Genomic DNA, 230,686 nt, shown 5'->3' with positions numbered 1-230,686 from the left:
TTTGGTTGCAAAAATGTACCTTGATTGCGCCCGCTGTTGAACCATTTGTCATTATCTTTACCGTCGGTCGGAAAAGCCCAACCGGGTTCGGTTGTCGCGCCCGCCTGTTTTAACACAAAATATCTTTGCTGCTCTTGAGAAAAATAGACATAGCCGACGTCCCCAGGCATATCAATAGATTTAGATCGCAAGAAAGTGCCATTGTTCTCCTTATATGACCCTAATTCACAGTAATCATTGACATTAGATCCTCTTTCAAATAGCCGATGATGATCCCCAGGACTACCTCTTTTCTTCACAGTGTAATACTTGACATCGTGTTTATAGACGGATCCGACTGTCCCATATTCATCCACGCTTTTGGGGTCCTCAGAAGTACCTGAATGGACGCCTGAAAATAACCAATAATGGTTACTCCGGTCTCCCGTTGGAAAAAACCAATCATGGTCCGAAGGACGGCCGAATTGCCTATAGATATAATAGCTATCATTAAGGTCATTGTAATAAATATCACCTTCATTGCCAGCATCCTCCCATCTTTTAGGATCACCAGGGGTACACGCGTGTTCGCTGATAAACTCCCAGTGGTCATTGTATAGTCCATCTCCAGCGTAATACCAGAGGTGATCCTCTGGGCGACCATAAGCTTTTAGTCTAAAATAACCATTATCTTGGTCATAATACACAGAGCCAGCCTGACCGCATTACGACCATGTTTTAGGCTGTTTAAGCGTTCCCTGATGCGTACCAGCATTCATCATCTTTTTCCTCAGAGGGAAAAGGCTTCAAAGCTGCTGCTGATGACACATCCGCCTTAAGAATAAAATAACTTTCTTTATCTGCTGAAAAATAAATATCTCCTCGATTGCCGCTATGCCGCTCTTTTTTAGGATCGCCGTAAGTTCCGGCATGTATTGACAAAAAGATGACATCATCAGATTCACCCTGCTGCGGACACCGCCAGCGACCGGCTTCGGGGCTGCTGGTATTTCTTGCTAAATAGTATCTACCGAAACAATGATAAATCGACCCTATCTTGCCATATTCATACTCATCTTTTGGATCCTCAAACGTGCCTTGATGTTCACTGGCATCGAACCAATATTCGTTATCTTTTTGCGCCGAAGGCAAAGGCCAATCATGCAGCGCTGGAACACAATTTTTTTAGCGATATAATACCGGCCCTCTACATGCGAGAAATAAACATCCCCCACCTTTCCGGGATCGCCAAAATGTTTGGCATCGCTAAATGTCCCTGCTCGTTCGGTTAAAAATTGCCAAAAGTGGTTCGACTGGCCCCTAGCGGGATAATCCCAATGCTCTGCAACGGGGTGTCCTTCCTTCATCAAAACATAATAGCCAAAATCATTGCGATAAATAGAACCTACTTTGCCGTATTCGTTCCCGATTTTAGAGTTAGCCAATATCCCCTTATACGTGCCGGCAAAAATATAGTTATCATCGTCTTTAAATTGTGCGGGGAATAACCATCCAGACTCGGATAGATTGCCATCCCGTTTAAGTGCAAAATAAACCCGTTGCCAGGGTGAGAAGTAGATATTGCCTTTAACACCATACTCGGTTTCTTTTCTAGGATGGGTGAATATACCTTGCTGTAACCCTACTGGCTGCCAGTAATCGTTTGATTTCCTATAAGGAGGGAATGCCCAATTATGTTCAGATGGCCTACCCTGCTGAGGAAGAAAATAAGGCCTCTTATTCCTCCACGAGGTGGGGCGCAATATTGGCCAGACCGATACCATGAGCGTAACTACGCCGTTGCGAATCAGCGTCTAAGCGGCAGTAACGATGTATGGAAAAAGCAAGTGGGCTATCATCGACGCTCAGTGGCTGAAACAGCTATATTCCGGTTCAAAACGCTTATGGGCGATCATCTAAGTCTGCGTGACTATGATGCGCAGGTAGGTGAGACAATCGCGATGGTCAAAGCGCTTAACAAAATGACGCTGTTAGGAATGCCGAACAGCATCCGGATCGCATCACAATCGATCTGCTAGGGGGGCGTAGTCATACAAGTTCTGATTTATTCAACAAAGCCCTGCCCATTATTAGAAATAATACAAAATAGCATTGCTATGAAATTAGTCGCCAGAAAAGGAGTAAGCTTTTGGATTTCCGCTTGTATGACAAATAAAAAGTAAGCGTGGGCTGAAATGTCTGAAGGGGCTACCTAGTATTCAAAATAGATAAACCTAGAACGTCTTATTGATAATGGTATGCCGGAGAAGGGTAGGTTTTAGCAAATTGGCATTCAGCGCCAACGTGCCGCTTGCTCAAACATAGCGTATTCGCGTGCCGCGCCGATGACCTGATGATCTTTTATAAGCGGCTAGATGCGCTAAACGCCTTAAGCGACTTACCCACTCACATCACCATATGGGCGAAAACATCTCACGCCCCGCACTAGACAACGTTAAGCCATTAGACCAAGCTAAAAACAGGCAAGATATAATATCCTCGCCTGTCTGGCTATTTATTGGCCCCGCATTTCACCGCGACGACAAGTTATTCCTTAACCCGGGGCGGACACCTTAACCGGCCTAGCTGTCGGTCTCGGTCAAGGCCGTTGACGGCGGCGCAGCCTGCTCGGTACCAAAGCCGAGCAGCCCGACCACGTGCACATGTTCCTGATTATTGAATACCTTACGCACCAGTTTATACGTCGTCCCTTTCTCCGGACTGATATTTTCCGGCGCGGCGATAATAAGCTGCATCTGCAACCGGTCGCAGAGCTCGAACAGCGTGGCGATGGATTTGGCATCCAGCCGCGCCGCCTCATCGAGGAATAACAACCGGCACGGCGAAATATCTTTGCCACGCAACCGGCTGGACTCCTCTTCCCAGCTTTGCACCACAATCACCAGAATCGACATACCGGTACCGATGGCTTCGCCGGTGGACAACGCCCCGCTCTCTGCGCGTAACCAGCCATCGGCGCCGCGGTTGACCTCCACTTCTATTTCCAGATAGTTGCGGTAATCCAGCAACTCCTCGCCGACCGTCTGCGGCGTGCGCTGCCGCAGATCGATTTGCGGGTTCAGCCGCTGATACAGCTTGGCCAACGCTTCGGAAAACGTCAGGCGCTGGCTACTGAACAGATCCTGATGTTGTTCCTGCTGTTCGCTCAACACATCCAGCAGCGTCGCATGGGCTTCGCGCACGCTGACGTTCAGGCGCACGCTCTTCACCTGGCCGAAACTGACCGCCTGCAGTCCCTGATTGAGCATCCGGATACGATTTTGCTCGCGCTGGATGGTTTTGCGGATAATGTTGGCCACGCTTTTGGAACTGATGGCCAGCTTTTGCTCGCGGGCGGTCAACTCTTCCGTCAGGCGATTGAGCTCGATTTCCATTTGCTCGATAGCTTCGACCGGGTCGTCGGTGCGAATAATATCCTGGCGGATACGCTCGCGCAGATGCTGGTAAACGGCAATGAAAAACTGGATTTTGCGCTCCGGCCGCTTGAGATCTTCCGACAACCGCAGTACATCGCGCAGGTGCTCATTGTCCGCCACCGCCAGACGCAGCGCCCCCAGCGCTTTATCCGACATAGAACGCAGATCTTCCGCTTCCATGTAAGCCAGTTCGCGGCGGTGCAGGCGGCGCTCGACGCCATTTTCCTTGACCAGACGCAGCACCGAGCACCAACCGGCCTTGGCGCTGACCACTTGCTCGCGGGTCTGATAATAATCGCGTTCCAGCTTGCGCAATTTCTTTTGCAAGGCATCCATTTCCGCCTCGCAGAACGTCAGCTGTTTTTCCAACTGATTACGGCGACCGCGGTTCTGGCTCAGGGCCATGTGCAGTTGATCCCGGCGCTCGCGGGCGCGCGCTTCCGCATTGGCGTCAACCTGCACTCCGATGTCGTGCAGCTCCTGCATCAGCTCTTTCAGCATATCCTGCTTGGCGTCATAGGAGCTCTTCAGCGATGCCTGCACCTGGCTAAACTGCGTAAGCTGGGCCTGATGGGCGTGCAGCGCATCGCGCGCCTGGCTACGTTCAGCTTCCGCCCGTTCCAGGCGCTGACGCAGTTTATCGTTCAGATCGGTATTTTCACTCAGCATGCCGGCGGAATCGGAATAGCTGAAGTGAGTGCGACGTTGCACCACTTCCGTCAGGGCGAAGGCCTGTTGCCGCACCTGACGCTGGGTCTGCTGAGCCTGTTCGTAGTCGGCGCGCAGTTGTTCGTGCTGCTCGGGGTCGCTTTGCAGCACCGCCACCAGCGGCTCCAGCTGATCCAGCGCCTTTTGGTGCTGACTTAAATAGCGCGCCGCCTCCTGAGCATCATGCCAATCGGCCTGCACCGTTTCCAGCCGGTCTTGCAGGGTGTCATCCAGCAGTACGCCCAGCCGGGGGATAAGCCGATTAAGCAGTTGCAGTCCTTCGCGCGCCTGATCGTAGTGCTGCCGGCTTTGCTGATTCTGTCCGTGGTGATCGCTGAGCTCACGTTCAAGCTCACCGCGCCGGCCGTTTAACGTGCGCATCTCCGCTTCCGGATCCGGCTCAAACGCTACCGCCAGGTGAGCGCCGATAAAACGGCTGAACGCCTGATGCTGACGCTGGATTTTTTGCACGTCAAACGACAGCGTAGCGTAGCGTTCCGCCAGCACGTCCCGCTCGGCGCTGAGGTTTTCCAACCGGCTTTCGCGCGCGGCGCGGCCAAACAGCGGCACCGCGGGAAAGCGCGAGTAACGCCACTGCCGGTCCGCCACTTTGACCAATACCGCGCCTTCCAGCTCTTCCACGCCAAACACGTTGTCGTCAAATGACTGCGGATCCCCTTCAATCAGATAGAGATCATCCGGGCAATCTTCCAACCCGTCCAATTGTTCCCGCACCCGCGACAAATCCGGGACGACAATCGCGTGGTGGGACGGGCCGTACAGCGCCGAGAAATACGGCGCGTTGTCAAGCGTAACGTCGTCATAGATTTCCGACAGCAGCACACCGCCAAAGCGTTCGGCCAGCGTTGTCAAGCGGGCGTCATCGGTTCCCCCCGGCTGGCTGAGGCGCTCAATCTGCGCTTCGATGCACCGCTTGCGTCCCGCGACCTCGTCGCGTTCCACGGTGGTTTCCCGCTCGCGCTCCAGCAAGAGCTGCATGGTATCCGTCACCTGACGACTGCTGGTCAACGCTTCGCCGCTTTGCTCGCTCAGTGCCGTTAAGGCATCCTGCGCCGCCAGCCAGGCCAGCGCACGCGCGGTGAGCTGTTCAATACGGGCGGTCACCTGCTCCAGCGTCTGGCGCAGCGCGAGGCGACGTTCGCCGGCCTCGGACACCGTCGCCGACAGCGTTTCGACCCGCGCCTCCAGCTCCTGCTGCACCACGTCGAGCTCCTCAGGGGGATAATCCTGACCCATGCGCTGGCAGAATTCCTGCAACAGCCGTTCGGCGTCTTGCTGCTCGCGCAGCCGTTGTTCCAGCTCATTGAGCTGACTGCGCAACGCCTGCAGCCGCTCCGCCTGATGACGTTGCGACGCGGCGTCACGAATCAGTTCCCGAGCCGTTTGCCAGGCGTCGCTGCGGCTGACCTGGCCGGCAATTTTTACCACCAACCCGTAGGCCTGTTCAAAACGGCTGCTGGCCGCCTCGGCAATATTCAGTTTTTGCTCAAAACCCAGCAGACGCTCGGTGGCTTCCTGTTCGCGCTCTTTGTATATGGCCAACGTCGGCGCGGCGTCTTCCCATGTCATCGCCGGAAGCGAGCACAGTTCGCGGGCGCGATCCAACGCTTGCAGCGCCTGCTGGAATTGGATGGCGCGCGTTTGTTGCACATCCAGCGCCTGCTGGTAGTCAGCCAGCTGGCTTTTTAGTTCATCTACCTCAAGCTCGGCCGCCTCCAGCCGCGCTTCGTTCTCCTGCTGCTGCTCGGCGGACTGGGCCACCACCTCATTTTGTTCTTCCAGCCGGAAGGCCAGCTCCTCCAGATCCTCCTGGTAGCGGCCGATTTTTTCCTGCTGACGCATCGCGGTTTGCACCAGATTAAGATGATCGCTGGCGGCCTGATAATCGGTTTCCAAATCAGACTCGCCACCGCTGATTTCCGCCAGTTCCCGGGCCATATCGACGTGACGATACTGTTCGGAGGCCAATTGCTTGCGGCTGCCGAACACGTCCCGGCGCAGGGTCAGGGCATCGTCCAGATGCAGACGCCGTTCGTTGGCGTGGCGCATATAATCCGCCGCCACGTAGGCGGTCGCTTCGGAAATCAGATGCTTGAATAAATCCCGATCCGATTGGGTCACGCGGATCGCCTCAAGCGTCAGGCGGTTTTCGCGCAGCGCCGCTTCCATGTCCTGAAACGCTTTTCGTACCCCGCTGTTTTCCGGCAGCAGGTAGTCGCGCAGCGATCGGGTAATCGCGCTGGAAATACCGCCGTACAGCGATGCCTCGATGAGGCGATAGTATTTGCTGCGATCCGCGCTGGAACGCAGCCGGCGCGGTACGACGCCCAAATCGAACATCAGCGAGTGATAATCGGTGATGGAATTGAACTGTTTGAACAGTACTCCCTCGATCGCCTCGACCCGCTCTTTCAGCTCCTGCAGCGGTAACACCCGCGCCTGACGATCGCCCATCGTCATCGTCAGGATCTCGGTGGGGGTCACTTTGACCGGCAGCCCCTGGATCATGAACGGTTTGATGTCCACTTTGCGATCGCGGCCGGCTATCTGCTGCAGGCGAACACCCACCAGCACGCGCTGGTGGCGGGAGTTGACGACTTCCAGCGCCGAATAGCACACCCCGGCGCGCAGTTTCCCGTGCAGCCCTTTATCCCGCGAGCCGCTGGTGGCGCCGGCTTCGGTGGTGTTGCGGAAATGCAGCAGGGTCAAATCCGGAATGAGGGCGGTGATAAATGCCGCCATGGTAGTGGATTTCCCCGCGCCGTTACCGCCGGACAGGGTGGTGACCAACGCATCCAAATCAAACGTCCGGGCGAAAAAGCCGTTCCAGTTGACCAGCGTCAGTGAGCGGAATTTGCCGCGTTCAATCATGCCTGTTCATCCTCGGGGCCCTCCACGCTTTCGCCGGCGAGCGCCTCGTTTTCATCGTTATCATCCTGTTCATCGCCGCGCGACAGGGCATTTTCCAGCGGCATCGCTTCGCCGTCGCGAATCATCCGCAGTTGCGCTTCGCGCGCATCATCGCCGGCGCGCACGTCGGCGCCGAAGCGGAATACGGATTCGGTAATGCGGAACTTGCTGGCGTCGTTGCCCATAAACCAGACCATGCCCAACCGGCGCAGACGGTGAAGGGAGGCGCGCACTTTCTCCTGCAGCTTCTGCCTGTCCAAATCCGAGCCGGTAGAGCGTTGATTCACCAGTTTCAGCAGCTTGTTCTCATCGGCCAGGCTCAGCAGTTCGTCGTACAGTTCCTGCTGACTGAAAATGCCCTCGTGTGCCAGCCGTTCTGGACTAAGGTACAGATAACACAAAATTTTGCCGACCATCATATCCAGAGCCGACAGCACCGAACGAGGAATCAGAGTAGTGGAACGCGGGCGCAGATAGAAAAAGCCTTCCGGCGCGCGCAGCAGCTCCACGTTATAACGGCGGTAAAAGCCCTCCAGCTCTTCCTGGAAATCCATCAGGAAAGCATGATTATCCAGCTCCTCAATGCCTATGTGGCGGCCGGAGCGCAGTTGACTGTCCAGCGCCGGAAACAAAGGGTTGGACAGCGCTTTCGCCAGTTTTACTGGCAAACTTTCTTCAATACTCATCAATGACATGGGCCTGTACCTTAGCGCCAAAATCGTTGATTACCTGCCAGTGTGCGGGTAACCCTGTAAAATCTGACCGGGCCACGCCCAGGCGCACCGCCTGGTCGACCACGATGAGTGCCACATCGAAATGGCGCGCGCGCGGATACCGCGCCAGGTAATCGCGCATCACGGCGCCGAGGTCGAGCGGCAATTGCTGCTGTTTGTACACCCCTAGCGCCTCATCCACCAGCGCCGCAATGTACTCGCGGATCTCGTTGAATTCTTCATATTCCATATCCGGCGGCAGTTCGCCGGTCACTTCGTCATTGCGCAGCGCCAGCTCTTCATCGCGCAGGTCCATCAGCCGATCGGCGTCGGCATAGGTCAGTGCCCAGGAGGCGTCAAAATAATTTTGCACCGACTGGCGCAGGCGCTGGGCGAAGACGCGATTCTTATCCATGTCGATGGCTGTACGGATAAAACGGTGTACGTGGCGGTCATAACCGATCCACAGATCGATCGTCTGTTGGCCCCAGCTGATAATCCGATCCAGTTTGTTTTGCAGATCCAGCACCAGCTTATCGACGAACTGCAATTCGTCATGGTTGAGCGTCGCATCCTGAATACGCAGCAAATTGGCCTGCAGCTTATCCCCCGCCGCTTCCAGGGTATCTTGCAGTTCACGCAGCGTGCCGGAGGTTTCCGATAACAGCAGTTCGCAGCTGGAGATGGCGGCCCGCCAGTCCTGATTAAGCAGTGCGGCAATATCCTGTTTTACCCCTTGCTGCTGTTCATCCATGATGCGCTGGGTCATATCGATGCTGTCGAAAATTTCCGCCACGGAATATTTCAGCGGCACAAAGACATGCCGGTGCCAGTGGAATTCGTCGCCGTCTTCTTCCGCCGCGTCCGCCGCCCGCTTCAATTCCTGCGCAACAATGGACAACTGGACCGACAGCCGCAGCGTGGAGAATTCGCGCTGGCGAATATAATAATCGCTGATTCCGATACCGAGCGGCGTCAAGCGGTAAATGGAGTTACCCTCCGCCAGCTCGCTGGTGAAACGATTAAGAAGACGCTGACGCACCAGATCGTTGATGGCATTGTTAGCACGTACCGTCACAGTTTCCTGGGTCTGTTCAAACCCTTCACTCACATAACGGAACGCATCCACCAGTTCGCCTTCGCTCATTTCACCGTCCATCCGCTCGCTATTGAGCGTGGCGATGGCCAGAACAAAGGCCAGCCTGTCGATAGGCAGCGAGAGTGAAAAATCATTTTTCCGGGCCCAGGCGACCAGTTCCGGTACAGTCTGGGAAAATTCGCTCATAATGCGTCCTTCAGGGTGGGTTTATGCGCCATCACGTGGATATAACGCCCCATACTGATAAATGGCTCATGCCGACAATAGCGCTGTTCCATCTCCAGCATTGAGGTAAATTCATCCTGTTGTTGCTGTTTATTCTGCAGATAATAATGAAACACCCGTACGCTGCTTTTGCCTATTGGGGCCAGTCCCATTTTTTCCAGTCAGCGGGATCACAGGGATGGTCAGGCATTAGAGATCGCTTTTTCCTTTTCGGCATACCGGCCGCGACAAAAGCCATATTGCCCAGCAGCATATTGCGTATCACCAGGCCGTGTTTATTGTAAAACATTAATGACAACGCGCCATCCCCGGCCAGACACTGATTAAGTATTTGCAATAATGCTTCGGGCTGCGCGACCCATTCCAGTACCGCATGACACAATATCAGATCGGCGTGCCTTTCCAAATGCGTACCGATATCCTGAATCGCACTCTGTACGCAGCGAAAGCGCTGCTCGACGCCCAGCGTTTTCGCCTGCTGTTGCGCGCGATGTATCATTTGCGCCGAAAGATCGCACAACACCACATCGTGCCCCAGCGTCGCCAGTTGCGCGGCGATACGCCCTTCGCCGCCGCCGGCGTCCAATATGCAAAGCGGCCTCTGGGGCAAATGCGCCAGTAACGTCTGGAGATCCTGCCATAATACCGCCTGACGGATCTTTCCTTTAGTGGTGCCGTAAATATTACGGGCGAATTTGTCGGCGATATCGTCGAAATTGCGATCCTGTATCATGAAAGACTCAGGTCGGCCACGGCGCTATAAGATGTTTTGTCGCCGCTGGGCGCGAGGAGTCTATTTTGTCACAGGCTGAGGTAGAATAAATCATTCCAGCGCCGGATTGCGGCTGGTTGATTATATTTCACCCAATCGGAGCTTGCCCCATGCTGTTTACCCTGAAAAAGTTTATCGGCGGCCTGCTGCTGCCGCTTCCGCTGCTGCTCGTGGTCATGGGGACCGGGTTAATGCTGCTCTGGTTGAACCGCGGAACAAAAACCGCCCGGCTGCTGCTGAGCGCAGGCTGGCTGGTATTGCTGGCGCTGAGTCTGCAGCCGGTGGCCGATCGGCTGCTGGCGCCGCTGGAGGCCCATTATCCCACTTGGCAGCCTCATGGGGAAACCGTCAAATGGATCGTGGTGTTAGGAGGCGGATATACCTGGAACCCCGATTGGCCCCCCAGCGCTAATCTGATTAACAATAGCTTGCCACGGGTGACGGAAGGCATTCGCCAATGGCGCGCCCACCCCAGCGCAACGATGGTGTTTACCGGCGCCAATGCACCCGGCAATCTCGTCAGCAGCGCCGAGGCCGCTTCTCGCGTGGCGCAGAGCCTGGGCGTACCGGCTGCGGCAATCATGACGTTGGACAGCCCGCGCGACACGCACCAGGAAGCTGCGAGCGTCGCAAGACTAGTAGGACAAGCTCCGTTGATGCTGGTCACCTCCGCCAACCATCTGCCCCGGGCAATGGGCTTTTTTACGGCCGCCGGGCTACAACCAATACCGGTACCGGCGAATCAACTTGCGATCACCAGTCCTCTGCAGCCGCAAGAGAAGATCCTGCCCTCGCCCCTTTGGCTGGGTCACAGCGAGCGTGTCTGGTATGAAACGCTCGGGCAAGTATGGCAGCGGCTGCTGGCAATGACGTCCCCTCCTGCGCCTGCCAACAACGCCAGCCCGGCACCGGTTAGCGATAACGACGCCAAGCGATGAGCGTGCCGGCACGGCGGCATAGGTGCCACCGTGCGCCAAGGTAAGACCAGACAAACGTAAAATGAAGGGCGGTGAGTCCGGCAAAGCAAAGCCCACCGGGCGGCCAATTCGGTGTCGCCGCTTCCCAGATCGTATACAGCCAGCGCCGACAAAGAAATGCCTCCGCCACCGGCGCGCGACTGAGATAATGAAAGAGCAGCGCTTCACCCAGCCCTTCCTCGCACAGCCGGGAAAGATCGTACTCCCACGGCGCCCACAGCAGCGTACCGGAGTTCAGCATCGCCAACAGCTGGTCGCTACGCGGATCCTTGAGCATACTGCGCAGCGACAGATTACCGTGCACCAGCACGCAGTCTTCGTTAAAGTCGTCAAATAGCCGTGGTAAACATTGCCGGGTGCGGAACAGCAAGATCCGATCATCATGCTGTAGCAGCGGCTCCGACACTTTACTCAATGTCGACCAGATTATAGGCTTCCTGCTGGGCGATACCCGGACACAAATAGCTCTTCGCCACCAGGGAGAGCACATGCCCCTCCCTGTCGTACATGGCATACAGATGGGCATAAGGTTGCTCGCTGATGCGTTCAAGCCGGCTCAACGGCTCCCCTAAAACGGCGCTTAATTCGGCGCGTAGCTGTTCCATGACATCGCTAACCTTATATTCGGCACAGGATTAAATCGGCGGGTACCGCGCGGCACCACATGACATCATGGGGAGGATCGGCGTATAAAACAAAACGTCGCGCTAGATCAAACAAAGGCGGGAAATCGGCGCGGAATCCTCGACAGGCCGCCGCGCCAGACGTCACGGTAGGGTTAATCCAGCTGTTGCTGCAGCAAACGGACCTGCGCCAGCTCTTCAGGCGTGTCCACGCCCATGCCGGGCGCGACGCTCGACACTGCGACATGAATTTTTTCGCCGTACCACAGAACGCGCAGTTGTTCGAGGATCTCAATCTTCTCCAACGGACTGGCAGACCAGCTGACGTAGCGACGTATAAAGTCGGCGCGATAGGCATAAATCCCGATATGGCGCAGCAGGCTATGAGAAAGGTGCTCACGGCTGCGGGCAAATCCTTCGCGGTCCCACGGGATAGTCGCACGGGAGAAATACAGCGCATAACCGCGCGCATCCACCACCACTTTTACCGCGTTGGGGTTGAATGCCTCTTCTGCGGTGGTAATAGGCACCGCCAGTGTGGCCATGCCAGCCTCTGCCCCCGCCAGGTTATCCGCCACCTGGAGGATGATTTGCGGCGGAATGAGCGGCTCGTCGCCCTGCACATTGACGATAATCCGATCGTCAGGGAAGTCGTAGCGATCGATAACCTCCTGCAGCCGCTCGGTGCCGGACTGATGATCGGGACGAGTCAGGTACACTTCGCCGCCGGCGCGCTCAACCGCTTCGACTACCCCTTGATGATCGGTCGCGACAATGACCCGATCGGCGCCAGAGGCTTGCGCCCGCTCCATGACACGGACCACCATGGGTTTGCCGTTGATATCGGCCAACGGCTTGCCGGGCAGGCGGCTGGAGGCGAAACGAGCGGGAATAATGGCGATAAAACTCATGAATTGGTCTCATCCAGCTTAATGGCGCGCGCTTCGCTTTCCAGCAGCACGGGGATACCGTCACACAAGGGGTAAGCCAGCGCATCGGACTTGCAAATCAGTTCCTGACGTTCTTTGTTGTAATAAAATTTGCCGTTACAGACCGGACAAGCGACGATTTCCAATAGGCGATGATCCATGATTCCTCCAGGGGGGCAATGCCTGCGCAAGAGATAATGGTGCAGAGAATAACATAAGGGTACGGGGCCGGGAATCATCGCCGGCAAACGTTGCCGTCTATCGCAGTAATTGCTGACATTCGTCATTTTTTTTAAAGATTATTAAGACAGGCCTGCCATGAAAACAGTAAACAAAATCATTGCTCTGTTCGCTAATTTTAGTCGCTAAGCAATAAAACATCGCTCGGACGGCCCGGTTAACCGGGCCGTTTGTTTTCTGCGGCCTGTGCCAAACGCGCAGCCGGTAACCATACGGCAGATAGCAGCACATTGCGCCGTGGCGCACAAACGTCAGATATCTGCACTCTGCGTTGTAGACCCTGCCATCAGGTAGGTGCAGCGCCGAACTTCAGAGTTTCGCCTCGCCGTCCGCCGTTGGCCGGCAGCGCCGAATCGCCTGCAAAATCGGCGTCAGCAACGCTTCCTCCGCGCCGGCGGGCAGTTGCGCGTCAACCGGTAAATACCACCAATTGGCGCGGGCAAAGGCGCGGCACTTGACCGCGTCTTTCTCTGTCATCAGCAGGCGTTCCTCCAGCGCGACCAGCGCATCGAGCATCTGCTGCTGGTAGGCCTGATGATCTCCGAACGCCACCTCCCGCACCGGCGTTACGCCGCCCGCGCGCAGGGTGGCGAAAAAACGCGGTGGATGGCCAATCCCGGCTATCGCCACTATCGGCGCCAGACTGGCGAGAGCGCGGCGTTCACCGCTTAGCAAATTGACCGCCGGGCCGGCAGCAAGGCGCATAGGCACCTCGCCAGGCCGGGCATCGCCGCCGTTGACGATGACAGCCTGTACCGTTTGCAGGCGCCCGGCCCGTTCGCGCATGGGACCAGCAGGCAACCACCAGCCGTTGCCGAAACGGCGCTCGCCGTCGATGACCACCCATTCGATATCCCGTCCCAGCGCGTAATGCTGCAATCCGTCATCGGTCACCACCACATCCAGGGACTGCGCGCGCAACAACGCCGCCACCGCCTCACTGCGCCGCGGCGCCACCGCAACCGGCGCACCGGTGCGCTGCCAGATAAGCAGCGGCTCGTCGCCGCACTGATCGCTGGTCGTGGTCGCGTCGAGCAGCAGCGGATAGCGCGCCGCCCGTCCGCCGTAACCGCGCGACACGACCCCGACCCGCCAGCCCCGCTGCTGCAGTTGCGCAACCAGCCACAGCACCACCGGCGTTTTACCGTTGCCACCGGCGGTCAAGTTGCCCACCACCACAATCGGCAGCGGAAAACGATGCACTTTACGCCAGCCGCGGCGGTAGCTGAAGCGGATAAGCGCCGTAATTAATCCATACAGCCAGGAGAACGGCAATAGTAGCCAATACAGCCGCGAGGCGCCGGACCAGATGCGGGCTATCATTGACCGAACTGTAGCTGGTGAAGTTGGGCGTAAACACCTTGGCGCGACATTAGCTCCTCATGATTGCCGCGCTCAACGATCCGCCCCTCCACCACCACCAGGATTTCATCAGCTTTTTCGATGGTGGACAAGCGATGGGCGATGACCAGGGAGGTCCGGTTTTTCTGCAGCGCATCCAGCGCTTTTTGGATTGCCCGCTCGGATTCGGTATCGAGCGCCGAGGTGGCTTCGTCGAGGATTAGGATCGGGCAATCCCGCAGCAGCGCGCGCGCAATGGCGATGCGCTGGCGCTGGCCGCCGGACAGCAAAACACCATTCTCACCGATTACCGTGTCCAGACCCTGATCCATTTTTTCGATGAAATCCATGGCGTAGGCCATGCGCGCCGCGTTTTCAATCTGCTTACGGGAATAGGTGGCCTTGCGGGCGTAGGCGATATTGTTGGCGATAGTGTCGTTAAACAAATGCACGTTTTGGGACACCAGCGCCACCTGATTACGCAGCGAAGCGAGCTTATAGGCGCGTAAATCGGTGCCGTCGAGCAGGATCTGACCCTGCTGGATATCATAAAAACGCGTCAATAGATTGGCGATGGTGGATTTCCCGGAGCCGGAGCGACCCACCAGCGCTACTGTATGGCCTGTGGGAATGCTCAGACTGATATCGTGCAGCGAAGGGGTCTCTTTACCCGGATAGGAAAAAGTGACGTGGTCGAAAGCGATATCCCCTTTTACGCGTTCAACTTCCACCGTGCCCTCATCCTTTTCGGTTTCCATATCAAGAATGGAAAACAGGGTCTGGCAGGCCGCCATACCGCGCTGAAACTGGGCATTGACGTTGGTCAGGGATTTTAGCGGACGCATCAGGGCAATCATTGACGAAAACACCACGGTGATGGTCCCGGCAGTCAAGGTTTCCATTACCGACGGAAAGCTGGCGGCATAGAGGACGAAGGCCAGCGCAAGCGACGCGATAAACTGGATCAGCGGATCGGAGACCGAGGAGGCGGCCACCATTTTCATCCCTTGTTGGCGCATGCGATTACTGACGCTGTTAAAACGCTCATTCTCCACCTTCTGACCACCGAAGATCAGCACTTCCTTATGCCCTTTAAGCATCTGCTCGGCGCTGGTGGTCACCTGCCCCATAGTGTTCTGCATTCTTTTACTGATCTGGCGGAACCGTTTTGACACCTGCCGGATAGCAAATGACACAACGGGCGCAATCACCACCAGAATCAGCGACAGTTGCCAGCTGTAATAGAACATCATCGCGAACAGGCCAATGATCGATGCGCCTTCACGAATGACGGTAATTAACGCGCCGGAAGACGATGAGGCCACCTGCTCGGAATCGTAGGTAATGCGCGAAAGCAACGTGCCGGTAGATTGCTGGTCGAAAAAAGACACCGGCATGTCCATCATGTGATTGAACAGCCGGCGACGCATGTTCATTATCACCTTGCCGGAAACCCAGGAAACACAATAGCTGGAGACAAAGCCGCTGACGCCGCGCAGCACCATCAGGCCGATCACGACCAGCGGCATCCAGACCAGGATATTGCTATTAGCTTTGCCAAAGCCGTCATCCAACAGCGGTTTGAGCAGCGATAACATAAAAGTATCACTGGCGGCATTCAATATCAGGGCTATCGCCGCAACGATCAGACCTGTCTTGAAAGGTGAGATCATCGGCCAGAGGCGACGGAAGGTCTGCCAGGTGGAGAGATCTTTATCGTTTAGCATTCATTTACCAGTACTGGGACTAAATAGCCACCTATTCTACCTATTTAGTGCGGCGACGCCAAACCACTGATGATACCATCAGCGGGAAATTTGACCCCGATAGGCCAAAACGTCAAACGCCCGCGGATAAAAACGCACGCTTAGCTGACCGCTGTATCCTGCCAGCGGATACCCAGACGCCTATAACGCTTCACCACCGCCTCCGCCGGCAGGCGCCAGCGACTGTAGCGACCCGCCGAGGCCAACGCCACCTGCGGACGCACCGCCTGCAAAAACGCGGCGGTGGAGGACGTTTTACTGCCGTGATGCGGCACCTGAAGGACATCCGCGCGCACTGCTCATCTATCTAGGCGCAGCAGCGCCCGTTCAGTCTGCGCCTAGATATCGCCGGTGAGCAGTACCCGGAAGTGACCGTCGTCGATCCGCAGCACGCAGGAGTACCTCAAAATGCAGCCCCTGCCAGCGCAGACAAAAACGGTGGCCGGGCGCGCGAAATGGACTGCTGACCAGGACCGCCGGCCAGACGCAGCGAACACTGTCCAAACCGCCGATATGATCCTCATGGCTATGGCTCAGGTAGATATGGCCCGGCGTCAGCCAGCGCCAGTCCAAGTAAGGCAGTATCACCGCCTTGCCCATATCGCCCGTGCGCCAACCCGCGCCGGTGTCATACAGCAGCGTCTTGCCGTCGCGCTCAATACTCACCGCAAGGCCGTGGCCCACGTCCAGCATATCCAGCCGCCAGCGCGACGCGCTGGTCCCCTGCGGCCTGAGACTGAGCAACATCAGCACGGCCAACACCCCAAGCGTCAGGGGATAGCGACGCCACCAGCCGAAACGCCAGATGATGATGACCAGCCAACCGACAACGCTTAATGCCAGGCCCTGGCCCGGTAACGTCAACCAACCCTGCTGCAGCGGCACAAGCGGCGCCATTACACCCGACAGCGACAGATCCGCCATGCGCCAGAGATGAGCGCTCAACCAGTTGTGACCGCCGGTGACGATGGCAGCCAAAATGAGCGGCGTGGTGATAAACGACACCAGGGGCACCGTCCACACATTGGCCGCCAGCGCCAGCGGATTGCCACCGTGGAACAGCAGGCATTGCATCGGTAACAGGGTCATGCCGCCCTGCAGGTGCAGCCAACGTACCCCGCCACCAGCGCTAACCCTGCCGGTAGCAATCTGACAGCGGCGCCCACTGGAAGAAGAAAATCAGCGCCGCCACCGTGCTGCAGGAAAGCTACAGGCTGTTGGAGAGCACCGCCAATGGATCAGTGACAAGGATAAGCGCGACTCACCACAGCAAAATCTGCCACGGGCTCTGTGTCATGGCCCAGCAGGTGCACCACGCTCCACAACGTCAGCGCCAGCAGGCCGCGCTGGGCGGGGACGTTCGCCCCGGATAACGCCACATAGCCCGCGGCGCACAGCCAGCCAAACAGCGCCGCCAGACCGATATGCAGCCCGGAAATCGCCATTAGATGGGCAATACCGATCCGCGAGAGCAGTTGCCATTCTTAGTCGCTGATTTCCTGAGTGGTGCCAAAGCCCAGCGCTGGCTATCAAATCCCCCCTCATTCATACGCCCGTGTACCGGCTGCAGCGCAACTCTCAATCGCCGTTGCTGGCCGGCGCACCACCGCGCCGGCGGCGAGCGCCAGAGGAGCGCTACAGCGACCGGTGGAAATACCCGCTGACCGTTGATGTGACTCACGCGAGCGACCAGGCGCTCTGGCGCCTTATCAGCCGTGAGATTGAGTGTGACCGGCGGGCTATGAGGGTCTGATTCCCCTGACTCCAGGTCGTCTTGTGTTGCAGCAATAACCGGGCGTGATAGCCGCTCCAGACCAGCATCTGCACCCCCACCGCCAGATACTTCGCCGTGCGGCGGCCGCTCAGTAGCAACAGTCCGCCGGCAGCCAGCATGTCGTACAGCGCGCCTGCCATTGGTTCGCGGCAGAAACAACAGCGGTAAATTCCCCGCGATAACGGCCAGCGCCAGCGCGGTCATAGACAATGGCATCGACTGACCTCGTATTGAAACCCGGTAAGCAGGCAGTATCGTCGGAAGACGCGGCGAAATCTCGCCGCAGGGGCAGAATGGGAACCCGTGTCGCAGATAAATTACCGGCTTTGCCGGCGGCTGGGCCCACTGCGACGGTGTTCCCGTCGGGGTAGCCTACACGACGGCCTCGACCGCAGGCGGCAGCGAGGCAATTTCCGCCAGCGGTGTCAGCGGTGTCAGCGGTGTCAGCGGTGTCAGCGGTGTCAGCGGTGTCAGCGGTGTCAGCGGTGTCAGCGGTGTCAGCGGTGTCAGCGGTGTCAGCGGTGTCAGCGGTGTCAGCGGTGTCAATAATGAGGGCAGCGGCGGTAGTGCTGCAAGCGTACTTTCCACCGCAACATACAGCCTGTCCCTATCGCTAAGCTAGTGGTTATTGTCAAGCCAATACAGGCTATCGACGTCATCGTCTTGCCTGTCACTACTCTGGCATTGCAGCTCGAACAAGAATGATCAGTGGCACCATGGCTTAATACATCATCTACAAAGCAGCCGACCTCATTCGCCAGGCCCCGGGTTCAAATAGCGTGGCATCGGCGATAGCTTTTCCCGTAACGCGTTATGGAAATCGTTCATACCCGGTGCCGCAGTATATACTCGTGGTTTATCACATCGCAGTAGTCCCGTTTCAAGGTAGCCATGAGCGCTCTTAATACCTGCTCCTCTCTGGTTTTATATCCCTCCCCCAATAAGGCATCCCAATGGACATATCGCCGGCTTGCCAATTTCTCCCGTAATGACTCGTCGAAATCTTGATTCCCCACGGCATTAACGTCAGCAATGGTCATTCGGTGCCCCCTTTGAAAACCGCATCGAAGGACATCCCATAGCGATAGTTTTCAATTTTTTCCAGACTTTCCAGTTGGTATTCGCGCGACTGGAGTTTAGTGATAAAGGGTGCCAGCCCTTAGGGTCAACACCAAACAGGCGGGACAGCGCAGCATTTTTGTAATAGGGTAAATCGGCCTGAATATTCAGCTTCTGGAAACCGCATCCTCCATTGTGCAAAATATTGCAATTCAGCATTAAAAAAACAATGGGCACCTTTACCTCATCAGACGATTAATCATGAGTGTTACCCGCTATTCCTCACCCGTAAATCTTACAGATAACAGTTTCACAGACCGCAACGGGATGATATCCGCTATCAACCACAGCATGCGTTTATTCCTGCGGTGGCAGACAGGGGCTGAATCACTACCGGTGTTAAATACCTCTACAGAGTATCGGTCTCGCTTAGCCTTCGCCTATCAGCCGTTGACCTGATCCTCCTGCGGCGCAAAGGCAAAAAAAAGCCCCGTTACGGGGCTTTTTCAGGTTTGCAATAATATCGGCCGTCGGGCCGAGGCGGTTAACCGTAGATGTTGGCGCGATCACGCAACTCTTTACCCGGTTTGAAGTGCGGAACATATTTGCCTTCCAGTTCCACTCTGTCACCGGTTTTCGGATTGCGGCCGATACGCGGGGCACGGTAGTGAAGAGAAAAACTACCGAAACCGCGGATTTCGATGCGTTCGCCGCTGGCGAGCGTCGTCGCCATATGCTCAAGCATCTCCTTCACTGCATCCTCAACCACTTTTGCCTGGATATGAGCGTGCTGGCCAGCTAGTCTTTCGATAAGCTCGGACTTGGTCATAATTCCTCCAAGTTTACGCTGCTCTTATAAGAGCAGCGTAACACCTTAACTACCGTCCAGGAGCAGAATCACCTCCGCTCCCCCGTTATTATTACTCGCCTTTGGTTGCCGCTTTAAAGGCTTCAGCCATTGTGTTGGAGAAGTTGCCTTCTTCCTGCTTGTTGTTCACGGTGCTGATGGCTTCTTTCTCGTCCGCCTCGTCCTTGGCACGAACGGACAGGCTGACAACGCGGTTTTTGCGATCAACGCCGGTGAATTTCGCTTCCACATCGTCGCCCACGCTCAGAACCAGCGTAGCGTCTTCTACGCGGTCGCGCGAGGCTTCAGAAGCGCGCAAGTAACCTTCAACGCCGCCTGCTAATTCAACTGTAGCACCTTTCACGTCAACTGCTGTGACTTTACCGGTAACAATAGCCCCTTTCTTGTTCAAAGACAGGTAGTTATTGAACGGATCTTCAACCAGCTGCTTCACGCCCAGGGAAATACGCTCGCGCTCTGAGTCAACCTGCAGAACCACGGCCGCGATTTCGTCACCCTTTTTGTATTCGCGTACGGCTTCTTCGCCGGCCACGTTCCAGGAGATGTCGGACAGATGAACCAGGCCGTCGATGCCGCCGTCCAGGCCGATAAAGATCCCGAAGTCGGTGATCGACTTGATTTTGCCTTCAACGCGGTCGCCCTTGTTATGGATTTCAGCGAACTGCTGCCACGGATTGGCTTTACACTGCTTCAGACCCAGGGAGATACGACGACGTTCTTCGTCAATGTCCAGCACCATGACTTCCACCACGTCGCCCACGTTAACCACTTTGGACGGATGGATGTTTTTGTTGGTCCAGTCCATTTCGGAAACGTGCACCAGGCCTTCAACGCCTTCTTCGATTTCAACGAAGCAGCCGTAGTCGGTCAGGTTGGTCACGCGACCGGTCAGACGGGTGCCTTCCGGGTAACGCTTCGCGATAGCGACCCACGGATCTTCGCCCAGCTGTTTCAGGCCGAGGGAAACACGGGTACGCTCACGATCGAATTTCAGTACTTTAACGGTGATCTCGTCTCCGACATTCACGATTTCGCTCGGATGCTTGACGCGCTTCCAGGCCATATCGGTGATGTGCAGAAGGCCGTCAACGCCGCCCAGATCAACGAAGGCGCCATAGTCGGTCAGGTTCTTGACGATACCCTTGACTTCCATGCCTTCCTGCAGGTTTTCTAGCAGCTGATCGCGCTCGGCGCTGTTTTCGGATTCGATAACGGCACGACGGGAAACCACGACGTTGTTGCGTTTCTGATCCAGCTTGATCACTTTAAACTCAAGCTCTTTGCCTTCCAGATGCAGGGTGTCGCGAACCGGACGCACGTCGACCAGGGAACCCGGCAGGAACGCACGGATACCGTTCAGTTCAACGGTGAAACCGCCTTTGACTTTCCCGTTGATAACGCCGATAACGGTGGCCGCTTCTTCATACGCTTTTTCCAGCATCAGCCAGGCTTCGTGGCGCTTGGCTTTTTCACGGGACAGCAGCGTTTCACCGAAACCGTCTTCGACTGCATCCAGCGCGACGTCAACCTGATCGCCAACTTCGATTTCCAGCTCGCCCTGGGCGTTGCGGAATTGCTCGACGGGAATGGCGGATTCAGATTTCAGGCCAGCGTCAACCAGAACCACGTCTTTCGCGATGGACACAACGGTACCGCGAACGATGGAGCCCGGACGGGTTTCGATTTCTTTCAGGGATTCTTCAAAGAGTTGAGCAAAAGATTCTGTCATATTTGATAATCTTCAGATTTTTTGATTAACGTCCATCCGGCATCCTGCTTGATGGGGTTGTTATACACGCCCCGCTGCCGTTCCTCGCCGCAGGGTAATTTAGTCACTACACCGTTACGATAGCGCCAGAATCTGTCTGGCATGCGCCAGCGCTTTGGCTATCACTTCATCGATAGTCAGGCGGGTGGAGTCGAGCACCAGCGCATCAGCTGCCGGCACCAACGGCGCCACCGCGCGATTGCGGTCGCGATCGTCCCGTTCTTTTATCTCGGATAAAAGGCGTTCAAAGTTAACACTAAAGCCCTTTTCCTGCAACTGCCGCATGCGGCGGTACGCCCTTTCGTCCGACGACGCATCAAGAAAGATTTTCACCGGCGCATCGGGAAATACGACGGTTCCCATATCGCGGCCGTCGGCAATTAAGCCCGGCGCGGCGCGAAATGCACGCTGGCGCCGCAGGAGCGCTTCACGCACGCGCGGAAACGCGGCGATTTGCGATGCGGTATTGCCGACGGTTTCGTTGCGAATAGCCTGACTGACATCTTCCCCTTCCAGCACCACGCTCAATTTCCCTTGCTCGACCTCGAAACGAACGTCGAGATGGGTGGCGAGCGGCACCAACGCCTCCTCGCTGTCAATAGCCACCTGATGATGCAGGGCTGCCAGCACCAACACCCGGTAGATCGCGCCGGAATCCAGTAAATGCCACTGTAACGTTTCTGCTAACGCTTTGCAGAGCGTCCCCTTCCCTGCACCACTCGGTCCATCGATGGTGATTACCGGGGCTATAACCGTCATTGTCTTCTCCTTTAAACGCGACGAGAGTGAAAGCCTGAGACAGTCCTCAAACTTCAGTGCGCCGCATTATACCCTTCATTACGCGTAAACGTTACTCTTACCCGTTATCATGGCGCCGAATGCGGCGAGGCCGGCGTGCTTAACGCCGACAGCCGGGCAAAAAAGTCCGGGAAGGTTTTATGCGTACATTGCGGGTCGAGAATGGTCACGGGGGTGTCGGACAGCGCCACCAGCGCAAAGCACATCGCCATACGGTGGTCGTTGTAGGTACCGATCCGGGCGGCGCTCAGTCTAGCGGACGGCGTGACCGTCAGATAATCCTCACCCTCGATCACGGTCGCGCCCACTTTGCGCAGCTCGGTGGCCATCGCCGTCAACCGGTCGGTCTCTTTGACCCGCCAGTTGGCAATGTTGCGCAGTGTGGTGGTGCCGCCGCTGGCGAATAGCGCGGTAGTGGCGATCGTCATTGCCGCGTCGGGAATGTGATTCATATCCATATCAATGGTGTGCAGCGACGCCCGGCTGCATTCAATGTAATCGTTGCCCCAGCGAATCGTCGCTCCCATGCTCTCCAGCACATCGGCGAAACGAATATCGCCCTGCACGCTGTGGCGGCCGATGCCGGTCACACGCACGGTGCCGCCGCGGATCGCCGCCGCCGCCAGAAAATACGACGCGCTGGAGGCATCTCCTTCCACCAGATACTCTCCCGGCGACCGGTATACACTGCCGCCGGTAAGGTAAAACACCTGATAATTATCGTGCCGCACCTCAATACCGAAGCTTTTCATCAACGCCAGGGTGATATCAATATAGGGCCGGGACACCAGTTCGCCCTTGATGCGGATGCAACTGTTCTGCGGGGCCAGCGGCGCCATCATCAAGAGTGCAGTGAGAAACTGGCTGGAAACGCTACCGTCAACGGTAATATCGCCACCTTGATAGCCGCCGCGCAAACGCAGCGGCGGATAATGCTCATGTTCGAGGTAATCTATTTGCGCTCCGCCCTGGCGCAGCGCGTCGACCAAGTGGCCGATGGGACGCTCTTTCATGCGCGGCTCGCCGGTCAACGTGACGTCCTGCGCCTGTAAGCACAGCGCCGCGGCCAGCGGACGCATGGCGGTGCCGGCGTTACCGAGAAACAGGGTGAGAGCCTCATCCGCGCGCAATGGCCCGCCAAGGCCGTCGATTTCACAGCTGCGGCGATCCGCCGATAGACGGTAGTTCACACCCAGCTGGCCGAGGGCCGTCAGCATATGGCGAACATCGTCGCTGTCGAGCAGATTGGTCAGACGCGTGGTGCCGTTGGCCTGCGCCGCCAATAACAAGGCGCGATTGGAAACGCTTTTGGAACCCGGCAGGTTGAGGGTGCCATCGACGCGCGCGATGGGGTTTAGGGTCAGGGAATCCTGCATGTGTAACACTTTCTCCAACAAAGAATAACGCCTGGCCCCGGCAAGAGGCTGGCACCAGGGTAGTTCGCTAGCGGCCGGCCCGATGGCCGGCTACGCCATGACAGGGAAAAAAGGGGCTTAGCCCTGCTTGCGCCGCCGGCCAAGGTCGCTAAACCACAGCGCCACGCGCCCTGGCGGCCTTGCTCAACACAACAGCCAACCGGCAGGCGCCGCCGCGCAGGTCCGGCGGCGGCACGGTGAGCGTTACCCGTGGCGACGGGCAAAGTCGAGCATAAAGTCCACCAGCGCCTGTACGCCTTCCAGCGGCACGGCATTGTACAGCGATGCACGCATGCCGCCCACCACCCGGTGTCCCTTCAATGCATGCAGACCGGCGGCAAAAGACTCTTGCAAAAAGAGCGCATCCAGTTTGCTGTCCGCCAATTGGAACGGCACATTCATACGCGAACGGTTGGCCGACGCGACAGTATTGCGATAAAAATAGCTCTCATCAATGGTGCGATACAACAAAGACGCCTTGGCCTGATTGCGTTTATCCATTTCCGCCAGCCCGCCCTGGGCTTTCAACCATTTGAACACCAGCCCCGACAGATACCAGGCGAATGTCGGCGGCGTGTTGAACATGGAATCGTTTTCGGCCAGTACGCTGTAATCGAGAATGGACGGCAGCGCTTTGCTCGCACGGCCCAGCAGATCTTCACGCACGATGACCAGCGTCAACCCGGCCGGCCCGATATTCTTCTGCGCCCCGGCGTAAATCACCCCAAAGCGGCTGACGTCCAGCGGGTGCGACAAAATCGTGGAGGAGAAATCCGCCACCACTACCCTGTCGCCAAAATCCGGCAGTTCATCGATGGCCAGACCATCAATAGTCTCGTTCGGGCAATAATGTAAATAGGCGCCACCACTCGATAATTCCCAGTCGCGCATCGGTTTAATCGCGCGCATACTGTCGATTTCGGTGGTGACATTAATCACCTGCGGGTCGCAATATTTTTGCGCTTCTTTTATGGCGCTGTGCGCCCAGTAGCCGCCATCGATATAATCAGCGCGGGTGGCCTCTCCCAGCAGGTTCATCGGCACCGCGGCGAATTGCGCGCGCGCCCCGCCTTGGCAAAACAGGACTTTATAATTGTCGGGGACAGCCAACAGCTCGCGCAAGTCTTGCTCGGAGGATTGCGCGACTTCAAGAAACTCTTTACTGCGATGGCTTATTTCCATGACCGATGTGCCAAGGCCATGCCAATTACACAATTCTTGCTCCGCCTTGCGCAACACTTCCGCCGGCAGCATTGCCGGGCCGGAGCTAAAATTAAACACCTGATTCATTTTCCCTCACCACGATTTGCCAGTAAAACCTCTAAACACCTACCATGGTTTTAACACCGCCCACGACCAGCCGCAACGCCTGATAAGTAAGAGAATACATGGAGCCGAAGGAGAAAACACCGTATTATGGCGGTTTACCGTTGATAATAAGTGACCTTGATGACGCAGACCTTTATTCCAGGCAAAGACGCGGCGCTGGAAGACTCCATAGCCCGCTTTCAGGCGCAGCTCAGCGCGCTGGGCTTCTCAATCTAAGAAGCATCCTGGCTGAATCCCGTGCCCCATGTCTGGTCGGCGCATATCCGCGACCGCGACTGTCCGCTGTGCTTTACCAACGGCAAAGGCGCTACCCGCAAAGCGGCGCTGGCCTCGGCGCTTGGCGAGTATTTTGAACGCCTCTCCACCAACTATTTTTTCGCCGACTTTTACCTTGGCGCCACGGTCGCCGGCGGCGAGTTTGTGCATTATCCCAACGAGCGCTGGTTTCCCATACCGGCCGACGGCGGGCTACCGGACGGCATCCTGGATGAGCATCTGCACGCCTTTTATGATCCGGACCAGGAATTGACCGGGCGCGATCTGGTGGATTTACAGTCCAGCCATACAGAACGCGGGATTTGCGCCCTGCCTTTCAGCCGCCAGTCCGACGGCGCCACGGTCTACATCCCGATGAACATTGTCGGTAACCTCTATGTCTCCAACGGCATGTCGGCGGGCAATACCGCCAGCGAGGCCCGGGTTCAGGCGCTATCTGAGGTGTTCGAGCGCTATGTCAAAAACCGTATCATCGCCGAGGCCATCAGTTTACCCGCCATTCCGCAGCCGGTTCTGGCGAGCTATCCCGGCGTGGTCGAAGCCATTGCGACGCTTGAGGGCGAAGGGTTCCCTATCTTTGCCTTTGACGCTTCGCTGGGCGGCCAGTTTCCGGTTATCTGTGTCGTGCTGTTCAATCCCGCCAACGGGACCTGTTTCGCCTCCTTTGGCGCCCATCCGGATTTCGGCGTGGCGCTGGAGCGGACGGTGACCGAGCTGCTGCAGGGGCGCGGCCTGAAAGACCTGGACGTGTTCACGCCGCCGACCTTCGATAATCAGGAGGTCGCCGAGCAAACCAATCTAGAAACCCATTTTATCGATTCCAGCGGCCTGATTTCCTGGGATATGTTCAAGCAGGACTCGGATTATGCCTTTGCGGACTAGGACTTCACAGCGGCACCACCGCTGCTGAGTTCTCCAGGCTCATGGAGATTTTCCGCCAGCGCGACACCGAGGTTTATATCGCCGATTACCAGCATCTGGGCGTTTATGCCTACCAAATCCTGGTGCCGGGAATGTCGGATATCTACCCAGCCGAAGATCTGCTGCTGGCCAATAATGCCATGGCTATCGATCTTCGCGCGACGCTCTGCCAGTTGCCCGCAAGCCGGTGGCTACAGGCGGACTATCTAGCGCTTATCGAGCAGATTGACGCGCTCGGACTGGACGATTTTGCCCGTGTGCGTGAGCTCTTGGGTCTTGCCACCGGCAGGGATAACGGCTGGTTTACCCTGGCGGGTCGGCGAGCTAAAGGCCATGCTGGCACTGGCCGGCGGCGACCACAAGCAGGCGCTGTTGTGGGTCGAATGGACGCGAGACTTCAATGCATCGGTATTCAGCCCGGAGCGCGAAAATTATTACCGCTGCCTGCAGACGCTGCTTCAGTTGCAAGATGACGATGATGGCCGCTCTGTGGAGCAGTACCAGCACGCCTTCGCACGTCTGTACGGCGCGCAGACGCTGGCCGCCACCACTGAGGCGCTCGCGGGGGAGAACCCGTTCTACGGTCTGACGGCGCTGCGGTCTTCGCCCAAGCGCGGCGCTAACGCGTCTTGGGCGGCTTATTGGCTGAAGGACAATTGACTATATTGATGTGCCCACATTTGGCACAATAAGGCGTCAATCAGGCTAAAGCGATTCATTCCCTCCGAGGTGACAAATTAAGGGTAATTGTTTCAATAAAGTGAAATCACGTCAATAATAACTGCCAATAACAACAATTGCTCCACAAATGCTATAAAAACGGCAGGACAAAAGGTGCAAAAAATGTAATCTTCAACTAATTTTTAAAATTTAAAATTTATTTTTTTATTAAATTTCAATATATTAAATATAAATTCCTTAGTGATTGTGGTGTATTTTTCTCTTCAAATTTGGCCACCTATGATCCATGTCAATTTTTGTCCTATACTGAGTTGGTAGAATTAATGCGTAAATTAATTCCACGAAAGAGTTAGTATGAAAGCCGACAACCCTTTTGATTTGTTATTACCTCCGGCGGCGGCAAAAGTGGCTGAGGAAGCGGGCGTCTATAAAGCGACGAAACGCCCCAGCACCACCTTTTTCCTAGCGATAACCGCGGGCGTTTTAATCTCCATCGCGTTCGTGTTCTATATCACCGCTACTACCGGTACCGCTGCCGTACCTTACGGCTTCGCCAAACTTATCGGCGGTTTTTGTTTCTCTCTGGGGTTAATGCTGGTCATCATCACCGGCGTGGATCTGTTTACCTCGTCGGTACTGATTGTCGTGGCCCGAGCGAGCGGCCGTATCAATTGGGCACAGCTGGTGCGTAATTGGATCAATGTTTATGTCGGCAACCTGATAGGGGCACTGTTATTTGTGGCCCTTATCTGGTTTGCGGGTCAGCATATGGTCGCCAACGGCGCCTGGGGACTGAACATGTTGCAGACTGCCGACCATAAAATGCATCACACCTTTGTCGAGGCGGTCTGCCTCGGTATTTTGGCAAACTTGATGATTTGCCTGGCGGTCTGGACCAGTTATTCCGGTCGCAGCATGTTCGATAAAATGTTCGCCATGATTATGCCGGTCACGATGTTTGTCGCCAGCGGGTTTGAGCATAGTATTGCCAACATGTTCATGATCCCGATGGTGATCGTTATCAAGAATTTCGCCTCGCCAGCGTTCTGGCAGGCCATCGGGATGACGCCGGAGCAATTCGCCAACCTGACGGTCGCCAATTTCATCACCGACAATCTGATTCCGGTTACGATCGGCAACATTATCGGCGGTGGTTTACTGGTAGGGTTAACGTATTGGGTAATTTATCTGCGCGGTGACAACCAGCATTAAGTTGTGCCGCCGAAGCCGGATTGTCGAAATCCACATTAGAAGGTAGGTGTATAATGACCGATCTGAATAGCAAACTGTCCACGGCCTGGGAAGGTTTTAACGCAGGAGACTGGCAGAAAGAAGTCAACGTGCGTGACTTCATCCGAATAAACTACACTCCCTATGAAGGCGACGAAGCTTTCCTGGCCGGCGCCACCGCCGCCACCGCGTCGCTGTGGGACAAAGTTATGGAAGGAATCAAAATCGAGAACCGCACCCATGCGCCGGTCGATTTTGATACCGATATTGCTGCCACCATTACCTCCCACGACGCCGGCTATATCAATAAATCGCTGGAAAAAGTCGTCGGCCTGCAGACGGATGCACCGTTAAAACGCGCCATCATCCCTTTTGGTGGCATCAAAATGGTAGAAAGCTCCTGCAAAGCGTACGATCGCGAGCTGGATCCGGGTCTGAAAAAAATCTTCACCGACTACCGTAAGACCCATAACCAGGGCGTGTTCGATGTCTATACCCCCGACATTCTGCGCTGTCGTAAAGCGGGCGTACTGACCGGTCTGCCGGACGCCTACGGCCGCGGACGCATCATCGGCGACTACCGCCGTGTTGCTCTGTACGGCATCGATTACCTGATGAAAGATAAATTCGCCCAGTTCCAGTCTCTGCAAACCAAATTGGAAAACGGCGAAGAGCTGGAACAGACCATCCGTCTGCGCGAAGAAATCGCCGATCAGCACCGTGCTCTAGGCCAAATTAAAGAAATGGCCGCCAAATACGGCTGCGATATTTCCGGGCCGGCCACGACCGCGCAGGAAGCCGTGCAGTGGACCTACTTCGGCTATCTGGCCGCCGTCAAATCACAAAACGGCGCCGCGATGTCCTTCGGCCGCGTATCTACCTTCCTTGACGTGTACATCGAACGCGACCTGAAAGCCGGTAAGCTTTCGGAAGAACAGGCGCAAGAGCTTATCGACCATCTGGTCATGAAGTTGCGTATGGTGCGCTTCCTGCGTACACCGGAATATGATGAACTGTTCTCCGGCGACCCGATTTGGGCAACCGAATCCCTCGGCGGCATGGGCATCGACGGCCGTACGCTGGTGACCAAAAACAGTTTCCGTTTCCTGAACACCCTGTATACCATGGGGCCATCGCCGGAACCGAATATGACCATCCTGTGGTCGGAAAAACTGCCGATCAATTTCAAGAAATTTACCGCAAAAGTATCCATCGACACCTCATCTGTGCAGTATGAAAACGATGACCTGATGCGTCCGGACTTCAATAACGACGATTATGCCATTGCCTGCTGCGTCAGCCCGATGGTCGTCGGCAAGCAAATGCAGTTCTTCGGCGCCCGAGCCAACCTGGCAAAAACCATGCTGTACGCCATCAATGGTGGCGTGGACGAAAAACTGAAAATGCAGGTCGGTCCGAAATGGGAACCGCTGGCGGAGGACGTGCTGGATTATGATCGCGTGCTGGAACGTACCGACCATTTCATGGACTGGCTGGCAAAACAGTATGTCACCGCGCTGAACATCATCCATTACATGCATGATAAATACAGCTACGAAGCCTCGCTGATGGCGCTACACGACCGCGACGTTTATCGCACCATGGCCTGCGGCATCGCCGGTTTGTCCATCGCCGCCGACTCGCTGTCCGCCATCAAATATGCCAAAGTCAAACCTATCCGTGACGAAGACGGCCTGGCTATCAACTTTGACATTGAAGGCGAATACCCGCAGTTTGGTAACAACGATCCCCGCGTCGACGATATCGCCCGCGACCTGGTTGAACGCTTCATGAAGAAAATTCAGAAGCTGACCACCTATCGCGGCGCCGTACCGACCCAGTCGATTCTCACCATCACCTCTAACGTGGTGTATGGTAAGAAAACTGGTAATACGCCGGATGGTCGTCGCGCCGGTGCGCCATTCGGACCGGGTGCCAACCCGATGCATGGCCGTGACCAGAAAGGCGCCGTTGCCTCGCTGACCTCGGTGGCGAAACTGCCGTTCGCCTATGCGAAGGACGGGATTTCCTATACCTTCTCTATCATTCCGAAGGCGCTGGGTAAAGATGACGACGTACGTAAAGCCAATTTGGCGGGTCTGATGGACGGTTATTTCCATCATGAAGCCGGCGTTGAAGGCGGTCAGCACCTGAACGTTAACGTCATGAACCGTGAAATGCTGGTGAAGGCGATGGAGCATCCGGAAGATTACCCGAACCTTACCATTCGTGTGTCCGGGTATGCGGTCCGCTTCAACTCGCTGACCAAAGAGCAGCAGAAAGACGTGATTACCCGTACCTTCACTGAATCAATGTAGTTTCCCACACCGTCTTAAAGGGCGTAAAATAAAGGCCCCACTTTAGTGTGGCCTTTTTACTCAGCGCGGCGCACCCAATGGAACAGCGCGTTTTGTCTGACGGCTATACTTACCGTAAGCAGTCTTTCAAACTTATTATTCTATTATCAATGGAGAACACCCTGCCATGTCTGTTACTGGTCGTATCCATTCCTTTGAATCCTGCGGAACCGTAGATGGCCCAGGCATTCGGTTTATCATTTTTTTCCAGGGTTGCCTGATGCGCTGTTTGTATTGCCATAATCGCGATACCTGGGATACCCACGGCGGACGGGAAATTACCGTTGAGGAGATCATGCGTGAGGTGATCTCCTACCGCCACTTTATGAACGCGTCCGGCGGCGGCGTCACCGCGTCCGGCGGCGAGGCGATTTTGCAGGCAGAGTTTGTACGAGACTGGTTCCGCGCCTGCCATGCCGAAGGCATCAACACCTGCGTGGATACCAACGGCTTTGTTCGCCGCTATGATCCGGTGATTGACGAATTGCTGGAGGTCACCGATTTGGTCATGCTGGATATCAAAGAGATGAACGATGATATCCATCAGAATCTGGTCGGGGTTTCCAATCATCGTACACTGGATTTCGCACGTTACCTGGCCAAGATTAATAAGCGGACCTGGTTGCGCTATGTGGTGGTGCCGGGTTGGTCGGATGACGATAAATCCGTGCACATGCTGGGCGAGTTTACCCAGCATATGAGCAATATCGAGAAAATCGAGCTGCTGCCTTATCATGAGCTGGGTAAGCACAAATGGATCGCCATGGGCGAGGAGTACCGCCTTGAGGGCGTTAAACCGCCCACCACCGCGAGCATGGATCACATCCGTGACATTTTGGCCGGCTACGGTCATAAGGTTATGTACTGACCAGGCGGGCTCTTCCGCGTCTCCTGCGCTCGGGTTCCGCTGCCGGCAGCGCAGCGACGATGTAAGCCCAGCGGCAACGTAGCGTGGCGCAATGTTATCGGCTCAGACCGTCTCTTCCCGCCCTCACGGCGGCAAAAGTATCGACTCTTCCCTTAGGCTACTTTTCTTGCAGGCGGAGAGGGACTGCGTACGGTGGCGTGCCGCGATAACGATCGCATTCTCAACTCCGGCGTGGCGTTTGCCGACAGTATTTATCTCGACATCCACGGGAAGGCTCTATGCTCCGGTGTATTACATGTTTACGTACTAATCCTACAAATTTATGAACATGATACATTAGAGAATGTTGTATCATGTTTGCTTGAACAATAAATGTGATTAGGGGTTATGAAAGCAAACCACATTAAAGCGGCCCGCTGGCGGGATATTTGGCAGCTCATTGCGCCACTTTGGCACTCCGAAGAAAAATGGCGTGCCTGGGGCCTGTTGGCCTTCATTATCATTTTGTCTTTGGCTATCGTTTATTTAAGCGTGTTGTTCAACCAATGAAACCGGGTGTTTTACGACGCGCTGCAAACCAAAAACTTTGCGGTATTTAAAAGCCAACTGTTCAAGTTCCCTGGCTGGCGCAGAATCACGACCCGCTAGAATAATTTTTTGCCCCTCATGGTTGGGAAGGGTCTGACGCAACGTATCGAGGTTGGGGCAACGTCCAACATATTGCCCGCCATCGACAGCAGATAATTTATTGAAAATGGATTGGATAAATCCGGTAGAAGAGGAAGTGGCGTCTGATGATGGCGTATTGCCGGGAGGTAGTGGCGCAGGTGAAGGTGACGCGGCCAACTTCTCAGCCGCCGCGCCCTCTTTCGAGTTTAGCAATAAGGGTAACAAAGGCAATGTAACGACGCTTAGGATTAAAAAAGATCGTCGTTTAGCTGACGAAGATTTTCGGAAAAAAATTTCATAAACCCTCTTAACTCAAAGCGCAATAATTCTATTCGCAAACGCCCTGACACAGCATGGGTGCTCAGTAGGCGCTTTTACCCATAAATCCTTTGAATACGGTGAAGAAAATAATCTTCAGGTCCATCAAAATACTCCACTCGCGGATGTATTCTAAATCGAAGTCAACACGACGCTGCATCTTTTCAATTGAATCCGTCTCGCCTCGCCAGCCGTTGACCTGAGCCCAACCGGTAATGCCGGGCTTCACTTTGTGACGAAGCATGTAACCCTTGATCAAACTCCGGTATTGCTCATTATGGGCGACGGCATGGGGTCTGGGGCCCACAATAGACATATCCCCTTTTAGCACATTGATGAATTGCGGCAGCTCATCAAGCGACGTGCGGCGCAAAAAGCCGCCAATAGGCGTTAAGCGGGAATCGCCACGCTTGGCCTGAACAATAGTATCACCGTCATCCATTACGTTCATTGAACGGAATTTCCAGACCAGAATCGGTTTACAATCAATACCGTAACGTTTTTGTCTGAAAATAATCGGGCCAGGTGAGGTGAATTTCACCATACACGAAATGACTAAAAGCACTGGCGTGATGAACAGCAGTATCATCAGCGATAAAACGATATCTTCGATCCGCTTAAGCACCATATTTATGCCATTTAAAGGCATATCTGCTATCGATAAAACCGGCAGTCCGTTGATATCCTCTGAACGCGAGCGCAGAATGCTAAAGGTAAAAATATCCGGTATAAGCATAATTGAACAGGTGGTATCGCACAGTTCGTCGACCAGATCTTTAATCTTGGCTTCTTCTGTCATCGGCATAGCAATGTAAACACGCTCAAGTTTGCCGCTTTTGGCATCTTCTATGACTTGCCGATACTCGCTGATGTAGTTCAGCCTTTCGTCAATTTCCACCGGATTATCACTGTAGATGCCCACAATGTTAAAACCAAGCCAGGGCACATCCAGCAGGCTGGTTGCCAGTTCAACCCCTACCGGCGAATTACCGACAATCGCCACGTTGCGGGTATTGTAACCGCGATGGCGTACCATGCCGATAATATGACGAATCAGCAACCTGCAGAAAACCAATCCAATGCATGCCAACAAATACCATTCTGCATAGAGCATAAAGGTGATATTAACGACCTCCACAAAGGAGATAATCCCAGCCGTAATAATCAAACTTAGCGTCCAGTTCTGCAAGATAAGCAGCAGTTCGGTTCTGATTTTCACTCCGCGCCAGAAATGGTAGAAATCAGTGATACCCCCTATCATTTGAAAAACAACTAACGCCACCAACACGACAAAGAAATGCATATTGGTCATCGGGATGTTGTTGACCTGACAAATCGCAAAGAGCGCGAAAAACATGATGAAGATGTCAGAAAAACGTCTGATCACCGAAATGAGTGACTCGTTTGTCGATGTTCGTTGAGAAATTATGCTGTTCATAGTTGGTACCTGATGCATTAGAATTACCAAATTCAAAAAAGGAGGAATCTTTGGGCTTTACTGTTGCTTTTTTTACTATTAATGTGTCTTCTGCAGCTCGTTATATAACTGGAACGTCTTTGAAATCATCAACTCAGAAGTAAAGCTGCTTTTGTATAGTTTGTAACCTTCACTTCCCATTTCTCTGAACTCGGCATGCTGTAATGCTAAAATTTTATCTTTAAGGTCATTGGCATCGCCATTTTTGAAAAGTCTACCCGTTTTACCGTCAATCACCACCTCGGGAAGGGAAGTAGAATCGCTCGCCACGATGGCCAGCGCATAACTCATCGCCTCTAACGTAACCATCGCGAAACCTTCCCAACGACTTGCTATCACGAGCACATCTGCTGCCAGAAAATATTTTTCCAGTTCATGCGACCGCAACCAGCCGGTGTAGGTAATATTAGGCAAGGAGATTTTTTCCTGCTGCCCATTAACGCTATCACCTACAATTGTTAAATGAATAGGATTACCCTGAAGTTGGCGCATCGCATCAATTATGATGTCATAGCCCTTCTGGAAATCGAGTCGGCCAACAAATAGCAAATTCAGGCTGGTGGGGGACGCCGCGGCATGATGAACACCGCCGCGGTCCGGAACACCATTATGTACCACCACCAGTTTCTCGGCCGACAGATTCAGGTTTACCGCACTAGTTTTTTCATAATCGCTAACGCAGATGATTTTGTCGGTCACCGTCAGGAGTAATTTTTCCACCCAAACATAGAGCTTGCGTTTAGTGACGGAGTTATCCATCAAAAAAGCAAAAGCATGCGGGCAATACACAACCTTGGGCTTTCGCACGGGTCTTAATGCGATGAGAGCCAGTCGCCCCAAAACGCCTGCAAAAGTGCTATTCAGATGAACGACATCCGGTTTTTCGCGCCAGACATGACGGCAAAAAGCGGATAAAAACCGCCAAAAGGATCCCACATCTCTGCCAGTCCGCCGAAAGGTCAGAAGATGCCCGGCATCAATTTCATCGATTTCCGACACCTGGTCTGCGGGGACCAGGCACGTGACCTGGGAAAAAGCAGGTGAGAGTATCTGTGCATGAGCGAGTTGCTTTTGTACGGTGGCAACCCCTCCCTTTATCGTTTCAGATGCGTGAAATACTTTCATTTAAATTATCCATAACCTGTTTAGGATTATTCTGTCGGCGCGCGACGAATAACACATAAAAGAACAAAGGATAGAGCGGTGAAAGATGCCGAACATAGCTTCCGTAATCAGGCTCAAACACGCTTTGTATTGTTGTGAATGCTAGTATGAAACAAAGCATGGATTTCATAAGGAGATTATTCTTATTTTTTAATTCTACTGCGATAGCTTTCCAAACACGATAAAACAACATGCTGATAAAAAATGCAATAATCAAGTAAAAAGGTGAAAAAGTTAATATTAGCGGAATGGGTATCATCATGCAGAGCCATACCACAAACACGTTCAGCCAACCGATTATCAAACCTCCACCAGGAATATAACTAACGATCATGGTATTAACTTTAAATGAGGAGGCTTCAGACCTGACATCATTAACCATATTGCGGTAGTTATCTAAATCAACACCTAATCCGGCTTTAAATGCAACAGACAAGAAAAATAAAAATAAGAAAATCATGAAGATGATAGTTAATGGTTTTTTCACCCTTGCGAAGAATATATACAGTCCCCAAAACAGGAAAAGTATCAAAACATAGTAAACACGAAAATAGTAGGCGTAGGCCAGTACCAGTAAACTCCACAGAATGAGTCCGATGACTCCCCGACTGGCCAGAAATACAAATGGAATTATCAACAGCATGACGATGAAATCTTTACTGAGCAGCGTCATATAAACATTTGCCAAGAGCATGCAATACAATAACATTCCAAAATCAAGCAACGTCATTTTATCCGCTCTAGATTTCTTGAGCATCAGAAAAAAGAAACCACTTATGATTAATGAAGAAACGACGGGAAAGATTGCGGAGTTTTTACCCACGTTAATTATCTGATAAAACGCGGCCGTGCTGGCATAGGAATCCCCTTTGGTGACGCTGCTTTTCACCATGATAAAATTGTTTATTGTGTTGGCGTCCCAAAAATAATACGGAGGAAAAATATTTTGCTTGAACTCCGCCACAACGAGAAAGAAAAGAAAAACACAAACCCATATAAAAAAAGACAAATAGGGATCTAACAGGTAACTTTGAGCCTTATTAAAGGTAATTTTAAATCTTGTAGATCTCATAGGGTTTATTCCAAAGTACGTTTAGCCTGTTCGATAAGCGCTTGAAAAGAATTTTCAGAATAATGTGCCGCGACGTAGCTTTTGGCATTATTGCCTAAAAAATTCCGCAGTTCAGCATCATTGATCAGTTCATATATAGCATTCACTGCGTCTTCAAGAGTAAGGACTTTCAGCCCATTATTGCGATCGGAAATATAATTTTCAAGCTCGCCGACTGGCTTGACAATGCAGGGTAATCCAACGCTCATGGCCTCTAATGTCGCGATACTTAACCCTTCAAAATCGCTCATTAGGATATAGGCGTCATAATGATTGGCTTCAGACTGCCAATCTCTAACGAAACCCCTGAAGGTAACAACGTCAGTTAACCCCCGCGCTTGGGTTTCGGCACGAAGCTTGGAAGCTAACTCACCCTCGCCAAAAATATCCAACGCAATCTCTAGGCCTCGCTCATGCAATGCCCTAACGATTTGAATAAGCAAGGGATAGTTTTTCTGTGCCATTAACCGGCCGACGGCCATTAGCTTAAAGGGTTCTCTTGCAACATAGTCCTGCTTTACCGGCGCCATATCGTTCACATAAAACAAAGGAACAATTAGGTTTTTTACACCCGGGGCTCTTGCCAGCAACGCTTTCTGCATCGCGATAGAATCGCACCAAAATTTGTCTGATAGGTGGTCTGTCAACTTCAGCAAATGCCAGGCACTACGGTTCTTAAATTGGGTGTTATGCTCAAAAGTAATATGCTGAAAACGATGGAAAGCTTTTATTATTCTTATCGCCAAGACAGATTGCGACAAGGAGGTGATGACCACAGAAGGCTTCACTTTCAGTATCTGCTTATGAAGCTGAAAAGCATATTGCAATAATTTTTTATTATTAACAGGGGTATCATTCAGGAAGATAACGCCCCGCTTGTTCTTTTTAAAAATGCGATCTTCTAAATCAGAGTGGCTACGGCTCAGGCAAATAATATGCAAATCCGTGTCATAAAACAGGCCATTATCCAGTAATAACTCCAATCCCATTTCTGCGCCACCGGGGTTTAAGGAGTTGATAACGTAGACAACTTTATTTCTATTTCGATACATTATTTAATACCTGACTGTTTTTTTACTAAAGCGTTTTTTTAATCGTCGTAATGCATAAAGCGCCGGTGAAGTGACTTCAATTACTCCTTTTTTTGAACCCACTCGAAACACATCAAAAATCAATTTCTTTTTACCGGATAGAGAGATTTCATCAATGAGTCTGAAGAAGAACTTCAATGCTTTGTCATCTTTATTGCAGATGGCACGGATGATGTGAACTTCCACGAAGTTCAACAAATGTTTTTTGTCGCTAAGGTAGTTTTGAACAAAATACTCACTTGCCTCTATATTCATAGATGCGCTCATTTGATCATTTCGTCCTTCATGGATGATCATATAGGTTGAGTCATCATAATAAATTCTTTCTTTAGCGTCATAGCAACGGATTCCCAAGCCCCAGTCCTGATGCTTCTTCATCTCGGGGTCAAAAACAGTTCCTTTATGGTATTTTTTATCAATGGAGACGGTTGAGGTACGGAAATCGCCGCGCTGGAGAAAAAGATAATCGCGCATGTCGCCATTTTGATAAACCGGTCTTGGACTGATGATTTTTCGATTATTCACTACGGTAGTATAGCCGCCAAAATAAACACCATACTCGTTTTCATCCATAAGAAGATTTCGGTTCAATATATACTGTGACGTAAAGCAGTCATCGGAATCGAGAAAAAAAACTTTTTCGTACTGGCTTTTTTCAAAGCCAATATTACGAGAATGCGCGGCGTTTGATTTCTCTTCTTTCTCTATGAGCATTGCGAAAGGAAATTTTTCTAAAATTATTTTAACTGCTTCAATATTTTTTGATTTGTCATCAACCAATATCGCCTCAATTTCATACCCTTCACATGAATCCTGGATGCTCTTGAGCGTTTGTTCGATATAGGAAGAACTATTATATATAGGTACAACGACTGACATATTTTTTCTTGGGGGAATCATGTCAAACCTCTAGGAAAGTGGAAACACAAGTTTTATTAGATTAATCACCTTTCAGAGCTGTCAGGTGAAACTACGCACTAAAGACTTGCTCAATTCTTGATTAGTGATGTCTTCATTAAACTCGGTTTCAATTTTATCACGCGCATGATCTAGCATCTGACGGAGAGAACCTTTATTATTGAGGATGTTTTCAATAATATTCGCCAACGCCTCACTATCATATTCAGGTGCCAACCAGCCGCTTTTTTGATGTTCGATGAGCTCCGGAATTCCGCTATGGAATGTCGAAACAACTGGCAGCCCCACGGCCATTGCTTCCATCAACGCTACCGGAATCCCTTCCATATCACCATCGGCGCCCGTTACTGAAGGCAGCATGAAGATATCGGACTCCGCAAGCAATTCTTTGACTTTGTGTTGCGGTTGGAAGCCGAGAAGAGTAACCCTATCGTTAAGGTTTAATTCATCAACGAGGGCGCGCATTTTGTCCGCCAGAGGACCATGGCCTACGATCCGATAGCGAAAATCAACGTTGCGGCTTTTCAACAGAGCGCAGGCTTTGATGGCGACATCAAGCCCCTTTTTCTCCATGAGTCGCGCCACGCTTATAATTTCCAACCGATCATGTGCCAAGGTACGCGGTTGATAGTTATAGTCATTAACATTGACACCCATGCGGAAAACTTTCACTTTATCCGCAGGACAACCCATCTTTTCGAGCTTTGTTTTCCATAAATAGCTAATGGGCATAAGCAATTCGGTTTCTTTGAATAAACGCTGATAATCTGTCTGATAGCGCTGCAAAATGTCCGTTTGGGAGATATCGATGCCGTGAAATACAGTACAAATGGCTCCCTTAAGTAAACCAAGTTCGCATAACTTCATCGCCAGGACGCCTTCAGTCCCAAAGTGGGCAATGATCACGTCCGCGGGTGATTGCGGTGGATTTTGCGCGATTACCGCCGGGAGAAGTAAGGATTTGGCATGAGCGCCAAATCGTCTATTATCCATTGCCACACGTACCTGCTTGCGCCCGAGATGGCCAATGATGCTTAACAGCCGATTCAAGGTTTTTGCCAGGGTCCCTTTTTTTTCGTTGGGCAACAGGTAATGAGTTTTATCCCGCAGGTTATAATCAAAATAATTTTTATGTTTATAATCGTTGGCACCTGACCATACAGCAACAATACTCACCTCATGACCTAAATTGATTAGCGATGTGATTTGATTGAGGACAAATGTTTCAGAAGGAATTGGAAATCGGCCAAGAAAAAAAGTAACTTTCAATGATCATCTCCCTTAATAAAATAAAAATAATCAATCACCTGCTGCAAAATTAATTTATTGCACTAATTTTTTCAGGGGAAAAGATGTTTGTTGTCGTGTATGTTACCACCGGCTGAACATAGCCCTATCACATCAGATAGGGCTATAGGGCTGATTAATTATTTATTGTCTGATTTGTATTCATAATAGCCATAGCTACTATAGACATTGCGCGCATGTTTAAACACCGAGTTCAGAATAACCCCTTTCACTTCTGTTCCATTTTGGGCAAAGCGGTTAATACTGATCTCAATTTCCTTCAGCGTATTTATTCCATAGCGAGCCACCAGCAGAGAGGTGCCAACATGATGACCAATAACCGCCGCATCCGTTACCGCCAGAATTGGTGGTGTATCGATCAGCACCATATCATAGAGCGTAGAAACTTTTGCTAGGATCTCTTCCAGTATATTTCCCATCAGTAACTCAGATGGATTCGGCGGTACCTGGCCACGGGTGATAATATCAAAATTGCTTACCCCCGAATTCTGGATACTGACCTCAAGCGTTGTTTGGTTAGACAGAAGCTCTGTAAGCCCTTTCTGGTTATTAAGCCCGAGCATTTCATGGACATAGCCCTTGCGCAGGTCACCGTCTATCAGCAGCACCCGCTGTCCGGCCTGGGCAATTAACGCCGCCAGGTTGGAACTGATAAACGTCTTACCAATGGATGGACTCGCACCTGAGATCATCAGAATGTTATTTCTGGCTTCAAGCATTGCAAAATGCAAGCTGGTACGCAGACTACGTACGGCTTCGATCGCCGGATCGCTCAAATTATTGAGCGCTAATAATGTCTCTCTGTGACGTTTTTTGCTACCACTTTTGAATTCCCGATCGACTTTTTGCTGCCATTCGGAAAGCGGTACGCTAGCGTAGACGTTGATTCCCGCTTCTTCCAGTTCAGCAGGACTTTCGACGCCACGATGCAATATGGTGCGAAGGATAATGAATATCAGTGACAACACTAATCCCACCACCACGGATCCAAGGATAATGAGCGCACTCTTGGGCGCGATTTGCTCCGGCAGCGTCACGGCGGGATCGACAATGCGCACATTACCTACGGTGCTGGCGCGGGTAATATTCAGCTCTTGCTGACGGTTAAGCAATTGCATGTAGATGGCCTGATTAGCGTCCACATCACGCGTCAAGCGCAATATTTCCTGCTGGGTTTTGGGCAATGCACTCACTTGCTTGGATAACTCAGCCTTTTCATTCTCTAGCGTTTTTCTGTTTTCCAGCAAGGTGCGGTAAGCCGGATGCTCCTTGGTGTAAAGCTTGGATATTTCCGCTTCCTTGAAAGTCAGCTGGTTTAGTTGCGCATCAATATTGAACAGGCTATCCAACACCGAACGCGCTTCCAGCGACAGATCAACGGAATCATTCTGCTGGCGGAAAGTATTCAGTTTGTTCTCTGCATCATCCAAGGTCGCTCTAACTTTTGGAATTTGCGTTTGCAAGAAATTCAAACTTTTTTCCGCTTCAGCGGATTTCCGTTCGATATTTTGCAATAAATAATTCTGGGTGATGCTGTCAAGCGTTTTACGAATCAGCTCTTTATCGGGCCCGGTGTAGGTCATCGACAAGACGCCAGTATCTTTACCTTTATCTTCCACGAGCAGGTTATTGGCAATATTATTAATAGCTCCAAGCGTAGGGTGTTTGACCACCTCGAATTCCGTGCCAGGTTCGGTTTCTATCCCGCTAATCAGCAACCCAAAATCGCCCTTGCTGGCCAATTGCCCCACCTGGCCTTCTACTAAGACTTCACCATCGTCATTTTTTAATTGATAATGTTGCTTATCCGTAATGATTAACGTCATGGGAACATTATACATATCAGACGGCAAGCGCAGTCGGGATAGTGCAATACGTCCGGCTTCTTTGCCGGTTAGCCGGGCCCAGCCTTTGCCAAGTACCGGAAAATATTTTTGCTGTAAGGTGACGTCCAAGCCTAAATCATCGACCGTTTTACCAAGCACCATGCGAGATTCTATCAGTTCGATCTCGGTCATTGAGACGGGTTTCGCCTCCAACGACAGACTATTCATGTTTTGAATAATCTGGCTGCCGGTGGTGGACTCAACCTGGACCAAAGCGTCAGCTTGATAGATTGGGGTAGCAAAAAGGGTATAAAGGATGCCCAGAATGGCGGCCAATGATGTAATGGAGAAAATTAGCCACTTATAGTCGATGATGGAGCCGAAAATTCTGCCCAGATCAACCTCATTGCTATCCTCTTTGGCTACGAACAAATTATTTTTATTCAATATTCCAATCCTTATCTAACTCAGTTTACTCGCCCATTCACGAGCAGCTTGTTTAAGCAGCAAGTAGGTCGCCTCAAAGGCCTCAAGGCTTTTGCAGTAAGGATCGGGGATCTCTTTCGCGATCCAATGCCCATAAAGCATGACCTTTCCCCTTGCTCCAGGAGCAATTTGGCATACCGCATCTATATGGCCCTTTTCCATGACCAGGATGAGGTCATAGTCTTTGCACAATCGCCGGTTTAATTGCCTGGCCTGGTGCCCAACGATGTCAAGCTGGTTTTTTTTTGCCACCTCTAACGCTTTGGCATCTGCATCATTACCAATAAGGGCATTAATGCCGGCCGATTCGATGGTCTTATCTGGAATGTATTTCTTTAATAGCCACTCCCCTGTAGGAGAACGGCAGATATTGCCGACACAGACGACCAGAATTTTATTAAACATTGCCATTACCAACCAGAATCATGACCAGTAGAATAAATCGACCGGCTGCCGCTGATGGTGTGCAGCAATTGACTGATAACACGGTTCCAACGCGTTATCGGCGCCGTAGTGACATAAACAATGTCATAAGGCTTTAATCTGAATTCCGTAGCCAATATGAGCGATGTTGCGTCAGACAGATCCAATTGATAGACATTAGCCAACTTGGAGCCGGCGCTCTTATCTGGGTTTGGCCGGATAACGAAGATACCCGTTACATCGGAGGTCGTTTGATTAATGCCCTCTGCGTTGCCCAGCGCTTCTGTCAGCGTCATCCCGCTTCGATCCATTTTCAGCGTTGCTTGCTTGGTGACTTCACCCATTACGAACACTTTCAGGTCATCATTGCGGGGGATGAACAAAATATCACCCGGGTATAGCAGACGATTTTGCTGCAAATCGCCATTTTGCATCAGAGCCTGCAGCGAGATTTTCTGACCACGTCCGTTATGGGTCAATACCACATTGCTCCAATCGGCGTCTGAAGTTAAACCGCCGGCTTTGTTGATAGCATCCAGCACGGTCAAGGGAATATTTGAAATTTCCTGTTCACCGGACTTCGCTACTTCTCCGGTCACGTAAGCTTTTTGCGAACGGAAATTAGCAATACTGACATTGATTTGTGGCGATTCAATATATTGCGCTAAACGTCCGGAGATATCGTTGCGAATCTCAGAGACGGTTTTACCCGCGACCCGGACTCGGCCAATATAGGGGTAGAAAATGGTCCCATCTGACTGTACCCAGTCACCCGAGTCGCTGGCGCTGCGGTAGGTGCCGGCCGGCGTGGTCAATTCAGGATGGTCATAGACGGTGATGCTCAATACATCGCCGATTCCTACGCGATACTGATAATTTTGCAGTTCTCTTTCCAGTAGGGAATTCGGCTGAGCAACAATCGGTTTATCACGCAATTGGTCGATAACGGATGGCGTAAGCACAAACACATTAACATATTTGCCAATATCAAAATCCGCATCGTCCGATTTAATTATGGTTTTATCGCCCGTTGGTAAATGCGTTCCTGGAATGACCGTACAGCCACTCAGAACGCTCATAGACAACAACATGGACGGTACCAATTTTAATTTCGCTTTAATCATTGAGTTATCATCACTGTCACAATTAAATTATAAAATGTTTTCTTTTAATCCTCTCGGCCACTCTCAATTGCGGTGGACTAATATCCTAAAGTAGGTTAGAGCCTAATTGTTTTATCACTTATCTCATTGATTTCCTGTTTTTTTCATATGGTAAGTCCTATAATTTTATTCTAATAGCCAGTAAGTTAATAAAAACACGAAAAAATTCCTTTATTTACTATGACTCTCCAGGAAATAAGAAACGCTTCATTTAATACATTGAAAAAGTCTTGAAGTAGTTTCCTACCGGCAACATCATCGAAAGCCAGGCCCTTTCCGTGTACGCAATCTCATTACAAAATGAATATTATTATTAATCCGACATAGAGAAATGTTTTCAAAACGATCGGTTTATTTACCTTGCGGTCGTCATTTTTTCATTACACGCGATGTGATTTAATAGGGTCGTGGGGTAGCTCATCGCTATTATAGCAAGATAAAGAAGAGGATGAGCGGCGACCAGAAGCACAAATTTTGTATACCACCGGTGCATAAGCCTGTATTAAACACTCAGATCCCGGAGATAAGAAAATCCTATCCATACCCGCTCTTATGCCATCGTCAGGATGGCCGCAAATTAACACGCTACCGCCCTTGGTTCGTAGCTACCAATGCGCTAAGTACTTACCATCAATGACGTTCCTGAGTCCTCGATGTTTCCTTTGCCCTGCCGCCAGCGCAGAAAAAACCAAAATCCATTTAACACCGCGTTACCGTTAGAGCATCTTATCAATGCTATACTAATTGTTAATCGTATCTTTACAAGAAATTGCTGGCTTTGTCCGCCCGTTTTAGGATTAAGACTAGGCGAGGGTCAATCTTCCGTTATGTTATATATCTCACATTAAGGACAGAGGATGGTTGATATAACGTAACTACACGAATTTTAGCAAAGTTTCTTATAACTTGTCTTGTAGTTCAGCCCACCGGCTTTTTCGGAGAAGCGGCCCCTGGCGAAGCACCGGTAATTGCATTTGTTATGGAATGGTCGTTTTTTCCTCGATTTAGCCAGGATCCGTCAACGGGGTAAAATCGACAGCCAACACGACTCACACGATTATTTAGCAAGCATAGCCGGTGTTAGGCTTATAAGTATAAAATATCTGCAAAATTATACTTTTTAGTCTCGATGACGCTGTGTATGACATTTCGACTACACGCAAAATAGCGACGGCGTACATTTGCGACAGGTGGCAGAGATGAACACCTGCTATTTCTGGGCAAGCGTGTAGACCCCTGTGTTTGTACCGCCGTGGCGTCTTGTGTCTGAATCCTCTTGTTGCTCATCTTTAGCCGCTTTGCATCACAGCCCTTCCTCTCTGTATCACAAAAAGGAAAGATCATCTGGCGTCGAAATGAAAGTGAAATGCATATGAATCCTGACAAGTATCACTATTTTTACGTCGGTCGCGGTGGGGTTCATCGTGCGCCGCTGATAGCGTACCTTACCCATCGTAGGCAAACCGACGCGGTGAGCATAAGAACGCAGGCGAGCCTAAGAGCACCCTACTCTTCATTGCGGCAAATTCTTCCCCAGACGCGGGCGTTACACGTTAACCGCGCTACGTCCCAGCCTATGACGGGACACCTAGCGTCGCAGCACAGCATTAACGACAAAAGCTGCGCTATTTAAGAGGGCTTTTGGTGTGACGTGAACTTTCTTTCAGGATGTGCGGCTATTTTGTTAAGCGGTTAACAAGCGTTATCCCCCAGCGTAGTGCTCTTATGCTTCTCTAACCGAGTATCCTGCTGGCGGCCTTCGCGAAACATTCATATAGTTGACTTCTTACCGCCAAAACAGCGCGCTAACGAAGACAGGTAATAATCCGAAAAACCCCTTCGCTCGCGCCGTAAGGCTTGTGTCCTGAGAGATTCACAGGGAAAATTAGGAAAATTCATCAAGTTAGATATTCTTAGAAGGATTTCTTGGCGGAATCATCCTAAGGGTCAGGTCTGCAGCGCTTTTCTTTTGTTCGCACAAGCGGTGTCGATAGCGATATGACGTCCGAGAAAGCCGTGCGAAATGAAAAGAAGTAAACCCTTTTATATTGTCATATTCTTTTACACTTTTGTTTTATTGGTGGGCTGTAAAAAAATTTTGCGCTTGATTTCTATAATTTTCTAATGAGGTAGAAATGAAATTACTTTTGGTTGGTAATCACACCTGCAGCAATAGGGGAGATAGTGCCATTCTGTGCGGTATCGTACAATCGTTAGAAGAGCTGGCACCCGGTATTCAAATAGACATCGTTAGCCGCTATGCGCAAAGCTCCCGCTACCTCATAGGAAGGGATATCAGAAAAGACACTCTCAGCGCGGCCAGGCGCAGCGGCAATGGTGGCTTGGTGCATAAAGTCATTAAAAAGATCGCCAACAGATTTACCCATAAAATAATCATATCGCATATCGAGAACAAGGGGCTTTACAAAAGTTTCAAAATCCCCCCCGTTTATCAAAACTTCATCAATGAAATCAAAAAGTACGATGCCCTTATCAAGGTGGGCGGATCTTTTTTTGTTGATCTCTACGGGTCCCACCAGTTTGATCATGCGTTATGCGACTTTTTAGCTAATAAACCCATATTCATGGTCGGACATAGCGTGAACCCCTTCCAAAAGCAGAGCTTCAACGATGTCGCCCACTTTGTGTTCAAAAAAGTCGATGCACTCATTTTGTGCGAAAGCGTTAGCCTTGACGTGATGAAAAAGAGCCAGATACCCACTAATAAGGTCATCGCGGGTATCGACACGGCATGGCTGGTGAAACTCGTATTGAGCCAAAGTCGTTCTGCTTATGCTCTTGAATATTGGCGGGGGGTGATCGAGGCTTCCGATAGCATTGCGATGACATTTCTCAAATTAGCGCCTTTCGACAAATGTCTCGGCATTACTCAGCAGGAGTACATGACCGCTTTTGCTAATTTAATCAATGAAATCACCCGTTCGGGAAAACAGGTTATCGCTTTTTCAACCTGTACGGGGATTGATAGCTATCACAATGATGATCGTATGATTGCCCTTCATATGAAGGACATAGTGGAAAGCCCCGATAGGTTCCATGTCATTATGGACAAGTTTAATGATCTGGAGCTGGGTGAGTTGCTCTCTCATTGCAAACTGACTATCGGCACCCGGCTTCATTCGGCCATTATTTCAATAAATTTTGGCACGCCGGCTATTGCTATTAATTATGAGCATAAATCTCTGGGTATTATGCAGCAGTTAGGGTTGCCCGAATTGGCTGTTGATATCAAATAATTGATTAATGGGCAACTTATTGTAAAATATCATAATGCAATAGAAAACATTTCCTCACTGGAACTGCAGGTTAAAAATGCAGTAGCACAGGAGCAGGACAAAGGCAAAATCATTAACCAGGATTTATTAAATAAAATTTCTGCTTAAGTCATGTCTGAGACCGGTTTGCCACAATGCAGACTGGTCAGGATACGAAGTTTGCTATTTTTTTACATTTTATACGTGGCCTTTTGTACTGTCAGGTATAAGAATTAGCAGGCAAGATTTTCATACGGCCAATTGGGAGTTAATCTTCAGTGCGCGATATTAAGAAACAGGCCATTTGGCTCTTTAGCGGTACATGTTTTGCCGCTTTAATGCAAATACTGCAACTGTCTGTTCTGGCCAGGACGACAGGTGCCAGAGAGCTCGGAATTATCGCAATTATCAATTCTATCCTCGCTATAGCGATGGTTTTACAAGATATGGGTATGAGTAGTTATCTTATCCATCGTCAGCAAATTACACGCAAAGAGCAGAGTACCATTTTCTGGGTCAATGCTATGTTAGGCGCTATGACGGCAGGCTTATTGGTGCTGATGGCTTACCCTTTAGCGTTATTCTATAAAATCCCGGAATTAACTGGATTGATCGCTTTGACCAGCCTTAACTTTCTTATTCTTGGAGGCCTATCCCAGTATCAAGCTCATTTTATTAAACTCAAAAAAGTTATTATTCTTGTACGTATAGAAATGTTCTCTAAACTCATTGCGTTCATGGTGACGGTAGCACTATTATATTTTACGCCATTACGTCCAGCCGCCGTCATTCTTGGGTTGTTTACCAATGCGCTGATTAAACTTATCTGTATACTTTATTTCAGTGAGAAGACATGGCATCCCACTTTTGAATTCTCAGGTGATAGTTTCAAGGCAGCCTTAAAATATGGTAGCTTTCAATTAGGCTCGCAGATTATCAATCAATTTCGTACTCAAGCAGATTCCCTGCTGTTGGCAAAATTCCTGGGCCCGGAAGTGCTCGGGATCTACTCACTGGCAAAAGATCTGGTCCTGCAGCCATTAAAATTGCTGACGCCGGTGATTAATCGCTTGGCCCTTCCCCGCTTCGCTGAAAAACAGAGTTCAGAAAGTGAATTGAAAAAGATTTATCTTAACTCAACATTCGCCATTTGTTCTTCAAGCGCACTGCTTTTCCTGATCATCGATATTTTTGCACCGACGGTGGTGAGGATCCTCTATGGCGCACACCATGAACAGGTCGCGGTACTGATACCTTATATGCTGTTGCTTGGCGTGCTCAGACCCATGGGAGGCTTGACCGGCGCGATTACCCAGGCGAATGGTAAAACTCATATCGAGTTCTATTGGAATATCATTGCCGGCGTCGTGATGCTCGGGATCTTAGCGTTGGCCCTATTGAGCAAAAACATCCTGGTCATCGCCTCTGCGCTGTCCATTTCGCAAGTGACCATTTCGTTTCTGGTTTACCCCTTTTTCATCAAGCCGATTGTCGATGTGGGGCTTTTCCCTCATTTACGTAACTGGTTACCGACAACAATTGTCGTCACTTTGATAATTTATCTGATCAATCACTATCAACTTTATATTAGCCTTTAACCGAAAAACGCTGCCTGGGGAAGCGTTTTTTTTGCGAGCGACGACACTCTTCTACCACGCGTCCCTAGTGCGATAGCCAAGCGCCATCGCACTCGTCGTGTTGGTAACGCTTGCTGCGGCGTTGTTGTTTTGCCTTTCACCGCTCCCGAGTCGCCCCATCACCCGATGCCTTTTCACCTTTCCCTGGTTTGGCGCTCCCATTCCTTCAACCGTTTCTTAACCTGATCTTCCAGGCGTTTGTGCAGAAGCTGGTCCACATTAAGTTGATAATTTAACGCATCCCAGGAACCATACACCCGCAGCGGAATCGCGGTAGAGGTGAGCATGCTCACCAGTTGCTGATCACCTTTCCACCCTTGCAGCACACGGATTTGAAAGTTCACATCACACTGCCGGGCCGGCAAATTCAGCGCGCCGTCACCGGTCAGCGCTAGCAAATCGGAGTCGCCCACCAGATTGTCAAGACGCAGATTGCCCCGGTTGAGGGTGGCGTTGGCGGTAAGCTGACGGACCTGTGAATAACGCTCGGCACGCTCCTCGGCCCCCACATTACCATTGGTACGCGTTACCGCTCGTTGAATTAACTGCGAAATATTAAGCCCTTCCAGTTTGGCGTTATCCAATGTCATGGCCGCCGAGCCTTGCCAGGCGCGGGCGAAATCGTTCGCGGTAAAGTTATGTCCCTGCACTTCTCCCTGTAAAGAGAGCTGGCCGGTCAATGTCTGAGGTAAGGCAAACGCTTTCAGCAGCGGGCCAAGAGCGACACGTGTAAGCTGCGGCTGCAAATGGAACACCGGCTGCTCACCGGTGGCGTCAAGCGTACCCGGCAGATTGAACGTCCCTTCTCCAAGCTTTCCGGTAAAGGTGTTTAAAGTGAGCTGCCCGCGGCGGTCGTCCGCCTTCACCTGTAAATCGGTCATCGTCAGACCGTGATAAATAACGTTTTGGGCGCTCAGGTTGAGCTGCCCGTTAAAATCATTGAGATTGGACAGGGCATTATCCGTCAGGGCGCTATTGGCAATGACCGGTCGACCGCTGCCGGCGTTTTGGTTTTGCGCCCGCGCCTCGTTGTCATCGGTGAGCGGCTGCAAACCCAGCAGCGTATCCAGATTCAGGGTCTTCGCCGCTAAATCAAGTTGATATACCGGCTGCTCGCCCAGCCGGGCGCTTATCTGTCCGCTTAACTCACTGTCGTTAGCACTGAAGGTTAACCCACCGAGCGTCAAGGTTTGATTGACGGCGGAGTAATCGGCGTTAAAGGCTCCCCCACCTTCTATTCCCTGCTCCAGCAAGCCACTCGCACGTAGTCTGTAATTGAATTTATCCATGTACGCGCTGACCTGACGTGGATATTGACTCAGATCCAGACTACCGTTAAGCGAGACCGCCAAATCGCGCTGATCGTGATTAAGACGGCCAGAAAATTCGATACTCGCTTTGCGCGCATCATCCTGTTTCATCTGCAAATTCAAATCGCGCAAATTAAGTTGCTCGTTGGCATCGCGCTGCCAGATAAGCAGACTGTCAGCGACCTGCAGGCTGCCGATATTCCACGACCAGCCATTGCCTTCTACAGGTTCCGGCGTGCCCACCGGCGCGATAGGCGCATTTTCAGGGCGCCGCGCCGCGCTGTCGGGGGTTAAGGTAATCACCGCGCCTTTCAGCATGACCTGCTTTACCAACAGTTGATGAGAAAGCAGCGGCCACAGCGCCACATCCAGGCGCATATTTTCCGCACTGACCAGGGGGACCGTCGCGCCGGGGGCGGTGATTTTCATGCGGCCTGCGAGGATGCTTAATTGCGGCCAGGCATGCCAGCGCAAATCACCCTCCAGAGCCAGATGATAGCCGCTGCGCTGTTCTACTTGCATGATCATATAGCTGCGAAAATCGTTGGGATTGATTAGCGCCACCATAGCCGTCAGTCCGGCCACCACCACCACCAGTAAAATGAACAGCGTCGTCAGTAATCTTCTCATGCGGTCCTCTTTCGTTATAACCCGATGCCAAGGCCTCCGACGATTCAGTCCTTGTCAATCCGACTGGCCACGGCGCCTTGCTGATTGCGGTACTTGGCATCTTCACGCCGGTTATAGGGGCGGGCCGCGGGACCGCTCAGCGGCTCAAAGCTCAGGGCGCCTATCAGCATGCCGGGGCGCAGCGCCAGCGGCAACTTACCTGAATTATAGAACTCCAGCACGATTCTACCCTGCCAGCCGGGATCGATCCGGTGTGCGGTCACGTGTACCATCAGACCCAGACGCGCCAGGGAGGAGCGTCCATCCAGCCAGCCGACCAGATCATCAGGCAGCGTAACCGATTCGAGGGTGACCGCCAGCGCCAGCTCGCCCGGATGCAAGAAAAACGCTTCACCTTCGACCAGTTGGATTTCGTCGCTCATTACCCGGTCCAGCGCCGCGGTCACTTCATCTTTTGGCCCGCTGAGATCGATATACGCCGCGGTATGCCCCCGAAAAACCCGAAACTGGTTACCCAGCCGTACATCCACCGTCGCCCCGTTAATCCTTTCTATCGGCGGGCGCGGCGCGATGTCCAGTCGGCCTTCATCCAGCCAGATCTCAATATCACGATCGCACAATCTCATCGCTTGTCTCTCCCTAAGGGCGTGAAGGTGGGTTGCCGCTACAACGGCAACCGGTCAGGTCTCAAATACTACACGGGAATTATTCGAAAAACTGACTGATTTTCGCTTTTAAAATGTCGATGGCAATCCGATTTTTTCCGCCGCGCGGGACAATGATGTCGGCGTATTGTTTTGACGGTTCGATAAACTGCAAAAACATGGGGCGGACGGTACGCTGATATTCCCCGATCACGGAGTCCATCGATCGGCCGCGTTCATTAACGTCTCGTTTCATGCGGCGCATCAGGCAAATATCCAACGGGGTATCAACAAAGATTGATAAATTCATCTCCTGGCGCAGGCGTAAATCGGTGAGTAGCAGGATCTCTTCCAGAATAATGACTTTCTTTGGCCGCAGGTGGAGGGTTTCAGGACGGCGGGTATGCTCGACATAACTGTAGACCGGCATTTCAATCGGCAAGCCGGCCTTCAGCATCTGAATATATTGAAACAGTAGGCTGTGATCCATGGCGCTCGGATGGTCATAATTGGTTTTGACCCGTTCCGTCATGGTCATGCCGCTTTGATCTTTATAATAGCTGCCTTCGGAGATGATGCCGATATGCTCATCGCCGACCTGGTAGCACAACTCCCGATACAGCGTGCTGGCGATAAGACTTTTTCCTGAGGCGGATGCGCCGGCGATGCCGATAATAACGCACTGGTGGGGCTTGTCAGTCATACAATCGAAGGCCTGATATTCTGAGTATGCCTCGGCAATGAGGCTGCAATTTACTCAGCAATTATAGGGGGTGGAGCAAGTACACGCCAGCATTAGCGGGCCGCAGGACAGCCCGGCGGAGCATTTTTTACCGCCGGTCATGATTTGCGCCAACCAGTTTAAGACTATTCATGCTGGAGCTGCTATTGTCATATGGGTAAAGTAGCCCGTCGTGGCCGTTGGCCGGCCCTACCTTATAAGGGATCCCATGAGTTGGCATTGGTTTACTTTTTTTGGCGACAGCATGCTGTTATTACCTTGCGCGGGCTTAATCGTGGTGATTTTGCTGCTGAAAACGGATACCCGCCAGGCCTGCTGGCAATGGCTAATGCTGTTCTGTCTCGCCGGCGGCATCGTTTGCGCCTCGAAATTGGCCTTTATGGGCTGGGGCATCGGCAGCCGCACTTATGATTTCACGGGCTTCAGCGGCCATTCGGCGTTGTCGGCCAGTATCTGGCCGGTCATGCTTTGGATCCTGTTTAGCCGCGCGCATCCTGCGCCACGCGCCGCAGCGGTGGCGGGGGGCTATCTGCTGGCATTGGCGATTGGCATTTCACGATTGATAATTCAGGCGCATTCACTGTCTGAAATCGTGTCCGGATTGGTATTAGGCTACGTGATTAGTACGTCCTTTCTGCTGATGCAGTTCAGACGGCATACGCATATTCGTTTTCTGACCAACGGCCAAATTGTGGCGATGCTTATTTTGCCACTGCTGCTGGTCGTGCAGGGCAAAAAGGCGCCGACCCAGAATCTGCTGGAGCAGATAGCCCTTAGCGTGGCGCCGGTGATCAAAGTCTATACCCGCGATGACCTGCATCGTCCGTCCCCGGCGCTAAGGCCGGAGCAGGAAACGAGGCCGGCGCCCGCGAGTTAACCTCACACTTCGCCACGCTCCCCTTAAAACCTGGCGTGGCGACCTTCCGCGTTATTTCTCCTCTAAACGCAGGTGCACGCACGGCGTGTCACTGCCCTTGATGCCCCGGCATGCCGCACGGCGCTTCTGCGCCCCCGTGACACGGCATTGCCGGGCCTTGGCGCGTGGCGCCGAACGCGACACGGCCTCTACCGGCTTCAGGATGGAGCAACCTCCCGTCCCCCCTGGCGTAATGGGCTGTCAAACGGCCTTAAAAGCAATCTCGGTCAGGATCACTTCCCCCTGCCAGTAAAGTTGCGCCGCTACTTGACCTGCTAGCTGACGATACATTTCGGTAAATTCACTTTCGGGGCGGCTTACCACCGTCGGCTCGCCGCGGTCCAGATCCTCGCGCAGGCTGATATGCAGCGGCAATTGCCCCAGCAGCGCGCACTGGTACTGCTCCGTGAGCTTTTCCGCGCCGCCGGTGCCGAAAATGGCTTCAAGATGGCCGCAATGACTGCAAATATGCATGCTCATGTTTTCCACGATACCGAGTACCGGCACGCCGACCTTGGCGAACATCACAATGCCCTTGCGCGCATCCGCCAGGGAGATGTCCTGCGGCGTCGTCACCACCAGCGCGCCGGTCACCGGGATATTCTGCGCCAGCGTCAGTTGGATATCGCCGGTGCCGGGGGGCATATCCAGAATCAGATAATCCAGCTCCGACCACAGGGTATCGGTGAGCAGCTGCAATAGGGCTTTGCTGGCCATGGGACCGCGCCAAACCATGGCATTGTCTTCGGTCACCATGTAGCCGATGGAGTTTGTCGCCAGACCGTGGGCCATAATCGGCGCCATATGTTGCCCGTCCGGCGACGTGGGTCGCTCGTGGGTGGTGCCCAGCATGGTCGGAATCGAGGGGCCGTATATATCCGCGTCCAGAAGCCCGACGCGCCCGCCTTCCGCCGCCAGTGCCAGCGCCAGATTGACGGCGGTGCTGGATTTTCCCACGCCGCCTTTGCCGGAGCTGACGGCAATCAGATTGCGCACGCCGCTTACCCCAGTCTGATCCTTGACCCGTTTCATGGTGGCAATATTGTGTATCAGCTTCCAGTCGATGGCGGTCGCGCCGGTCAGGCGTAGCAGCTCCGCGCTAACGCTTTCCTTCAGCTCGGCGAAACCGCTTTGCCAGGCAAACGGCATGACCAGCTCGATGTGCAGCGTGCTGTCAAGCAATGCGCTGTGATGTAACGCTTTTAATACGGTTAAATCGCGTTTCAGCGTCGGGTGTTTGAAAGCGCCCAGCACGCGGCTTACTTTCTCGCGCAGCGCTTCAGGGGTAGTTTGCGGCGTAAAAGGATTCATCCCGGCTCCTTTGGGTTCTGTTTAGAGGATGAGTAACCATTAGCCTTAGCATAACAGGGCTCATCCTCCACGGCGGAAAAAAGTTCGCCGCCGTGATGGCAGGCATGCCGCTTGTTTACGTGAGGCATCGCTATCGGTTACCATCGGCTACCCTTATGAAACTTAACGAAAGCCTATTCCTACCATGACTCAAGTCGCGAAAAAAATATTGGTAACCTGTGCGTTACCTTACGCTAACGGTTCCATCCATCTCGGCCATATGCTCGAGCATATTCAGGCGGATATTTGGGTCCGCTATCAGCGAATGCGCGGCCATCAGATTTATTTCATTTGTGCTGATGATGCTCACGGCACGCCAATCATGCTTAAGGCGCAGCAGCTAGGTATTGCGCCGGAAGAGATGATCAATGAAATGAACCTGGAGCATCAGACGGATTTTGCCGGCTTTGGCATCAGCTACGATAACTATCATTCTACCCACAGCGAAGAGAATCAGCAGCTGTCGACATTAATTTACCAGCGTCTGAAAGAGAACGGGTTTATCAAATCGCGGACCATTTCCCAGCTGTTTGATCCCGAAAAAGTCATGTTTTTGCCCGATCGCTTCGTGAAAGGCAGCTGCCCTAAATGCCACTCGCCCGATCAATACGGCGATAACTGCGAAGTCTGCGGCGCCACCTATAACCCTACGGATCTCATCAATCCAAAATCGGCGGTGTCGGGCACCACGCCGGTCATGCGGGAATCGGAACACTTCTTCTTTGATTTACCCGCCTTCAGCGAAATGATGCGCGCCTGGACGCGTTCCGGCGCGCTGCAAGAGCAGGTGGCGAACAAGATGCAGGAGTGGTTCGAGTCAGGGTTGCAGGAGTGGGATATTTCCCGCGATGCGCCTTACTTCGGTTTTGAAGTGCCGGATGCGCCGGGCAAATATTTCTATGTCTGGCTGGATGCGCCCATCGGCTATATGAGCGCGTTCCAGAACCTGTGCCAGAAGCGCAGCGACCTCCGCTTTGACGAATTTTGGGATGTGGATTCCAAGGCCGATCTTTACCATTTCATCGGCAAGGACATCGTTTATTTCCACAGCCTGTTCTGGCCGGCGATGCTCGAAGGCAGCCACTTCCGCAAACCGACCAATTTGTTTGTGCATGGCTATGTGACCGTCAACGGCGCCAAAATGTCCAAATCGCGCGGCACCTTTATTAAAGCTAGCACCTATCTGGCGCACCTGGATGCAGAGTGCCTGCGCTATTACTATGCCGCTAAACTGTCGTCGCGCATCGATGATATCGACCTTAACCTCGAAGATTTCATCCAGCGGGTCAATGCCGATATCGTCAATAAAGTCGTCAATTTGGCCTCGCGCAACGCCGGCTTTATCAATAAACGCTTCGACGGCCAGCTGGCGGCGACGGTGGCCGATCCGGCGCTGTATGCCACTTTCGTTAATGCCGCAACGTCCATAGGCGATGCGTTCAGCAGCCGCGAAACCAGCCGAGCAATCCGCGAAATCATGGCGCTGGCGGATTTGGCCAATCGCTATGTCGATGAGCAAGCGCCCTGGGTCGTGGCGAAACAGGAAGGCCGCGAAGCGGATTTGCAGGCTATCTGTTCAATGGGCATCCAGCTGTTCCGGGTGTTGATGACCTATTTGAAACCGGTTCTACCTTCGCTGGCGGAGCGTGCTAAAGCCTTCCTCGCTACCCCACTTGACTGGGACGACCTGTCAGCCCCGCTGCTGTCGCATCGCATCCGTCCGTTCAAGGCGCTGTTCAGTCGCATTGAGGCAGCCCAGGTAGATGCCGTGATCGAGGTATCGCGCCTGGAAGCTGCGGCAGCCGGCGAGCCGGCCGCGGCGCCAGCGGGCGCGCTGGCCGAGGCCCCTATCGCCCCCACGATAAATTTTGATGATTTCGCCAAGGTGGATATGCGGGTGGCGCTGATTAAGCGTGCCGAGTCAGTCAAAGGATCGGATAAATTGCTAAAACTCACGCTCGATCTCGGTGGCACCAGCCGTCAGGTATTCTCCGGTATCCGCGCGGCCTATCCCGATCCACAAGTGTTGGAGGGTCGCCTGACGATCATGGTAGCCAATCTGGCACCGCGCAAAATGCGCTTTGGCATATCGGAAGGGATGGTGATGGCAGCCGGCCCCGGCGGCAAGGATATCTTCCTGCTCAGCCCGGATGCAGGTGCGCTGCCCGGCATGCCGGTAAAATAACCCGCGCCGTACGTTCCCTGAGGGCAATGGCCCAAGCCGCCCTCCGGGTATTATCGCCGCTTCCCCTTCGCCGTTTTCTTACCGCCCCTGCCAGGGGTCATTTACCTGGTCTTATTCCTGCCCGCCGCTGTTCAGTTTACCGGAAAGTCGTTATCCTTAATGCCGATACATAATCATTATGGATGTGCGTTGTCATGAAAGGATCTCCACCGCTGATAAAAGCACTACTTCTTACCTCGTTGATTTTAACCATCGGCCACGGCCTCACGCTGCCGTTTTGGACATTTTTCTCTCACAGCAGCGCAGTATGTCGCTCGGACAAACGTGGCTGGTGCTGGTCAACGCCCGCCCGCGGAACGTCAAATGCCGAAGTTTCGCCAAACCCTGACCATTCTGCGTCAAGACCGCAGACTTATCTGGTTCACCCTTGGCGGTACTTTAGGCAGTCTGGTGACCAGTCAGTTCGCCAGCTGCATTTCGCAATATTTGATGGTGGCCTTCGATCCTGACTTCGCCTATAAGGTGGTGGGGATCATTTTGCCGGTTAACGCAACCATCGTCGTGACGTTGCAATACTGGTCAGCCGCCATATCACGCGGGGCGCGCTAATGAAATGGCTGGCCGTCGGCAGCCTGTTTTTTCTGCTAGGACTGGCGGGAATTATTTTTGCCCAACGCGTGTTACCGATGTGGGTGCTTGCCGTCGCCATCTTCTCACTGAGAGAGATTATTATTATTCCCGTGGAATATATGTTTGTCGATTTTATCGCACCGCCGCATCTGAAAGGCAGCTATTACGGCATGCAAAACCTGAGTAGCCTGGGCGGTGCGGTCAATTCTCTATTGACAGGGCTGTTATTAACCTACACGCCACCGGTGACCATCTTTGGCCTCTTGATGTTGGTCACGCTGTTAAGCCTGTGGTTCTGTTACCGGGGGGTCCATCTGGCGCAGCGCAGCGCTGCCGGCTCAAGGGCGCGCCGCGACCCTGGCCGCCGCTCGGCGGCGGGGCATCGGCTGACGATTGCGGCCGCACACATCAGGCGGGCGCCGTCTGTCACATTGATGGAAAGTCAGAGCGCGTTCTCACCAACGTCGCGCGGTTGTCTGCATCCTCGCTAAGATATCGGGTATGTCGGGTGTCAGCGATAGCAGCGCTTTTCCGGTGACAACTGGCGCCTCTTGCACCGCACGCTCTCTGCACCCATTGCACCCCGCCCGCCTCATTGGCGCAGTGCTTTCCTTTGCCAGCAGGTCCCAACCGTTATCCGGCCGGACCGCATGAGAAACACGCCACTCATCCCCTGGGATAACGTCATGGCAGTGGGGCATCATCATTTTTATACCCAGCCATCGTCCAAATCATAGCGGTACCTTTACAGTGTCGGCACGCCCCTTCATCATTTTGTCTGAGATCTCGCTGCGGGCGGGTATTGAATGCACGTCATAATTCCGTATCTATTATCGCTATTAGGCATAGCAAAAATGTCATTACCTTTCCTTGCGCCTCTCCCTTAACAACCTAGTTTGGTCAAGGTTAAAACGGACGAATTACGATCGTCGTTTTTCTTATTAACGCAATCATGGATGATTTTATGATTACCCCTTATCGACCTGAGTGTCTGACTTCGACTTTATTCCCCACCCTTTTTTCCTCTTCCAACCACCACGATTGTCCCTCGCGCGGTGGGCGTAGAGGAAAGGCAGGAGTTATTATCAAATCTGGTGTATGGCGATCAGGCTACGTTCTGCTCTGATGCTTCGTGAATCTGTTCTCCATCCTGAAATTGGACGTTGTTTACCACCAGGGTCAGCAGGTCAAATCCTCTTAGCCGGTTCCAGCTTTTCTGAGCAGACTGGAGCAGCTTAAATACCATTGACAGGGTGGTTTCTCTTGAACCACACTTCTTTGCGCGTCTGCTTCGTAACCTCACAGTCGCAAAAGCCGATTCAATCGGCTTTGTCGTTCTTATTGATGCCCAGTGCTCTGACGGAAAGTCGTAGAATGCCAGCAGTTCTTTTCGATCTTTCTCCAGCTTCTTCATCGCTGCAGGATACTTCGCTGAAAACCTTGCCAACAAAACATCAAAAGCGTCATTAGCGGCATCGCGGCTTTCTGCTAGCCAGATCTCCCGAAGCTCAGCCTTAACTTTCGGTTGCATGGCTTTGGGGGAGTGAAGCTAGCACATTAGCCGTTTTGTGCACCCAACAGCGTTGGTACTGCGTGTCCGGGAATATCTTTGCATTGCATTCCAAAAACCAAGGGCACCGTCTCCCGTAGCCAGCTTGGGAGATACGGTTAGGCCACGTGCTTGCAAGCCATTGAGAAGTTCGGCCCAGTTTGTTTCTGATTCTCGATAAACCCTCTTCGACCGCAACCAGCTCCTGACGTCCATGCTCAGTGACGCCGATACTGACCAGTAGGCAAAGGCGATCATCTTGCCTGACATGGCTGTATATGCCATCAGCCCAGAAATAAACGTAGCGCGTATCGCTTAAATCACGCAGGCACCATTGCCTGTGCACTTCAAGCCATTGCTGTTTCAGTCTGCTGATGGTACTCGCGGAGAGGCCATGGGCTTTTTCACCGAGTAGCGCCCCCAGGGCTTCATGAAAATCACTATAGCAGCAACGCTTCGACGCTTTTTGCTCGCTTCAGATAAGACGGCAGCAACGCGCTGTTGAAGCATATTCCGTCGCCGCTGCGATCCCTGACCTTAGGCACTTTAATTTCAACATCGCCAATACCCGTCTGTATGGTTCGCTGTGGCAAATAACCGTTACGGACGACGGCATGACGCCCATCGTCAAGACGGCGTTCAGCATGTTGTTGCAGCATGGCTTCGAGCTCAGCCTCAACGATGGCGGCCATCAGTTGTCTGGCACCATGACGGATGATTTCATGCAAGGGATCACCGGTAATATCTGGTTCTGCGGAAACCTGTAGGGTAGATTTTTTCATGGCGTATCATCCTCTCTGTTGTTGAAATCATCCACGAAATCAATCAGCAGCATACGCCACCCTCTCCGAAACCTCATACACCAGAAATGAGCATAACTCCGACTTCATTGATAACACAGCGCGTTTGAACTATACCAATATTGCCATGGTGGGCACCGACGACGGCAATCGCACGGCGGTCTCCTCACCGTTATCGCCGACGATGTTAAAAAAAACACCGCTATTCTATGCGGCGCAAGATGCTTACGTTAAAGGTTTCGTGGTCATCACGGATTCGCTGGTCAAACTTTTGAGTTGTCACGATTGTGCCGATGCGAAAAATCGAAGGGATTTGGCGAAAAATGAATTGTTAAAGCAAATTATTCTGCTCTCGTCCCCGGTTAACCGATTTATTAGCTTACAGCACGATGTGTGGGCGCAAGTGCCGAAAATCTGCTCAACTAACCCGAAAGAGGTGCTTACCCGGCTTCAGGTGCACTACAGCAACGGCCTGATGACCTCATTAACACAGTACGCCGAAAAACATCGGCTGACGCTGCCCAAGGAGGAGGATGTGAACGATTTTATCAACTTGCATGCCGAGCTGAAAAGCGCGATCATGATGAATAGCGCGGACTGGCTGATGCTTATCATACGCGATTATGCCGCCAGTCAACGCGCGTGCAGAGATTGGCATTTCGTGCCATATCGCTGAGTGAACAGCCACCGGTTAACGGCCCGTTTTTTGCCCCAGGCGGCGTTAGGCGTCATCAGGCAGCGTTAAGCGTCGCGATGCGAAAGGCAGCCATTGCCGGTCCGTGAGGGCTGGCACAATACATTATTTAATTGTATGATAAATGCATAATCATTAGGATGGCTAATATGCCAAGATTTTGACTGATGCCTGGGCCTTGGTCTGGGCGTTTATACTTATCTACCTCTGTTTATACGCCGGCATCTTTTTTCTGCTCCGCTGCCCTTCGCTATCCCCGGCAGTATCATCGGTATGCTGCTGCTTTTTGTGTTGCTCTCTTTTCAGCTGGTACCGCCGTTATGGCTTAAACCTGGCTGTTATGTGTTAATCCGCTATATGGCGCTGTTATTCGTTCCCATCGGCGTTGGCATAATGAATTATTATCAGCAACTGGCCGACCAGTTGGGGCCTATCGTGTTCTCCTGCGCCGTCAGTACCATCATGGTGATGGTCGTGGTGGGACTCAGTTCCCATTATGTGCATCGTGAGCGGCCAATCACCGGCCAGCCACAGGACGCCGGAGACCGATAATGTTGCCCTCGCTTATCTAGTTACTGCCGCTAACGCTCGGCGTCTTCTTTGCCTCCCGCCGCCTTGCCGGTTGGGCACGCATGCCGCTATTAAATCCGTTGCTGGTTTCCATGGTGGTGATTATCGCGCTGCTGCTGGTAACCGGTATACCCTATGAGCGCTATTTCGCCAGCAGTAAGATACTAAATGATTTGCTCCAGCCGGCGATAGTGGCGCTGGCGTATCCGTTGTATGAACAGCTGCATCAGATTCGCGCACGCTGGAAATCCATCATCAGTGTTTGCTTTGCCGGAAGTCTTACCGCCATGGTGAGCAGCGCCGCTATTGCGCTGTGGCTGGGCGTTTCGCCGAAGATGGCCGCTTCGGTAATGCCGAAATCGGTGACCACCCCCATTGCCATGGCGGTTTCACAATCCATCGGCGGCATTCCCGCCGTGACGGCGGTGTGCGTACCATCTTCGTCGGCATTTTGGGCGCGGTGTTTAGCCATAGTCTGTTCACGCTGCTGCAAATATCCACCCGGGCGGCGCGCGGTCTGGCGATGGGCACCGCCCGCTGCGCTGAGGTGGATTTTCAAGAGGGGGCGTTCAGTTCGCTGGCGCTGGTCATCTGCGGCATTATTACTTCCCTTATTTCGCTCTTTTTGTTTCCCTTATTGCTCAAATTACTCAGTTAATTGTTAACGATAAGATATAGATCGTAGTTAATTACGTTATCCCTGTTTACAATGATTGCCTGCCCAATGTACAGAGACCCCTTATGATTGCTCGTTTTGCACCGGCACTGGCCGCGGTTAGCCCTGCGTTACACACTGCCCTGGCGCCGCTGCTCGATCATCACGCCTTCGCCGGCTGGCTGAGCGCTCCTCAGGTTAAGGAACTCATGCAGGCCGGCGGCCTGGACGAAGACGCGTTATGCTTCACGCTGCTGCCGCTCGCCGCCGCCTATGCCGTCACACCGCTCTCCCATTTTAACGTCGGCGCTATCGCGTGCGGCATCAGCGGCAATCTCTATTTCGGCGCCAATATGGAATTCCTCGCCGCGCCGCTGCAGCAAACGGTGCATGCGGAACAAAGCGCGATTGCCCACGCCTGGCTGCGTGGTGAAAAACGACTGCGGGCGCTAACGGTTAACTATACCCCCTGCGGCCATTGCCGGCAGTTTATGAATGAATTGAACAGCGGCACCGATTTGATTATCTGCCTGCCCGAGCGTTCCGCCGCAACGCTCGCCAGCTATCTTCCCGATGCGTTCGGACCGCGCGATCTCGCTATTCAAAGCCTGTTGCTGGATGAAATTGACCACGCTTTCGCCGCCGCGGCATGGCTGGACCATGATCTATCCGCGCCCTCCCCCGACGACAATGATCCTTTGGTTAGCACAGCGCTGGATGCGGCCAGCCGGAGCCATGCGCCCTACAGTCAAAGCCACAGCGGCGTCGCGCTGCAGACGCAGGATGGCTGCGTCTACGCGGGACGCTATGCGGAAAACGCCGCGTTCAATCCCAGCCTGCCGCCGCTGCAAACAGCGCTCATTCTGATGAACGCCGCTGGCGCCGATGACCGACAGATTAGACGAGCAGTATTGGCGGAGCGGCAAAATGCACCGATAACGCAGTGGCCTGCAACGAACGCAACCCTTGCCGCGCTGGGCTGCCATGAGGTACACCATCTCAGTCTTTCTCTGTGACCCCCGACGCGTCGACAGTCCGGTAACGGGCGTATTTAGCGGAGCGCAGTAAAAAAATATATTACAACTCCGGCCGGACAATCACTGCCGTGATCTTTTATGCTGTTTCTACAGCCAACATTATCAGTAACGATGAGTGAAGAAAATGGAACTGGAATACGAAAGCAAACGCCCCCTGTATATACCCCATGCCGGCCCTATTCTGCTGGAATTTCCCCTGCTGAATAAAGGCAGCGCTTTCTCCCTGGAAGAGCGTGACAATTTCAATTTGCAGGGTTTGCTGCCGGATACGGTGGAAACCATTGAAGAGCAGGCCGAGCGAGCCTGGCGGCAGTACCAGGATTTTCGCACTAACATCGACCGCCATATTTATCTGCGAAATATCCAGGATACCAACGAAACGCTGTTTTATCGCTTACTCGCGGCTCATTTGGCTGAAATGTTGCCAATTATCTATACTCCGACCGTCGGCGACGCCTGCGAGCGGTTTTCCGACATTTATCGCCGCGCGCGCGGCGTATTTATTTCTTATAATAACTGTGACAAAATTGAGGATATGCTGCAAAACGCCACCAAGCAGAATGTCAAAGTGATTGTGGTTACCGACGGCGAGCGCATTTTGGGCCTGGGCGATCAGGGGATTGGCGGCATGGGCATTCCCATCGGTAAACTGTCGCTGTATACCGCCTGCGGCGGCATCAGCCCCGCCTACACTCTGCCTGTGGTGCTGGATGCTGGCACTAATAACCAGCAATTGCTTAACGACCCGCTGTATATGGGCTGGCGCCATCCGCGCATCACCGGAGAGCAGTACGATAAGTTCGTCGATGCGTTTATTCAGGCGGTGAAACGCCGTTGGCCGAACGTCCTGCTGCAATTTGAAGATTTCGCCCAGAAAAACGCTACCCCGCTGCTCAATCGCTATCGCAGCGAATTGTGCTGCTTTAATGATGATATTCAAGGCACCGCCGCCGTGACGCTGGGCTGTCTGCTGGCCGCCAGCCGCGCCGCGGGTAAACGCTTACGCGATCAAAAGGTGGTGTTCCTGGGCGCCGGCTCCGCCGGTTGCGGTATCGCCGAACAGATTACTGCGGAAATGCGCACCGAAGGTCTCAGCGAGGACGAGGCTCGCCGCCGCGTCCTGATGGTCGATCGCTTTGGTCTGCTGACCGACAAACTGGCGAACCTGCTGGATTTCCAAAGTCGTCTGGTACAACCCAGCGATAGCCTCAGCGATTGGCAGTTGGACAGTGACACCATTTCGCTGCAGGATGTGGTGCGCAACGCCAGACCGACGGTGTTGATCGGTGTCTCCGGCCAGCCGGGGCTTTTTACCGAAGAGATTATCCGGGATATGCATCAGCACTGCGAGCGGCCCATCGTGATGCCGCTGTCCAATCCTACCTCGCGCGTGGAGGCTACGCCGGAAGATCTTTTACGCTGGACCGACGGCGCGGCCCTGGTGGCGACCGGCAGTCCGTTTGCGCCGGTGCAGTTTGAGGGCAAAACTTACCCGATTGCACAGTGCAATAACGCCTATATTTTCCCCGGTATCGGTCTGGGCGTATTGGCTTCGGGCGCCGGCCAAATAACCGACGCCATGCTGATCGCCGCCAGTCGGGCGCTGGCGGATTGCTCGCCGTTGGCCAACGGCGACGGCGGCGCGCTGCTGCCGGACATTAACGATATTCAGTCGGTGTCGCGGGTGATCGCCATGGCGGTGGCCAAGGCGGCGCAGGTTCACGGGGTGGCGCTGGTCACGTCTGAGGAAACCTTGTCTCTGGCCATCGAGCATAACTTCTGGCAGCCGCAGTACCGCGATTATCGCCGCACCTCTTTTTAAATCCTCCATCAACCGGCCGGGAAAACCCGGCCGGTTCAGGGGCAAATTTGCGGCATTGGCCTGACTTGCCCCTCGCACACCTTGCTTCAGCCCGACAGGTAAAGTAGCCTTGGAGCCATGACATTTTCGTGGGAACCGGCAAAGGCTATAGTATGTTGAAACGCCTGATTTTTACCCTGTTAATTATTGCAGGTGTTCTCGTACTGACGGCGGTGAGCCTTGACCGCTGGATCAGCTGGAAAACCGCGCCCTTCATCTATGATGATCTGACGGCCCTTCCGCACCGTCAGGTGGGGGTGGTGCTGGGCACCGCCAAATATTACCGTACCGGCGTCATCAATCAGTATTACCTTTATCGCATCCAGGGCGCGCTTAACGCTTATAACAGCGGTAAGGTGAGTTACCTCCTGCTGAGCGGCGATAACGCGCTGCAAAGCTATAATGAACCGGTAACCATGCGTCGTGACCTGATTGCGCAGGGCATGCCCGCCGCCGATACCGTGCTGGATTTTGCCGGCTTTCGGACGTTGGATTCCATCATCCGTACCCGCAAAGTCTTTGACACCAACGACTTCACCATCATTACCCAGCGTTTTCACTGTGAACGCGCGCTGTTTATCGCCTTAAACATGGGCATACAGGCTCAATGCTATGCGGTGCCTTCGCCGAAAAACATGCTGTCCGTCCGGTTACGGGAAATTGGCGCTCGCCTGGGGGCGCTGTCTGATCTGTATCTTATGAAACGGGAGCCGCGTTTTCTCGGCCCGCTGATACCTATACCCGCGCGCCACGAGGTTCCGCAGGGGACGCAAGGTTACCCTACCGTCTCGCCGGAACAACTGCTGGAAATCCAGCAAAAGCAGCCGCACGAGATTAAACCGGCGCTGCCGGGTTCCGCCCAATCCCATGGCATAGACGCGCCGGCGGCAAACCGGCCGTAACCATCGGCGGCAGAAAAACAAGTTTGACGCGAGCCAGGGTGAGCGGCACTGCCGCGATAAGGCAGTAAGGGCCTGGCTACCACCGCCGGAACCAGCCCGCGCGCGACGTGGATTATTTTTTCTTGGCGTATTTCAGCGAATCAAGCGCAACAGCGAATATAATGATGGCGCCTTTGATAATATATTGCCAATAAGGGTTAACACCGATATAGGTCAGACCGTAGTTGATGACGGTAAAGATGATGACCCCAGTAACCACACCCAGCACCGTGCCGACCCCACCGGCAAACGAAACGCCCCCTACGACACAGGCCGCAATGGCATCCAGTTCATACATGAATCCGAGGTTGTTGGTGGCGCTACCGATACGCCCCGCTTCCAACATACCGCCAAAGGCGTAGAAGACGCCCGACAAGGCATAAATCATAATCAGGTTTAACGGCACATTGACGCCGGAGATTTTTGCAGCCTCCGGGTTGCCGCCGATAGCGAAGATGTTTTTACCAAAACGTGTTTTAGTCCATAACACCCAGACAAAGATAATGGCGATCAGCGCGTAAAAGGTAATGTACGACAGTTTGAAATCGCCGAGTCGAATGAATCCTTGCGCAAAGCTTGAGAAGTTCGACTCAAAACCAGCAATCGGCGAGGCGCCTACGACATCGTAATAAAGAGAATTAATCCCATAGACGATAATCATGGTGCCCAAGGTGGTAATAAACGGCGTTACGTTTAGATACGCAATCACCAAACCGTTAACCAGCCCGATTACCGCGCCAATGGCGCAAACAATCAAGATCACCAGCGGAATGGGCAGGCTGTACATATCGGGGAAGACTTTATTGACGTTATCCATGGATTGTAGCAGCGTCGCCGCCACGACAGCCGCCAGACCCACCTGCCGCCCCGCCGACAGGTCAGTACCCTGCGTCATAATTAATCCCGCCACCCCAAGGGCAATAATAATCCGCACTGAGGATTGAGTCAGGATATTGCTCAAGTTCATTAGGCTCAAAAACGTTGGATCCTGAAAAATAATAATGGCCAATAATACCAGCAATACCACATAAATTCCGCCCTCTTTCAGATAAGTGAGCATGCTTTTCTTTTTCAACGCATTCATCGTTAAACCCTTAAAAAATTAAAGATACAGGGAAGCAAGACGCAAAATTTCATTCTGTGAGGTTTCTTTTGTATTGACCATCCCCACCATTTGACCGTTGCTCATGACCAGAATGCGATCGGTAATGCCGAGAAGTTCCGGCATCTCGGATGAGATGATGATAATGCCTTTACCCCGCTTCGCCAGCTCGGTCATCAGCTGATAAATCTCGAACTTGGCGCCGACGTCGATACCACGAGTGGGCTCGTCCAGCATCAATATTTCCGGCTGGGTGAGCAGCCAGCGGCCGATGATAACTTTTTGCTGATTGCCCCCCGAAAGCGATCCGATATGGGCGCTATGTCCCGGCGTTTTAACCCGCATCGCGTTGATGACCCACTGAATATCGCTCTTCATTCGGGTATTATTGAGCAGGCCCATCTTGTTCTTATAGCTGCGAATATTGGAAATCAGCGAATTAAAGCCGACATCCAGGAAGGCATAAATCCCGGTGGCGCGCCGCTCTTCGGTCACCAGCGCGAAACCGTGGCTGATGGCTTCGTTGGCGCTGCTGTTTTTAATGTTTTTGCCGTGCAGACGGATAGTCCCGGCGGATTTTTCACGGATACCGAATAAAGTTTCCACGATATCGGTACGCCGCGCGCCGACCAGACCGGCGATCCCGAGTATCTCACCCTGATGCAAATCAAATGAGATGTCGCGAATAGAGGGCTGGCGCAACGAGGTGAGGTTGCGGACCTCCAGCATCACCTCCCCCGGCTCGCTAATACGATCGGGAAAGTGCTGACTCAGCGAACGGCCCACCATCATGGCGATAATCTGGTCCATACTCAGCCCCTCTACCGGCTGAGTGGCAATCCATTGTCCATCACGCAAAATAGTGATTTCGTCGCACAGCTGAAATATTTCTTCCATTTTATGGGAGATGTAAACGATGCCGCAGCCGCGCGCCTTCAGTTTGCGTATGATACTAAAGAGATGGTTGACTTCTTTTTCGGTGAGAGACGAAGTCGGTTCGTCCATGATGACAATTTTGGCATCATAGGAAAACGCCTTGGCTATCTCGATTATTTGCATCTGGGACACGGAAAGAGTGGCGCCTTTATCCCGCGGATCGATATCAATATCCAGTTCGTCAAAAATCGTCTTTGTGTCCTGATACATTTTTTTATGGTCGACAAACATCCCTTTTCGGGGGTAGCGGCCGAGCCACATATTATCCATTACGGTACGCTGTAGCACCAGGTTAAGCTCCTGATGCACCATGGAAACCCCTTGTTCCAGCGCTTCTTTGGAATTCTTGAAGTTAACTTCCTGTCCCTGAAAAATGATGCTTCCCGCATCTTTACTGTAAATACCGAAGAGGCATTTTAATAACGTGGATTTGCCCGCACCGTTCTCCCCCATCAAGGCGTGAATGGAATGGGGACGGACATTGAGATTAACGTTATCCAACGCTTTCACGCCAGGAAATGATTTGCTGATATTTTTCATTTCCAGCAGCCATTCGCCCTGCTGTTCGGTCGTAATGTCGGCCATAGTTACACCAGCTCAGAAATAGACAGGTTTCATACCCCCGCCGGGGTCGGCAGGGGTATTAGGTTTATTAGGTTTTATTTTTTGAATTGCGCTAAGTTGTCTTTATCGATGCCAACATAAGGAATACGGACGACTTTATTCTCAATCTTCCATTGTGTACCATCTGCGGCGCCTTTGCCTTCCGCCAGATTTTTAGCCAAATCAAACGTGGCTTTGGCCTGATTGTCGGCGTCGTTAAGCACGGTACCGGCCATCGCGCCCGATTTAACCAGTGCCAGGGCCTCCGGCAGCCCGTCCACCCCAAATACCGGGATGCTGGTTTTATTATGGGCTTTGAGGGCTTCTACCGCGCCCATAGCCATGGCGTCATTATTGGCGATCACCACTTCAATCTTGTTGGCGTTAGGCCCGGAAAGCCACGCGTCTACTTTGTCTTTCGCCTGGGCGGTGTCCCACATGGCGGTATCAAGCTGCAACTGCTGAGTCTTTAATTTTTCCTGATCGTTTAGCGTCTTGATAACGTAGCTGGTGCGCACCTCGGCATCCGGATGTCCCGGCTCCCCTTTCAGCATGACATATTGAATCACGCCATCTTTATTTAAATCCCAGTCAGGATGGGCTTTCCAATGTTTTGCAATCAACTCGCCTTGAATAATGCCGGATTCTTTGGAATCGGTACCAACATAATAGGCTTTGTCGTAGCTATCTAGATCTTTGCGGCTCGGTTCTTTGTTGTAGAACATGACGGGAATGTCGTTGCCGCGGGCTTTTTGGATCACGACGGGCGCAGCCGCAGGGTCAATCAGGTTGATCGCCAGCGCTTTGACCCCTTTGGCGATGAGGACGTCAATTTGGTCATTTTGTTTAGACTGATCGTTCTGGGAGTCATTCATTAGCAACGTCACTCCGGAACTGTCTTTAGAATCCTTTTCCAGGGCTTTGCGTACCACCGACATGAAATTGTCGTCATATTTATAAATCGTGACGCCGATACACACGTTCGCGGCCTGCGCAACCATGGAAAACATCAGGCCGGCTGCCAGAGCAGTAAGGGTAAATGCCTTCTTATTCATTAGTCTCTCCGGATATCAGTAGGGTAGCACTCAGTGAGTCTCTCACAATGCTTTCAGGTCATGGCAAAAGGGGCCAGGCCGGATAGCCCCGCCAGACGGCATCACGGACCGTTACAGTTGCGCCATTCGAGAACGTCTCGAACGACGCATTTATCCATGTCTGACGGGAGAACGGCTACAGCATATCGGGAGGGATGTTAATATAATGTGAATGTTCTCATAACTTGAAACCGGTTACATTTCATCTTGTGGCGAAGCAGCGATCGCCGTCACAGTTTGGCGCGGCGCGACAGAATAGCGACGGACCAGCGTTGGCATATAAAGATGGTTCTGGCCAGGATCAAGTTGACCGGCAGTCCCTTTTAACGCCAGTTCTGTCGCTGCTACCGCCATCATCCATACAGGATAGCGCACCGTCGTCAGATGCGGACTGGTATAGCGCGATATGGGAAGATCGTCAAAACCGATAACGGAAAAATGCGCCGGCACGGTGATACCGTTTTCTTTCAGGGTTGCCAACGCCCCGACCGCCATGCTGTCGTTATAGACAAACACGGCGCTCAACTGCTGATTGCGGCCGAGCAGCTCCACCATCGCCTGTTCACCGCCGTGCAGATAAGGGTCCGCCCTCACCTGCCAGCTTTGCTGTGGCGTGATACCCGCCTCATTCATGGCCAGCAGGTACCCCTGGTGCCGCTGATATTGGTCCTCGATATCATGGTTGGAGCCGATATAGCCGATATTGCGGTGCCCCTGCTTGAGCAGCATTCGCGTCGCCATCAGCGCGCCAGCTACGTTGTCCAGGGCAACGCAGCGGTGTTCATAACCGGCCACGATGCGATTGACCAGCACCATACCCGGTTCGCTTTGCATAAAACCGATGAGTTCCTCATCGCTGAGCATTTTGGCATGTACCACCAGGGCGCTACAGCGCTGGCGTATCAGTACCTCGATGGCGTGGCGTTCTTTATCCGCCTGATGATAGCTGTTGCTAATCAGGACATTCTTCTGATGCCGCTGCGCCACGTCATCCACGGCTTTTACCAACGCGCCAAAGAAGGGGTCGGCGACGTCCATGACGACCACCCCGATGGTATCGCTGCTCTGGTTAGCCAGCGCCTGCGCATTAGCGTTAGGACGATAACCCAATTGGGATACTGCTGAGAGTACGCGCTCCCTCGCCTGCTTACTGGCAGACGCGCTGTCGCTCAACACCCGAGAAACGGTTGCTACTGACACACCCGCCAGGCGTGCCACATCACGAATCGTTGTCATACAATCAGCTCTTTTCTCATGTTTCTCACTCCTTGTGATAACAATTACGAAACATATGCGCTTATCCTAACGGATTTAAATTAAACACATCGTGAATCAGGTCACAGGACAGAAAACGTTTACAGCATAAAACCCGGATAATATACGGCAGAGAAAAGTAAAAAGGCTGTCAAAATGAAATGTTACAGTATGTTGTAACTATTTCCATCCTCGCCCTGCTCGGTCGAGCGACATCCTGTGCCGTACTGCCGGGAAACCGGCTATTGAAGAAGCCGGTTAATGTATTAGCAGGCTCACAAAAACGCCGGTTTTTTGCACCGCCGGGTAATGGATTGTAGGTCTACATGGCACCGTCTTATGGAGACCCAGGCTAGGGAACGTAACGTTAAGCAGACGTGGCCTTATAAAGGCGCAGAACGAGAGGAACGTCGGTAGTCCTACAGCGCGGCCGTTGCAGTGACGGATACTGTACAGCGACATCGGCGGCCGTGGTTTTAGAGCCTGGTTTGACGCCTAAGCCATAGAAAAATCTGATTTTGCCGGCCGTGTCTGTTGTGCCTGAGCGCAAAAAGTTATACTCGAAAAATGAAGATTTTCAATGAATGTCATGCATATTGAGCCGTAACACAGTATTAAGCGTGATGCTCAGTGCCTAGATTGGCCCAGCAATAACAAAGTGAAATGGAAGTGCTTATTTATAATGAATGTCATGACTGCAACTCATTGATTTTAATTTTGAAACGGACTTAGTGCTGATAAATTTACTTAGTGGTCCGGCCAACGGGTGTAGATAAAAATGAAAATATTCGCTATTTGCATGGTGAAAGATGAAATCGACGTATTGGAAAAAGCGCTGGAAGCGGCTTTGCCCTGGATCGATAAGATTTTTTTGATTGATCATGCCAGTACGGATGGAACGTGGGAACTTATCGATCAGAAATTTCACCATTGGGATAAAGTGGAAGTTTACGGCCAGATTACGGATGAATTTACCGACGGATTTCGCTCACGTGCCTACAATAAATTCCGTCAGCAGGCACAGGAAGGCGACTGGTGGTGTCGGTTAGACTTTGATGAATTCTATATTGATAATCCGCGTGAATTTTTAGCCAAGGTCGGCAAGCATTACGATATTGTGCAATGTGCGAGCTTTCAATATTACTTTACCGAGAAGGATGCAGAAGAATACCAGCGTCACCCGGAGCGTTATCGAGATGGTGAATCGATAAATGCCTTAAAATTCTTTGCCTGTAACAGTTCTGAGGCGCGTTTTGTTAAACACAGAAATCGCGAGTGGAAAGAGGACAGCCTCTAGCCGGTCGGCAGATTCCCTAATCTGATCTGGCCTCATCATATCCGTTTAAAACATTTTCAATACCGCTATCCCGAGAAAATTCAGCATCGTTTGGACTTGCGTACCGCTAAAGCGGCTGGCAATCAGTTTCGTCATGAAATCCGGGCGGATTGGGAACAGCGCATTGACAGCGCCAAACATATTAGTCGCGAGCAAGGCCAGGTACAAACCCATCAAAAATGGGTAAATCGCGTGGTGGATTCCGCTAAACTGCTATTTGATGATGGCAAGCAGGACTATGTGGTAAATGCGGCGTTGCTCGATCCTATTCGTTCCCCTCTCCAACAGAGCCTGCGCAATACGGCCAAACTGATTCTGGGTCGCTAACGTCATCGCGACAGGACCCGGGTGATGTCTGATCGATGAAAGTGGCGTATAACGGCCAAGCTGGTTCCCGCTTGGCAATCAATCTCTGTGACGGCCAGGCTTATCATGATCCGAACAGGCCGCCAGTTCGGTTTGCCACCATGGTTGCGTCGCGCAGACTCGGCGTTACCCGGGCCTTCGCTTTTGCCAACGCCTCGGGCGCGGCCGACACAGGTTCTCCCATCGCCATGCCATAGGAAGTCAACGCCCTCAGCCGTCCAGCTCCAGCCGTGCCAAGGTGCCGTCCCTGTCTTTACGGTTACTCAGGGTGAAGCGGCCATGATGTAATTGCGCAATACGGGTGACGATACTTAGCCCCAGACCAATACCGTTATATCGCTGATCCATTCTGAAAAATTGCCGGGTCAATTCCACCGCCCGTGCTTCGTCGATACCGGGCCCTTCATCCATGACCTGCAAAATACATTGGCGCCCCGACGGGGTTTCATCTTGCTGCAGGGTGACCGTAATGGTGCTTCCATCCGGACAATAACGGTGGGCATTTTCCACCAGATTGCGCAGTAACAAACGCAACAACACCGCATTGCCGTGGATCACCGGATCGGCAGCCGGTAATTGCCAATCCAGCCGCTGCCCGCGCAAAGCCGCCATCTCAGCCAGCTCGTCTTGTTGCGCCACCACGACATCATGCACCAACCGCAACGCTTGATACTGTCCGGATGAAAAGTCATTGCGGATCCGGGCCAACATCAGCAGTTGTTCGACGGTAAACGCCATATTGTCTACCCGTTCAATGAGCGGCTGACAGTCAATCTGATGCTGCTTCTCATGCAATTCCAGATGCAAACGGATCCCCGCCAGCGGCGTACGTAATTCATGCGCCACGTCGGCGGTAAATTGCCTGTCCTGCTGCAACGTGGTATTCAGACGCGCCAGCAGCTGATTCAAACTGCGGGTAACGGCAAGTACCTCGTTGATATCACCCGTCTCCGGCAGCGGGTCAACACTTTCCGCACTGCGGGTTTGCAGCTGCGTTTGCAGCTGCGTTTGCAGCACCGACAGCGGCCGGGTGATCCATTTCACCGCCTGAAAGCAAAAAAACAGCGTTACCAGGATCATCAGCAATGAAGGCACGCTCAAAGAGGCGATAGCCTCATGTATTTCGGTATTGACGTGCTCATTGCGCACCGCTTCTGCGAGCGTTTTGTCGACCAGTAGGTCGATCTGCTCTTTGCTTTCATGCCATAACCAAAATACGCTTATCAGCTGGCACACCAGCATGATGGCGCCGAGCACGATAATAAGCCGCCAACGCATGCTGTAAAAGCGGCCGGCGCGTATCCGCAGACCGCTCATGATTTTTCTGCGGTGGTGAGAAGATAACCGAAGCCACGTAGCGTCTGGATACGGCCACGGCCTATTTTCTGGCGCAGATGATGAATATGCACTTCGAGCGAGTTGGAGGAAGGATCATCATCCCAACTGTAAAGATCCTGATGCAGGATTTCACGATGAATGCGATGCCCCGCCCGCAACATCAGCCGGGAGAGGATCGCAAACTCCTTCGGGGTCAGGATGACCGCTTTACCGTCCACGGTGACATCATGGTGGGTCAAATCCAGAGAAATATCATCGACCCACAACAGGTTATTACTGACACCCTGATGACGGCGAATGATGGCCCGGGAGCGGGCCAATAATTCGCTCAGCGCAAAGGGTTTAATCAGATAATCGTCTGCGCCGAAATCCAGGCCGCGTACCCGCTCGTCAATCGCGTCACGCGCGGTCAGGATTAATACCGGCACGCCGTTGCCCTGCCGGCGAAGTTTTTCCAGCAGAGTCATCCCATCGCCGTCCGGCAAACCTAAATCAAGAATAATCAGGCTATAAGTCGTGGAGGTCAATAACGGCCAGCTTTGACCCAGATTAGAGGCGCATTCACAGGCAAAACTTTCCTGCTCCAGCGCCTGCTGCAAGCCTTCCCGCAAGAGTTTATCGTCCTCAATGACCAAAATTTTCATTACCCGAAATCCCAGTAGCAAAACGCTCATCTATCGGGCGCCACGAAGCGCGGCAGCCGTTTTATTGACCGGAGAGCGGCCGCCGTACCAGAGCAAAACGGCCCTAAGGCCAGCGCGGCAGCCGTCAACGGGTGGTCAATGATGGTAATAGACCTCATTTTATCCGGCATGTTCAACCGGACCGGCAGCCTCGCGGCGCAGACCGGCGCAAAACGCCTTGTGACATCGTGTGGCGTTAAGGATAGCCCAGTCGGGTGCAGGAACAAGCGGCGAGTGTAAAGGCCAGTGGTCAGAGGCGGGTACAGGAACATGCGGGTGATGCAGAGGCAAGCGGTAGGGACAGTGTGCAGGAGCCAGCGGCGCTAGCCGGGGAAAATCACCGCCGGACACCGGCGGCGTCAAAAACACTGGCAATGAGATCTTAAGAAGCATCCGCCGGCGTCAAACTGCCGGTCAAACGCGTTAAACGTCGCCAGACCGCTTCCAGCGGCCCCTGACGAAAATACCTGAACCACAGGGCAGACACGGCAATATTGATAAACCAGACCGCCGGCACAAACGCCATCAGCTGTAGCCGGTCGTAGGCCATGAATAATCCCAGCTGATTAAAGAGTAAGGTACAGATGAGGGTTTGCAGCAGGTAATTGGTCAGGGCCATTCTTCCGACATTGCCAAGAAGGCGGAAAACCTTCTTGTCAGCCAGCCGCGGCCAGAACCCATACAGCAATGCGACACAGCCCAGCGCCTGCAACGGCGCGCTGATTTCCCGCGGCATCTGCAGTAAAAAACCACACCAGCGATAATCCCAGCCCAGTTGCCACTGAGCGACCACCGCCGGCAGGTTGATTATCAACCCCGCAGGAATCAGCCACAGCGCCATCCGGCGATAATGCTCTGGTTCACGGCGACCCGCCAGCCAACCGTTGCGCATCAGCCCTGCGCCTATCAACATCGCGCCGGCCAATTGCCAGCCGTATTGCGACGCCATAACCAGCAGGCTACCGTGCAGTAAATTAAGCCGCTCCCGCCAGGCTTCCGGGCCGCCCTCGGTTTGCCAATAATGTTCATACACCCGATTAGCTATATCCGGCAGCCAGAAACGGCCAGGAGGCTGGTCGCCGAGCAAGAGTTGAAACACCAGCAGAAGCCCTACCCCTAAGGCATAGAGCACGATACCGGTGCCGATAAGGCTGCGCTCGCTCGGCGCCTGGCGAATCAGCCCCAGACACAACAGTCCCACCAGGCCGTAATCCAGTAGAATATCGCCATCCCAGAAGAAGATGCCATGAATAACACCAAACCCCATCAGCCAGAGAAGCCGCGAGTAAGTCCAGCGCGTTCCTCGCGGCAACAGCAGCACCAGGCCACCGCCAAACAATAACGCAAATAGCGTCAGAAATTTGACTTGCGCCACCATGTCCAGCACGGCCCAGGTCCAGGCTTCGCCGTTGGAAATACTGCCGGTATAAGCAGGGTTGAGGTACGCCGCTTTCGGCAGCCCGAAGGCGGTAATATTCATAAGCAGGATGCCCAGAATGGCTATCCCGCGCGCGCAATCCAACATCGCGATGCGCTGCCGCATGGGTATTCTCTTCTATCAGACGGCGCCGGAAGCGCCGTAAATATAGGTTAATAACAGATTAACCGTTATAATGCGTGACAGCACGCAAAAATTCCTGGCGGGTATTTTGGCTGGATTTAAACAATCCACCCAACGAGGTGATGGTCGTGGTGCTGGTGGCATCGCGGATCCCGCGCGCCTTGACGCAATAATGCACCGCGTCGATCGAGACCGCCACGTTATTGGTGCCGAGCAGCGTCTGCAGCGCCAGCATGATCTGCTGCGTCAGCCGCTCTTGTACCTGCGGCCGCTGGGCAAAAAACTGCACAATGCGATTAATTTTCGACAATCCGATAACGCAATGTTTGGGGATATAGGACACGGTCGCCTTGCCGTCGATAATAACAAAATGGTGTTCACAGGTGCTGGTCAGCGTAATATCGCGCACCGTGACCATCTCATCCACCTTCATCTTGTTCTCGATGACGGTGATTTTGGGGAAATTGGCGTAATCCAGACCTGCGAAAATCTCTTCCACGTACATTTTGGCGATACGGTGCGGCGTTTCCGCCAGACTGTCATCGGTCAAATCGAGATTAAGCAACGTCATAATTTCCGTCATATGCTCAGCGATAAGACGTTTGCGCACTTCGTTATCCAGTACCTCGCCCCGCAGTGGTGTTTCCAGACCACGGGCCAGTAAAGCGTCGCGTACCTGCGAGGCCTCTTTTGTCAGCGTTACCATATTCATTGTTCTCCAGCAGGCGATTCGCTCCCGCGGGGTTAACCGCAGAATGGGCAACACTCTAGTGGAGTGCGCGGGGATAATCCAGTGAATGTGTTTCATGATAGCTGAATCGCGCGCACATATCTTGCTATGGCTGACGCCAGGCCAACAGGCCGGCTACCGCCAGCGCCAGCAAAGAGGCCAGCAGCGCCGGTTCAAGCCGCCCGGTCCACTAGGTGGAGAGCGCCGAGAGCATGGGGCCCGCTAGTTGCCCCAAGGCATAGCCGCAGGTCAGCAGAGCGCCAACAATCAGGCTGCCGATGCCGGGCAAACTCATCATTAGCAAGACCCCTACCCCTTTCGCCCACAGCGTCAGCGCCAGACGACGGCCGGCGGACAACCGATGACGGGTGAGGATGCCGAGCACGATTCCGCCCACGCTGGCGGCGCCAAATACCGGCCATACCTACTGGCCGAAAGCGCTGGCGGGAAAGCGCTGCGCCGCCATTTGCGACAGAAAAGTCGCGGGCAGAATATAGCCAAAGCCCGCCAGGGAATAGCTCCATACCAGTTTTTTCAACGGCAGGCTCAGCGCCGGTAAACTTGTGGTCTGAGCAGGTGCACCAGCGTGCCGCTGCGCGGCTGATAAAGGCGATAAGCACCGCGGCGACGGCGCCGTAAGCGAGCCAGGCGGTGGCCGCGTCAACCCGGCAATAGTGCAGCAACATCGCCAGCATGCCGGTGCCGGGACCGGCAAAGACTGCGGCGCTCAACGCCGGACGGCGCAGCCGCAACAGTTGATCGTTGGTCCAGGCCGCCACCAATACCATCGCCCAGCCGATGAAAAACCGCAGCGCGGCATGGGTCCCCAGGGCTGATGCAGCAGCGCGGACAATAAGGTCAGCTCCACCGCACCCCAAACCCCGGAGCCACAGCCGTTTTTCCAGACCGCGGCGGGCGCGCATCGCGTCATAGGCCCCAGTAAATAACCCAAATAATTGAATGCCGCCACCAGCGACGCGCTGGTCAGGGTGAGCTGTCCGTCTGCTATCATTGCATGAAAGCAAAACGCCCTATCCCCATGGCCACCAGCAATGCCAGAAACCCTCTCAATGCCACCTTTATGGCCATATTGACTCCACGACGACTCATTGTAGTTGCCAAAAGAATGCCCTATCGCTAGGATCACGAAAAATGAATAATTAAGACCAAGTTGATGACAAAATGAGAATGCATGGATCTGACCCAACTTAAAATGTTTTGCTGTGTGGCTGAAACCGGCTCTCTGGCCCGTGCCGCCGAGCAGCTTCATCAGGTGCCGTCCAACCTGACCACCCGGCTGCGTCAGTTTAGAGCACGAACTAGGCACCGATCTGTTTATCCGTGAAAAACAACGGCTGCGGCTGTCGCCCATGGGACATAATTTTCTATGCTATGCCACCCGTATTCTGGCGCTGAGCGAGGAGGCCCTCGCGATGAGCCGGGCGGGCGTTCCCCGCTGGGGTCGATGGAAAGCACCGCCGCCACCCGTCTGCTGGCCGCCTACCATCAACATTTTCCCCAAGTATCCTTATCGCTTATCACTGGCACCTCCGGCGAGATTATTAACGGCGTTCGCGCCGGCACGCTGGTGGACGGGCCGGTGGAGTATGACGACTATTCACGGCTGCGTCAGCTTCCGCGAAACGCTGGGGTTAACTTCAAGCCCGGATCAGGCGGCTATCACATCAGCCAAAGATATTGCCGGCCAGACGGTGTTTGCCTTTCGCCACAGCTGTTCGTACCGGCAAAAATTGGAAAGCTGGTTTTACGCCGATGGCGTCAATCCCGGTACGATAATGGAAATTCAATCCTATCATGCCATGCAGGCCAGCGGCGTCGCGCTGCGCCCTTGTCGGTGCTGGCGCAGTTGCCCGGCCGTGAGCGGATGAAGGTGCATCCGCTGCCGCGTTATATTGCCAACGCCGCGACCTGGCTCATCTGGCGGCGCGATGCGTTCGGGCCTAACGTCGAAGCCTTGAAACAGCTTATCATCGATACCCACAATGCCACCACCGACGACGATACCGTTGCGCCGTCTTTTCCCGTGTCGCCGACGCGCCCGCATTTCACTCAGCTTTAGGAGCTTCACCATGCAAATGATTAAAACCCGCGCCGCCTTTGCCTGGGGACCCAACCAGCCATTGTCGGTTACCTAGGTTGACCTAATGCCGCCGCAAAAAGGCGAAGTGCTGGTCCGCATCGTCGCCAGCGGCGTTTGCCACACCGATGCCTACACCTTGTCAGGCAAAGATGCGGAGGGGGTGTTCCCGGTTATTCTGGGTCATGAAGGCGGTGGCGTGGTTGAGGCGCTGGCACCAGCGTGGCGGTAGGCGATCACGTCATCCTGTTGTATACACCGGAGTGCGGCGAGTGCAAATTTTGCCGCTCCGGCAAAACCAATTTATGTCAGGCTATCCGCGCCACCCAGGGTAAGGGGCTGATGCCAGACGGCACCACCCGCTTCTTCAAGAACGGCAAACCTATTTTCCATTACATGAGGACCTCGACCTTTGCGGAATATACGGTAATACCGGAAATTTCGCTGGCGAAAATCGATAAGGCCGCACCGTTGGAAGAAGTCTGCCTGCTGGGCTGCGGCGTGACCGCCGGCATGGGTGCAGTCATCAATACCGCCAAAGTCCAGCCCGGGAATTCGGTCGCGATCTTTGGCCTTGGCTGCATCGGCCTGTCGGCGATTATCGGCGCCCAGATGGCCGGCGCAGGCAGGATTATCAGCATTGATCTCAACACCAGTAAATTCGAGCTGGCCCGCAAGCTTGGCGCCACCGATCTGATCAATCCGCGGGATTACGACCGTCCCATTCAGGACGTGATTGTCGAGCTGACCGACGGCGGCGTCGATTTTTCCTTTGAATGCATCGGCAACGTCAATGTCATGCGTTCGGCGCTAGAATGTTGCCATAAAGGCTGGGGCGAATCGGTCATTATCGGGGTCGCCACCCGGCCGTTCCAGCTGGTCACCGGCAGCGTGTGGCGCGGTTCCGCTTTCGGCGTCGTAAAAGGCCGCTCGCAGTTGCCCGGCATCGTTGAACGTTATTTGAACGGCGAATTTCAGTTCAACGATTTCATTACCCACACTATGGGACTTGAGGCGATAAATGAAGCGTTCAGCCTGATGCATGAAGGCAAATCGATCCGTTCCGTTATCCATTTCGGCCAGTGATAAAAGGAGACAGCAATGACCGTCAACGCTGAGCGCATTGCGGCCCACCGCCTGTATGGCAGCTGGCAGTACCGCTACCGACATCGATCCCAGGCGACCGGCGTGCCGATGACCTATAGCGTCTATGTGCCGCCGGAAGCAGCGGATAAACGGCCGCCTCAGGTGATCTTCTGGTTGTCGGGCCTGACCTGCACCGATGAAAACTTTAGCACCAAGTCGGGCGCGCAGCGCCTGGCCGCCGAGCTTAATTTGCTGTTGGTGATGCCCGATACCAGCCCGCGCGGCGAGGCGGTGGCCTACGATCTGGGCCAAGGGGCGGGCTTTTATCTCAACGCCACGGTCGCGCTCTGGTCATCCCATTATCGGATGTTCGATTACCTCAGCGACGAACTGCCGGCGCTTATCCGCCAACAGTTCAGCACGGGGGATCGCCAGTCTATCATGGGCCATTCGATGGGCGGCCACGGCGCGCTGTTAATGGCGCTGCGTCATCCGAGGCGTTATTGCTCGGTGTCGGCTTTTGCGCCGATCGTCAATCCCAGCGAGGTGCCCTGGGGCCGTAAAGCTTTCGGCGAGTATATGGGTCAGGACGAGAAAGCTTGGCGGCAATGGGACAGCTGCCGACTACTTGCCGACGGCGGCGCGCAGCCGCTGCCGGTGTTAATAGATCAAGGCGACGCTGATCCGTTCATGCCGGAACAGCTGCAACCGGAAACATGGGCCGCGCTGGCGCGCCAGCATCAATGGCCGCTGACGTTGCGTATCCAGCCGGGCTATGACCACAGCTATTTCTTTATCGCCAGCTTTATCGATGATCACCTGCGGTTCCACGCCGGTTATCTGCACACCTGATCCCTCGCTGTAACACCCTCTGTCCGGAGGAATGACGTTCCCCCGGATGCTAAAATTCGACGACTACCGTCCCCGGCCGGTGCAGAGAGAGGGGTTCCCCCCCACCCGGATGCAGAGGCAGGCGCAGTAAGAAAGCTTGGACTCCGGATGCTGAGGCTCGACGGTCTCCTGCCGTCGCCCTATTCATTGACCCTGACCCAACACCCTTCTACCCGCCAACTGACCGCCATGCACGTCCGGCGAGCATCTTCCTCCTGCGTCGTGCGCCGATGCGCGGCGGCAAGCGGGGCGTCCACGCCCTGACGTGCCCATCAAAAGTCGATATTGGCCCCCAACAGATAGCGTCTGCCGTCCAGCACCCGACCGTAAGTGACATAATCGACACGTTTATCCAGCAGATTATAAACCCCGGCCTGCAATTGCAGCTGTTTCGACAGCCGCTAGCTGGTGCACAGATCGATAAAGGTGTAGGACGGCCGCCCTTCGCTCATACTGGTGCGTCCGAGATAAGCCGAACTCTGGCCGCGATGGTTGACCCGAAGCCAGCTGGCGATATCGGGGGTCGTTTGCCAGTTAAGCGTGGCGTTGATCATATGTTTTGGAATTTCGTTCAGTGGCTTGCCGCTGAATTCGCCGCTCCGCTGTTCGGTTTCAGTGAAGGTATAACTGAAGGCCAGCGACCACGCCGGAGGCCGTGCCGCTAGGATCGATGCAGCTGCGCACCTCGGTAATTTTATCGCGGTAATCGGTATTAAACAGCGTCACGCCGGTGCTTAAAAAGCGGTGGTTACCCTGGTAGTTACCCTACAACAGGGCGATTTCCTGATCGAGACTTTTTTCCGGCTTGAGATTGGGGTTACCGATAATAATGGCCGCTGCCCCTCCGCCGCCGGTGATTTGGCCCCAGTCCGCCACGGCCTGACGCAAATCCGGCGAGCGATAACCGCCGGAAATGCCGCCCTTCAGCGTCCAGGTTTCGGTTAAATGCCAGACGTCATACAGCCTTGGTGTCCAATGGCTGCTGTAATTTTCGTCACGATCCATCCGCAGGCCGGTGGTCAGGGCAAAGTACTGGGTCATCAGCCATTCATCCTCGGCGAATAGCGCCCAGATCCAGCGGCTCAGCTCGCTAAGGGAACAATAATAAAAAATCTTGTTTTCATTATTGTTCAGCGTCTCGTAACGGTATTGGCCGCCGGCGCTGAAAGTATGATCGCCGAGATACAGCATGTTCTGGGTGTTCATCAGGGGGTTAGCCGTCTTCATTTCCCGCGACGGGTTGCGGGTTTCTTCGCGCTGCAGATAACTGGTGGTCATGCCGCCGTCATAATTGCCATGATGCGTCAGTGCATAGTTATTGCGCGTATAACGTACATCGCTGGGGTCACTGACGGCAGACACCGATTTTCCAGGGGAACTATTTCTGTCCTGGACAAAATTCCCTAAGCCCAAATCGATGCTATTGGCTTCATCCGGCGTTAGGGTGAAAGTGACACCGCCGCTCTTCATCCGCTGGGCATTTTACCCCTCAACAATGCGATCCTCACTGCGGTGCGAGAGCAGGCCGTTAAGCTTGACGCCCAACAGGCCGTCTATCAGGGGGCCCGCCGTATAGAGGCTGGATTGGTAAATATCCCCCGAGCGGCGATCTTCCTGCCAGACGGCCTCGCTGCGCACGGAGGTGTGCCAGGATTTACCGACCTGACGGGTGATAATGTTGATGACCCCGCCCATGGCGTCGGAGCCGTACAGGGAGGACATCGGACCGCGTACGACCTCAATCCGCTCAATCGCCGCCAACGGCGGCAACCAGCCCTGTTCGATGCCGGGACCATCGCTATTGGGGCGCGTGCCGCCGGTATCGACGCGTTTGCCGTCTACCAGGATCAGGGTGTATTTCGCGGCCATACCGCGGATGCTGATGTCGCTGCGGCTGCCGCCGCCGGTGACCACCACGCCCGGCACATCCTTTAGCGCGTCGGTGACATCGGTATAGGCTTTGGTTTCCAGGGTTTCACACGAGATAACCGAGATTGATGCGGCGGAATCCTCGATTCTTTGTTGGAAGCCGGCGGCGGTGACGACCACGGTGTCCGTTTCAGGATCCGACGGGACAGCATCCACCTGCGGGGCGCCCAGGGCAGCCATTGACAGGACCATGGCACGGGAAGTGACTCTGTTACGCATGACAAGATTTTCTTATAGTGTTTCCACTTAGCCTTGATTGCGTTAGCCATTGTAAGAAAATACTATTTTATGTAAATAAAAATCACTGTCATTCTCATAAGCATTTGGTTTAATGGAAAGCAGTTCAGCGCCGTGATTTTTACCCGGCGCGGCAGGTGTTAAGGGCCAAGGATCTGGCACGTGATACAAGTGGCGTGACGGGCGGAATACGAGGGATGCAGACGAATGTCGAGCGTAAACGATGGCGGCGGGCGCCAAGAGACGGCCTTCTCGTCAGTGAAGCCGGAGGGGGCCAAATGTTTTTATCGCCGTGGAGAGACAATGGAATATCACTTTGGACAAGTCACTTGCTTCAGCGCCAGAAGCGCGCCTCGGTGGGTACCGTGTTTTCCTATCAGGGCCGCATTTCATGGCTTCATTGCCACGCTCTCCTGTCAGGCCCGCGCTTTCCATTAGCGCCGCATTCTCCTCTCAGGCCCCTGTCCTCTTGTCTGGCGCGGACGGCGGCGCGTTCAGATAGGTCCCGGTAGGCTGACCAGACCATCAATCAGCATCTGCGGCAGTCCCTGTGAACAGCGCTCAATACGGCCCTTGACGCCATAAACGCTGGCTAGACTGGCGGGCGTAATCACACGCTCAGGCGCGCCGTCCGCCAGCAAACGCCCATCACGCAACATCAGCGCATATTGGCCGTGACGCAGCGAAATATTAATATCATGCACCACCATCAACGTAATGATATTGCGGCGCCGGGTTTCGCTGCCGATGAGCGACATCACGTGATATTGATAATTAAGATCCAGCGCGCTAAGAGGCTCGTCGAGCAGCAACAGCGCCGGCTGGCGTATCAGCGATTGCGCCAGACCCACTAATTGCTTCTGGCCCCCGGAGAGGTTGTCTAGATATTGCAGCGCCAAATGGGCTATCCCTAAACGAGTCAGTAACGCCATCACCACCTCTTCATTGGCCTGATGCGCGCGGCCGCCGGAGGCGCGTTGCGCCGCAATGACCGATTCCAGCACCTGCAAATGAACACCGGCGGGCAGGCTCTGGGGTAGATACACCACCTTTTCCGCGCGCCGGGCAAACGGCAATTGCATTAAATCTTCCCCCGCCAGCCAAAGCTCCCCGCGGGCCGGGTTCAGACCGGCCAACGATCGCAGCAGCGTGGATTTGCCGCAGCCGTTGGGCCCCAGAAGCACGCTGATTTGACACGGGGCAGACAGGGTACCTCAAGCTGGTCAATTACCCGACGTTTCGGATAACCGGCGCTAAAGCCGACGATACGCAGTCCCGCGGTCATAAATTCCCCCGGTGGCGCAAGATGATGATACTCAGGAAAAACGGCACCCCGACCAGCGATGTCACAATGCCTACGGGGATAAGCGTGCCCGGAACAATATTTTTGGAGGCCACCGACGCCATCGACAGGACCAGCGCGCCAAGCAACGCGCTGGCGGGTAGATAAAAGCGGTGATCTTCGCCGACAATCAGCCGAGCGATATGGGGCGCCACCAGACCGATGAATCCAATAGGTCCGACGAAGGCGACCGCCAGCGCCGACAGAATACTGATACGCAGCAACGTGCTCAGGCGCAACCGCTTGACGTCGATACCGAAGCTTATCGCCAGGCTCTCGCCCAGCAGCAGGGCAGTGAGCTTCCAGGCGCTGAACATCGACCAGGGCAAGATGAGCGCAAACGCCGCGCTCATTATGGTCAATTTCGGCCAGGAGGCGCGCGCCAGACTGTCCATGGTCCAAAACACCAGGCCTTGTAGCGTATCTTCGGTGGCGATGAACCGCATCATCAACACCAGCGCGTTGAAGGTAAACACCAGCGCAATCCCGAACAACACTACACCGGACGTCGCTACTCGGGTCCAGCGCGTCACGGCATCCAGCAATAGCACCGCCAGTAGCGCGAAAATAAACGCGTTAATAGCGATAAACCAGGTTTCGGGCAGGCGCCGGGCACGCCGATTCCCAGGATAATCGCCAGCGCGGCGCCGAACGCCGCCGCCGATGATACGCCCAGCGTGAAAGGGCTGGCAAGGGGGTTATTCAAAATAGTCTGCATTTCCACGCCGGCCAGCCCCAGCGACAAGCCCACCGCGACCGCCATCAAGGCGTACGGCAGGCGAATATCCCAGACAATGACCCGCGTCCCCGCATCGGCAAGCTGGGGATGGAACAGCGTGTGCAACAATGCCTTCATCCCCAGCCCCAACGGACCAAGTGTGAAATCCACCAACACGCAGGCGGCAATGGCCGCCAACAGCAGCAGGCGCCAGCGCAATAGACGCTGATACTGCACCGTTGCGGCGGTTCGGGAGACGTCAGGCGTCGGTTCGGAGGTTATACACATCGTGGTACCTGAAAGGCTGGCTCGCAAACGACTTTGCCGGTCAAGGCCTGCTTGGGAGTGGCGTCTGGGAGATCACAGACGCACGCCGGCATAGCGGGTACCAGCGCCGGCTTGGCGACCGTGAAACATGCACGGCGGGCGGGCCGGCAAAATGAAGCGCTAACCATAGATCAAATGATAAAACTTATCAATCTTATTAAGCCTTTACATAACACGCATTATCACGCCACGCCGCTCAGCTCATCTGCGCCTGCTACCACCGCGAAGCGGTGACAAGAGGTTAGTGTTGACCCGCGTTATCGGGAAACGTCATGTCTTCATAACGGACCCACCGGCTGCCGCGACTCCAGCGGTAGCCCCACCAGATAAGCAGGAACAGCGGAATACCGATATAGGTGGCGATGACGCCATTCCAATCAATCGTCTGCGCCAAAAAGGCCTGATAATTCTGACCCAACGTAATAAGCAGGCACAAGATAAACGCCAGCACTGGCCCCAGCGGGAACCACCCGGCCCGATAAGGCAGGGCGGCAAGATTGCGTCCCTGCTTCACATAGCCACGTCGGAATCGGTAGTGACTGACCGCGATGCCCAGCCAGGCGATGAACCCGGTCATGCCTGAGGTGTTCAACAGCCAAAGATAAACCTTCTGGTTAGAGTACAGGGAGGAGAGAAAACACAGCGCCGCCACCAGCGTCGTCATGGCCAGCGCATAGCGCGGGACGCCTCCTTGCGACAGGCGGGCAAAAATTTTCGGCGCTTTGCCCTCCACCGCCAAGGTATACAGCATACGCGTCGAGGCATACATGCCGGAATTACCCGCTGACAAAACCGCCGTGAGAATGACGCTGTTCATGACCGCCGCGGCCGACAGCAGCCCCGCATTGCGAAAGACCAGCGTAAACGGGCTGACGGCGATATCTTTCACATCATTACGCAGCAAGTCGGGGCTGGTATAAGGAATAATCAGGCTGATAATCAGGATCGCCAGCACATAAAACAGCAAAATGCGCCAGAACACCTGTCGCACCGCCCGCGGTATATTTTTGGCCGGATCCGCCGACTCGCCGGCTGCGATACCGATAAGCTCAGTCCCCTGAAAAGAAAAGCCGACAATCATGGCGACGCCTATCATGGAGGCGAAACCGCCGGCGAAAGGCGCATCGCCCACCGTCCAATTGTGCCAACCCGCATGCTCACCGCCGCGTAGGATGCCGACAATCATCAACACCCCCACCCCGATAAACACCACCACGGTGACAACTTTAATGAGCGAAAACCAGTATTCCGCCTCGCCAAAGCCTTTCACCGAAATAACGTTGAGCAGGAACATGATGCCCAAAAACAGCGCGCTCCAGATCCAGCCCGGTGTGTCCGGGAACCAATAGCTCATCACCAGCTGTGATGCCACCAGATCCACCGCGATGGTGACCGCCCAGTTGTACCAATAATTCCAGCCGAGGGCGAAGCCGAAGCCCTCTTCGACATAACGTGAACCGTAGGTGGCGAACGAGCCGGAAACCGGCATATAGGCCGCCAATTCGCCGAGGCTAGTCATCAGGAAATACACCATCAGGCCGATTATCATATACGACAGCAGCGCCCCTCCCGGCCCCGCCTGTGAGATCGACGCGCCGGAGGCAACGAAGAGACCGGTACCAATGGAGCCGCCGATGGCGATCATAGTCAAATGGCGCGCTTTTAATTCGCGGCGCAGGCCGCTCGTCGGCGGGGGAGAAGAAGTTTTGTGATACATGGCGTTTGACGGGTCTCTGCAAAAATCGAGGCAGGATTGTAGCAAATCTTCCCCGTTGCGCACGCTCAAGTAGTCAAATTATAAGACAGATTCATAATTTATTGTCAATTATAAGCGTAGCATGAGAAAACTGCCAATTTTAACACCGCCGCGCCTCGTCGTTGCAGCCGTTTATCGTTGCCGACCTCAGCCCCGCCAGGCGTTCTTGCGGCGGCCGGGCCATAACTGTGACGCTTAGCGGGAGTCTTCGCTGGCGTGGTGCTGGCAAAAATCGATAAACCTCTGCAGGGCATGGGAGAGGCGCTTTTGCCGGTGATGCACCACATACAGCGTACGGTAAAGCAGCGTCAGCGTCACCAGTGTACCCAACGCCAGCGCCTCCGCTACCACCCGGCGTGACAGACAGCTGATTCCTAATCCGTGACGTACCGCGTGTTTGATGGCTTCGGAATTGCCGAGCTCCATTTCCAAATGAAAGTGCGGCAAGCGCGAGAGCAGCAGGTGGTCAACGATATCGCGGGTACCCGAGCCGCGCTCACGCAGTATCTAGGGCGCGTCCGCCAGCGCGGACAACTCCAGCCTGCGTCCCGCCAGCGGATGGTCGGGTGCGGTAACGATAATACCTGGGAGGCTTGGGTGGTCGAACCGCTTTTCAGCACTTCGGCAAAAACTTCCAGCTGGCGCAGGGTAATGGCCATAGCTTCAGTAATCCAACATTTCAACGAGATAACCAACTATAATCATTTCTTTTCTCCTCTTCATCACTTTAACCGGGAGCCTAGCAAGATGAGCGAAAACAAGTTTATCGGCGCGCACGTCAGCGCAGCGGGAGGCGTGGACCAGGCAGTTGCGCGCGCCCACGATCTCAAGGCAACAGCGTTTGCGCTCTTCACCAAGAACCAGCGGCAATGGAAAGCGGCGGCGCTGACCGCCAGCATCCCACCCACCAGCCCCGGCGTCAGACCCGGACGATCGGCTATCGAGAAGGCGATGAAGCCCGCCAAGACAGGTACCATGAGCGTCAGGGCGGATTTGCTGCCGATTTCCATCAACGCCGCGGCCAAAGTGCCCGGCCTTTCGGCGGCATGAATGCCGAAAATGAAGGACAGTGCAATGCACCCTCCCCCCCCCCGCCACCACCATCGGCAGCATATAGGAGACGCCGGTAGGGCACGCCGTCACCGCGCCGGCGCCAGTCGGTGCGGCAGCGGCGGCCTGATACGGTGCGGCCTGCGCACGGGCGCGCTGCAAAAAGGCGTCCTGATCGACGGCGGCCTCTTCTGCCGTCCCTGGAACGCGGTTTTACCGTTTAGCGAGGCATCACCGGCCCCCTGTCCCACCAACACCCATAATTCCGCATCCGCGTTGTCATTGACCAGTTGCAGACCGCTTTTCTTTGCCGCATCAGTCAACAAGGTCCGCAGTAGATGGCTGCGGGCCTTGCATAATGCACTGTCCAGAATCAGACGTGTTTTCATCCTTACTCCCGCTTAATTAAATGGTTTCAAATCGACCCGGACCATCATGGCCGCCAATTGCGGGCGATCGGTCACACCCACATTGCTTTGGCTGACCGCCAGCGCCGCCACGGCCATTGCCATTGCCATTGCCATTGCCATTGCCATTGCCATTGCCATTGCCATTGCCATTGCCATTGCCATTGCCATTGCCATTGCCATTGCCATTGCCAGCCGGAGCGTATGTTCGCTTGATTCGCGCATCAAGAGGCCATAAATCAGTCCCCCCACCATCGAATCGCCCGCGCCGACAGTGCTCACCACTTCGCAAGCCGGCGGCTTGGCGAGCCAGGCACCGGAGGCGTTGACCCACAACGCGCCTTCGGCGCCGAGCGAGATAACGACATGGGCAATCCCCTGCTCGCACAGGGCATGGGCGGCCTCGACAACGTCGGCAAGCGCCGGCAACGGACGGACGGCCCAGATCTCCAATTCACGGCGGTTGGGTTTCACCAGCCATGGGGAGGCTTTCAGCCCGGCCACCAGCGCTTCGCGGCTGCTGTCGAAAATAATGCAGGGGCAATGACTGCGCAGCTTCACCATCCATTCGGTGAAAGCCGCCGGCGCCACACCAGCCGGCAGGCTGCCGCTGACCGCCACCATATCGAACTGGCCAAGCCACGTGAGCGAGTCGTTGACGAAACGGTCCCAATCCTGCGGCGTCACCGTAAAACCCGAAAAATTAAAGTCAGTGACGTCGCCGTCTTTTTCGGTCAACTTAACATTTATACGCGTCCGGCCCTGCACCACCTGGAAACGATTGGCAATGCCCAGATTGCTAAACAGCAGTTGGAAGCCTTCCTGATTTTCTTTCCCTAAAAAACCGCCAACGGTGACGTCGATGCCCAGATCTTTTAGCACCTTGGCAACGTTAATGCCTTTGCCAGCGGCGTGCAGCCCGGTGGTTTGCACCAAATTGACTTCGCCTCGCTCGATTTCCGGGCAAAAGCCCACCAAATCGTAAGCCGGATTTAGCGTAATCGTGGCTACGCGTCTGCTCATGCCTCTCCCTCCCCGAGACCCGAGGCAATGGCCTCGCCGATTGCCTACAGCGCCTATTCGGCATCATTGCCTTCAGCGGTAAAACGTAATTTGTGACCTTTTTTGACGCCGAGCGCCACCACTTTCATCAGACCGCGCCCGTTAGCGGGTTTACCGCTTCCGTCCAGGTTGGTGACGGTGATGGCGCTATCAAATTGTTTGATCACGCTGACCAGCACCGTGCCCGGCCGGGCATGCAGCCCGTGCTCATTGCGCACCACGAATTCGGCGGTAAGCTGATTCGCCTGTTCCGCCACTTCGCTGGCAGCAGCGTCGGCGCATCGGCGTCGGTCAGCCGTCCGACGCTACCCTGGCGCACTAGCGCAGCAAGATAGTCCAGCACCGGCAGCGGCTGATTGTCGGCAAAGGGCGTAGCCGGGCGACTGATGGCGACGTCGCTTACGAAACCGGTGTCCACGGCGCCGAGGCGCTGTAGCAAACCGGCATTAAGCGCTTTCAGCGTCATCAGATCGCCGGCAGCAATGTCCAATATCATCGTCGAGCTGTCAAACAAAAACGCCGCGGGCTGTTGCTGACCCATCAATACGCTACTCAATTCCTCAGCCGAGTCGGTTTTCGCCAGGCGCGCCGCCAGGGCTTCATCACTCAGCACATGGGTCAGTTGCCGCAGCAGGGCAAGATGCTCGTCGGATCGTGCGGCGATACCAATGACGACATAGGCCGTTTGTCCCTCGCCCCAGTCGATGCCCTGCGGGTATTGAAAAACCTGCACCCCGGTATTTTGCACCAGATGGCGGGTCGCCGTAGTCCCGTGCGGGGTGGCGATGCCATTGCCCAAAAAGGTAGACGTTTGCGTTTCCCGCTCCATCATCCCCGCCAGATAACCGTCGCTGACGCAGCCCGCCTGCGTCAGCGCCTCCGTGGCCTGACAAATGGCTTGCGCTTTATTGTCTGCCCTGGCGCCGGGATGGATGCATGTAATGACAGCTCGAACACAGTTCTCCTCACCTGCTGAATGCCGAAGTTGAATCGTTTCATCTGATTGATTTAAAAAATGCGTGACTTCGGGGTTAACGCTCGAGAAGCTACGCTGAAACGTTTCAAATAAGTGTGAAACCAGATCGCCCTGAATGCAAGGAATGGCTTATATTTCATCATGAATCTTTGATAGCCCACACATTTTTCCCGCCGATGGCCCCGTTAGAGCCGTGTGAGCTGAAGCCTGGGCGCAGCCCCTCGCCCGCTATTTCTCACGCGACCTCTCCCGCCGCCGCGATGGGCTTAGCGGGCAGTTTGCGCGGCAGGTCTTTTTTTCCGTTACGCTATTTTGTTTTTCTCCTATCGGCGTATGATGCGCCCGTGCCCGTCCTTTACCCCGAACGATATTCATGATACTTACCCCTGGTGCGGCACCTGCCGGATATGACCTCTACGGCCTTTCTGGCGATTGCTTTTCTGACCGGTATTGCCGGTGCGCTCCAGTTGCCCACGCTCAGCCTGTTTTTATCCCAGGAAGTCCAGGCCCGGCCGTTTATGGTGGGTCTGTTTTATACCGGCAGCGCTATTATCGGTATTTTCGTCAGCCAGTTTCTGGCCGCTCGCTCCGACAAGCAGGGCGATCTCAATCTACTGATTTTCAAATGCTGTCTGCTGGGCGCGTTGGCGCGCGAACATGCCGATCATACCGGCCGTGAAGCGGTCATGTTCAGTTCGGTGCTGCGCGCACAGGTTTCGCTGGCGTGGGTCATCGGTCCCCCGTTCGCGCTGGCGCTGGGATTCGGCTTCAAGATGATGTATTTGATGGCCGGCGTGACGTTCTTGCTCTGCGGTGCTTTGGTCTGGCTGATGTTGCCCTCTATGCACAAATCCCGGCGTCAGGCCCGGTCGGTGCTGGAAGCGCCGCGCCGCAACCGTCACGATACGCTGTTGTTGTTTGCCGCTTGTACCTTGATGTGGACCTGCAATTGCATGTACCTCATTAATATGCCGTTGTATATCCTGCACGAATTGCATCTGCTGGAGAAAACCGCCGGGGTGATGATGGGTACCGCCGCCGGGCTGGAAATCCCCACTATGCTGCTGGCTGGTTAAGTAAGCGCTGGGGGAAACGGCGGTTGATGCGCCTGGCGGTGGCCGCCGGGGCGCTGTTTTATTTCGGCATGCTGCTGATGCACGATCCTACGGCGCTGTTGATGCTGCAGTGGCTGAACGCCTTATTCATCGGGATTTTAGCCGGCATTGGCATGATCTATTTTCAGGATTTGATGCCCGGTTAGGGCCGGGGCCACCACGACCTTGTTCACCAATAGCGGCCGGGTGAGCTGGATTATCGCCGACTCTCTGGCCGGGCTGGTGTCGACAATCGGCCAATTCCACGGCGTATTTTCCCTGTCGCTGCTCATGATTGCCGGCGCCGGATATTGCATGTGGCGCATTCGTGATGTAGATTTGCCGCAGCACCGCGACACACTGCCCCCCTCTTCCCGACTCCGACAGCTACGGTAAGGTGTCGCCCTGATCCCGACATACACTACAGGTCCTTGTTAATGGCTAGATCTAATGAAATAAAGCGCGGTATGGCGATAAATTACAACGGTAAATTATTGCTGGTTAAAAACATAGACATTCAAAGCCCAAGCGCACGTGGCGCCAGCACGCTTTATAAAATGCGTTTTGCCGATGTGCGTACCGGTTTAAAGGTTGAGTAACGCTTTAACGGTGACGATATCCTCGACACTATCACCCCTCACCCGGCGTTCGGTGACGTTTTCTTATGTGGACGGCGATGAATACATCTTTATGGATGATGAGGACTACACGCCCTACATCTTCAAAAAAGATCAGATTGAAGACGAGCTGCTGTTTATCCCTGAGGGCGGTATTCCCGGCATGCAGGTGCTGACGATGGATAGTGCGGTGCTGGCGCCGGAACCGCCGCAGACCATAGATCTGGATATTGTCGACACCACACCGGGTATCAAAGGGGCTTCCGCCAGCGCGCGTACCAAACCCGCAACTCTGAAGACCGGTCTGGTGATCCAGGTACCGGAATACCTCAGCGGCGGCGAGCGTATCTGCATTCACGTGGCGGAACGTCGCTATATGGGACGCGCCGACTAATCCACCGGTCCGCTTCACTAAACCGCGCCCGCTGGCCGAGCGGCATCGGTGAAGCGGACCCTCTCGACTTAGCGCGCTCTCGTGCGCCCGCCCGGGGCGCATCCGGCCCCCCTGACACCACCGCGTTTTTTATGTCGGTGCAGCGCGCGGACGGCCGGTTATCCGCTTTCCCCCGCCGACATGCTTATCCTGGCAAAAAAAGCGGTTTTCTGCCGCCTGGCTTGCAGCATTAACTTTTCATGTTTACTATGTTAACAAAAAAAACACTTTCGCCTCGGTCACGCCGTCACCGGGCGCAGACTCACCTTTATAGAGAACAAACCATGCCAACCCTCACCTCATGGCCGTTACCGGAACACATGCAGCAGCCGGGTTACGATCTCCGTCGCCTTGTCAGCCGTATTGTGCATATTGGTTTTGGTGCGTTCCACCGCGCCCACCAGGGCGTCATGACCGACCGGGTGCTCAATCGTCACGGCGGCGACTGGGGAATATGCGAGGTCAGCTTGCACAGCGCCGATCTACTGGCCGCGCTACGACGCCAGGACCATCTTTATACCGTCGTGTCCAAGGGTCCCGATGGGGAACGCGCGCGGGTGATAGGCGCCGTAGGCGACTCGCTGATCGTCGCCGAACAGGGTATTGATGCGCTACTGGCCAAGCTTGCCGAGCCGCAGGTCGCCATCGTATCGCTGACCATCACCGAAAAAGGGACTGCATCGAACCGGGCAGCGGCCAACTCAATCTCACCCACACGGGCATAGTGGCCAATTTGGCGGCGCCGCACGTGCGTGCCTCGGTGCTGGGCCTCGCCCAGGCGCTCGGCCGTTAGATCGCCGAACACGCCTCTTTCCCGGCCACCATGGTGGATCGTCGTATCGTCCCCGCCGCCAGCGAGGAGATGCTGGCGGAGGTGCGGCAATCCTCGGCATACGGGATCCCTGCGCTATCGCCTGCGAGCCCTTTATTCAATAGGTCATAGAAGATAATTTTGTCGCCGGCCGCCCGCAATGGGAGCTGGCGGGAGCACAGTTGGTCAGTGATGTGGCGCCGTTTGAAGAAATGAAGCTGCGGATGCTCAATGGCAGCCATTCGTTCCTCGCCTGGCTGGGCTATCTGGCCGGTTACGCTCATATCAGCGACTGCATGAACGACTCCACACTGCGCGACGCGGTCGAGAAGCTAATGCTTGACGAATAAGCAGCCACCCTGCAACCCATTTAAGGAGTGGACACCGGGGACTACGCCCGACAATTGCTGGCGCGTTTCGCTAACCCCGCTCTGAAGCATCGCACCTGGCAAATCGCGATGGAAAGTACGCAAAAACTGCCGTAGCGTATCCTCAATCCGCTGCGTTGGCATTTACGACAGGGCAGCGCCGCTGCTGGCGGTCACGGGCCGGATACGTTACGCCGGCGGCATTGACGAGCGGGGACAACCTATCGCTATCCGCTGCAGTGCACACTTTCGGAGATCGCCGCCCGGCATGAAGAGGGGCCGGCGCGCGTGCGGGCATGGCTTGCGCTTTGCAACGTTTTCGGTCAGGATTTGCCGGGAAGCCCGGTGTTCGTCGCCGCGGTCACCGAGGCCTATCGATCGCTGATGCAGCACGGCGCGCTGGCAACGGTAGCCAAATTGGTTAACGACTAAAGCGGAATCGCCATGCCCACCCAAACCACCCTGTAACCGGTTTTCTCGGTAGTGGAAAAACGACCACCTTACGTCATTTTCTCAGCCAGAAACCCGCCGATGAGAAGTGGGCTATCCTGGTGAACGAATTCGGCGAAATCGGGGTCGATGGCGCCCTGCTCGTCGACAGCGGCGCGCTGCTAAAAGAGATCCCCGGCGGCTGCATGCACTGCGTTAACGGTCTGCCACTGCAAATCGGCCTCAACACCTTGCTAACGCGGAACCGGCCCGATAGATTATTGATAGAGCCTACCGGCCTGGGTCATCCCGCTCAAATCCTTGCGCTACTCGCCTCCGATACCTATCACAACTGGCTGCAATTGCGGGCGATGCTGTGCCTGCTTGACGCGCGTCAGCTTAGCCAACCACGCTATCGAGACAACGAAAACTTCCGCGATCAGTTGGCCGCGGGCAATATCGTCATCGCCAACAAACAGGAAACCTACGCTGACGCTGACCGGCAGTCATTGGCGGCATGGTAGCGCGCCAGTGCAGACGGCCGCGAGCTCTTCACCGGCAGCCATGGGCAGCTGCCGCTAGCGCTGTTGGATCGCCCGCGGGCAAATCTGCGACCGCTGGTGGTCGGCGCCGGGCATCAGCATGCCGCGGCCCCCTCCGGTCTAGCCGCTCTCCGCCTCCCGGGCAATCAAGGCTGGCGCCGCGCGCTGAATCAGGGGCAAGGCTATCATGCCTGCGGCTGGATATTTGATGGCGCAACGCGATTTGATACGCTGGGACTGCTGGAATGGTTGCGGTCTGGCGCCAGTGGAACGCATGAAAGGCGTGCTGCGGATTCACGAAGGCACCTTACGGATAAACCGCCAGGGGCATTACCTGCACACGGAAACGTTGCCTCAACCACCGGCGGATAGCCGAATAGAGCTTATTCACCCGCAGACCGCGGACTGGAATCACTTTCAGAGCGAATTGTTAAAAATTCATTTATATCATATATCTTATATTTAAACATATTCAATTTCTCATATTAAGGGTTTTTCCATGTCTCGCCTCCCGACCATGGCGATGCTGAGCTTACTCGGCGTGGCGTTGTTCATTTCATGGTACCTGCCCGCACATCACGGTATCTGGTTCACGCTCGATAGCCGCATCTACCACGCGGTTAATCACCAGGCGGTACGCCATCCGCAGTTTGCCGATTTTCTGGCTATTACCAACAACCGCATCTTTGATCTCGGCTCCTTGCTGACGATGGGCGCCCTATACCTGCGCTACTTCCTGCGCGCCGATGCCGCCGGCCGTCACCGCATGCTGGCGATTGTCCTGGCCCTGATCATCACCGCCCTGGTGCTTAACCAGCTTGGCCATCTGGTGCCGGTGTCGCATGTCAGCCCGTCGCGCTATTTTAAAGCAACGCCCGACGTCGTCAGCATTGCCGAGTTGACCCATATTCCCACCAAAGAGTTCTCAAGCGACAGCTTCCCGGGCGATCACGGCATGCTGCTGATGATTTTCGCCGCCTTTATGCTGCACTATTTTGGCCGCCGGGCTTTCCTGCAGGCCGTGTTGATTTTCCTGTTCTTCTCGGCGGCGGTTGCGATGCGCTGGTGAGTTGGTTTGAGCGCCGCCTGCCGCGCGCGACGTTGTTTAACCATCGTCATCAGCCGCACGGATAAGAAAATACTCTCCTCCGCGCCCCGGCGTGATACGCTGGATAAGCGGTGTAGTCCATCCCCGCCCTGATCTCGATGCCCAATTAGGCGCCTTCGACCCGTACCAGCGCCGATTTCGTCCACCACAGCTAATTATTTACGCAAAAGTCATTTGTGCCGGTTGACAAATAATTACATCATTAAAAGTTATAAGTTTACGTTTAAAAACCTCGCTTTCCTTTATTCATTACGGTAACCTCGAATTCGCTCGACGTCCGGTCCGTTAATTTTTTTATCCTTAAAAGCGATTGTGTGAGTAATACCACACACTTGATGAACGAAATCTGTTCAATTAGGACGAGCGCTCAACTCTCATTGGTTTGGCATTTTATAACGACATTGTCGTTAAGGACTTCAAGGGATAACACGAATAATGGTCAAATCTCAGCCTATCTTGAGATATGTTCTGCGGCTCATCCCCGCAGTGGCGGTTGCTGCCATGCTCTCCGCCTGCAGTACTTCTCATAGCCCGAAACAAACCGCTGACATGCATGCAGTAAACGATTCAAATCATTTTTTACTGCAAGCCTCTCAGGACGAATTTGAAGAAATGGTTCGTAATGTGGATATTAAATCCAAAATTATGGATCAATATGCCGACTGGAAAGGCGTGCGTTACCGCCTCGGCGGCAGTACCAAGCGCGGAATTGATTGCTCCGGTTTCGTACAAATGACATTCCGTGAGCAATTTGGCCTTGACCTGCCACGCTCTACGCTGGATCAACGGGAAATAGGCTCCAGAATTCAACGCACTAAGCTGCGTCCGGGCGACCTGGTGCTGTTTAGCGCCAGCTCAACGGGCCGTCATGTAGGCATCTATCTGGGTAACGATCAATTTGTTCATGCTTCTACCAGCAGTGGCGTGATGATTTCCAACCTGAATAAAAGCTACTGGAAATCCCGTTACCGTGAAGCCCGGCGGGTGTTGCCCAACGAAGCACAAAGTTAAACTGGTTATTAATTGAACGTCCGCATTGCCCAATGAGAGATCGAAAAAGCCTCCTGCAAGCGGCTTTTTTATTGTTCATTACCACCACAATAATTAATAGCTATGTAAATTAATTAAACAAAAAAACTTATAAATTAATAACCGTTAATTAATACTTTCCTCATTTGCATGAGCGCCAACCTGTGATTTAATTGTTTTATCATTGTTGCCAAAAATCTATCATTAGCCCGGCGTATGCCGCGATTAAAGCAGCAAGTTATTCATCGCTATGGCACATTATCGGCCACAGGCAGCAGGATAATTCGCCTGATTTCTGCCGCTGCTGGATGACAAAAATGCCGCGTTATCCCATAGGACCAGAATAATTACCATGCCGAACAGGCGCGCCCGACGGACACGTTGAGGGGAGTTCCGGAGTCTATAGCGGCGATGCGCGCCGCACTGCGTGGCAGGACTATCAAGCGACCCGCGGCGGTGGGCACCTCAAGGCAGTTTCACCTCCTGGTACAGGCGATGGTACCGATTTCAATCGGAATAGCCCCAAAAAAAACAGTTTTGCCTGTTAACCCCCACAGACGGCGGCGCCGGCCTGACCCCGTGGGGGTAAATGCCGCTCCAGCCACCACAGGGACGCAAAGCCCTCAGCAGCCACGGCCGCAGGCGCCGTTTGCCGATAGCGATCGTTGAAAATCTCCAGCGACCAGACGTCTTGGTATCCCGCCTGCTGCGCGGCCACGACAAACGCCGTCACCGCCAATGTGCCTCTGCCGGGAAAACAGCGATGATGGCGGCTCCATTTGTCTACCGGCATAGCCGGATAAGGACGGGCGGCAGCATCAGCCATTTGTATAAAGTAAAGCTTGTCGGCCGGGATGGCCATTATCTCCAGCGCTCCTTCCCCCTGCGCCAGGACGTGAAAACTGTCCAGCATGATACCCAGATGCGGGTGATTGACGGCGCGTACGCGGTCCCACGCTTGACTGAGACGATTAACATAAGTGCCCCAGGCCAGCGCTTCAAAGGCCACTGCGCAATCATGCTGCTGCACCAGTCTCGCCAGGCGCCCAAGATCCTCCATTTGCGCCTGTGGTTCGGGTGACGTTGCCGCATCGGTCCTGCTACAGGCCAGTAATAGCCGACAGCCGAGCTGGTTCATCTGCTCCAGCATTCGTTGCGCGTTTTCGTTTACGTCGGCGCGCCGCAGGAGCGTCGCGCCGACGTAATCGCGCAGCGGTTGAAGTAGCACCACGTCCAGATCCAAGGCCTCCGTCAAGCGGTGGATGTCCCGCGCGCTTCCGGGGAAAATCTGTAAATCGTCGGCAAAAATTTCGACGGCAGCGTGCCCGATAACGCCACGGGGGCGATAGCTTTGCACATCATCCTTGTATCTTGAAATTTAGTTAGCATGGTGATGAATAGATTTGGCAAGGTGTATGTAGTCTGATTCATCCCAGGGTTTATAGCCCGTAGAGAAGCTAATGACGCCTATACTGAGCCACTCATCTGAAACCCGAACAGTTGTCCGTACTCCATAACGTATTTGCAAGGATGGGTAATAATGAGTCTGCCAAATCCACTTTTTGTGGGAATTGATGTTTCTAAAGCGACACTGGACATTGCTGCCAGCAGTGATATTGCTCAGTTTACGGTCAGTAATGACTCTGACGGACGGTTTTGATGCTATTACTGATGAACTGAGAAAGTATCCGGTGGTGTTGGTTCTGATAGAGGCCACTGGTGGACTTGAAGCTGCCGTGGCCTGCTCGTTTCAGACTGAAGGCTTTGACGTCGCGGTGGTCAATCCCAGACAGGCTCGTGACTTTGCCCGCACTATGGGCTATCTGGCAAAAACGGACCGTATTGATACACGGGTGCTTGCACAAATGGCGGAGATTCCCGACCTGGGTAGCCTCTCGAGACGAGCCATCAGCGCGCTTGTAGGCGTTGCTTCCATAAACCGGGACTTGGGTACCATGCGGGGCCGGCGAACCATCTTTGGCGGAAGGGGCGGAGTCCGAACAGCGCTTTATATCGCCGCACTTGTCGCAACCCGCTTTAATCCGGTGATAAAAGCATTTTATACGCGGCTGCTTGCAGCGGGAAAAGCCAAAAAAGTCGCGCTGGTTGCCTGTATGCGTAAACTTCTGACTATCCTGAACACGATGCTCAGAAAGAACGAAGAGTGGGATGAATCGTACCATCACGTTTCTCTATAATTTTATCGTTCAAGACAGTTGCTTCTCCTGCTATCCCGTCTCAGGCACGAAACATCATTGATTGTTTGAACAATTATGGTAAAAAAACCATTATAGTCCTCAATAGTATCGCTGATTAATCTCTCCATTCCCTCCAGCGATGCATAACGATGCAGGAGCATAAGCTGATGTTTCCACGTTTTTGGCTGGCGCTGTTCTTCAGCGTTATCTGCCTGTGCGCCCGAGGCGAACCATTGCATGACGGCTATGCTTTCGCGCTGTTGGGCGAACCGCACTACCCGCCTGACTTTACCCATTTCGACTATGTTAATCCGGCCGCGCCCAAGGGTGGCAGCGTGACCATGGCCGCCATCGGCACCTTCGATAATTTCAACCGTTACGCCTCGCGCGGCACGGCGGCGGCGCGTACGGAACAGCTTTATGACAGCCTGTATGTCATCTCCGATGACGAAGTGGGCAGCTATTATCCGCTCGTCGCCGAATCGGCCCGTTATCGCGCCAATTATGCCTGGGCAGAAATCACGCTCAATCCACGGGCCCGCTACCATAATCATCAACCGATTACCGCCGCCGATGTCGAGTTCACTTTCAATAAGTTTATGACCGAGGGCGTCCCCCAATTCCGGGTGTTCTTTAAAGGGGTAAAGGTGAAGGCTATCTCGCGGCTAACGGTCCGCTACGAATTTCCCGAGCCCAACAAAGATACGTTATTAAGGCTTCTTACTCTGCCGATACTTCCGGAGAGCTTTTGGTCGCAGCATAAACTGAGCGATCCCCTCACTTTCCCCCCTCCCGCCAGCGGCCCCTATCGCATCACCGCCTGGCGCACGGGCCAATCCGTGACGTATAGCCGGGTGAAGGATTATTGGGCGACCACGCTGCCGGTCAATGTCGGGCGCTACAACTTTGATACACTGCGCTATGACTATTATCTCGATGATAATGTCTCTATGGAGGCTTTCAAAGCCGGGGCTTTCGATCTGCGCATTGAAAGCTCACCCAAAAAATGGGCGACCCAGTACCGCGGCGGTAACTTCGACCGCGGTTTTATCGTTCATCGCGAATTGGCCAACAACGCGCCGGTGGGGACACCCTGGCTGAGCTTCAACATTCAGCGGCCGCTGTTTGCCGACCGTCGCGTCCGCGAGGCGCTGTCGCTGGCGTTCGATTTTGAATGGATGAACAAGGCGCTGTTTTATAATGGCTATCAGCGCGTTAACAGTTACTTTATGAACACCGACTATGCCGCGCGCGCTTATCCGGACACCGCCGAGCTGACGCTACTGGCGCCGCTGAAAAAGCTGGTGCCGCCGAAGGTCTTTAGCGCGATTTACCAGCCGCCGGTGTCCGACGGCAGCGGCTACGACCGCCGCAACCTACTCAAGGCGCTGGCGTTGCTAAAACAAGCCGGCTGGACGCTACGCAATCAGCGCCTGGTCGACGCCCAGGGCAAACCGTTCAGCTTTGAATTGTTGGTGATGAGCGGCGGCAATAATCAATATATATTGCCTTTTCAGCACAGCCTGTCCCGCCTCGGCATCGCCATGACGGTACGCGAAGTAGACAGCGCCCAATTTATTAACCGCCTGCGTAAACGGGATTTCGATATGATCCCCTCCACCTACGGCGTGTACGCCTTTCCCAGTAGCGATCTGCAAATCATTTGGGGTTCGGCGTACGTGAAGTCCACCTATAACCGTCCCGGGGTAAAAGACCCCGCAGTCGACTCGCTGATTAACCAAATCGTGCGCCATCAGGGCGATAAAGCGGTGTTACTGCCGCTAGGAAGGGCTTTGGACCGCGTGTTAACCTGGAATTATTTTATGATCCCGCTGTGGTATTCGCATCATATCCGCCTGGCCTACTGGGACAAATTCGCCATGCCCGCCCAACGCCCCGCTTATGATCTGGGTTTCGACAGCTGGTGGTATGATGTCAATAATGCGGCGCAGCTGCCCGCCCAGCGGCGCTAACGAGGAGGAGTGGCTTGACATCTTATTTACTAAAACGCCTGCTGTTAATTATCCCCACGCTGTGGGCCATTATCACGCTCAACTTCTTTATCGTGCAAATTGCGCCCGGCGGGCCTGTGGATCAGGCAATAGCCGCCATTGAGCTAGGACAAACGGCCGGCTTCGGCGGCAGCCACGGCGGCGATCCCCTGTCGGGCAATCAGACCCTGCACGGTGGCCAACTGGGGGATAATCAATATCGCGGCGCGCAGGGGTTGGATCCGGAGGTGATTGCCGAAATAACCCGCCGCTACGGTTTCGATAAGCCGCTGCACGAACGTTATTTCACGTTGTTATGGCAATATGTACGCTTTGACTTCGGCGACAGTTTGTTTCGCGGCGCCTCGGTGATGCAGCTTATCAAAGACAGCCTGCCGGTTTCGGTATCCCTGGGGGTATGGAGTACGCTGATTATCTATATGGTGTCGATTCCGCTCGGCATCAAAAAGGCGGTACGCAACGGCAGCACCTTCGATACATGGAGCAGCTTGCTCATCATCATCGGCTACGCCATTCCGGCGTTTTTGTTTGCTGTCCTGCTTATCGTGCTGCTCGCCGGCGGCAGCTATCTGGACTGGTTCCCGCTACGCGGTCTGGTGTCCAGTGATTTCAACGCCCTGCCCTGGTATGGCAAAATAACCGATTATTTCTGGCACCTTACCCTGCCGGTACTGGCGATGGTGATTGGCGGTTTTGCCACCTTAACCATGCTCACTAAAAACGCGTTTCTCGACGAGATCCGCAAACAGTATGTTATCACCGCACGCGCCAAGGGACTCAAGGAAGGCGCCATCCTTTATCGCCATGTTTTTCGCAACGCCATGCTGCTGGTTATCGCGGGTTTTCCCGCCACCTTTATCAGCATGTTTTTTACCGGTTCTTTGCTCATCGAAGTGATGTTTTCCCTTAACGGCCTGGGGCTGCTGGGCTATGACGCCACGCTGTCGCGCGATTACCCCGTCATGTTCGGCACTCTGTACATCTTCACGCTCATCGGTTTGCTGTTGAATATCATGAGCGATATTACCTACACACTGGTCGATCCCAGAATTGATTTCGGGAGGCTCCATTGAAATCCATGTCTCCGGTAAACCAGGCGCGCTGGGCACGCTTTCGCCACAATCGCCGCGGCTATTGGTCGCTGTGGTTGTTTATGTTGCTGTTCGCGTTCAGTTTTTGTTCAGAGCTTATCGCCAACGACAGACCGCTGCTGGTGCGGTATCAGGGTCAGTTCTATCTGCCGTTATTGCATGATTACAGCGAGGCTGCCTTCGGCGGCCCGCTGGCCACCCGCTCGGATTACCGCGATCCGTGGCTGACGCAGCGGCTTGAGGAGCAAGGTTGGGCGCTGTGGGCGCCGGTGCGTTTCAACTATCGTACCATCAATTACGCCTCAGCCTCGCCGTTCCCGGCGCCGCCCGGGGCGGGGAATTGGCTCGGTACCGACAGCAACGGCCGCGATGTCCTGGCCAATCTCTTGTATGGCTTCCGGCTGTCGATGCTGTTCGGGCTGTCGTTAACGTTTCTGTCGAGCCTTATGGGCATCGCGGTCGGCGCCACCCAGGGTTATTACGGCGGGCGTCTGGATTTGTGGGGCCAGCGCTTTATTGAGGTCTGGTCCGGTATGCCAACGCTGTTTCTGATCATTTTACTCTCAAGCGTAGTACCGCCCAATTTCTGGTGGCTGCTGGGCATTACCGTCCTCTTTGGCTGGATGAGCCTGGTCGGCGTCGTGCGGGCAGAGTTTCTGCGCACCCGCAATTTCGACTATATCTGCGCCGCGCAGGCAATGGGCGTCAGCGATCGGCACATTATGCTGCGCCATATGCTACCTAACGCCATGGTCGCAACGCTAACCTTTCTGCCGTTTATATTGTGTGGCTCGATAACCACGCTTACCTCGTTGGACTTCCTCGGCTTCGGCATGCCGCTCGGCTCGCCCTCGCTGGGAAATCTGCTCTTGGAAGGCAAAAACAATTTGCAGGTGCCTTGGCTCGGTATTACCGCCTTTATCACACTGGCGCTGGTGCTGTCGTTATTGATTTTTATCGGCGAAGCGGTGCGCGACGCCTTAGATCCGGGGAAAGCGTATTAATATGAACCACACGCCGTTATTGGCTATCAATCACTTGAGTGTGGCGTTCCGCCAGGGAACGTCGGTGCGCCGGGTTGTCGATGACGTGTCGCTCACGCTGCACACAGGCGAAACGCTGGCGCTGGTGGGTGAATCGGGCTCCGGCAAAAGCATCACTGCGTTGTCGGTCCTGCGCCTGTTACCCGCGCCGCCGGTTGAGTACCCCGGTGGGGAAATCCGGTTTAACGGACAAAGTTTGCTTGACGCTGATGAGGCGACCCTGAGACATATTCGCGGCAATAATATCGCGATGATTTTTCAAGAGCCTATGTCGTCGCTTAACCCGCTGCATACGCTTGAAAAGCAGCTCAGCGAAGTTCTGCTGCTGCATCGCGGTATGGGGGGAAAAGCCGCCCGCACCGAGGCGTTGGCGGGCCTTGAGCGGGTCGGCATTCATCACCCTGCCAACCGCTTGCGGGACTATCCGCATCAGTTGTCCGGCGGCGAACGTCAGAGGGTCATGATCGCGATGGCGTTGTTAACGCGGCCAAAACTGTTGATAGCCGACGAACCGACGACCGCCCTCGATGTGACGGTCCAGGCGCAGATCATGCAATTGCTGGCGGATCTGCGCCGGGAATTAGACATGGCGCTGCTGTTTATTACCCACGACCTGAATAGTGTTCGCCAGTTGGCGGATCGGGTAGCGGTGATGCAAAACGGGCGCTGCGTGGAAACCAATAGTTGCCAAACCCTGTTCAGCGCGCCGGCGCATCCCTATACGCAGCGATTATTGGCCGCCGAACCGTCCGGTCAGCCCCCGGCGATAGCGCAGGACGCCCCCCCCCTGCTGCGGGTAACCAATCTGGGCGTCAGCTATGGCGGCGCCGGGCGGATATTCGCACGGCGTCAGGCGCCGAAAACCGCCCTTAGCGGTCTTGGCTTTACGCTGCGCTGCGGCGAAAGTCTGGGATTGGTGGGAGAATCCGGCTCCGGGAAAAGCACTGCCGCGCTGGCGCTGCTGCGGCTCATCGCTAGCGAGGGCGAAATCTGGTTTGACGATATGCCTCTGCATCAGTTTGACCGCCGGCAAATGCTGCCGCTGCGCCGGCGCATCCAGGTCGTGTTTCAAGATCCCTACTCGGCGCTGAATCCACGCTTATCCATGGCGGAGATTGTCGCAGAGGGTCTGCAGGTGCACCAGAAGCTCAGTGCGCACGCGGTGGAGCAGCGGGTGGTTGAGGCGCTGGAGGAAGTCGGATTGGATGCCGCCAGTCGCCACCGCTATCCAGGGGAATTTTCCGGCGGACAGCGCCAGCGTATCGCCATCGCTCGCGCGTTGATTTTGCAGCCCGAGTTGGTGATCCTCGATGAACCAACATCCTCTCTGGATCGATCGGTACAGGCCCAGATTCTGTCGTTACTGCAAGCGCTGCAACAAAAACATCGCTTGGCCTATATCTTTATTAGTCATGATTTACAGGTGGTACGCGCAATGTGCCATCAGGTGGTGGTGGTGCGCCAGGGACAGGTCGTGGAACAAGGCAGCGCCGAGGCACTGTTCCGCACGCCACAGGCGCCGTATACGCGGGAATTGATGACGGCGGGACGTCAATTCGCCCCGGTGCGTTAGCGGGAAGCGAAAGCGGGATTAACTGGCGCGGTAAGGCGAGGAAAACAGCCCGCGCGCAAGCGTGGCGGGAAACAACAGGCGGTCGCGCACGGCCGTTGACGGGTTAAAGAGATAATCTTCAGGCAATGTGCGGTGCGCCGGCGGGTTCAGCGACCGCCACGCCGATATTCTTGATGCGGCACAAACCGGCACATTCATCTTCACGGTGTAAAAACAGGCAGGGCTTGCCATCGCATTCCACAATCGAGCAGCTTACGTCTATTTCAGCCAAGGTGCGGGCGAGCTCTCGCATCACCTGCCAGGCGGTATCATCGCCGTGACTCAGCAGCGTCAACCCAATCAGGACATTGTCGTCATGGCGGGCTTCAATAACCGGTTCTACCTTGACCCCGGTATAGCCTTGCAGCCAGCGGTATTGATGCGGTAACCGGTGTACCACGGATAAGTGTAAATTCGTCACTGCCTCTCCCAGAAGCGCCATCACATAACAATTTTATCACATATGCATAATGTTAGCGTGACATCTGCACAAAAAACGTCACATAACGATATTTATTAGCGTCAAAAGTGTGATATGGATCGAAATTTTAACCGCTATGTAACCTTTTTTAGCCACGTATTACAACTTTTTTTATACTTGTCTGTTATATCGTGTAGTGGCATTACCTATTCAGGCCAGGGTCAACAGCGCCCTCTGGAGGCCTCCACCTCAAAACGTTCCCAAGTTGAGTTGGGGCAGCGAATTTTGCTGGGTGGGGGGTATCTGGGCGGAGATTGGCCCAGTGGCTCAGGCAGATATGGCTGCAAGATACAAGAAGATACGGCTGCTCGGCAAATGCCCGAGCGCTTCACAAGAACGGTAAAACGACACTGGGTAAGCAGACAAATCTGAACAGGCAGGAGTAGGTAACCAGGCGGCGAAAAGGTCGGAAAGCGACACCGCTGCGTAGCCGGCGCCATCACGCTTCGCCCGCGGCGGCGGCCCGGGCGCACGCGTCCCCGTCAGATGTCAGCCTGCCCGCCCGCGTCAGCGAAAACAGCGACGCCGGCGGCCTACTACGCTTCCAGTAGCCCCTGGCCGAGATAATGCGTCTGGTCGGGAACGCCCGGCAGTACGAAGAAATAGCCACCGCCGACGGGCTGGATATACTCTTCCAGCGCTTCGCCATTCAGGCGACGCTGAACGATGAGAAACCCTTTTTCAAGATCGTGCTGATAGCTCACGAACAGCAGTCCCATATCCAGCTGGCCGGCGTTGGAAATCCCCAGCGAATAGCTGTAACCGCAGCGCAGCATGGTGCTGGCGACATCGTCCGGGCGGCGCGGATTGGCCAGACGAATATGTGCATCCAGCGGTATGATGGCACCTTGGGGGGGGATCCCGCTGAAGGTACTGCGCCAATGACAAAATCCTCACTATCCCAACACGACGCCCTGTTCAAAAAGTGCCTCGGCGATATCGCTGTCGCCCGGGACTTTCTAGAAATCCATCTGCAGCCGCACCTGCGCAAACGCTGCGATTTCTGCACACTGGCGATGGCCTCCGCCGGCTCGTTTATCGAAGACGATCTCAAGGGCCAATGCTCTGATATGCTCTACTCGATGAAGACCACGACGGGCCATGATGGCTACGTCTACTGTCTTGTCGAGCACCAGAGCCGCCCGGAAAAGCTGATGGCGTTTCGGTTGCTACGGTACGCGGTCGCCGCAATACAGCGGCACCTTGAGCAAGGCAATGACGCTTTGCCTGTGGTCATTCCGCTCCTGTTCTACCACGGCACCACGTCGCCCTATCCGTACAGCACCCAATGGCTGGATTGCTTTGCTGACCCTGAACTGGCAGAATCAGTCTACAGGCAAGCATTCCCGCTGGTCGATATCACCGCGATGCCAGATGATGAAATACTGTCCCATCGGCGGGAGCGCTGCTAGAGTTAGTGCAAAAGCACATCCGAACGCGGGATATGTTAGAACTGGCTTCTGATATCGCCCGGTTGCTCAATCTATGGGCAATACCGAAAGAACAGTTCCGTAGCCTGATGTACTATATTGCAGAACAGGGAAATACTTCGGATGAGGCGCAATTCCTACAAAATATTGCCACCAAAGCCACTGACTACCGGGAGGACATCATGACCATTGCAGAGCAGCTTGAAGCTAAGGGCATCCAACTCGGGCGTCAAGAAGGTATCCAGCTTGGCGAGCAGAAAGGCCGGCAGGAAGGTGAAAAGCTGGCCTCTCTTAAGATTGCCCAGAATATGCTTTCCAGTGTTTAGCACGAGACGCGGTGAGGCAGTTTACCGGCCTATCCAACCGTGAGTTGGATGATTTGGCGGATAAGTAGTTTTTTTAGAAAAAATATCAAATATATTATTGAGTGGTGCGTTCCGTCATGGCGGCTGAAATGTTACGCTGCACAAGATAAAAAGGATTTATATTTGAAAATCTTAGATTACCTATATGTCAAAACAATTAATTACTACTATTGTAAAATTCTTGACAGACCCGCTGATACCCAAGGAATGGAAACTTGGCTAAAATCCTTCAGAAAAGATTACTTTTTTTATGCTTGTAGGAATATAAATTCTGTATTGAAGAATAGTGAGGAATATAAACATAACAAAGGAATTGTTCATAATGCCATTCATATTCCATTTGGAGATAAATTAATTAACGGAGTTGAGGTTAATCATATTGTTTCTTTAGGTTCTCACTGTCTTGCCGCTAGCATACTTAAGAAATTAGGAATAAAAAAGTACTCACTTCCATTTGACTGGAATTTTACCCACCCTGGAATGGTTATCGATTGCTTAAATGATAACTTTAAGGTTTTTCTCGACAAAAAATATCACAAATCAATTCAAGTTATACGAGAGTCAGGGATAATTGACCAATGTGCATCTCACACTTACTATGAAAAAAAATATAAGACTGTTGAAACATTTAATCATCGATGATATTACCGTTTCTAGAAATTACGAATACTTATGTAGAACAGTAGGGCGATTTCAAAGGCTATTAAAATCAAAAGATAGCAAGATATTTCTATTAATTTTCCGTCATCATATAGACCTCGACTTATATTTTGATGAATTGTATGACGCACTGGCATCAAAGACTAAAAACTTCTCATTAATATGTATTTCTTTAGATGAATTTAAAAGCGATGACATATATAAAATAAAAAATACGTCAAAAAAATTCATCATTTTTTATACGCTATCAACAAAATCAGATGAATCAAAAGGTGCTATTTTTGATTCAATAATAGACGATTGCCTTGTGATATCCACATTCCAACAATATAAATGCAATTTAAAGGACAAGATATAAAAAATTGAAATTTATTGATTTTTTATTTAGTTTTCAACCACATCTATAGATAAGTATGATTAATTATCATATAGTCTAGCCATCCATGAAAATTTAATTGGAGCACTAGCCTTTTTATTAATATATATGGTTATTGATGAACCATCAAAAGAACCGATCCAAAAGCACATTCCACTGCCGATATTACTGTCTAACGGGCATGCAGTAGCATAACTTGGCGTACCATTTATTTTATGATTTACAGTAATTCTATCGGTATCAACTTCTATAGTAGCATATCCGGTATTCACAGTTTTTGCCCCGAGATTATTTGATACTTCTCGCTAAATGCTCGTACCTATGCTAAGATCTTGGACTCCACCGATAAAATTTCCTGATACATCATTTCCTATAACCCTATAATTATCACAGTTCTTTCCTATAAGTATTCCAAAGCTATGAGTGGCACCGAATCCTACGGCAGGACCGGTCTTCAAATTTGTAATACTAAAATTTTTCACATCGTCAGAAATATCTATACCAGCGTAAGTTCCCACAGATGAATGACTGTTACCTGTTACAAGTCCTCAATTGATATGAAAATTCTCACCACTAATAAAAGACATACCATAAACAGAATTATTTACTACTTTTAAATTATTACAAAAAACACCATTTAATGTTGATTTAGCTGATTTTTCAGCATACATTCCTCTATAGTTAGATCCTGCCCAATAGTTATGAAAAAATAGACCATTTATTATAGCATTTTCAGTCGTTCGAATATCAATACCATTGCTGATAGCTTTATCAAAAGCACACTAATAAAAAAAGCCAAGTAATCAACTGATCTTTCCCTGGATTAATACTAAGATTGCTTGTGTGATTAAGAATATCTACATCACTAACCCAAACTGCTTGTGAATTTTTAATCTGAATTCCAGCATAAGCAGCACTACCACTGCAATCCATATTAACATGTTGAATAAATGTATCATTACCATTTTCAACAGAAATTCCGATTCCATTAACAGGTATAGGGTCAAGTATAGATGTACGAATAATATAGGTCTCAACGCAAAAACCCGTTATTTTTATTGCATAAAATTGATTTTGGATGCGTAAATCGCAAAAAATATTACCACGACTATTTCCTGTAAGATGACAAGTTATCCATGATTTTCGATATGAAGGAGAAATTATAGTGCACCCACAAATACCTGAATAATCAGAAGGGAATACAAAAACATCATAGTCAAAATCATCAATTTTTATCACAGAAGACGACGGTCCCTGCCCTTGTAATCTAACCGATCCCTTAACAATAATACTTGATGTTACTACAGTATTTCCAGATGGAATTTCAACTATACCACCTCCTATAGAGTTTGCATAATCAATATCTACTTGAAAAGCGGAAGTATCATCATTAATACCATCTACTTGTGCTCCAAAATCTCTAATATTAATAATATCTGAATTTTTTTCATGCTGAGTCCTTGCCACCGCTCCTGCGTATAGCTGCTTGACTGCAATTAAAGCATCCCCCATCCCATCTTTGGGACTTGCCAATCGTTTTACCAGCTGATCGGGATCATAACGCAGCACATTAGGGTAATAGAATTGTTGCACACCATCGCCATCATAGACTGCCATAGCGTGGCCTTCTTCTGTCACGAATTTGGCAATCTGCCTGTTATAAACCGGGTAGCCGTCTGTACCGATGATGAGTGGTTGAGCAACAGGGGTATATTTGCCGTATTCATTTTACAGATAAACTTGTATTTGATTTTCAGGTATTAAAGGGGCGGTGTCGATTTTGCCGATGTAAATTTTGCCGTTGCTACAGGACTTGCATGCCCTGCTCTGGGTAAAAATTTGTGACTGCATGGACACAACAACATTTGGCGAAATATCAGCCATGGGGTTTTCTCCAGACGTGTTGAATCCGTGCAAGATTGGCCTTACACAGATTTTATCGATGTAAATAGAAGATCAATATTCCAGGTCGTCTCGCTGCGCTGATAGCCAGCCGGTCAGTCCTACACGGTTAATCACGCGTTGCTCCGGTAACGGCAGGGAATTAAAAAACGGTTTCCAGTCAGATAATCGTCTAAGCCGCGTATCGGTATCCGCGGCGACGGTTTTACGGTTTGATGTCGCCGTACGAAAAGCCCGCTGATATTCAGGGGACAATATCAATCTCTCGGCGGCCTCTACTGATTCCGCACCACCGACCGCACGGGCACGCGTTGCTATTTTCTTGCCAAACGTTCCCCCCAGCAACGCCCCAAAAGAGCCGCCTTTTGCGCCAATTATCACCCCTGCCCGTTGCGCGTATTTCGCCGCCATTTCGTGACCTTGCGTAACACGGTTAAACCGCGCCACAAATTCATTCAGCTTGCCCGTGGTAATTTCGTTGGCCTTCGCCTTCTGTATCGCACGGGCAACGGTATAGACATCAGAAAGGCCGCTCATCAGTTCCCGGAAGCCTTTCCCATCTCCCCGGGCCATGCCTTGCAGAGCATTCGTCGCCCTTGTGGTGACATCGCCGGTCAGCGTCTTACCTCTCATGCTAACCATCTGTTCTTCCATATGCTTGCGCATCTGAACCAGACGCTGAGCTACCTCAAAATCACGCTGCGCGCCTGTATTGCCGAGCACAGCGTGCTGATCTTCGGATAGCATGGCGTAAAGCCTGGAGAGTGACGCCTGATCAGCATCACGATAAGGCCCCGTGTTTTTGTAAAGTGCTTGCCCAACCATACGGCGGACTTTATTCAGGTTGGCGTAGGTTAATATCCTATCCTGAGAGGGATTAACCGCTTTAAATACTGCCTTTTCAACGCCATCCAGATTTTCCCAACCGCCCAGTTCGTCCGCCTGATTTTCGAGATGTGCTGCGGTATTTTTCGCCTCACCCCATGCCCCCGGTGACATGGCTTTATCCACGCGAGCATACAGCTGATCACTTTTATGCTGTAATCCCCGCATACGTAAATCCATCTGGTTAACAAAACGCTCGCTAGCGGCTAGTGCATCCGGGGTTTTGGCTGCTTCATCAATCATCTGCCCGGCACGTTTCGCCAGACTGCTAATCGCCGACTCTTCCTGCACACGTAGTGCAGAGCCTGCCCGCGACTTCAACGCCTGTTCTACCGCCTGATATTGCTGGTTCCCGGAATAATGCGACGGCAGCAGATTATCTGCGACCTTGAGGCGTTCAGCGGAATCGAGCACGTCGGCACGCGGACGAACGTCCAGCCCTTCAAGAGATGAGGCAAATCAGGCTCACGCTGATTAGCAAAGCGTCTCACCGATTCTTCCGTTGTATTGCCGATTTTTGCACCCGCGCCCGCAGCCTCCGTGCTCGCCGGAGCCGTACCTCTGACAGCATTAATCAACCGCCCCGCGCCGGAAAGTCCAGCGCTAATACCTCGCCCGACAACACTCCCGGCCAGCATCGTGGTGGCATGAGTGGCAAGACGCTCTGCACGTCCGGCGTTGGCAACCGAGGCCAGAGTATTGGCGGTTCTGGCCTGCCCCAGCCCCGGTATCAGATAGGGGCCGATTTTCGCGCCTAGCTGCGCGTAAGTATCGTTAGAGCGCAGGGATTCTGGAAGCTGAAGCTGCATGACCTGGTATTCTTTCGGTACGCCAACCGTATCCAATGCGGTATTGACCACCTGACCGGGGATATTGGCCACATTAACCGCCGTCTGCGTCAGCCCTTTGCCCGCTTTGTTTGATATTGTCTGCCCAGGATGGCGATGAGGCTTCCGGCGCGGCCTGAGGCGGACTATCCAGCACAAAGCCTTCCGGCAGGTCGCCATACGAAGGTGCGCCGTCCAGCACAAATCCCTCGGGAAGCGCTACAGGGTTTGCCATTGTCCACCTCTGAATACCATTTTCTGACCTGTGCTTGGATTGGTTGCCGTCGCCCCTTCGCGAATACTCAATGAGGTTGAGCCGCCCGCTCCCTGCCCACTCGACTGTGGCTCTAGGCTTCCTGACGCTGGAAGTCGGGATAAATGAGGTGCCAAGACGGTTTTTGGCGGTCTCAGCATGGTCGATGACCCGTTGCAGGCTACGCTTAAACTGCTCCGGTGATTGCCGAGTACTGAGACTGGCCAGGCTCGATTGCAGCCCCTGAGATTCGCGGTTAGAGGCATTACCCAGCCCTGACGCACCATTGGCGGAAAGCGTTTGCATCGCCACCTGGGATTTCAGACTTTCAATTTCTGCGTCAACGTTACTGGCTCCTGAGCCGGGCACATTGGGAAGAAGCCCAACGGAGCCTGTGACCCGCCAGAGTGCCGGATTTTTCTGAAAACTTTTGGTCTTCTCAACCATCTGGTCATACCCATCAGAGATGGTTTGAACCCGTTGATAATCGTTGATGGCCGCTTTTCTCACCTGCTCACGGGCACCCTTGAGCTTCTGCTGATTCATGTCGCGCTTCTGTGTTAAATCCGCTAACTTTTCCTGATTGGTTTCCCGGGCTATCTGCTGGTCGAAGGCCTTATTCGCCAGCTCCGCCTTTCTCAGCGCCACGTTTTGGCGAGCAACATCGATATTCGCCCAGCCTCGAGCATCGCTCATTTGATTGCTACGTTGCGTTTCCGCCAGTTGCCCGCGCTGAATATCTCGTCCCTGCTGCTTATCCATCACGTCGAAATACTTCTCTGGTCCCAAAGCATGTAGACCGATTAAATCGGCATACTGACCAAACTGCTGTGGATCTTGCTGGTAAGCCTGCCACGCGTCCTCGGGGCTGATGCCCACATGCCACAAGGAGTCAGCGTTTTTCATCAGTGCCCCTTGCACCGCTTCCGGCCCCTGACCGGCGGCCAGCTTCAGCGCCATAGCCGTACTGCCAATCGCCTGATTTTTATTCGCATCCACAAAGCCCATACCCTGCTGAATGGCCTGCATCTGCTCGGGATAGTCGACAGCGAGTTTGCGCATCGCATTGACATCATTGTTGTTATAGGCTTTGCCAAACTGCTGCTGAAAAGCCTGTTGCTTTTGCTGTTGCTGAAATTGTTGGTGAGTCTGGGTGATATCCTTGACTGCTTGCAGCGCCTGCAAGCCGAGATTATTCGCGCCCTGTCGTTCGTCCTCGTTGTTTTGACGGATAAAGGCCAGCGCCGTATTGGCGTCACGGGTCTGGGGGACGTTGCTGTTGACTATCTGTAAATTCGGTAACCCGCTGAGTTGAAATGTTGCCATGATTTACTCCATCAGAACAAAGCGCCTAAAGCACCGATTAATCCGCCACCAATGGCGCCTATCCCTGTTCCCAATCCCGGCACGACACTACCCATGGCGGCACCCGTTGCAGCGCCACCCAATGCGCCCGACGTGAATCCCTGAAAACCCGAAGGCCGGTTAGCTCGTGCTGCAGCCAGTGCCGCCTGCTGTTGCAGCAGCTGCGAGGTGTTATTAGCGTAATTTTGTCCAGCAGAGGCTTGCCCCGCCGCGGCATTCATGCCGATATTGAGCAAGTTGCCATAGTTCTGCATTTGACCGGAGAGCCAGTTCTGCCCGAGCGCGGGGGCGATGGACACCAGTTGATTACCGGTGGCCGTTGACCCCAATCCGCCGGTCGTCTCTGCGGACGCCAGCGACTGATAACGCGCCTGATCTGCCAGTTGCCGGTACTGGTCTGAGTTGTAGTAATCACCGAGCGCCTTGTTTTGCCCCTCCAGGGTGGCGAGTCCCTGAAGTTGCTCAAGTGCCGGTTGCCCTGCCTGCATATAGGGGGCAAGGTTCTTCATCACCGTTTCCCATTGCTCCCGTTGCAGGCGCGTTGCCTGTCGTGTGGCATCCGCCTGTGCACTTGCGCCACCGTCTCCGCCTTTCATCAAACCGTGCATCGGCTCCAGCTTGTTTTTAAACTGCTCAGTCAACACTAACATTGTCTAATTCCTCATATTGCGCCCGCGTCAGCTGATAGAGCGTGACACCAACGGGTTTCCCGGCACTCAGGTAAGCGTTATCGAGATGACCGACACGTCTTGCCACCAGCAGGAGAATGATCACCCGACCGTATTGGGTGGTGTCCGGTACCAGGGTGATACTGTTGGTAAAGGTCGAATTTTACAGCAACCAGAGACAGAACAGGCGATGACCCTCGAGCGCATAGCGACCCCGAAAGTCCGGCGCGTAAATGGCGTGGCATTCCACTACCCCCATCCAGAACGGGCGCACCTCATGCACCCCGACCAGCATCACACCCTCGTAGATCCCCAGATACAGCGCGTCTGGCACGTCATCACACTCCTCCTGATACTGAACCACTTTCTCGCGGATTTCGGGCTTGACCTTGTTGGGGCTGATAGTCTGAAGCCAGCCGTTTAATTTGCGCAGAGCCAGACAAAGCATCTTCTGTGGGCCACCTAGACGTAGGGATGGTGATTTCCACCCCTCCTTTAGCAAAGCGCTGTTTTATCTTGGTTCTTTATGATTTCCAATCCATTTTTATTCCTTCGACGATAGGTTTCATCGGGGTATAGAGTTCGCCGTTATGGTTGACGACATACAGAGCATTTCCATTAAACGAAACAGTGATTGTTTGCATAGTTCTTATCCTTACTTAGGTAATGAACCTTTGATGCATAGGAAATCAGCCCGTCGAAGGCAGCACTCGCCAGCTGCTTCCTCAAAGGCTCATTCCTAAACAAGGTCCGACGTGTGATGGGTGCATGCACTGCACCGATGAAAAAGCCCCGGGCGATGCCGAGGCTCATTGATTTGAATTAAAGAATTACAGAGGCTTCAGACAAAGCTCGCGCTCTACCGCCCGCCGACTAACTAGGCCCTTAGATACTTTGCCGTCAACATACTTCCAGCGCCGCATCTCATCACAGGCACCGGCCCTGTCTCCAGCGTTCAGCGTCTTCAGCAACGTCGAGCGCTCAAACGCCCCTCTGCCGACGTTGTAGACAAACGATGCGAGTGCAACCTTCTGGCTCTCAGTCAGTGGTACGGTGACATTGGCGTCAACGACGGCCATTGCCGCTTTCAGATCACTCTCCAGTAGGGCCTGGCATTCAGCTGCGGTATAGCGTTTACCGGGGACGATATCGCTACCGGTATGCCCATAACAGACCGACAACACACCACCGGAATCCCGGTAGGGCGTATAGCGCACGCCTTCGTGCCATTGGATGAGTACCGTTGCCATGGCGATAGCGCCGCCTGCTGTGCCTTTTATCACTCGGTTACGCAGCTCGGAATTCATCGCTAGCGCTTCGTCCTAAAACGGTATTCCTTGTGCTGGTAAATCCAGTTCAGTAGGAAGGTCGCCAGCGTACAGGCGATACCGGTAATCAATGCCCATTCACTGAGCGAGAACACACCCAGCAGGCACGTGACAAGGGCCCAGCTGTAGGCAGAGCCGGTAGTAAGTTTTTCCATGGGTATTATTGGGGTTATTGCGCCACCCCGGACGAGGTGGCTATCGGTCAGAAAAAAGCCACACAGTGGTAGCCATACAATCAGGCATTCGCTGTCAACAAGTCGGCGCCAATGCCAACAGAGGATAACGCCTTGATGTCCTTGGAAGTCAGCTCACTATGCCGCTGGATATAGGCGCCAGGGTCAACCAGTACATCGTAGCGCCCCAGCCGTTCGTGCAAGGCGATGATGACGTCCTCAACGAGGGCGGGGTACTTGTAGACGGTAGAGACTTTCACCGGATCCTCCTCCGTCTGCCCTACCTGCTCGGCAGCGAAGTCCAGTACACCCCGAAGGTGTTGGTTGGCCGTATCCCCTTTCCAGATGCGCTAGCATCCGGGTACAGGCGTTAAACGACTGGCCTTCAAGCTCTGCCGTCAGCACTGTGCGGTTAAAGTTGCGCCGGGCAACCTGGTCACACAGGCGCTCAGGATTATCGTGATTGACTTCAGCCCAACCGATATCCGTCTCTTTAACCAGATGGTCAAGGTAGCGCAGTATCCCTGCCGTTTGGGGTTTCTTCGTCATCAGGCGTGTGCGAGTCATATCCGGCTTTGATGGACTGTTTTTAGTTCGCCCCCAGCATGACGCCAGGGTCGCCAACGCTTCAGGGATGGCCTGGCAGACACGCACTACCTTACGAAGCAATGAGGCCAATGTGCGTAACTGACGACCAGCACGAGGGCTTTCTGTCAAAGCCTACCGCCCGGTTGCGGACACTGGCAATACTTCCCGCTAGCGGATTCAGCACCGTACGACCGGGGAAGGGACGAATGGCAGGCGTGATGGACGAATTTGCGCAGATAGCGGATAGCATGTTCGCTCCTTCTGTAAATTCCAGCCAAGAAAAAGGCCACGCCGGAGCGTAGCCTTGAAAAGAGATTTATCAGTGCAACATCAGTATATTCAAATAGGTAAGTACGCTACGAACGGAATCAACGATTATTTGAATACTCGATCATATTATTTAATCCAACCCTATGATCATAGGGATATGGATCTTTATGTGGTTCGTCATGTCCAAATGCGCATCTTAATCCATATTCTTTTGCCTGCTTATCTACAGCACGTCTATATTCTGTTTCATATACAGACAATTTTTCTTTACTACGAAAACCTTTTTCAACTGTATAAGAGATTATTCCATCATTGAATCTTACAGATTTATTACTGATATTTGTAATATTTCCGCCCACACATGAAGTATTTCTCTCATTTCTTGATGGTGATTGCAGCGATGACACAGAGGAGAGACTACCACTTAAATTAATATTCATATACCAATATGAGTTAATATGTAGTATTTATTATTATGAAATATCTATTGGTAGCAATAAGTAAAAATTCCCAACTACCGGTTTGACGTGTCTGAGATTTAGCTTTAATTTAGACATCATATAGATTTATAGTCAAATTATAGGCAAAAACCGAACATTTGCAAATTCTTTTTCACCTCGATAAGCCCCTTTCGTTTTTGATACAGCTCATCCAGTGCGTATTCATCTAGTACAGAAACTTCAGCCATCAAGGCGCGCCAATAGCCTTCGTACCTTATCAGCCGTTACCCCCACCATATCCGCCAGTTCGGCGTAGGTGTAGAGATTCGTGCGACAACCTATTTCCCGTGCCACCACCTGCACAGCGAGCAACGCCAGCCCTTGTAAGCGCTGCCTCACCTTGCCGGAAATACGCCCCGGTTGCTGCTCAATGAACTTCTGCCACACGTAAGGCAGCACCTTGAGCTGCTCAGCGTGGTACCGGTAATCACTGTAGCAAGCAATACCGGATCCACGCTTGCAACGGCTCATCGAGGCCGCCGATGGCACGACGCCAGGGCACGAGATAATAATCGTACTCAAGCATCAGAATGGCTGATTTGCCCTTTACCCGCGTTTGCTTCGCTTTCACCGGCGACGATGGCACTCTGACCATGCGCCCGTTCGTATAGCTCAAGAAGCGAGGAGGGTTACGGTTGAAGCGCGAGGTCTCTATCCGCGTCATCATCCGCCAGATTGCCCAACTGCCCGTTCCTGACTTGGCGAATATCCGCCAACGCGTAGCTGACCCGGGCCCGCACCCACTCAATGTTCATTTTACCGCTCCCCAGCTTTTGCCGTTTTTGATGCTGTAGATGTTCTGCTTGCGAACCTCGAATTTCCTCGTCACCTCCGCCACCGGCATACCGGAGGCCAGCAGCGCCCGGACAAGCGGAATATCGCTCGCGGTAAGCCGCCCTCGTGGTCTCATGCTGCCTCCCCCATGCGATAGGTAATGCCCTCCTGATACCAATCCGGTAGCGTGAACTCGATGCGCCAGATATTTCCGCCAGCCAGTAATTCCCTAAGGCGCTTGAGTTCATCCTTCATGTGCTGGTAAATCTCCTCCATCTGCAACGGCTTCAAGCGTATTGGCATCGCTGCCAAATGCGCCACGCGGTCAATAGTCATCTCTCCGTAGGTGATGTTCGCGTGCATCGTAAACTCATACGGGTCTTCTCCTAATTTGCGGTGGCAGCCCGCACAGTGAGCAAAGGCGTTGAAGGGATGATAGCGGGTCGCCTTGTGTCGGCGGGATTTGAAATGGGAGCAATGGAGATTACCGTGGTCGTGATGAAAATAGTTACCGCAGTAATCGCACTGCCAGTTGGTTCTTTCTCGGACGAGTTCAGAAAATACCGCGTCATGCTTATCTCGTTTCAGTGCCATACCTACCCCCATATTCGGCTCATCAGCGCCTGCTTCCTTACCGTAGTCATCCCTTTTGAGGTGGTTCGCCACGGTCGCCAGATGAACAACACGCTGCTCTTGCTGTTACCCGCCTTGCCCTTCTCGCCGGTTTCAGCGCTGATAAACAACAATCGCACCTCATCTGCCGTTTTCTGTGCCTGAGCGAACCACGCCGTCGAGGTGTCGGAAGGGAGAAGCATGACGATAGTCTGCTGCTGTACCGCACACTGCTCGGCGGCCTTTTTCATCTACGGCATGATATTGCTGTACGGGGGATTGCAGAAAATGGCACCCCGAGTCTGCCAATCGCAACTCAGGGCATCATCCTCTTTTTGTCAGATAGTCGAGACACAGGGCATTATCGTGGTCGGCGGCAGCGTCAAGGCAGAACCCGAACTCTGCATTCAATGCCTGAAAGACCTCGTGCGGCGTTCGCCATGTATCTTTGTGCTCTGGCCGGGTGTTTGATTTTAGTGCCATATCCAGTTCCACATTTTGTTAACCATTGAGCGTGGCGTTGGTTTGAGGTATTTCTGTTCGCGAAGGGTGACGACGACATCCCAATACTGCGGGTTACTGCTCAGTGACCTGACAACACAATAATCCTTGCCTTCGTAGTGCCTGATGAGGTGTTCAGCCTCTTCCTGGTTAACCCGTCATACCTGAAACAGCTCTTCTTCATCCGACTCTCCCAAAATAATCCCCTGAATAACGCACCTCCCACAGCCTGACGCCGTTTCCCACTGCCCAGACTTGCGAGTACTCAATCAAACTGTTCATGCGCTTCACGCCCATCTGAGCCGTGCTCTCGCGGATGCTGCAAAACTCCCCCTCCAGCCCTGTAACGACTTCTCCCGGCCTGCCTGTGGCGATGGCATGGCCTGAGACGAACAACGCTTTCCAGTCCAAAAGCGGACGCGGTTTATCTGCCCACAACACTTGCCGAGAGACATCGGTGCATAGCGCATGAAACAAATTGTTCTGCGGCAAATTTCTTGTGCTGTCGTTGATGGTAATTTCGAGAGGGCGGTGTTCGTCGGTGGGGAGTGAATCAATAAACGCTTTCAGGTTTTCTCGTATTCGTTCATCACGCAGCAGGAAGCGTGTTTTGTCCATTAACCACCTCTGAATTTATCCACCCAAACAAAAAGGGCTGCAATGAAAATTCCTGATAAGCGGTTCCCTGCGTGCCAAACCGGTTTTTGGCGACAATGAGTTCAGCGTATTTCGCCGCTGGACTATTCTCGTTGTACACCGCATCGCGGTAGAGCATGATGATGCTATCAGAGCGTCCTGCTCAATGCTGCCTGAATCTCTTAAATCAGCACAGGTAGGCCGCTTATTGGTGCGCTGCTCTACGTTTCTGGATAACTGACTTAGCGACATCACCGGCGTTTTCAGCTCCTTCGCCATACGCTTGAGGCTGCCGGAAATATGCGCGACGGCAAGGTCATTACGCTCTGCTCGTGGCTTCTCAATCAGACCCAGATAATCGACCATAATCAGCGATAACGCAGGGTGGGCAAGCTTGTGCCGGTAAGAAATGGCTCGTATCTGCTCGATGGTCAGTGATGATGCATCCACGACCCAAACATCAAGCCCCTGTAAGCGGCGAAGTCCCTGAGATACTCTTGCCCAACCTCCGTCATCCATCCGGCAAGGCTTGCGTAGCGTCGAAACCGGGAGATGACTGGCTCCCGCCAATGAGCGCTCGATAACCTGCATCGCATCCATTTCCATCGAGAAAATCAAAACACCCTTGCGTTCGATTTCAGTTATCGCGCCGTTCTCCGTGTCAATCTGGCGTGTGGTATGCTGTGCAGCGACACCCTCCGCCACCTTCAAGGCAAATTCAGTCTTTCCCATGCCGGGACGGGCGGCAACAATCACCAAGTCCACCGGATTGATACCACCAAGAATGTCATCCAATTCCTCAATGCCCGTTTTCAATGAGTCCGAGGCTTCCCCATTCTTCAGACACTTTTCCAAAAGCGCGGTGTAGGGGGCTATCAGCTCGTCGATATGCATTGGGCGGACTTCGTCGGCGGGGCAGTCGATATCACGCAGGGAGGCTAACACCTGCCCCATCACTGCCAACGCACGTTCATGGTTCGAGGATTGGCGTATCTGCTCCAGTCCATCGCCCAACAACGCCGTGAAGCGCCCGCCGCACACGCTGATAGTCTGCCAGTACCCGCGCATACCCCTTGAGATTCGCTGCGCTGGGACACTTCTTCGCCGTTTCCATCACCGCGCCAAAGTTGCCGCTCCCCATCGCCTCACCCACCATCAGCCCGTCAATCAAGCCACGGGTTTTCGCCTGCCGCCGAATTTCGCGGAACGTCTCACGGTACAGGCTGGCGGTGAAAGCGTCGTCATCCAGCAGCGTAGCGAGGACATCCGCCGCATCAGGCGTGTAACCGCCTAGCAGCAGACCACCGATGACACTGGCTTCGATTTCCTGGTCTGTCACAGCGTGCCCTCCCGGACTTTGGTCAGGGTGTCAACACGAAGCAGGTAGTCAAGATTGGCCGTCCAGCCCCGGTCATTGTCCCCCGAAGTAAAACGGCGGCGCGTGGGTCACAAACGCCTCCACGTAGGCCCGGAACCCCTGAAGGTCTTTTCGTGCCAGCTGACCCATGAGTCGTTTGATACCCTCGCGCCGCTTGTCGTTAAGCTCTACAGCGTGGGGGAGTCTGTCGGCTACCGTGTCGTTGTAGATTGCCAGTGCTACCTGATAGTCCTGCGTGGAAAGCTGGTCAGGTTTTGGTTGGGGGTTTGGTTTTTTCCTGCCGGTTCCGGGGAGAGGCCCCCGGTAGGGGGTAAGGGGTTTTAGGTTCCATAACTGGTTCAAAAGAGTGACTGGTTATGGGGGCAGCTCCTGACCTAGATCATCTCCTACCACACTATTTTCAGGGGGGTGCTTAACTGAATTGTCGAGCGTGAGATAAAACAGATTGGATTGATTCAGCTCACCGCTCTTGCGAAATGCCCTGCGCAGCATTCCCATTTGTTCGAGTGCCCTGATATGGCTTTTAACTGTTGATCTGCCAATTTCACATTGGTCAGCTATATGCTGGTAAGAAGGCCAGCACTCCCCTTTATCATTCGCATTATCAGCCAGCTTAAGGAGAACCAGTTTACATATCGGGTTACCGACTTTGATATTCATAGCCTTAGCCATCAATGACATACTCATTTTTCTGATTTCTCCGCTACTTACGAATATCTTCGCTATGTCTCACGCCTCCAGCATGCTCGTGTTGGAGGCGTTTTCTTATGTCCCTACCAGATGAATCCGTGCTAACTTCATTGCTGAACGAAGCAGGTAGCGGTATTCATCCAGCGGCAGCTTCTTCTCACCCTCGAAGACGAAATCCTGCACACCACTGGCGGCTAAGATATCTATCGTCTCCGTGAGCTTTTCAGAGCGGCGTAGGACGGTTGAATCGGCGACGCCAAGTATTTTTGCGATGTTCGTTTGCTTAACGCGAATGATTGCCTGATAGGCCGCAGCCACAAGATGGCGGCTGATAAATTCGATAGCCGAATTTTTGCGTGTTTTTGCATTCACCATTGGTGATAATCCCTAATGTGATGATTGATAGACGTGACGAAGCTGTGAACTTGTCACAGTAGTTTGTGATGTGGGATGTTTAAGCTCGCTTTTCAGCGACGTATGGCGGGATGCCGATTGTTATAAGAGCGGGTACTGCTGGTTAGACTGTAAAATCCGTTTAATGACCTGTGGGGCCCGTGCCTTTAGTGACTAAAAATATCTGGATACAGTTCTTCTATTTTCAATCCAATAATAACCAATAGGTCTTTCATGCGTTTTTTTGGGGAGGTGCCCCCCCCTCTCTTTTTAATCTGAGATACAGCTTGGGCAGAAATATCTAAGCGTTCCGCAAGAGTTTTTTGCCTGCCTCCTACGGCAAGCACAGCTTTATCTAATGGAGTTAACAAAATATCTCTCTGTTGAGTCTAGTTCTTATGTAAACACCAAGTTTATATCACCAACACCAATCCGTCAACACTATGGTGATTGATAAAATCAACTAAAAGTTTACTCTCTACTTGCAGAGATGCGGAGAACCTAGCTATGAATAATATTACCGAACGATTAAAGCATGTGATGGCGCAGGAAGGCTTAAATCAGCGAGCCTTTGCTGAAAAATTAAACGTATCTCCACAAACTCTACATAACTGGTTGAAAAGAAATGCCATAAGCCGAGAGTCAGCTCAGAAATTAAGCACTCTATTTGGATACTCTCTAGATTGGTTACTCAACGGGAAAGGAGCTACTAAAGCTGCAAGTAACAATAATTCTGAAGTGCCACCAGAAGATGAATGGGGCCGTATCGGCTCATGGGACCGAAAAACACCTTTGAACAATGATGAGGTAGAGATCCCGTTCTATAAGGATATAGAACTAGCCGCTGGTGGCGGTTGTTTTGAAAATGTTGATTACAACAGTTTTTTATTAAGATTTTCAAAATCAACATTAAGAAGAGTGGGAGCTGATTCTTCAGGGCATGGCGTCATATGCTTCACAACCCATGGAAATAGCATGGAGCCGTTCATCCCTGATGGGACTTGTGTTGCAATTGATTGCAATAATAAACATGTTCATGACGGTGATGTGTATGCAATAAACATCAATGGATTAAAGCGAATCAAACAACTATACATGCGCCCTAAGGGAAAAATTGTAGTACGTAGCTTTAATCGTTTAGAGTACCCTGATGAAGAATTTGATGAGCAAGAAGTAGATATTATTGGCCGTTTATTTTGGACTTCTCGCCTTTGGTAAGCAACTTACATTTCTCTCACTAATTTCCATAGTTTTCTATCTCGTCACAATATGAGCCACATCAGAAGCAAATGTGGCTCCTACCTTCACGCATCTTCCTCTCCACTATAAAAATCCTTCTAGAACAATAGGATAAACAATATCCCATAAAATATATAAACATAATATTTACATCGATGTATTCGCGGTGTTTAATGATTTCCATCAACCCACCAGACAGACGCAAGACGATCCCGACGGTGGGAAGCAGTAACCGCTCTTTTCACAATGAGCCATGCGCTCTACGTGACCGAAAGGTCAATACCTAATGCGGATTTCCGAATGCGTTGATGTCAGCACACCCGGGGAAGCCCACAGGAGGTTATATGCAACGTAGAACAGCCTATACAGGCTCATCTGCATCCCGTCGCCGTGAGCGCCGTGCTCATCTCCAACCAATGGCGACAAATGATTTCAACACAACACTAACGATTAACCGCCCTACTCCGTCAAAGGTCGAGCTTACCAGCAAGCGCAAAGCCGCTTTAAGAGCACGTACTGTCGCCCTGACACACATTCCAAAGCCTCAGGCCAGCATTAGCAACTGCTACCTACCGCAAGTGGCAGTATACCGCGCCAGATATCGCAAACAGACGCAGACTGTAACGGCGCGATAAGGCTACCACGCTGCATTTTTGTGATGTTGGTCTGGCGCACCCGTACAATGGCCTGATAAGCTGATGCAACGAGGTGACGGCTGATGAACTCAACCGCAGAATTTTTGCGTGTTTTTGCATTCTCCATCGGAGATAATCCTTTGTGTGATAATCAATAGACGTGACGAAGCCGTGAGCGAGTCACAGTGAGTGGGTACTGTGGGATGTTGAGTTCGGCACGTTTCAGTGCCTTCCGTAGGACGAATGTCCGTTGTGAAGGTGGTGCTACAGTTAGGCTGTAAAATACTTGTAGTGCTGCTTGGTCAGAGTCTTCTTCGTACGAATTGGAGCAAAAACCAAGGCTTCTTTAGCTACAGGCTCAGGATCGGACCAATTCTTTGTTGCTTGCGAAATCCTCATAGCCTTTTCAGCTGATGCACGCCTAAAACCATAAGCTAATTGATTTAAATAGCCAGTTGATGTCCCTGCCAATAATGAAAATGACTCCCATTTATGGGGACCTGCCTGTTTCTTCCAGCGCATCAACTCAGTATGTTCTGTTGTGCTTGAATTCATTATTTTCTCCAAATGCTAATGAGCCAACAAACATTAGCACCAAGCTAAACTCAAGGCAAGCTAAATTTAGCGCCTTGGATATTTATCTATGCGCTAAAAAATGAGAAAATTTAGGCATGGATATAAAATACATAAGACGCAAAAATTTGCGAGATCAGCAATTAAAAGCCATAAAGGCAGGTCTGAGTAAAGCCGACTTCGCGGAAAAATGCGGAACCTCAGCCTCTACGATCAGCCAAATATTAGGAGACAAGGCTGGTCGTAATCTTGGTGATGATCTCGCTAGAAAAATCGAAAAGAACCTAGGCCTAAAGCATGGGTGGCTGGATCTTCAGCACCATGAAACACAAAAGAATTCCGAGGTGCATGAAGCTCAGATTATTGGTGGTATAATTCCTTGGGACTCAAAAACTTCATTGTACGGTGATGAGGTGGAAGTTCCCTTTTTGAAAGAGGTAAAAATTTCAGCTGGTAGCGGCAGCTTGTTCCAAGAGGATCACAACGGATATAAATTACGGTTTGCCAAGTCAACGTTAAGGCGATTAAATGTTCAGCCAGAAAACGCAGTATGTGTTGAGGTTATCGGGAATAGCATGGAGCCTGTTTTACCTGATGGCTCAACAGTCGGAGTTGATTTGGGAAACAAAATCATCAAGGATGGAAAGATGTATGCTATTGATTATGGTGACTTTCTTCGTGTAAAAGTACTCTATCTTATGCCAAAAGGTAAAATCAGAATTCGTAGTTATAATCAAGATGAATATGACGATGAAGAATGCGACGCTACCGAAGTAACCGTGATCGGGAAAGTTTTTTGGTCATCAGTGCTATATTAAACTTATTTTAATGATTTCTAAAAGGCCGACATTATGTTGGTTTTTTATGCCCACCATTAAATCTTTTCTTAAATTTTTCTTTCCTCTCCATACATTTAACACATAACGCTAAATTTTTTAGCAAAACACGCTTGTGTTAATTTTAGCTTTAAGCTAATTTATTGATATCAACCCACCAGACAGACGCAAGACGAGCCAAACTGTGGGATAGCAGATTGATTACTCTGCTCTACAACGAACCTAGTGCTCTACGGAAGGCACTGAAACGTGCCGAACCTTTGCCCAGATGTTTTTAGGGTATGGTGAATGTGTAGGCTGATACACAAAGAATAGTCGCTATGCATGGTCAGTGAATAAGGCCACGGCTCAGAGGCTAAACCATGAATGCCGGAGATCAGCACTGCCCACCACACCACCAAAACCATCTGTTGGAGGTGAACATGCAAGCAACTATCATACGGTAAATCAATTAACCCTGTCGTAAAAGATAATGCGCGTAGCCGTCGGCAAAAACGGCGCAGGGCCGAGGAAGTCGATAATGGCCTTGTAATATCACGCATTGACAGGGCATTAGGTCTGAAGCCAGAGAAACAGCAATATCCATCCCGATGGGAAAAACTCAGCAAACTCAAACCAGCACCACCGCTAGATTTAAGCACGCTGATCCAGTACCAAAAGCAAATCACCCATTCCGCCCAGAAGCACATGCAAGCCAGATATCCACATCGCGGGGCGTTCGTGAAATTTAAGTAGGGGTCGTGCTGTTTGAAGAATGTGGCTTTATTTCAGGCGGGGTATCGGAGATGTGAAAATGTCACAGCCTGGTAACTACTGCGTTACAAAGCAGGGACAGTGATGACTTGAGCAGACAACGTCGAGGAGTTTATATTGAGCGACCTAATGTCCATTTTCGGTACCCCTACAATGGCAAATGCTCAATACGAAAAAGGTAAAATTAGGCTTGATTTTTCAAAAAACCAAATAAAGAAAGCAGGAGAATCTATAAGAAAGGAAGGAGTAACAAATGAAAAAGTTCAATTGATTCAAAATTATAGGGCGGCCCATCTTTACCCCTTAATGATAATAAAAAATTTAGTCTGGAAACACATTCAAAAAATAGCGCCCAACGCTATTATCGCCAGAAGATTAAAGCGCCTCCCAACTATTATAGACAAGTTAACCAGAGATACCTTAGATGGCATCAACAAAAACACTATGTGTGTTACTCGGATGCAAGATATAGGAGGATGTCGAGTAATCGTTGATAACAAAGAGCAGTCATTGCGGGTCAACTCTTCGCTTGAGCAAAGTAGAACCTTGTACATAACCAAGTTGTCAAGAGATTATAACATAAATCCTAAGAAAACCGGCTACCGGGGGATACATAGGGTTTATCAATGTTATGGGAAAAGGAAGGAGCATGATTGGAAGGGATTTACTATTGAACTACAACTCCGAACTCGATTACAACACCTATGGGCTACAACAGTCGAAGTCGTCGACCTCTGCGAAGGAAAAACCTTAAAAACAAACCCCTATGATGCTGACCCGAGATGGATAGCTTTTTTCCGTGAAATGAGCGATTTTCTGGCTGATGAGGATGGATTTATTTCGTTATCTAACGAACAGAAAAAGCAGTCTCTTATTGCGCTAAATGAAGCACTTAATGCCCAAAAAAAGCTTGAATCTTTTAACTTAATCTTTTCGGGCAGAAAAATATCCCACGATAAAAATAAGTACCGGTATGCAATTATAGGGATATGCTTATCAGATAAGACAACACACGTTAACTTCTTTGGGGAAAGAAAAAAACATGATGCCATTAGACTGTATTCAGAAATAGAAAAAAATGACCTATGGAATGGTCTATTCGTAGAAATGAGTGATATTTGGCAGTTACAGTATGCATACCCAAATTATTTAATTGACACTCATCAATTTGTTGAAAAATTAAAATCCTATACAGAGTCAAGTTATTGGACTCAGCCTTTAAGATTTCGTTAATCTCGCTGTAGGGGTACACCGGGATCCTCGCCGCCTGAGAGAGTCACCAAAGCAGGCACTTAACACGGAGACCACCATGCAAAAGCTCATTGACGAATTCGACCACCTGATAGCGCCGGGGACGATTGTTACTGAAATCATCCTGTCTGGCGTTGTAGACGACTACGGCGATATAATGCAAAAAAATGATAATTCTGACTTTTTTAGCGTCCATATCCGAGGCCACGACGGTTTACTACGGGCCATCGGCGACTTCTCCGACCGTGAGGACGCACTCGCTTATGCCGCGAGGATGGTTGAGAAATATCAGGCACCACTGACGGACAATACCCGGAAGTTATTAAACGATTAGGAGCATAAAATAGATTTATGGCAGATGATGTCGATTTAGCCAGCCAACACGAAGAAGCTTTCCGCCAACACCAGATTACCCATTATCGAGAAGAGGAATTACCCCTAACCGGTCGTTGCTATAATTGTGAAGACCCAGCCGAGGGTAATTTCTGCTGCAAAGAATGTGGGGAAGATTGGGAGAAGAGGAAATATTTTGATAGTCAACAGAGGATTGAATGATGCAACTTAACAAGCCTCGTATAACGACCTTCAACCATCCAAATTTCGGTGAGATGGTTGCCGTCACCAATGGCAGTAACAATATTAACGATTCGCGTTATTTGATGAACGTAGAAGAGTATCCATACGATGACTATGAGACAATGGTATATAAATCAACCATTGCCTATCTGGTGGAGGAAAATAAGCGACTCAAGAAGCAGGTACGCAAGTTAACGCGGGTGTATGACTGAAGCTATTTCAGCAATTTCAAAATAGCGGTCATAAGGCCAACGGTAGCAATAAGCATCCCACCAACACGAACCGTCATCTGTAGTCCCAATTTATCGAACCTGTTAGCAATATCCTTGCGAACATCGGCTATCTGCGCGTCGGTCTTCTCGAAGCGGGCGTCGATTTCTTTATGCACGTCCTCAAGGTCACGCTTGACGGCTGTAACTTCAGATAAAACGTCTTTTTTGGCATCGTCAAGATCGCGCTTGGTAGCAACATCAACTGCCTCGTGCGATTCACGAACTGCAATCGAAATTGCCTCAGCCTGATCTTTAGGCAAGCCAGCAGTTTCTAGTGTTTCAACGAATTTCAATGTATCGAACGCAACTTGACCCATAGGGGATGCCTCCTCATTTTGGGCAAGTGTAACCCAGCAATCGTATTGACGGAAGATCAACCCATGCGCTATAGTCGCTTTGCACTTGCAAATTCAGGTGCCGGGATTCGCAACCCGCCGTGTGTACCGGCCAATAACACGCCGAGAGCGTGTTTTTTTATTGGTCAAAACCTAGTCACAGAACAATGGTGGCTCAGGTGGGGGAGCCGTATAAGGCTCGCCGGGGTACACCGGTATTGCGAACCCCGCTTGGGCTACCACCAGTGATTCGCAACTCTGATGGTAGCGTTACCCAAATGTACCATTGGAGGTCATTATGACCATTCATACCAGCCTTGCTGCACCTAAAGTTACTATCCACGATGGTAAAGCTATTACCACCACCGATGACGTTGCCGCTTACTTCGGCAAACAACCACATCATGTTGTACAAAAAGTAGAATCCCTTGAATGTTCAGAAGATTTTATCATCCGCAACTTTTCGCGAATGATAAAAAATGTACAACTTGCCAAAGGAGCAACGCGTGAGGTCGTCTACTATGAAATGACCAAGGACGGCTTCGTCTTCCTCGTCATGGGTTTCACTGGCAAGAAAGCAGCAGCGTTCAAGGAAGCTTACATCGCGGAGTTTAACCGCATGGAGGCTGAGCTTTATGCGATGCCGAGACATAATTCCTCAGCAGCCGAACTATTCACCGACGATGATCTTCGCAGATTAACTCATCTGGTTTGGAGCATGGCTAACGGCTTCCGTTTCGAGAAAGCATGGACCCAAGGAATCTGGCACGCTCTACGGCTCGTTACCGGCGTACCATCGCCACAACACTTTGAAGTTCGGCAGATACCGTTATTAGCCGAAGAGTGCAGCCGTATCTACTCCATGACCACCCAGCTAAAGCAAACAATCTTCGAGGCAGAACGGCAAGCCATAAAGCGTGTACTCTGCCAGCAAGAAGACGCAAATCTCGTACTTGGCGAGATGCAATGGATGATCGAGAATAGTAGCCAACAGCACTCCAGTGTTATGTCCCAAGCTCTGACTAAATGGCAACAAGCAAACGTTAGCCAGTTCCTGCAACGCCACTAATCACTCATCCTACCCCGGTAACGTGCCGGGGTTCCGTTAATCACATTGACTTGTGAGGAGATTGATCATGCAAAATTTAACCATTGCACAAACATTAACCATGTCCAGCCGCGAGATTGCGGAGCTTGTCGGCAAACGACATGACCATGTTATCCGTAACGTATGGGAGATGCTTGAGCAGCTTTATCAGATAGAAAAAGATGCCCCAAATTTGGGTAATCATAAAAATCAGAAAGTTACGATAATTGAAGGTGTAATCATTGCTATTGATGGGCGTGGCTATGTCGGTGAGTTCCTTCTCGACCGCCGTCATACCGAAATCCTCATCACCGGCTATGACGTAAAACGCCGTGCTACCGTCATTGATCGCTGGTTCGCTCTTGAGTCTGGTAAAGCGCAGGCAATCACCGCAGCCCCTGCATTGCCGGAAAATTACATTTCTGCGCTGGAAGCTCTGCTGGAATCGAAAAAGAGTGAAGCCAAGCTGGCATTGGTCAACAAGAAACAAGAAAAAGAGATTCATTGCTTACAAAACCTCTTTCAGGTAGGCATGACGCCCGTCCAGTTCTGCAAGCAGCTTAACGGGGTGAATATTATAGGGGTAAATCTATTTCTGGAAGAGCGTAATTTCCTCTACGACGGACAGAAAGAAGAAAACAAACCTTATGAATGGCGTGTAAAGGCTTATGCGCGCGACAAATATTTCACCGAGAAAACCGTCACTATCCCTACAGAGAAAGGCAAGAAGAAATTTTATGAAGTCATTCTTTTAAAAGAAGGCGCTAAATGGCTCTATCGCCATTATCTAAAAAAAGAGCTTCCGATGAAGAAAAGCTGGAACGGACTGTTTACCCACGATAAATATTTTCAGGTAGCATAAGGAATCATCATGAGTGAAGAAATAGTACAGCTTACGCGCTGGTATTTCGTGACATATGAAATAAAAAATAAATATTCAACATGGGAATACGGCCTCTTTTGCCGTGGTGTCTCAGCCACTAATGCTGCTGTAGAGACAGTATTGGCTATTTATAAAAAGTTTCCAGATGTGGATAGCGTTTCATGTGTCAACGTCCGTCAGGCAACGGCACATGAGGACAAGCTTTTTAAAGATGAATGGCAGCGTTTACTCAAGAAGCCCAAACGTAAAGGGAAGAAAAGCATGAAGCAATCACAGGAAGTTATCGTAGCCCGTATCATCGCAGCATCCAAAGATATTGTCGCTTACGAAAAGGAAATGGTGACGCTGAAAGATATTTATCGTATCGCCATGCGCCAATATTTCCGTGAACACGGTGACCCTGGCGTTGATTGTGGACGACTCAGACCGGACAAGCCAGAGTATGAAGGGGTTATCAAACATACTGACCCTTATTTTATCGCCATACTCAAGAAAAAACGTGAATTACATAATGCTCGCCGTCGTCACAGTCGTGCGACTCAGGCATTAATCAAGTACCAAACGGAGAAGGATGCCGACCATGTTTAAAACGTTCTGGACACTGAAAATCATCAACGTCATCTCAATTATGACATGGATAGCAGAAAGTATAACCACTGTCATTGGCATTATGGATGCAGAACAAAAGATAGTTATCTTTTTAGCAATAGCATTATTTTTTAGTCGGTTATTTTTGGAATGCATCGCTGTACAATTTGTACAGGCTGAAACTTTAAATAAAATCTTCGGTAAACTGGAGAAGGAGAATGAAACCTAAAATTCCACAATGGGTAAAATATAAAGCAGAGCTATATGAACACCTCTACCGCGAAGAACTTAAGCGCGTAAGACGCATCCGACGAAATGGTTATTTATCAATGAGCCTTTCCCTCTGCTGGCGAATATTATCTAAAGATAGCGGCCAGAGTTGGAAAACCATGAGTCACGCAAAGTACAATACACAAATAACAATATAATAACAGGAGCACCCCATGAATTACGCATTCGCGGGTAATGCTGCCCTCATGGGGAGCTATCACCCGGAAGAAACCCAATTGGATAAAGTTGTTAAATGGCTGAGAAATGGATACAGGAAACTTATCGATATTCTCAAGCAGCAAGGCAATCCGCTATGAACTATGCCAATAAGTTAATTCAGGCGCTAATCGCCGAATCTCTGCGATTACACGACGCATTGCTCTGGGATATCACCATCAAGATATATGAGGTAAGGAGGAGGAATGAGCTTATTAGATAACATACCACCACAAGTTCAAACACTGCGTATGAGTCAGGAATGGCGACGCTTCTGCTTAATTCAGGCGCTTGAATATCGTCGATTAGGCATGCGTGAAGCGAAGAAGGAATCGCTGCATTATGCACACACAGAAAAGCTAAACATCAAATACTTCATGCCAAACGGTAACGAACCTTTTTGAGGTGAACGATGAAAGTCTATTCAGCTATCAGTAATGTTGCCCGTGATTTAGCGGCTACGGGGATTAAGAAAGAAGGAAATAATACTCAACAAGGCTTTAAGTTTCGGGGGATTGACCAAGTTTATACCGCACTGGCTCCGGTACTGGCAAAATATGGGCTGGTCATTCTTCCCCGAATTGTTGAGCGGATGGTGACCGAACGAGCAACCCGACAAGGCGGCGTACTGTTTTATGTTACGGTCAAAGCCGAATTTGACTTTGTTGCAACAGAAGATGGCTCAAAACACACCGTGACGACCTATGGCGAGGCGATGGATAGCGGCGACAAGGCTACCAATAAGGCGATGTCCATTGCTTACAAATATGCTGCCTTTCAAGCTTTTTGCATACCCACGGAAGAAACGGCTATTGATGCCGATGCTGAAGTGCATGAAGTGGCAGCACCTACACCAGATGATATTCTTAAATCCTTCACCGAGCAGGCAATGACTGTTCAATCATTACATGAACTCCAAATGGAATTTAGAAAAATCTGGACGCCGTTGAATGGTACGGCGCAGCAAACAGAAGCCAAAAATATTTACGATATCCGAAAATCAGAATTGGAGGCCGCATTATGTCAATAAACGTCGTAACATTTTCAGGAAACCTCGGCAGTGATTGTGTTACCCGAAGCACCCCCAATGGCAAGGTGATTGCCACATTTTCATTGCCAGTCAAGCAGGGATATGGCGAGCATGAAAAAGTCACTTGGGTGCAGTGCCGTATGTTTGGGGCAAGAGCAGAGAAACTCCTCCGTTATCTCACCAAAGGGACGAAAGTAATCGTTACAGGGCAATTCGTTCTCGAAAGCTGGACAGCCAAAGACGGCACCGAAAAATCAACGCCGGTTGTTATTGTTAATGAGATTTATTTCACCAGCAAGCAGGATGGACAGCCTCAGCAAAATAAACCGCCAGTAAGTAATGAAGCGCCACCACCGTTTGATGATAACTCGGGGATTCCCTTTTAAGGAGAGTTTATGGATACCGTACAGGCTTGCATAAAAAGTTACGAGAGATTAAAAAACCTTAAATTAGTTGGACTAGATGTAGGGATACCGTGGCAAACGGTATATATTTATTTAAAAAGAAATGGGGTAAGAGTCATTGCTGATAAGGCTCGTTATGGCTCAGCCACGGATAGAATAGTGGTAATTAGCGAGCAATGGTTAAAAAAAGACGTACCAGATGCTATAGATAATAATCAGATATACTTTCAGTCAACAATTGACTTTACAGTAAGTAAAATATCTGTAGATGTAAAAACATCGCAAATCCGACTTTGTAAAAATAAATTAACTTGAGAAATAAGTACGTATAGTTCTTTTATATTAACAAACAAAGAGATATAGCAGATTTCTTTGTGCTTTACGCCATAGTTTTAAAAGGCAATAAAAAACATGTATTTTTGCTGCCACGTGAAATCGCAACCAGTCGAACAACGATTTCCATTCCTATATCTATGAATAGAAAATGGGCCGATTATAAAATAGACAGCAAATATTTATCTAGCTTCTTTAAAGCATTAGCCAAGTAAAATTCCTAAATTTTAAACCTACAGATTAATGTAATTCATGGCTGACTCCCGGTCAGGGAGTCGGCCATCTGCAATACAGGAGTTCAGCATGGACACAAATAGCCAGAAAATAATGGTTCGCTTTTACAATGCCAGCTGTACCGCATGGCAATTCCCGGACGGAGCAATCATTCGTAATGCTTATGAAGCTCAGCGTAAAGCCGATAAATTAGGCATGATTTTATAGAAACGAAATCTACGCCGCTTTTCCAACTCACATTAACGCTATTGAGGTGAAGCATGAATGGTTTACTCACCGGATTACTCGCCCGCCGGGAGACCGGCCTTCTCGAAGAAATTGAAAAACTGGAAAACCGTATTATTAGCATGGAGAATGAGGCCGATGCAGAATGCTGGCTTCTTGAAGATGATATCCGCCAAACGCGATTTGAAGCGGACTGCAAGCTTATTGGGGAATATGAGGAAGGCATTTGTACTGGTTTGCCGAAAGAGGAAATACTGGCCTCTCTGGTAAATGGTGCGCTACATCGGATTCAAGCGACCATGCAATAAATAATCCCGGCTGTCGCATGGCAGCCTGAAATCACCTCACCACTGCACACCAGGTGTGCAACTTTATTTCTACGATTCACAATCCCCCCCGCCTGCTCGCCGTCATAACAAACGGAGTAGCGGCTTGATTTAAGCAGAGGCAAATAATGGCATACATCACATTATCCGAGTGGAATCGGCGGCAAGCCCATCCGCACTGTATGGAAACACTTAGACGCGCAGCCCGAGGCGGACGTTTTTTCCCGCCAGCCATATTTGAAGGTCGAGAATATTTAGTTGACGAAAACGCCGAGAAGCTTACCCGAAACAATACCTTCAACCCATCCAGAACTGTTCACCCCGCATTACTATCGAGGATAAAACATGGCACGCCGGAGAAGCCATAAAAACCGCGATTTGCCGCCAAACCTGCAACCCATAAATGGCGGCTATTTTTGCTATCGCGACCCACGAACAGGAAAAGAATACGGCCTCGGACGCAATCGGCGGGAGGCTATTACGCAAGCCATAGCCGCTAATATGGCGATTTATGGCTCATCAAAACAATCACCACTCGTTGACCGCATTAGCGGCACACAGGCGACCACAGTTAGCGAATGGACTACACGTTATTTGACAATACTCGAAGGTCGGAAGCTAAAACCAAAGACGATGACTGAGCATCGGAAATATTTGAAAGCTATCAATGAACATCTGGGCGAATTTGCTATTCAGCAGGTGCAAACAAAAGATGTTGCTGCCTTCCTGAATCTGTGGGTCAAAGCCGGGAAAGAAACGATGGCGAATAAATTGAGAAAGGAAGTTATTGATTTATTCCGCGAGGCCATTGCAGATGGGATAGTATCGCACAACCCCGCCGAGGCCACACGGAACCAGCGTGTAGAAATCCAGCGTGAGCGTATAACACTTGAGGAATGGAAGGTCATCCGCAAGATAGCTGAGAAATTACCTGCATGGGTTGGCTCCTGTCTTGACCTTGCCCTGGTTACAGGTCAACGACTGGGCGATATACAGGCGCTTCTCTGGGAGAATTTCAAAGACGGACGCCTTTACATCAAGCAAGCGAAAACAGGCATGATGCTGGCATTCTCCGCGGTAACACGTATTGATTGCCTCAACTTATGCCTTGCTGATGTACTGAGCCAGTTTAAGGCATTAAATAGCACTGGGTCACATATTGTTGCAGACTCCAAACATGAACAATTTGCCGCAAAAACGATATCCGCCGCCTTTTTGAAGGCGCGTCGCGTATCTGGATTGACGTGGCAAGGTGACCCGCCTTCATTCCATGAAATCAGAAGTTTGGCGGCACGACTCTACACCGATGAGAAAGGGAGGGATTATGCGCAAAAACTGCTAGGACATAAGTCATCCGAGATGACCGATAAGTACCGCGATGTAAGAGGGTCGGAGTGGGCCGAGATTGAATAGTTTCGATCGAATTTCGAGTAATTTCGATCGATCACTTGTAACTATTTGAATTTAAATGCCATAATCTTAATGCAGCTGCGCTTCGAGCAGCGCCATTAATACGCGCCGCGTCCAGCACGGGTGCCTGCCCTTGCCACGCCGCATCAGCATCAATGGCTACCTCGGAACAGGTGAGACCTGGGCGTCGAAGGTAAGCCACGTCACGCACGCTGAAACTTAACGGCTCAACGTGTGCCGAAAGAGAGGCGTGAGAGGATCCTGTCCGAAAGGACATTAACCGGCGTCGCCCGGCGCGCGGCGCGCGGCGCTCGAGCAGCACCAGCGTTTCATAATGAGCGGTATGGGGAAACATATCGAACAGCCGGACACGGCACACCTGATAGTCGCAGAGCGCGCCCAGATCGCGCATGAGCGTCGCGGCCTGGCAGCTGGAATAGAGGATCCAGCGCGGCGCCGTTTTGCACCGCAAACCGGGTGGAATCAAACGCCTGAAACGAGACACCCTCCAGCCCCAATTGCTACGCCAACTGCCGCGCGCTGGCGATAGCCTCCGCGGTGAGTTCCATGCCGGGACGATACACGTGTAGACCAAAGCCGCCGACACCGCAAAACAAATCCCAAAGCCGTGTCACCGGCAACGCGGCGACCCAATCACGGGCGGTGGCGTACAGGCCGGCGGCGACCTACGGGTTAGTCTGAAAGAAACTTTGCGGCCGAATGTACAGCGGCACGCCGTTGAGCCGCTCCTCCAGAGCGCGCGCAGGCGTCAGCATGATTTCCCGTTCCCCTTCCAGCACCGCCATCGGCACCGGCTGCAGGTTAACCGAGATAACCTTCAACTGCGGTAATCGCGCCTGCAGCCAGGGCAATACCGCCCGTAGCTGCGCCATCGAGCCTGCTTTCCGTAGCAGCAAGAACTTTAATTCGCCGCGCCGGCGCGCCACATGATATGGGGTCAGCCCGCGCGCGGGATAAACTGTTTCAAGACGGCGACCACCGGCGCAAAACTTGCCGGATACAGCGGACAAGCGCACAAATCAACGCCGCCGTCGGCATACGCAATGCCCAGCAGCGGCCGCTCGACGCTGCCGCTCACCACCATTTTGGCCTTATTGCGCATCGCCTGCGGCGCCGAGCCCATGGCCGGCTGCCAGCATTCCGGCGGCACATTGGATTAGCAGCGATCCCGTCAATCAGCCACGCGCGGCGCGCTGGCGATCGCGCTGATGCTGTTTTTCCTTACGGGACATTAACCACCAGGCTATCAGACTGATTACGCCCACCCCCCCCAGGATAAGCGTCGCCAGGGCATTAATTTCCGGGTTTACCCCCATGCGTACGCTGGAGAAAACTAGCATTGGCAGCGTCGTGGAGCCGGAACCGGCGACAAAACTGGCGATCACCAAATCGTCGAGCGACAGGGTAAACGCCAATAGCCAGCCGGAGATGATAGCCGGCGCAATCATCGGCAACGTAATGATGAAAAACACCTTCACCGTCGTGGCGCCCAAATCCATCGCCGCTTCTTCGATAGAGTGATCCAGCTCGCGCAGGCGTGAACTCACCACCACCGCCACGTAAGCGGTACAAAAAGTCACATGCACCAGCCAGATGGTGAACATGCCGCGCTCGGCGGGCCAGCCTATTGCGTGCCCCAGCGCAACAAACAGCAGCAGCAGCGACAATCCGGTAATCACATCCGGCATGACCAGCGGCGCAGTCAACATAAAGGCGAAACCGCTGTCGCCGCGAAAGCGGCCGAAGCGAACGATAACCACCGACGCCAGGGTCCCCAGCACCGCCGCCATGGTCGCGGTCGACGCCGCCAGCGTCATACTCAGCGTCACGGCGCTAATCATTGCGTCGTCGTGCACCAGCACGTGGTACCACTGCGTGGACCAGCCGGCCCAGACCGTTACCAGTCGAGAGCTGTTAAACGAATAAATCACTAACATCAGCATCGGCGCGTACAAAAAGGTGTAACCCACCACCAGTATCAGGATGCGCCAAGGCGAGCGTACGACCGGTAACGTATTCATCGGTGATCTCCCATGGCTTTGTTCTGATATTTATGGAACCACATGATGGGGGCTATCAACAGCAGCAGCATCACCACCGCGACCGCTGAGGCCACCGGCCAATCGCGATTATTGAAAAACTCCTGCCACAAGATCCGGCCGATCATAATGCTGTCCGGCCCGCCGAGCAGTTCAGGGATCACATACTCCCCTACCGCCGGGATAAACACCAGCATCGAGCCGGCGATAATGCCCCCTTTGGTGAGCGGCACGATCACTTGGAAAAAGGTTTTCAGCGGCCGGGCGCCCAAATCCAGCGAGGCTTCCACCAGGGAGTAATCCAACCGGGTCAGCGCGGTATAGATGGGCAGGATCATAAAGGGTAAATAGGCGTATACTACGCCGATATACACCGCCAAGTTGGTATGCAGTATTACCAGCGGCTGGTCGATAACCCCGAGCCACATCAGCACATTATTCAGCACGCCGTTATTCTTCAAAATGCCCATCCAGGCATAAACCCTGATCAAAAATGAGGTCCAGGAGGGCAGAATAACCAGTAACAGCAGAATGTTACGTGTAGATGCCCAGCTGTGCGCCACCGCCCAGGCCATGGGATAACCCAGCAGGAGGCAGAAGAACGTCGACACCGCCGCTACCTGCAAAGATTGCAGATAAGCTTCGATATACAGCGGGTCGTCCAGCAGCTGGATGAAATTAGCCAGGTTGAGCGAAATCGTCAGGGAGCCGTCCAGCCAGTTGATCAAATCGGTATAGGGCGGAATGGCGCGCGCCATTTCGGCCAGACTGATTTTGAACACAATCAAAAACGGCAGCATGAACAATAACAGCAGCCACAGATAAGGCAGCAGGATCACCATCTTGCGCCCGTGGGCCATCTGCCAGCGGGTCAACAAGCCCGGGATCATCACGCGCCGCGCGCCGCCAGACGGCGGTGTAGGGTTAGCGTTGGACATCATCTTCCCCTCCCCTAAACCGTAAGCACAATACAACTGTCCGCGTCCCAGCACAGGTTTACCTGGTCGCCCCAGGTGGGCGCGCCTTTACGGTAACGGTGGGTATTGGTCAACTGGGCACTGATGATATGCCCGCTGTTCAGGCGGACGTGATAAATGGACAAATCCCCCAGGTAGGCGATATTGATCACCTCACCAACGGCGAAGTTACAGCCGTCTTTGGGCACGCCCTCACATAGCATGATTTTCTCCGGCCGCAGCGCGACATGGACCGGGACGCCGTCCACCACCGATACATCGGTATTGACCCGCAGTGGCAACAGCAGACCCGGGCTTTGCAGGATAAGCGCGTTGTCCGAACGCGCTTTGAGCAGCCCCTCGAACATGTTCACCGACCCGATAAACTCGGCGCTGAAGCGACTGTTAGGATGCTCATATATCTCCTCCGGCTCACCGATTTGCACAAATTTGCCGCGGTTCATGATGGCAATACGGCCCGCCATGGTCATCGCTTCTTCCTGATCGTGGGTAACCATGATGCAGGTCACGCCGACCCGCTCAAGAATATCCACCACTTCCAGCTGCATGCGGTCACGCAGCTTTTTATCCAGTGCCCCCATCGGTTCATCCAGCAGCAGAAGCTTGGGCCGTTTGGCCAGGCTGCGCGCCAGGGCCACCCGCTGGCGCTGGCCGCCGGAAAGCTGATGCGGCTTGCGCGCCGCAAATTCCTGCATATGCACCATCGCCAGCATCTCTTCCACCCGCAGTTTAATCTCCGCACGCGGCAGCTTGTCCTGCTTCAGGCCAAAGGCAATGTTCTGCTCCACCGTCATGTGGGGGAACAACGCATAGGACTGGAACATCATATTAATGGGCCGTTGATAGGGCGGCGTATGGGAGAGATCCTGACCATCGAGGACAATAGCGCCGTGGGTCGGCGCCTCGAAGCCCGCCAGCATCCGCAACAGCGTGGATTTGCCGCAGCCGGAAGCGCCCAACAGGGCGAACATTTCCCCTTTATAGATGGTAAAACTGACATTATCCACCACCATCTGCCCGTCAAAGCTTTTGGTCAGGTTGCGGATTTCCAGTAATGGCGTCACCATTTTGCGGGCGCTGTTGGACGGCGGACGGGGTATGGCATCGTTCACTAACATCACTCTCCGGTATCGGCGGGGGCAGCGGACCGGCTCAGCCGGCGTATCGCCGCAAACAAAGCATAACAGGCGGGGGGTGAGCCGCCTGTCGGTTAAGGTAAGCGTAGCGTAATTCGCCGGATTATTTGCCGCTTTTTACTTTGGTCCAGGCGCGGGTAATCACTCGGTCGATTTTCGGCGGCTGCACTTTCAGCGTAAACAGTTTGGCGCGCACGTCCGCCGGCGGGTAAATACCAGGATTGTCACGCACTTCCTGATTTACCAGCGGCGTGGCCGCCTTGTTGCCATTGGCGTAGAAGATCTGGTTACTGGCGTCGGCAATCACCTGCTGCTCCAGAAGATAGTTAATGAATTGGTAGGCTTCATCGAGATTTTTGGCGTCCGCCGGAATGGCCAGCACGTCAAAAAACGCCAGCGCCCCCTCTTTCGGAATCGAATAAGCGATGTTTACGCCATTTTTCGCTTCCTTGGCCCGATTGGCGGCCTGCATGACATCGCCCACCCAGCCGATGGTGACACAAATATCGCCGTTCGCCAGGTCGTTAATGTATTGAGAAGAGTGAAAGTATAGAATACTCGGTCGCAGTTTCAGCAACAGATCGGTGGCCGGCCCAGTATAATTGGCGGCGTTGTCGCTGTTGGGATCTTTACCCAGGTAATTGAGCACCGTTGCGTAAATCTCGAAAGGCGCGTCGAGGAATGACACGCCGCAGCTTTTCAGCTTTGCCAGGTTTTCTGGTTTCAGCACCAAATCCCAGCTGTTGACCGGCGCGTCTTTGCCCAGCACCGCTTTGACCTTCTCGACGTTATAGCCGATACTGGTCGTGGCCCACATATAGGGAACGGCATATTTGTTATCCGGATCGTGGCAGCTGATGAGTTTGAGCAGCTCCGGGTCGAGATTTTTGTAATTGGGCAGTTTGCTCTTATCCAGCGGTTGGAAGACACCGGCCGACAGCTGACGCTCCAGGAAGCTCGCAGAGGGCACCACAATATCAAAGCCAGTACTACCGGCCATCAGTTTCCCTTCCAAAACCTCATTGGAATCGAAAACGTCATAGACCACCTTGATGTCGGTTTTCTTTTCAAAATCAGGGACGGTATTCGGCCCGATATAATCTGACCAGTTATACACGTGCAGCGTTTTTTGCTCCGCGGACGCAGACGCAGAAACGGCCATCAGTAAGCCGGCAATCGCACCGGTAAGCCATGATTGACGTTGGGTGAACATCCGTTACTTCCTCCCTAAAACCTTCATCACAATACGGAGCTTATGTCGTAGCGCCGATCCAGGTCATCTATGATAAGCGCAATCCCGGCATTCCAGGGCGGCTTGTACGGTAAACCCGCCGCACCACGGCCGGTTCCTTTTGGCGAGCATCGACGCTGCGTAGCGCAATACCCCGCGGCGCCTGTCGCCAGCATAACTGCACAGGCGTTCCTGCGCCAGCATCCGGCGTAAAAAACGACTTTAAGTGACTAATTATTCATTTTGTGGTATTTTAGGGTGACAACCGAGGGAGCGTGGCAGATAAAATAGCGAAAAAACAGATTCTCACAGTATAAAAGCCACATTCAATGAAAAAAGGCAGGATAACGACTTGACGCCGCCGATCCACTCCCTTATGCCGCAGGCGTTGAAGAAGTGGACGTTGAAAAGGCAGGATTCGGAGCGCTGGGCACCGACAATCGCGCGGCCTAAGAGGGCACACCTAAGCGGAATAGGTGCTTCATCGCGTCAGTACGAAAAAGGCCCGGGCTGCACGCGAGTTCGTGGATAACCGGCGCCGAAGGGGCATGGGCGTCGTTGTCATCGTCTTCGCCCATAAACAGCAGATCGTTGGCGCGCGCTTCCATGATGAGCATGGAAATCTGCTCCTCGGCCTGCTGCATGAAATGGCGGAACTGGCCGAGGGTGACCCCGGCGGCGCTGACCAGGGCCTGGCAGGCCACAAGTTTGTGGCAAATTATCGTCCTGAATGTCGATAAACGCTTTCACCGTCAGCGAACTGGCGTTGATCTGACTCAAATCTCCCACTAGCGCGATAAGAGCCGTCGGCTGTACCTCCGCCATGGCGGAAAACAAGATGACATTGTCAACCATATCAACCTTTGCATCAAAAATGCCGTCGAAATTCTGCATATGCGGCAGATGCAAAACCTGGCAGGAGTCACATTCATAGAATGACAAATTCAGCTTCTCCAGCCAGCGCTTCAGGATATCCAGATCCGATACGACAAGTGAATCTATATAAGGCCAACCTCTTCTCTTAGTGTGAAACGGGGCATAGCTTACGGAATAATAAATAGTAGCGCTATGGCCAAATGCAGCAATTTCACCTTCCCTTAGCCGAGATTGGCGACAATGGGGCGAATTCGACTGCCGCTGACCGCGCCGGCAAACAAATAGACGATTGATTTTTAAGCAATCCCCGGGCAGGGGGAGTCACCGACGCCCCGCGCGCCGATTTTTTCTGAAAAACAGGTTATGTTCGCTTAGCGCGAGGATCGGTCGGCGAGACGCGCTTCAATAAACGTGATCATCAGGGTCGCGATATCCATATCGCTGGCGGCTTCTATCCCTTCCAGCCCCGGGGACGCGTTCACCTCCATCACTAACGGTCCCCTCTTTGCGCGCAGGATGTCCACGCCAGCGACGTTAAGGCCCAGCGCCGCTGCGGCGTGAATCGCCACCGCCCGCTCCGCCGCGCTAATGGTCACCGCCCGCGCGCTGCCGCCGCGATGCAGATTGGAGCGAAAATCCCCCTCTTTGGCATGGCGTTCGATTACCGCCACGACCTTATCGCCTATCACCAGACAGCGGACATCTCGCCCGCCGGCTTCGGCGACAAACTCCTGCACCAGGAATTGCGCTTTCAGGCCGCGAAACGCGTCAATAACGCTTTCCGCCGCCTGCCGCGTCTCCGCCAGTACGACACCTATGCCCTGCGTTCCCTCCACCAGCTTCACCACCAGCGGCGCGCCGCCCACCATAGTGATGAGATCGCCGGTATCGTCCGGCGAATCGGCAAAGCCGGTAATGGGCAGGTCTATGCCCTGACGTGCCAGCAATTGTAACGAATGCAATTTGTCCCGCGCGCGAGTGATCGCCGCCGATTCGTTAAGAGCATAGCTGCCCAGCATCTCGAATTGGCGCAGCACCGCGGTGCCATAAAAGGTGGTCAACGGGCCAATACGCGGGATCACGGCGTCGTAATGTTTCAGACGCCGGCCACGGTAGTGAATCGAAGGGGCTGCACTGTTGATATTCATATAACAGGAAAGTGGATCGATAACGTCGACCTTATGGCCTCTGGCCTGAGCGGCCTCGCGCAGCCGGCGGCAGGAGAACAGGGTCCCATCGCGGGAGAGAATGGCTAGTTTCACACTTTATCCAAGCAAAGTATAGCGTTGGCAACATCATAATCCCGCGACCGGCGGGGGTCGAGAAAAGATTCGGCCTGCGCCGCAAGGCAACGTCAGCACGCCATGTTCCACACGGATAAGAGGCTGACGGCAGTCGTGCGGGTGCGGCCGTGCCACTGAAGCCTGCCGCTCTCGCCCCCATCGATGTCTCGCCGCCAGCACCCCACCGCCGACATCTCCTCTGCGCCCGCTGTGGCAAAGATTGGTTAAGGGTATGGGATCGAGAGGTAATTTCTGCTTTTTTTACCCGCCGGGGCAGGCATAGTGATCCGCGGCAAAAAAAGCAGCGCGCCACGCGCTTGCCGTTACGATATTCGCTAATGTATGAGGAGTGGTTATGTTTGCAGTCATTTTCGGTCGTCCGGGTTGTCCTTATTGTGTACGTGCTAAATCGCTGGCTGAAAAACTGACCGCGGAACGGGATGACTTCACCTACCGTTATATTGATATCCACGCCGAAGGCATCTCGAAAACCGACCTGTCGAAAACCGTCGGTAAGCTGGTGGAAACGGTACCGCAGATTTTTGTCGATCAGATCCATATCGGCGGCTGTACTGATTTTGAAGCTTACGCCAAAGAAAACCTAAGCCTGTACTCATCCTGACAACGGCTAGAGCGCCCGTCGCTGGCGGGCCGCATGGGCTGAACGAACGTTACCGCTTACCCCGTCAACCGCAGGCTCAATGCACCGGATGGTGCATCAGCATCCGGCGAAGCAGCAGCCCAGCGCGCCGAAACCACACCAGAATACGGCGCTCAGCAAATAGGTTACCTGCTGCCACAGACTGTAGCCGGTCTCCAGGCCGAGACTGAACAGCGGCCAGCAGATCGCCGCGGCCATCACACCACCCAATAAGGGATGAACCAGCTTATTGTTGCCCGCCAGCAGCGCGCCGAAAATACCGGGCAACATAAATAGCATCAGGCCGAACTGCCCGCCGTGTCCCTCCCCGGCCAAGGCGACCAGAGCGGTTTTTTAACTAATAAAGATCAGCACGAAAATTAGCGTGCTGGCCGCAATACCTGCGTTATGCCGGTGAATCGCCATGGTCGCCTTCCTCATAGATACCCGCCACGATGGCGGCAATAATGCCTGTTTCCCGGTGTAAAAAAGCAAACGCCCCCCAGATTCAGGGGCAGACATCCCGGCAGACGGTCCAAAAGCCGTCTGACTATTGGCATTCAGTTGCCTCTATTCGCGTCGCAGCATGTAAGGTCTCAGGAGGTCAGGCAAGCCTGGCCACCGGAGATAGTGGTTAAATAAATTTAACGGGTAACTTTAACTATATCAAGGTTTTGAAGGTAAAATTTTGGTTACGCTTTCGCAGGTATTAGGTCATATTATTGTTACAAAGCACTGCGAAAGTGTTAGCAATTTGCTGCCGGGCGCCGACCCACATCGCGAGGGTGCCAACGCAGCGCAGGCTAACCCGATAAAAGCGTTAAACTTTTCATAAAATGGCTTGATGGTGAGGGCGTCAAAGGCCGGCGCGTCTTTTTCCGCTTTAGCGACCAAGAGTTATTAACTGGTTAACGTGCTGTCACGGTGTATGAAGCGCTTTGGCGGGCCTCGAAGGCCAGCGCTCGCCCTGGCTGCGTGTCGACAGCCTCCGGGACCGGACGCCGGCGTTTGCCCCGCGCGGAAGGTGGGTGCACGCGGCCATGCGGACATTTTCCGGGCCCGGCACGCTGACTACTGTTCGGCCAGGGGGGGCGAGCGCGCTTACCGAGCGTAAAAAAATATTTCCCGCGTCGGCAGAACTTTTGCCCCGCCTCCCGGTCCTACTTTATGCCACTGCTTTTCTTTGATGTCCCCATTTTGAGGAGCCCAAGCGTCCCGCCTATTAGGTTCAAGACGCTTGGTTTTTTTATTCCTCTATCCCATTGCCCTTGTCATCCCTTTTTATAAAAAACGCCTCTCGGGCAAAATATCGCTAGCGGGTATACCCCAACCTGCGAGGCGTTCGTCGTCTATCGCCGTCAAGTGCGGACGTAGCGCAAGCCAAAATATCGGTATATTGGGACCACGCAACATTTAATCTTCATGGCGAATGAGTCAAATTTCATACACTATTGTCGCGTTTGCACAATTAATCACCATCGGTTGCATATTTTTCCCGCAGAAAATATAAACTCCCGCCTCAGACTTTTTTATGAGCAATATTTACTCACTCTTTTTATACGTTAATTTTACACGCCGCGCGCGAAATTAACAAAAATCGACCAAGAAAGAAAAACCTGACAAAATATAAATTAACATCTTGAAATATAAGAAATAGCATAAATTTATCAGCCGTAAACTCTTATGCCATTGCTCATTAATTGACTCACAGCAGGGAATATTATGCCTTCATCGGTTGTTGCAATTAATTATTCGACCGGCGTCAAAAAAAATGGTATCAACGCTGGAAGTGACAAATAAACACTTTATTATCCCCCCGAAGATTACCGATGATTCGACAACATATAATTGAACAACATAAATATAATCATATTAAACAGAGTAACGGCGACGGCTATTATCAATCACCGGTCAGCCTTTGCATTATATTCGGAGAATTTATGGACATAACAAAAGCTTCCCCCGCACGGGCGATCCCGTCCGATGCGTCCTGGCGTAAAACTGATACGGTCTGGATGTTGGGGCTATATGGCACGGCGATTGGCGCCGGCGTGCTATTTTTACCCATCAATGCAGGTATCGGCGGGCTTCTGCCACTGCTTATAATGGCGCTTATCGCCTTTCCCATGACCTTTTTCGCCCATCGGGGCATGACGCGTTTTGTGCTGTCGGGCAACGGCAAATGCAATGACATTACCGATGTCGTCAAGGAACATTTCGGCAACCGCGTCGGTAACCTGATTACGCTGCTGTACTTTTTCGCTATCTATCCCATCCTGCTGGTTTACAGCGTCGCCATCACCAATACCGTCGAGAGTTTTATCGTACATCAGCTAGGTTACAACGCGCCGCCGCGGGCGTTATTGGCGCTGCTGCTGATAGTCGGGCTGATGATGATCATCTGGCTTGGCAAGGACATTATTGTGAAGTCCATGAGCGTTCTGGTGTTCCCGTTTGTGGCGGTACTGGTGTTTTTGTCGTTTTATCTCATTCCGTACTGGAGCGGCGCAATTTTCCATTCCCCGCTGGTGCAGCCCCAGGCCGACGGCGGCGGACTGCTCAGCACCCTGTGGCTGGCGGTGCCGGTCATGGTGTTTTCGTTTAATCATTCCCCCATTATCTCCTCATTCGCGATGTCAAAACGCGAAGAATATGGCGAAGGGGCCGAGGCAAAATGCGCCCGCGTTTTGGCCTGTAGCCACGTAATGATGGTGCTGACGGTAATGTTTTTCGTTTTTAGCTGCGCCCTTAGCCTCTCGCCGGAAAACATGCAGGAAGCCAAAGATCAAAATATATCCATGCTGTCGTACCTTGCCAACCACTTTGATAATCCGTTCATCGCCTCACTGGGGCCGATTATCGCTTTGGTGGCTATTGCCAAATCATTTCTCGGCCACTATCTCGGCGCTAGTGAAGGTTTTAGTGGGCTGGTAACCTCGGCATTACAGGCCCGCGGCAAGGAAATTTCCGCCAGCACGATGAGCAAGGTCACCGCCGTATTCATGCTGCTGACCGCCTGGCTGGTGGCCACCATTAACCCCAGCATTTTGGGGATGATTGAAACCCTGGGCGGCCCCATCATTGCCATGCTGCTGTTTTTAATGCCGATGTACGCTATTCATAAAGTGCCCGCCATGACGCGCTACCGCGGTTTGGCAAGTAATTACTTCGTTTGGGCGATTGGGCTTATCGCACTGACCGGGACAATTTACAAGCTGATGTAATAATAAACGCGTCCGGCGTCCGGCGACAGTCCTGCCACCCCGGTGGCGTAGCGCCGGTGGCTTCGGGTGTGATGCAGTAACGGCGCCCACAGCAAAAGCGCCGGCGGCAGCGATAAGCAAGGCACTGCCGGCACTGCGCTGGAGGTATCAAGTCAAGGCGCATCGGGCGGCCGTAACACCATAAGCATGGGGATTAACGCAGACCCGCCGCACTGTGCTAGAAGCACCGGCTCACGCAGCACCCGCGTCGCCATAAAATGGATGAGCCTAGGTCCGATTGACGTGGCGGCCGACGACAAAACGGCGTGGTGACAGCACGCCGCGCCATCTCACCGCAGGTTAGCTGAACAGACTATGAACTTTCAGCAGGATCCAGTCCCACAGCGTGCGGAATATGCCGCCTTTCTTCACCTCTTCCATCACCACCAGCGGCCGCTGCTCGATAACCTTGCCATCAAGGCTAAAATCGATGGTGCCCACGACCTGATCCTTGGCCAGCGGCGCCTCCAGGTGCGGGGAGGACAGCGTAAAGGAAGCCTTCATGTTTTTCAATTGCCCTTTCGACAAGGTAATGGCCGCATCCTGGGCCACGCCCAGATTCACCTGGCTGCGATCGCCGAACCACACCCGTTGCTGGGTAAACGGTCGGTCCTTCGGCACCGGCATGACGGTTTCATAAAAGCGGAAGCCCCAGGTCAGCAGCTTCTCGCTTTCGCGAAAGCGAATGCCATCGGTCGGGGCGCCGAGCACGACGGAAATGAGCCGCATACCATTATCGGTGGCTGACGCCACCAGATTGTGGCCGGCGCCGCTGGTGTAACCGGTTTTCACGCCGTCGACGGTCAGGTTACCGCTCCATAACAGACGATTACGATTGGGCTGTTTGATTTTGTTGTAGGTGAATTCTTTCTCTTTATGCAGCGCGTATTCGTCCGGAACATTGCGGATCAGCGCCTGGCTGAGAATGGCCATATCCCGCGCGGTGCTGTACTGCCCTTCCGCGTCCAGGCCATGTACCGTGAGAAAGTGGGTATTCTTCAGCCCGAGCGCTTGAGCGTACTGATTAATCAGGCTAACGAAAGCGTCCTGGCTACCCGCAACGTGATCCGCCAGCGCAATACTGGCATCGTTGCCGGACTGGATGACGATGCCTTTGTTGAGATCGTCAACCGTGACCTGCTCGCCCGGTTTGAGAAACATCAGCGACGAGCCGCGCAGCACCGGATTGCCGGTAGCCCAGGCATCCTTTCCGATAGTCACCTTGTCCGTCGGATGAATTTTGCCGGCCTTCATCGCCTGCCCAATCACGTAGCTGGACATGATTTTAGTGAGGCTCGCAGGATCAAGACGCTGATCGGCGTTGGCTTCCGCCAGCACCTTGCCGCTCTGATAATCCATCAGAATATAGGCACGGGCGTTAATTTCCGGCGCGGCGGGTGGGGCGTCGGCGCCACGAACGGCAGGGACGGCAAGCAGGAGCAGGGTGCCCAAAGCAAGGGCATAACGTTGATTGCTGAGGACAGGTTTCATCATGACGAGGCCAGAGTATCCATTCAATAAGAGTCACCGCGTGTAATCCGGTGGCGGATGTTGCGCGCATGGCCGGCAACAGGCCGCGCGCATGTCTATATCATGTTCTAGCAATGATAATCTAATCGAAACCGTTTAACTTTGCCGCATTGGCGCGCGCGCGTCAGCCCTTTTATTGTCAATTTTTTCAGCGCCCGTAAAGCGCGGGGAAAAAAAACGCCCGGCAGGCCGGGGCAATTGATTAAACCCCGCTAATCGGTCACAGTAGACACACTGTTTACCCGTAGCGCTATTTGCAAGCGAACAGCATGTAAACACCCATAATAAAGAATTAGCCGGCGGTAACCTTGGCGCCGGCGGAAAAATCGTCACCTGCGTACCGTTCAAGAGCCCGCGTGCACCGCCTCCCGCTTTTGGCGGCCTGCGCGCGGTCGTCGGCGCACTGCCCGGGTATGGCGCATCGCTGAAGGTTGCCTGCCCGCCGCCGTCGACAGGGAAAGCGTAAAACTCATCATTTCGCTGTTGGAGGCGTTATGTTAACGATTTGGGGTCGCGAGAATTCAGTCAATGTCAAAAAGGTGCTCTGGTGCGCGTCGGAGCTGCAGCTGGTATTCAATCTCATCCCGGCGGGGGGCAATATAGCAAGAATCAGGATGCGCCCTTTCTGTCGCTGAATCCTAACAGCCTGGTCCCCTGCCTGCAGGATAATGAAAACGATTTGGTCCTGTGGGAATCCAATACTATCGTGCGTTACCTCGCCGCTCGCTACGGTCAGGATGTCTGGCTTCTCACCGATGCCGCTGAGCGCGCCCGCAATGAAAAATAGATGGACTGGACGCTTTCGCTGCTGGCGCCCGCTCTGCAGCCGCTGTTTATCTCACTGGTGCGCACGCCGGCCAAACAGCGCGATCCCGAGGCTATCGCCCGCGGCATCGCAGCGTGTGAAAAGCCGTTCGCCGTGGCCGATGGCGCGCTTGAAAAACAGCCGTGGTTTGCCGGCGAGGCTTTTGGCATCGTCGACATTCCCCTGGGGTGTCTGACCTACAACTGGTTTAATCTGCCGCTTGAGCGACAGCCCCGGCCGCGGCTGGAGGCCTGGTACCAGGCGCTGTGCGAGCGGACGGCCTATCAACAGCGGGTAATGTTGCCGCTCAGTTGACACCAATCCACGGCTTATTCTTCCTGCAGGCCGACCCGCAGCAGCTTACCGTTGCGTTCATCGATCAGCACGTAGAGGTAACCATCGGTGCCGGCGCGGACATCGCGGATGCGCTCTGTGCGATCCGTCAGTAAGCGCTGCTCCGATACGACCTCATTTCCCTTCAGACTCAGGCGCAACAGCACCTTGGTTTTTAGCGCGCCGATAAATAGCGAATGCTGCCAGGCGGGAAAGCGATCGCTTTGGTAAAACGCCATTCCTCTGACCGCCGGCGAGTGTTGCCAAAACCAGACTAGCTGATCGGTTCCCGCGACAATGCCGCCACACGCCTCGGGGATCTTTAATCCGGAATAATTGATGCCATAGGTGGCAATCGGCCAACCGTAATTGGCGCCTTTATGCAGGATATTGATTTCATCGCCGCCGCGCGGACCGTGTTCATTTTCCCACATATCGCCGGTCCAGGGATTCATGGCTAACCCCTGGGGATTGCAGTGGTCATAGGTCCAGATTTCCGGCCGCGCGTTCTCCTGATGCACAAACGGATTATCCTCCGGCACGTCGCCATTGCCGTGCAGACGCACGACTTTACCCTGATGTTTGCTCAGGGACTGGGCCATGGGGGGCGGCGGTTATTTTCCCCAGACTGATGTAGAGCATGCCCTAGAGGTCAAACGCCAGCCGTCCGCCAAAATGCTCGCCGCTGGACAGCTTCGGGCCCTGGCGGAAGATAATTTTAACATCGATAAGGTGACGGTGGTCCTCTGACAGGCGGCCATAGCTGACCGCCGTGCCCGCATCCTGTTTGCCCTGTTCGGCGAAACTCAGGTAAATGCGCCGGGATTGCGCAAAATCCGGCGCGGGCAGGACGTCGAACAGCCCTCCCTGGCCGTGGGCATACACCGCCGGCACCCCGTTAATCGGCGGCGACAGCGGGGTGCCGGGTTGCCAGTAGCGTAGCCGGCCCGGTCGTTCGGTAATCAACATCCCGCCGGCATCGCCGTCGGCGCCTGCGTATACGGATGGTGCGGTCGGTGAAACACGTCGTCGGCCGGCGTGGATTCCACGTCATTGCCCTGATACATCACCAGCACCCGATCCTCCATTTCCACCACCACGCCCATATCGTGGGTTATAAACATCACCCCCATGTGCATTTTCCTGCTGCAGCAACCGTATCAATTGCAGGATCTGCGCCTGAATGGTGACATCCAGCGCGGTCATGGGCTCATCGGCGATAAACAACGCCGGCCTGCACGACAGCTCCATGGCAATCATGAACCGCTGACGCATCCCGCCCGACAGCTGATGCGGATAGCAGTCGAGGACATTGCGCGCCTCGGGGATCCGTACCAGATCCAACATATGCAGCGCTTCGCGTCTGGCGCTGCGATGATCCTTGCCCTGATGCAGACGAATGGATTCCGCTATCTGCTCGCCGACCGAGAAAACCGGGTTCAATGACGTCATCGGCTCCTGGAAAATCATCGCCATATCCGCGCAGCGCAGCGAACGCAGCGTGGGGGCTGAGGCGCGGCGCAGATCCACCACCTGTCCCGAGCGCCGGTGGAACAGCAGTGTACCGCTATCGATGCGTCCTCCCCCCAGCTCCACCAGCCGCATGACCGACAACGACGTAACGGACTTTCCCGACCCCGACTCGCCGACAATAGCTAAAGTTTCGCCGCGATTAACGTCGAAAGAAAGATTACGCACCGCGTCAACACGCGGTCCTTCGCGCTGAAACTGGACGCTGAATTTGGTCAAAGATCACCCGCGCGGCCGCCTGCTCCAGGGATAAGCCGGCGTAGTCCACCAGCGCCGCCACCTCATGCGCTGCGGCGGTGCGGATAAACACTTCGCCGCTGCCGGTGCAAAAGACGGCAACGGTAGCGTTGTCCGCATAACAGCCGGCGCCGATGATAGGCGAATCCCCGACCCACCCGCCTGCTTATTGGTCGTGCGCCGGTAGAGGTGGTGGCGGCCAGATTGCCCTGACTATCGCATGCCACGGCCCTGACAGCACTAAACTTACGAACCGGGTAGATCGGATCCGCGGCCGCGCCATCGTGATCGAGTAGCGCGCCACCGTCCGCCGCCAGCGCACGCTGGCGTCCAGCTCATGGGCACCCTGATGGGTGAACACCGCCCCGGTGCCGGCGTTAAACAGAGGGAACTCTTCAAGCAATCGCACCGCTTCCGTGACGGCGTCCAGGGCGCTGCCACCGTTGGCCAGGATTGTCTGGCCGCTGCGGGCTATCGCGTCAAGCGCCTGGCGGTAATCGCGTTCTTTTTCCTCACTCATCGTCTGACACGACAGTGCGCCGGCGCCACCGTGGAGTACTATCACTGCTTTGCTCATTGCAACGGTTACCCAGTCGATACGTAATGATTGGCTCGCCCTGCCGGATACCGGCGCGGGCCGCGGACAATAACGATTCAGGCCATTTAGTGTCAGGCTAAACGTTAACATGTTATCGATTTTTGACTATATGGACGCACTTGGCTGCTGTAAAGTAGAAATACGTGATATTAATCACCCTGATGATATTACATCCATGTGCGGTACCCGCCTTCGCGCCGCGGATCATGGCGCGCGCGTCCACGCATGCACGCCGGCCCGGTTCTCTGGTATCGGGTTCTCTGCCATAATAAGGGCTGCTTAGCATCAGGCGGTTTTCACCGGATCCCCGTTGCTTACAGGAGTTGCCATGGCTTCCACTCCTTCCCCGTTGCTGACGCTTGAGCAGGCGTTGGCCACTATACTCGACACCGTCGACACGGTCACGGCGACCGATATCGAGAACGTGCCCTTGACCAACGCCTGCGGTCGCATCAGAGCCGAACCTATTGTTTCGCCGGTCAATGTGCCGCCGTTTGACAATGCCGCCATGGACGGTTATGCCGTCAGACGGGCAGACCTCGCGCCGGGCGCGGCGTTGCCTGTGGCGGGACGGGCGCTGGCGGGGGTGCCGTTCACCGGCCCCTGGCCTGCGGGCAGTGCGCTTCGCATCATGACCGGCGCGCCGACCCCGGCCGGCGCCGAGGCGGTCATCATGCAAGAATACGCGGAGGTCAGCGAACAGGGTGTGCGGTTTAGCGTTTCACCCGCCGCCGGCGAAAATATCCGTCGGGTCGGCGATGATATTCGTCAAGGAGACGAGGTGCTGCCGGCGGGCCGGCTATTACAGGTGGAGGAGCTGCCGCTGCTGGCATCCCTGGGCATCGCCTCGGTACGCGTCTGCCGCCGTCTGCGCGTGGCCTTGTTTTCCACCGGCTATGAACTGCGGCCGATCGGCGCACCGCTGGCCGCCGGCGAGATCTACGACACCAACCGCTTCGCCATCAGGCTGATGCTCACCCGGTTAAGCTGCGAGGTCATAGATTTAGGGATTATCGCCGACGATGCCGCCGCCTTACATGAAGCGTTTCGTCAGGCGGACAGCCGGGCGGATTTACTCATCACCAGCGGCGGCGTGTCGGTCGGTGAGGCGGACTATACCAAAACTATGCTGGAAGAATTGGGGCATATTCATTTCTGGAAACTGGCGATGAAGCCCGGCAAACCCTTCGCCTTCGGCCGGCTGGATTTTCAACGCGGCTGCTACCGCATAGACACCGCGGGCGATGTGGCAGTCGCCAGTACCGGTCCGCAGGGATCCCATGTGTTCAGCTCCTTCGCCAACGTCAACTGCTTTATCGTGCTGGAGCAAGCGCGCGGCGACGTGGCCGCCGGCGAATGTGTGACCATATAACCGTTCAATAGCCTGCTGCAAGGCTGAGGAGTCTGGATGGCGGCGGAATTAACTCATCGGGAGATGCTGCGCTACAACCGCCAGATTATGTTGCGCGGCTTCGACTTTGACGATCAGGAACGGCTGAAAGCGAGCTGTGCACTGATTGCCAGGCTCGGCGGGTTAGGCAGCGCAGTGGCGCTGTATCTGGCCGCCGCCGACATCGACCGGCTGGTGTTGTGGATTTCGATACCGTCTCGCTATCGAATTTGCAGCGTCATGTATTGCATAACGACAGTCGCATCGGCCAGAGCAAAGTCACATCGGCCCGTCAGGCGCTCGCGGCGTTGAACCCGCACGTGACACTGACGACGGTGGACCGCGCACTGGATGATGAGGCGCTCTCTGCGCTGCTGATCGAATGCAACATCGTGCTGGATTGTACCGACAACGTCGAGGCGCGCGAACAGTTTAACCACTGCTGCTATCCGCGCCGTGTCCGTTGATTTCCGGCACGGCGATCCGGATGGAGGGGCAAATCAGCGTTTTCCTCTATCAGCCGGGCGAGCCGTGCTACCGCTGCCTGAGCCGGTTATTCGGCGCCGAGAGTCTGACCTGCGCTGAAGCGGGGGTAATGGGGCCGCTGGTGGGCATCATCGGCGCGCTGCAGGCATGGAAGCCGTCAAGGTGTTAACCCGATTACGGGCAATCCCCGGTGGGTAAACTGGTGATGTTGGATGCCATGATGCTGCAACTGCGGGAAATGCGGCTGCAGCGCCATCCCCACTGCGAGATCTGCGGCACACCCTGAGCGGCCGCGCCTTCATCGCGCCAGCGGCGCGCGGCCCAGTCCGCCTGCCCCGCCGCATCAAAAAAACTCCAGGCGACAAACTGGCTGATTTTCTGCCCCTGTCCCATCGGCACCGTACGCACCGCACGGGCGCCCGCCTGTTCGATGGCGCGATACAGCGGTGTTAACGTCGTGTTCTTCGACACCAGCGTGGTAAACCACAGGCATTGCCGGGCGCAGGCGACGCTTTCCGCAACCGTGCGGCGCACAAAGGCCAGCTCGCCGCCGGGACACCATAGCTCATTGTGCAAGCCGCCAAAATTGGGCGTCAACGCATCGGCCTGAGGCGCCGGCGGGCGGCTGTCGGGCGTTTCGTCGTGGTCCTTTGCCCCAGAGGTTTTCTCCGGCGATGCCGGGTCGACCGCGCCAGATTGACCTGCTTGCGGCGGGTGCTGTCCAGAGCCTCTTACGCCAAGGCATGAAACGGCGGATTGCACAGGGTGGCATCGAACCGTTCAGCCGCGCCGATGATGCCGTCAAAGATAGCCGCCGGCTGGCGCTACCGACGCAGGCGCAGCGCCCCCGCCAGCGACGGATTCATATCGACAATCTGTTGCGCCCAGCGTAGCGACGGCGAATCGATATCCGATCCAGTGAAACGCCAGCCGTATTCATGATGGCCGATAATCGGGTAAATACAATTGGCGCCCACGCCGATATCCAGCAGCATCACCCGTCGACCGCGGGGAATACGCCCGCCGTTACCAGACGCCAGCAGGTCCGCCAGATGGTGCAGATAATCCGGCCGTCCGGGTACCGGTGGGCAGAGAAAGCCAGCAGGGATATCCCAGTGGCGCAGGCCGTAATCATGCAGCAATAGCGTGCGGTTGAGCTGGGTCACCGCCGCCGGCGAAGCAAAATCCACCGAAGGCGTCCCCGCCGGGGTCAGCCGCACAAACGGGGCAAGCGGCGGGCAGGCCGCCGCCAGCACGGTGAAATCATAGCCGCCGCAGTGGCGATTGCGCGGATGTAAAGCCGCTTTCTGCGCTGCGGGGGGAAAGGTTTTTGTCACAGCACACTCATGACGTTTAAGCGCGGAATCCGTCTCCCACTGGGGAGACAGGAGTTCAGACACGCGCTCGCACCAGCCTCTGGCGATGCTTAAGCGCAGCATCCCTCTCACTCTTGGGACACAGAAGCTTAAATGCGCGTTAGGTCCACTCCCTGACGACATATTTAAGGCAAATTAATTCAGGCCCTGACTGCGCAGGTAGTCTTCATAATTGCCGCTGAAGTCGACGACCTTACTGGGCAGAATTTCCACGATCCGAATAGCCAGCGAACTGACAAACTCGCGGTCATGAGAGACAAACAGCAACGTTCCCTGATACAGCTCAAGGGCAGCGTTCAGCGATTCAATGGACTCCATGTCCAGATGGTTGGTGGGCTTATCCATCAGCAGGATATTAGGCTTTTGCATCATCAGCTTGCCAAACAGCAGCCGGCCAAGGATGCCGCGGACCACCTGCTCATCGTCACCGGCCTGTTTCCACTGACTCATCCAGTCGAATACCGTCATATTCTCGGCGAACTCGGCGGCATGATCCTGGGAGTAGTAGCCAATGTTGGCGTTTTCGGACCATTTGATTTCACCGCTTTGCGGCGCAAACTCGACCATCAGCGTTTTCAGCAGCGTGGTTTTACCGATACCATTGGCGCCGAGAATCGCCACTTTCTCGCCCACCTCAACCATCATATTCAACCCCTGCAACAGCGGCGACGCCCCCTCAAAACCCTGGGACATCTGCTCTACCTGCAAAGCATTGCGAAACAGTTTTTTGTCCTGTTCAAAGCGGATAAACGGATTCTGCCGGCTGGATGCCTTGATTTCGTCAAGCTTAATCTTATCAATCTGCGGGCGCGGGAAGTCGCCTGACGGGATTTCGATGCGTTGGCGCTAAAGCGGCTGACAAACGACTGCAGCTCGGCAATCTGTGCCTTTTTCTTGGCATTATCCGCCACCAACCGCTCGCGCGCCTGCGTTGACGACGTCATATAATCATCATAATTGCCCGGATAGATGCGCAACTCGCCATAATCCAAATCTGCCATATGGGTGCAGACCATGTTGAGAAAATGCCGGTCATGGGAAATGATGATCATTGTGCTGTTACGTTCATTCAGCACCTGCTCCAGCCAGCGGATGGTATTGATGTCCAGGTTGTTGGTCGGTTCATCCAGCAGCAGAATTTCCGGATCGGCGAACAGCGCCTGCACCAGCAACACACGCAGCTTCCAGCCGGGCGCCACTTCGCTCATCGGGCCATAGTGCTGCTCCAGCGGGATGCCGACGCCCAGCAACAATTCGCCGGCGCGCGCCTCTGCGGTATAGCCATCCATTTCACCGTACAACACTTCCAAATCCGCCACCCGGTAGCCCTGCGCTTCGCTCATTTCGGGCAAGGCGTAAATGCTGTCGCGCTCTTGTTTGACTGCCCACAGTTCCGCATGACCCACGATGACGGTATCCAGCACGCTATCCTGTTCAAAGGCAAATTGATCCTGGCGCAATTTACCGAGACGTTCATTGGGGTCAAGGCTCACGTTGCCGGCGGTAGGCGTCAAATCACCGCCCAGAATTTTCATCAAGGTGGATTTACCACAGCCGTTAGCGCCGATAAGTCCGTAGCGATTGCCGCCGCCAAACTTGACGGAAATGTTCTCGAACAGTGGTTTGCTGCCGAATTGCATGGTGATGTTGTTACTAATTAGCAAAAGAGAGACTCTTTTATAAAATGTGACGTTAGCCGTATTATGCCACAAAGCGGCGTGTTAGGGGCCTAATCTATCGCCACCCGCGCCGTGACCGCAGCCGGGCAACTGCGGGCTTACCCGCGCGCGAACTACGGGATGCCTGGCGTCCAACTCGCGTAGCCAAAAAAAGCGCACGCCCGTGAAGGAAGATTGTGCCTTTGATGAAGGCTGTTCGGGATGCATGGAGGTTGCCCAAGTGCCAGTCAATAAGCCACGGGAGGCAATCCAAAGGCGCACGGGACAAGATTGAAGGACATACCGAACGCCATTGGCAGGCACGGGGTCGAAATTGCGTGATACGGAACGCGATTGTCAGGTGCATAGGTCACAATGGTCAGACATGCGGGACGCAAGTAGAAGGAATACGAGTCGCCATTGAAAGGGGTATGGATTGCCTGTCAGGCCTTGAGCTTAAGCACGGAATAGGTTTGGCCAATGTGTTAACAAGACAGCAGACGCGGAATAGGACAGGAACGGGCACGGAGGCACGGAGGCACGGAGGCACGGAGGCACGGAGGCACGGAGGCACGGAGGCACGGCAGGGTAATCGGGGCATCCCAGGGCGCAACCGCCAAAGTACGCCCAAATACCGGCGTACCTTTAACCGGCATGGCGCCATGCCGATATCGCCGTAAAACGACAAAGCCGCGGTGGCCTACCGTCCGACAGAGATTAGAAGCGATAACCTACACCAGCAATCCAGGTGCCGACGTCGGTGGAGCGGATCCGGCTCTGCTCGTAGGAAACGTCCAGGGCGACGTTTTCCATCGGGTTAAACTGCAGACCGGCACCGTAGGCCACACCCACATCGCTGGTGCCACCGCGGTTGGTCCCGTTTTGGGCATTCGAGATGGATTTGCCATAGCCCAAACCGACGACGCCGTATACGCTGGCCCAGTCATTGATACGCCAGGCCGGACCGGCGGTGAAGCTGTAGTATTGACCTTTATTGTAATCGCCGCTTTTCGCGCGATCCTTCTCAATATAGGTGAACGAGGAGATCACGCCCAGCGGCTGGTCATTGTTCCACTCATAGCGATATTTTAAGTTGAAGCCGTTGGCTTTGTTGTTCGCTACCCCCTACAGGTCACCCTGAGCGTAACCGGCGGAAACGGTGCTTTCACCTGCTGTTGCGGAACCTGCTGCCACTGCCAGTACACAGGTTAAAGCTGGAAGACATGCAATTTTTTTCATAACCACCTCAAATGTGAATGTACGTCCTAACCATGAAAATATATCAAAACCTAGCATGAAACTCTGCTTAATAATTGTTGTTCAAGTAAAGTTATCGTGTAACATAAGTTTTAAAACACTTCTATCCTATTCATTTTTCTTATTTTTTATTGAGCTACAGCCAAGAAATATTTACTTATCCTTACAAGATATCCAGAACATTCCGAATCGACCGTTTAAAAAATAGACCTTTACCCGCCGGTTTGCCTATTTTTTTCGCATTCCTTTACAGGCGAGACAGCACTCAACATCGCTTGTTTAATAACTATTTTACTCTTCAGCGCCGCCTGGCTTATTTTAATCTTTTTTCTAATTCCTTGGCCTACATATTAATCCTGAAGATTAAAAATGTTCCATAAAGAAACAATAATTATTTTCAATTAAGCTGTTAGTTTAAATTGTGTTGGTAAATATTTCCATAAGATTAAATTTTGCCGCTACAGCGCCGTGAAGACTTTTCCTTAAATAGCGTGCATAAGGAGAGGCTTTATTTTGTTTAGCGGGGGCTAAAGTTCCTGGCCATATAGCGAGAAGGTGCAGTTAAACCCCGCCCAGTCGAGAATGCGGCTGAATCTGTCGGGGAGATTCGCACAACCAAGCGCCTTCCCTCACAAGCCCCCCTACTTCACAAGGCCCCGCTCTTTGGGACCTACCCGCGTTGGCGAGGATTTACAGGGCCAGTCAGTCACGCGGGCTGATGCTGTCAACCCGGCGCCACTGGCATAAGCGTCGTAAAGCCTACGGTTTTACCCTCCCGCCTACCCCGCTAGGGGCTTAACGTGGACCGCCTCCGGCGCGGCGCAATGACCCTGGCGACCTGGCCAAATCCCTTTATACAATAAAACAGCGATAGCTTTGATAGGGAGCAAGATTTTAAAACGCTGCTATACTTATCATCTGAACGAAATTAAAAACGAACCGTTAAGAACTATTAAGAGGATGAGTCATTATGAGTACCGCTAAACTGGTTAAAACGAAATCTTCTGAACTCATTTTTACGCGCAATGATGTGGATGAAGAGGTAAAGACTACCACTATCGTCACGCTTAATCGTATTGTCATTGAGCTGGTGGATTTGGCGCTTATCACCAAACAGGCGCATTGGAATATGCGCGGGAACAATTTTATCGGCGTGCATGAAATGCTGGACGGTTTCCGCACCGCTATTCTGGAACATCAGGATACGATTGCCGAACGTGTCGTGCAATTAGGCGGAGTCGCCTTGGGGACCGTACAGGTCACCAATGACAAAACACCGTTGAAAAGCTACCCGACCAACATTCATACCGTGCAGGACCATCTGAAAGCGCTGGCCGATCGCTATGGTATTGTCGCCAACGATGTGCGTAAAGCGATTACCGAAGTGGAAGATGACGATACGGCCGATATCTTTACGGCGGCTTCGCGCGACCTGGATAAATTCCTGTGGTTTATCGAATCTAACATTGAATAAACTCCCTCAGTGCTGGCAAAGTTCGGCACTGAGCACCCCGCAAAGGCTGACGGCTTGCTCGTCGGCCTTTTCAACTTTGTTTGTCCTGAATCCGGAGGTGTCACCATGGCAAGCGGCTGGGCGCCGGATGGCGCCGCAGGATCAAATCGATGCCACCCTCAACAAAGGATAGCCAGCTGCGCTAAGGTGGTGTGGAGACGGTAAAACGCGCCTGTCCGGGCAAAACGGTTAGATACCCTAGCCGTGATATGCCTATACTGGAAGCTTCCCCCCCGGCAGCTCGCCTTGACACGGTCAGGCCAGCAAGCCGGGTAAGCCATGGGCAGGAGGACGCCGCAATGAACTCACGTTCGCACTACTTTTACGAACCGGCGCTAGGCCACGGTTTGCCACATTACCCTCTAAACGCCATTATCGGCCCGCGTCCCATCGGCTGGATTGCGTCGGTGAACGCCGAGGGCCAGCGTAATCTGGCACCTACAGCTTTTTCAATTGTTTTAACTATCATCCGCCGATCATCGGCTTTTCCAGCGCCGGGTGGAAAGATAGCGTCGCCAATATCACGGCCACTGGCGAATTTGTCTGGAATCTAGTGACACGCCCGCTGGCCGCCGCGATGAATGAAACCTCCGCCTCGCTCCCCGCGGAGAGAAGACGAATTTGCCGTTGCCGGCCTGACGCCGGTTAAGGGAGAACGGGTTCAGGCGCATCGCGTCGCCGAAAGCCCGGTCAATTTTGAATGTCGTCTCAGCCAGTGTATTGCATTGGTGGACGCCGGCGGGCGGGAAACCGGAAGCTGGCTGGTATTGGGCGAAGTCGTGGCGGTCCATATCGATCGCCGGCTGCTGGATGGCGATGGACTGTATCAGACCGCCGCTGCGGAACCGGTGCTGCGCGGCGGCGGTCCCAGCACCTACTTTGCCATCTCGGCACAGCAGCGTTTCGATATGGTGCGGCCTGACGATCGCTCCTCCTGTTAACACGATGATCCTAAACGCCGCAGCGAGGGCAGCGATAGCGTGAAAACTCCATCAAAAATAATGATAGAGTTCTTCAAATATTACTGGAGAAAAATCCTATCAGCCGGCGTATCATACGCTACCATTATGATATAGTTTATAGCATGATTAGTATGAAACTCTCTTTTAATGCTTTTATCGTCATTACCGCCATGGCCCTCAGTCAGGCCGCCATCGCCTCCCGTCTCATGGATATGCCGCGCGATCAGCGCAACGATAGCACCTGCATGGCGCAGAACATTGCCGACCCAGCGCTTTTCCGCCGACAATAATCAAGCCATCAAAGACTACAGCCCGGAATATCACCAACAGCACGGCGCATAACGCCGGGCTCTAGGCTTGGCCGTAGCGCTGCTGTATCGCCTGAGCGAACTGCCGGCACATCGCTTCATCCCCCTGCGCATTGCTTGCCAAAATCGCATCACCATCCACGACGTAAATGTCGGCCTGCCAGGGGAAATCCGCCGGCGGCTGTGGACGCGCGCGCGCCTGCGTCATACAGTCCTGGGCCTGGCGCCATGCTTGCTCGACGGTCTGACTGCAGGCGGCGGCCAGATAGGCCGGATTGAAACCCTCACCGGTCAGACTGACAAGCGTAGCATCATGGCTGACGCTATTGCCGGGTTGCCAGTAATGCTGCGCCAAACTGGGTCCGATCGCCGGGTTATCAGTCAGATAACCATCGCGCTGGAGGAAGAAATGACGGGTCTGCTCTACCGCCATCAGCGCCAGCAGATAACCCTGATAGGAACAGGCGGAATCCTGCGACAATAGATGGGGAATGGCTAGAGTGGGCCGCGGACTGCCGTCGATGCCCAGGATCCGCTGCTCATTTTCCCGCGACAAACGCGTAATGGCCTCGGGCGTCAATTGAGCATCGTCCCATTGATACAGCGACCACTCAAAGTAGGGTACCAGCAGGATATGGAGCTCGTTAAAGGCGCGCATCGGCTTGCGAGCGGCGATAGCGGCGCGGATGAGCGCATCCGGCACCGCCTCGCTGTGACTGTTTACGGCGTAACGTTTTAGCCAGTCTGCATCGTCAAGCAAACTGTCGCAAAACATCGACTGGGTTTCCGCATAGGCCATAAAGGTCGGCGGAAATTCCTGTGAGAAACAGGGTGCGTTCTGGCGGATATTGGCGAAATGCGCCGCATGCCCCCCCCTCATGAAATAAGGTAGCGATGCCGCTGATGCCGCTACCGAGCTGGTCGGGACGCGCCAGACTGGTGAAGTTGATACGCGCCGGCACCCAGGTGCCATGCGCCAGAAACGGCGGCACCGGGCCGTGCATAAAACCGTTCTCATATTTCCCCTGCCGCACCAGCAGATCCAACTGCATGCGCGCACCGTTAAAGCCGATATGCAGCCGTTTGAAACTGTCCACCCAGCGGCGCAGCAAGTCGGCAAACGGCAGGTAGGGATCCAGTTGTCGGGTCACGTCGCTGTCTGTCGCAAAGCGGATGTTCCACGGCGCCAGCGCTGTTTCATCCTTCTCGCTCGCCAACTGCCGCAGGCTGTTCTGCATGCCGTTGCGGGTCTGCCGCTCGAAGCTGCCAAGGATGGCGAACAGCTGTTCCGGCGTCATCTGCTCGGTTTTGTTTACCTTATAATCGAAAAAGTTGCGATAGCCCATCTGCCGGGCGAAACGGTTACGCAGACTGACCAGTTGGGGAAACCCGTTGTGCAGCAGCCATTGCTCCAACGCCCGCAGCGCCTGCTGCGAGCTCTGTCGGCAGCGTTCGCTGCTGTTATTGGCCTGATTGGTCAACAATTCCCCCAAGCTCGCGGCGACGGGCTCGTCCTGCTCGGTCAGCTGATGTTGTAGCGTAGGCTTTGCGTCGCTCATACAAATCGTTTTCCACGGCGATGATCTCATCCATCAGCGCCTGCGCCGCCGGATCTTCAATCACATTGCAGTCAAAAAAGCGTGCCCAGCCGTGCAGCAAGGTGTCACGCTCGGAGGAAGGTGGCTTTACCGTTACCTGGCTGATAAGGTGACGCAGCTCCGCGGGGCGCGTCGGCTCGGCGATAAAGCGTTTGTAAGCGGTTTCATCCGCGGAGAAACGCGCTGACACCTCCTCACCGCCCGTGCCCATGTAGTGTTGCCAGAACAGGTCTTCTTTGGCCTGATGTACCGCCAGGTAATCCTGATTCAGGCGGTTAAAATAGTCGATAGCATGTTGCATGACTTGTGCTTCCGGTTAGCGGCGAAAGTTGCAGACGGATCGCCAGCGGCCGTCGAGACAGTTTTTAGTCCAACGGGCGGTGACGGCGGCCTCGCGGTTGTCTGGCAGGCTTTCCAGCGGCGGTAGCGCGTTGACTGCCGGATCCAATAACAGCTGCGGCTCACCGCCGTGAACATGATAGATACGCGCCAGACACTCGGGGTTGGCATAGCTTTCGCCTTCGGTGCCGCTCATCAACAGGGCAGTGGCGTTGATGGCGCTAAAAAATCCCGCGACGCGCGGTATGTATTCCGAGTGGGAAACGCTGCAAAGCCGCCAATGGGGATGCGATAAAAACGGCGTCACCAGCTTGGCCAGCGTGTGGGCACTGCGCACCCCCAGCCGCCAGCGCAATGACAACTGACGGTCCAGCGGCGGCGAAAGCACCGTCACGGGGATCCACACCACGTCAGATTGGCGGTCCAGCGCGGCCTGCGCCTCATCGCGCGACTTGACGCGTTAATGCCCAGTTCGCGAAAGATATTGCCGCTGGTCACGCGGCCGGGATCGTCGGTCACGCCGAGCACCACGACCGGAAACCCGAGACGGACGAGCACCAGCAGCGGCATCAGATTAGCCTGCTTGCGTACGCCATTGTAGCTGGGAATGACAATGGGCAGCGGCCGTGACGCCGGCGGCTGCAGGGCCATCACCTGCTCCTGCATCGCCTGGTAAAAGCCGAGCAACTCCTCTGGCGCTTCTGCTTTGATGCGCATCGCGATGAGCAGCACCCCCAGTTCCATCTCAGGCATTTCGCCGGCCAGGATGGTGCGGTAGAGCGCATAGGCCGTCTGGCGGTCCAAATCACGGGCGTGATGTTTGCCGCATCCGATCTCTTTAATAATGCTGCTGTAATCCATTTACCACCTTTACCTGCAAGGGATCGGCAGGTCAGCCGCGCCCTTCTCCCGGGCCAGCGGCACATTGCCGTCGGCCGTCAGCCCCTCTATAGCGCCGTCGCGATCCGCCCGACTGCGATTCTGGCTCAATTTCCACTTGGCCTCGGTAAGCGTTACATGAATTTCGATCCCCACAATAGCGCCTATCAAGGTGTCGATAAAGCCCGGCGGCTCATCCTTGACCTGCCAGGGCATTTGCCGCTGCGCTTCTTGGACGCCTGTCAGCACCTACAACAGCGCCATCAGCCATGTCGGGTCCGTTATCACCTGCGCCTGTCCGTGGCAATGTACCGCCTGGTAATTCCAGGTCGGCACCACCTTGCCATGCTCCGCCTTGGTTGCATACCAGCCGGGGGAAATGTAGCCGGTCTCTCCCTGAAAAATCGCCAGACAGGAACCGTTGCGGGCCATGGGGATTGGCGCGCGCCTCAGGGTCTTTTTTTGTCGCCCGGTCCGGTCGACGGGGGCGTCGCCGCGACCTCGGCCGCCAACGCCGGTTGGGCAATGGGAAACACCGGCAGCGCCGCCAGCAGGCGGGCGCCATAGGATTTGGTCAACAACCGCCGGTCGTAAATGATCACCTCGCCATGACATTCATGGCTGCGGATAAGCCGCCCGACTTGCTGAATCAGATTGAAAGACGCACTGGGCAAACTTTGTACCTCAAACGGATGGCGCCGCTGCGTTTTCAACCACTCGCCTTCGGTCAAAATGACCGGGCTGTCCACCGGCGGAAAAGCAACTTTGTGGATATGCACTTGGGTAAGCCACTCCCCTTTCAGGTCCAGTCCTTCGGCAAAGGATTGCAGCCCCAGCAGCGCACTGGTCTGGCCGCGATCCACGCGACGGCGGTGTTCTTCTACCAGGCGGTAACGAGGTTTATCCCCCTGCACCAGCAATTGCGGGCGCAGCTCAGTGACCTTATCCAAAAACAGCCGCAGCGCGCGGTGGCTGGCAAACAGCACCAGCATTCCCAGGTGCGTCCCTTTCGCCCATTCGGCGCGAAAATAGCGCGACATCCAGACAATGTGGGCCGCCTCCTGCGCCATGATCGGCTCCATCGGCATTTGGGGGATAACCAGGAGGCCCTGGTGACGGTGATTGAAAGGTGACGCCAGCGTGACGAAGCGATCGCCGTTGCGCTCATGCAGGCCGGACAGTTCCTGAATTCGCGCGAAGCTCGCAAGCGATCGCAGCGTGGCCGAGGTGATGACTACGTGGGGGATCCGCGACCACAGCAGCTTTTCCAGCTGATCGCTGACGCGGATGCCGACGCAGTGCATGAACAGCTGGACGCCATTGTCTCCCCGCTTGCGGGTTATCCATTTGGATATCGGCGCGTTGGAAGCTTTCTCCAGCGCGGCCAGTCGCCACAGCCGGCTGGTGGCGTCCCAAAAGCCCTGAATGCGGCTGGTGTGCAGTAGCGTCTGACGCAGGCGCACGATGTCGTGCTTGCCGGTTTTTTCGCCCAGGTCCGCCAGCAAAAACTCCGCCAGCATCCGCAGCTTATCCGTCAGCGTATGGAGCCGCGCCGCCGCCTCGCTCATCGGCGCCGGCAGGACGCCCAGCGCAAACCGGTGCTCCCCTTCAACGCTGTCGTGGGGCAAGAAGGCGTCGGCCTGTTGCTCGAACTGACCGATAAGCGCCAGTAACTCATCGCAGTGCGCCTGGAGTCGTGCCTCCTGGCTGAGCTGCGGCGGCCGCGCGGGCCGGAACTGGGTCAGGATAAGCGCCGTCTGCCGCCGGAACTGCTCCAGCTGGTGGGCGACGAAATGGCTAGAAATCTCGCCGTCCATCTCCAGCGCGTCCCGGGCGACGTCCGGCAGATGGTGCCCTTCGTCAAGCACCAGCAGCATGTTTTTCGCCTCAGGGAGTACCGATTCGTTTTCCAGCGCCGCCATCACCAGGGCGTGATTAGCCACCACCACGTCGGCGTTTTCGATTTCCTTGCGCGCCAGATAAAACGGACAGTCGCGGAAATAATGGCAATTACGTCCGAGACAGTTCGCTTTGTCGGTGCTGAGCCTGGCCCACAGCGCATCGCTTACGGCGTGAGGGTAGTGATCGCGCAGGCCGTCCCAGCTGAAATCGCTCAGCGATTTTTGCAGCGCCACGCATTGCGGGTGATCGGCGCCGCTGGCGGGGACCAGTGCATCATCAAGAAACAGCATCAGATCGCTCTGGCCGCCCCCTTCAGCCGCCAGCGCCGCCAGATTGCGCGGGCAGACATAGCGCCGGCGACCGAACGCCCCGATAAAGGTCAAATCCGGGATGAGCTTTTTCAGCAGCGGCAGATCTTTACTGAAAATCTGATCCTGTAGGGCGACGTTGGCAGTGCTCACCACCAGCGTTTTTTGTTCGGCGCGGCCGATGGCAATGCCCGGGATCAGATAGGACAGCGTTTTGCCAACGCCGGTGGGCGCTTCGATCACCAGATGGCGTTCAATATCCCCCGCCAGCGCGCGGGCGACTGCCGCTATCATCTGCCGCTGCGGCTCGCGGGGGATAAAATCGGGGATGTGCTGCTGTAGCGCCTTATACCAGTCGTGAATTTGCGCCTTGATTGCTACCGAGAGCGTCATCGTTCGGGTCTTATAGCTGGAAAATACATTATTGTCCCACAGTCGCGCGCCGGCGTCAGCCTTGTGCTGTATAAAACTGCAGGGCTTTTCCCAAACAAAGGGATTCCGGCCGGTCACGATAATGCCGGTAAGGCGCCACCGGCAGATAGCCGTGGCGGCGATAAAAAGCCACCGCCCGCCGGTTGACACAGCGGGTAGACAGCCATACTTGCCAGTAGCTACCTGCGCAAGCCTGCTGTTCTAAAAACCGCAGTAGCGCGGCGAGGGCGCCACCCGTCGCTCCCTGTTAACGGCAAGCGCCCGCTCCTTTGCTTTCGACTGAGGAAAGTGACGTCCCCGCCCTCATGATTCAGCCCTGGCTGCGATGGCGTCGTAGCGTCAACCTTGTATCGCCGCGGCGAATATTTATAATGTCTGATGCCCTGCATATAAGGATGCCCATGAAGCTTATCAAAACCGCCGTTTTCGGCGTGATTTCCCTGCTCTCGCTCGGCGCCATCGGCGGCGTCATGCTCGCGGGCTATATCATCATCGTCCATAGCTAACATCCAGCGCGCCCGTAGCCAGCGTTCAAACAGCATATCGCTGATAATCGCCAGCAACGCGACCAGTAGCGCGCCTTGTAGCACTAGGCGGTGTTGAAGCCGCTCAGTCCGATGATAATCGGCGAGCCCAGGCTTTTTACACCTACGGTTGAGGCTATTGCGGCGGTGCCGATGTTGATGATGACCGATGTCCGAATGCCTCTGATGATAACCGGCGCCGCCAGCGGCAGTTCCACCCGCCGCAAAATTTGCCCGCGGCTAATGCCGGCCCCGGTAGCAATCTCATGCAAGGACGCCGTCACCGTCCCGAGACCGGTTATCGTCGCCTGTACGATAGGCAGCAGCCCGTAGAGAACCAGCGCGATGATTGCCGGCTCGGCGCTAAAGCCCATCGCCGGCGGTAATCGCCCCGCGTAACACTTGGGTCGCGCCCAATTGCAATTTGTTAATCGTTTTAACCTATTAGGATTCAATAAATTGTAAAATAATATTGCCCAGTAGCGATCCTTCCGTATCAATTTTCGACCCCACGCGCACCGCCGTATCCGCAGCCAGCGCCGCGGGCGTGATACCGAGCATCATGGCGGCGAGCAGGAGAACGCGGCCATAATTAACCATGGTTGCCATAGACATTGTATCCTTTTGGAAGTGACGATAATCGGCACCGACCGGACGTCGCCGGTAGGCGGTTTTGCAATAATAGACCAAAAACGCGGGGTAATTGGGAAAATGCGCTCTTTTACCGCACGTTAGGCGCGAAATTACCTCCTCGCAGCGGCGGCAAGGCTGCGCCGGAGACATAACATGCCACAGGTCTGCATAGTCGTGGCATGAAACAGTTTCAGGATTTTGCCTGGTTGTGACATGCCACAGGCCCGGGCGGGCGCGACACAAAGCGGTGCCAAGACGCCGAGGCAGCGCACAACAATCAGCCCACAGGTCGGGCACGCATAAAAGCGACGTGATACTCGGGGATCCTGTCCATGGTCAGTCTGAACCAGGGGGTAAAACTAGCCGGTTCACGGTCCAGTTGTGCCGCCACCGACGGCAGCGTCTGCCAGCGCCAGGCCATGGCTTCAGCGGGATCGGGCGCTGGCGTTCTGGCAGTGATGCCGAAAAACACATGGCCGAATTCATGCTCAATCAGTCCCTCCGGCAGCGGCAGGCGGTAGTAGTCATCCTGTTCAGCGCCGCTCAGTCGGGGATTGCGAAAGCGCAAATGCGCCGCCAGAAAACTGCGCGACTCCGCAACGTGTACCCAGGTGAGCAAATCCGGATCGCTTGCCCGATAGGCGGCGCCTGACGGATTAACGCCTTGCACCTGCAAATGAATGTGGCGCACCCGTGCAATAAGCCGTTCGGCGGCGGGACCGAAGCTGGTGACAGAGATAAACTGCGCCGTACGGCGCAGTCTCCCCAGCATGTCGCTGCGAAAATCAGAGTGATCCCACACCCCCCCGCCAGCGCTGAGGGGTGCAACATTTGTAGCAGCAACGCACTGATGCTGCCGCACAGCATCGAGGTGAAGTCACCGTGCACCCGCCAGATAATCGAGTCCGGGCCGTACAGGCCCGGATCGCCGGGGGGCTGCGTGAAATCCACCGTGCCCAGGCCAATGCCGCTCAGGCCCAGCACTTGCTGTTCGATGCGCCGCCGAACCGGCGCCAGCAGGCGGTCCAGATTATTGCAGCGTGAAGCGGGTACGGTTCACTCTGTCCGAATCGAGACCAATCATGACCTCCACCTCTCCCGGCTCGGTGACGCGCTGCATTTGCTGGTTATAAAACCGCAGCATCGCCGGCGTAACGGTAAAGTGGACCGACTGCGACTCCCCGGCTTTCAGCGCGACCTTGCGAAAGCCCTGCAACATGGCCACCGGCCGGCTGATGGAGGCGGTGACGTCGTGCAAATATAGCTGTACCACGGTAGCACCGTCCTTGTCCCCATCATTGGTCAGAGTCACCGTGGCGGTCAGACTGCCGGCCGGCGCCAGTTGCGTCGCTGACAACGTCACCAGCGAGACGGTGAAGTGGGTGTAACTCAGCCCGTAGCCGAACGGAAACAACGGACCGTTAGCCTCATCGTAATAATGAGAAGTGTATTTTTCCGGCTTTTGCGGATCATAGGGTCGGCCGGTGGGCAAATGATTGTAATAGAGAGGAATTTGCCCCACCGACCGCGGGAACGACATAGGCAATTTGCCGGACGGGTTGTAATCGCCGAATAGGACATCGGCAATGGCATTTCCCCCTTCGGTGCCGGGGAACCAGGCTTCAAGCAACGCGTCCGCCTACTGATTTTCCTGCACCAGCGGCTCGGGTTCAGCGCTCAGCGCCGCTTGTGCGGGACCGACAACCAGATTGCCGAGGGTGAAAAGTAACACACCAATATACACAACACGTAAAAGAGAAAGCATTATTCGTTACCTGAAAAATACCGCACAGCTGCAGTGAATTGCGCATTAGTATATCCCATTCACCGAAAACGAGAATCGTCGGCAAGCGGTATTTTTTGTCACCTTTTTACCGCGCTATATCCTTGATAGAGGGGAATAGTTAGCGTTTGTCTTGTTAATTCTGCTTCACTGGGTATGCTGGACGCAGGTGTTTTAGCATTTAATCGCGTAACGGCTACTTCCTGCCGTGCGCGGACTGGCATTTAGCGAAAATCCTTTTACCCTTAATGACACAGTTTTCTTTTATTCTGGCGCAGCGCTTGCCACGTTAGTTGATGGAGCCTATGGACAGCCACAAATCCAAGTACCCTTCCGATGCATCCCGACCCAATGACGACGCTAACCGACCGTCATTCTCCGCTATCCACCGACGCCGCCGGCATCGACGATGATCCCCGTATCGGCGACCCCCAAGCCCGGGGGAGAAGGGCGCGCCCCCCGCGCGGACGACATCCGGCTGGAAAACGATAACCGGAATGGCGAACATAGCACCCCGCCGGAGGATAACCACTGATAGACTGATGATGACGGCGACGACGAACGCAAGCGCCCCGGCAAAAAGCCGCTGATTATTCTGGCGGTGGTGGTCATGCTGATAATCGGCCTGTGGTTCTGGCTTTCCACCCGCAATCAGGAAACGACCGATGACGCCTTTACCAAAGGCGACGCGGTCACCGTCGCTCCGAAAACCTCCGGTTATGTGGTGAAACTGCTGGTCAAAGACAATAAGCGGGTGCGCAAGGGCGATCTTTTGGTGCAGATAGATCCGCGCGATGCAACCGCCGAGCGCGACCGCGCGCGGGCGCAATTGGGTCTGGCGCAGGCGCAGCTGGCGCTCGCCCGGGTGCAATATTCCGCCCAACTTGCCCAGCTAAAGCCCAGCAGGCCCGCGCTGAAGCCAATTTGCAAAATGCCGAGGCGGATTACCGCCGCCAGCGCGGCGTCGACCCCCGCGCGACTTCGCAGCAAAACATCGATAACGCCAGCGCCCAGGTGCAGTTGCAGTTGCAGTTGCAGTTGCAGGTGCTTTAGGCCGAGACCAACGTCGAAGCGCGCGAACGTCAGGTCGATCAAGCGCAGGCACAGCTGGAAACGGCCGATCTTAATCTCTCCCGCGCATGCTGGTGCACCGTGGCCACGCTTAACCTCTGAATTTTGATAAGCGCCAGCGCAACATTCTCCAGAGCCGTGAGATGGCTATAGAGGTTGAACTGCTGAAAAACAAAACCAATACCGGTACGCAACGCACGCAGCTGTCGGCCTTTCAGGCCAGCGGTCGGGCGCTGATGAACAAAAATTTCGCCGCTGCTCAGCGTTTCAAGCTGGTTGATAAGGCGGATGAGGGTGGACTTGCCGGAGCCGGATGGCCCGCAGATCGCTACGACCTCCCCCGCGTTTATCCGTAAATTGATATTCCGCAACACTGTCTGCTGGCCGAACGCTTTGCTTATCCGACGAAACTCCACCACTGCCGGCGCGTCGCCCGTCCCCGGCGACAAAGCTGCCGCCGGACATTTGATGACTTCACCACGTTAGCGCCTGTTCGGGAGGTCAGGGTGAACGAAAGCGGCTGCGGCGCGGGCGACTGCGGCGCGAACCAGCTGTTGTAAATCTGCGCCGCTTTACCGCTCTGCTCAAGCGCAATCAGTTGCTGGTTGATTGCCGCCAGGAGCGCGCCCTCCCCTTTTTTAACGCCGATGCCGATGTCCTCCTGACTGAGCAATTCGGGCAAAATTTTGTATTTTTCCTTATCCGGTACACCGGCCAGCAGGCCCGCCAGGATGGTGCTGTCTTGGGTGATAGCTTTGACATTGCCATTGCCCAGCGCCGACAGCGCCAGCGGGATATCGTCATAAGCCAGTACGCGCGCGTTGGGGAAGCGGTGATGCAGCGCCTGCTCACCGGTAGTTCCCTTTACGGCGCCTATCCGCGCCGAGGCATAGTCATCGAGTTTATCGGACGCGGCGACGGGCACGAGAAACTGCTGTCCGGTGACAAAGTACGGGGTGGAAAAATCGATCACCTGCGCCCGTTCGGGCGTAATAGTAATATCGGCAATAATCAGATCGGCCTTGCCGGACTGTAGCAAGGGGATGCGGTTCGCGGGATTGGTGGGCACCCAGCGCCAATTTTACTCCCAGTGCGTCGGCAATGGCGCGGGCGAAATCCACGTCATAACCGACAATACGATGAGATTTGGCATCAATCCCGCAAACGGCGGATTGGCGTCAAACGTGGCCACACGTACCACCCCTGCGTGCTGAATATCCGCCAGTTGATCCGCCTGCGCCGCCAGGGGCGCAAGGCTCAACATGAATAGGGCGCCTACCGCCCTGGTGAATCTGGAGTAATGCCTAAAAGATGCCATCGTTTTTCCTTATCGATCTTATTATCGCCTGATTCTGTCTGGTCATAAGAAAACTCTATGGCCGTTTTTTGTATGTTACCTCAGGTGCGAACCGCCCCGGCCGCCGCAACCCGGCCTTCCTGCCGCAGCCAAATGGTAATGGGTAAGCGATTATTGGCCGTCGGTGAGCGGTAAGCGGCCGTCGATTAGCTGCTGTTGATAATCGGTAAACAATCGTTGGTAAGCGATAAACGGTTGTTCATCTGCGGCTTTTGATAATCGGTAAACGAACGTTGCTAAGCCATAAACGGCTGTTGATAAGTGGTCATAGTAACTGTCAGCAGCAAGCGATAGTCGCTCGTCTGTGATCGGTGGCCGGTAAAGCATCGACGGTAAACACCAGGCGGTGCCACGTGCCGCCTTTTTGGCGGCCATGGCTGGACGCGAAGCGCGCGTTGTCAATCTGGCTGGTTTAATAGGATGAGGCCCCCGGGCCGGGATGGGTGAGAGCCGGCTCGCCCAGTTTGGTCAATCGGATATAAAACTCATCCTCATACTGCTGCGGTGCCGATACCGCCACATTCAAAATACCCAGTTCAACCACCTCAGCCAGAAGTGCCGCTGTACTTTCCGGGGTAAAAACCGAGCAATGGGCATCGAAATAATGGCCGGTGGTCCAGGCGTTAAGCACGAATTCTAGAGCCTGCTGCTGCGTATAATGCGGGCAGCGGGTTTGTTGGTAGGCTTCAGGGCTTAAATCTTTCAAACGCTCATACATCTCGCCGTCGTCGGAGGTGCAATGGCGCAGAAAATCATAAAGCTGCTGCGGCGCCGGTATCCGCTGGCGGGTCAACCACCACTGCAACCATTGCGCCGCACTGCTGGTTTGACGAAACCGGTCGAAACAATAACGTTTATTGGGCAGCACCAATGAGAACACCGCGCCATCGTTAAGCACAGCCAGGATCCAGCCTAGCGGATCTGGGACATGCTCCAGCACATGCGATGCCACCGCCCAGTCGAAATATTGTTGATCCGGCACGCAGCTTTGCAGCGTGGCGTGCAGGTGCCAGATAAAATCAATATCGACAATCTCATCATGCTCATAATGGGCATGTTTTTGCCGCGACTCTTCCGCCGAGGTGTAATCGGTGTAGCACACATTGTGCAGCGCCTTGTCCGTCGCGGAACGGAACAGCGGGTAGGTTTCCAGGCCAGGAAGTTGCAGGGGCAAATTCTGCAAAATGTACGATTTGCGCAGGGTATTGTCTTTCATGATCATCCTTTGAGCGGGCAGGCAAATCCGGCGTTCGCGACAAAGTCGCGTCACATACGCAAAAAAAGGTAGCGCCCGGCGGCGTCAGCGGCCATGAAAGAGGTATTTATCCGCGGTAAAAAGTCATTGCGCCCGGTCCGAGAGGCGGCAGAGCACCTCGCCTATCGCCGACGAGGTTTTGAGCGCGCGCACGGTCGCAAACAGCTCATCGGCTTCGGTATACTGTTTGCGCAGATAATTAAGCCACTGTTTAATACGTGCCACATGGTACATTCCGGTATCAACCTGCTTCTCCATGAGGCTGTATTTTTGCAGCAAGCGGACCACCTGCAGCCAGGGCAGCGGCGGCACATGATCTTTCACCACCCGGCTCAGGTTGGGCACACTGAGCGCACCGCGCCCAATCATCAGCGCCTGACAGCCGGAGCTGTCCAGACACGCCTGTCCACTCTGCCAGTCCATGACTTCACCATTAGCAATGACGGGAATGCGTAAACGCCGGCGGATCGCCGCAATGGCCGGCCAGTCGATACATTCGGCCCGATAGCCCTCTTCTTTGGTGCGGCTGTGTACCGCAATTTCGCTGGCGCCGGCCTGCTCCACCGCATCGGCAATTTCCAGGCTGCGGTGGGTAGAATCCCAGCCAAGGCGAACCTTGACCGAAACGGGCAGGTCGGCGGGCACCGCCGCACGCATCGCTTTCGCGGCCTGATAAATCAGCTCCGGATCTTTCAATAGCGTCGCGCCGCCACCGCTACCGTTGACGGTTTTCGACGGACAACCGCAGTTAAGATCAGCCCCCCACGATCCCAACGCCGCCGCGCGCCAGGCATTCTCCGCCAGCCAGGGGGGATTTTGCCCCAGTAGTTGCACCCGCACGGGCGTACCATCCGGGGTTCAGCTGTGCCGGCGCAGTTCAGGGCAGAGTCGGTAGAAGGATTTTTCCGGCAGCAGACCGGTCCACCACCCGCAAAAATTTGGTGATGCACAGATCGTAATCATTTATTTCGCACAGCAGCTCGCGGACCAGCGCGTCAAGCAAGCCTTCCATCGGAGCCAATACGACACGCATAACGCCACCCGTTCACTAGCAGTGGGCGCAATAGTAGGGGAAAACCGCCGGGAAAAGCAACCCATAAGCGCGTGCTAGCAAAGACATGGCGTCCGCGATCGGCCGCCTGCGGCATCTAGCGCCGAAAGAGGAATTCCCGGTCCGTCATGCGCCGGATGTCGCCACGCCGGGAGCGGCAGCATTGCCGGCGTCAGGAGAGCCCCGACGCCTGTCGCATCAGGTAATCGAGGTTAGCGATTGCCGCTGCGGCTACCGCCGTTACCGGCAGTATTATTACCACCGCGGGCAGCTCTATGACCAGACGCGCTACGACGGGATTGTGCGCCATCGCGGCGCGGGCCTGAACGGCTATCGCGCGCGGCATCACCGGCAGGCGCGCCGCGTCCGCCGCGGGCACCGCCGCCGCCCCGACTGCCGCGTCCCTGCTGGATGGGCTCCGCTTTGATGCTGGAATCCGGATCATAGCCCGGTAATACGATGCGCGGGATGGGCTTTTTCAGCAAACGCTCAATATCGCGCAGCAGGCCCAGCTCATCGACGCATACCAGCGACAGCGCTTCACCGGTAGCCGCCGCGCGGCCGGTACGGCCAATGCGATGCACATAATCTTCCGCCACCTGAGGCAGTTCATAGTTCACCACGTGCGGCAGCAAGTCGATATCCAGACCTCGGGCGGCGATATCGGTGGCCACCAGCACACGGATGCTACCCTGCTTGAAATCCGCCAGCGCCCGGGTACGAGCACCCTGGCTCTTATTGCCATGGATTGCGGCGGCGGTAATGCCGTCCTTATTTAGCTGCTCCGCCAGATGATTGGCGCCGTGTTTGGTGCGGGTAAACACCAGCACCTGCTGCCAGTTGTTGCGGCCAATCATATCGGAAAGCAGCTCGCGCTTACGCTTCTTATCGACCATATGCACGAACTGGGTGATTTGCTCGGACGCGGTATTGCGCCGCGCGACCTCCACCGATGCCGGATTATCCAGCAGGCTATTGGCCAGTGTTTTAATCTCATCGGAGAAGGTCGCGGAAAACATCAGGCTCTGACGTTTTGTCGGCAACAGTTTCATCACCCGGCGGATATCGTGAATGAAGCCCATATCTAGCATGCGATCGGCTTCATCCAGCACCAGGATCTCCACCTGCGACAGATCAACCGCGCGCTGTTGCGCCAAATCCAGCAAACGGCCGGGGGTTGCCACCAGCACCTCCACCCCGCCGCGCAGTTTCATCATCTGCGGGTTGATGCTGACGCCGCCAAACACGACCAGCGAACGCAGACCGAGATGAGCGCTGTATTCGGTGATATTTTCGCCAATCTGCGCCGCCAGTTCACGGGTCGGCGTCAAGATAAGCGCCCGGATGGGTCGACGCTGTTTACCGGCCGGCGCCGGGCGCTGGTCGAGCAATTGCAGAATGGGCAGGGTAAAAGCGGCGGTTTTGCCGGTGCCGGTCTGGGCACTGGCCATAATATCGCGGCCTTGTAAGACATAAGGGATGGCTTGCTGCTGAACCGGCGTCGGTTCGAGATAGCCCTTTTCCGCTAATGCGCGCAAAACCTCGGCACTCAGGCCAAGTGAATCAAATGACATAGACTGAAAAACTCCAGATCCACCCCGACGACGGCCGAAACCACGCTCAGGGGGATAATCAGATGGGAGGCGAAGCCTTACCATGGTGAACGGACAAAACATCAATGATAGGATTGTAGCAAAATATCCGGCCGTTGGGCACGAGTATCCGGTAAATAACTGTAATCCTTCCCGCCCCACCGCGGACAAGCGCGGCGGAACAGGGTTGTGCCTTCAGGCGCCGAGAAATTTGTTGAGAAAGAGCCGGGTGCGCTCGTGGGTCGGGTGCGCGAACACCTCACGCGCTGGCCCCTGCTCCACGATATTGCCCTCGTCCATAAAGATCGCGCGGTCGGCAACATCGCGGGCAAACCCCATCTCGTGGGTAACGATAACCATGGTACGTCGCTCCTCCGCCAACGCGCGGATAGTGCTGAGCACCTCGCCCACCAGTTCTGGATCGAGCGCCGACGTCGGTTCATCGAACAAAATGACCGCCGGACGCATCGCCAGCGCGCGGGCGATAGCCACCCGCTGCTGCTGACCACCGGACAGCCGCTTGGGAAAGGCGTTCTCTTTGCCGCTCAGACCGACCTTGGCCAGCAGTTCCCGTGCGCGCGCCACCACTTCCTCGCGCGGCTCCTTTTTCACCACCAGCGGCCCCTCGATGATATTATCGAGCACCGAGCGGTGGGGAAACAGGTTAAAATTCTGAAACACGAACCCGACCTGCTGGCGAAGGGCGCGGATTTGCGCTTTCTGACCGCTAAGCGGACGGCTGGCGTCAATGGTAATATCCCCCACCTGAATACTGCCGTCATCCGGCGTCTCCAGAAGGTTTATACTGCGCAGCAACGTGGTTTTGCCAGACCCGCTCGGGCCAACTATCACCAGTACCTCGCCGGGATTGACCGCGAGATCGATACCCTTGAGCACCCTATGGTCGTTGAATGTCTTAATCAGCCCTTTAACTTCAATAGCGCTCATCGGGTCTCCAGATAATGATAAGCAAACAGCGCCGCCGGTATGCACGAACACACCAGTGGCCCGTCAGGAAAACGGTCGCGTTCAAGGCCATCAATCAGCCCTGCCATGGCCTTACCGGCATAAACCGGATCCAGCACAATGCCCTCCAGACGCGCTAATAGCGCAATCGCCTCGCGGCCCTCGTCATTGAGCTGGCCATAACCGGGGGCAAAATACTCATCCCACAGGGTTATCTCCGCGGCCGGCGCGGCGAGAGACAACTGTTCACTCACTTGCGCTGCCAGACTGGCGATAAGAGGCCGCTGCTGTTCCGAGCGACGCGAAACGGTAACGCCGATAAACGCCGTTTCCGGCAGCACGGCGGCCAGACCGACCTCCAGTCCCGCGTGCGTGCCGCCGCTGCCCGATGACACCACTACCGCGCCCGGCTGGATCACACCTTGACACTGATGGGCTATCTCCAGCGCACAACCGACGTAACCCAGCGAGCCCAGGGCGTTGGATCCCCCCACTGGTATGACATAGGGCCGAAAGCCCTGTGCCTCCAGACGCAGCGACGCATCGGCCAGCTGTTGAGCAGGCTGAGTCAGGGCCTCGCACGCGATGACCTCGCACTGAAACAAATCGAGCAACAGACGGTTGCCGTTGGTCAGGTAGTTACCGGCGGGTGTGTCGATCGGCTTTTCCAACAGCGCGACGCAATGCAGCCCCAATTTGGCCGCCAGCGCCGCCGTTTGCCGCACGTGGTTCGACTGGATAGCACCGGCGGTCAGCAACGTGTCGGCACCCTGGCGCAGCGCGTCAGCGGCCAGGTACTCCAGCTTGCGCAACTTGTTACCGCCCAGGCCCAGCGGGGTTAAATCGTCGCGCTTGATAAAGATATCCCGCGCCAGAAAGTCCGACAGCCGGGGGAGATGTTCGAGCGGCGTCGGCGGGCCGATAATATCCAGCCGGGGAACGCCGGCCAACCGTTGGGCAAGATCGCTCATCGTATCCTCGGCTCCGGTTTAACGTCGATTGCCGAAAATACGCAGCAACATCAAAAACAGATTGATAAAGTCCAAATACAGGCTCAACGCACCGACAATGGAGTATTTACGGAACTGATCCTTGTTGTCCAACGACAGCTGAGCACCCATGTTCTTCAGTTTCTGAGTGTCATAAGCGGTCAGCCCGACGAACACCACTACGCCGATATAGGTCACCGCCCACATCAGCGCGGTGCTTTTCAGCCAGATATTCACCAGCGATGCCAACACGATACCAATGAGCGCCATAAACAGCAGGTTGCCGAAACTGCTCAAATCCCGCTTGGTGGTATAGCCGTACAGCGTCATAGCGCCGAACATACCGGCGGTCACAACAAACGTGCTGGCGATGGAGGAGGCAGTATAGACGATGAAAATACTCGCAAGCGTCAGCCCGGTTAACACCGAATAAAGCATGAAAAGCGACGTCGCCACCGCACCGCTAAGGCGATTGACCATGCCCGAAATGACGAACACCAGCGCCAATTGGGCGATAATCAGACCAAAAAAGGTTAATTGACTGGAGAAAATAAACTGCAGCAGCGCCGGCGTGCGGGCGGCGTACCAGGCCACGAAGGCGGTTAACAGCAATCCGCAGGTCATCCAACCGTAGACCTGCGCCATAAACGGCTGCACCGCGCTGTTGGCGCGTTCTACAATGGAACCCTGGGAGCGGGGAAAGCGATCCATGACTATCACCTTTGAGTTAGCAAAATAATATAAGCCGCACGCGGGCGAAACATCCCAGGCCGCGCGGACGACCCACCTCAGCCAAGCATATCATAAAAGCGCGCCCGGCGTAGAATGCCCCCTCGCATAACAGCACGACAGGCCAACGCTGCCCTCCTCGACGGACAACATGCTCGGCAAACGAGACCCTCCTCTCCTGACAGCACGGTTAGCAAACGATTTCCCTTCGCATATAGCGCGCCCGAAGTATGAAAACCGCCCCGGCAATGGCTTTTCTGTTATCGCGATGCCGGGCTGGGCGGCGGCTCAACCGGCGCCGTCTGTCTCACCGGTAGGGGACCAGCGTTCGGTCGTCCGTTAGTCGCTGACGCGTGCGTCCAACCAGCGGCTGCCCGCAGGCGTAGACTCCCGTTTCCAGAACGGCGCCCGGGTTTTGAGGATATCCATCATGTATTCGACGGCGTTAAACGCCGCGGCGCGGTGAGGCGATTCAGGTCAGCGGCAAGCGCTCGCGCTCCTGCACCGCGATATCCGCCAACGCTTTTCCGGTAAAGGTGACTACCGCGCCATCATTATCGCTGGTGGACAGCCAGGCATACAGTGCCACTACGTCGAAATCGCCCTCGCCGACCTCAATCAGGGTTGCCTCCATTCAGCCTCCCGTGACCGGCGGAAAGAACGCCACTTCATCGCCGGCGGCCAGCGGATGATCCGTCGTCACCAGCGATTGATTGACCGCCGCCAGAAATTTGCCCGGCTCAAGCGCCAGAGCCCAACGTTCGCCGCCTGCGCCTGGCGCAGGGCTTCCACCGACGTGAAACCCGCTTCGACCAATAAATGATCAACGCCGGTAAGTTCGCGGACCTGGGCAAAAAACAGCACCGTAATCACACCTCATCCCCCGTGAAATCACCGGATTTGCCGCCGCTTTTCGCCAGCAGGCGCACCGGACCGATAAACATATCCTTCTGCACCGCCTTGCACATATCGTAAATCGTCAGGGCGGCCACCGAGGCCGCGGTCAGCGCCTCCATCTCTACGCCCGTTTTACCGGTCAGGCGACAGACAGCGTCAATCCGCACCCAGTGCTGCTCGGTTTCCGCCGTCAGTTGCACCTCTACCTTGCTGAGCATCAGCGGATGGCACAAAGGAATTAATTCCCAGGTGCGCTTTGCCGCCTGAATACCGGCGATGCGGGCGGTGGCGAACACATCGCCTTTATGATGCTGGCCGTCGAGGATCATCGCCAGCGTGGCGCGCGCCATAGTGACATAGGCGCTGGCGCGCGCTTCGCGCACCGTGTCGGCTTTGGCGGATGCATCCACCATATGCGCCTCGCCGCGCTCGGTAATATGGGTTAGTTGCGACATACGTTTTCTCCGGGCAGGCCTAGCAGCCAATATAAGACAGGTTGCGGGTAATGCCGGTATTGCCCTGTGCAAAAAATGGGTCTGTTTTTTTATGCTGCAATCCGCCCGCGATACGGATTTTCAGCGCTTCAAGCGTGGCGTCGCTCTCAAGAAGATCGCGCAGCGGAACACCGCCATCGCCAAACAGGCACAGGTGCAGCTTGCCCAGCGACGACACGCGCAGGCGATTACAGCTGGCGCAGAAGTCTTTGGCGTAAAGCATGATAAGGCCGATTTCACCTTGATAATCTTCGTGACGAAACACCAGGGCCGGGCCATCCGTGCGTCCACGCGGCTGGCATTGCCAGCCCCGCTGTTCCAACCGCCGGCGGATAAGCTCGCCGGAAACGTGACGCTCGCGGAACAGCGCGCTGCCGTCGCCGGTCTCCATCAGCTCGATAAAGCGCAGTTGCAGAGGTCGCGGTTTGATCCACGCCAGGAACGTATCCAGATGAATGTCGTTCACGTCGCGCAGCAAAACGGTATTCACCTTCACCTTGTCAAAACCGGCGTCGATGCCGGCCATCACCTGATGGAATTTATCCTGGCCGGTAATGGCCGGAAATTGGTGGGCGTCCAGGCTGTCGACGCTGACGTTCAACGCCGTTAGCCCAGCGGCGCGCCAGCCGATATCCGTTGGTGGTGACCGCGACGGTGCGGATAGCCAGATTGGCGCGCACCGCCGCAATGATGTTGATGAAATCACGGCGCAGCGACGGTTCGCCGCCGGTGAGGCGGACTTTTTCTGTCCCCAGTTCGGCAAAGGCGCGGGTGACGCGACGGATCTCGGCCAAGGAGAGAAAGCCGGTATTGCGGGTTCCCTGCGGATGATAACCGTCGGGCAGGCAATAGGTGCAGCGGAAATTACAGACGTCCGTCACTGACAAGCGCAGATAATAAAACCTGCGCTCAAACGCATCGATGAGTTGTGACACAGTAACACCTTTCCAAATACGGGAGATGCCGGCATTTCTACCCTGCACCCTGGTGGCTTCGCCACGGCCAGAACCCCCTATGGCTCATGACGGGCCACTTAGGCGTAAAGGCTAGGAGTTATGTATACCTTTACGCCCAACGGGACGAAAAGGAATGCTTGACTGACGTCTATAGTAGCCCTAAAGCCACACAGTTACCATGCATACAGAGCGAAAAACCGTTATATAAAATATTATAAAGAACTAAAATTTAGATGGTTTTTCCATTTTCCTTGCCGAAAACCGATCATTGGCGCGCGCCCTGGTTCGCTTTTGCCGGCAAATCCGCTATTTTATGCCACACTCAGCCTCAGCCCCCCGTTTCATACCATCAGGAGACCTATGCGCAACCGAACATTAGCCGATTTGGATCAGGTGGTCGCCTTGGGGGGCGGTCACGGCTTGGGCCGGGTCATGTCTGTGCTTTCCTTTCTGGGGTCACGGCTGACAGGCATCGTGACTACCACCGATAACGGCGGTTCCTCCGGCCGCATCAGGCAATCCGAAGGCGGCATTGCCTGGGGCGATACCCGCAACTGCCTTAATCAATTGATCGCCGAACCGAGCATCGCCTCAGCGATGTTTGAATACCGCTTCGGCGGCCAGGGCGAACTGGCGGGCCACAACCTGGGCAATCTGATGCTAAAGGCGCTGGACAATCTCAGCGTCCGGCCACTCGAAGCCATTAACCTTATCCGCAACCTGCTGAAGGTCAACGCCAGCCTGATCCCGATGTCGGAGCAGCCGGTGGATTTGCAAGCCACCGCGCTGTCCGGCGACACTGTGTACGGTGAAGTGGCCATTGACCGGTTGGACGACCTGCCCGTCAAGATGACGCTGACGCCCCCGGTGCCGACCACGCGCGAAGCGCTGCTGGCCATCGCCGGCGCGGATCTTATCATCATCGGCCCGGGCAGTTTTCTGACCAGCCTGATGCCGCTATTGCTGCTGGAAGATTTGACGCAGGCGTTGCGCCGCACGCGTGCGCCGATGATCTACCTCGATAACCTGGGTCGCGAGCTCAGCGTGGCGGCGGCGAATATGACGCTGGCGCAGAAAGTGCAGATGATGGAGCAGGCCATCGGCCGGGAAAAGGTGATTGACGGCGTGATTATCGGGCCGGCCACGGGGGCGGAAAATCTGGCGGATCGCGTCATAGTACAACGGCCGTTGGCGGCGGAGGATGAACCCCACCACCACGATCGTGCCCTGCTGCGCCAAGCTCTGGATCTGGCGCTGCAATCCCTCGGCTGACTGTCAACGTCCAGTCCCACCAGGCGCGGGTCCTTGCTCGATGCCACGAGCACTCGTCCTGGTGCGCCCCCACTAAGGGTTACTGCCAAGGCGCCCTGCGCACAACCTCCCCTCAAGGCGCCAATCCTAACGGTTACGGCCACGCCGCCCGGCGCATAATCTCCCCCCATGGCGCCCAACCAAGCGCTCACAGTCACCGCCACGGCGCGTAACCTCTGCCCCGCGGTAGCGGCTGCAGGGCTGGACGCTCGGGCGGATCAGGAAACGGCGATAAATTGCTCACGCAGCGCGTGAATTTGATCGCGCACGCTGGCGGCCTCTTCAAATTCCAGATTCTGCGCATGCTGCTGCATGCGGGTTTCCAGTTCGCGAATCTTCTGTTCCAGCGCTTTCGGCGTCAAATCGCCATATTTCGCCGCCGCCTCCATCGCCTTGCGTTTTTTATGCTTGTCGTGCACCGGCGACTGGCCCAGCTCCATGATATCGGCAATGCGCTTATTCAGTGCCTGCGGCACGATACCGTTGGCGAGATTATAGGCATGCTGTTTCTCGCGCCGCCGCTCGGTTTCCTCAATCGCGCGCGCCATTGACGGCGTGATCTTATCGCCGTACAGGATAGCTTTGCCGTTGAGGTTACGCGCCGCGCGGCCGATAGTCTGGATAAGCGACCGCTCGGAGCGCAAAAAGCCCTCTTTATCGGCGTCCAGTATCACCACCAGCGACACTTCGGGCATGTCCAGCCCCTCACGCAGCAAGTTGATGCCGACAAGCACGTCGAATTCGCCGAGACGCAAATCGCGGATGATTTCCACCCGCTCTACGGTTTCTATATCCGAATGCAAATAGCGCACCCGTTCGCCGTGCTCTTCAAGATATTCAGTCAAATCTTCCGCCATCCTCTTGGTCAATGTCGTGACCAGCACCCGCTCGTTTATCTGCACCCGGCGGCGGATTTCCGACAGCAGATCGTCCACTTGGGTGCTGACCGGCCGCACCTCGATTTGCGGATCCAACAGACCGGTCGGCCGCACCAGCTGATCGATGATGTCATTGCCGCACATTTCCAGTTCATAGGGCCCGGGCGTCGCGGAAACATAAATGGTCTGCGGCGCCATCGCGGCGAATTCTTCAAACTTCATCGGCCGGTTGTCCAGCGCCGACGGCAGGCGGAAACCGTATTCCACCAGAGTCTCTTTACGCGCCCGATCGCCCCGGTACATCCCGCCGATTTGCGGAATGGTGACATGGGATTCGTCCACCACCAGCAACCCGTCAGCCGGCAAATAATCGAACAGCGTCGGCGGCGGTTCGCCCGGCCCGCGTCCCGACAAATAGCGGGAGTAGTTCTCGATCCCCGAGCAGTAGCCCAGCTCATTCATCATTTCCAGATCGAAGGCGGTACGCTGAGACAGACGCTGCTCTTCCAGCAGTTTGCCGCTGGCCAGCAGCGACTCGCGCCGTTCGGCCAGCTCCACTTTGATATCTTCCATCGCCTGCACCAGCCGCTCGCGCGGGGTGACATAGTGGTTCTTGGGATAGATAGTGTAACGGGGCACTTCCTGATCGACGTGACCGGTGAGCGGATCAAACAGCGACAGGCGCTCCACTTCATCGTCAAACAGCTCAACGCGCAGCGCCACTTCGTCGGATTCGGCGGGGAAAATATCGATGACTTCGCCGCGCACGCGAAACGTGCAGCGCTGAAATGCCTGATCGTTGCGGGTATATTGCAGCTCCGAAAGACGGTTAACGATGCTGCGCTGGGAGACTAACATGCCGCGCGTCAGGTGCAGCATCATCTTCAGATACGCATCAGGATCCCCCAGGCCATAGATAGCGGAAACCGAGGCGACCACGATGACATCGCGTCGCTCCAGCAGCGCTTTGGTGGCGGATAAACGCATCTGCTCGATATGCTCGTTGACCGACGCATCCTTCTCGATAAAGGTATCGGAGCTGGGCACATAAGCTTCCGGCTGATAATAGTCGTAATAGGAGACAAAATACTCCACCGCATTATCGGGGAAAAACGCCTTCATTTCGCCGTACAGCTGCGCCGCCAGCGTTTTATTGGGCGCCAGCACCATGGTGGGACGGTTTAAATCCTCTATCACGTTAGCCACGGTAAAGGTTTTCCCTGACCCGGTCACGCCGAGCAGAGTCTGATGGGCCAGACCATCCTCCAACCCTTCCTCCAGGCGACGAATAGCCTCCGGCTGATCGCCGGACGGTTCAAACGATGAAACCAGTTTAAATGCTTTACTCATCTGCAATAACTACCTGCTGGGAAAGTGGGTGGCGGGCTACTCTATGAGTATGGGAACTCTCAGGCTATTTTACCAGTGGATAACCACTGGATACAATACTAGTAACCCATCCGTTTTAGGCGCAAAATTGCATTTCCAATGAGGGGAAAATGTGTTGACTTTGGGCGGAAAAAGGTGATTAACCCACAGAGGACGGGACGGCATGTGAAGCCCTGCGATGAGGAAACGAAGACGGCGCAAGCTCCGCTTACAAATTTACTTGATTTTGCATAAATAGTTGTAAACACGCGAATAAAAAAAAGCGTGGAGAATACAGGCAAAATGCAGCCAACCCGCGCCCGCTCTCATCCCAGCGCGTTTTTCTAAACCTAATGCACACGGTTATCCACAGGAATAGTGGATAACTCCTACCGCCCCGCTTATAGCTTGCGTTCCACAAAATTGAATAACTTAAAAGAAAGATGACAAAAGGTTTTTTTAGCTATTTTTTGTCTTCATTATGGGCCGCGTTATGCAAAAAATAACTAACCCCCTACCTGACTGTACAGGATCAGATTATCGGCAGAGGGCGTCGACGCCCTTTACGCGTGCCGGCGGCGTCTGTTGCATCACAAAAAAAACGCAGAGCACCGAGAAAGTGCATTATTACACACTTTGTCCGGCAAAAATGCCGTGATACACCTGTTTTATTCTGCCGATAGGCCGACCGTTCAGTGCTTCCTACCGCTAATGCCGTCTGTCACGCTGGTTGGCTTGATAGTTGCTACATCTACTGCCGGCATGCCGAAGTCGCCCGAACCGATATCCCGGGATACGACGACGGTCATTTCACAAGGGGAGGCAATTAGCCTATGTTACGAATGCACGCGGTAAATCAGTTTTATGGCCCGAGGCAAATTCTGCGGGATATTCATCTGGAGTTGCCCCATGGCCAGTGCACTTGCCTGCTGGGACGCAACGGCGTCGGCAAAACCACATTGATCAATTGCATCATGGGCCATGTCCCGGTCAGCAGCGGTAGCGTCACCTGGCAATTACGGGGGGAAGACGCTCAGGATCAGTGCATACCGCCGAGGCGCGCGCATCGCTTGGTATCGGTTATGTGCCGCAGGACAGGCAGATTTTTTCCCAACTGAGCGTGGAGGAGAATTTGCACGTTTCCCTGTTGGCCGGGCGCAATCATACGCGACAGGTGCCGGAAATGGTCCATGACCTGTTTCCGTTTCTTTACGCCAGGCGGCGAGCACGCAGGCGAGCTTACCGCCGGCCAGCAGCAACAGCTCGCCATAGCCCGCGCGCTGATGCCAAAACCCGAGCTTTTGATTCTAGATGAACCTACCGTCGGCCTGCTGCCGGCGGCAGCGCAGGAATTCGGCCACATTCTACGGCGCATGCAGCATGAGTTCGGGCTGAAGTTGTTGCTGGTGGAACAGCAATTACCCTTCGGCGTTCACATCGGCGATCGTTACTGCCTTCTGGAAGGCGGCCGTAACGTGGCCCAGGGATCGCTGGACGAGCAGGACAACGCGCTGATTCAGGGTTATTTGGCGAGCTGAGCGGCGCTTAGCCAAAACGTCATGCCGCCGAACTGGTGACTGGCCGCCCTCCCGTCGGCACGCGACGATGCCGGAGGCGGACGATATGGACAGTATGAGCGGCCGTCCTGCTCGCCGCAGCGATACAGCCGGCTGCAGCGGGTCTTCTTAGAACGGGCCACCAAGCAGCGTGAGATCAAGATAGTCGGCCAAAGGCGCTTTTTCCGCCGCGTCGAGCCAGGGAATTTCCCCTAATAACGGGGCATTCAGCCGCTGTTGCAGCGCCGCCAGATAATCCCGCGGCCGGTGGCTGGTCGGCGTAGGATGATTGGCAATCCACCCCACCAGCGGCAGCCCCGCCTGTTGTACCGCCAGCGCCGTCAGCAGTGCATGATTAATACAGCCAAGTTTCATCCCGACCACCATAATCACCGGCAGCCGCTCGGCGACGACCCAATCGGCGTAAGTTAGCGTTTCCGCCAACGGGGTAAACCACCCTCCTGCGCCCTCGACCACCAGCCAGTCCGCGGCGGTTTCCACTGTCCGAAGTCCCGCCGATAACGCGGCGGCGTCGATACGCCGGCCGTCATCGTGGCTGGCTATATGGGGCGACGTTGGCGCAAGAAACGCCAGCGGGTTAACCTGCTGATAGCCAAGCGCAACATTACCGTTGGCCATCAGCGCCAGCGCATCGCGGTTGCGCGGCCCCTCGGGGGTCAGTTCACACCCGGAGGCCACCGGTTTATACCCCGCAGCGCGATAGCCGGCCCGCGCGGCGGACTGTAGTAACGCGCACGCCGCCAGGGTTTTACCGACATCGGTATCGGTTCCGGTCACAAAAAAACGTTTAGTCACGGTAAATTATCCCATAAACCACGCGATAACTCAGCGGCAGCCCCGCCGGCCGGTGCGGCCAGTTGGCCTCTAACGCCCGCAGGCGGCTGCGGCTGGTGAGTCCAGGTGTGCGGCCATCGTGAAGATAACCAGCGCCCACACCTTTGATTTCCCGCAACAAATCGGTAAGTTGCGAATAGTGCAAGCGATACGGCTCGGCCAGCAGGCGATGGCGATAAGGGGCGAAGGCTGCGGCGATAGCCGCCTGCGGCAGAAAACGGTTGATGTGTACGCCGTCATCCACCTGTCCCCACGCCTGCGCCAGCTCTTTCAGCGATCCCTGTGCCAGGGTGGATAACGCCAGAATGCCACCGGGCCGCAGTACACGGTGCAGCTCCGCCAGCGCCCGCGGCAAATCATCACACCATTGCACCGCCAGATTGCTGTATACGATGTCCATCGATCCCGTCGCCAGCGGCAACCGTTCGATATCGCCCAGGATGTAGGCCTCCGCAGACCGTTGTTGTCGGGCAAAGCCCAGCATGGCAGCGGAGAGATCGAGGGCAACCACCTGATTTCCCTGCGCCTGCCAGCGCCGGCTAAACCACCCGGTGCCGCAGCCCGCATCGAGAATCCGCCGTCCTTCAACCGGCCCTGTCAGGGCGCAAAGCCTATCGCCGCAGGCGCGCTGAAAGGCCGCGTAGCGGTCGTAATGCGGCGCGGCGCGGCTAAAACGGCGGGCGATGCCCGGTTTGTGGTCCGCCGACGGATTAAGCGTTCTGAAGTTGTGCATCAGACAACGCCTCCAGCAGCGTATCAATATCGTCGGCCAAATGGGCGGAGGTGAGCGTAATACGCAGCCGTGCGCTGCCCGGCGGGACGGTAGGCGGGCGGATTGCCGTCAGCCAGACGCCGCGCTCGCGCAGGCGCTGCGCCAGTTGCAGCGTGCGCAGATTATCGCCAATCACCAGCGGCTGAATGGCGGTGTCCGATGGCGCCAGCGCAAATCCGAGCGCCGCGGCGCCGCGGCGGAAACGGACGATATTGTCCCAAAGGCGTTGGCGCAGGGCGTCGCCGCGGCGCACGACAGTCAAGGCGGCGTCAATAGCCGCTATCTGCGCCGGCGGCGGCGCGGTGCTGTAAATCAAATGACGCGCGAACTGTAACAGGTATTCCGCCACCGGCGTCGCGCACAGCACCGCCGCGCCGCTGACGCCCACCGCCTTGCCAAAGGTGACCACCAGCAGGTCCGGCCGGCCTGCCGGCGCCCAGGCGCAACCGCGCCCTTCCTCGCCGACGACGCCGATACCATGAGCATCATCTACCATCAGCCAGCAGCCGGCAGCCCGGGTTATCTCCGCCAACGCCGGCAGCGGCGCCCGATCGCCATCCATGCTGAACACGCCCTCCGTAATAACCAGACGGTTGCCGGCGCAGTCACGACGCAACAGACGCTGCAGGGCATCGGCATCGTTGTGGGCGAAGCGCCGTAACGTCGCCGGCGAGTGCATCGCCGCCTCCAGCAGCGAAGCGTGGCTCAGGCGGTCCGCCAAGATATGGTCGCCGGAGGCTGTTAATGCCCCCACCAACGCCTGATTGGCGGCAAAACCCGAGGTAAACAGCAGCGCGCGCGGAAAGCCCAGCCAGTCGGCCAGCCGCTGTTCCAGCCGTTGATGATGCAGACCGTAACCAGTGACATGCCCCGATCCGCCTGCCCCTACCCCCGCCTGCGCCGCGCCCTGCTGCCACGCCGCAATTACCTCGGGGTGGCGCGCCAGTCCCAGATAGTCGTTGCTGGAGAAATTCAGGTATTGTCTATCGCCGTCGCGGATAAGGCGATCGTTGCCGCCGCTGAGCGCCCAGCGTTCGCGGTAGGTCTGCTCCCGGCGCCGCTGCGCCAGCGCATCGTCGATGCGCGCCATCCATCCGTCGGCCATCAGCGTGCCGCATTATAGTAATGCGCCGTATCCGCGGTGAGCAGTTCTTCGGCCAGTTGCGCTTGCTGTGCCACATCGCCCTGCGTGGCGGTGCGACGTTCGATATTGATACCCAACTTGTGGAACAGCGCCATGTCGCGATCCTCTCCCGGGTTAGGCGTCGTGAGCAATTTACAGCCGTAGAACACGGAGTTGGCACCGGCCATAAAACACAGCGCCTGGGTCTGTTCGTTCATCTGCTCCCGTCCCGCCGACAGGCGCACGTGTGAACGCGGCATCATAATGCGCGCCACGGCGATGGTGCGGATAAACTCGAACGGATCCACATCCTCATTATCAGCCAGCGGCGTTCCTTTCACCTTCACCAGCATGTTGATGGGTACGCTTTCCGGCGGCGTCGGCAAATTGGCCAGTTGCACCAGCAGCCCCGCGCGATCGCGGATATCCTCCCCCAGGCCGACGATGCCGCCGGAGCACACTTTAATTCCCGCCTGCCGGACTTTGCTCAGGGTATCGAGCCGGTCCTGGTAGCTGCGGGTCGTAACGATGCTGCCGTAAAATTCCGGCGAGGTATCCAGGTTGTGGTTATAGAAATCCAGCCCCGCCTCCGCCAGTCGCTGCACCTGACGATCATTAAGCATGCCGAGCGTCATGCAGGTCTCAAGCCCCATCGCCTTCACGCCCTGCACCATCTGCTCAAGCAGCGGCATATCGCGGTCGTGCGGATTTTTCCAGGCGGCTCCCATGCAAAAGCGCGTTGAACCAGCGTCCCGTGCCTTACGGGCGGCGTCCAGTACTTGCTGCACCTGCATCAGACGCTCGCTCTCCAGTCCGGTGCTGTAACGCGCGCTTTGCGGACAGTATTTGCAATCCTCGGGGCAGGCGCCGGTTTTAATCGACAGCAGCGTGCTGACCTGCACCTCGCCCGGCGTAAAGTGCTGGCGATGCACCTGTTGTGCCTCGAACAATAACTCAAGAAAGGGTTTATCAAACAGAGCTCTGGCCTGCGCCTGCGTCCAGCGTTGAGAGGTTGACATGTCGGTTATCCACAGCATCTTGAAGGAAATAGATGGCGTCAGTGTAGAGTTTGCCGCTACACTGTCAACAATATATTAAAAATTTAGTTTACAGGATAATCCGATGCAGGCCAATGACCTCGCCTTCGACCGCCGCCATATCTGGCATCCTTACACCTCCATGACCCGGCCGCTACCGGCCTACCCGGTGGTCTCCGCCGACGGCTGTGAGCTGACCCTCAGCGATGGCCGCCGCCTGGTCGACGGTATGTCCTCCTGGTGGGCGGCTATTCACGGCTACAATCATCCGGTTATCAATCAGGCGATGAAGGATCAAATCGGCCGCATGTCCCATGTGATGTTCGGCGGCATTACCCATCCGCCAGCGGTGGCCCTGTGTCGTCGCCTGGTGGCGCTGACGCCGGCCGGTCTGGACTGCGTTTTCCTGGCAGATTCCGGCTCGGTAGCCGTGGAGGTGGCGATAAAAATGGCGCTGCAATATTGGCAGGCCCGCGGCGAACCACGGCGCGAGTTACTTGCCCTGCGCCAGGGCTATCACGGCGATACCTTTGGCGCGATGTCGGTATGCGATCCCGATAACTCGATGCACAGCCTATATCAGGGCTACCTGCCCCCACATCGGTTCATCGAGGCCCCCCGACGGCGTTTCGACGACACCTGGCGCGAGGGAGACGATGCGCCGCTGGCCGCCCTGTTGGCCGCCCACCACCGTACGCTGGCGGCGGTGATTCTGGAACCGATCGTGCAGGGCGCCGGCGGGATGCGCTTTTACCATCCCGAATACCTGCGCCGGGCGCGGGCGCTGTGCGATCGCTATGGAATATTGCTGATTGCCGATGAAATCGCTACCGGTTTCGGCCGCACCGGCGAATGGTTCGCCTGCAACCTCGCCGGCATCTCGCCGGATATCCTTTGTGTGGGAAAAGCCTTGACCGGCGGCGCCCTGACCCTCTCCGCCACGCTGACCCGTCGCCACGTAGCGGATACCCTCAGCGATGGCGACGCCGGCTGTTTCATGCACGGGCCGACATTTATGGCCAATCCGCTGGCCTGCGCCGCCGCCAACGCCAGCCTGTCGCTGTTGGAAGACGAAAGCTGGCGCCCACGCGTAGCGGCGATTGCCGCAGGGCTTAGCGCCGGGTTGTTACCGCTGGCCGACCATCCGCGGGTGCGCGATGTGCGGGTGCTCGGCGCCATAGGAGTAGTGGAAACGACACAGCCGGTCAATATGGCGGCGCTGCAGCGATGGTTTGTCGATCGCGGCGTGTGGATCCGTCCTTTCGGCAAGCTAATTTACCTGATGCCGCCCTACATCATCTCACCGCCGGCGCTTGCGTGGCTTATCGACGCCATTACCGACGCCCTGGACTCGCCGACGCATTTTCTCTCGTGACGTCGTCGGCACAGGGTGCGCATGCGCGCCGGGCCACATACGCTATGCTTAACCTCTGACGTTTGCGGCCCGAGGCGATCCGCCGCCGGCGAGCATGAATGTGGCTCGGCGAAACGAGCGCAGCGCCGATGGGCCGCGGCGGTGGAGTAAGGATCAGGCCGGCTGCGCCAACCCCAGCCCCGAACTCCCGGGCCGCTCTTTTGGCATCGGGTCAGGGCCTCGTCGCCGGCGATCCTTATCCCGCGCGCCGCAACCAATGGAGAATGCTGATGAAAGTCGCCATAATCTTGACATCCCATGACCGGTTTCTGGCTGGAAGAGCTGGTCGGGCCGTATTATACCCTGCATGATGCCGGGATAGAGATAACCCTGGTCTCGCCGAAAGGCGGTCAGCCACCGCTGGATCCGAAGAGCGACGAAGTGGACGCGCAAACCCAGGACACCGAGCGGTTTCGCACCGATCGCGCCGCGCAGCAGGCCTTGGCCACCACCGTCAGGGTCGATACTTTGCGGGCGGAAGATCCCCATTCCATCGCCCTTATCGAGCAAAAGTTCGCCAACGGCAAACCGGTGGCGGCCATGTGCCATGGACCAGGGGTGCTGCGCCATGCGAAAAAGCCTGACGGCACACCGCTGGTGGTCGGTAAGCGGGTCACCGGTTTTACCAATAGCGAAGAGCAAGCGTGCCGGTTGACTACCGTGGTGCCGTTCTCAGTGGAAGATGAGCTTCGGCGACACGGCAGCCATTTTGAGCGTAGCGAGGATTGGCAGTCCTATTCGGTAACGGATGGCCATTTGGTCACCGACCAGAACCCGGCCTCGTCGACGGCCACCGCGCAAAATTTATTAAAAATCCTCAACCGCTAATGCCTGAAAGGAGAAGAGCCGCGTGTTTACCTTATTTAGCCACGATCTGCAGCCCGGCACGACGCTACCCGAGCGCCATGTGTTCAACGGTATGGGATATCAAGGGGATAATATTTCGCTGCACCTGGCCTGGGATAATGTCCCAGCAGGCACGAAAAGTTTTGTCATTACGGTGTTTGATTCCAGACGCGCCGACCGGCTCTGGCTGGTGGCCAATATTCCGGCGGATGTCCGTATGCTGCCCCAAGGGGCGGGCTCCGGTCAGGACAATCTGCCTGCGGGCGCCGTGCAGGGATGTACAGATTTTGGCAGTGCAGGCTACGGCGCCGCCGCAGGGAGAAACGCATCGCTACCAGTTCACCGTGCATGCGCTGGATGTGGATCATCTGGAGGTGGATGAAAACGCCAGAGGCACGATGATTGGCTTCAACGTGCATTTCCACACCCTGGGCAGTGCGTCGTTGACCGTCACTTACCGTTAATGCGACGGCCCGCAGACACTTGCCCGGGCGAACAGCTACGGCTTAAGCATGGAGCGGCCCGGCGAAGCGGGGAGTCAACGCGCCAGGACGGACACCCACATCGGCCCTTGTCCCACCGCATAGCGCGCCAGGGGATCCAGCGCGCCGGATTGCGCATCGATAGCGTAAACCGCGATATGGTGCGATTTCTGCCCGGCGGCCACCAAAAACCGGCCCTGGCTATCGATATTGAAACCGCGGGGCTGGGATTCAGTTGCCTGATGCCCCAGTAGGCGCAGAACCCCGCCGTCTTCAGACACCGCGAACCGGCTGATGACGCTGGCGGTGCGATCGCAGCAATAGAGCCAGCGGCCGTCGGGCGTGATATAGATATCCGCCGCCCAGCGGGTGTCGCTGAAGCCGGCCGGCATAATATCCAGCGTCTGCACGATGCGTGGACCGGCGCCTGCGGCGTCTATGGCAATTACGTTGACCGTACCGCTGAGCTCGTTAATTGCGTAGGCGTAACCGCCGCCGTGGTGAAATACCATATGGCGCGGCCCGGCGCCGGCCACACTGTCTAATGCTTCCGGCGTGCGGGGCGTCAAATGACCGGCCTCGCCAATGGTATAAAGCCGGATGCGGTCTTCTTGCAGGCAAGGCACCCAAAGTACCTGATTGGTGGTGTCAACATTGGCGGAGTGGCAATGGGTCAAGCCTTCCAGCGTCTGCGTCGGCGCGCCGACGATACCCTGCTCGTCGATGGGGCTGACGGAGAGACAACTGCCGCTATAGGAAACGCTGTACAGCGTCTCGCCCTGCAAATCGGTGGTCAGTTGCGTCGGACTGCCCGGCAGCGGGGCCATGCCGGCTTCGGTCAGCAATCCTTTTTCATCAATCCGATAGCTGACCACGCCAAAGGACGGCCGGACGCCAATGTAGAGGTGCGTTCTTGCCGGATGGATGACCATCGGCTGCCCCTGTCCCGGGGTATCCACCACTTGCAGCAACGTTAGCGCACCCTGGTTATCCATTTGCCAGACGTGTATCTGCTGACTCTCCGGGCTGGCAACATAGACAATTTGCTTCATGTGTTCTCCTAAATTCGCTTCTCTGGCAGGCATGGCGTCCGTTGTTTGGCAAGGTTTTTTCACCTTTACGGCACGCCGTGGTTAAGCATGTCACCGTTAGCCACCCACATTATCACGGTTTTCGCCGCCGCGCCGAGGGTGTAACATTGCAGAATGATTGAAATACTTACTCAATAGGAAACCTATGGATTATCGCCTTATTGCCCTAGATCTGGACAGCACACTGCTGACCCACCAAAAACGTATACTGCCGGAGTCTCTGGCCGCACTTCAATAGGCGCGCACCGCCGGCCTGCAGGTCATGGTGGTCACCGGCCGTCATCACGTTGCCATCCACCCCTTCTATCAAGCTCTCGAAATAGATACCCCTGCAATCTGCTGCAACGGGACCTATCTGTACGATTACCCGGCGCGGCGGGTGTTAACCGCTCAACCCCTCGACAAGACCCAGACGCTTACGGTACTGCATCTTCTGGACCAGTATGACGTACACGGCCTGCTGTACGTCGATGACACCATGCTGTATCAACATCCGACCGATCATGTCCTGCGCTCCCTGGCCTGGTCGGAGACCCTGCCGCCGGCCCAGCGGCCGACGCTTGTGCAGGTAGACAGCCTGGCGGCGGCGCAAGTGGCGCAGGCGATCTGGAAGTTCGCTACCTCCAATACGGATATCGGCAAGCTGCAAACCTTCGCCGAAGCGTAGAGCTTGAGCTGGGGCTGGCCTGCGAATGGTCCTGGCACTATCAGGTGGATATTGCGCAAAGGGGCAACAGCAAAGGCCGCCTGCTGGCACACTGGGTCACGGCACAAGGATTCAGCATGAATCAGGTGGTCGCTTTCGGTGATAACTTTAACGATCTCAGCATGCTCGAAAGCGCCGGTCTCGGCGTGGCGATAGGGCAAAGCGATGATGCCATCAAGGCGCGCGCCGACGTCGTCATTGGCGATAACGAAGCGCCGTACCATCGCCAATTTCATTCGCCAGCGCCTGCTAGCCTGAGTTTACGAACGCAGAATCATAATCCGTGGCCCGACTGCGGGGCCATCAGCTCACGGCACGGCTGCCGAGTCATAATCCATGGGCCGGCTGCGCCCGTCTGGTACGGCTATCTGATTTCAGCGTTCTGTCTGGCTGAGGCGCGCGCCAGCACGATCAGGCGATCCACCAGAGCGGGATAATCCAGCCCGCTGGCTTCCCACAACTTGGGATACATACTGATCGAGGTAAAACCCGGCAAGGTGTTAACCTCATTAAGCAAGATTTGGCCTTGGTCGGTTAAAAAGAAATCCACCCGCGCCATCACGCTGCAGCCGAGCGCCAGATAGGCCTCCCGGGCCATCTGCCGTAGGGCATCGGCGATGGGCGCCGGCAGCGCCGCCGGGATAACCAGCCCCGCCTGGGCGCCCTTGAGGTATTTAGTGTCATAGGCGTAAAATTCGTCGTTGGCGAGGATCTCGCCGCAGACGCTGACCTCGGGAGAATCGTTGCCCAGCACGGCGGTTTCGATTTCCCGACCGCTTATCCCCTGTTCCACCAGCACTTTGGCATCATAACGGAAAGCCAGCGCCAGCGCCGCTGCAAAGCCAGCGCGGTCGGTCACCTTGCTCACGCCGACGGAAGAGCCTTGGCTGGCCGGTTTAATGAACAGCGGCAGACCCAGCTGGCCGATGATAGCGTCGACATCCGGCGCGGCATCGCCGGTACGCAGCAGCGTCACCGAAGGTGTCACCGGCACCCCGGCGTCGCGCAAGACGCGCTTGGTCATGTCCTTGTCCATACACACCGCCGAGCCTAGTACATCCGGCCCGGCGTAGGGGATATTGAGCACCCGCAGCAGGCCCTGTACCGACCCGTCCTCACCGCTGGCGCCGTGCAATACGGAGAAAGCGACATCAATCGACGGAAACGGCTGGCCATTGGCGGCATCAATCAGTTGCGCCCCCGACTGACCGGGCACCACCGCCAGGTAGCACCGCGCCGGCGCCAGACGGATGGCGGCGGGATTGTCAGCATTGAGCAGATAGTCCTGCTCGTCGCATAACGTCCAGCGTCCGTGTTTATCCACCCCGATAAGGGTCAGATCGTATTTTTGCCGGTCGATGGCGCGAATGACGTTCATCGATGAGCGCAACGACACCTCATGCTCGGTGGACTGGCCGCCGAACAGCACCGCGACCCGTTGTTTGCCGCTTTCCCGTGGTTCCATTACATCCTCATTGATAACTAAAATACTAATTAAACGCCCACAGAGTATGCGCCAGAGCCGGGTGTGTAAAGTCCCGGCATGGGCTGATCCGCAAAGACGGTGATTATAACGGCGAAACGGTGCAGAAAGGGAGGAACAGAGACGGGCATCGCGTGCGAACGCGCAGGGTGTGACAAAGCACACGGGTCAGACCGGCCGGTGAGAACGGCCGCTTGCTCCTGATGCACCTTGCCCATCAGCGGCGCACACCAACCTCCGCGCCTTCGGGCCTGAGCGTCCCGGACCTGCGCGCCTTTTGAGCAGGCACGCACGCCGGATGCCAGATTACTGGCGCGAAGCCGGCTTCACATCGTCGCTCGGCTGACGGCGCTGTTTGGGCTGGGCAAACTTCGAGATGATATTAAACAGCTCTCCCAGCAGGTAGATAAGACCCAGGATGATCGCCATGACGACAGGCACCATCAAAATGACAATGGCCAGGCTTTCTAATAGTTCAAGCATTGTTACCTCATAGCATAGAGTTGGCTCATAATGGTTATCTTTCTTGCCTTTATACCAGTTTCTGGCTGTAGCGATTAGGCCTTTTATGTTATCGCGACCGGCATGATTCGCCGCTGCCGGTAAGATAAGCGAAAATTTCCCTTTTAAAAGCCACGAGGTTCCCTCATGCAGGCAGAAATTCTGTTAACCCTGAAACTCCGGCAGCACTTGTTTGCCGACCCACGCCGCATTGAGTTGCTTAAACAGATTCGCGCAACCGGCTCCATCACACAAGGAGCAAAACTGGCGGGCGTTAGCTACAAAAGTGCCTGGGATGCGATTAACGCCATGAATACGCTGGCGGAACAGTCGCTAGTTGAGCGCGCAACCGGCAGCAAGGGCAGCGGCGGCACCCTGACCCGATACTCTGAAAGGTTGTTTCAGCTCTATGACCTCTTGGGCCAGATCCAACAAAAAGCGTTCGATGTCCTGCAGGACGATACGCTGCCGTTAGACAGTCTGCTTGCAGCGATCTCGCGTTTCTCGCTGCAAACCAGCGCACGCAATCAGTTTTTTGGCACTATCGTCAGCCGCAGTTGTCAAGCTGTACAGCAGCAGGTGACGGTCGCGCTGGCCTATGGCCATACCCGATTGCATGTCGCATTGACTGAAAAGAGCTCATGCGCCACGCTGTGCTAAAGGCGGACGGCCGCCATTGACATCCCCACACAAATTTCCCATGCTGACCGTACTATTGCATTAAAAGGAACAATTAATGCTTTCATTGCAAATTTTGCAAGGTTCATTCCGGCTCAATGATATCCGCACTCTTACCATGGATAACGTCGCTATCCACACCGGCGAGAGCTGGGCCTTTGTTGGGGCCAACGGTAGCGGTAAATCCACCCTGGCGCGCACTGGCCGGCAAATTAACGGTATTGGCCGGCGAGCGGCACACGGACTATCAACGCATAGCCCGATTGTCGTTGGAACAAGTGCAGCGTCTGATGGAAGAAGAGTGGCAGCGGGGGCCAATACCGATCTGCTCAGTCCCGGCGAGGAGGATACAGGCAGCACCGCAGCGGAAATTATTCAGCAACAGGAGGCTGACGATGAGCGATGTCAACATTTAGCGAGTCAGTTCGGCATTCGCCACTTGCTGACGCGCCGGTTCAAATACCTCTCCACCGGCGAATCGCGCAAGGTGCTGCTGTGTCAGGCTCTGATGGCGCGTCCGGATTTGCTGATCCTCGATGAACCTCTACAGGGATTGGATCCCTTCAACCGCCAATTGGTGCGCCGCTGGATTGATGTTTTAATTGGACAAGGCACCAGCAACTGCTGTTCGTGTCCCATCATGCCGAGGATGCGCCGGAATGTATTACCCACCGGCTGACCTTCGTACCTGACGCCGATCGGTACCACTACCAGGTGGAAACGCTCAGCGCCTGAGGCGGCAGGTTGGCGGCGAGCGGATCCGTCGCCGCCCCTGTTATCGTCCTGTCGTGATGCAACCGGCGCACCCGGCATCGCGCCTGCGCTGGCGTAACCTACGCACGTGTCCCGCTGCACGCACGTCGACGTGTTTCTCTGCGATAACCCTTCGTTGCTCTGAGTTGCCCCGAGCCGCCGATGACGATCGGCAGCGACGACAGCTCACTCTCTTTTCTGGCCGCACCATCATTCGTCCTGCCGCTTTACAGGTAACGCCTTACCGATTTAGGTCAACGTCTTGCCACAATGTAAGCGTTAACGAATTCGTGGTGTAATCGCTACCACCTATAATCTCTCTTACCGCTTCCTTAAAGGACATGCCAGCGGTGAAAGTCTGATAGACACTGGCGTTGACACCTATTTCTGCGCTATTATGAATGTAACCGATTTCATAAATAGCGGCAGGAACACTCTTTTTTTACCGTGCTCGTGCTACTATAATGAAGGAAAAATGAAGGGAGTTGAACTATGTCAGTACTGGTTACGGGTGGTAGCGGTTACATTGGCAGCCACACCTGCTTACAGATTATCGCTGCCGGCGTGACGCCCGTCATTATCGACAACTTAGCTAACAGCAAGCGTTCAGTATTGTCTGCGATTGGCCGACTGAGCGGCCATACGCCGGCGTTTTATCAAGGCGACATCCGCGATCAACGGCTACTGACGCAGATTTTCGCCGAGCACGATATTGACGCAGTGATCCATTTTGCCGGTCTGAAGGCGGTAGGGGAATCGGTCACCCAGCCCATAGACTATTATGATAATAACGTTTACGGCACCCTCACGCTGGTGAAAGCCATGCGGGAGGCCGGTATCTTTAACCTGATCTTCAGCTCCTCCGCGACCGTCTATGGCTATCAGCCTGTGATCCCTTATGACGAAAGTCTTCGCACCGGCCGCCCTGCCAGCCCCTACGGCCGCAGCAAATTGATGGTTGAAGAGATTTTGCAGGATCTACAGCACGCCGATCCCCGCTGGAGCGTCAGCCTGCTGCGTTATTTCAATCCGGTCGGCGCTCATCCCTCGGGCGAGATGGGCGAAGATCCCCAGGGCCAGCCCAACAACCTGATGCCCTTTATTGCGCAAGTCGCGGTGGGACGTCGCCCGTCACTGGCCATTTTTGGCAACGATTTTCCGACTCCTGACGGCACCGGCGTGCGCGACTATATTCATGTATTAGATCTGGCCGATGGTCATCTTGCGGCGCTGACCACCTTACGCGACCGGCCGCCCGGGGTGCATATTTATAATCTGGGCGCGGGCAAAGGCCATAGCGTGCTGGACGTGGTAGCAGCGTTCAGCCAGGCCTGCGGCAAGCCACTGCCATACCATTTCGCTCCCCGCCGCGACGGCGATTTGGCCGCCTATTGGGCTGCGCCGGAAAAGGCCGCGCGGGAATTGCACTGGCGGGTCAGCCGGACGCTGGAAGACATGGTCCGCGACACCTGGCACTGGCAATCCCGGCACCCGAACGGCTATCCGGATTAAGGAAATAGCATGCAGCCATTTAATCCCGTCGATCATCCGCATCGGCGTTACAACCCTTTGACCGGCCAATGGATCCTCGTTTCGCCTCACAGGGCAAAGCGCCCCTGGCAGGGACATCAGGAAACGCCCTCGGTGCAAATGCTACCGGCCCATGATCCGGACTGTTTCCTTTGCCCGGGCAATACCCGCATCACCGGCGATCGCAATCCTGATTACCGTACCGCACGTGTTTACCAACGATTTCGCCGCGCTGATGCCAGATACGCCGGACGCACCGCCCAGCGACGACCCCCTCTTTCGCAATCAGAGCGCCCGCGGCACCAGCCGGGTGATCTGCTTTTCGCCGGACCACAGTAAAACGCTGCCCGAACTGTCGCTACCAGCGCTGGAAGCGGTGGTCAATACCTGGCGTGAGCAAAGTGCGGAGCTGGGCAAAACCTATCCTGGGTGCAAGTATTCGAGAACAAAGGCGCCGCCATGGGGTGTTCCGATCCCCATCCCTATGGGCAGATCTGGGCAAACAGTTTCCTGCCGAATGAAGCCGAACGCGAAGACCGTTTGCAACGGGAGTACTACCGGCAGCAGGGCTCATCGATGTTACTCGACTACGCCACCCGCGAGCTGGCGGACGGCGCGCGCACCGTGGTCGATACCCGCCATTGGCTGGCGGTCGTCCCTTACTGGGCCGCCTGGCCGTTTGAAATGCTGTTGCTGCCCAAACGCCCTGTCCAGCGCTTGCCCGATCTGGACAGCGAGACCAGCGCCGATCTGGCGTTGGCGCTGAAAAAGCTCACCAGCCGCTACGACAACTTGTTTCAATGCTCTTTTCCTTACTCTATGGTTTGGCACGGCGCGCCCTTTAGCGACGGCGACCATGCCCATTGGCAATTGCACGCGCATTTTTATCCGCCGCTGCTGCGCTCCGCTACGGTGCGCAAATTTATGGTGGGCTATGAAATGCTGGCGGAAACCCAGCGCGACTTGACCTCAGAACAAGCCGCCGAACGCCTGCGGGCGGTCAGCGAGAATCATTTTCGGCAATCTGGAGCCTCACGATGAGTTTACAAAACACCACTGCAACCGTTTTTCGCGACGCCTTTGGTTATGCCCCTGTCCTGACGGTCAAGGCACCCGGCCGGTTCAATCTTATTGGCGAACACACCGATTATAACGACGGTTTTGTACTGCCCTGCGCCATCGATTACGAGACGGTCATAAGCTGCGCCCGCCGCGACGATCGCAAAATTTGGATTATTGCCGTGGACTATGACCGCCAGCACGATATTTTTTCTCTGGATGAGCCAATTTTGTCCCATGCCGATCAGCAATGGTCCAATTATGTGCGCGGCGTGGTAAAACATTTACAGCGCCGAGACGGGAATTTTGGCGGCGCCGACCTGGTTATTAGCGGCAACGTTCCCAAAGGGGCGGGCCTGAGTTCGTCTGCCGCGCTGGAAGTAGCGGTGGGCAAAGCGTTGCAATCGCTCTATCACCTGTCGGTGGATAACGTAGCGCTGGCGCTTAATGGTCAGGAAGCGGAAAATCAGTTTGTCGGTTGTAACTGCGGCATAATGGATCAGTTAATTTCGGCGTTGGGCAAAGACAATCACGCCTTATTGATCGACTGCCGCACGCTGGGGCACCCGCGCGGTGCCGATGCCGATGCCGATGCCGATGCCGATGCCGATGCCGGACAATATCGCAGTGGTTATCGTCAACTCCAACGTTAAACGTGGCTTGGTGGACAGCGAATATAACGCCCGCCGCCAGCAATGCGAAACCGGCGCGCGCTTTTTCGCGGTGGAAAAATTGCGCGATGTGGCGCTGGATCAATTTGAGGCGGTAGCCCATGAGCTTGACAGCACGGTCGCCAAGCGCATGCGCCACGTGTTGAGCGAAAACGCGCGCACGCTGGCCACGGCGAATGCACTGGCGGCGGGAGACCTGGCGCTGATGGGCTGTTTGATGGCGGAATCCCACGCCTCGATGCGCGATGATTTTGAGATAACCGTGCCGGCCATCGATATCCTGGTCTCGATTATCAAAGAGGAAATCGGCTAAGCCGGCGGCGTGCGGATGACCGGCGGCGGTTTCGGCGGCTGCGTGGTGGCGCTGGTGCCCACTGACCGCGTGGAGGACGTGCGGGCGGCCGTGGCAAAACACTACGAGCAACAAACCGGGTTGAAAGCAGCAGTTTATGTCTGTCACGCCAGCGAAGGAGCAGGGGTATGCTGAAAGAGTATGAATCAGGCCAGGCGCCCGACGGTCAGCCATTACGGCTGGTCACCCTCGGCAATGACCAGGGGTTTCAGGTCACCCTGATGGACTGGGGTGCCACCTGGCTCTCCTGTCAGGTCCCACTGCAGGCGGGGGGGACGCGGGAAGTTCTGTTGGGCTGCCAGACACCGATGGATTATTTGCGCCAGAACGCCTATCTCGGCGCCACCGTCGGCCCGTTACGCCAACCGCATTCGCCAGGCGACGCTGAACCACGATGGCAAGCGTTTTACGCTTTCCGCCAATCAGGGCAAGCATCAGCTACACGGCGGGCCGGAAGAGTTTCACAACCGGCGCTGGCAGTTGGTGGAGCACGATCAGACCTCCGTACTATACCGGCTGCATTCCACCGACGGCGATCAGGGTTATCCCGGCAATCTGGTGGCGGACGTGCGTTATACCGTTACTGACGATAATGCGCTACAAATTGATTATCACGCTACGCTAGATAAGCCCTGTCCGGTCAATCTCACCAATCACGGCTATTTTCACCCCGACGGCGCCAACAGCGATGTTCGCCAACAGCGCCTGCAGATCATGGCCAATGATTACCTGCCGGTGGACAGCGAGGGGATACCTTGCGCCAATCCGACCGATGTCGGCAATACCGGTATGGATTTCCGTCAGCCGAAAACCATCGCCACCGACTTTCTGCGCGACCACGACCAGCAGCGTATGAAAGGTTACGATCACGGTTATCTGCTCTATCCGGGTCTTTCCAGCGCGGAAGATCCCGCAGCACGCCTGCTGGCTCCAGCAGTCGGACGCCTACGATTCGCAGACCCGCTACCGGTTCCAGGCATTATAAACGGTTTGCCGATGAGATTTATTCCCGTGGTTGGCGCACTGGCGGTTGTCGCCTGATATAAGCAGGCCATATAATGCGGGGAGTTATCATGAAAATCTTAGGACTTTGAGGAGTCGCGTAATGGCTGTAACTAAACTGGTTCTGATACGTCACGGCGAAAGCCAGTGGAACAATGAAAACCGTTTCACCGGCTGGACGGATGTAGACCTGTCTGACAAGGGCCTCACCGAAGCAAAGCAAGCGGGCCAGGTACTGAAAGCGGATGGCTATGTCTTTGATTTCGCCTACACCTCGGTACTGAAGCGCGCTATTCATACCCTCTGGGGCGTCCTGGACGAGCTGGACCAGGCCTGGCTGCCGGTGGAAAAATCCTGGCGTTTGAATGAGCGTCATTACGGTGCACTGCAAGGGCTCAATAAAGCCGAGACCGCGGAAAAATACGGTGACGAGCAGGTGAAACAGTGGCGTCGCGGTTTCGCGATTACGCCGCCGGAACTCACCCGTGAAGATGAGCGTTTCCCGGGCCATGACCCCCGCTACGCCAACCTGAGCGCCGCCGAGCTGCCGACTACCGAAAGCCTGGCGTTGACCATTGATCGCGTGATTCCTTACTGGAACGAAACAATTCTTCCCCGCATGAAGAGCGGTGAGCGGATCATTATAGCTGCCCACGGTAACTCCATTCGCGCCATGGTGAAATTCCTGGACAATCTGAGCGAAGAAGAAATTCTGGAACTGAATATTCCGACGGGCGTGCCGTTAGTGTACGAATTCGACGACAATATGAAGCCGATTAAACATTACTACCTCGGCAACGCTGACGAGATCGCCGCCAAAGCCGCCGCGGTCGCCAATCAGGGTAAAGCGAAATAACCTCCCCGCCCCGCGGGGCGCGCAAAGGACGCCGCGCCGGCGCTTTCCCGTTTAGGATAGTGACGTCGCGTTGTTGTTATATCTGCCGACGCGCGCTCACCGCTTGCGCCAATTGGGTAAGCAGACGCTCGGTATCTTCCCAACCGATGCAAGCGTCCGTCACGCTCTGGCCATAGACCAGCGTGCCGGATTCGGCGCTCTGATTCCCTTCGACCAGATGACTTTCCACCATCACGCCGATAATACCGCTTTCACCTGCCGCCAGCTGTTGGCAGACATCATCCGCCACCGTCATTTGCTTCTTGAACTGTTTGCTGCTGTTGGCATGGCTGCAATCGATCATTACCTGCGCCGGCAGCCCGGCCTTGGTCAGTCCTTCTTTCACGGCCTGAACATGATGGGCGCTGTAGTTGGGCTCGCGGCCACCGCGCAAAATGATATGGCAATCGGCGTTGCCGCTGGTGTTGACGATAGCGGAATACCCCCACTTGGTGACCGACAAGAAGCAGTGCGGCGCGCCGGCGGCGTTGATGGCGTCAATCGCAACCTTAATGGTGCCGTCGGTGCCGTTTTTGAATCCCACCGGGCAGGAAAGACCGGAAGCTAGCTCTCGGTGAACCTGGGATTCAGTGGTACGGGCGCCGATAGCTCCCCAGCTCATCAAATCCGCCAGATATTGCGGAGTGATCATATCGAGAAACTCGCCCGCCGCGGGCAAACCGCTGTCATTAATCGCCAGCAGTAAACGGCGCGCGATACGCAGCCCATCGTTAATGTGGAAACTACCGTCCATTTGGGGATCATTGATAAGCCCCTTCCAACCGACGGTGGTGCGCGGCTTTTCAAAATAGACTCTCATCACCACTTCCAGCTCGCCGCTCAGATTTTCGCGCAGTTTGAGCAGGCGCCCGGCATATTCCAGCGCAGCGTCGGGATCGTGAATCGAGCAGGGGCCAATCACTACCAGTAGACGATCATCATTACCTTTGAGGATCTTGTGAATCGCCGAACGCGCGGCGGAAACGGTACTGGCTGCGCGGTCCGTCGCCGGATATTTTTCCAATAACGCTACCGGCGGCAGCAATTCGTTAATCTCGGTAATGCGTAAATCATCATTTTGGTAATTCATGTTAATTCTGCTTAGCTCCAGGCACGACATGTTTAAAAAAGGTGATTCAATCTATCCCTTGTGGTTCAGACTGTAAATCCACAAAGCAGTATTAAAAGCTATAAAATTTGATATTGGCTAATTCTTTACTATGCTTAATTTATGATAAGCCAAAGATAACCGGCACTTAACTCCGGTCAGCACCGGCTTTCATTTTTTCTCAGTGGGATGTTTTTTATCTCGACATTCTCTCTCCAGCGGGCTTTCCGTCCGCGGAGCTTTACCAAAAACGGGTTAAGAGGAAAAACTATGCAGACGAGCATTAGTAAAAAAATGGCAATACTTTTTCTTACGACAGCAATGATGCTGGGCAGCAGTGCAGTCATGGCGGCTCACGGTACGGGCTCTAACGCGGGCGGTACCGATAACGGTGTGACTGAATTGCAGAAAAATGCGCCGAACAGAGTGGATAATAAGGATATTAACAATAGCGGCACTAATACCAATACCACCGGATCGACAACGGGTACCGATGCTTCCGGCCTGAATAAAGCCGAGCAGCATAAAAAACACCATGTGTAAAGACGGCCGTTGCCCGGACGTGAACAAAAAAGTTGAAACCTGTACCACCGGCACCGGAACGCCGGAAGGCACCAAAACCGACGGCACGACGCAGTAAAACTCATCCGGTAACTCACGCAGGTCCATTGCCCGGCCTTTCTCGGGCAAACAGAAATCAGTCTTAGGCCTGATTTTTTTATCCCATCCTGCCGGCCCCTGCGCTATCAGGAAGCCTGGATGCCGCTGGCGGCTGGTGGCTGGTGGCTTGCGCACAGAGGTCAAGCCGCAAAGCCACGACCGAACGATAAATGATAAAGGGCGATAGCGGTAGGTAAACTGATAGAGCAGCGCGGCCAGCGGCCGTTTCGCGACAGACAGACAGGAATCCCTATGCCGGCAGATCCTCTACATTCACACGCCCCCGCAACGCGGGCACACCACGGCAGCCACCACGGGCATGACCACGCCACGTCGCCGGAGGTGGACAGGGGCGCCCATCAACGCCTGCTGGCGGCGTTTGTCGTCACGGCGCTGTTCATGCTTATCGAAGTGATCGGCGGCTGGTTATCCGGGTCGCTGGCGTTATTGGCGGATGCCGGGCATATGCTTACCGATACCACCGCACTGCTGATAGCATTGTTGGCGGTGCGGTTCGCGTCGCGGCGACCGAACAGCCGCCACACATTCGGCTATCTGCGCCTGACGACGCTGGCGGCGTTTCTCAACGCTCTGGCGCTGCTGTTTATCACGGTGATGATTGTCTGGGAAGCCGCGCATCGCTTTCTTGTCCCTCAACCCATCGCCGGATGGACCATGATGTCCATTGCCGTGGCCGCGCTGGTGGCGAATATTGTGTCATTCTGGCTGCTGCACGGCGGCGGCGGCGGCGGCGGCGGCGGCGAAAAAAATATAACCTGCGCGCCGCGGCGCTGCATGTGCTGGGAGATTTGCTCGGCTCGGTAGGCGCCATTATCGCCGTGTTGTTGATCCTCTACACGGGCTGGCTACCGGTTGACCCGCTGTTGTCGATACTGGTTTCCTGTCTGTTGCTGCGCAGCGGCTGGCGGCGGCTGCGCGAAAGCCTGCATGAGTTACTTGAAGGCCCCCCGCAGCAGTTTGATATTGAAAAGCTCAAGCGCGAGATGACGCGCAATATCCATCATGTCCATCTCTGGCAGGTCGACGAGCGCCGCTGATGACGCTGGATATGCAGGTAATTCCGCCGCGCGACCACGATGGTCTGTTGCACCGCATTCAGGACTATTTGCTGGAGCATTACCACATTGGACATGCCACCATTCAAATGCAATACCAGCATTGCGAGGAAGATGATTGTGCGATTCATCAGGGCGCGGTAAATCTGCACGCCCATCATCATTGACGATGCCGCTTTGCAGCCGTTAACGATCTGGTCCGCTGAGGCTAGTGCGCGCATCCTCACCCCCCGCCCGTGGGCACAGTCAGCGCGTACGCCGGCGGGCTTAAATCGAGACGAAGTATCTCGCGAGGGCGCCGTTGATAAAACGATGGATCATCAGAGCGGGAGGATCGCCCGCCGGGGGTACCGTCGCCTGCCAAACCACAACGGGTTGGCGGGACAGATGGAGCCGCAGAGAAAGGCGGGGATACCCGCCGGCGTACCTGCCGCGGGCCAGTGCACATGGCCCATCGCCAGCGGACGACGGGGATGATGGCGCAATAGCGTGCCCAGGGCCTCTGCGCCGCCGCACATCGTCCGATCCAACGGCGCAATGCCTATTGGGAAAACAGGGTGGTGCAAAAATACTATCGACGCCGCAGGGCCAGCAGGGGACAGTGCGTCTTGCAGCCACGGCAGATGCGTCTCCACCTGACCAGCAGCGCTCCCCGCCCGCCCCCCATCGTTCCAGTAAGGCGCAGGTATCGCCGCTCGTATGGCTGCCCTGTTATCGGCATTGCCCGGCAGAACATAGGCGGGATAAGGCCGCCTTGCCAACCGGGCCGCTATCGCCGGATAGCCCTCAATCTCGTCATTATCAATCAAATCACTGGAGAGGACAAGCACGTCTGGCGCCAGGGTATCCAGCCAGGCCAGGGCACGGTCCAAACGGGACATGTTATCATTAGCGGCCGCCGCATGAATGTCCGAGATTTGAGCAATAATTACGTCTTGCTCCCATTGTCGCCACCTGCTGCGGCGTTGGCGTCGCGCCTTGTCCTTAACAGCGCTTGAGGTCGGCTGCGAATGACAGCATGCGATCTAGCGGCACCAGCGCCCGCTGACGCACCGCTTCGTCTACTCGTATATCATGCTCCACCCCACCGCGTTCGAGCCCTGCAGCGATAGCCTTGAGGCCGTTCATCGCCATCCACGGGCAATGTGCGCAGCTGCGGCAAGTGGCGCCCTCCCCGGCGGTCGGTGCTTCCAATAGGTTTTTTTCCGGGCACGCCTGCTGCATCTTGTAAAAAATACCGCGATCGGTGGCGACAATCATCTGCTGCTGCTTGAGCGTTTTGGCCGCCTGAATGAGCTGGCTGGTGGAACCCACCACATCAGCCAGGTCGACTACCGCCTGCGGCGACTCGGGATGCACCAGCACGGCCGCGTCGGGATAGAGTCTTTTCATGCGGCGCAGCGCCTGGGTCTTGAATTCATCATGCACAATACAGGCACTCTGCCAGCACAGCATATCCGCACCGGTCTGTTTTTGCACATAACGGCCAAGGTGACGATCCGGCGCCCAGATAATCTTCTCTCCTAGACTGTCGAGATGATCGATAAGCTCAACCGCGATACTGGAGGTCACCACCCAATCGGCGCGCGCCTTGACCGCCGCGGAGGTATTGGCGTAGACCACTACCGTCCGGTCAGGGTGAGCGTCGCAAAACGCGCTGAACTCGGCCTCCGGGCAGCCTAAATCAAGAGAGCACTCCGCGTGCAGCGTCGGCATCAGCACGGTTTTTTCCGGGCTGAGAATTTTGGCGGTTTCGCCCATGAAACGCACGCCGGCCACCAGCAGCGTGGTGGCCGGATGGCTGCTGCCAAAACGCGCCATCTCCAGCGAATCTGCAACACAGCCGCCGGTCGCTTCCGCCAGCGCCTGTATCTCAGGATCGGTATAATAATGGGCCACAATGACCGCGTTGCACGCCTTAAGCAGACGTGCAATGTTATCGCGCAGACCTGCCTTTTCCCCCTCCGTCAGTGCCGCAGGTTTGGGCGGGAATGGATAAATGGTGGCAAAATCATCTATGAGTTCGCTCATCACTGCTCTCTGGCAATGCGCTATCGCCTCACCGGTCTATTTTAAGCTCGTTGCCGGCTGACGAAAGCTAGGTTTAGTATGCTAAACAAAATACGTAATTTATCGCGCATTGTCGCGCCTAATTTGTGCCTTCTGGCGAAAAAAAGTTTAGTGGGTAACACAGACGGCGAAGGAATTGTGACTTGCTCTGGTCTATGCACGCAGGCGGCGCCAGAGTGGCGATGCCAGCTCACCCGCGAGGACAAAATTTGCCGGTTGCGATTCCTTACCTACCCCTAAGGGGGGCGACACCGATGCTCCTGGCGCTGACATGAAGCCTCGCCGTTAATAGCCGTTGGCGTTTAACATTTGATAATAGATAGCAGATAACAATAAAAGCGGGAATGGGCGGACAGGTCAAGCGGCGGAAGATGGTGGGTCGTGCAGGATTCGAACCTGCGACCAATTGATTAAAAGTCAACTGCTCTACCAACTGAGCTAACGACCCCGACACCCGTTTTACACCCGCAGCCAGAGGAAATCAGCTTTCCCCGGGCAACGGCGGCATATATTACTTATTATAAATTTTGACGCAACCTTTAATTAGTCCAAACGCGGCCAACTGCCTGATCTTTGAGCATTCTGGCCCATTTCACGTCCCCCTTGCCCCGTTCAGACGCGTCGCTATTACAGCCCCGCAAGCCGTTTTTGCGCCTGTTTGGCCGCCTCGGCGCTGGGGTACAGTTTGCCCACCTGCTGATAAACCGCCCGGGCTTTATCCTTCTGGCCTTTTTCCTGCATGATGACGCCCACCTTGAGCAGCGCGTCGGATGCTTTAGGTGATTTAGGATAGTTTTTCACCACCAGGGCAAAATAATAGGCCGCATCATCTTTTTCACCCTGATTATAATTAAGTTGCCCCAGCCAATAATTGGCGTTGGGCTGATAGGTCGAATCGGGGTAACGCTTCACGAAGCTTTGAAATGCGCTGATCGCCTGGTCGTACTGTTTTTTCTCCAGCACCAGCGCCACCGCTTCGTTATAGTCGGTGTTAGCGTCTGAGCCGCCGGCGGAGGCGGATGCCTGAGGTTGACCGTCTGAAGACGCGGCCGGCGTCTGACTGGAAAGGCTGTCCATCTGCTGATAAATCTGTTTCTGCCGCTCGACGACCTGCGACAGTTGATATTGATTTTCCTGAATCTGGCCGCGCAGCGAGTCGATATCGCGCTGATTATCGGCGAGCTGTTGCTGAAGCTGGGTTAGCAGCTGGCTGTGCGCACTGGAAATACGCTCAAGTTGAGTGACCCGGTCTTCCACCGAGCCGGAGCCGGCATTACTGATTGGCGCTTGGGCGGTAGCGGCCCAAGGGGCCGCTACACCAACCAATAACGACAGATTCAACAGATAAGGTCTGAAGTTATTGCTCATGCCAGTCTCTTAGTAGACCAGTACGGCACGACGGTTTTTGGCGTAAGCCGATTCGTCGTGGCCCAGTACGGCCGGTTTCTCTTTACCGTAAGATACGATAGCGATCTGATCGGCGTAAACACCTTTACCCTGAAGATACATCTTCACGGCATTGGCGCGGCGCTCGCCCAGGGCGATGTTGTATTCCGGCGTACCGCGTTCGTCCGCATGGCCTTCAACGGTCACTTTGTAAGACGGGTTGCTGCGCAGGAAATTGGCGTGTGCATCAAGCATCTGAGCGAATTCAGAGAGGATATCGTATTTGTCCAGATCGAAGTAAACGATATTGTTACGCTGAAGCTCCTGCATTTGCAGACGAGCCTGCTCGTCGGAAGAGGCATTGTTGCCGTTCATATCCATGCCAGTGCCAGCGCCCATGGCAGATTCGTCGCCATTGTTGGCGCTTTTGTGAGAACTACATGCGGCAATCGCCATCACCGGCACCGCCAACATCAGCCCTTTCAGCACTTTGTTCAGTTGCATCTCATATTCCTTTTATAGTTTGCTATACATATTTACACATGCATCACAGATACGGCGACCAGGCAGGATTTTTGACCTGTCCATCAGTTGCCGGAAGACGCGCTTTGAAACGCCCATCAGTCGAGACCAGCTGTAACACGGAACCCAGCCCTTGCGTAGCGCTGTAGATAACCATTGTGCCATTAGGAGCGACGCTAGGCGTCTCATCCAGGAACGTGTCCGTCAATACTTGGACGGCGTTCGTTGCCAGATCCAGTTTAGCGATATGCTGCGCGCCGTTGTTGGTGCTGACCATAACCAGGAACTTGCCGTCCGGGCTAACATCCGCATTCTGGTTCTGGGACCCCTCCCAGGACAGGCGCTGCGGCGTACCGCCATTAATATTGGTTTTATACACTTGGGGACGACCGCCCTGGTCGGAAGTATACGCCAGCGTCTGACTGTCCGGGAACCAGCTCGGCTCCGTATTATTGCTGCGACCTTCGGTCACCTGACGCACCTGGCCCGAGCCTAAGTCCATCACGTACAAATTCATATTGCCGGTCTTCGACAGCACAAAGGCCAGTTTGCTGCCGTCCGGCGAAAATGCCGGCGCGCCGTTGTGCTGCGGGAAACTGGCAACCTGGCGAATAGCGCCGCTGTCCAGCGTCTGAATGACCAGCGCCGAGCGGCCGCTCTCAAAGGTGACATAAGCAAGCTTGCTGCCGTCGGGGGACCAGGCCGGCGACATCAGCGGCTGCGGCGAACGGTGTACCGGCGTCTGGTTAAAGCCGTCATAATCCGCGACGCGCAGTTCATACCGGTACTGACCGCCATTGGTCTGCACGACGTAGGCAATACGGGTACGGAAGGCGCCCTTGATGCCCGTGAGCTTTTCAAAGGTTTCATCGCTAGCGGTGTGGGCGGCATAACGCAGCCATTTGCGCGCGACCTTGAACTGATTTTGCGCCAGAATGGAGCCCGGATTGCCGGAGGTGTCCACCAGTTGATAAGACACCACATAGCTACCGGCGGCACTCGGCTGCACCTGCCCCACCACCACAGCATCGATGCCAAGCGCCGTCCAGGCGGGCGGCGTCACCTCTGAGGCAGTCGCCGGCTGCTGCGGCAGGCGAGAGGTGTCGAGCGGGTTGAATTTACCGCTGTTACGCAGGTCGGCGGCGACTATACCGCCAATATCTTCGGGCGCGGCACCCGGCCCCGCCCATTTAAACGGCACCACGCCGATCGGCCGGGCCGTATCCACCCCTTGGGTGATTTCAATACGCACTTCCGCATGCAGCACGGAAGCCCATAAAAGGAAAAAACCTAACGCTACTCGAAATGCCTGCTTCATTTCATCTCCCAAACCGACGCCAGGGCGCCGGTCGCAATTGCAGAATTGTAAACTTGTCGGGTTAAACAACACTACATCTTCCCATTAGACAACATAGTATAAATCTTAAACCCAAACAGGACTATTTGATAACCATTGCATTCTGCTAAATGGCTTTACTAAGGTTTAAAGTCAAGAGTCGCGTTTTTAACTGCCTCATACACCTTCGGACTGGGTGGCCGGGGAATCGCCGCCAGCTTCGCCGCGGAGACCGCCGCCTGACACAGCGCCGGATCGCCACCGTCAGGACTGACCGAAATCAGCATGCCATCTGGCGCCAGTTTGATGCGCAAAATGCAGGTCTTACCGCTATAGTTGGACGCATCGTAAAACTTATTGCTGATAGCCTGGCGCACCTGAGCCAGATAGCCATTGATTTCTAATCCGGTGGCGCCGCTCAGCTTACTGTTGCTAGTCCCGGCGGCGGGCGCGCCGCCGGATTTGGGCGCATTTTTAGCGTCGGTCAGCCCGCCCAGCAAATCGTCCACCTCGCTGGATTGCTTGGCGGCGGTGGCCTTTTTCGCGGCGGCCTGTTTCGCCTTCGCGTCGGCCTGCTTCTGCGCTTCAGCAGCGGCGGCTTTTTTCACTTCCGCCTCCGCCTGCTGTTTCGCCGCGGCCGCCGCTTCCGCTTCGGCCTGTGCTGCGGCCGCCTCGGCCTGTTTAGCCGCCTCTTCCGCCTGTTTTTGCTGCTCGGCCTGCTGGCGCTGTTGCGCTTCGGCCGCTTCCTGAGCGTCTAACCGTTGTTTCTCCAGCGCTTTCAGGCGCTGCTGCTGCGCCCGCTGCGCATCGATTTGCTGCTGTTGCTGACGGTTATATTGCTGCACCACGGCGCCGGGATCGACCATCACGGCATCAATGGACGACCCGCCACCGCCGCCCGCACTCGTCTCTTGCGGCTGATGAATCGAGCTCCAGATCAATACGGCGATCAGAACGCAATGCAGCGCAATCGACAGAATAATAGCACGTTTAAGCTTGTCGTTCTGTTCGGTAGCCTTCAACACAATCGATTCCCAAAATGTGGTTGACCGGAAATAGTACGCATCACGAGCCGACCGTCAGATAGGCTGCGTCATCAGACCGACCGACTTCACGCCGGCCTGATGCAACAAGTTCAGCGCATTGATGATCTCATCATAGGGCACGTCTTTGGCGCCGCCTATCAGAAACACCGTCTTGGGATTCGCGGTGAGGCGGGCGCGCGCTTCGGAAACCACCTGTTCGGAGGGCAATTGCTCCTGACGCTGATGATCGACCACCAGACTGTACTGGCCGATGCCGGAAACCTCGACAATCACCGGCGGATTATCATCGCTGCCGACAGTTTTGGAGTCGGTCGCATCCGGCAAATCCACCTCGACGCTCTGGGTAATAATCGGCGCCGTCGCCATAAAGATTAACACCAGCACCAGCAGCACATCGAGCAAGGAGACAATGTTAATCTCGGACTTGATTTCTCTGCGCGAGCGTCTTCTGGCCATGATTACCCCTCCTGCTTACTTGGCGCTATCGCTAGCGAAAGCCTGACGGTGCAGAATGGCGATGAACTCTTCAGTAAAGTTGTCGTAGTTCTGCTCAAGCTTGTTGACCCGCAGGCTCAGGCGATTGAAGGCCATGACCGCGGGAATGGCGGCAAACAAACCGATCGCGGTGGCGATAAGCGCTTCGGCTATCCCCGGCGCGACCATCTGCAGCGTAGCCTGTTTTACGGTGCCCAAGCCGATGAACGCGTGCATGATGCCCCACACGGTACCGAACAGACCAATGTACGGGCTGATGGAACCCACGGTACCAAGGAACGGGATATGGGTTTCCAGCGCTTCCAGTTCGCGGTTCATCGAAATACGCATAGCGCGGGAAGCGCCTTCTACCACCGCTTCAGGGGCGTGATTATTGGCGCGATGCAGGCGCGCGAACTCTTTAAAACCGGCGTAAAAGATCTGCTCGGAGCCGCTCAGGCTGTCGCGGCGCGTCAGGCTTTCCTGATACAGGCGGGATAATTCGATGCCGGACCAGAACTTGTCCTCAAAGGCTTCCGCTTCGCGCGCGGCGGAGGTCAGGATACGAGAGCGCTGGATAATGATGGCCCAGGACGCAATAGAAAAGCATATCAAAATCAGCATGATCAGTTTTACCAGAAAGCCCGCTTTCAGGAACAGATCAAAGATGTTCATGTCAGTCACTGCTTGAACTCCGCGACAAAAGACGTAGGAAGCGCAATCGGCTTCAATTGCTGTAGATCGACACATGCGATCACGACATCCGCCTGGCTGAGCAATTGTCCGTCAGCATTCAGGATGTGTTGTGCAAAGGTCAGGGAGGCGTGCTTGAGGGAGACGATTTCGCTTTCCACTTGCAGTAAATCGTCCAGGCGCGCAGGCGCAAAATACTCCACCGCCATGCGCCGCACCACGAACGCCACGTTCGCGCGCATAAGCGCGTGCTGATGAAAATTATGCTGGCGTAGCATTTCGGTGCGTGCGCGTTCATAGAAGGCGACGTAACGGGCATGGTAAACCACGCCACCGGCGTCGGTATCCTCGTAATAGACGCAAACCGGCCATTGGAAAAACGAAATACTCACTCCACCGTCCAACAACGCAAAAACAACGTTGCTTACTATACTCAAGACCTAACACGTTGGGAATGGGTAAGCCGGGGGAAAGAAAATATTTTAGGTCCCTTACATTGCGGGATTAAAGGACCGTAAAGTTATTAAGAGAATCTGTAAAGTAAGGCGGCGATCATAACCAACATCGCCGGCAACGGCAGAAAAACCAGACGCCTGTGCAAACCGCCCAAACGATAAAGATCTCCTGCCACCACGACAGCGTACTGGTCTGGGCCGCGAAGCGGGACAGCGACCAGAAAACGCAGCCGGCAAGCGTCAGGGCCATGACGAGGGAAAGCTCCCTCAGAGGGCGCTTGTCCGTCAGTCCGTACAAAAACGAGATAGCCTGCCCTGTTACTTCATGGCATCCTCGCCGCGGGTATCTTCCAAATGTTCAAGGGCCAGCGCGGTAATGATGCCGAAGGCACAGGCCAGCAGCGTTCCTAAAATCCAGGCGAAATACCACATAATTAAGCTCCTAAACTCAGTACAGCGAATGCGTGTTTTGTTCAATATGTTCTTTCGTGATGCGACCGAACATTTTGTAGTAACACCAAATGGTATAGAGCAGCACAATAGGCACGAAAATGATCGCCACCACGGTCATGACTTTCAGCGTCCCCAGGCTCGAGGTCGCATCCCACATGGTCAGGCTGGCATTCGGCATCGTGCTCGACGGCATGATGAACGGGAACAGCGTAATCCCCGCAGTCAGAATCACGCAGGCCACGGTTAGCGAGGAGCAAATGAAGGCCCAGGCGCTGCGCCCCGCACGGCTAAAGGCAATTGTTAGCAGCGGTAGCACCACGCCCAGCGCCGGCACGATCCATAATCCCGGATAGGCGTGGTAATTGGCCAGCCACGCCCCGGCCTGATGCGCCACTTCTTTGTGCAGCGGGTTGGACTGCGCGGCCCGGTCGATGACGGAGGTAACGGTAAAGCCGTCGATGCCGTAGACGACCCAAATACCGGCCAGTAGGAAGGTTAGCATCGTCACCAGCGCGGTAAGCTGGGTGATGCCGCGCATCCGCACCTGCAAATCGCCGCCCGTACGCATTTGCAGATAGGTGCCGCCCTGGGTCAGGAACATCGCCAAGCTGACGATGCCCGCCAGCAGGCCAAACGGGTTAAGCAACTGGAAGAAATTGCCGGTGTAATACAGGCGCAGATACTCGTCCACGTGGAACGGCACGCCCTGTAGCAGGTTACCAAATGCAACCCCTATCACCACCGGAGAAATAAAGCTGCCGATAAAGATCCCCCAGTCCCACAGATTGCGCCAGCGGGCGTCGTCGATTTTCGAGCGGTAGTCGAAACCGACCGGGCGGAAGAACAGCGAGGCCAACACCAGGATCATGGCGATATAAAAACCGGAGAACGCTGCGGCATACACCATGGGCCAGGAGGCGAACAACGCGCCGCCGGCGGTGATAAGCCATACCTGGTTGCCGTCCCAGTGCGGGGCGATGGTATTGATTATGACGCGGCGCTCGACGTCGCCGCGGCCAAACAGGCGCATCAGCATGCCGACGCCCATATCAAATCCGTCGGTGACGGCGAAACCGATGAGCAGCACGCCGATCAGTACCCACCAGACAACACGCAATACTTCGTAATCAAACATAGTCATTCGTTCCTGTATTACCGTGCGCTCACCGAGGAAATGGACGATTGCTCAAAATGGTAGTTGCCGGTTTTCAGACTGCTCGGTCCTAAGCGCGCGAATTTGAACATCAGATACATTTCCGCTACCAAAAACAGCGTATAGAGCCCGCAGATCAACCCAATCGAGAAGAGGATGTCGCCGGCGGTCAGGGTCGAGTTGGCGACAGAAGTCGGCAGAATTTCACCGATAGCCCAGGGCTGACGGCCATATTCAGCAATAAACCAGCCGGACTCGATGGCGATCCACGGCAGCGGAATCCCATAGAGCATCGCGCGGTGCAGCCAGCGCGGCTGACCGATACGGTTACGCAGGACGGTCCAGAAACAGGCGGCAATCAGCAGCAGCATCAGCACGCCGCAGCCCACCATGATACGGAAGGAGAAATACAGCGGCGCCACGCGCGGGATAGAATCGCTGGTTGCCTGCCGAACCTGCTGCTCGTTGGCCAGGGTAATGTCGTCTGTGTAGCGTTTCAGCAGCAGTCCATAACCCAGGTCTTGCTTACTGTTGTTGAACGCTTCGCGCACGGCAGGATCGGTGCTGCCTTCGCGTAACTGTTGCAGCAGGCTATAGGCCTTCATCCCGTTACGAATACGCACCTCATGCTGCGCCATCAGATCTTTCAGGCCGGTAATCTGGCGATTGGTGGAACGGGTCGCAATTATGCCCAGCGCATAAGGGATACGCACCGCGAAGTGGTTTGTCTGATCTTCCTGATTCGGCAGACCGAACAGGGTAAAGGAGGCCGGCGCCGGCTCGGTGTTCCACTCCGCCTCGATCGCCGCCAGCTTGGTTTTTTGCACATCGCCCATCTCGTAACCGGATTCATCCCCCAGCACGATGACCGACAGCACCGCCGCCATGCCGAAGGAGGCGGCGATGGCGAAGGAGCGTTTGGCGAAGGCGATATCGCGCCCTTTTAACAGGTAATAGGAGCTGATACCGAGGACAAACATCGCGCCGGTGCAGTAACCCGCGGCCACGGTATGCACGAATTTCACCTGCGCGACCGGATTAAGTACCAGATCAGCGAAGCTGACCATCTCCATACGCATGGTTTCGTAGTTGAAATCCGCCGCGATGGGATTTTGCATCCAGCCGTTGGCCACCAGGATCCACAGCGCGGACAAGTTGGAGCCAAGCGCCACCAGCCAGGTCACCGCCATATGCTGCACTTTGCCCAGGCGATCCCAGCCAAAGAAGAACAGGCCGACGAAGGTGGATTCAAGGAAAAAGGCCATCAACCCTTCAATGGCCAGCGGTGCGCCGAAGATATCGCCGACATAATGGGAGAAGTATGACCAGTTGGTACCGAACTGGAACTCCATGGTAAGACCAGTAGCCACGCCGAGGGCGAAGTTGATAGCGAACAACTTGCCCCAGAACTTGGTCATATCTTTATAGATCTGTTTACCCGACAGCACATAAACCGTTTCCATGATGGCCAGCAAAAACGCCATACCCAGCGTCAGCGGCACAAACAGGAAATGGTACATCGCCGTTAAAGCAAACTGTAATCGTGATAGTTCGACGACATCAAACATGATGACTCCTTGCTCCTCGCAGGAAGGACCCACATACGCCGCTACAGCCGTCCCTCGTGATTGGGTCAGCCGGAAAGGCACGGTGAATGATAAAGGCTTTATAGTTGTCATTAACCGCCTGCCGCCTCGGACCTTGAGGGGAAGAAGGGCAGCGGCGCCGCAGACGGATTAAAGAAATACCAACAGACCCGGTTGGGAATGCCCGTATAGTACCCCTCAATTTCCTCCGGATAAATATATTTTTTAGTGACGGAGGTATTAAAACCGCATAATGATCAATCGAGGGATAACGCCGCGTCGTCGCTGAAATTGCTCTGGCGCAAAAACGGCGCCGGCATAACCCGTCACGCGCAGAGAAATATTTATTTAACGCAATGTTTTGCCCGCTTTGTTAAATATTGGTAGCCAAAAAAAATCAAATCCGGCGAAATGTTGCTAAAGTGTAATTAATAAAATATGGTGTTAAAAGTAAATGAAAATAATAGCGGGAAATATTCGTTTCTGCGCGGTAGCGTTATTTATTATGTGCATTGCGCGATAGTGCGTGTTTATTAATATAGTATCCACAACGGTCATCATACCGTCATTTTTGTCACTTAGCGTTATTTCCGGCGCTTTAAATGCAACCCGTTGCTCACCTCATGCCAGATCCTTTGGCTGACGGCGTATAACGCCAACGTCGTCTTGCATCATCAGGCGTAACGACCGCAGCCGGCGTATAAGGCAGACTTTATCTCAGTATAAGTCAGCATCAGCCACTGCCTATTTCTCTGCCACTGCTTCTTCCTCTGCCTCAGTATAAGCTTCAGCATTAACATAAGCCTTCAGCACCCGCATCCGCATCAGACTCAGCCCTTCTTTGCCGGGCAATGGACGAAAAAACCGCTCCCATTGTGCCGTTATGGCAATAAAAAAGCTGCCCGCAGGCAGCCTTGATGCAATGTCATCACCGCGCCCCCCCCGGGCGCGCGGCGTCAGTGCGTCCTCTTTCGAGGGACCAACTCAGTTCGGTAAAATAAACTTCAGCGCTTCACCGATATCGGCCAGGCTGCGCACGGTCTTAACACCCGCGGCCTCCAGGGCGGCGAATTTTTCATCCGCCGTGCCCTTGCTGCCCGCGATAATCGCGCCGGCATGGCCCATCCGTTTCCCCTTCGGCGCCGTGACGCCGGCGATATAACCCACCACCGGTTTGGTGACGTGATCCTTGATATAAGCGGCGGCCTCTTCTTCCGCGCTGCCGCCGATTTCGCCTATCATCACGATAGCTTCCGTCTGCGGATCCTCTTCAAACAGCTTCAGGATGTCAATGAAGTTCGAGCCGGGGATCGGGTCGCCGCCGATGCCCACGCAGCTGGACTGCCCGAGGCCGGTGTCAGTGGTCTGCTTCACCACTTCATAGGTCAGGGTGCCGGAACGGGAAACGATACCCACCCGACCAGGCTGATGGATATGCCCCGGCATAATACCGATTTTGCATTCTCCCGGGGTGATAACGCCCGGGCAGTTCGGCCCGATCATGCGCGCCTTGCTTTGCTCAAGCTTGGCTTTCACCGTCAGCATATCCAGCGTCGGGATGCCTTCGGTGATGCAGATAATCAGCTCTATGCCGGCATCGATCGCCTCAAGAATCGAGTCCTTGCAGAACGGCGCCGGCACGTATATAACCGATGCCGTGGCGCCGGTTTTGTCAACCGCTTCGCGCACGGTATTGAATACCGGCAAACCGAGATGCTCGGTACCGCCTTTGCCGGGCGTGACGCCGCCGACCATTTGGGTGCCGTAGGCCAGCGCCTGCTCGGAGTGGAAGGTCCCCTGGCTGCCGGTAAAACCCTGGCAAATGACTTTGGTGTTTTTATCAATCAAAATAGACATTACTTACCCTCCACCGCGGCGACAACCTGTTGAGCCGCGTCGGTCAGACTTGTGGCGGCGATAATGTTCAGCCCGCTGTCCGCCAATCGCTTGGCGCCCAGTTCGGCATTATTCCCTTCCAGACGCACTACCACGGGGACACTGACGCCAACCTCGGATACCGCGCCGATGATGCCGTCGGCAATCAAATCGCAGCGAACAATACCGCCGAAAATATTAACCAGCACCGCTTTCACCTTCTCATCCGACAGGATTATCTTGAATGCTTCGGTCACGCGCTCCTTAGTGGCGCCGCCGCCCACGTCAAGGAAGTTGGCCGGTTCGCCGCCGTGCAGTTTGACGATATCCATCGTCCCCATCGCCAGGCCGGCCCCGTTCACCATACAGCCGATGTTGCCGTCCAGCGCCACATAGTTCAGCTCCAACTGGGTGGCGTGCGCTTCGCGTTCGTCTTCCTGGCTGTGATCGCGCATCTCGCGCAGCTCCGGCTGGCGGAACAACGCGTTACCGTCGGCGCTCAATTTGCCGTCAAGGCAGATAAGATCGCCGGCGCCGGTAATCACCAGCGGGTTGATTTCCACCAGCGCCAGATCGCGCTCTAAGAACAGCGTCGCCAGACCCATAAAAATTTTGCTGAACTGAGAAACCTGCTTGCCGCTCAGGCCCAGTTTAAACGCCAGCTCGCGGCCCTGATAAGGCTGCGGGCCGGTGAGCGGGTCCAGAGCCACTTTATGAATCAGGTGCGGCGTCTCTTCCGCCACCTTTTCAATCTCCACGCCCCCTTCGGTGGACGCCATAAATACCACGCGGCGCGTGCCGCGATCGACGACCACGCCCAGATAAAGCTCCTTGGCAATATCGGTGGCCACTTCCACCAGAATCTGATTGACCGGTTGGCCCAGAGCGTCCGTCTGATAGGTCACCAGACGCTTGCCCAGCCACTGCTCCGCGAAAGCGCGGATCTCTTCTTTCAACTTCACCACTTTCACGCCGCCGGATTTACCGCGGCCGCCCGCATGCACCTGGCATTTCACCACCCAGGGGCCGGCGCCGATTTTCGAGGCGGACTCTTCCGCTTCACGCAGCGTATTGCAGGCGTAACCCGTCGGGGCAGGCAGACCATACCGAGCAAACAGCTGTTTTGCCTGATATTCATGTAAATTCATGATGTTGTTTCCATCTTCGTCTGGAGAGTGTCAGCGGCGCTGCGTCGCGTCGCCGTAATTCGGCACCAAAGCCGTTGATCTGGGGCGGCGGCATTGGATCCGCCGCCGTCATGCGCTAAACGTCCAGCAGCAGGCGAGTAGGATCTTCCAGCATCTCTTTCACTGTCACCAGGAAACTGACGGATTCTTTTCCGTCGATAAGCCTGTGGTCATAAGACAGCGCCAGATACATCATCGGCAGAATAACCACCTGCTCTCCTACCGCCATCGGCCGATCCTTAATGGCATGCATGCCTAGGATCGCGCTTTGCGGCGGGTTGATGATGGGCGTCGACATCAACGAACCGAAGACGCCGCCGTTGGTAATGGTAAAGTTACCGCCGGTCAGCTCCTCGACTTTCAGTTTCCCGTCGCGGCCCTTAATAGCCAGTTCCTTGATTTTCTTCTCGATATCGGCCATGCCCAGCGCATCGATATCCTTCAGTACCGGCGTCACCAGGCCGCGAGGCGTGGATACCGCGATGCTGACGTCAAAATAGTTGTGGTAAACCACATCTTCGCCATCGATAGACGCGTTCACTTCCGGGAAACGTTTCAACGCCTCCAGTACCGCTTTGATATAGAAGGACATGAAGCCCAGGCGGATACCGTGGCGCTTTTCAAACGCGTCGCCGTACTGCTTGCGCAAATCCATCACCGGCTGCATGTTCACCTCATTGAAGGTGGTCAACATGGCGGTGCTGTTTTTCGCTTCCAGCAGACGTTCGGCCACGCGTTTGCGCAGGCGGGTCATCGGCACGCGTTTTTCGCTGCGATTGCGCAGCGCCGGCGCCGGAGCGGCGTTCTGGCGGCCAGCGATATGTTTTTCGACGTCTTCGCGGGTCAGACGTTCGCCCACGCCGCTGCCTTTAATAGCCTCGGGATTAAGATCGTGCTCGGCGATGAGGCGGCGGATGGCCGGGCTCAGCGCGTCGTTGCTTCCCTCTTCCAGACCCGCGGTATGGCGCTGAGCCGGCGTGGACTCCTGGCTCTGGGACTTCTCTGTCATCGCCTGGCCGGTGCTGTCGCCCGGGCGCAGGCGCCCCAGCACTTGACGGGCGGTCACGGTAGCGCCTTCGTCTTCCAATAATGTTTCCAGAACGCCGGCTTTAGGGGCGGGAACTTCCAGCACCACTTTGTCGGTTTCAATCTCGACCAGCACTTCATCACGCTGAATACTGTCACCGGGCTTTTTATGCCAGGTGGCGACGGTGGCATCCGCTACCGACTCAGGCAGGTCTGGAACCAGAATATCTACGCTACTCATTCTCTATCCTTATTGTTAATTAACGTTCAGCGCGTCGTTGACCAGATTTTTCTGCTGGGTCTGGTGCACGGACAAATACCCCACCGCCGGCGAGGCGGAAGCCGGACGGCCCGCATAATTCAGTGCGGCGCCTGCGGATATCACTTCGCGGAAATGGTGCTGGCTGCAATACCAGGCGCCCTGATTCTGCGGCTCTTCCTGGCACCAGACGAAATCGTCAACATGCGCATAGGGGGCCAGCGCCTCCCGAACCGCCTGCAGCGGGAACGGATAGAGCTGCTCAATACGCACGATGGCCACGTCTTGCTGCCCGTTTTTACGCCGTTGATCCAAGAGATCATAGTAGACTTTGCCGGAACACATCACGACGCGTTTAACGCCCTGCGGGTCGATATCGTCCACTTCGCCAATGGCGGGCTGGAACATGCTGTTGGCCAATTCATCAAGCGACGAGATAGCCAGAGGATGGCGCAGCAGCGACTTGGGCGACATGACAATCAGCGGCCGGCGCATATTGCGCAGCGCCTGACGGCGGAGCATATGATAGACCTGCGCCGGCGTCGACGGGACGCAGACCTGCATATTTTGTTCCGCACACAGTTGGAGATAGCGCTCCAGACGGGCGGAGGAGTGCTCCGGTCCCTGCCCTTCATAGCCGTGGGGCAGCAGCATCACCAGCCCGCACATCCGTCCCCATTTCTGCTCCCCGGAACTGATAAATTGATCGATAACTACCTGGGCGCCGTTGGCGAAGTCGCCAAACTGCGCTTCCCAAATTACCAAAGTGCGCGGCTCGGCGGTGGCGTAACCGTATTCAAACGCCAGCACCGCCTCCTCCGACAACACCGAGTCCCAAACACGGAAGCTGCCCTGACCGTTGTGGACATTGGCCAACGGAGTGTAGCTGGAGCCATTCTTCTGGTTATGCACCACCGCGTGGCGATGGAAGAACGTGCCGCGGGCGGTGTCCTCTCCCGACAGGCGGATGGGGATCCCCTCATCCACCAGCGTGGCGTAAGCCAGCGTCTCGGCGCCGCCCCAATCGAAAAGCTTTTCACCGTGCGCCATCGCAGCGCGATCGTGATAAATCTTGGCTACCCGCGGCTGCATTTCGACGCCGGCCGGCACTTCGCTGATGCGGTGCGCCAGCGCCTGCAAACGCTTACTTTCCACCTGGCTGGGGTAGTCTTCGTCCCAGTCATGATTGAGATAGCGCTGCCAGGCGAAGGAGTGCATATTCATCTGCCGCCACTCTTTCACCACGCACTCGCCCTGATCCAGCGCGTCGCGGAACACATTGACCTGTTCAGTGGCGTCGGCGAGAGTGATAATGCCGTCGCGCTCCAGGCGGTCGGCATAGATCTTGCGCGGCGTCGGGTGTTTTTTAATTTTCTGGTACATCAGCGGCTGGGTGGCGCTCGGCTCATCGGCCTCGTTATGGCCGTGGCGGCGATAGCACACCAAATCGATCATGACGTCGCGCTTGAAGGTATTGCGGAAATCCAACGCCACGCGGGTGACGAACGCTACCGCTTCGGGATCATCGGCGTTGACGTGGAAAATCGGCGCCTGCACCATCTTGGCGATATCGGTACAGTACTGGGTAGAGCGCGCGTCGTTAGGATTCGAGGTGGTGAAACCCACCTGGTTATTGATAACGACACGCACCGTCCCGCCCACGTCGTAACCGCGCACCTTGGACATGTTCAGCGTTTCCTGGACCACGCCCTGGCCGCTGATAGCGGCATCGCCGTGCAGCGTGATCGGCAGTACCATACTGCTGCTCTGCTCATCCAGCCGGTCGATACGTGCGCGAACCGAGCCCATGACCACCGGGCTTACGATCTCAAGATGGGAGGGGTTGAACTCCAACGCCAGATGCACCAGCCCGCCCTCGGTTTCGACGTCGGAGGAGAAGCCCTGATGGTACTTCACGTCACCGGTGCCCAAGTGCTCTTTATGCTTGCCAGCGAACTCGTCGAACAGGTCCTGCGGCTTCTTGCCCAGCACATTGACCAGCACGTTCAGGCGGCCGCGATGTGCCATGCCTAGCACCACTTCCCGCGTACCGTTGCTGCCGGCATAGCGCACCATCTCTTTTAACATCGGAATCAGCGCATCGCCGCCTTCCAGCGAGAAGCGCTTAGCGCCCGGGAACTTGGCGCCCAGATAGCGTTCAATCCCTTCCGCCGCGGTCAGCTCGGCGAGAAAACGCGTTTTCTCGTCGCGGCTGAAACTCGGCTGTCCCACCACCGACTCGATACGCTGCTGGATCCAGCGTTTTTCTTCAGTATTGGTGATGTGCATATACTCGGCGCCGATGGCGCCGCAATAGGTCTTTTTCAGCGCCTCATACAAATCCGCCAGTTTCATGGTGTCGCGACCGATGGCGAACGACCCCACGTTGAAAGTTTCCTGGGAATCAGCCTCGGTGAGGTTATGGAAAGCAGGATCAAGATCGGGAACCGTTTCCTGTTTCCACAGCTCCAGAGGATCCAGATTGGCATGCTGATGCCCGCGGAAACGGAAAGCATTGATGAGCTGCAGGACTTTCACCTGCTTTGAATCGATATCCGGATCGTTGACCGAGGCGGTATAGCGTGTGGCATCTTTCGCCAGATGGCAGAAGTATTCCCGCGTTTTGGAGTGGAGGTGATCGGGGCTGACGCCCGCGGTCGGTAGCTGTTTAAATATTGCACGCCAGCTCGCATCGACAGAGTCAGGATCCGTCAAAAAATCTTCATAGAGCTGCTCTATGTAGGACTGGTTTGCGCCCGCCAGATAGGAGGAATCCAGCCAGGCCTTCATTGCGCCGTTCTGCATCATGATCCCTTAAGCTTGTTAAGCTTCAGTTTTCGCCGTGGTTAACCCGTAATCGGATAACATATAAGCGGTTCAGCCAGCGGATTACCCCTGAGAGGTCATCTTTGCCGAAGGAACCTTTGAAAAGCAGCTGGCCGCGGGGCCCGGGCCCACTAACCGTTTTTCAAAGGCTTCCTGCACTGCCCCCCGACTGCTACAGCGAACGGGGAGCAGATTGCGCCCGTCAGGCGCTATAGTTCACCAGCATACTCTTGATATGACCGATAGCCTTGGTGGGGTTAAGCCCTTTGGGGCATACGCTGACACAATTCATGATGCTGTGACAGCGGAAAACGCTGAAAGCGTCGTTCAGATCATCCAACCGCACCTGCTGATGGGTGTCGCGGTTGTCGATAAGGAAACGATAGGAAGCAAGAAGCCCCGCCGGCCCGATAAATTTATCGGGGTTCCACCAGAAAGACGGGCAGGACGTGGAACAGCAGGCGCAGAGAATACATTCATATAGCCCGTCCAGCTTGGCGCGCTGTTCCGGCGATTGCAGATGCTCACGCGCCGGCGGGTTGCGGCCGCTGTTTATCAAGAAGGGCTTAATCTTCTCGTACTGGGCGTAGAACTGCCCCATATCCACCACCAAATCGCGGATGACCGGCAGCCCGGGCAGCGGGCGAATGACGACTTTATGGTCGCCCTTGCGCAACATCGACAGCGGCGTTATGCACGCCAAACCGTTTTTGCCGTTCATATTGACGCCGTCTGAGCCACAAACCCCCTCACGGCAGGAGCGGCGGAACGACAGGCTTGGATCCTGCTCTTTAAGCTGGATTAAGGCATCCAGCAGCATCATATCGCGCCCCTCTTCCACGGTGAGGGTGTAGTCCTGCATGCGCGGCTTATCGTCGACATCGGGATTGTAGCGATAGATGGAAAATTCAACCTTCATGATTCATCCTCCACCCTAGTAGGTACGCACTTTCGGCGGGAACGCCAGGCGTAATGTCGGTTGCATATTGACCTTACGACGCGTCATGCTGTCGCTTTCGGGTAAATACAGCGAGTGGCACAGCCAGTTTTCATCGTCGCGGTCCGGGAAGTCGAAACGGCTGTGGGCGCCGCGGCTTTCGGTGCGGAAATTCGCCGACAGCGCGGTGGAGTAAGCGGTTTCCATCAGGTTATCCAGCTCCAGACACTCTACGCGCTGGGTGTTGAATTCCGTCGAGGTATCGTCAAGACGGGCATGATGCAAACGTTCGCGGATCTCCTTTAGCTCCACCAGCCCTTTGGCCATGGCATCCCCTTCGCGGAATACCGAGAAGTTGTTTTGCATACAGGCCTGCAGAGCTTTTCGGATCTCGACCGGATTTTCGCCGCTGCGATTGTTGTTCCAGCGGTGATAGCGGCTCAGCGACGCCTCGATATCGTCGTCGCTGGCATCGCGCGTCGGTCCCTGCTCCATCAGCGACTCCTGCAAATGCATTCCCACCGCGCGGCCGAACACCACCAGGTCCAGCAGCGAATTGCCGCCCAGGCGGTTCGCGCCGTGCACCGAGACGCAGGCGATTTCACCTACCGCGAACAGGCCGGGGATAACCACGTCTTCACCCTGGGCGTTGACGGTGATCGCCTGGCCGCTCACTTTAGTCGGGATCCCCCCCATCATGTAATGGCAGGTGGGAATGACCGGAATCGGCTCCTTCACCGGGTCCACGTGGGCAAACGTGCGCGACAGTTCCAGGATCCCCGGCAAACGCGATTCAAGAACCTCTTTGCCTAAATGGTTCAGCTTCAGTTTTGCATGCGGCCCCCAAGGCCCCTCGCAGCCGCGGCCTTCGCGGATTTCAATCATAATCGAGCGGGCGACCACATCGCGGCCCGCCAGATCTTTGGCATTCGGAGCGTAACGTTCCATAAAGCGCTCGCCGTGCTTGTTCAGCAGGTAACCGCCTTCACCGCGGCAGCCCTCGGTGACCAGTACCCCGGTGCCGGCGATGCCGGTGGGGTGAAACTGCCACATTTCCATATCCTGGACCGGCACCCCCGCGCGCAGCGCCATGCCGACGCCGTCGCCGGTATTGATGTGGGCGTTGGTCGTGGATTGGTAGATGCGTCCGGCGCCGCCGGTGGCGAGAATGGTCGCCCGCGCCTTGAAATACACCACTTCACTAGTTTCAATACACAGCGCGGTGCAGCCTACGATGCCGCCATCCTGGTTTTTCACCAGGTCGAGGGAGTACCACTCGGAAAAGATGGTGGTGTGGTTTTTCAGGTTCTGCTGATAGAGCGTATGCAGCAGCGCATGCCCGGTCCGGTCCGCGGCGGCGGCGGTGCGTGCGGCCTGTTCGCCGCCGTAGTTAAGCGACTGGCCGCCGAACGGACGCTGGTAGATACGCCCGTCGTCAAGGCGGGAAAACGGCAGTCCCATATGCTCCAGTTCCAGCACCGCTTCCGGACCGGTTTTGCACATGTATTCGATAGCGTCCTGGTCGCCGATGTAATCGGATCCTTTGACCGTATCGTACATATGCCACTGCCAGTCGTCTTCATGGCTGTTGCCGAGCGCGACGGTGATACCGCCCTGCGCTGATACCGTATGGGAACGTGTAGGAAAAACTTTTGAAATTAACGCGCAGGAGAGTCCCATCTGGGAGATCTGTAGCGCGGCGCGCATACCTGCGCCTCCTGCGCCGATTACTACGGCGTCAAACTCTCTCACCGGCAATGACATTGACTACGCCCCCCACACCACGACAGTTCCATAAAGTAAATAAACCATGAGCACGATAACGATAGTCAGTTGCAGCAGCAGCCGCAGCGCCAGGGGCTTGATGTAATCCGTTAATACCTGCCACATGCCGATCCAGGTGTGCACCAGGATGGAAAACAAGGTCAGCAGGGTAAAGACTTTCGTCATAGGGGTGGCGAAAAAACCTCGCCAGACGTCATAGGTGAGAGTATCTGCCAACAGGATAAAACCGAGCAGATAAATAATATAAAGGCAAATAACGATGGCAGATGCACGAACCAATAGCCACTCATGTACTCCGTTACGTCCTAATGCCGAAGCATTGCTTATCATACGAGGACTCCAGCCAATATAGATAGCACGACAGTTAGCAAAAATGTAACATTTGCGGTGGTTTTACCCATCGCCAACGTTTCTTCCAGATAGCCGAAATCCATCAGCATGTGACGGATACCGCACAACGTGTGATAGGCCAGCGCGGTCAAAATTCCCCAAAAGATGAATTTGACGATAAAGCTGTCCATCATGGCGGCCGCCTGAATGAAACCTTCGGGGGAAGAGAGAGATAATCCGAGAACCCACAGCAGGATACCGATAGCAACAAACATGATGACGCCGGAAACGCGATGAAGAATGGATACTATTGCAGTTACGGGGAACCGGATCGTTTGCAGATCCAAGTTGACAGGCCTTTGTTTTTTCACGGTTTTTCCCACACAGCTATTATTATTTTCCTTCCTCCGGTCCTGGCTGGATCAGACAGCGTTAACAGGATAAACCATGCGACGTCATGTGCTAAAATCACAATTCCTTGTGCGTAAATGACGCGTTAAATAACGCTGTATGCTCCTACTACAGGGAGTTCCGGAGACCTTGTTGAAGTATATGGCTTTCACATTATGATTACAATTACCATACAAATAGTTTGTTAACATTTGAACGATTTAGTGAGCACCGTCACGATTCTCACATTTCCTATAAGGGTATACATCCACATTGACAATAAAATAACATTTTGATTACAAGCCATCCCGCTTCTATGCTATAACTCGCTTATCGAGTAACGGCACACTTCCTCCAAGATTAAGTTTATGCAACAGTGTGAAAAGCTCCTTGACCCACAGGTTAAGATGCCCATTAATAGCAAATAATATTTTCGATAAATCTTCACCACCCAAGGCAAACCGTTCGTTCTACCTTTACGGGTGAAGCGTCAGGCTGCGCTTTGCATCAGGCTTATCGGCATGTTCGGCACGGACGGTAGAAAAAACGCCGGGGTCAGTAAGCTGCCCGTGGTGAAAGATTGAGTTTATACGCGCTAAGGAGAATATAATGGCTAAAAGTAAAGCGACTTTTACCCCTGAGGGGCAGGACCCTATCGCCATGGATATGCTAACGGGCACCATGGGCGAAAAAGAAATCGATATCCGCAGCCTGGGCAGCCAGGGGTATTTCACCTTCGATCCCGGCTTCACCTCCACCGCCTCCTGTGAATCTAAGATCACCTATATCGATGGCGACAAAGGCGTCTTGCTGCATCGCGGCTTTCCCATCGACAAGCTGGCGCTGGAGTCGAACTATCTGGAGGTCTGCTATATCCTCCTGAACGGCGAAGCGCCGACCCGCGAGCAATATGATGAGTTTCGCACTATCGTCACGCGCCATACCATGATTCATGAACAGATCACCCGGCTATTCCACGGTTTTCGGCGCGACTCCCATCCGATGGCGGTCATGTGCGGAGTGACCGGCGCACTGGCGGCGTTCTATCATGACTCGCTGGATGTCAACGTTGAACGCCATCGCGAAATCGCCGCGTTTCGCCTGCTGTCGAAAATGCCCACCGTAGCCGCCATGTGCTACAAGTATTCGCTCGGCCAGCCATTTATCTACCCGCGCAACGATCTGTCCTATGCCGGCAACTTCCTGCATATGATGTTCTCCACGCCGTGCGAAACCTATGAGGTTAATCCGGTGCTGGAACGCGCCATGGATCGTATCCTCATTCTGCACGCCGACCACGAACAGAACGCGTCTACCTCAACGGTGCGCACCGCCGGCTCTTCGGGCGCCAATCCGTTCGCCTGTATCGCGGCAGGCATTGCCTCGTTATGGGGACCTGCCCACGGCGGCGCCAACGAAGCCTGCCTACGGATGCTTGAGGAGATCAACAAGGTGGAGCATATCCCCGAGTTCATCAAGCGCGCCAAGGATAAAAACGATTCGTTCCGCCTGATGGGCTTTGGCCACCGCGTGTACAAAAATTACGATCCGCGCGCGACCGTGATGCGCGAAACCTGCCATGAAGTATTGAAAGAGCTTAAGCTTTCCGATGACCTGCTGGCGGTGGCCATGGAGCTCGAACACATCGCGCTGCACGACCCCTACTTCAAAGAGCGCAAACTCTATCCCAACGTTGACTTCTACTCCGGCATCATTCTGAAAGCCATGGGGATTCCTTCAACCATGTTCACGGTCATTTTCGCCATGGCGCGCACTGTCGGCTGGATAGCCCACTGGAAAGAAATGCACGACGACGGGCTGAAAATCGCCCGTCCGCGCCAGCTCTACACCGGCTATGCCCAGCGGGATTTCCACAGCCAGCGCAAATAAACCTGTCGTGCCGGGGGGGGGGACCTGCACCACACCGGGCAACACGCCGTGGGACAGAAGCTCCCGGTCGGCGGTGCGCTGTAGGACGCTGCCCAGCAGACGGTAGCCCATGCGGTTACTTTGTGGACTCAATTGCCAGGCGACACGCCAAAACGCATCGCGCGCCTCGGCGCTGAATTCCTGATACTCCGGCCCCGGCAGCGCCCGTACGCGGTTGCCGAACAGCAACTGTTTTATCCCCATTTGCAGCGTCGGCAGCCGTTGCGGCCGACCGACAGCCTGTAGCCGTCGCGCACCCATCTGCCCTCCAGACCGCCAATCGCCGCTTTGCTATAGGTACTGCGCGATTGCAGCACCGGCGGGACGTCAAAGCCGCCGGACACCGCCAGATAGCTGCGCATGCCGTGTTTCGGCAAGGCCAATTTCACCTGCTGCCCCGGCCCGTACCGCAAAACGCCAGCCGGTCCAGAGAGGTTTACCATCCAGCAGGGCGTGACAATCCGCGCCGGTCAGCGCCAACCAGCCCGGGTGGGATCTCGGCGCAAAACTGCCCCGGGGTAATTTCCAGCACCGCGGCATCGGGCGCATTGCCCACCAGCAAATTCGCCATCTTCATGGCTGGCTGGTCCAGCACCCCGCCCTGGCTGATACCGAGGTAGCGATAACCGCTGCGGCCGCCGTCCTACACCGCGGTCATCATGCCGGCGTGAATGACTTTCAGCATACCCCCTCCTTCTGCGGCACGAAACGCACATTATCACCGGGGCGCAACAGCGTGGGCGACGCCGCATGGGGTGTGAACAGCGCCACGGGGGTGTGGCCGATTAACTGCCAATCGCTGGGACTGCTCAGGGGATAGATGCCGGTCTGCCGGCCACCGATACCGACCGATCCGGCGGGAACCTGCAGACGCAGCTCGGCGCGACGCGGAGTGTTAAGCGCCGGCGTGGCATTCCGCTACCTGCGCCAGGTCGGGGACCGGCATCGCCGCCATAGATGACCGGGATGGCGATCTGCCGCGCTTCGGGCAATACCGATTCGCTCTCCTCCCACCAGCGCTGCAGACGTTCTATCGCATCCAGCGCCGTGAGCTGCGGATGGGTCTGCAGCACCGTCAAATTGTTCATGCCGGGAATCGCTTCGCGAACATCCGGGTGTGAAGCGATACGCTGCGCCAGCCCCCAGATGCGGCGCTGGCTTTCCAGACTGATCGGCGGCTCCAGCACCACCGCCCGCTCCCCCAACAAATAACATCGCGCCCGTTGCAATCCCGCCTCCTGGGAAATCGGCCTGATGCCGAATCCATTATCTAGCTCATTAATAGTCCATGAGCATGCGCAACCCGGGAGGCGCTGTCAATAGGAGAATGGCCGGGCAAAAGCGCTAGGCAGGATTGGGAATATCGATAAAAGTCACATCCAAATCATACTGTTGGGTCAGCCACTCGCCCAAGGCGCGGATCCCACCGCGTTCGGTGGCGTGGTGGCCGGCGGCATAGAAATGCAGACCCTGTTCCCGGGCGACATGGATGGTCTGTTCGGACACTTCGCCGGTAATAAAGGCGTCCACCCCCGCCTGCGCCGCCAGCTCGATAAACCCCTGACCGCCGCCGGTACACCAGGCCAACCGCGAGATCTGCGCCGGCCCGCCATCGCCGCAATGCAGCACGCTACGCCCCAGCGTATGCTCAAGGCGCAGGCGCAGCGCAGCGCCGCTAAGCGGCGTCGCGAGTTCACCTTGCGGCAGCAGCGGTTCCAGTGCCCCGGTCACCCGAATGTCCAGCGCCGCCGCAAGCTGCGCGTTATTGCCCAGTTCCGGGTGGGCATCCAGCGACAGATGCCAGGCGTACAGATTGATATCGTTAGCCAGCAGCGTTTTCAGCCGCCGGCGCTTCATGCCGCTGATAACCGGCGCCTCGTTTTTCCAGAAATAACCGTGGTGGACGATGACCGCATCGGCGCCGTGGGCCAGAGCGCTATCCAGCAGCGCCTGACAGGCGGTAACGCCGGTGACGATACGCTGCACCTCCTGACGCCCCTCCACTTGCAGGCCGTTAGGGGCATAATCCTCCACTGCGTTGCTGTTAAGCTTTTGATTGATAATGTGTTCGAGTTCGGTATTACGCATCGAGTCGCCTCTTTCATCATGGTTCGTCCCGCACCCCTCCCCGGGCTTTGGCCGCCTCATATGCGTCCAGGGCCCATGCGCGCGCTTTACCATGATCGACGATCGGCAGCGGATAATCCAGCCCGGCGCGCTGCGCGTCGGGCCACCGATTGGGCTGATGCAGATAAGTATCCGGCACCGACTCGAGCGCCGGTAGCCAGCGACG

173 protein-coding genes, 1 tRNA gene, 70 pseudogenes and 1 riboswitch (2 of these 245 only partly in view) are annotated in these 230,686 nt (G+C 54.6%); of the genes and pseudogenes, 86 read left to right on the top strand and 158 right to left on the bottom strand.

Features of this window, described 5'->3' with window-relative positions:
- The 3 genes in view from SGP1_RS29430 to SGP1_RS29420 are tightly spaced (at most 40 nt apart) and all read right to left on the bottom strand, a layout consistent with a single transcriptional unit that may run on beyond the window.
- Positions 1-686: the 5' portion of a hypothetical protein gene (locus SGP1_RS29430; protein WP_148203435.1), read on the bottom strand. 55 nt of this gene lie to the left of the window's left edge; only the first 686 of its 741 coding nucleotides appear in the window; the start codon lies at positions 684-686; the stop codon falls past the left edge of the window.
- Between the two features lie 40 nt (positions 687-726).
- Complete coding sequence (locus SGP1_RS29425) at positions 727-1,131, bottom strand: hypothetical protein (RefSeq protein WP_148203434.1); 405 nt, start codon at positions 1,129-1,131, stop codon at positions 727-729.
- On the bottom strand, positions 1,032-1,424 hold the full coding sequence (locus SGP1_RS29420; protein ID WP_148203433.1) for a hypothetical protein: 393 nt from the start codon (positions 1,422-1,424) through the stop codon (positions 1,032-1,034). The genes SGP1_RS29425 and SGP1_RS29420 overlap by 100 nt, the downstream gene beginning before the upstream one ends.
- 267 nt (positions 1,425-1,691) lie before the next feature.
- Here SGP1_RS29420 and SGP1_RS29415 point away from each other — a divergent pair.
- Positions 1,692-2,018, top strand: a pseudogene (locus SGP1_RS29415) (IS5/IS1182 family transposase); the annotation flags it as partial.
- Between the two features lie 543 nt (positions 2,019-2,561).
- On the opposite strand, the gene mukB reads toward SGP1_RS29415, so the two are convergent.
- From mukB to cmoM, 4 genes and pseudogenes are all read right to left on the bottom strand, one after another.
- Positions 2,562-7,016 (bottom strand): chromosome partition protein MukB, encoded by a 4,455-nt coding sequence (gene mukB / locus SGP1_RS08565; RefSeq protein ID WP_011410864.1) that lies wholly within the window; start codon positions 7,014-7,016, stop codon positions 2,562-2,564.
- The gene (gene mukE, locus SGP1_RS08560; protein WP_041866784.1) at positions 7,013-7,750 is read right to left on the bottom strand and encodes a chromosome partition protein MukE; all 738 of its coding nucleotides are present in this window, start codon (positions 7,748-7,750) and stop codon (positions 7,013-7,015) included. The genes mukB and mukE overlap by 4 nt, the downstream gene beginning before the upstream one ends.
- Positions 7,731-9,053: a chromosome partition protein MukF gene (gene mukF / locus SGP1_RS08555; protein ID WP_011410862.1), complete on the bottom strand. Its 1,323-nt coding sequence runs from the start codon at positions 9,051-9,053 to the stop codon at positions 7,731-7,733. The genes mukE and mukF overlap by 20 nt, the downstream gene beginning before the upstream one ends.
- Positions 9,050-9,822, bottom strand: a pseudogene (gene cmoM, locus SGP1_RS08545) (tRNA uridine 5-oxyacetic acid(34) methyltransferase CmoM). Before cmoM ends, mukF begins: the two are co-directional and overlap by 4 nt.
- Before the next feature lie 152 nt (positions 9,823-9,974).
- On the opposite strand from cmoM, the gene elyC reads away from it, so the two are divergent.
- Positions 9,975-10,802 (top strand): envelope biogenesis factor ElyC, encoded by an 828-nt coding sequence (elyC, locus tag SGP1_RS08540; protein WP_011410860.1) that lies wholly within the window; start codon positions 9,975-9,977, stop codon positions 10,800-10,802.
- A gap of 121 nt (positions 10,803-10,923) precedes the next feature.
- On the opposite strand, the pseudogene SGP1_RS26960 reads toward elyC, so the two are convergent.
- The 16 genes and pseudogenes from SGP1_RS26960 to serC form a co-directional block, all read right to left on the bottom strand.
- A pseudogene (locus SGP1_RS26960) lies at positions 10,924-11,446 on the bottom strand (hypothetical protein); the annotation flags it as partial.
- A gap of 173 nt (positions 11,447-11,619) precedes the next feature.
- Positions 11,620-12,375 (bottom strand): 3-deoxy-manno-octulosonate cytidylyltransferase, encoded by a 756-nt coding sequence (kdsB, locus tag SGP1_RS08530; protein WP_011410859.1) that lies wholly within the window; start codon positions 12,373-12,375, stop codon positions 11,620-11,622.
- The gene (locus SGP1_RS08525; RefSeq protein WP_011410858.1) at positions 12,372-12,554 is read right to left on the bottom strand and encodes a Trm112 family protein; all 183 of its coding nucleotides are present in this window, start codon (positions 12,552-12,554) and stop codon (positions 12,372-12,374) included. Before SGP1_RS08525 ends, kdsB begins: the two co-directional genes overlap by 4 nt.
- Before the next feature lie 388 nt (positions 12,555-12,942).
- Positions 12,943-13,956 carry a tetraacyldisaccharide 4'-kinase gene (gene lpxK / locus SGP1_RS08520; RefSeq protein ID WP_011410857.1) on the bottom strand — a complete coding sequence of 338 codons (1,014 nt, stop codon included), beginning with the start codon at positions 13,954-13,956 and terminating at the stop codon, positions 12,943-12,945.
- On the bottom strand, positions 13,953-15,701 hold the full coding sequence (gene msbA, locus SGP1_RS08515) for a lipid A ABC transporter ATP-binding protein/permease MsbA (protein ID WP_011410856.1): 1,749 nt from the start codon (positions 15,699-15,701) through the stop codon (positions 13,953-13,955). Before msbA ends, lpxK begins: the two co-directional genes overlap by 4 nt.
- Positions 15,702-15,841: 140 nt before the next feature.
- Entirely contained in the window at positions 15,842-16,036 is a 195-nt protein-coding gene (locus SGP1_RS33035; protein ID WP_243466199.1) for a hypothetical protein, read from the bottom strand.
- Between the two features lie 31 nt (positions 16,037-16,067).
- Positions 16,068-16,829, bottom strand: coding sequence for a ComEC/Rec2 family competence protein (locus SGP1_RS33030; RefSeq protein WP_243466198.1), 762 nt, complete (start codon positions 16,827-16,829; stop codon positions 16,068-16,070).
- A 149-nt stretch (positions 16,830-16,978) separates the two neighbouring features.
- The gene (locus SGP1_RS33025) at positions 16,979-17,185 is read right to left on the bottom strand and encodes a ComEC/Rec2 family competence protein (RefSeq protein WP_083764708.1); all 207 of its coding nucleotides are present in this window, start codon (positions 17,183-17,185) and stop codon (positions 16,979-16,981) included.
- A 232-nt stretch (positions 17,186-17,417) separates the two neighbouring features.
- Entirely contained in the window at positions 17,418-17,654 is a 237-nt protein-coding gene (locus tag SGP1_RS33020; RefSeq protein ID WP_041866782.1) for a hypothetical protein, read from the bottom strand.
- Positions 17,655-17,886: 232 nt separating this feature from the next.
- Positions 17,887-18,102: a hypothetical protein gene (locus SGP1_RS29405; RefSeq protein WP_041866781.1), complete on the bottom strand. Its 216-nt coding sequence runs from the start codon at positions 18,100-18,102 to the stop codon at positions 17,887-17,889.
- 438 nt (positions 18,103-18,540) lie between these two features.
- Complete coding sequence (locus SGP1_RS29400) at positions 18,541-18,810, bottom strand: hypothetical protein (protein ID WP_148203432.1); 270 nt, start codon at positions 18,808-18,810, stop codon at positions 18,541-18,543.
- 307 nt (positions 18,811-19,117) lie between these two features.
- Positions 19,118-19,402, bottom strand: a complete 285-nt coding sequence (gene ihfB, locus SGP1_RS08490) for an integration host factor subunit beta (protein ID WP_011410855.1) — start codon at positions 19,400-19,402, stop codon at positions 19,118-19,120.
- A 91-nt stretch (positions 19,403-19,493) separates the two neighbouring features.
- The gene (gene rpsA / locus SGP1_RS08485) at positions 19,494-21,170 is read right to left on the bottom strand and encodes a 30S ribosomal protein S1 (RefSeq protein WP_011410854.1); all 1,677 of its coding nucleotides are present in this window, start codon (positions 21,168-21,170) and stop codon (positions 19,494-19,496) included.
- A gap of 114 nt (positions 21,171-21,284) precedes the next feature.
- Positions 21,285-21,968 (bottom strand): (d)CMP kinase, encoded by a 684-nt coding sequence (gene cmk / locus SGP1_RS08480; RefSeq protein WP_011410853.1) that lies wholly within the window; start codon positions 21,966-21,968, stop codon positions 21,285-21,287.
- A gap of 107 nt (positions 21,969-22,075) precedes the next feature.
- On the bottom strand, positions 22,076-23,383 hold the full coding sequence (aroA, locus tag SGP1_RS08475) for a 3-phosphoshikimate 1-carboxyvinyltransferase (protein WP_011410852.1): 1,308 nt from the start codon (positions 23,381-23,383) through the stop codon (positions 22,076-22,078).
- A 243-nt stretch (positions 23,384-23,626) separates the two neighbouring features.
- On the bottom strand, positions 23,627-24,712 hold the full coding sequence (gene serC / locus SGP1_RS08470; RefSeq protein WP_011410851.1) for a 3-phosphoserine/phosphohydroxythreonine transaminase: 1,086 nt from the start codon (positions 24,710-24,712) through the stop codon (positions 23,627-23,629).
- 159 nt (positions 24,713-24,871) lie between these two features.
- Here serC and ycaO point away from each other — a divergent pair.
- The 6 genes and pseudogenes from ycaO to SGP1_RS08445 form a co-directional block, all read left to right on the top strand.
- Positions 24,872-26,551: pseudogene (ycaO, locus tag SGP1_RS08465) on the top strand (30S ribosomal protein S12 methylthiotransferase accessory factor YcaO); the annotation flags it as partial.
- A gap of 432 nt (positions 26,552-26,983) precedes the next feature.
- Complete coding sequence (gene focA / locus SGP1_RS08460; protein ID WP_011410850.1) at positions 26,984-27,841, top strand: formate transporter FocA; 858 nt, start codon at positions 26,984-26,986, stop codon at positions 27,839-27,841.
- 53 nt (positions 27,842-27,894) lie between these two features.
- A complete protein-coding gene (gene pflB, locus SGP1_RS08455) occupies positions 27,895-30,177 on the top strand; it encodes a formate C-acetyltransferase (protein ID WP_011410849.1) in 2,283 nt (760 codons plus the stop codon).
- Positions 30,178-30,343: 166 nt separating this feature from the next.
- A complete protein-coding gene (gene pflA, locus SGP1_RS08450; protein WP_011410848.1) occupies positions 30,344-31,084 on the top strand; it encodes a pyruvate formate lyase 1-activating protein in 741 nt (246 codons plus the stop codon).
- Between the two features lie 387 nt (positions 31,085-31,471).
- Positions 31,472-31,702: pseudogene (locus SGP1_RS29395) on the top strand (ABC transporter ATP-binding protein/permease); the annotation flags it as partial.
- A 130-nt stretch (positions 31,703-31,832) separates the two neighbouring features.
- A complete protein-coding gene (locus SGP1_RS08445) occupies positions 31,833-32,054 on the top strand; it encodes a hypothetical protein (protein ID WP_041866779.1) in 222 nt (73 codons plus the stop codon).
- 60 nt (positions 32,055-32,114) lie between these two features.
- Here SGP1_RS08445 and wcaJ read toward each other — a convergent pair whose 3' ends face one another.
- The 9 genes from wcaJ to SGP1_RS08400 all read right to left on the bottom strand — a co-directional run bounded on the left by wcaJ (position 32,115) and on the right by SGP1_RS08400 (position 42,999).
- Positions 32,115-33,509 (bottom strand): undecaprenyl-phosphate glucose phosphotransferase, encoded by a 1,395-nt coding sequence (wcaJ, locus tag SGP1_RS08440; RefSeq protein ID WP_011410847.1) that lies wholly within the window; start codon positions 33,507-33,509, stop codon positions 32,115-32,117.
- 78 nt (positions 33,510-33,587) lie between these two features.
- Entirely contained in the window at positions 33,588-34,673 is a 1,086-nt protein-coding gene (locus SGP1_RS08435; protein ID WP_011410846.1) for a glycosyltransferase, read from the bottom strand.
- Positions 34,651-35,604: a hypothetical protein gene (locus tag SGP1_RS08430; protein WP_148203431.1), complete on the bottom strand. Its 954-nt coding sequence runs from the start codon at positions 35,602-35,604 to the stop codon at positions 34,651-34,653. The genes SGP1_RS08435 and SGP1_RS08430 overlap by 23 nt, the downstream gene beginning before the upstream one ends.
- A 185-nt stretch (positions 35,605-35,789) precedes the next feature.
- Positions 35,790-36,875, bottom strand: coding sequence for a glycosyltransferase (locus SGP1_RS08425; RefSeq protein ID WP_011410844.1), 1,086 nt, complete (start codon positions 36,873-36,875; stop codon positions 35,790-35,792).
- A 3-nt stretch (positions 36,876-36,878) separates the two neighbouring features.
- The gene (locus SGP1_RS08420) at positions 36,879-37,793 is read right to left on the bottom strand and encodes a glycosyltransferase family A protein (RefSeq protein ID WP_041866777.1); all 915 of its coding nucleotides are present in this window, start codon (positions 37,791-37,793) and stop codon (positions 36,879-36,881) included.
- Positions 37,794-37,874: 81 nt separating this feature from the next.
- On the bottom strand, positions 37,875-39,101 hold the full coding sequence (locus SGP1_RS08415; protein ID WP_011410842.1) for a glycosyltransferase: 1,227 nt from the start codon (positions 39,099-39,101) through the stop codon (positions 37,875-37,877).
- A 158-nt stretch (positions 39,102-39,259) separates the two neighbouring features.
- A complete protein-coding gene (gene wzc, locus SGP1_RS08410) occupies positions 39,260-41,413 on the bottom strand; it encodes a tyrosine-protein kinase Wzc (protein WP_011410841.1) in 2,154 nt (717 codons plus the stop codon).
- Positions 41,414-41,428: 15 nt separating this feature from the next.
- Positions 41,429-41,857, bottom strand: coding sequence for a protein-tyrosine-phosphatase (locus SGP1_RS08405; protein WP_011410840.1), 429 nt, complete (start codon positions 41,855-41,857; stop codon positions 41,429-41,431).
- 5 nt (positions 41,858-41,862) lie between these two features.
- Entirely contained in the window at positions 41,863-42,999 is a 1,137-nt protein-coding gene (locus tag SGP1_RS08400; protein ID WP_011410839.1) for a polysaccharide export protein, read from the bottom strand.
- Between the two features lie 2,174 nt (positions 43,000-45,173).
- On the opposite strand from SGP1_RS08400, the pseudogene wcaK reads away from it, so the two are divergent.
- Positions 45,174-46,442: pseudogene (wcaK, locus tag SGP1_RS08395) on the top strand (colanic acid biosynthesis pyruvyl transferase WcaK).
- Between the two features lie 149 nt (positions 46,443-46,591).
- On the top strand, positions 46,592-47,911 hold the full coding sequence (locus SGP1_RS08390) for a lipopolysaccharide biosynthesis protein (RefSeq protein ID WP_041866776.1): 1,320 nt from the start codon (positions 46,592-46,594) through the stop codon (positions 47,909-47,911).
- A 173-nt stretch (positions 47,912-48,084) separates the two neighbouring features.
- On the opposite strand, the gene asmA is transcribed toward SGP1_RS08390, so the two are convergent.
- The 3 genes from asmA to udk all read right to left on the bottom strand — a co-directional run bounded on the left by asmA (position 48,085) and on the right by udk (position 51,237).
- The gene (gene asmA / locus SGP1_RS08385; protein ID WP_011410836.1) at positions 48,085-49,890 is read right to left on the bottom strand and encodes an outer membrane assembly protein AsmA; all 1,806 of its coding nucleotides are present in this window, start codon (positions 49,888-49,890) and stop codon (positions 48,085-48,087) included.
- Between the two features lie 44 nt (positions 49,891-49,934).
- On the bottom strand, positions 49,935-50,516 hold the full coding sequence (gene dcd / locus SGP1_RS08380) for a dCTP deaminase (RefSeq protein ID WP_011410835.1): 582 nt from the start codon (positions 50,514-50,516) through the stop codon (positions 49,935-49,937).
- Positions 50,517-50,595: 79 nt separating this feature from the next.
- Positions 50,596-51,237, bottom strand: coding sequence for a uridine kinase (udk, locus tag SGP1_RS08375; protein WP_011410834.1), 642 nt, complete (start codon positions 51,235-51,237; stop codon positions 50,596-50,598).
- A 247-nt stretch (positions 51,238-51,484) separates the two neighbouring features.
- Here udk and SGP1_RS08370 point away from each other — a divergent pair, with 247 nt between their 5' ends.
- Positions 51,485-52,153 (top strand): phosphatase PAP2 family protein, encoded by a 669-nt coding sequence (locus tag SGP1_RS08370; protein WP_011410833.1) that lies wholly within the window; start codon positions 51,485-51,487, stop codon positions 52,151-52,153.
- A gap of 240 nt (positions 52,154-52,393) precedes the next feature.
- Here the strand turns inward: SGP1_RS08370 and apbC are convergent, their stop codons facing one another.
- Entirely contained in the window at positions 52,394-53,503 is a 1,110-nt protein-coding gene (apbC, locus tag SGP1_RS08365) for an iron-sulfur cluster carrier protein ApbC (protein WP_011410832.1), read from the bottom strand.
- A 184-nt stretch (positions 53,504-53,687) separates the two neighbouring features.
- Here apbC and metG point away from each other — a divergent pair, with 184 nt between their 5' ends.
- From metG to SGP1_RS23705, 3 genes are all read left to right on the top strand, one after another.
- Positions 53,688-55,727, top strand: coding sequence for a methionine--tRNA ligase (metG, locus tag SGP1_RS08360; RefSeq protein WP_011410831.1), 2,040 nt, complete (start codon positions 53,688-53,690; stop codon positions 55,725-55,727).
- A 363-nt stretch (positions 55,728-56,090) separates the two neighbouring features.
- Positions 56,091-56,336 carry a hypothetical protein gene (locus SGP1_RS23710; protein WP_050747511.1) on the top strand — a complete coding sequence of 82 codons (246 nt, stop codon included), beginning with the start codon at positions 56,091-56,093 and terminating at the stop codon, positions 56,334-56,336.
- Positions 56,336-56,848: a hypothetical protein gene (locus SGP1_RS23705; protein WP_050747510.1), complete on the top strand. Its 513-nt coding sequence runs from the start codon at positions 56,336-56,338 to the stop codon at positions 56,846-56,848. Before SGP1_RS23710 ends, SGP1_RS23705 begins: the two co-directional genes overlap by 1 nt.
- A gap of 614 nt (positions 56,849-57,462) precedes the next feature.
- Here the strand turns inward: SGP1_RS23705 and SGP1_RS08350 are convergent.
- Positions 57,463-58,688: pseudogene (locus SGP1_RS08350) on the bottom strand (IS256 family transposase).
- Between the two features lie 124 nt (positions 58,689-58,812).
- Here SGP1_RS08350 and SGP1_RS08345 point away from each other — a divergent pair.
- The 6 genes and pseudogenes from SGP1_RS08345 to sanA all read left to right on the top strand — a co-directional run bounded on the left by SGP1_RS08345 (position 58,813) and on the right by sanA (position 64,425).
- Positions 58,813-59,382: a hypothetical protein gene (locus SGP1_RS08345; RefSeq protein ID WP_011410830.1), complete on the top strand. Its 570-nt coding sequence runs from the start codon at positions 58,813-58,815 to the stop codon at positions 59,380-59,382.
- Positions 59,383-59,557: 175 nt separating this feature from the next.
- Positions 59,558-59,952, top strand: a pseudogene (locus SGP1_RS08340) (CidA/LrgA family protein).
- A gap of 80 nt (positions 59,953-60,032) precedes the next feature.
- Positions 60,033-60,628, top strand: a pseudogene (locus tag SGP1_RS08335) (CidB/LrgB family autolysis modulator).
- A gap of 83 nt (positions 60,629-60,711) precedes the next feature.
- Positions 60,712-61,641 (top strand): cytidine deaminase, encoded by a 930-nt coding sequence (gene cdd, locus SGP1_RS08330; protein WP_011410829.1) that lies wholly within the window; start codon positions 60,712-60,714, stop codon positions 61,639-61,641.
- A 145-nt stretch (positions 61,642-61,786) separates the two neighbouring features.
- Complete coding sequence (locus SGP1_RS08325) at positions 61,787-63,484, top strand: NAD-dependent malic enzyme (RefSeq protein WP_011410828.1); 1,698 nt, start codon at positions 61,787-61,789, stop codon at positions 63,482-63,484.
- Positions 63,485-63,636: 152 nt separating this feature from the next.
- Entirely contained in the window at positions 63,637-64,425 is a 789-nt protein-coding gene (sanA, locus tag SGP1_RS08320; protein WP_011410827.1) for an outer membrane permeability protein SanA, read from the top strand.
- 112 nt (positions 64,426-64,537) lie between these two features.
- On the opposite strand, the gene mglC is transcribed toward sanA, so the two are convergent.
- The 4 genes from mglC to galS all read right to left on the bottom strand — a co-directional run bounded on the left by mglC (position 64,538) and on the right by galS (position 69,435).
- Entirely contained in the window at positions 64,538-65,548 is a 1,011-nt protein-coding gene (gene mglC, locus SGP1_RS08315; RefSeq protein ID WP_011410826.1) for a galactose/methyl galactoside ABC transporter permease MglC, read from the bottom strand.
- A gap of 18 nt (positions 65,549-65,566) precedes the next feature.
- Positions 65,567-67,087, bottom strand: coding sequence for a galactose/methyl galactoside ABC transporter ATP-binding protein MglA (gene mglA / locus SGP1_RS08310; RefSeq protein ID WP_011410825.1), 1,521 nt, complete (start codon positions 67,085-67,087; stop codon positions 65,567-65,569).
- A 74-nt stretch (positions 67,088-67,161) separates the two neighbouring features.
- The gene (gene mglB / locus SGP1_RS08305; RefSeq protein WP_011410824.1) at positions 67,162-68,160 is read right to left on the bottom strand and encodes a galactose/glucose ABC transporter substrate-binding protein MglB; all 999 of its coding nucleotides are present in this window, start codon (positions 68,158-68,160) and stop codon (positions 67,162-67,164) included.
- Positions 68,161-68,394: 234 nt separating this feature from the next.
- Positions 68,395-69,435, bottom strand: a complete 1,041-nt coding sequence (gene galS / locus SGP1_RS08300; protein WP_011410823.1) for an HTH-type transcriptional regulator GalS — start codon at positions 69,433-69,435, stop codon at positions 68,395-68,397.
- A 796-nt stretch (positions 69,436-70,231) separates the two neighbouring features.
- On the opposite strand from galS, the gene SGP1_RS08295 reads away from it, so the two are divergent.
- Both SGP1_RS08295 and SGP1_RS08290 read left to right on the top strand, forming a co-directional pair.
- Positions 70,232-70,750, top strand: coding sequence for a glycosyltransferase family 2 protein (locus SGP1_RS08295; RefSeq protein WP_011410822.1), 519 nt, complete (start codon positions 70,232-70,234; stop codon positions 70,748-70,750).
- A gap of 96 nt (positions 70,751-70,846) precedes the next feature.
- Entirely contained in the window at positions 70,847-71,116 is a 270-nt protein-coding gene (locus SGP1_RS08290; protein WP_041866775.1) for a hypothetical protein, read from the top strand.
- Positions 71,117-71,365: 249 nt separating this feature from the next.
- Here the strand turns inward: SGP1_RS08290 and pmrB are convergent, their stop codons facing one another.
- From pmrB to SGP1_RS35025, 7 genes and pseudogenes are all read right to left on the bottom strand, one after another.
- Complete coding sequence (pmrB, locus tag SGP1_RS08285) at positions 71,366-72,472, bottom strand: two-component system sensor histidine kinase PmrB (RefSeq protein ID WP_011410821.1); 1,107 nt, start codon at positions 72,470-72,472, stop codon at positions 71,366-71,368.
- Positions 72,469-73,137, bottom strand: coding sequence for a two-component system response regulator PmrA (pmrA, locus tag SGP1_RS08280; RefSeq protein ID WP_011410820.1), 669 nt, complete (start codon positions 73,135-73,137; stop codon positions 72,469-72,471). The genes pmrB and pmrA overlap by 4 nt, the downstream gene beginning before the upstream one ends.
- Positions 73,138-73,558: 421 nt before the next feature.
- Positions 73,559-74,719: a DUF418 domain-containing protein YeiB gene (gene yeiB, locus SGP1_RS08275; RefSeq protein WP_011410819.1), complete on the bottom strand. Its 1,161-nt coding sequence runs from the start codon at positions 74,717-74,719 to the stop codon at positions 73,559-73,561.
- A gap of 58 nt (positions 74,720-74,777) precedes the next feature.
- Positions 74,778-75,443: a GTP cyclohydrolase I FolE gene (gene folE, locus SGP1_RS08270; RefSeq protein ID WP_011410818.1), complete on the bottom strand. Its 666-nt coding sequence runs from the start codon at positions 75,441-75,443 to the stop codon at positions 74,778-74,780.
- Between the two features lie 214 nt (positions 75,444-75,657).
- Positions 75,658-75,864, bottom strand: coding sequence for a hypothetical protein (locus tag SGP1_RS35035; protein ID WP_279379448.1), 207 nt, complete (start codon positions 75,862-75,864; stop codon positions 75,658-75,660).
- A 27-nt stretch (positions 75,865-75,891) separates the two neighbouring features.
- Positions 75,892-76,131 (bottom strand): YbfB/YjiJ family MFS transporter, encoded by a 240-nt coding sequence (locus SGP1_RS35030; RefSeq protein WP_279379464.1) that lies wholly within the window; start codon positions 76,129-76,131, stop codon positions 75,892-75,894.
- A gap of 6 nt (positions 76,132-76,137) precedes the next feature.
- A pseudogene (locus SGP1_RS35025) lies at positions 76,138-76,390 on the bottom strand (YbfB/YjiJ family MFS transporter); the annotation flags it as partial.
- Between the two features lie 269 nt (positions 76,391-76,659).
- Between SGP1_RS35025 and SGP1_RS08260 the strand changes: the two are divergent.
- The 3 genes and pseudogenes from SGP1_RS08260 (at position 76,660) to fghA (ending at position 79,503) form a co-directional block, all read left to right on the top strand.
- Positions 76,660-77,547, top strand: a pseudogene (locus SGP1_RS08260) (LysR family transcriptional regulator).
- 10 nt (positions 77,548-77,557) lie between these two features.
- A pseudogene (locus tag SGP1_RS08255) lies at positions 77,558-78,651 on the top strand (S-(hydroxymethyl)glutathione dehydrogenase/class III alcohol dehydrogenase).
- Between the two features lie 15 nt (positions 78,652-78,666).
- Entirely contained in the window at positions 78,667-79,503 is an 837-nt protein-coding gene (gene fghA / locus SGP1_RS08250; RefSeq protein ID WP_011410817.1) for an S-formylglutathione hydrolase, read from the top strand.
- Between the two features lie 311 nt (positions 79,504-79,814).
- On the opposite strand, the pseudogene SGP1_RS08245 reads toward fghA, so the two are convergent.
- The 5 genes and pseudogenes from SGP1_RS08245 to SGP1_RS08220 form a co-directional block, all read right to left on the bottom strand.
- Positions 79,815-81,690 (bottom strand): annotated as a pseudogene (locus SGP1_RS08245) (TonB-dependent receptor domain-containing protein).
- 512 nt (positions 81,691-82,202) lie between these two features.
- A pseudogene (locus SGP1_RS08240) lies at positions 82,203-82,993 on the bottom strand (ABC transporter ATP-binding protein).
- A pseudogene (locus tag SGP1_RS08235) lies at positions 82,990-84,056 on the bottom strand (FecCD family ABC transporter permease). The pseudogenes SGP1_RS08240 and SGP1_RS08235 overlap by 4 nt, the downstream one beginning before the upstream one ends.
- A 280-nt stretch (positions 84,057-84,336) precedes the next feature.
- The gene (locus tag SGP1_RS08225; protein ID WP_011410816.1) at positions 84,337-85,812 is read right to left on the bottom strand and encodes an amino acid permease; all 1,476 of its coding nucleotides are present in this window, start codon (positions 85,810-85,812) and stop codon (positions 84,337-84,339) included.
- Positions 85,813-86,046: 234 nt separating this feature from the next.
- Positions 86,047-86,385, bottom strand: a pseudogene (locus SGP1_RS08220) (LysR substrate-binding domain-containing protein); the annotation flags it as partial.
- 213 nt (positions 86,386-86,598) lie between these two features.
- On the opposite strand from SGP1_RS08220, the pseudogene SGP1_RS29390 reads away from it, so the two are divergent.
- A pseudogene (locus tag SGP1_RS29390) lies at positions 86,599-86,751 on the top strand (deoxyribonuclease IV); the annotation flags it as partial.
- Here SGP1_RS29390 and SGP1_RS26935 read toward each other — a convergent pair.
- The 3 genes and pseudogenes from SGP1_RS26935 to SGP1_RS08200 all read right to left on the bottom strand — a co-directional run.
- Positions 86,727-87,290, bottom strand: a pseudogene (locus SGP1_RS26935) (hypothetical protein); the annotation flags it as partial. The pseudogenes SGP1_RS29390 and SGP1_RS26935 sit on opposite strands and share 25 nt — an antisense overlap.
- A 12-nt stretch (positions 87,291-87,302) precedes the next feature.
- A complete protein-coding gene (gene fruK / locus SGP1_RS08205) occupies positions 87,303-88,331 on the bottom strand; it encodes a 1-phosphofructokinase (protein ID WP_011410815.1) in 1,029 nt (342 codons plus the stop codon).
- A gap of 53 nt (positions 88,332-88,384) precedes the next feature.
- Positions 88,385-89,313: pseudogene (locus SGP1_RS08200) on the bottom strand (HPr family phosphocarrier protein).
- A gap of 440 nt (positions 89,314-89,753) precedes the next feature.
- Here SGP1_RS08200 and SGP1_RS08195 point away from each other — a divergent pair.
- The 6 genes and pseudogenes from SGP1_RS08195 to mepS all read left to right on the top strand — a co-directional run.
- Positions 89,754-90,776, top strand: a pseudogene (locus SGP1_RS08195) (MFS transporter); the annotation flags it as partial.
- Positions 90,777-90,877: 101 nt separating this feature from the next.
- Positions 90,878-91,451 (top strand): annotated as a pseudogene (yeiP, locus tag SGP1_RS08190) (elongation factor P-like protein YeiP).
- Between the two features lie 323 nt (positions 91,452-91,774).
- Positions 91,775-93,101 (top strand): annotated as a pseudogene (locus tag SGP1_RS33015) (mannitol dehydrogenase family protein).
- Between the two features lie 32 nt (positions 93,102-93,133).
- Positions 93,134-94,106 (top strand): annotated as a pseudogene (locus SGP1_RS08180) (CobW family GTP-binding protein); the annotation flags it as partial.
- 33 nt (positions 94,107-94,139) lie between these two features.
- Positions 94,140-94,709 (top strand): hypothetical protein, encoded by a 570-nt coding sequence (locus SGP1_RS08175; protein WP_011410814.1) that lies wholly within the window; start codon positions 94,140-94,142, stop codon positions 94,707-94,709.
- A 474-nt stretch (positions 94,710-95,183) separates the two neighbouring features.
- On the top strand, positions 95,184-95,759 hold the full coding sequence (gene mepS / locus SGP1_RS08170) for a bifunctional murein DD-endopeptidase/murein LD-carboxypeptidase (RefSeq protein WP_011410813.1): 576 nt from the start codon (positions 95,184-95,186) through the stop codon (positions 95,757-95,759).
- Positions 95,760-96,321: 562 nt separating this feature from the next.
- Here the strand turns inward: mepS and SGP1_RS08165 are convergent.
- Positions 96,322-97,134 (bottom strand): sugar phosphate isomerase/epimerase family protein, encoded by an 813-nt coding sequence (locus tag SGP1_RS08165; protein WP_050747508.1) that lies wholly within the window; start codon positions 97,132-97,134, stop codon positions 96,322-96,324.
- 183 nt (positions 97,135-97,317) lie between these two features.
- Between SGP1_RS08165 and SGP1_RS08160 the strand changes: the two are divergent.
- The 5 genes and pseudogenes from SGP1_RS08160 to yejF all read left to right on the top strand — a co-directional run bounded on the left by SGP1_RS08160 (position 97,318) and on the right by yejF (position 103,694).
- A pseudogene (locus SGP1_RS08160) lies at positions 97,318-97,975 on the top strand (IS110 family transposase).
- A gap of 167 nt (positions 97,976-98,142) precedes the next feature.
- On the top strand, positions 98,143-99,948 hold the full coding sequence (locus tag SGP1_RS08155) for an extracellular solute-binding protein (protein WP_011410812.1): 1,806 nt from the start codon (positions 98,143-98,145) through the stop codon (positions 99,946-99,948).
- A gap of 14 nt (positions 99,949-99,962) precedes the next feature.
- Positions 99,963-101,060 (top strand): microcin C ABC transporter permease YejB, encoded by a 1,098-nt coding sequence (locus tag SGP1_RS08150; RefSeq protein ID WP_011410811.1) that lies wholly within the window; start codon positions 99,963-99,965, stop codon positions 101,058-101,060.
- The gene (locus tag SGP1_RS08145) at positions 101,057-102,082 is read left to right on the top strand and encodes an ABC transporter permease (RefSeq protein ID WP_011410810.1); all 1,026 of its coding nucleotides are present in this window, start codon (positions 101,057-101,059) and stop codon (positions 102,080-102,082) included. The genes SGP1_RS08150 and SGP1_RS08145 overlap by 4 nt, the downstream gene beginning before the upstream one ends.
- A 1-nt stretch (position 102,083) precedes the next feature.
- Positions 102,084-103,694: a microcin C ABC transporter ATP-binding protein YejF gene (yejF, locus tag SGP1_RS08140; protein WP_011410809.1), complete on the top strand. Its 1,611-nt coding sequence runs from the start codon at positions 102,084-102,086 to the stop codon at positions 103,692-103,694.
- Between the two features lie 118 nt (positions 103,695-103,812).
- Here yejF and SGP1_RS08135 read toward each other — a convergent pair whose 3' ends face one another.
- Positions 103,813-104,175 (bottom strand): YejG family protein, encoded by a 363-nt coding sequence (locus SGP1_RS08135; RefSeq protein ID WP_424141143.1) that lies wholly within the window; start codon positions 104,173-104,175, stop codon positions 103,813-103,815.
- Between the two features lie 575 nt (positions 104,176-104,750).
- A pseudogene (locus SGP1_RS08130) lies at positions 104,751-105,068 on the bottom strand (Dyp-type peroxidase); the annotation flags it as partial.
- Positions 105,069-105,095: 27 nt separating this feature from the next.
- On the opposite strand from SGP1_RS08130, the pseudogene SGP1_RS08125 reads away from it, so the two are divergent.
- Positions 105,096-106,038 (top strand): annotated as a pseudogene (locus SGP1_RS08125) (Rpn family recombination-promoting nuclease/putative transposase).
- A 94-nt stretch (positions 106,039-106,132) separates the two neighbouring features.
- Entirely contained in the window at positions 106,133-106,651 is a 519-nt protein-coding gene (locus SGP1_RS26930; RefSeq protein WP_158302359.1) for a DUF1796 family putative cysteine peptidase, read from the top strand.
- A 435-nt stretch (positions 106,652-107,086) separates the two neighbouring features.
- Here SGP1_RS26930 and SGP1_RS29385 read toward each other — a convergent pair whose 3' ends face one another.
- The 25 genes and pseudogenes from SGP1_RS29385 to SGP1_RS26910 all read right to left on the bottom strand — a co-directional run bounded on the left by SGP1_RS29385 (position 107,087) and on the right by SGP1_RS26910 (position 121,159).
- Positions 107,087-107,317, bottom strand: coding sequence for a hypothetical protein (locus SGP1_RS29385; RefSeq protein ID WP_148203427.1), 231 nt, complete (start codon positions 107,315-107,317; stop codon positions 107,087-107,089).
- A 499-nt stretch (positions 107,318-107,816) separates the two neighbouring features.
- On the bottom strand, positions 107,817-108,557 hold the full coding sequence (locus SGP1_RS29380) for a glycosyl hydrolase family 28-related protein (protein WP_148203651.1): 741 nt from the start codon (positions 108,555-108,557) through the stop codon (positions 107,817-107,819).
- Positions 108,558-108,566: 9 nt separating this feature from the next.
- Positions 108,567-108,929, bottom strand: a pseudogene (locus tag SGP1_RS36245) (phage tailspike protein); the annotation flags it as partial.
- A 72-nt stretch (positions 108,930-109,001) separates the two neighbouring features.
- The gene (locus SGP1_RS08110) at positions 109,002-110,246 is read right to left on the bottom strand and encodes a hypothetical protein (RefSeq protein WP_148203426.1); all 1,245 of its coding nucleotides are present in this window, start codon (positions 110,244-110,246) and stop codon (positions 109,002-109,004) included.
- Positions 110,162-110,713: a hypothetical protein gene (locus SGP1_RS23695; protein ID WP_011410803.1), complete on the bottom strand. Its 552-nt coding sequence runs from the start codon at positions 110,711-110,713 to the stop codon at positions 110,162-110,164. Before SGP1_RS23695 ends, SGP1_RS08110 begins: the two co-directional genes overlap by 85 nt.
- Position 110,714: 1 nt before the next feature.
- Positions 110,715-112,238 (bottom strand): phage DNA ejection protein, encoded by a 1,524-nt coding sequence (locus SGP1_RS31930; protein WP_011410802.1) that lies wholly within the window; start codon positions 112,236-112,238, stop codon positions 110,715-110,717.
- Between the two features lie 11 nt (positions 112,239-112,249).
- The gene (locus tag SGP1_RS08100) at positions 112,250-112,927 is read right to left on the bottom strand and encodes a hypothetical protein (protein WP_041866769.1); all 678 of its coding nucleotides are present in this window, start codon (positions 112,925-112,927) and stop codon (positions 112,250-112,252) included.
- A pseudogene (locus SGP1_RS31670) lies at positions 112,911-113,276 on the bottom strand (DUF2824 family protein); the annotation flags it as partial. The gene SGP1_RS08100 and the pseudogene SGP1_RS31670, both read right to left, overlap by 17 nt.
- A pseudogene (locus tag SGP1_RS33010) lies at positions 113,277-113,589 on the bottom strand (phage antirepressor N-terminal domain-containing protein); the annotation flags it as partial.
- Positions 113,590-113,775: 186 nt separating this feature from the next.
- Positions 113,776-114,252: a lysozyme gene (locus tag SGP1_RS08090; protein ID WP_011410800.1), complete on the bottom strand. Its 477-nt coding sequence runs from the start codon at positions 114,250-114,252 to the stop codon at positions 113,776-113,778.
- A 2-nt stretch (positions 114,253-114,254) separates the two neighbouring features.
- Positions 114,255-114,428: an HP1 family phage holin gene (locus tag SGP1_RS08085; RefSeq protein WP_041866768.1), complete on the bottom strand. Its 174-nt coding sequence runs from the start codon at positions 114,426-114,428 to the stop codon at positions 114,255-114,257.
- Positions 114,429-114,508: 80 nt separating this feature from the next.
- On the bottom strand, positions 114,509-114,706 hold the full coding sequence (locus tag SGP1_RS29360) for a hypothetical protein (protein ID WP_148203423.1): 198 nt from the start codon (positions 114,704-114,706) through the stop codon (positions 114,509-114,511).
- Between the two features lie 696 nt (positions 114,707-115,402).
- Positions 115,403-115,744 (bottom strand): hypothetical protein, encoded by a 342-nt coding sequence (locus SGP1_RS29355; protein WP_148203422.1) that lies wholly within the window; start codon positions 115,742-115,744, stop codon positions 115,403-115,405.
- A 240-nt stretch (positions 115,745-115,984) separates the two neighbouring features.
- The gene (locus SGP1_RS35020) at positions 115,985-116,191 is read right to left on the bottom strand and encodes a bacteriophage antitermination protein Q (RefSeq protein ID WP_279379447.1); all 207 of its coding nucleotides are present in this window, start codon (positions 116,189-116,191) and stop codon (positions 115,985-115,987) included.
- 40 nt (positions 116,192-116,231) lie between these two features.
- Entirely contained in the window at positions 116,232-116,468 is a 237-nt protein-coding gene (locus SGP1_RS35015) for a bacteriophage antitermination protein Q (protein WP_279379463.1), read from the bottom strand.
- Positions 116,434-116,559: a hypothetical protein gene (locus tag SGP1_RS35010; protein WP_279379479.1), complete on the bottom strand. Its 126-nt coding sequence runs from the start codon at positions 116,557-116,559 to the stop codon at positions 116,434-116,436. Before SGP1_RS35010 ends, SGP1_RS35015 begins: the two co-directional genes overlap by 35 nt.
- Positions 116,556-116,714, bottom strand: a complete 159-nt coding sequence (locus SGP1_RS30665; protein ID WP_158302357.1) for a hypothetical protein — start codon at positions 116,712-116,714, stop codon at positions 116,556-116,558. The genes SGP1_RS35010 and SGP1_RS30665 overlap by 4 nt, the downstream gene beginning before the upstream one ends.
- Positions 116,711-117,172 (bottom strand): hypothetical protein, encoded by a 462-nt coding sequence (locus tag SGP1_RS08060; RefSeq protein ID WP_041867442.1) that lies wholly within the window; start codon positions 117,170-117,172, stop codon positions 116,711-116,713. The genes SGP1_RS30665 and SGP1_RS08060 overlap by 4 nt, the downstream gene beginning before the upstream one ends.
- Positions 117,173-117,174: 2 nt before the next feature.
- Positions 117,175-117,673, bottom strand: a pseudogene (locus SGP1_RS08055) (phage N-6-adenine-methyltransferase).
- 198 nt (positions 117,674-117,871) lie between these two features.
- A complete protein-coding gene (locus SGP1_RS08050; protein WP_011410799.1) occupies positions 117,872-118,309 on the bottom strand; it encodes a recombination protein NinB in 438 nt (145 codons plus the stop codon).
- Between the two features lie 46 nt (positions 118,310-118,355).
- Positions 118,356-119,666 (bottom strand): annotated as a pseudogene (locus SGP1_RS23685) (replicative DNA helicase); the annotation flags it as partial.
- A 72-nt stretch (positions 119,667-119,738) separates the two neighbouring features.
- A complete protein-coding gene (locus SGP1_RS36240; RefSeq protein WP_050747504.1) occupies positions 119,739-120,047 on the bottom strand; it encodes a hypothetical protein in 309 nt (102 codons plus the stop codon).
- 74 nt (positions 120,048-120,121) lie between these two features.
- Positions 120,122-120,392, bottom strand: a pseudogene (locus SGP1_RS08030) (helix-turn-helix domain-containing protein); the annotation flags it as partial.
- A 78-nt stretch (positions 120,393-120,470) separates the two neighbouring features.
- Positions 120,471-120,770 (bottom strand): hypothetical protein, encoded by a 300-nt coding sequence (locus tag SGP1_RS08025; RefSeq protein WP_050747503.1) that lies wholly within the window; start codon positions 120,768-120,770, stop codon positions 120,471-120,473.
- 185 nt (positions 120,771-120,955) lie between these two features.
- A complete protein-coding gene (locus tag SGP1_RS26910) occupies positions 120,956-121,159 on the bottom strand; it encodes a helix-turn-helix domain-containing protein (RefSeq protein WP_243466197.1) in 204 nt (67 codons plus the stop codon).
- 136 nt (positions 121,160-121,295) lie between these two features.
- Between SGP1_RS26910 and SGP1_RS08020 the strand changes: the two genes are divergently transcribed.
- Entirely contained in the window at positions 121,296-122,006 is a 711-nt protein-coding gene (locus SGP1_RS08020; RefSeq protein WP_011410798.1) for an XRE family transcriptional regulator, read from the top strand.
- A gap of 926 nt (positions 122,007-122,932) precedes the next feature.
- Here the strand turns inward: SGP1_RS08020 and SGP1_RS26900 are convergent.
- Complete coding sequence (locus SGP1_RS26900) at positions 122,933-123,217, bottom strand: hypothetical protein (protein ID WP_083764701.1); 285 nt, start codon at positions 123,215-123,217, stop codon at positions 122,933-122,935.
- Positions 123,218-123,333: 116 nt separating this feature from the next.
- Between SGP1_RS26900 and SGP1_RS08010 the strand changes: the two genes are divergently transcribed.
- The 4 genes from SGP1_RS08010 (at position 123,334) to SGP1_RS07990 (ending at position 126,863) form a co-directional block, all read left to right on the top strand.
- A complete protein-coding gene (locus tag SGP1_RS08010) occupies positions 123,334-124,053 on the top strand; it encodes a LexA family transcriptional regulator (protein ID WP_011410797.1) in 720 nt (239 codons plus the stop codon).
- An 888-nt stretch (positions 124,054-124,941) separates the two neighbouring features.
- Complete coding sequence (locus SGP1_RS08005) at positions 124,942-126,057, top strand: RelA/SpoT domain-containing protein (RefSeq protein ID WP_011410796.1); 1,116 nt, start codon at positions 124,942-124,944, stop codon at positions 126,055-126,057.
- A gap of 76 nt (positions 126,058-126,133) precedes the next feature.
- On the top strand, positions 126,134-126,409 hold the full coding sequence (locus tag SGP1_RS08000) for a hypothetical protein (RefSeq protein ID WP_041866762.1): 276 nt from the start codon (positions 126,134-126,136) through the stop codon (positions 126,407-126,409).
- Positions 126,410-126,626: 217 nt separating this feature from the next.
- Positions 126,627-126,863 carry a DUF1374 domain-containing protein gene (locus SGP1_RS07990; protein WP_050747502.1) on the top strand — a complete coding sequence of 79 codons (237 nt, stop codon included), beginning with the start codon at positions 126,627-126,629 and terminating at the stop codon, positions 126,861-126,863.
- A gap of 2 nt (positions 126,864-126,865) precedes the next feature.
- Here the strand turns inward: SGP1_RS07990 and SGP1_RS07985 are convergent, their stop codons facing one another.
- Positions 126,866-127,240, bottom strand: a complete 375-nt coding sequence (locus SGP1_RS07985) for a hypothetical protein (protein WP_041866760.1) — start codon at positions 127,238-127,240, stop codon at positions 126,866-126,868.
- 316 nt (positions 127,241-127,556) lie between these two features.
- Between SGP1_RS07985 and SGP1_RS07980 the strand changes: the two genes are divergently transcribed.
- The 14 genes from SGP1_RS07980 (at position 127,557) to SGP1_RS07940 (ending at position 134,267) form a co-directional block, all read left to right on the top strand.
- Positions 127,557-128,327 (top strand): Rha family transcriptional regulator, encoded by a 771-nt coding sequence (locus tag SGP1_RS07980; RefSeq protein WP_041866759.1) that lies wholly within the window; start codon positions 127,557-127,559, stop codon positions 128,325-128,327.
- Between the two features lie 67 nt (positions 128,328-128,394).
- Positions 128,395-129,207, top strand: a complete 813-nt coding sequence (locus SGP1_RS07975) for a Rha family transcriptional regulator (RefSeq protein WP_041866758.1) — start codon at positions 128,395-128,397, stop codon at positions 129,205-129,207.
- Positions 129,208-129,216: 9 nt separating this feature from the next.
- Positions 129,217-129,816 (top strand): hypothetical protein, encoded by a 600-nt coding sequence (locus tag SGP1_RS07970; protein ID WP_011410792.1) that lies wholly within the window; start codon positions 129,217-129,219, stop codon positions 129,814-129,816.
- Complete coding sequence (locus SGP1_RS07965) at positions 129,809-130,045, top strand: hypothetical protein (protein WP_041866757.1); 237 nt, start codon at positions 129,809-129,811, stop codon at positions 130,043-130,045. Before SGP1_RS07970 ends, SGP1_RS07965 begins: the two co-directional genes overlap by 8 nt.
- Positions 130,035-130,244 (top strand): hypothetical protein, encoded by a 210-nt coding sequence (locus SGP1_RS36235; protein ID WP_424141142.1) that lies wholly within the window; start codon positions 130,035-130,037, stop codon positions 130,242-130,244. Before SGP1_RS07965 ends, SGP1_RS36235 begins: the two co-directional genes overlap by 11 nt.
- A gap of 15 nt (positions 130,245-130,259) precedes the next feature.
- A complete protein-coding gene (locus SGP1_RS29350) occupies positions 130,260-130,403 on the top strand; it encodes a protease FtsH-inhibitory lysogeny factor CIII (protein WP_148203421.1) in 144 nt (47 codons plus the stop codon).
- A 105-nt stretch (positions 130,404-130,508) separates the two neighbouring features.
- The gene (locus tag SGP1_RS29345) at positions 130,509-130,706 is read left to right on the top strand and encodes a hypothetical protein (protein ID WP_148203420.1); all 198 of its coding nucleotides are present in this window, start codon (positions 130,509-130,511) and stop codon (positions 130,704-130,706) included.
- 8 nt (positions 130,707-130,714) lie between these two features.
- Positions 130,715-131,332 (top strand): ERF family protein, encoded by a 618-nt coding sequence (locus tag SGP1_RS07960; RefSeq protein WP_011410791.1) that lies wholly within the window; start codon positions 130,715-130,717, stop codon positions 131,330-131,332.
- Complete coding sequence (locus SGP1_RS07955; RefSeq protein WP_041866756.1) at positions 131,323-131,718, top strand: single-stranded DNA-binding protein; 396 nt, start codon at positions 131,323-131,325, stop codon at positions 131,716-131,718. The genes SGP1_RS07960 and SGP1_RS07955 overlap by 10 nt, the downstream gene beginning before the upstream one ends.
- Before the next feature lie 9 nt (positions 131,719-131,727).
- The gene (locus SGP1_RS07950) at positions 131,728-132,051 is read left to right on the top strand and encodes a hypothetical protein (RefSeq protein ID WP_050747501.1); all 324 of its coding nucleotides are present in this window, start codon (positions 131,728-131,730) and stop codon (positions 132,049-132,051) included.
- A gap of 321 nt (positions 132,052-132,372) precedes the next feature.
- A complete protein-coding gene (locus SGP1_RS30660; RefSeq protein WP_158302356.1) occupies positions 132,373-132,510 on the top strand; it encodes a hypothetical protein in 138 nt (45 codons plus the stop codon).
- 53 nt (positions 132,511-132,563) lie between these two features.
- The gene (locus tag SGP1_RS07945; protein ID WP_041866755.1) at positions 132,564-132,836 is read left to right on the top strand and encodes a hypothetical protein; all 273 of its coding nucleotides are present in this window, start codon (positions 132,564-132,566) and stop codon (positions 132,834-132,836) included.
- Positions 132,837-132,982: 146 nt separating this feature from the next.
- Positions 132,983-133,222, top strand: a complete 240-nt coding sequence (locus SGP1_RS36230) for an excisionase (protein WP_083764700.1) — start codon at positions 132,983-132,985, stop codon at positions 133,220-133,222.
- Positions 133,200-134,267: a phage integrase Arm DNA-binding domain-containing protein gene (locus SGP1_RS07940; protein WP_011410790.1), complete on the top strand. Its 1,068-nt coding sequence runs from the start codon at positions 133,200-133,202 to the stop codon at positions 134,265-134,267. Before SGP1_RS36230 ends, SGP1_RS07940 begins: the two co-directional genes overlap by 23 nt.
- Before the next feature lie 301 nt (positions 134,268-134,568).
- Here the strand turns inward: SGP1_RS07940 and SGP1_RS26885 are convergent.
- The 5 genes and pseudogenes from SGP1_RS26885 to potF all read right to left on the bottom strand — a co-directional run.
- A pseudogene (locus tag SGP1_RS26885) lies at positions 134,569-135,435 on the bottom strand (methyltransferase domain-containing protein); the annotation flags it as partial.
- Positions 135,436-135,460: 25 nt separating this feature from the next.
- Positions 135,461-136,306, bottom strand: a complete 846-nt coding sequence (gene potI / locus SGP1_RS07930; RefSeq protein WP_011410789.1) for a putrescine ABC transporter permease PotI — start codon at positions 136,304-136,306, stop codon at positions 135,461-135,463.
- Complete coding sequence (potH, locus tag SGP1_RS07925) at positions 136,303-137,214, bottom strand: putrescine ABC transporter permease PotH (RefSeq protein WP_041867438.1); 912 nt, start codon at positions 137,212-137,214, stop codon at positions 136,303-136,305. The genes potI and potH overlap by 4 nt, the downstream gene beginning before the upstream one ends.
- Positions 137,215-137,276: 62 nt before the next feature.
- A complete protein-coding gene (potG, locus tag SGP1_RS07920; RefSeq protein ID WP_011410787.1) occupies positions 137,277-138,413 on the bottom strand; it encodes a putrescine ABC transporter ATP-binding subunit PotG in 1,137 nt (378 codons plus the stop codon).
- A gap of 127 nt (positions 138,414-138,540) precedes the next feature.
- Complete coding sequence (gene potF, locus SGP1_RS07915) at positions 138,541-139,650, bottom strand: spermidine/putrescine ABC transporter substrate-binding protein PotF (protein ID WP_011410786.1); 1,110 nt, start codon at positions 139,648-139,650, stop codon at positions 138,541-138,543.
- A gap of 69 nt (positions 139,651-139,719) precedes the next feature.
- Here potF and SGP1_RS30655 point away from each other — a divergent pair, with 69 nt between their 5' ends.
- Complete coding sequence (locus tag SGP1_RS30655; RefSeq protein ID WP_158302355.1) at positions 139,720-139,881, top strand: hypothetical protein; 162 nt, start codon at positions 139,720-139,722, stop codon at positions 139,879-139,881.
- 236 nt (positions 139,882-140,117) lie between these two features.
- Here SGP1_RS30655 and SGP1_RS07910 read toward each other — a convergent pair.
- Both SGP1_RS07910 and rimK read right to left on the bottom strand, forming a co-directional pair.
- Positions 140,118-140,670, bottom strand: a pseudogene (locus SGP1_RS07910) (YbjN domain-containing protein).
- Positions 140,671-140,915: 245 nt separating this feature from the next.
- On the bottom strand, positions 140,916-141,806 hold the full coding sequence (rimK, locus tag SGP1_RS07905) for a 30S ribosomal protein S6--L-glutamate ligase (RefSeq protein ID WP_011410785.1): 891 nt from the start codon (positions 141,804-141,806) through the stop codon (positions 140,916-140,918).
- Between the two features lie 376 nt (positions 141,807-142,182).
- Here rimK and SGP1_RS07900 point away from each other — a divergent pair, with 376 nt between their 5' ends.
- Entirely contained in the window at positions 142,183-142,449 is a 267-nt protein-coding gene (locus tag SGP1_RS07900; RefSeq protein ID WP_011410784.1) for a GrxA family glutaredoxin, read from the top strand.
- A gap of 96 nt (positions 142,450-142,545) precedes the next feature.
- On the opposite strand, the gene ybjM is transcribed toward SGP1_RS07900, so the two are convergent.
- The gene (ybjM, locus tag SGP1_RS07895) at positions 142,546-142,803 is read right to left on the bottom strand and encodes an inner membrane protein YbjM (RefSeq protein WP_050747496.1); all 258 of its coding nucleotides are present in this window, start codon (positions 142,801-142,803) and stop codon (positions 142,546-142,548) included.
- A 1,604-nt stretch (positions 142,804-144,407) separates the two neighbouring features.
- Between ybjM and SGP1_RS07890 the strand changes: the two genes are divergently transcribed.
- Entirely contained in the window at positions 144,408-145,691 is a 1,284-nt protein-coding gene (locus SGP1_RS07890; RefSeq protein ID WP_011410783.1) for a serine/threonine transporter, read from the top strand.
- A 339-nt stretch (positions 145,692-146,030) separates the two neighbouring features.
- On the opposite strand, the gene SGP1_RS07885 is transcribed toward SGP1_RS07890, so the two are convergent.
- Positions 146,031-147,224 (bottom strand): serine hydrolase, encoded by a 1,194-nt coding sequence (locus SGP1_RS07885; protein ID WP_041866754.1) that lies wholly within the window; start codon positions 147,222-147,224, stop codon positions 146,031-146,033.
- A 530-nt stretch (positions 147,225-147,754) separates the two neighbouring features.
- Here SGP1_RS07885 and SGP1_RS07880 point away from each other — a divergent pair.
- Positions 147,755-148,380, top strand: a pseudogene (locus tag SGP1_RS07880) (glutathione S-transferase).
- A 14-nt stretch (positions 148,381-148,394) separates the two neighbouring features.
- On the opposite strand, the pseudogene SGP1_RS07875 reads toward SGP1_RS07880, so the two are convergent.
- The 3 pseudogenes from SGP1_RS07875 to SGP1_RS26880 form a co-directional block, all read right to left on the bottom strand.
- Positions 148,395-149,379 (bottom strand): annotated as a pseudogene (locus tag SGP1_RS07875) (PQQ-dependent sugar dehydrogenase); the annotation flags it as partial.
- Positions 149,373-150,147, bottom strand: a pseudogene (locus tag SGP1_RS07870) (ABC transporter ATP-binding protein); the annotation flags it as partial. The pseudogenes SGP1_RS07875 and SGP1_RS07870, both read right to left, overlap by 7 nt.
- Positions 150,137-150,742: pseudogene (locus SGP1_RS26880) on the bottom strand (isoaspartyl peptidase/L-asparaginase); the annotation flags it as partial. The pseudogenes SGP1_RS26880 and SGP1_RS07870, both read right to left, overlap by 11 nt.
- Before the next feature lie 349 nt (positions 150,743-151,091).
- Between SGP1_RS26880 and SGP1_RS07860 the strand changes: the two are divergent.
- Together SGP1_RS07860 and SGP1_RS07855 are read left to right on the top strand one after the other, a co-directional pair.
- Positions 151,092-152,135 carry a molybdopterin-binding protein gene (locus SGP1_RS07860; protein ID WP_041866753.1) on the top strand — a complete coding sequence of 348 codons (1,044 nt, stop codon included), beginning with the start codon at positions 151,092-151,094 and terminating at the stop codon, positions 152,133-152,135.
- Between the two features lie 36 nt (positions 152,136-152,171).
- Positions 152,172-152,925 (top strand): annotated as a pseudogene (locus tag SGP1_RS07855) (molybdopterin-synthase adenylyltransferase MoeB).
- Between the two features lie 23 nt (positions 152,926-152,948).
- Here the strand turns inward: SGP1_RS07855 and rlmF are convergent.
- From rlmF to ompX, 3 pseudogenes are all read right to left on the bottom strand, one after another.
- Positions 152,949-153,976 (bottom strand): annotated as a pseudogene (rlmF, locus tag SGP1_RS29340) (23S rRNA (adenine(1618)-N(6))-methyltransferase RlmF); the annotation flags it as partial.
- Positions 153,977-154,150: 174 nt separating this feature from the next.
- Positions 154,151-155,679 (bottom strand): annotated as a pseudogene (locus SGP1_RS07845) (ABC-F family ATPase).
- A gap of 711 nt (positions 155,680-156,390) precedes the next feature.
- Positions 156,391-156,912, bottom strand: a pseudogene (gene ompX / locus SGP1_RS07840) (outer membrane protein OmpX).
- A 988-nt stretch (positions 156,913-157,900) separates the two neighbouring features.
- Between ompX and dps the strand changes: the two are divergent.
- The 3 genes and pseudogenes from dps to SGP1_RS30650 all read left to right on the top strand — a co-directional run bounded on the left by dps (position 157,901) and on the right by SGP1_RS30650 (position 159,695).
- Complete coding sequence (dps, locus tag SGP1_RS07835; protein ID WP_011410778.1) at positions 157,901-158,404, top strand: DNA starvation/stationary phase protection protein Dps; 504 nt, start codon at positions 157,901-157,903, stop codon at positions 158,402-158,404.
- Positions 158,405-158,742: 338 nt separating this feature from the next.
- Positions 158,743-159,384, top strand: a pseudogene (locus SGP1_RS07830) (flavin reductase family protein).
- A 152-nt stretch (positions 159,385-159,536) separates the two neighbouring features.
- Entirely contained in the window at positions 159,537-159,695 is a 159-nt protein-coding gene (locus tag SGP1_RS30650; RefSeq protein ID WP_158302354.1) for a hypothetical protein, read from the top strand.
- A 61-nt stretch (positions 159,696-159,756) separates the two neighbouring features.
- Here the strand turns inward: SGP1_RS30650 and SGP1_RS07825 are convergent.
- From SGP1_RS07825 to dinG, 4 genes and pseudogenes are all read right to left on the bottom strand, one after another.
- A pseudogene (locus SGP1_RS07825) lies at positions 159,757-161,612 on the bottom strand (M3 family metallopeptidase).
- A 48-nt stretch (positions 161,613-161,660) separates the two neighbouring features.
- Positions 161,661-162,511: pseudogene (ybiB, locus tag SGP1_RS26875) on the bottom strand (DNA-binding protein YbiB); the annotation flags it as partial.
- A 9-nt stretch (positions 162,512-162,520) separates the two neighbouring features.
- A pseudogene (locus SGP1_RS32995) lies at positions 162,521-162,961 on the bottom strand (FMN-binding negative transcriptional regulator).
- Positions 162,962-162,978: 17 nt separating this feature from the next.
- Entirely contained in the window at positions 162,979-165,132 is a 2,154-nt protein-coding gene (dinG, locus tag SGP1_RS07810; RefSeq protein WP_011410777.1) for an ATP-dependent DNA helicase DinG, read from the bottom strand.
- A gap of 440 nt (positions 165,133-165,572) precedes the next feature.
- Between dinG and SGP1_RS36225 the strand changes: the two genes are divergently transcribed.
- The gene (locus tag SGP1_RS36225; RefSeq protein ID WP_025244213.1) at positions 165,573-165,677 is read left to right on the top strand and encodes a membrane protein; all 105 of its coding nucleotides are present in this window, start codon (positions 165,573-165,575) and stop codon (positions 165,675-165,677) included.
- 3 nt (positions 165,678-165,680) lie between these two features.
- Here SGP1_RS36225 and SGP1_RS32990 read toward each other — a convergent pair.
- From SGP1_RS32990 to SGP1_RS32985, 3 pseudogenes are all read right to left on the bottom strand, one after another.
- Positions 165,681-166,075, bottom strand: a pseudogene (locus tag SGP1_RS32990) (ABC transporter permease); the annotation flags it as partial.
- A pseudogene (locus SGP1_RS29330) lies at positions 166,068-166,259 on the bottom strand (glycine betaine ABC transporter substrate-binding protein); the annotation flags it as partial. The pseudogenes SGP1_RS32990 and SGP1_RS29330, both read right to left, overlap by 8 nt.
- A 583-nt stretch (positions 166,260-166,842) precedes the next feature.
- Positions 166,843-167,288, bottom strand: a pseudogene (locus SGP1_RS32985) (oxygenase MpaB family protein); the annotation flags it as partial.
- Between SGP1_RS32985 and SGP1_RS32980 the strand changes: the two are divergent.
- Entirely contained in the window at positions 167,211-167,372 is a 162-nt protein-coding gene (locus SGP1_RS32980; protein ID WP_243466334.1) for a hypothetical protein, read from the top strand. The pseudogene SGP1_RS32985 and the gene SGP1_RS32980 sit on opposite strands and share 78 nt — an antisense overlap.
- On the opposite strand, the pseudogene SGP1_RS07790 reads toward SGP1_RS32980, so the two are convergent.
- Together SGP1_RS07790 and SGP1_RS36220 are read right to left on the bottom strand one after the other, a co-directional pair.
- Positions 167,359-167,997 (bottom strand): annotated as a pseudogene (locus tag SGP1_RS07790) (glycoside hydrolase family 3 C-terminal domain-containing protein); the annotation flags it as partial. The gene SGP1_RS32980 and the pseudogene SGP1_RS07790 overlap by 14 nt on opposite strands.
- A gap of 495 nt (positions 167,998-168,492) precedes the next feature.
- Positions 168,493-168,723 (bottom strand): hypothetical protein, encoded by a 231-nt coding sequence (locus SGP1_RS36220; protein ID WP_148203419.1) that lies wholly within the window; start codon positions 168,721-168,723, stop codon positions 168,493-168,495.
- Between SGP1_RS36220 and SGP1_RS26865 the strand changes: the two are divergent.
- A pseudogene (locus SGP1_RS26865) lies at positions 168,656-169,245 on the top strand (HlyD family secretion protein); the annotation flags it as partial. The gene SGP1_RS36220 and the pseudogene SGP1_RS26865 sit on opposite strands and share 68 nt — an antisense overlap.
- Here the strand turns inward: SGP1_RS26865 and SGP1_RS07780 are convergent.
- The 13 genes and pseudogenes from SGP1_RS07780 to moaA all read right to left on the bottom strand — a co-directional run bounded on the left by SGP1_RS07780 (position 169,203) and on the right by moaA (position 179,447).
- Positions 169,203-169,556: an ATP-binding cassette domain-containing protein gene (locus tag SGP1_RS07780; RefSeq protein ID WP_424141158.1), complete on the bottom strand. Its 354-nt coding sequence runs from the start codon at positions 169,554-169,556 to the stop codon at positions 169,203-169,205. The pseudogene SGP1_RS26865 and the gene SGP1_RS07780 sit on opposite strands and share 43 nt — an antisense overlap.
- 119 nt (positions 169,557-169,675) lie before the next feature.
- Positions 169,676-170,500 (bottom strand): annotated as a pseudogene (locus SGP1_RS07775) (ABC transporter substrate-binding protein); the annotation flags it as partial.
- 150 nt (positions 170,501-170,650) lie between these two features.
- Positions 170,651-170,914: a hypothetical protein gene (locus tag SGP1_RS07770; RefSeq protein ID WP_041866751.1), complete on the bottom strand. Its 264-nt coding sequence runs from the start codon at positions 170,912-170,914 to the stop codon at positions 170,651-170,653.
- A 37-nt stretch (positions 170,915-170,951) separates the two neighbouring features.
- Positions 170,952-171,755: a hypothetical protein gene (locus tag SGP1_RS07765; protein WP_148203418.1), complete on the bottom strand. Its 804-nt coding sequence runs from the start codon at positions 171,753-171,755 to the stop codon at positions 170,952-170,954.
- Between the two features lie 123 nt (positions 171,756-171,878).
- Positions 171,879-172,827 (bottom strand): annotated as a pseudogene (gene dusC / locus SGP1_RS07760) (tRNA dihydrouridine(16) synthase DusC).
- Between the two features lie 230 nt (positions 172,828-173,057).
- On the bottom strand, positions 173,058-174,419 hold the full coding sequence (gene rhlE / locus SGP1_RS07755) for an ATP-dependent RNA helicase RhlE (RefSeq protein ID WP_011410774.1): 1,362 nt from the start codon (positions 174,417-174,419) through the stop codon (positions 173,058-173,060).
- A 213-nt stretch (positions 174,420-174,632) separates the two neighbouring features.
- A complete protein-coding gene (gene tcyN / locus SGP1_RS07750; protein WP_011410773.1) occupies positions 174,633-175,385 on the bottom strand; it encodes an L-cystine ABC transporter ATP-binding protein TcyN in 753 nt (250 codons plus the stop codon).
- Positions 175,386-175,403: 18 nt separating this feature from the next.
- Positions 175,404-176,374, bottom strand: a pseudogene (locus SGP1_RS07745) (D-cysteine desulfhydrase); the annotation flags it as partial.
- A gap of 18 nt (positions 176,375-176,392) precedes the next feature.
- Entirely contained in the window at positions 176,393-177,103 is a 711-nt protein-coding gene (locus SGP1_RS07740; RefSeq protein WP_011410771.1) for a Bax inhibitor-1/YccA family protein, read from the bottom strand.
- Positions 177,104-177,460: 357 nt separating this feature from the next.
- Positions 177,461-177,755: pseudogene (locus SGP1_RS29320) on the bottom strand (hypothetical protein).
- Positions 177,756-177,994, bottom strand: a pseudogene (gene moaD, locus SGP1_RS07730) (molybdopterin synthase sulfur carrier subunit).
- A complete protein-coding gene (gene moaC, locus SGP1_RS07725) occupies positions 177,991-178,473 on the bottom strand; it encodes a cyclic pyranopterin monophosphate synthase MoaC (RefSeq protein ID WP_011410770.1) in 483 nt (160 codons plus the stop codon). The pseudogene moaD and the gene moaC overlap by 4 nt, the downstream one beginning before the upstream one ends.
- 19 nt (positions 178,474-178,492) lie before the next feature.
- Positions 178,493-179,447 (bottom strand): annotated as a pseudogene (gene moaA / locus SGP1_RS07720) (GTP 3',8-cyclase MoaA).
- Positions 179,437-179,577: riboswitch (molybdenum cofactor riboswitch) on the bottom strand. (Overlaps the previous pseudogene by 11 nt.)
- 251 nt (positions 179,578-179,828) lie before the next feature.
- Here moaA and yvcK point away from each other — a divergent pair.
- Entirely contained in the window at positions 179,829-180,740 is a 912-nt protein-coding gene (gene yvcK / locus SGP1_RS07715; protein ID WP_011410769.1) for a uridine diphosphate-N-acetylglucosamine-binding protein YvcK, read from the top strand.
- A 257-nt stretch (positions 180,741-180,997) separates the two neighbouring features.
- On the opposite strand, the gene uvrB is transcribed toward yvcK, so the two are convergent.
- Positions 180,998-183,007, bottom strand: coding sequence for an excinuclease ABC subunit UvrB (uvrB, locus tag SGP1_RS07710; RefSeq protein WP_011410768.1), 2,010 nt, complete (start codon positions 183,005-183,007; stop codon positions 180,998-181,000).
- A gap of 851 nt (positions 183,008-183,858) precedes the next feature.
- Between uvrB and SGP1_RS32975 the strand changes: the two are divergent.
- A pseudogene (locus tag SGP1_RS32975) lies at positions 183,859-184,563 on the top strand (ABC transporter ATP-binding protein).
- A gap of 147 nt (positions 184,564-184,710) precedes the next feature.
- Here SGP1_RS32975 and bioD read toward each other — a convergent pair.
- Genes bioD through bioB form a run of 4 tightly spaced genes read right to left on the bottom strand, consistent with a single transcriptional unit; the run spans position 184,711 to position 188,350 of the window.
- Positions 184,711-185,397: a dethiobiotin synthase gene (bioD, locus tag SGP1_RS07700; RefSeq protein WP_011410767.1), complete on the bottom strand. Its 687-nt coding sequence runs from the start codon at positions 185,395-185,397 to the stop codon at positions 184,711-184,713.
- The gene (gene bioC / locus SGP1_RS07695) at positions 185,390-186,169 is read right to left on the bottom strand and encodes a malonyl-ACP O-methyltransferase BioC (RefSeq protein ID WP_011410766.1); all 780 of its coding nucleotides are present in this window, start codon (positions 186,167-186,169) and stop codon (positions 185,390-185,392) included. The genes bioD and bioC overlap by 8 nt, the downstream gene beginning before the upstream one ends.
- Positions 186,147-187,313 (bottom strand): 8-amino-7-oxononanoate synthase, encoded by a 1,167-nt coding sequence (bioF, locus tag SGP1_RS07690; protein WP_011410765.1) that lies wholly within the window; start codon positions 187,311-187,313, stop codon positions 186,147-186,149. Before bioF ends, bioC begins: the two co-directional genes overlap by 23 nt.
- The gene (gene bioB, locus SGP1_RS07685) at positions 187,313-188,350 is read right to left on the bottom strand and encodes a biotin synthase BioB (protein ID WP_011410764.1); all 1,038 of its coding nucleotides are present in this window, start codon (positions 188,348-188,350) and stop codon (positions 187,313-187,315) included. Before bioB ends, bioF begins: the two co-directional genes overlap by 1 nt.
- 103 nt (positions 188,351-188,453) lie before the next feature.
- On the opposite strand from bioB, the gene bioA reads away from it, so the two are divergent.
- From bioA to SGP1_RS07670, 3 genes and pseudogenes are all read left to right on the top strand, one after another.
- The gene (gene bioA, locus SGP1_RS07680) at positions 188,454-189,743 is read left to right on the top strand and encodes an adenosylmethionine--8-amino-7-oxononanoate transaminase (RefSeq protein WP_011410763.1); all 1,290 of its coding nucleotides are present in this window, start codon (positions 188,454-188,456) and stop codon (positions 189,741-189,743) included.
- A gap of 269 nt (positions 189,744-190,012) precedes the next feature.
- Positions 190,013-190,610 (top strand): annotated as a pseudogene (locus SGP1_RS07675) (type 1 glutamine amidotransferase domain-containing protein).
- 91 nt (positions 190,611-190,701) lie between these two features.
- Positions 190,702-191,092: pseudogene (locus SGP1_RS07670) on the top strand (YbhB/YbcL family Raf kinase inhibitor-like protein).
- Between the two features lie 74 nt (positions 191,093-191,166).
- Here the strand turns inward: SGP1_RS07670 and pgl are convergent.
- Positions 191,167-192,162 carry a 6-phosphogluconolactonase gene (gene pgl / locus SGP1_RS07665; protein ID WP_011410761.1) on the bottom strand — a complete coding sequence of 332 codons (996 nt, stop codon included), beginning with the start codon at positions 192,160-192,162 and terminating at the stop codon, positions 191,167-191,169.
- 184 nt (positions 192,163-192,346) lie between these two features.
- Between pgl and SGP1_RS07660 the strand changes: the two are divergent.
- Positions 192,347-193,165 (top strand): annotated as a pseudogene (locus tag SGP1_RS07660) (pyridoxal phosphatase).
- Between the two features lie 106 nt (positions 193,166-193,271).
- On the opposite strand, the gene ddlA reads toward SGP1_RS07660, so the two are convergent.
- Both ddlA and SGP1_RS26855 read right to left on the bottom strand, forming a co-directional pair.
- A complete protein-coding gene (gene ddlA / locus SGP1_RS07655; RefSeq protein ID WP_011410760.1) occupies positions 193,272-194,372 on the bottom strand; it encodes a D-alanine--D-alanine ligase in 1,101 nt (366 codons plus the stop codon).
- 324 nt (positions 194,373-194,696) lie between these two features.
- The gene (locus SGP1_RS26855) at positions 194,697-194,873 is read right to left on the bottom strand and encodes an AcrZ family multidrug efflux pump-associated protein (protein WP_041866749.1); all 177 of its coding nucleotides are present in this window, start codon (positions 194,871-194,873) and stop codon (positions 194,697-194,699) included.
- A gap of 165 nt (positions 194,874-195,038) precedes the next feature.
- Here SGP1_RS26855 and SGP1_RS07645 point away from each other — a divergent pair.
- From SGP1_RS07645 to gpmA, 7 genes and pseudogenes are all read left to right on the top strand, one after another.
- A pseudogene (locus SGP1_RS07645) lies at positions 195,039-195,533 on the top strand (LysR family transcriptional regulator); the annotation flags it as partial.
- Between the two features lie 94 nt (positions 195,534-195,627).
- Complete coding sequence (locus SGP1_RS07640; protein WP_050747487.1) at positions 195,628-196,248, top strand: ATP-binding cassette domain-containing protein; 621 nt, start codon at positions 195,628-195,630, stop codon at positions 196,246-196,248.
- Positions 196,249-196,814: 566 nt separating this feature from the next.
- Positions 196,815-197,834, top strand: a complete 1,020-nt coding sequence (gene galE / locus SGP1_RS07635) for a UDP-glucose 4-epimerase GalE (protein ID WP_011410758.1) — start codon at positions 196,815-196,817, stop codon at positions 197,832-197,834.
- 9 nt (positions 197,835-197,843) lie between these two features.
- A pseudogene (galT, locus tag SGP1_RS07630) lies at positions 197,844-198,893 on the top strand (galactose-1-phosphate uridylyltransferase).
- Positions 198,890-200,069, top strand: a pseudogene (galK, locus tag SGP1_RS07625) (galactokinase). Before galT ends, galK begins: the two co-directional pseudogenes overlap by 4 nt.
- Positions 200,063-200,858 (top strand): annotated as a pseudogene (locus SGP1_RS26850) (galactose-1-epimerase); the annotation flags it as partial. The pseudogenes galK and SGP1_RS26850, both read left to right, overlap by 7 nt.
- Before the next feature lie 181 nt (positions 200,859-201,039).
- Positions 201,040-201,792, top strand: a complete 753-nt coding sequence (gpmA, locus tag SGP1_RS07615; protein WP_011410731.1) for a 2,3-diphosphoglycerate-dependent phosphoglycerate mutase — start codon at positions 201,040-201,042, stop codon at positions 201,790-201,792.
- 76 nt (positions 201,793-201,868) lie between these two features.
- Here the strand turns inward: gpmA and aroG are convergent, their stop codons facing one another.
- On the bottom strand, positions 201,869-202,921 hold the full coding sequence (aroG, locus tag SGP1_RS07610) for a 3-deoxy-7-phosphoheptulonate synthase AroG (RefSeq protein WP_011410730.1): 1,053 nt from the start codon (positions 202,919-202,921) through the stop codon (positions 201,869-201,871).
- A gap of 288 nt (positions 202,922-203,209) precedes the next feature.
- Between aroG and SGP1_RS07605 the strand changes: the two are divergent.
- Together SGP1_RS07605 and zitB are read left to right on the top strand one after the other, a co-directional pair.
- A pseudogene (locus SGP1_RS07605) lies at positions 203,210-203,579 on the top strand (YbgS-like family protein).
- Between the two features lie 272 nt (positions 203,580-203,851).
- Positions 203,852-204,842, top strand: a pseudogene (zitB, locus tag SGP1_RS35615) (CDF family zinc transporter ZitB).
- A 153-nt stretch (positions 204,843-204,995) separates the two neighbouring features.
- Here zitB and SGP1_RS07595 read toward each other — a convergent pair.
- The 22 genes and pseudogenes from SGP1_RS07595 to sdhC all read right to left on the bottom strand — a co-directional run bounded on the left by SGP1_RS07595 (position 204,996) and on the right by sdhC (position 226,457).
- Positions 204,996-205,556 carry a hypothetical protein gene (locus SGP1_RS07595; protein WP_011410727.1) on the bottom strand — a complete coding sequence of 187 codons (561 nt, stop codon included), beginning with the start codon at positions 205,554-205,556 and terminating at the stop codon, positions 204,996-204,998.
- Between the two features lie 103 nt (positions 205,557-205,659).
- On the bottom strand, positions 205,660-206,706 hold the full coding sequence (gene nadA, locus SGP1_RS07590) for a quinolinate synthase NadA (RefSeq protein WP_011410726.1): 1,047 nt from the start codon (positions 206,704-206,706) through the stop codon (positions 205,660-205,662).
- A gap of 411 nt (positions 206,707-207,117) precedes the next feature.
- Positions 207,118-207,193: transfer RNA gene (locus tag SGP1_RS07585), tRNA-Lys, on the bottom strand.
- Positions 207,194-207,372: 179 nt separating this feature from the next.
- The gene (cpoB, locus tag SGP1_RS07580; RefSeq protein WP_011410725.1) at positions 207,373-208,113 is read right to left on the bottom strand and encodes a cell division protein CpoB; all 741 of its coding nucleotides are present in this window, start codon (positions 208,111-208,113) and stop codon (positions 207,373-207,375) included.
- 9 nt (positions 208,114-208,122) lie between these two features.
- Positions 208,123-208,635, bottom strand: coding sequence for a peptidoglycan-associated lipoprotein Pal (pal, locus tag SGP1_RS07575; protein WP_011410724.1), 513 nt, complete (start codon positions 208,633-208,635; stop codon positions 208,123-208,125).
- Between the two features lie 43 nt (positions 208,636-208,678).
- Positions 208,679-209,971 carry a Tol-Pal system beta propeller repeat protein TolB gene (gene tolB, locus SGP1_RS07570; protein ID WP_011410723.1) on the bottom strand — a complete coding sequence of 431 codons (1,293 nt, stop codon included), beginning with the start codon at positions 209,969-209,971 and terminating at the stop codon, positions 208,679-208,681.
- Positions 209,972-210,129: 158 nt separating this feature from the next.
- Positions 210,130-211,014: a cell envelope integrity protein TolA gene (gene tolA / locus SGP1_RS07565; protein WP_011410722.1), complete on the bottom strand. Its 885-nt coding sequence runs from the start codon at positions 211,012-211,014 to the stop codon at positions 210,130-210,132.
- A 54-nt stretch (positions 211,015-211,068) separates the two neighbouring features.
- The gene (tolR, locus tag SGP1_RS07560; protein WP_011410721.1) at positions 211,069-211,491 is read right to left on the bottom strand and encodes a colicin uptake protein TolR; all 423 of its coding nucleotides are present in this window, start codon (positions 211,489-211,491) and stop codon (positions 211,069-211,071) included.
- 15 nt (positions 211,492-211,506) lie between these two features.
- Complete coding sequence (tolQ, locus tag SGP1_RS07555) at positions 211,507-212,184, bottom strand: Tol-Pal system protein TolQ (protein ID WP_041866748.1); 678 nt, start codon at positions 212,182-212,184, stop codon at positions 211,507-211,509.
- A 5-nt stretch (positions 212,185-212,189) separates the two neighbouring features.
- Entirely contained in the window at positions 212,190-212,594 is a 405-nt protein-coding gene (ybgC, locus tag SGP1_RS07550) for a tol-pal system-associated acyl-CoA thioesterase (protein WP_011410719.1), read from the bottom strand.
- 131 nt (positions 212,595-212,725) lie between these two features.
- Positions 212,726-212,907 (bottom strand): annotated as a pseudogene (locus tag SGP1_RS26845) (cyd operon YbgE family protein).
- Between the two features lie 68 nt (positions 212,908-212,975).
- The gene (gene cydX, locus SGP1_RS25540; RefSeq protein WP_070108744.1) at positions 212,976-213,089 is read right to left on the bottom strand and encodes a cytochrome bd-I oxidase subunit CydX; all 114 of its coding nucleotides are present in this window, start codon (positions 213,087-213,089) and stop codon (positions 212,976-212,978) included.
- A gap of 16 nt (positions 213,090-213,105) precedes the next feature.
- The gene (gene cydB, locus SGP1_RS07545) at positions 213,106-214,245 is read right to left on the bottom strand and encodes a cytochrome d ubiquinol oxidase subunit II (RefSeq protein WP_011410718.1); all 1,140 of its coding nucleotides are present in this window, start codon (positions 214,243-214,245) and stop codon (positions 213,106-213,108) included.
- 17 nt (positions 214,246-214,262) lie between these two features.
- Positions 214,263-215,831 carry a cytochrome ubiquinol oxidase subunit I gene (gene cydA, locus SGP1_RS07540; RefSeq protein WP_011410717.1) on the bottom strand — a complete coding sequence of 523 codons (1,569 nt, stop codon included), beginning with the start codon at positions 215,829-215,831 and terminating at the stop codon, positions 214,263-214,265.
- A gap of 1,002 nt (positions 215,832-216,833) precedes the next feature.
- Positions 216,834-217,706, bottom strand: a complete 873-nt coding sequence (gene sucD, locus SGP1_RS07535; RefSeq protein ID WP_011410716.1) for a succinate--CoA ligase subunit alpha — start codon at positions 217,704-217,706, stop codon at positions 216,834-216,836.
- Complete coding sequence (sucC, locus tag SGP1_RS07530) at positions 217,706-218,872, bottom strand: ADP-forming succinate--CoA ligase subunit beta (protein WP_011410715.1); 1,167 nt, start codon at positions 218,870-218,872, stop codon at positions 217,706-217,708. Before sucC ends, sucD begins: the two co-directional genes overlap by 1 nt.
- Positions 218,873-218,987: 115 nt before the next feature.
- Positions 218,988-220,178, bottom strand: coding sequence for a 2-oxoglutarate dehydrogenase complex dihydrolipoyllysine-residue succinyltransferase (odhB, locus tag SGP1_RS07525; protein ID WP_011410714.1), 1,191 nt, complete (start codon positions 220,176-220,178; stop codon positions 218,988-218,990).
- Positions 220,179-220,193: 15 nt separating this feature from the next.
- On the bottom strand, positions 220,194-223,001 hold the full coding sequence (gene sucA, locus SGP1_RS07520) for a 2-oxoglutarate dehydrogenase E1 component (protein WP_011410713.1): 2,808 nt from the start codon (positions 222,999-223,001) through the stop codon (positions 220,194-220,196).
- A 223-nt stretch (positions 223,002-223,224) separates the two neighbouring features.
- A complete protein-coding gene (locus tag SGP1_RS07515; RefSeq protein ID WP_011410712.1) occupies positions 223,225-223,941 on the bottom strand; it encodes a succinate dehydrogenase iron-sulfur subunit in 717 nt (238 codons plus the stop codon).
- Between the two features lie 15 nt (positions 223,942-223,956).
- Positions 223,957-225,723 (bottom strand): succinate dehydrogenase flavoprotein subunit, encoded by a 1,767-nt coding sequence (sdhA, locus tag SGP1_RS07510; protein WP_011410711.1) that lies wholly within the window; start codon positions 225,721-225,723, stop codon positions 223,957-223,959.
- Positions 225,724-225,726: 3 nt separating this feature from the next.
- Complete coding sequence (gene sdhD / locus SGP1_RS07505) at positions 225,727-226,074, bottom strand: succinate dehydrogenase membrane anchor subunit (protein WP_011410710.1); 348 nt, start codon at positions 226,072-226,074, stop codon at positions 225,727-225,729.
- A complete protein-coding gene (gene sdhC / locus SGP1_RS07500) occupies positions 226,071-226,457 on the bottom strand; it encodes a succinate dehydrogenase cytochrome b556 subunit (protein WP_011410709.1) in 387 nt (128 codons plus the stop codon). The genes sdhD and sdhC overlap by 4 nt, the downstream gene beginning before the upstream one ends.
- A 616-nt stretch (positions 226,458-227,073) precedes the next feature.
- On the opposite strand from sdhC, the gene SGP1_RS07495 reads away from it, so the two are divergent.
- Positions 227,074-228,354, top strand: coding sequence for a citrate synthase (locus SGP1_RS07495; RefSeq protein ID WP_011410708.1), 1,281 nt, complete (start codon positions 227,074-227,076; stop codon positions 228,352-228,354).
- Between the two features lie 9 nt (positions 228,355-228,363).
- Here the strand turns inward: SGP1_RS07495 and SGP1_RS26835 are convergent.
- The 4 genes and pseudogenes from SGP1_RS26835 to phrB all read right to left on the bottom strand — a co-directional run.
- Positions 228,364-229,003: pseudogene (locus SGP1_RS26835) on the bottom strand (biotin-dependent carboxyltransferase family protein); the annotation flags it as partial.
- Between the two features lie 68 nt (positions 229,004-229,071).
- Positions 229,072-229,622: pseudogene (locus SGP1_RS31140) on the bottom strand (5-oxoprolinase subunit B family protein).
- Positions 229,623-229,737: 115 nt separating this feature from the next.
- A complete protein-coding gene (locus SGP1_RS07480) occupies positions 229,738-230,481 on the bottom strand; it encodes a type 2 GTP cyclohydrolase I (protein WP_011410706.1) in 744 nt (247 codons plus the stop codon).
- A gap of 16 nt (positions 230,482-230,497) precedes the next feature.
- On the bottom strand, positions 230,498-230,686 hold the end of the coding sequence (phrB, locus tag SGP1_RS07475) for a deoxyribodipyrimidine photo-lyase (RefSeq protein WP_011410705.1). It continues 1,257 nt past the right edge of the window; only the last 189 of its 1,446 coding nucleotides appear in the window; the start codon falls outside the window, past its right edge; its stop codon occupies positions 230,498-230,500.

This window comes from Sodalis glossinidius str. 'morsitans' (assembly GCF_000010085.1).
Lineage (GTDB): Bacteria > Pseudomonadota > Gammaproteobacteria > Enterobacterales > Enterobacteriaceae > Sodalis > Sodalis glossinidius.
This window is presented reverse-complemented; position numbering and strand designations above follow the sequence as displayed.

Bases quoted from the DNA above. Each gene is read 5' to 3' on its own strand.
- mukB (WP_011410864.1), bottom strand. From the start codon at position 7,016: ATGATTGAACGCGGCAAATTCCGCTCACTGACGCTGGTCAACTGGAAC.
- mukE (WP_041866784.1), bottom strand. From the start codon at position 7,750: ATGTCATTGATGAGTATTGAAGAAAGTTTGCCAGTAAAACTGGCGAAA.
- mukF (WP_011410862.1), bottom strand. From the start codon at position 9,053: ATGAGCGAATTTTCCCAGACTGTACCGGAACTGGTCGCCTGGGCCCGG.
- elyC (WP_011410860.1), top strand. From the start codon at position 9,975: ATGCTGTTTACCCTGAAAAAGTTTATCGGCGGCCTGCTGCTGCCGCTT.
- kdsB (WP_011410859.1), bottom strand. From the start codon at position 12,375: ATGAGTTTTATCGCCATTATTCCCGCTCGTTTCGCCTCCAGCCGCCTG.
- SGP1_RS08525 (WP_011410858.1), bottom strand. From the start codon at position 12,554: ATGGATCATCGCCTATTGGAAATCGTCGCTTGTCCGGTCTGTAACGGC.
- lpxK (WP_011410857.1), bottom strand. From the start codon at position 13,956: ATGATAGCCCGCATCTGGTCCGGCGCCTCGCGGCTGTATTGGCTACTA.
- msbA (WP_011410856.1), bottom strand. From the start codon at position 15,701: ATGCTAAACGATAAAGATCTCTCCACCTGGCAGACCTTCCGTCGCCTC.
- SGP1_RS33030 (WP_243466198.1), bottom strand. From the start codon at position 16,829: ATGACCCTGTTACCGATGCAATGCCTGCTGTTCCACGGTGGCAATCCG.
- SGP1_RS33025 (WP_083764708.1), bottom strand. From the start codon at position 17,185: ATGGCGATTTCCGGGCTGCATATCGGTCTGGCGGCGCTGTTTGGCTGG.
- SGP1_RS33020 (WP_041866782.1), bottom strand. From the start codon at position 17,654: ATGGCAGGCGCGCTGTACGACATGCTGGCTGCCGGCGGACTGTTGCTA.
- ihfB (WP_011410855.1), bottom strand. From the start codon at position 19,402: ATGACCAAGTCCGAGCTTATCGAAAGACTAGCTGGCCAGCACGCTCAT.
- rpsA (WP_011410854.1), bottom strand. From the start codon at position 21,170: ATGACAGAATCTTTTGCTCAACTCTTTGAAGAATCCCTGAAAGAAATC.
- cmk (WP_011410853.1), bottom strand. From the start codon at position 21,968: ATGACGGTTATAGCCCCGGTAATCACCATCGATGGACCGAGTGGTGCA.
- aroA (WP_011410852.1), bottom strand. From the start codon at position 23,383: ATGCAGGATTCCCTGACCCTAAACCCCATCGCGCGCGTCGATGGCACC.
- serC (WP_011410851.1), bottom strand. From the start codon at position 24,712: ATGAATCAGGTGTTTAATTTTAGCTCCGGCCCGGCAATGCTGCCGGCG.
- focA (WP_011410850.1), top strand. From the start codon at position 26,984: ATGAAAGCCGACAACCCTTTTGATTTGTTATTACCTCCGGCGGCGGCA.
- pflB (WP_011410849.1), top strand. From the start codon at position 27,895: ATGACCGATCTGAATAGCAAACTGTCCACGGCCTGGGAAGGTTTTAAC.
- pflA (WP_011410848.1), top strand. From the start codon at position 30,344: ATGTCTGTTACTGGTCGTATCCATTCCTTTGAATCCTGCGGAACCGTA.
- wcaJ (WP_011410847.1), bottom strand. From the start codon at position 33,509: ATGAACAGCATAATTTCTCAACGAACATCGACAAACGAGTCACTCATT.
- SGP1_RS08435 (WP_011410846.1), bottom strand. From the start codon at position 34,673: ATGAAAGTATTTCACGCATCTGAAACGATAAAGGGAGGGGTTGCCACC.
- SGP1_RS08430 (WP_148203431.1), bottom strand. From the start codon at position 35,604: ATGGTGAAAAGCAGCGTCACCAAAGGGGATTCCTATGCCAGCACGGCC.
- SGP1_RS08425 (WP_011410844.1), bottom strand. From the start codon at position 36,875: ATGTATCGAAATAGAAATAAAGTTGTCTACGTTATCAACTCCTTAAAC.
- SGP1_RS08420 (WP_041866777.1), bottom strand. From the start codon at position 37,793: ATGTCAGTCGTTGTACCTATATATAATAGTTCTTCCTATATCGAACAA.
- SGP1_RS08405 (WP_011410840.1), bottom strand. From the start codon at position 41,857: ATGTTTAATAAAATTCTGGTCGTCTGTGTCGGCAATATCTGCCGTTCT.
- SGP1_RS08400 (WP_011410839.1), bottom strand. From the start codon at position 42,999: ATGATTAAAGCGAAATTAAAATTGGTACCGTCCATGTTGTTGTCTATG.
- asmA (WP_011410836.1), bottom strand. From the start codon at position 49,890: ATGAGAAGATTACTGACGACGCTGTTCATTTTACTGGTGGTGGTGGTG.
- dcd (WP_011410835.1), bottom strand. From the start codon at position 50,516: ATGAGATTGTGCGATCGTGATATTGAGATCTGGCTGGATGAAGGCCGA.
- udk (WP_011410834.1), bottom strand. From the start codon at position 51,237: ATGACTGACAAGCCCCACCAGTGCGTTATTATCGGCATCGCCGGCGCA.
- SGP1_RS08370 (WP_011410833.1), top strand. From the start codon at position 51,485: ATGAGTTGGCATTGGTTTACTTTTTTTGGCGACAGCATGCTGTTATTA.
- apbC (WP_011410832.1), bottom strand. From the start codon at position 53,503: ATGAATCCTTTTACGCCGCAAACTACCCCTGAAGCGCTGCGCGAGAAA.
- metG (WP_011410831.1), top strand. From the start codon at position 53,688: ATGACTCAAGTCGCGAAAAAAATATTGGTAACCTGTGCGTTACCTTAC.
- SGP1_RS23710 (WP_050747511.1), top strand. From the start codon at position 56,091: ATGCCGAAGTTTCGCCAAACCCTGACCATTCTGCGTCAAGACCGCAGA.
- SGP1_RS23705 (WP_050747510.1), top strand. From the start codon at position 56,336: ATGAAATGGCTGGCCGTCGGCAGCCTGTTTTTTCTGCTAGGACTGGCG.
- cdd (WP_011410829.1), top strand. From the start codon at position 60,712: ATGATTGCTCGTTTTGCACCGGCACTGGCCGCGGTTAGCCCTGCGTTA.
- SGP1_RS08325 (WP_011410828.1), top strand. From the start codon at position 61,787: ATGGAACTGGAATACGAAAGCAAACGCCCCCTGTATATACCCCATGCC.
- sanA (WP_011410827.1), top strand. From the start codon at position 63,637: ATGTTGAAACGCCTGATTTTTACCCTGTTAATTATTGCAGGTGTTCTC.
- mglC (WP_011410826.1), bottom strand. From the start codon at position 65,548: ATGAATGCGTTGAAAAAGAAAAGCATGCTCACTTATCTGAAAGAGGGC.
- mglA (WP_011410825.1), bottom strand. From the start codon at position 67,087: ATGGCCGACATTACGACCGAACAGCAGGGCGAATGGCTGCTGGAAATG.
- mglB (WP_011410824.1), bottom strand. From the start codon at position 68,160: ATGAATAAGAAGGCATTTACCCTTACTGCTCTGGCAGCCGGCCTGATG.
- galS (WP_011410823.1), bottom strand. From the start codon at position 69,435: ATGACAACGATTCGTGATGTGGCACGCCTGGCGGGTGTGTCAGTAGCA.
- SGP1_RS08295 (WP_011410822.1), top strand. From the start codon at position 70,232: ATGAAAATATTCGCTATTTGCATGGTGAAAGATGAAATCGACGTATTG.
- pmrB (WP_011410821.1), bottom strand. From the start codon at position 72,472: ATGAGCGGTCTGCGGATACGCGCCGGCCGCTTTTACAGCATGCGTTGG.
- pmrA (WP_011410820.1), bottom strand. From the start codon at position 73,137: ATGAAAATTTTGGTCATTGAGGACGATAAACTCTTGCGGGAAGGCTTG.
- yeiB (WP_011410819.1), bottom strand. From the start codon at position 74,719: ATGCGGCAGCGCATCGCGATGTTGGATTGCGCGCGCGGGATAGCCATT.
- folE (WP_011410818.1), bottom strand. From the start codon at position 75,443: ATGGTAACGCTGACAAAAGAGGCCTCGCAGGTACGCGACGCTTTACTG.
- fghA (WP_011410817.1), top strand. From the start codon at position 78,667: ATGACCGTCAACGCTGAGCGCATTGCGGCCCACCGCCTGTATGGCAGC.
- SGP1_RS08225 (WP_011410816.1), bottom strand. From the start codon at position 85,812: ATGTATCACAAAACTTCTTCTCCCCCGCCGACGAGCGGCCTGCGCCGC.
- fruK (WP_011410815.1), bottom strand. From the start codon at position 88,331: ATGAGCAGACGCGTAGCCACGATTACGCTAAATCCGGCTTACGATTTG.
- SGP1_RS08175 (WP_011410814.1), top strand. From the start codon at position 94,140: ATGTCTCGCCTCCCGACCATGGCGATGCTGAGCTTACTCGGCGTGGCG.
- mepS (WP_011410813.1), top strand. From the start codon at position 95,184: ATGGTCAAATCTCAGCCTATCTTGAGATATGTTCTGCGGCTCATCCCC.
- SGP1_RS08155 (WP_011410812.1), top strand. From the start codon at position 98,143: ATGTTTCCACGTTTTTGGCTGGCGCTGTTCTTCAGCGTTATCTGCCTG.
- yejF (WP_011410809.1), top strand. From the start codon at position 102,084: ATGAACCACACGCCGTTATTGGCTATCAATCACTTGAGTGTGGCGTTC.
- SGP1_RS08135 (WP_424141143.1), bottom strand. From the start codon at position 104,175: ATGGCGCTTCTGGGAGAGGCAGTGACGAATTTACACTTATCCGTGGTA.
- SGP1_RS29380 (WP_148203651.1), bottom strand. From the start codon at position 108,557: ATGGGGGATGCTTTAATTGCAGTCAAGCAGCTATACGCAGGAGCGGTG.
- SGP1_RS31930 (WP_011410802.1), bottom strand. From the start codon at position 112,238: ATGGCAACATTTCAACTCAGCGGGTTACCGAATTTACAGATAGTCAAC.
- SGP1_RS08100 (WP_041866769.1), bottom strand. From the start codon at position 112,927: ATGTTAGTGTTGACTGAGCAGTTTAAAAACAAGCTGGAGCCGATGCAC.
- SGP1_RS08090 (WP_011410800.1), bottom strand. From the start codon at position 114,252: ATGAATTCCGAGCTGCGTAACCGAGTGATAAAAGGCACAGCAGGCGGC.
- SGP1_RS08085 (WP_041866768.1), bottom strand. From the start codon at position 114,428: ATGGAAAAACTTACTACCGGCTCTGCCTACAGCTGGGCCCTTGTCACG.
- SGP1_RS29355 (WP_148203422.1), bottom strand. From the start codon at position 115,744: ATGAATATTAATTTAAGTGGTAGTCTCTCCTCTGTGTCATCGCTGCAA.
- SGP1_RS35015 (WP_279379463.1), bottom strand. From the start codon at position 116,468: ATGACGCGGATAGAGACCTCGCGCTTCAACCGTAACCCTCCTCGCTTC.
- SGP1_RS35010 (WP_279379479.1), bottom strand. From the start codon at position 116,559: ATGAACATTGAGTGGGTGCGGGCCCGGGTCAGCTACGCGTTGGCGGAT.
- SGP1_RS30665 (WP_158302357.1), bottom strand. From the start codon at position 116,714: ATGAGACCACGAGGGCGGCTTACCGCGAGCGATATTCCGCTTGTCCGG.
- SGP1_RS08060 (WP_041867442.1), bottom strand. From the start codon at position 117,172: ATGGCACTGAAACGAGATAAGCATGACGCGGTATTTTCTGAACTCGTC.
- SGP1_RS08050 (WP_011410799.1), bottom strand. From the start codon at position 118,309: ATGGACAAAACACGCTTCCTGCTGCGTGATGAACGAATACGAGAAAAC.
- SGP1_RS08025 (WP_050747503.1), bottom strand. From the start codon at position 120,770: ATGGTGAATGCAAAAACACGCAAAAATTCGGCTATCGAATTTATCAGC.
- SGP1_RS08020 (WP_011410798.1), top strand. From the start codon at position 121,296: ATGAATAATATTACCGAACGATTAAAGCATGTGATGGCGCAGGAAGGC.
- SGP1_RS26900 (WP_083764701.1), bottom strand. From the start codon at position 123,217: ATGAATTCAAGCACAACAGAACATACTGAGTTGATGCGCTGGAAGAAA.
- SGP1_RS08010 (WP_011410797.1), top strand. From the start codon at position 123,334: ATGGATATAAAATACATAAGACGCAAAAATTTGCGAGATCAGCAATTA.
- SGP1_RS08000 (WP_041866762.1), top strand. From the start codon at position 126,134: ATGCAAAAGCTCATTGACGAATTCGACCACCTGATAGCGCCGGGGACG.
- SGP1_RS07990 (WP_050747502.1), top strand. From the start codon at position 126,627: ATGATGCAACTTAACAAGCCTCGTATAACGACCTTCAACCATCCAAAT.
- SGP1_RS07985 (WP_041866760.1), bottom strand. From the start codon at position 127,240: ATGGGTCAAGTTGCGTTCGATACATTGAAATTCGTTGAAACACTAGAA.
- SGP1_RS07980 (WP_041866759.1), top strand. From the start codon at position 127,557: ATGACCATTCATACCAGCCTTGCTGCACCTAAAGTTACTATCCACGAT.
- SGP1_RS07975 (WP_041866758.1), top strand. From the start codon at position 128,395: ATGCAAAATTTAACCATTGCACAAACATTAACCATGTCCAGCCGCGAG.
- SGP1_RS07970 (WP_011410792.1), top strand. From the start codon at position 129,217: ATGAGTGAAGAAATAGTACAGCTTACGCGCTGGTATTTCGTGACATAT.
- SGP1_RS07965 (WP_041866757.1), top strand. From the start codon at position 129,809: ATGTTTAAAACGTTCTGGACACTGAAAATCATCAACGTCATCTCAATT.
- SGP1_RS36235 (WP_424141142.1), top strand. From the start codon at position 130,035: ATGAAACCTAAAATTCCACAATGGGTAAAATATAAAGCAGAGCTATAT.
- SGP1_RS29350 (WP_148203421.1), top strand. From the start codon at position 130,260: ATGAATTACGCATTCGCGGGTAATGCTGCCCTCATGGGGAGCTATCAC.
- SGP1_RS29345 (WP_148203420.1), top strand. From the start codon at position 130,509: ATGAGCTTATTAGATAACATACCACCACAAGTTCAAACACTGCGTATG.
- SGP1_RS07960 (WP_011410791.1), top strand. From the start codon at position 130,715: ATGAAAGTCTATTCAGCTATCAGTAATGTTGCCCGTGATTTAGCGGCT.
- SGP1_RS07955 (WP_041866756.1), top strand. From the start codon at position 131,323: ATGTCAATAAACGTCGTAACATTTTCAGGAAACCTCGGCAGTGATTGT.
- SGP1_RS07950 (WP_050747501.1), top strand. From the start codon at position 131,728: ATGGATACCGTACAGGCTTGCATAAAAAGTTACGAGAGATTAAAAAAC.
- SGP1_RS30660 (WP_158302356.1), top strand. From the start codon at position 132,373: ATGGACACAAATAGCCAGAAAATAATGGTTCGCTTTTACAATGCCAGC.
- SGP1_RS07945 (WP_041866755.1), top strand. From the start codon at position 132,564: ATGAATGGTTTACTCACCGGATTACTCGCCCGCCGGGAGACCGGCCTT.
- SGP1_RS36230 (WP_083764700.1), top strand. From the start codon at position 132,983: ATGGCATACATCACATTATCCGAGTGGAATCGGCGGCAAGCCCATCCG.
- SGP1_RS07940 (WP_011410790.1), top strand. From the start codon at position 133,200: ATGGCACGCCGGAGAAGCCATAAAAACCGCGATTTGCCGCCAAACCTG.
- potI (WP_011410789.1), bottom strand. From the start codon at position 136,306: ATGAATACGTTACCGGTCGTACGCTCGCCTTGGCGCATCCTGATACTG.
- potH (WP_041867438.1), bottom strand. From the start codon at position 137,214: ATGATCCCGGGCTTGTTGACCCGCTGGCAGATGGCCCACGGGCGCAAG.
- potF (WP_011410786.1), bottom strand. From the start codon at position 139,650: ATGTTCACCCAACGTCAATCATGGCTTACCGGTGCGATTGCCGGCTTA.
- SGP1_RS30655 (WP_158302355.1), top strand. From the start codon at position 139,720: ATGATAAGCGCAATCCCGGCATTCCAGGGCGGCTTGTACGGTAAACCC.
- SGP1_RS07900 (WP_011410784.1), top strand. From the start codon at position 142,183: ATGTTTGCAGTCATTTTCGGTCGTCCGGGTTGTCCTTATTGTGTACGT.
- SGP1_RS07890 (WP_011410783.1), top strand. From the start codon at position 144,408: ATGGACATAACAAAAGCTTCCCCCGCACGGGCGATCCCGTCCGATGCG.
- SGP1_RS07885 (WP_041866754.1), bottom strand. From the start codon at position 147,224: ATGATGAAACCTGTCCTCAGCAATCAACGTTATGCCCTTGCTTTGGGC.
- SGP1_RS07860 (WP_041866753.1), top strand. From the start codon at position 151,092: ATGGCTTCCACTCCTTCCCCGTTGCTGACGCTTGAGCAGGCGTTGGCC.
- dps (WP_011410778.1), top strand. From the start codon at position 157,901: ATGAGTACCGCTAAACTGGTTAAAACGAAATCTTCTGAACTCATTTTT.
- SGP1_RS30650 (WP_158302354.1), top strand. From the start codon at position 159,537: ATGAAACTCTCTTTTAATGCTTTTATCGTCATTACCGCCATGGCCCTC.
- dinG (WP_011410777.1), bottom strand. From the start codon at position 165,132: ATGACGCTCTCGGTAGCAATCAAGGCGCAAATTCACGACTGGTATAAG.
- SGP1_RS36225 (WP_025244213.1), top strand. From the start codon at position 165,573: ATGAAGCTTATCAAAACCGCCGTTTTCGGCGTGATTTCCCTGCTCTCG.
- SGP1_RS36220 (WP_148203419.1), bottom strand. From the start codon at position 168,723: ATGACCACCACCGCCAGAATAATCAGCGGCTTTTTGCCGGGGCGCTTG.
- SGP1_RS07770 (WP_041866751.1), bottom strand. From the start codon at position 170,914: ATGGCCGCCAAAAAGGCGGCACGTGGCACCGCCTGGTGTTTACCGTCG.
- SGP1_RS07765 (WP_148203418.1), bottom strand. From the start codon at position 171,755: ATGAAAGACAATACCCTGCGCAAATCGTACATTTTGCAGAATTTGCCC.
- rhlE (WP_011410774.1), bottom strand. From the start codon at position 174,419: ATGTCATTTGATTCACTTGGCCTGAGTGCCGAGGTTTTGCGCGCATTA.
- tcyN (WP_011410773.1), bottom strand. From the start codon at position 175,385: ATGAGCGCTATTGAAGTTAAAGGGCTGATTAAGACATTCAACGACCAT.
- SGP1_RS07740 (WP_011410771.1), bottom strand. From the start codon at position 177,103: ATGGATCGCTTTCCCCGCTCCCAGGGTTCCATTGTAGAACGCGCCAAC.
- moaC (WP_011410770.1), bottom strand. From the start codon at position 178,473: ATGTCGCAACTAACCCATATTACCGAGCGCGGCGAGGCGCATATGGTG.
- yvcK (WP_011410769.1), top strand. From the start codon at position 179,829: ATGCGCAACCGAACATTAGCCGATTTGGATCAGGTGGTCGCCTTGGGG.
- uvrB (WP_011410768.1), bottom strand. From the start codon at position 183,007: ATGAGTAAAGCATTTAAACTGGTTTCATCGTTTGAACCGTCCGGCGAT.
- bioC (WP_011410766.1), bottom strand. From the start codon at position 186,169: ATGCACAACTTCAGAACGCTTAATCCGTCGGCGGACCACAAACCGGGC.
- bioF (WP_011410765.1), bottom strand. From the start codon at position 187,313: ATGGCCGACGGATGGATGGCGCGCATCGACGATGCGCTGGCGCAGCGG.
- bioB (WP_011410764.1), bottom strand. From the start codon at position 188,350: ATGTCAACCTCTCAACGCTGGACGCAGGCGCAGGCCAGAGCTCTGTTT.
- bioA (WP_011410763.1), top strand. From the start codon at position 188,454: ATGCAGGCCAATGACCTCGCCTTCGACCGCCGCCATATCTGGCATCCT.
- pgl (WP_011410761.1), bottom strand. From the start codon at position 192,162: ATGAAGCAAATTGTCTATGTTGCCAGCCCGGAGAGTCAGCAGATACAC.
- ddlA (WP_011410760.1), bottom strand. From the start codon at position 194,372: ATGGAACCACGGGAAAGCGGCAAACAACGGGTCGCGGTGCTGTTCGGC.
- SGP1_RS26855 (WP_041866749.1), bottom strand. From the start codon at position 194,873: ATGCTTGAACTATTAGAAAGCCTGGCCATTGTCATTTTGATGGTGCCT.
- SGP1_RS07640 (WP_050747487.1), top strand. From the start codon at position 195,628: ATGCTTTCATTGCAAATTTTGCAAGGTTCATTCCGGCTCAATGATATC.
- galE (WP_011410758.1), top strand. From the start codon at position 196,815: ATGTCAGTACTGGTTACGGGTGGTAGCGGTTACATTGGCAGCCACACC.
- gpmA (WP_011410731.1), top strand. From the start codon at position 201,040: ATGGCTGTAACTAAACTGGTTCTGATACGTCACGGCGAAAGCCAGTGG.
- aroG (WP_011410730.1), bottom strand. From the start codon at position 202,921: ATGAATTACCAAAATGATGATTTACGCATTACCGAGATTAACGAATTG.
- SGP1_RS07595 (WP_011410727.1), bottom strand. From the start codon at position 205,556: ATGTCCCGTTTGGACCGTGCCCTGGCCTGGCTGGATACCCTGGCGCCA.
- nadA (WP_011410726.1), bottom strand. From the start codon at position 206,706: ATGAGCGAACTCATAGATGATTTTGCCACCATTTATCCATTCCCGCCC.
- cpoB (WP_011410725.1), bottom strand. From the start codon at position 208,113: ATGAGCAATAACTTCAGACCTTATCTGTTGAATCTGTCGTTATTGGTT.
- pal (WP_011410724.1), bottom strand. From the start codon at position 208,635: ATGCAACTGAACAAAGTGCTGAAAGGGCTGATGTTGGCGGTGCCGGTG.
- tolB (WP_011410723.1), bottom strand. From the start codon at position 209,971: ATGAAGCAGGCATTTCGAGTAGCGTTAGGTTTTTTCCTTTTATGGGCT.
- tolR (WP_011410721.1), bottom strand. From the start codon at position 211,491: ATGGCCAGAAGACGCTCGCGCAGAGAAATCAAGTCCGAGATTAACATT.
- tolQ (WP_041866748.1), bottom strand. From the start codon at position 212,184: ATGAACATCTTTGATCTGTTCCTGAAAGCGGGCTTTCTGGTAAAACTG.
- cydX (WP_070108744.1), bottom strand. From the start codon at position 213,089: ATGTGGTATTTCGCCTGGATTTTAGGAACGCTGCTGGCCTGTGCCTTC.
- cydB (WP_011410718.1), bottom strand. From the start codon at position 214,245: ATGTTTGATTACGAAGTATTGCGTGTTGTCTGGTGGGTACTGATCGGC.
- cydA (WP_011410717.1), bottom strand. From the start codon at position 215,831: ATGTTTGATGTCGTCGAACTATCACGATTACAGTTTGCTTTAACGGCG.
- sucD (WP_011410716.1), bottom strand. From the start codon at position 217,706: ATGTCTATTTTGATTGATAAAAACACCAAAGTCATTTGCCAGGGTTTT.
- sucC (WP_011410715.1), bottom strand. From the start codon at position 218,872: ATGAATTTACATGAATATCAGGCAAAACAGCTGTTTGCTCGGTATGGT.
- odhB (WP_011410714.1), bottom strand. From the start codon at position 220,178: ATGAGTAGCGTAGATATTCTGGTTCCAGACCTGCCTGAGTCGGTAGCG.
- sucA (WP_011410713.1), bottom strand. From the start codon at position 223,001: ATGCAGAACGGCGCAATGAAGGCCTGGCTGGATTCCTCCTATCTGGCG.
- SGP1_RS07515 (WP_011410712.1), bottom strand. From the start codon at position 223,941: ATGAAGGTTGAATTTTCCATCTATCGCTACAATCCCGATGTCGACGAT.
- sdhA (WP_011410711.1), bottom strand. From the start codon at position 225,723: ATGTCATTGCCGGTGAGAGAGTTTGACGCCGTAGTAATCGGCGCAGGA.
- sdhD (WP_011410710.1), bottom strand. From the start codon at position 226,074: ATGATAAGCAATGCTTCGGCATTAGGACGTAACGGAGTACATGAGTGG.
- SGP1_RS07495 (WP_011410708.1), top strand. From the start codon at position 227,074: ATGGCTAAAAGTAAAGCGACTTTTACCCCTGAGGGGCAGGACCCTATC.
- SGP1_RS07480 (WP_011410706.1), bottom strand. From the start codon at position 230,481: ATGCGTAATACCGAACTCGAACACATTATCAATCAAAAGCTTAACAGC.